The 230686-nt window shown below is 60.9% G+C and carries 201 protein-coding genes, 3 tRNA genes, 1 pseudogene and 1 riboswitch (2 of these 206 running past the window's edge); of the genes and pseudogenes, 98 read left to right on the top strand and 107 right to left on the bottom strand.

Translation table 11 applies throughout. From position 1 onward, the window contains the following. Window positions 1-632, top strand: partial view of a tRNA preQ1(34) S-adenosylmethionine ribosyltransferase-isomerase QueA gene (queA, locus tag VGG22_04290; protein ID HEY1727583.1) — the 3' portion only. The gene continues 436 nt to the left of window position 1, outside the view; the window shows 632 of its 1068 coding nt (coding positions 437-1068); its start codon lies beyond the left edge, outside the window; its stop codon occupies window positions 630-632. Beyond that, window positions 629-988, top strand: a complete 360-nt coding sequence (locus tag VGG22_04285; GenBank protein HEY1727582.1) for an Hpt domain-containing protein — start codon at window positions 629-631, stop codon at window positions 986-988. Before queA ends, VGG22_04285 begins: the two co-directional genes overlap by 4 nt. On the opposite strand, the gene VGG22_04280 is transcribed toward VGG22_04285, so the two are convergent. Next, the gene (locus VGG22_04280; GenBank protein HEY1727581.1) at window positions 954-2567 is read right to left on the bottom strand and encodes an NFACT RNA binding domain-containing protein; all 1614 of its coding nucleotides are present in this window, start codon (window positions 2565-2567) and stop codon (window positions 954-956) included. The two genes, VGG22_04285 and VGG22_04280, sit on opposite strands and share 35 nt — an antisense overlap. A gap of 41 nt (window positions 2568-2608) precedes the next feature. Between VGG22_04280 and gmk the strand changes: the two genes are divergently transcribed. Genes gmk through VGG22_04230 form a run of 10 tightly spaced genes read left to right on the top strand, consistent with a single transcriptional unit; the run spans window position 2609 to window position 11167 of the window. Continuing rightward, complete coding sequence (gene gmk, locus VGG22_04275; GenBank protein HEY1727580.1) at window positions 2609-3226, top strand: guanylate kinase; 618 nt, start codon at window positions 2609-2611, stop codon at window positions 3224-3226. Then, window positions 3226-3447: a DNA-directed RNA polymerase subunit omega gene (gene rpoZ / locus VGG22_04270; protein ID HEY1727579.1), complete on the top strand. Its 222-nt coding sequence runs from the start codon at window positions 3226-3228 to the stop codon at window positions 3445-3447. The genes gmk and rpoZ overlap by 1 nt, the downstream gene beginning before the upstream one ends. Before the next feature lie 3 nt (window positions 3448-3450). Continuing rightward, the gene (gene glmS, locus VGG22_04265) at window positions 3451-5295 is read left to right on the top strand and encodes a glutamine--fructose-6-phosphate transaminase (isomerizing) (protein ID HEY1727578.1); all 1845 of its coding nucleotides are present in this window, start codon (window positions 3451-3453) and stop codon (window positions 5293-5295) included. Continuing rightward, the gene (gene rph, locus VGG22_04260; GenBank protein HEY1727577.1) at window positions 5292-6044 is read left to right on the top strand and encodes a ribonuclease PH; all 753 of its coding nucleotides are present in this window, start codon (window positions 5292-5294) and stop codon (window positions 6042-6044) included. Before glmS ends, rph begins: the two co-directional genes overlap by 4 nt. A gap of 1 nt (window position 6045) precedes the next feature. Further along, the gene (locus VGG22_04255; GenBank protein ID HEY1727576.1) at window positions 6046-6369 is read left to right on the top strand and encodes a hypothetical protein; all 324 of its coding nucleotides are present in this window, start codon (window positions 6046-6048) and stop codon (window positions 6367-6369) included. Then, window positions 6370-7164: an ABC transporter permease gene (locus VGG22_04250; protein HEY1727575.1), complete on the top strand. Its 795-nt coding sequence runs from the start codon at window positions 6370-6372 to the stop codon at window positions 7162-7164. A gap of 1 nt (window position 7165) precedes the next feature. Next, entirely contained in the window at window positions 7166-7918 is a 753-nt protein-coding gene (locus VGG22_04245; GenBank protein ID HEY1727574.1) for an ATP-binding cassette domain-containing protein, read from the top strand. Beyond that, the gene (locus VGG22_04240; protein ID HEY1727573.1) at window positions 7915-9516 is read left to right on the top strand and encodes an MlaD family protein; all 1602 of its coding nucleotides are present in this window, start codon (window positions 7915-7917) and stop codon (window positions 9514-9516) included. The genes VGG22_04245 and VGG22_04240 overlap by 4 nt, the downstream gene beginning before the upstream one ends. After that, window positions 9513-10208, top strand: coding sequence for a rhomboid family intramembrane serine protease (locus tag VGG22_04235; GenBank protein ID HEY1727572.1), 696 nt, complete (start codon window positions 9513-9515; stop codon window positions 10206-10208). Before VGG22_04240 ends, VGG22_04235 begins: the two co-directional genes overlap by 4 nt. Before the next feature lie 8 nt (window positions 10209-10216). Beyond that, window positions 10217-11167 carry a 2-dehydropantoate 2-reductase gene (locus VGG22_04230; GenBank protein HEY1727571.1) on the top strand — a complete coding sequence of 317 codons (951 nt, stop codon included), beginning with the start codon at window positions 10217-10219 and terminating at the stop codon, window positions 11165-11167. Here the strand turns inward: VGG22_04230 and VGG22_04225 are convergent. After that, on the bottom strand, window positions 11164-11808 hold the full coding sequence (locus tag VGG22_04225; protein ID HEY1727570.1) for a tyrosine-type recombinase/integrase: 645 nt from the start codon (window positions 11806-11808) through the stop codon (window positions 11164-11166). The genes VGG22_04230 and VGG22_04225 overlap by 4 nt on opposite strands. A 620-nt stretch (window positions 11809-12428) precedes the next feature. Between VGG22_04225 and VGG22_04220 the strand changes: the two genes are divergently transcribed. Together VGG22_04220 and VGG22_04215 are read left to right on the top strand one after the other, a co-directional pair. Then, complete coding sequence (locus VGG22_04220; protein HEY1727569.1) at window positions 12429-13697, top strand: ABC transporter substrate-binding protein; 1269 nt, start codon at window positions 12429-12431, stop codon at window positions 13695-13697. A gap of 56 nt (window positions 13698-13753) precedes the next feature. Beyond that, the gene (locus VGG22_04215) at window positions 13754-15064 is read left to right on the top strand and encodes a cyclopropane-fatty-acyl-phospholipid synthase family protein (protein ID HEY1727568.1); all 1311 of its coding nucleotides are present in this window, start codon (window positions 13754-13756) and stop codon (window positions 15062-15064) included. Here VGG22_04215 and VGG22_04210 read toward each other — a convergent pair. The 6 genes from VGG22_04210 to ilvD form a co-directional block, all read right to left on the bottom strand. After that, window positions 15048-16802: a methyltransferase domain-containing protein gene (locus VGG22_04210; GenBank protein ID HEY1727567.1), complete on the bottom strand. Its 1755-nt coding sequence runs from the start codon at window positions 16800-16802 to the stop codon at window positions 15048-15050. The genes VGG22_04215 and VGG22_04210 overlap by 17 nt on opposite strands. Window positions 16803-16822: 20 nt before the next feature. Then, window positions 16823-17242, bottom strand: coding sequence for a hypothetical protein (locus VGG22_04205; GenBank protein HEY1727566.1), 420 nt, complete (start codon window positions 17240-17242; stop codon window positions 16823-16825). Window positions 17243-17280: 38 nt separating this feature from the next. Continuing rightward, a complete protein-coding gene (locus VGG22_04200) occupies window positions 17281-18273 on the bottom strand; it encodes a malate dehydrogenase (GenBank protein HEY1727565.1) in 993 nt (330 codons plus the stop codon). Window positions 18274-18341: 68 nt separating this feature from the next. After that, window positions 18342-19238: a homoserine kinase gene (gene thrB / locus VGG22_04195; GenBank protein ID HEY1727564.1), complete on the bottom strand. Its 897-nt coding sequence runs from the start codon at window positions 19236-19238 to the stop codon at window positions 18342-18344. After that, window positions 19238-20428, bottom strand: a complete 1191-nt coding sequence (gene thrC / locus VGG22_04190; GenBank protein ID HEY1727563.1) for a threonine synthase — start codon at window positions 20426-20428, stop codon at window positions 19238-19240. The genes thrB and thrC overlap by 1 nt, the downstream gene beginning before the upstream one ends. Before the next feature lie 104 nt (window positions 20429-20532). Next, on the bottom strand, window positions 20533-22215 hold the full coding sequence (gene ilvD / locus VGG22_04185) for a dihydroxy-acid dehydratase (protein HEY1727562.1): 1683 nt from the start codon (window positions 22213-22215) through the stop codon (window positions 20533-20535). A 340-nt stretch (window positions 22216-22555) separates the two neighbouring features. Between ilvD and VGG22_04180 the strand changes: the two genes are divergently transcribed. From VGG22_04180 to VGG22_04165, 4 genes are read left to right on the top strand one after another with little or no spacing between them, the layout of a single operon-like run. Further along, window positions 22556-23281 carry a FadR/GntR family transcriptional regulator gene (locus VGG22_04180; GenBank protein HEY1727561.1) on the top strand — a complete coding sequence of 242 codons (726 nt, stop codon included), beginning with the start codon at window positions 22556-22558 and terminating at the stop codon, window positions 23279-23281. Then, window positions 23282-24190: an NAD(P)-dependent oxidoreductase gene (locus VGG22_04175; protein ID HEY1727560.1), complete on the top strand. Its 909-nt coding sequence runs from the start codon at window positions 23282-23284 to the stop codon at window positions 24188-24190. Window position 24191: 1 nt separating this feature from the next. Then, complete coding sequence (locus VGG22_04170; protein ID HEY1727559.1) at window positions 24192-25625, top strand: FAD-linked oxidase C-terminal domain-containing protein; 1434 nt, start codon at window positions 24192-24194, stop codon at window positions 25623-25625. Beyond that, window positions 25622-26953: a heterodisulfide reductase-related iron-sulfur binding cluster gene (locus tag VGG22_04165; GenBank protein HEY1727558.1), complete on the top strand. Its 1332-nt coding sequence runs from the start codon at window positions 25622-25624 to the stop codon at window positions 26951-26953. Before VGG22_04170 ends, VGG22_04165 begins: the two co-directional genes overlap by 4 nt. On the opposite strand, the gene VGG22_04160 is transcribed toward VGG22_04165, so the two are convergent. The 8 genes from VGG22_04160 to VGG22_04125 all read right to left on the bottom strand — a co-directional run bounded on the left by VGG22_04160 (window position 26902) and on the right by VGG22_04125 (window position 31433). After that, window positions 26902-27270, bottom strand: a complete 369-nt coding sequence (locus VGG22_04160) for an STAS domain-containing protein (GenBank protein HEY1727557.1) — start codon at window positions 27268-27270, stop codon at window positions 26902-26904. The two genes, VGG22_04165 and VGG22_04160, sit on opposite strands and share 52 nt — an antisense overlap. A gap of 63 nt (window positions 27271-27333) precedes the next feature. Beyond that, window positions 27334-27406 (bottom strand) — tRNA-Gln (locus VGG22_04155). Between the two features lie 47 nt (window positions 27407-27453). Then, window positions 27454-27744 (bottom strand): hypothetical protein, encoded by a 291-nt coding sequence (locus tag VGG22_04150; GenBank protein ID HEY1727556.1) that lies wholly within the window; start codon window positions 27742-27744, stop codon window positions 27454-27456. 85 nt (window positions 27745-27829) lie between these two features. Next, on the bottom strand, window positions 27830-28591 hold the full coding sequence (locus tag VGG22_04145) for an NlpC/P60 family protein (protein ID HEY1727555.1): 762 nt from the start codon (window positions 28589-28591) through the stop codon (window positions 27830-27832). Between the two features lie 4 nt (window positions 28592-28595). Then, window positions 28596-28732, bottom strand: a riboswitch (cyclic di-AMP (ydaO/yuaA leader). A gap of 74 nt (window positions 28733-28806) precedes the next feature. Further along, the gene (gene glmM / locus VGG22_04140; protein HEY1727554.1) at window positions 28807-30153 is read right to left on the bottom strand and encodes a phosphoglucosamine mutase; all 1347 of its coding nucleotides are present in this window, start codon (window positions 30151-30153) and stop codon (window positions 28807-28809) included. Window positions 30154-30158: 5 nt separating this feature from the next. Next, on the bottom strand, window positions 30159-30344 hold the full coding sequence (locus VGG22_04135; GenBank protein HEY1727553.1) for a hypothetical protein: 186 nt from the start codon (window positions 30342-30344) through the stop codon (window positions 30159-30161). Then, entirely contained in the window at window positions 30310-31185 is an 876-nt protein-coding gene (gene cdaA / locus VGG22_04130; protein HEY1727552.1) for a diadenylate cyclase CdaA, read from the bottom strand. The genes VGG22_04135 and cdaA overlap by 35 nt, the downstream gene beginning before the upstream one ends. Beyond that, complete coding sequence (locus VGG22_04125; protein HEY1727551.1) at window positions 31182-31433, bottom strand: hypothetical protein; 252 nt, start codon at window positions 31431-31433, stop codon at window positions 31182-31184. The genes cdaA and VGG22_04125 overlap by 4 nt, the downstream gene beginning before the upstream one ends. Before the next feature lie 72 nt (window positions 31434-31505). On the opposite strand from VGG22_04125, the gene rsgA reads away from it, so the two are divergent. Continuing rightward, window positions 31506-32450: a ribosome small subunit-dependent GTPase A gene (gene rsgA, locus VGG22_04120; protein ID HEY1727550.1), complete on the top strand. Its 945-nt coding sequence runs from the start codon at window positions 31506-31508 to the stop codon at window positions 32448-32450. A gap of 128 nt (window positions 32451-32578) precedes the next feature. Continuing rightward, entirely contained in the window at window positions 32579-32887 is a 309-nt protein-coding gene (gene rpsT / locus VGG22_04115) for a 30S ribosomal protein S20 (protein HEY1727549.1), read from the top strand. 3 nt (window positions 32888-32890) lie between these two features. Here rpsT and phaC read toward each other — a convergent pair whose 3' ends face one another. From phaC to VGG22_04045, 14 genes are all read right to left on the bottom strand, one after another. Continuing rightward, the gene (gene phaC, locus VGG22_04110) at window positions 32891-34543 is read right to left on the bottom strand and encodes a class I poly(R)-hydroxyalkanoic acid synthase (GenBank protein HEY1727548.1); all 1653 of its coding nucleotides are present in this window, start codon (window positions 34541-34543) and stop codon (window positions 32891-32893) included. 27 nt (window positions 34544-34570) lie between these two features. Further along, window positions 34571-36961 (bottom strand): primosomal protein N', encoded by a 2391-nt coding sequence (gene priA, locus VGG22_04105; GenBank protein ID HEY1727547.1) that lies wholly within the window; start codon window positions 36959-36961, stop codon window positions 34571-34573. Window positions 36962-36982: 21 nt separating this feature from the next. After that, on the bottom strand, window positions 36983-38353 hold the full coding sequence (locus tag VGG22_04100) for a secretin N-terminal domain-containing protein (GenBank protein HEY1727546.1): 1371 nt from the start codon (window positions 38351-38353) through the stop codon (window positions 36983-36985). Between the two features lie 438 nt (window positions 38354-38791). Continuing rightward, entirely contained in the window at window positions 38792-39280 is a 489-nt protein-coding gene (locus VGG22_04095) for a hypothetical protein (protein HEY1727545.1), read from the bottom strand. Further along, entirely contained in the window at window positions 39277-39813 is a 537-nt protein-coding gene (locus VGG22_04090) for a hypothetical protein (protein HEY1727544.1), read from the bottom strand. Before VGG22_04090 ends, VGG22_04095 begins: the two co-directional genes overlap by 4 nt. Continuing rightward, the gene (pilM, locus tag VGG22_04085) at window positions 39810-40727 is read right to left on the bottom strand and encodes a pilus assembly protein PilM (protein HEY1727543.1); all 918 of its coding nucleotides are present in this window, start codon (window positions 40725-40727) and stop codon (window positions 39810-39812) included. Before pilM ends, VGG22_04090 begins: the two co-directional genes overlap by 4 nt. 49 nt (window positions 40728-40776) lie before the next feature. After that, complete coding sequence (locus VGG22_04080) at window positions 40777-41457, bottom strand: Crp/Fnr family transcriptional regulator (GenBank protein HEY1727542.1); 681 nt, start codon at window positions 41455-41457, stop codon at window positions 40777-40779. A gap of 21 nt (window positions 41458-41478) precedes the next feature. Further along, window positions 41479-42069 carry an A24 family peptidase gene (locus VGG22_04075; protein HEY1727541.1) on the bottom strand — a complete coding sequence of 197 codons (591 nt, stop codon included), beginning with the start codon at window positions 42067-42069 and terminating at the stop codon, window positions 41479-41481. 8 nt (window positions 42070-42077) lie between these two features. Next, entirely contained in the window at window positions 42078-42527 is a 450-nt protein-coding gene (locus VGG22_04070) for a hypothetical protein (protein HEY1727540.1), read from the bottom strand. A gap of 598 nt (window positions 42528-43125) precedes the next feature. Next, on the bottom strand, window positions 43126-43572 hold the full coding sequence (locus VGG22_04065; GenBank protein HEY1727539.1) for a prepilin-type N-terminal cleavage/methylation domain-containing protein: 447 nt from the start codon (window positions 43570-43572) through the stop codon (window positions 43126-43128). A gap of 28 nt (window positions 43573-43600) precedes the next feature. Continuing rightward, complete coding sequence (locus tag VGG22_04060; GenBank protein ID HEY1727538.1) at window positions 43601-44335, bottom strand: sigma-70 family RNA polymerase sigma factor; 735 nt, start codon at window positions 44333-44335, stop codon at window positions 43601-43603. Continuing rightward, window positions 44332-45543 carry a type II secretion system F family protein gene (locus tag VGG22_04055; GenBank protein HEY1727537.1) on the bottom strand — a complete coding sequence of 404 codons (1212 nt, stop codon included), beginning with the start codon at window positions 45541-45543 and terminating at the stop codon, window positions 44332-44334. Before VGG22_04055 ends, VGG22_04060 begins: the two co-directional genes overlap by 4 nt. Then, window positions 45540-46619 carry a PilT/PilU family type 4a pilus ATPase gene (locus VGG22_04050; GenBank protein ID HEY1727536.1) on the bottom strand — a complete coding sequence of 360 codons (1080 nt, stop codon included), beginning with the start codon at window positions 46617-46619 and terminating at the stop codon, window positions 45540-45542. Before VGG22_04050 ends, VGG22_04055 begins: the two co-directional genes overlap by 4 nt. Next, complete coding sequence (locus tag VGG22_04045; protein ID HEY1727535.1) at window positions 46616-47755, bottom strand: GspE/PulE family protein; 1140 nt, start codon at window positions 47753-47755, stop codon at window positions 46616-46618. Before VGG22_04045 ends, VGG22_04050 begins: the two co-directional genes overlap by 4 nt. Window positions 47756-47857: 102 nt before the next feature. Between VGG22_04045 and VGG22_04040 the strand changes: the two genes are divergently transcribed. Continuing rightward, window positions 47858-48436, top strand: a complete 579-nt coding sequence (locus tag VGG22_04040) for a hypothetical protein (GenBank protein ID HEY1727534.1) — start codon at window positions 47858-47860, stop codon at window positions 48434-48436. Here the strand turns inward: VGG22_04040 and VGG22_04035 are convergent, their stop codons facing one another. Both VGG22_04035 and VGG22_04030 read right to left on the bottom strand, forming a co-directional pair. Continuing rightward, window positions 48437-48859, bottom strand: a complete 423-nt coding sequence (locus tag VGG22_04035; GenBank protein HEY1727533.1) for a MaoC family dehydratase — start codon at window positions 48857-48859, stop codon at window positions 48437-48439. After that, the gene (locus VGG22_04030; protein HEY1727532.1) at window positions 48856-49302 is read right to left on the bottom strand and encodes a heme-binding protein; all 447 of its coding nucleotides are present in this window, start codon (window positions 49300-49302) and stop codon (window positions 48856-48858) included. The genes VGG22_04035 and VGG22_04030 overlap by 4 nt, the downstream gene beginning before the upstream one ends. A 26-nt stretch (window positions 49303-49328) precedes the next feature. Between VGG22_04030 and VGG22_04025 the strand changes: the two genes are divergently transcribed. Then, entirely contained in the window at window positions 49329-50123 is a 795-nt protein-coding gene (locus tag VGG22_04025; protein HEY1727531.1) for a hypothetical protein, read from the top strand. A 410-nt stretch (window positions 50124-50533) separates the two neighbouring features. Here VGG22_04025 and VGG22_04020 read toward each other — a convergent pair. The 3 genes from VGG22_04020 to VGG22_04010 form a co-directional block, all read right to left on the bottom strand. Beyond that, window positions 50534-50621: transfer RNA gene (locus VGG22_04020), tRNA-Ser, on the bottom strand. A gap of 449 nt (window positions 50622-51070) precedes the next feature. Continuing rightward, window positions 51071-51147 (bottom strand) — tRNA-Arg (locus tag VGG22_04015). 27 nt (window positions 51148-51174) lie between these two features. Continuing rightward, window positions 51175-51366: a hypothetical protein gene (locus VGG22_04010; protein ID HEY1727530.1), complete on the bottom strand. Its 192-nt coding sequence runs from the start codon at window positions 51364-51366 to the stop codon at window positions 51175-51177. Between the two features lie 141 nt (window positions 51367-51507). Here VGG22_04010 and VGG22_04005 point away from each other — a divergent pair, with 141 nt between their 5' ends. Next, window positions 51508-52023, top strand: a complete 516-nt coding sequence (locus VGG22_04005) for a GNAT family N-acetyltransferase (GenBank protein ID HEY1727529.1) — start codon at window positions 51508-51510, stop codon at window positions 52021-52023. A 45-nt stretch (window positions 52024-52068) separates the two neighbouring features. Here the strand turns inward: VGG22_04005 and VGG22_04000 are convergent, their stop codons facing one another. Next, a complete protein-coding gene (locus VGG22_04000) occupies window positions 52069-52407 on the bottom strand; it encodes a zinc-ribbon domain containing protein (protein HEY1727528.1) in 339 nt (112 codons plus the stop codon). A 288-nt stretch (window positions 52408-52695) separates the two neighbouring features. Here VGG22_04000 and meaB point away from each other — a divergent pair, with 288 nt between their 5' ends. Continuing rightward, on the top strand, window positions 52696-53667 hold the full coding sequence (meaB, locus tag VGG22_03995; protein HEY1727527.1) for a methylmalonyl Co-A mutase-associated GTPase MeaB: 972 nt from the start codon (window positions 52696-52698) through the stop codon (window positions 53665-53667). On the opposite strand, the gene VGG22_03990 is transcribed toward meaB, so the two are convergent. From VGG22_03990 to VGG22_03980, 3 genes are read right to left on the bottom strand one after another with little or no spacing between them, the layout of a single operon-like run. Continuing rightward, window positions 53595-54059: a gamma-glutamylcyclotransferase family protein gene (locus VGG22_03990; GenBank protein ID HEY1727526.1), complete on the bottom strand. Its 465-nt coding sequence runs from the start codon at window positions 54057-54059 to the stop codon at window positions 53595-53597. The genes meaB and VGG22_03990 overlap by 73 nt on opposite strands. Continuing rightward, window positions 54059-54700, bottom strand: a complete 642-nt coding sequence (locus tag VGG22_03985) for a hypothetical protein (protein ID HEY1727525.1) — start codon at window positions 54698-54700, stop codon at window positions 54059-54061. The genes VGG22_03990 and VGG22_03985 overlap by 1 nt, the downstream gene beginning before the upstream one ends. Beyond that, window positions 54697-56295 carry a gamma-glutamyltransferase family protein gene (locus VGG22_03980; GenBank protein ID HEY1727524.1) on the bottom strand — a complete coding sequence of 533 codons (1599 nt, stop codon included), beginning with the start codon at window positions 56293-56295 and terminating at the stop codon, window positions 54697-54699. The genes VGG22_03985 and VGG22_03980 overlap by 4 nt, the downstream gene beginning before the upstream one ends. Window positions 56296-56473: 178 nt before the next feature. Between VGG22_03980 and VGG22_03975 the strand changes: the two genes are divergently transcribed. The 3 genes from VGG22_03975 to VGG22_03965 all read left to right on the top strand — a co-directional run bounded on the left by VGG22_03975 (window position 56474) and on the right by VGG22_03965 (window position 60265). Continuing rightward, window positions 56474-57178, top strand: a complete 705-nt coding sequence (locus VGG22_03975; protein HEY1727523.1) for a fumarylacetoacetate hydrolase family protein — start codon at window positions 56474-56476, stop codon at window positions 57176-57178. Window positions 57179-57773: 595 nt separating this feature from the next. Then, window positions 57774-59093 carry an outer membrane beta-barrel protein gene (locus tag VGG22_03970; GenBank protein ID HEY1727522.1) on the top strand — a complete coding sequence of 440 codons (1320 nt, stop codon included), beginning with the start codon at window positions 57774-57776 and terminating at the stop codon, window positions 59091-59093. Between the two features lie 41 nt (window positions 59094-59134). Next, the gene (locus tag VGG22_03965) at window positions 59135-60265 is read left to right on the top strand and encodes a prepilin-type N-terminal cleavage/methylation domain-containing protein (protein ID HEY1727521.1); all 1131 of its coding nucleotides are present in this window, start codon (window positions 59135-59137) and stop codon (window positions 60263-60265) included. Here the strand turns inward: VGG22_03965 and VGG22_03960 are convergent. The 7 genes from VGG22_03960 to VGG22_03930 all read right to left on the bottom strand — a co-directional run bounded on the left by VGG22_03960 (window position 60262) and on the right by VGG22_03930 (window position 66946). After that, window positions 60262-60957, bottom strand: a complete 696-nt coding sequence (locus VGG22_03960) for an aspartate/glutamate racemase family protein (GenBank protein HEY1727520.1) — start codon at window positions 60955-60957, stop codon at window positions 60262-60264. The genes VGG22_03965 and VGG22_03960 overlap by 4 nt on opposite strands. Beyond that, a complete protein-coding gene (locus VGG22_03955; GenBank protein ID HEY1727519.1) occupies window positions 60954-61808 on the bottom strand; it encodes a glycoside hydrolase family 125 protein in 855 nt (284 codons plus the stop codon). The genes VGG22_03960 and VGG22_03955 overlap by 4 nt, the downstream gene beginning before the upstream one ends. A gap of 100 nt (window positions 61809-61908) precedes the next feature. Beyond that, window positions 61909-64101, bottom strand: coding sequence for a xanthine dehydrogenase family protein molybdopterin-binding subunit (locus VGG22_03950; GenBank protein HEY1727518.1), 2193 nt, complete (start codon window positions 64099-64101; stop codon window positions 61909-61911). Further along, window positions 64062-64934, bottom strand: a complete 873-nt coding sequence (locus tag VGG22_03945; protein ID HEY1727517.1) for a xanthine dehydrogenase family protein subunit M — start codon at window positions 64932-64934, stop codon at window positions 64062-64064. The genes VGG22_03950 and VGG22_03945 overlap by 40 nt, the downstream gene beginning before the upstream one ends. After that, window positions 64924-65391 (bottom strand): (2Fe-2S)-binding protein, encoded by a 468-nt coding sequence (locus VGG22_03940; protein HEY1727516.1) that lies wholly within the window; start codon window positions 65389-65391, stop codon window positions 64924-64926. Before VGG22_03940 ends, VGG22_03945 begins: the two co-directional genes overlap by 11 nt. Continuing rightward, window positions 65392-66555, bottom strand: a complete 1164-nt coding sequence (locus VGG22_03935; protein ID HEY1727515.1) for an FAD-dependent oxidoreductase — start codon at window positions 66553-66555, stop codon at window positions 65392-65394. Between the two features lie 7 nt (window positions 66556-66562). Beyond that, window positions 66563-66946, bottom strand: coding sequence for a cyclic nucleotide-binding domain-containing protein (locus VGG22_03930; protein HEY1727514.1), 384 nt, complete (start codon window positions 66944-66946; stop codon window positions 66563-66565). 188 nt (window positions 66947-67134) lie between these two features. Between VGG22_03930 and VGG22_03925 the strand changes: the two genes are divergently transcribed. The 4 genes from VGG22_03925 (at window position 67135) to VGG22_03910 (ending at window position 77347) form a co-directional block, all read left to right on the top strand. Continuing rightward, window positions 67135-67557 (top strand): ATP-binding protein, encoded by a 423-nt coding sequence (locus tag VGG22_03925; GenBank protein ID HEY1727513.1) that lies wholly within the window; start codon window positions 67135-67137, stop codon window positions 67555-67557. Between the two features lie 101 nt (window positions 67558-67658). Continuing rightward, window positions 67659-70460, top strand: coding sequence for a choice-of-anchor Q domain-containing protein (locus VGG22_03920; protein HEY1727512.1), 2802 nt, complete (start codon window positions 67659-67661; stop codon window positions 70458-70460). A gap of 326 nt (window positions 70461-70786) precedes the next feature. Further along, the gene (locus tag VGG22_03915; GenBank protein ID HEY1727511.1) at window positions 70787-73867 is read left to right on the top strand and encodes a choice-of-anchor Q domain-containing protein; all 3081 of its coding nucleotides are present in this window, start codon (window positions 70787-70789) and stop codon (window positions 73865-73867) included. A 132-nt stretch (window positions 73868-73999) separates the two neighbouring features. Next, a complete protein-coding gene (locus tag VGG22_03910; GenBank protein HEY1727510.1) occupies window positions 74000-77347 on the top strand; it encodes a choice-of-anchor Q domain-containing protein in 3348 nt (1115 codons plus the stop codon). A gap of 110 nt (window positions 77348-77457) precedes the next feature. Here the strand turns inward: VGG22_03910 and VGG22_03905 are convergent, their stop codons facing one another. Continuing rightward, the gene (locus tag VGG22_03905) at window positions 77458-77757 is read right to left on the bottom strand and encodes a hypothetical protein (GenBank protein ID HEY1727509.1); all 300 of its coding nucleotides are present in this window, start codon (window positions 77755-77757) and stop codon (window positions 77458-77460) included. Here VGG22_03905 and VGG22_03900 point away from each other — a divergent pair. Next, the gene (locus tag VGG22_03900; GenBank protein ID HEY1727508.1) at window positions 77747-80749 is read left to right on the top strand and encodes a choice-of-anchor Q domain-containing protein; all 3003 of its coding nucleotides are present in this window, start codon (window positions 77747-77749) and stop codon (window positions 80747-80749) included. The genes VGG22_03905 and VGG22_03900 overlap by 11 nt on opposite strands. A gap of 319 nt (window positions 80750-81068) precedes the next feature. Here VGG22_03900 and rpoC read toward each other — a convergent pair. The 3 genes and pseudogenes from rpoC to VGG22_03885 form a co-directional block, all read right to left on the bottom strand. Continuing rightward, window positions 81069-84572, bottom strand: a pseudogene (gene rpoC, locus VGG22_03895) (DNA-directed RNA polymerase subunit beta'). Window positions 84573-85009: 437 nt separating this feature from the next. Next, window positions 85010-85282 (bottom strand): sulfur transferase domain-containing protein, encoded by a 273-nt coding sequence (locus VGG22_03890; protein HEY1727507.1) that lies wholly within the window; start codon window positions 85280-85282, stop codon window positions 85010-85012. Beyond that, the gene (locus tag VGG22_03885; GenBank protein HEY1727506.1) at window positions 85279-86424 is read right to left on the bottom strand and encodes a response regulator; all 1146 of its coding nucleotides are present in this window, start codon (window positions 86422-86424) and stop codon (window positions 85279-85281) included. Before VGG22_03885 ends, VGG22_03890 begins: the two co-directional genes overlap by 4 nt. Before the next feature lie 122 nt (window positions 86425-86546). On the opposite strand from VGG22_03885, the gene VGG22_03880 reads away from it, so the two are divergent. Beyond that, on the top strand, window positions 86547-86699 hold the full coding sequence (locus tag VGG22_03880; GenBank protein HEY1727505.1) for a hypothetical protein: 153 nt from the start codon (window positions 86547-86549) through the stop codon (window positions 86697-86699). Between the two features lie 16 nt (window positions 86700-86715). Here VGG22_03880 and sigH read toward each other — a convergent pair whose 3' ends face one another. From sigH to VGG22_03820, 12 genes are all read right to left on the bottom strand, one after another. Then, a complete protein-coding gene (sigH, locus tag VGG22_03875) occupies window positions 86716-87363 on the bottom strand; it encodes an RNA polymerase sporulation sigma factor SigH (GenBank protein HEY1727504.1) in 648 nt (215 codons plus the stop codon). A gap of 104 nt (window positions 87364-87467) precedes the next feature. Further along, window positions 87468-88202, bottom strand: coding sequence for a 23S rRNA (guanosine(2251)-2'-O)-methyltransferase RlmB (gene rlmB, locus VGG22_03870; GenBank protein HEY1727503.1), 735 nt, complete (start codon window positions 88200-88202; stop codon window positions 87468-87470). A gap of 29 nt (window positions 88203-88231) precedes the next feature. Beyond that, the gene (gene cysS / locus VGG22_03865) at window positions 88232-89689 is read right to left on the bottom strand and encodes a cysteine--tRNA ligase (protein ID HEY1727502.1); all 1458 of its coding nucleotides are present in this window, start codon (window positions 89687-89689) and stop codon (window positions 88232-88234) included. Further along, a complete protein-coding gene (gene cysE, locus VGG22_03860; protein ID HEY1727501.1) occupies window positions 89673-90407 on the bottom strand; it encodes a serine O-acetyltransferase in 735 nt (244 codons plus the stop codon). The genes cysS and cysE overlap by 17 nt, the downstream gene beginning before the upstream one ends. Window positions 90408-90417: 10 nt before the next feature. Continuing rightward, window positions 90418-91734 (bottom strand): glutamate--tRNA ligase family protein, encoded by a 1317-nt coding sequence (locus VGG22_03855; protein ID HEY1727500.1) that lies wholly within the window; start codon window positions 91732-91734, stop codon window positions 90418-90420. Beyond that, window positions 91731-92204, bottom strand: a complete 474-nt coding sequence (gene ispF / locus VGG22_03850) for a 2-C-methyl-D-erythritol 2,4-cyclodiphosphate synthase (GenBank protein HEY1727499.1) — start codon at window positions 92202-92204, stop codon at window positions 91731-91733. The genes VGG22_03855 and ispF overlap by 4 nt, the downstream gene beginning before the upstream one ends. Continuing rightward, on the bottom strand, window positions 92204-92902 hold the full coding sequence (gene ispD, locus VGG22_03845; GenBank protein ID HEY1727498.1) for a 2-C-methyl-D-erythritol 4-phosphate cytidylyltransferase: 699 nt from the start codon (window positions 92900-92902) through the stop codon (window positions 92204-92206). Before ispD ends, ispF begins: the two co-directional genes overlap by 1 nt. Continuing rightward, entirely contained in the window at window positions 92899-93999 is a 1101-nt protein-coding gene (locus VGG22_03840) for a PIN domain-containing protein (protein HEY1727497.1), read from the bottom strand. The genes ispD and VGG22_03840 overlap by 4 nt, the downstream gene beginning before the upstream one ends. After that, a complete protein-coding gene (hemW, locus tag VGG22_03835) occupies window positions 93974-95092 on the bottom strand; it encodes a radical SAM family heme chaperone HemW (GenBank protein HEY1727496.1) in 1119 nt (372 codons plus the stop codon). Before hemW ends, VGG22_03840 begins: the two co-directional genes overlap by 26 nt. Before the next feature lie 6 nt (window positions 95093-95098). Further along, entirely contained in the window at window positions 95099-95947 is an 849-nt protein-coding gene (locus tag VGG22_03830) for a DegV family protein (protein ID HEY1727495.1), read from the bottom strand. Window position 95948: 1 nt separating this feature from the next. Beyond that, window positions 95949-97004 carry a phosphate acyltransferase PlsX gene (plsX, locus tag VGG22_03825; protein HEY1727494.1) on the bottom strand — a complete coding sequence of 352 codons (1056 nt, stop codon included), beginning with the start codon at window positions 97002-97004 and terminating at the stop codon, window positions 95949-95951. Beyond that, on the bottom strand, window positions 96961-98496 hold the full coding sequence (locus VGG22_03820; GenBank protein HEY1727493.1) for a DAK2 domain-containing protein: 1536 nt from the start codon (window positions 98494-98496) through the stop codon (window positions 96961-96963). Before VGG22_03820 ends, plsX begins: the two co-directional genes overlap by 44 nt. Window positions 98497-98666: 170 nt before the next feature. Between VGG22_03820 and rpmB the strand changes: the two genes are divergently transcribed. Continuing rightward, the gene (gene rpmB, locus VGG22_03815; GenBank protein HEY1727492.1) at window positions 98667-98858 is read left to right on the top strand and encodes a 50S ribosomal protein L28; all 192 of its coding nucleotides are present in this window, start codon (window positions 98667-98669) and stop codon (window positions 98856-98858) included. Here rpmB and thiL read toward each other — a convergent pair. The 8 genes from thiL to VGG22_03775 all read right to left on the bottom strand — a co-directional run bounded on the left by thiL (window position 98855) and on the right by VGG22_03775 (window position 112260). Continuing rightward, window positions 98855-99811 (bottom strand): thiamine-phosphate kinase, encoded by a 957-nt coding sequence (gene thiL / locus VGG22_03810; GenBank protein HEY1727491.1) that lies wholly within the window; start codon window positions 99809-99811, stop codon window positions 98855-98857. The genes rpmB and thiL overlap by 4 nt on opposite strands. A 47-nt stretch (window positions 99812-99858) precedes the next feature. After that, the gene (gene rpe, locus VGG22_03805) at window positions 99859-100536 is read right to left on the bottom strand and encodes a ribulose-phosphate 3-epimerase (protein ID HEY1727490.1); all 678 of its coding nucleotides are present in this window, start codon (window positions 100534-100536) and stop codon (window positions 99859-99861) included. Further along, window positions 100533-101591 carry a PASTA domain-containing protein gene (locus VGG22_03800; protein HEY1727489.1) on the bottom strand — a complete coding sequence of 353 codons (1059 nt, stop codon included), beginning with the start codon at window positions 101589-101591 and terminating at the stop codon, window positions 100533-100535. Before VGG22_03800 ends, rpe begins: the two co-directional genes overlap by 4 nt. An 8-nt stretch (window positions 101592-101599) precedes the next feature. Further along, on the bottom strand, window positions 101600-102355 hold the full coding sequence (locus tag VGG22_03795) for a YebC/PmpR family DNA-binding transcriptional regulator (GenBank protein HEY1727488.1): 756 nt from the start codon (window positions 102353-102355) through the stop codon (window positions 101600-101602). 134 nt (window positions 102356-102489) lie between these two features. Beyond that, the gene (gene treY, locus VGG22_03790) at window positions 102490-105321 is read right to left on the bottom strand and encodes a malto-oligosyltrehalose synthase (protein HEY1727487.1); all 2832 of its coding nucleotides are present in this window, start codon (window positions 105319-105321) and stop codon (window positions 102490-102492) included. After that, a complete protein-coding gene (gene treZ / locus VGG22_03785) occupies window positions 105306-107102 on the bottom strand; it encodes a malto-oligosyltrehalose trehalohydrolase (GenBank protein HEY1727486.1) in 1797 nt (598 codons plus the stop codon). Before treZ ends, treY begins: the two co-directional genes overlap by 16 nt. Beyond that, a complete protein-coding gene (gene treS / locus VGG22_03780; protein HEY1727485.1) occupies window positions 107099-110290 on the bottom strand; it encodes a maltose alpha-D-glucosyltransferase in 3192 nt (1063 codons plus the stop codon). The genes treZ and treS overlap by 4 nt, the downstream gene beginning before the upstream one ends. Window positions 110291-110328: 38 nt before the next feature. Then, window positions 110329-112260, bottom strand: a complete 1932-nt coding sequence (locus tag VGG22_03775) for an alpha-1,4-glucan--maltose-1-phosphate maltosyltransferase (protein HEY1727484.1) — start codon at window positions 112258-112260, stop codon at window positions 110329-110331. A gap of 84 nt (window positions 112261-112344) precedes the next feature. On the opposite strand from VGG22_03775, the gene VGG22_03770 reads away from it, so the two are divergent. Genes VGG22_03770 through VGG22_03750 form a run of 5 tightly spaced genes read left to right on the top strand, consistent with a single transcriptional unit; the run spans window position 112345 to window position 122703 of the window. After that, a complete protein-coding gene (locus VGG22_03770; protein HEY1727483.1) occupies window positions 112345-114132 on the top strand; it encodes a glycoside hydrolase family 15 protein in 1788 nt (595 codons plus the stop codon). Further along, on the top strand, window positions 114129-116015 hold the full coding sequence (gene glgB / locus VGG22_03765; protein ID HEY1727482.1) for a 1,4-alpha-glucan branching protein GlgB: 1887 nt from the start codon (window positions 114129-114131) through the stop codon (window positions 116013-116015). The genes VGG22_03770 and glgB overlap by 4 nt, the downstream gene beginning before the upstream one ends. Before the next feature lie 2 nt (window positions 116016-116017). Then, window positions 116018-118153, top strand: coding sequence for a glycogen debranching protein GlgX (gene glgX / locus VGG22_03760; protein HEY1727481.1), 2136 nt, complete (start codon window positions 116018-116020; stop codon window positions 118151-118153). A 3-nt stretch (window positions 118154-118156) separates the two neighbouring features. Continuing rightward, the gene (gene malQ / locus VGG22_03755) at window positions 118157-120211 is read left to right on the top strand and encodes a 4-alpha-glucanotransferase (GenBank protein HEY1727480.1); all 2055 of its coding nucleotides are present in this window, start codon (window positions 118157-118159) and stop codon (window positions 120209-120211) included. An 11-nt stretch (window positions 120212-120222) separates the two neighbouring features. Continuing rightward, entirely contained in the window at window positions 120223-122703 is a 2481-nt protein-coding gene (locus VGG22_03750) for a mannose-1-phosphate guanyltransferase (protein ID HEY1727479.1), read from the top strand. Here the strand turns inward: VGG22_03750 and VGG22_03745 are convergent. Continuing rightward, entirely contained in the window at window positions 122700-123941 is a 1242-nt protein-coding gene (locus VGG22_03745; GenBank protein ID HEY1727478.1) for a glycosyltransferase family 4 protein, read from the bottom strand. The two genes, VGG22_03750 and VGG22_03745, sit on opposite strands and share 4 nt — an antisense overlap. A 3-nt stretch (window positions 123942-123944) precedes the next feature. Between VGG22_03745 and VGG22_03740 the strand changes: the two genes are divergently transcribed. Beyond that, window positions 123945-125342 (top strand): MFS transporter, encoded by a 1398-nt coding sequence (locus tag VGG22_03740; protein ID HEY1727477.1) that lies wholly within the window; start codon window positions 123945-123947, stop codon window positions 125340-125342. Here the strand turns inward: VGG22_03740 and VGG22_03735 are convergent. Genes VGG22_03735 through VGG22_03705 form a run of 7 tightly spaced genes read right to left on the bottom strand, consistent with a single transcriptional unit; the run spans window position 125339 to window position 133182 of the window. Then, on the bottom strand, window positions 125339-125560 hold the full coding sequence (locus tag VGG22_03735) for a hypothetical protein (GenBank protein ID HEY1727476.1): 222 nt from the start codon (window positions 125558-125560) through the stop codon (window positions 125339-125341). The genes VGG22_03740 and VGG22_03735 overlap by 4 nt on opposite strands. Continuing rightward, the gene (locus tag VGG22_03730; protein HEY1727475.1) at window positions 125557-128787 is read right to left on the bottom strand and encodes a phospholipid carrier-dependent glycosyltransferase; all 3231 of its coding nucleotides are present in this window, start codon (window positions 128785-128787) and stop codon (window positions 125557-125559) included. The genes VGG22_03735 and VGG22_03730 overlap by 4 nt, the downstream gene beginning before the upstream one ends. A 15-nt stretch (window positions 128788-128802) precedes the next feature. After that, complete coding sequence (locus VGG22_03725; GenBank protein HEY1727474.1) at window positions 128803-129801, bottom strand: polyprenyl synthetase family protein; 999 nt, start codon at window positions 129799-129801, stop codon at window positions 128803-128805. After that, window positions 129801-130658, bottom strand: coding sequence for a 4-hydroxy-3-methylbut-2-enyl diphosphate reductase (gene ispH / locus VGG22_03720; protein HEY1727473.1), 858 nt, complete (start codon window positions 130656-130658; stop codon window positions 129801-129803). Before ispH ends, VGG22_03725 begins: the two co-directional genes overlap by 1 nt. Beyond that, window positions 130648-131250, bottom strand: coding sequence for a lysophospholipid acyltransferase family protein (locus VGG22_03715; GenBank protein HEY1727472.1), 603 nt, complete (start codon window positions 131248-131250; stop codon window positions 130648-130650). Before VGG22_03715 ends, ispH begins: the two co-directional genes overlap by 11 nt. After that, the gene (gene cmk / locus VGG22_03710; protein ID HEY1727471.1) at window positions 131247-131933 is read right to left on the bottom strand and encodes a (d)CMP kinase; all 687 of its coding nucleotides are present in this window, start codon (window positions 131931-131933) and stop codon (window positions 131247-131249) included. The genes VGG22_03715 and cmk overlap by 4 nt, the downstream gene beginning before the upstream one ends. Window positions 131934-131943: 10 nt before the next feature. Next, a complete protein-coding gene (locus tag VGG22_03705; GenBank protein ID HEY1727470.1) occupies window positions 131944-133182 on the bottom strand; it encodes an acyltransferase in 1239 nt (412 codons plus the stop codon). 56 nt (window positions 133183-133238) lie between these two features. Here VGG22_03705 and radA point away from each other — a divergent pair, with 56 nt between their 5' ends. Next, window positions 133239-134561: a DNA repair protein RadA gene (radA, locus tag VGG22_03700; protein HEY1727469.1), complete on the top strand. Its 1323-nt coding sequence runs from the start codon at window positions 133239-133241 to the stop codon at window positions 134559-134561. Here radA and VGG22_03695 read toward each other — a convergent pair. After that, window positions 134558-135313, bottom strand: a complete 756-nt coding sequence (locus tag VGG22_03695; protein ID HEY1727468.1) for an SDR family oxidoreductase — start codon at window positions 135311-135313, stop codon at window positions 134558-134560. The genes radA and VGG22_03695 overlap by 4 nt on opposite strands. Window positions 135314-135333: 20 nt before the next feature. Between VGG22_03695 and ftcD the strand changes: the two genes are divergently transcribed. The 4 genes from ftcD to panB are packed head-to-tail and all read left to right on the top strand — an operon-like array spanning window position 135334 to window position 141178. Then, window positions 135334-136158, top strand: a complete 825-nt coding sequence (gene ftcD, locus VGG22_03690; GenBank protein ID HEY1727467.1) for a glutamate formimidoyltransferase — start codon at window positions 135334-135336, stop codon at window positions 136156-136158. Window positions 136159-136181: 23 nt separating this feature from the next. After that, window positions 136182-138887: a pitrilysin family protein gene (locus VGG22_03685; protein ID HEY1727466.1), complete on the top strand. Its 2706-nt coding sequence runs from the start codon at window positions 136182-136184 to the stop codon at window positions 138885-138887. A gap of 24 nt (window positions 138888-138911) precedes the next feature. After that, entirely contained in the window at window positions 138912-140303 is a 1392-nt protein-coding gene (locus VGG22_03680) for an NAD-dependent succinate-semialdehyde dehydrogenase (GenBank protein ID HEY1727465.1), read from the top strand. Next, entirely contained in the window at window positions 140303-141178 is an 876-nt protein-coding gene (panB, locus tag VGG22_03675) for a 3-methyl-2-oxobutanoate hydroxymethyltransferase (GenBank protein HEY1727464.1), read from the top strand. The genes VGG22_03680 and panB overlap by 1 nt, the downstream gene beginning before the upstream one ends. Window positions 141179-141222: 44 nt before the next feature. Here panB and VGG22_03670 read toward each other — a convergent pair whose 3' ends face one another. The 4 genes from VGG22_03670 to VGG22_03655 are packed head-to-tail and all read right to left on the bottom strand — an operon-like array spanning window position 141223 to window position 145140. Continuing rightward, window positions 141223-142032 (bottom strand): phytanoyl-CoA dioxygenase family protein, encoded by an 810-nt coding sequence (locus VGG22_03670; protein HEY1727463.1) that lies wholly within the window; start codon window positions 142030-142032, stop codon window positions 141223-141225. An 11-nt stretch (window positions 142033-142043) separates the two neighbouring features. After that, complete coding sequence (locus VGG22_03665) at window positions 142044-143186, bottom strand: pyridoxal phosphate-dependent aminotransferase (protein HEY1727462.1); 1143 nt, start codon at window positions 143184-143186, stop codon at window positions 142044-142046. After that, the gene (locus tag VGG22_03660; GenBank protein ID HEY1727461.1) at window positions 143183-144283 is read right to left on the bottom strand and encodes an enolase C-terminal domain-like protein; all 1101 of its coding nucleotides are present in this window, start codon (window positions 144281-144283) and stop codon (window positions 143183-143185) included. The genes VGG22_03665 and VGG22_03660 overlap by 4 nt, the downstream gene beginning before the upstream one ends. After that, a complete protein-coding gene (locus VGG22_03655; protein ID HEY1727460.1) occupies window positions 144280-145140 on the bottom strand; it encodes a 2,3,4,5-tetrahydropyridine-2,6-dicarboxylate N-succinyltransferase in 861 nt (286 codons plus the stop codon). Before VGG22_03655 ends, VGG22_03660 begins: the two co-directional genes overlap by 4 nt. Window positions 145141-145384: 244 nt before the next feature. Between VGG22_03655 and tkt the strand changes: the two genes are divergently transcribed. From tkt to VGG22_03620, 7 genes are all read left to right on the top strand, one after another. After that, a complete protein-coding gene (gene tkt / locus VGG22_03650) occupies window positions 145385-147373 on the top strand; it encodes a transketolase (GenBank protein ID HEY1727459.1) in 1989 nt (662 codons plus the stop codon). A 21-nt stretch (window positions 147374-147394) separates the two neighbouring features. Beyond that, entirely contained in the window at window positions 147395-148519 is a 1125-nt protein-coding gene (gene tal / locus VGG22_03645) for a transaldolase (GenBank protein ID HEY1727458.1), read from the top strand. Window positions 148520-148558: 39 nt separating this feature from the next. Beyond that, the gene (gene gnd, locus VGG22_03640) at window positions 148559-149485 is read left to right on the top strand and encodes a decarboxylating 6-phosphogluconate dehydrogenase (protein ID HEY1727457.1); all 927 of its coding nucleotides are present in this window, start codon (window positions 148559-148561) and stop codon (window positions 149483-149485) included. After that, complete coding sequence (zwf, locus tag VGG22_03635) at window positions 149485-151044, top strand: glucose-6-phosphate dehydrogenase (GenBank protein ID HEY1727456.1); 1560 nt, start codon at window positions 149485-149487, stop codon at window positions 151042-151044. The genes gnd and zwf overlap by 1 nt, the downstream gene beginning before the upstream one ends. An 83-nt stretch (window positions 151045-151127) precedes the next feature. After that, window positions 151128-152033 (top strand): glucose-6-phosphate dehydrogenase assembly protein OpcA, encoded by a 906-nt coding sequence (locus VGG22_03630; protein HEY1727455.1) that lies wholly within the window; start codon window positions 151128-151130, stop codon window positions 152031-152033. Continuing rightward, window positions 152030-152758, top strand: coding sequence for a 6-phosphogluconolactonase (pgl, locus tag VGG22_03625; protein HEY1727454.1), 729 nt, complete (start codon window positions 152030-152032; stop codon window positions 152756-152758). Before VGG22_03630 ends, pgl begins: the two co-directional genes overlap by 4 nt. After that, a complete protein-coding gene (locus VGG22_03620; GenBank protein HEY1727453.1) occupies window positions 152716-154677 on the top strand; it encodes a propionyl-CoA synthetase in 1962 nt (653 codons plus the stop codon). Before pgl ends, VGG22_03620 begins: the two co-directional genes overlap by 43 nt. Before the next feature lie 20 nt (window positions 154678-154697). On the opposite strand, the gene VGG22_03615 is transcribed toward VGG22_03620, so the two are convergent. From VGG22_03615 to VGG22_03600, 4 genes are read right to left on the bottom strand one after another with little or no spacing between them, the layout of a single operon-like run. Beyond that, on the bottom strand, window positions 154698-156674 hold the full coding sequence (locus tag VGG22_03615) for a TolC family protein (protein ID HEY1727452.1): 1977 nt from the start codon (window positions 156672-156674) through the stop codon (window positions 154698-154700). 7 nt (window positions 156675-156681) lie between these two features. Then, entirely contained in the window at window positions 156682-158055 is a 1374-nt protein-coding gene (locus tag VGG22_03610) for an HlyD family secretion protein (GenBank protein ID HEY1727451.1), read from the bottom strand. 2 nt (window positions 158056-158057) lie between these two features. Beyond that, window positions 158058-158654, bottom strand: a complete 597-nt coding sequence (locus VGG22_03605; protein ID HEY1727450.1) for a helix-turn-helix domain-containing protein — start codon at window positions 158652-158654, stop codon at window positions 158058-158060. After that, entirely contained in the window at window positions 158655-159050 is a 396-nt protein-coding gene (locus VGG22_03600) for an STAS domain-containing protein (protein ID HEY1727449.1), read from the bottom strand. A gap of 94 nt (window positions 159051-159144) precedes the next feature. On the opposite strand from VGG22_03600, the gene VGG22_03595 reads away from it, so the two are divergent. The 6 genes from VGG22_03595 to VGG22_03570 are packed head-to-tail and all read left to right on the top strand — an operon-like array spanning window position 159145 to window position 164212. Beyond that, a complete protein-coding gene (locus tag VGG22_03595) occupies window positions 159145-159933 on the top strand; it encodes a serine hydrolase (protein ID HEY1727448.1) in 789 nt (262 codons plus the stop codon). 22 nt (window positions 159934-159955) lie between these two features. After that, window positions 159956-161059: an ABC transporter substrate-binding protein gene (locus VGG22_03590; protein ID HEY1727447.1), complete on the top strand. Its 1104-nt coding sequence runs from the start codon at window positions 159956-159958 to the stop codon at window positions 161057-161059. Continuing rightward, on the top strand, window positions 161050-161931 hold the full coding sequence (locus tag VGG22_03585; protein HEY1727446.1) for a branched-chain amino acid ABC transporter permease: 882 nt from the start codon (window positions 161050-161052) through the stop codon (window positions 161929-161931). The genes VGG22_03590 and VGG22_03585 overlap by 10 nt, the downstream gene beginning before the upstream one ends. Continuing rightward, on the top strand, window positions 161932-162795 hold the full coding sequence (locus VGG22_03580; GenBank protein HEY1727445.1) for a branched-chain amino acid ABC transporter permease: 864 nt from the start codon (window positions 161932-161934) through the stop codon (window positions 162793-162795). After that, on the top strand, window positions 162795-163502 hold the full coding sequence (locus tag VGG22_03575; GenBank protein ID HEY1727444.1) for an ABC transporter ATP-binding protein: 708 nt from the start codon (window positions 162795-162797) through the stop codon (window positions 163500-163502). The genes VGG22_03580 and VGG22_03575 overlap by 1 nt, the downstream gene beginning before the upstream one ends. Beyond that, on the top strand, window positions 163502-164212 hold the full coding sequence (locus VGG22_03570) for an ABC transporter ATP-binding protein (protein HEY1727443.1): 711 nt from the start codon (window positions 163502-163504) through the stop codon (window positions 164210-164212). The genes VGG22_03575 and VGG22_03570 overlap by 1 nt, the downstream gene beginning before the upstream one ends. Window positions 164213-164214: 2 nt before the next feature. On the opposite strand, the gene VGG22_03565 is transcribed toward VGG22_03570, so the two are convergent. Next, a complete protein-coding gene (locus VGG22_03565) occupies window positions 164215-164730 on the bottom strand; it encodes a hypothetical protein (protein ID HEY1727442.1) in 516 nt (171 codons plus the stop codon). Beyond that, complete coding sequence (locus tag VGG22_03560; GenBank protein HEY1727441.1) at window positions 164727-165719, bottom strand: WYL domain-containing protein; 993 nt, start codon at window positions 165717-165719, stop codon at window positions 164727-164729. The genes VGG22_03565 and VGG22_03560 overlap by 4 nt, the downstream gene beginning before the upstream one ends. Before the next feature lie 123 nt (window positions 165720-165842). On the opposite strand from VGG22_03560, the gene VGG22_03555 reads away from it, so the two are divergent. From VGG22_03555 to VGG22_03505, 11 genes are all read left to right on the top strand, one after another. After that, window positions 165843-167204, top strand: coding sequence for an ABC transporter substrate-binding protein (locus VGG22_03555; GenBank protein HEY1727440.1), 1362 nt, complete (start codon window positions 165843-165845; stop codon window positions 167202-167204). Between the two features lie 130 nt (window positions 167205-167334). Next, complete coding sequence (locus VGG22_03550) at window positions 167335-168051, top strand: GntR family transcriptional regulator (protein HEY1727439.1); 717 nt, start codon at window positions 167335-167337, stop codon at window positions 168049-168051. Beyond that, entirely contained in the window at window positions 168026-169747 is a 1722-nt protein-coding gene (locus tag VGG22_03545) for a thiamine pyrophosphate-binding protein (protein ID HEY1727438.1), read from the top strand. The genes VGG22_03550 and VGG22_03545 overlap by 26 nt, the downstream gene beginning before the upstream one ends. A gap of 93 nt (window positions 169748-169840) precedes the next feature. Continuing rightward, window positions 169841-171097 (top strand): formyl-CoA transferase, encoded by a 1257-nt coding sequence (frc, locus tag VGG22_03540; GenBank protein ID HEY1727437.1) that lies wholly within the window; start codon window positions 169841-169843, stop codon window positions 171095-171097. Window positions 171098-171113: 16 nt separating this feature from the next. Next, complete coding sequence (locus VGG22_03535) at window positions 171114-173051, top strand: molybdopterin-dependent oxidoreductase (protein ID HEY1727436.1); 1938 nt, start codon at window positions 171114-171116, stop codon at window positions 173049-173051. Further along, window positions 173051-174826 carry an NAD(P)H-dependent oxidoreductase subunit E gene (locus VGG22_03530; GenBank protein ID HEY1727435.1) on the top strand — a complete coding sequence of 592 codons (1776 nt, stop codon included), beginning with the start codon at window positions 173051-173053 and terminating at the stop codon, window positions 174824-174826. Before VGG22_03535 ends, VGG22_03530 begins: the two co-directional genes overlap by 1 nt. After that, a complete protein-coding gene (locus VGG22_03525) occupies window positions 174826-175701 on the top strand; it encodes a 2Fe-2S iron-sulfur cluster-binding protein (protein ID HEY1727434.1) in 876 nt (291 codons plus the stop codon). The genes VGG22_03530 and VGG22_03525 overlap by 1 nt, the downstream gene beginning before the upstream one ends. 22 nt (window positions 175702-175723) lie before the next feature. Beyond that, window positions 175724-177037 (top strand): oxalate/formate MFS antiporter, encoded by a 1314-nt coding sequence (gene oxlT, locus VGG22_03520; GenBank protein HEY1727433.1) that lies wholly within the window; start codon window positions 175724-175726, stop codon window positions 177035-177037. An 8-nt stretch (window positions 177038-177045) separates the two neighbouring features. Next, window positions 177046-177819 carry an extracellular solute-binding protein gene (locus tag VGG22_03515; GenBank protein HEY1727432.1) on the top strand — a complete coding sequence of 258 codons (774 nt, stop codon included), beginning with the start codon at window positions 177046-177048 and terminating at the stop codon, window positions 177817-177819. A 2-nt stretch (window positions 177820-177821) separates the two neighbouring features. After that, window positions 177822-178826: an ABC transporter substrate-binding protein gene (locus tag VGG22_03510; protein ID HEY1727431.1), complete on the top strand. Its 1005-nt coding sequence runs from the start codon at window positions 177822-177824 to the stop codon at window positions 178824-178826. A 97-nt stretch (window positions 178827-178923) separates the two neighbouring features. After that, window positions 178924-180486: a porin gene (locus tag VGG22_03505; protein HEY1727430.1), complete on the top strand. Its 1563-nt coding sequence runs from the start codon at window positions 178924-178926 to the stop codon at window positions 180484-180486. An 11-nt stretch (window positions 180487-180497) separates the two neighbouring features. Here the strand turns inward: VGG22_03505 and VGG22_03500 are convergent, their stop codons facing one another. From VGG22_03500 to VGG22_03480, 5 genes are all read right to left on the bottom strand, one after another. Beyond that, the gene (locus VGG22_03500) at window positions 180498-182168 is read right to left on the bottom strand and encodes an AMP-binding protein (protein ID HEY1727429.1); all 1671 of its coding nucleotides are present in this window, start codon (window positions 182166-182168) and stop codon (window positions 180498-180500) included. Continuing rightward, window positions 182165-185236: a DEAD/DEAH box helicase gene (locus tag VGG22_03495; GenBank protein HEY1727428.1), complete on the bottom strand. Its 3072-nt coding sequence runs from the start codon at window positions 185234-185236 to the stop codon at window positions 182165-182167. The genes VGG22_03500 and VGG22_03495 overlap by 4 nt, the downstream gene beginning before the upstream one ends. Window positions 185237-185347: 111 nt before the next feature. Then, on the bottom strand, window positions 185348-187849 hold the full coding sequence (locus VGG22_03490) for an ATP-dependent Clp protease ATP-binding subunit (protein ID HEY1727427.1): 2502 nt from the start codon (window positions 187847-187849) through the stop codon (window positions 185348-185350). A 159-nt stretch (window positions 187850-188008) separates the two neighbouring features. Continuing rightward, on the bottom strand, window positions 188009-188242 hold the full coding sequence (locus VGG22_03485; GenBank protein HEY1727426.1) for a hypothetical protein: 234 nt from the start codon (window positions 188240-188242) through the stop codon (window positions 188009-188011). Between the two features lie 49 nt (window positions 188243-188291). Then, window positions 188292-188579, bottom strand: coding sequence for a hypothetical protein (locus VGG22_03480; GenBank protein ID HEY1727425.1), 288 nt, complete (start codon window positions 188577-188579; stop codon window positions 188292-188294). 126 nt (window positions 188580-188705) lie between these two features. Between VGG22_03480 and VGG22_03475 the strand changes: the two genes are divergently transcribed. The 7 genes from VGG22_03475 (at window position 188706) to VGG22_03445 (ending at window position 195221) form a co-directional block, all read left to right on the top strand. After that, window positions 188706-189593 carry a branched-chain amino acid ABC transporter permease gene (locus VGG22_03475; protein ID HEY1727424.1) on the top strand — a complete coding sequence of 296 codons (888 nt, stop codon included), beginning with the start codon at window positions 188706-188708 and terminating at the stop codon, window positions 189591-189593. Beyond that, window positions 189586-190623 (top strand): branched-chain amino acid ABC transporter permease, encoded by a 1038-nt coding sequence (locus tag VGG22_03470; protein HEY1727423.1) that lies wholly within the window; start codon window positions 189586-189588, stop codon window positions 190621-190623. Before VGG22_03475 ends, VGG22_03470 begins: the two co-directional genes overlap by 8 nt. Further along, complete coding sequence (locus VGG22_03465; GenBank protein HEY1727422.1) at window positions 190620-191381, top strand: ABC transporter ATP-binding protein; 762 nt, start codon at window positions 190620-190622, stop codon at window positions 191379-191381. The genes VGG22_03470 and VGG22_03465 overlap by 4 nt, the downstream gene beginning before the upstream one ends. Next, entirely contained in the window at window positions 191381-192076 is a 696-nt protein-coding gene (locus VGG22_03460) for an ABC transporter ATP-binding protein (protein ID HEY1727421.1), read from the top strand. Before VGG22_03465 ends, VGG22_03460 begins: the two co-directional genes overlap by 1 nt. Window positions 192077-192101: 25 nt before the next feature. Then, a complete protein-coding gene (locus VGG22_03455) occupies window positions 192102-192413 on the top strand; it encodes a metal-sulfur cluster assembly factor (GenBank protein ID HEY1727420.1) in 312 nt (103 codons plus the stop codon). 65 nt (window positions 192414-192478) lie between these two features. Then, complete coding sequence (locus tag VGG22_03450) at window positions 192479-193657, top strand: diguanylate cyclase (protein ID HEY1727419.1); 1179 nt, start codon at window positions 192479-192481, stop codon at window positions 193655-193657. 49 nt (window positions 193658-193706) lie between these two features. Beyond that, complete coding sequence (locus tag VGG22_03445) at window positions 193707-195221, top strand: acyl-CoA carboxylase subunit beta (GenBank protein HEY1727418.1); 1515 nt, start codon at window positions 193707-193709, stop codon at window positions 195219-195221. Here the strand turns inward: VGG22_03445 and VGG22_03440 are convergent. Continuing rightward, on the bottom strand, window positions 195218-196048 hold the full coding sequence (locus VGG22_03440) for a PaaX family transcriptional regulator C-terminal domain-containing protein (GenBank protein ID HEY1727417.1): 831 nt from the start codon (window positions 196046-196048) through the stop codon (window positions 195218-195220). The genes VGG22_03445 and VGG22_03440 overlap by 4 nt on opposite strands. 66 nt (window positions 196049-196114) lie before the next feature. Between VGG22_03440 and VGG22_03435 the strand changes: the two genes are divergently transcribed. From VGG22_03435 to VGG22_03385, 11 genes are read left to right on the top strand one after another with little or no spacing between them, the layout of a single operon-like run. Then, the gene (locus tag VGG22_03435) at window positions 196115-197242 is read left to right on the top strand and encodes a Phenylacetic acid catabolic protein (GenBank protein ID HEY1727416.1); all 1128 of its coding nucleotides are present in this window, start codon (window positions 196115-196117) and stop codon (window positions 197240-197242) included. Between the two features lie 2 nt (window positions 197243-197244). After that, window positions 197245-198099 carry an enoyl-CoA hydratase/isomerase family protein gene (locus tag VGG22_03430; GenBank protein ID HEY1727415.1) on the top strand — a complete coding sequence of 285 codons (855 nt, stop codon included), beginning with the start codon at window positions 197245-197247 and terminating at the stop codon, window positions 198097-198099. A 4-nt stretch (window positions 198100-198103) separates the two neighbouring features. Continuing rightward, window positions 198104-199576: a benzoate-CoA ligase family protein gene (locus VGG22_03425; protein ID HEY1727414.1), complete on the top strand. Its 1473-nt coding sequence runs from the start codon at window positions 198104-198106 to the stop codon at window positions 199574-199576. Next, window positions 199573-200421: a CoA-transferase gene (locus VGG22_03420; protein HEY1727413.1), complete on the top strand. Its 849-nt coding sequence runs from the start codon at window positions 199573-199575 to the stop codon at window positions 200419-200421. The genes VGG22_03425 and VGG22_03420 overlap by 4 nt, the downstream gene beginning before the upstream one ends. Continuing rightward, window positions 200418-201110: a CoA-transferase gene (locus VGG22_03415; protein HEY1727412.1), complete on the top strand. Its 693-nt coding sequence runs from the start codon at window positions 200418-200420 to the stop codon at window positions 201108-201110. Before VGG22_03420 ends, VGG22_03415 begins: the two co-directional genes overlap by 4 nt. Window positions 201111-201118: 8 nt before the next feature. Continuing rightward, window positions 201119-201904 carry an enoyl-ACP reductase gene (locus VGG22_03410; GenBank protein ID HEY1727411.1) on the top strand — a complete coding sequence of 262 codons (786 nt, stop codon included), beginning with the start codon at window positions 201119-201121 and terminating at the stop codon, window positions 201902-201904. Beyond that, a complete protein-coding gene (locus VGG22_03405; GenBank protein ID HEY1727410.1) occupies window positions 201901-202062 on the top strand; it encodes a hypothetical protein in 162 nt (53 codons plus the stop codon). Before VGG22_03410 ends, VGG22_03405 begins: the two co-directional genes overlap by 4 nt. Then, complete coding sequence (locus VGG22_03400; GenBank protein HEY1727409.1) at window positions 202034-203776, top strand: acetyl-CoA carboxylase biotin carboxylase subunit; 1743 nt, start codon at window positions 202034-202036, stop codon at window positions 203774-203776. The genes VGG22_03405 and VGG22_03400 overlap by 29 nt, the downstream gene beginning before the upstream one ends. Before the next feature lies 1 nt (window position 203777). After that, the gene (locus tag VGG22_03395; GenBank protein ID HEY1727408.1) at window positions 203778-205352 is read left to right on the top strand and encodes a methylmalonyl-CoA mutase family protein; all 1575 of its coding nucleotides are present in this window, start codon (window positions 203778-203780) and stop codon (window positions 205350-205352) included. Beyond that, complete coding sequence (gene mce, locus VGG22_03390; GenBank protein HEY1727407.1) at window positions 205349-205753, top strand: methylmalonyl-CoA epimerase; 405 nt, start codon at window positions 205349-205351, stop codon at window positions 205751-205753. The genes VGG22_03395 and mce overlap by 4 nt, the downstream gene beginning before the upstream one ends. Further along, window positions 205738-207273, top strand: a complete 1536-nt coding sequence (locus tag VGG22_03385; protein HEY1727406.1) for a SpoIIE family protein phosphatase — start codon at window positions 205738-205740, stop codon at window positions 207271-207273. The genes mce and VGG22_03385 overlap by 16 nt, the downstream gene beginning before the upstream one ends. Here the strand turns inward: VGG22_03385 and VGG22_03380 are convergent. Further along, entirely contained in the window at window positions 207262-208800 is a 1539-nt protein-coding gene (locus tag VGG22_03380) for a DUF4127 family protein (protein HEY1727405.1), read from the bottom strand. The two genes, VGG22_03385 and VGG22_03380, sit on opposite strands and share 12 nt — an antisense overlap. 20 nt (window positions 208801-208820) lie before the next feature. Between VGG22_03380 and VGG22_03375 the strand changes: the two genes are divergently transcribed. Next, on the top strand, window positions 208821-210152 hold the full coding sequence (locus tag VGG22_03375; protein HEY1727404.1) for an MATE family efflux transporter: 1332 nt from the start codon (window positions 208821-208823) through the stop codon (window positions 210150-210152). Beyond that, window positions 210149-211093, top strand: coding sequence for a biotin synthase BioB (gene bioB / locus VGG22_03370; protein HEY1727403.1), 945 nt, complete (start codon window positions 210149-210151; stop codon window positions 211091-211093). The genes VGG22_03375 and bioB overlap by 4 nt, the downstream gene beginning before the upstream one ends. Here bioB and VGG22_03365 read toward each other — a convergent pair. From VGG22_03365 to VGG22_03355, 3 genes are read right to left on the bottom strand one after another with little or no spacing between them, the layout of a single operon-like run. After that, window positions 211083-211961, bottom strand: coding sequence for an N-acetylmuramic acid 6-phosphate etherase (locus VGG22_03365; GenBank protein ID HEY1727402.1), 879 nt, complete (start codon window positions 211959-211961; stop codon window positions 211083-211085). The genes bioB and VGG22_03365 overlap by 11 nt on opposite strands. An 8-nt stretch (window positions 211962-211969) precedes the next feature. Further along, the gene (locus VGG22_03360) at window positions 211970-212410 is read right to left on the bottom strand and encodes an SRPBCC family protein (protein HEY1727401.1); all 441 of its coding nucleotides are present in this window, start codon (window positions 212408-212410) and stop codon (window positions 211970-211972) included. Next, window positions 212407-213519 carry an XdhC/CoxI family protein gene (locus VGG22_03355; GenBank protein HEY1727400.1) on the bottom strand — a complete coding sequence of 371 codons (1113 nt, stop codon included), beginning with the start codon at window positions 213517-213519 and terminating at the stop codon, window positions 212407-212409. The genes VGG22_03360 and VGG22_03355 overlap by 4 nt, the downstream gene beginning before the upstream one ends. A 93-nt stretch (window positions 213520-213612) precedes the next feature. Between VGG22_03355 and VGG22_03350 the strand changes: the two genes are divergently transcribed. The 4 genes from VGG22_03350 to VGG22_03335 are packed head-to-tail and all read left to right on the top strand — an operon-like array spanning window position 213613 to window position 218510. After that, entirely contained in the window at window positions 213613-214122 is a 510-nt protein-coding gene (locus VGG22_03350) for a (2Fe-2S)-binding protein (GenBank protein HEY1727399.1), read from the top strand. Next, window positions 214122-216452 carry a xanthine dehydrogenase family protein molybdopterin-binding subunit gene (locus tag VGG22_03345; GenBank protein HEY1727398.1) on the top strand — a complete coding sequence of 777 codons (2331 nt, stop codon included), beginning with the start codon at window positions 214122-214124 and terminating at the stop codon, window positions 216450-216452. The genes VGG22_03350 and VGG22_03345 overlap by 1 nt, the downstream gene beginning before the upstream one ends. Then, a complete protein-coding gene (locus tag VGG22_03340) occupies window positions 216449-217300 on the top strand; it encodes a xanthine dehydrogenase family protein subunit M (protein ID HEY1727397.1) in 852 nt (283 codons plus the stop codon). Before VGG22_03345 ends, VGG22_03340 begins: the two co-directional genes overlap by 4 nt. Next, the gene (locus VGG22_03335; GenBank protein HEY1727396.1) at window positions 217188-218510 is read left to right on the top strand and encodes an FAD-dependent oxidoreductase; all 1323 of its coding nucleotides are present in this window, start codon (window positions 217188-217190) and stop codon (window positions 218508-218510) included. Before VGG22_03340 ends, VGG22_03335 begins: the two co-directional genes overlap by 113 nt. Here the strand turns inward: VGG22_03335 and VGG22_03330 are convergent. From VGG22_03330 to VGG22_03305, 6 genes are read right to left on the bottom strand one after another with little or no spacing between them, the layout of a single operon-like run. After that, window positions 218482-219042, bottom strand: coding sequence for a DUF4760 domain-containing protein (locus VGG22_03330; protein ID HEY1727395.1), 561 nt, complete (start codon window positions 219040-219042; stop codon window positions 218482-218484). The two genes, VGG22_03335 and VGG22_03330, sit on opposite strands and share 29 nt — an antisense overlap. Next, window positions 219039-219950, bottom strand: a complete 912-nt coding sequence (locus VGG22_03325) for a BadF/BadG/BcrA/BcrD ATPase family protein (GenBank protein ID HEY1727394.1) — start codon at window positions 219948-219950, stop codon at window positions 219039-219041. Before VGG22_03325 ends, VGG22_03330 begins: the two co-directional genes overlap by 4 nt. Continuing rightward, window positions 219943-221097, bottom strand: a complete 1155-nt coding sequence (locus tag VGG22_03320; GenBank protein HEY1727393.1) for an anhydro-N-acetylmuramic acid kinase — start codon at window positions 221095-221097, stop codon at window positions 219943-219945. Before VGG22_03320 ends, VGG22_03325 begins: the two co-directional genes overlap by 8 nt. Next, window positions 221079-222083 carry a serine hydrolase domain-containing protein gene (locus tag VGG22_03315; GenBank protein HEY1727392.1) on the bottom strand — a complete coding sequence of 335 codons (1005 nt, stop codon included), beginning with the start codon at window positions 222081-222083 and terminating at the stop codon, window positions 221079-221081. The genes VGG22_03320 and VGG22_03315 overlap by 19 nt, the downstream gene beginning before the upstream one ends. A gap of 31 nt (window positions 222084-222114) precedes the next feature. After that, window positions 222115-223572: a beta-N-acetylhexosaminidase gene (nagZ, locus tag VGG22_03310; protein HEY1727391.1), complete on the bottom strand. Its 1458-nt coding sequence runs from the start codon at window positions 223570-223572 to the stop codon at window positions 222115-222117. Beyond that, window positions 223569-223862: a hypothetical protein gene (locus VGG22_03305; GenBank protein ID HEY1727390.1), complete on the bottom strand. Its 294-nt coding sequence runs from the start codon at window positions 223860-223862 to the stop codon at window positions 223569-223571. Before VGG22_03305 ends, nagZ begins: the two co-directional genes overlap by 4 nt. 3 nt (window positions 223863-223865) lie before the next feature. On the opposite strand from VGG22_03305, the gene VGG22_03300 reads away from it, so the two are divergent. Next, window positions 223866-225278 (top strand): retropepsin-like aspartic protease, encoded by a 1413-nt coding sequence (locus VGG22_03300; GenBank protein HEY1727389.1) that lies wholly within the window; start codon window positions 223866-223868, stop codon window positions 225276-225278. Window positions 225279-225289: 11 nt separating this feature from the next. Further along, window positions 225290-226147 (top strand): hypothetical protein, encoded by an 858-nt coding sequence (locus tag VGG22_03295; GenBank protein ID HEY1727388.1) that lies wholly within the window; start codon window positions 225290-225292, stop codon window positions 226145-226147. Here the strand turns inward: VGG22_03295 and VGG22_03290 are convergent. Further along, on the bottom strand, window positions 226137-226493 hold the full coding sequence (locus VGG22_03290) for an ATP-binding protein (protein ID HEY1727387.1): 357 nt from the start codon (window positions 226491-226493) through the stop codon (window positions 226137-226139). The genes VGG22_03295 and VGG22_03290 overlap by 11 nt on opposite strands. A 192-nt stretch (window positions 226494-226685) precedes the next feature. On the opposite strand from VGG22_03290, the gene VGG22_03285 reads away from it, so the two are divergent. After that, window positions 226686-227060, top strand: coding sequence for a hypothetical protein (locus tag VGG22_03285; GenBank protein HEY1727386.1), 375 nt, complete (start codon window positions 226686-226688; stop codon window positions 227058-227060). Here VGG22_03285 and VGG22_03280 read toward each other — a convergent pair. Further along, the gene (locus tag VGG22_03280; protein ID HEY1727385.1) at window positions 227025-228461 is read right to left on the bottom strand and encodes a tetratricopeptide repeat protein; all 1437 of its coding nucleotides are present in this window, start codon (window positions 228459-228461) and stop codon (window positions 227025-227027) included. The two genes, VGG22_03285 and VGG22_03280, sit on opposite strands and share 36 nt — an antisense overlap. Window positions 228462-228480: 19 nt before the next feature. Between VGG22_03280 and VGG22_03275 the strand changes: the two genes are divergently transcribed. After that, window positions 228481-230148: an MASE1 domain-containing protein gene (locus VGG22_03275; protein ID HEY1727384.1), complete on the top strand. Its 1668-nt coding sequence runs from the start codon at window positions 228481-228483 to the stop codon at window positions 230146-230148. A gap of 12 nt (window positions 230149-230160) precedes the next feature. After that, a protein-coding gene (locus VGG22_03270) for a peptide ABC transporter substrate-binding protein (GenBank protein ID HEY1727383.1) crosses the window boundary here: on the top strand, window positions 230161-230686 show its start. It continues 1082 nt past the right edge of the window; the window shows 526 of its 1608 coding nt (coding positions 1-526); its start codon is at window positions 230161-230163; the stop codon falls past the right edge of the window.

Genomic DNA, 230686 nt, shown 5'->3' with positions numbered 1-230686 from the left:
TTTCGGTCGGTGAACTGCTCGAACGATACGGAGAGGTTCCTCTCCCACCCTACATCGGCGAGGCCGGGCGTGCGCATGCGGAGCGCTATCAGACGATATTTGCGCGCGTCCCGGGAAGCGTAGCGGCGCCGACGGCGTCGCTGCACTTCAGCGACGAGGTGTTTGCCAATCTACATGCGCGCGGGGTCGAGATCGCACGCATCGTGCTCGATGTTGGACTCGGCACGTTTCGTCCAATCCTCGAAGACCGGCTGGATGCCCACCCGATGCACGCCGAGCCCTATGTCATTCCGGACGGTGCGGCAGCCGCGATCCGGCGCGCTCGCAAGGAACGGCGCCGCGTGATCGTGGCGGGGACGACCGTGATGCGCGCGCTCGAAGCCTCAGCTCTCCAAACGGGAAAAGTAATCGCCGGTACGGCTTCGACGGACCTGTATATCAAGCCCGGCTTTCGGTTTCGCGTCGTCGATGCGATGGTGACGAACTTTCATCTGCCACGCTCGACATTGCTCGTGCTCGTGAGCGCTTTTGCGGGTTACGAAGCAATTCGGCGCGCGTATGCCGAAGCGATCGAACAACAATACCGTTTGTTTTCATTCGGCGACGCGATGTTTCTCGAAAGGGCCGTATGACCGCGTTCAACCCCGCATTGGTCGAAGAAGCTTTCGAAGACGACGTCGAGGGAACCGCGGACTTCATTCGCTCCGTGATCGGCCGCGTGCGCGAGAACTGCGAACGCATCCGCTCGTCCGCACGAGCCGGTGACGCTGCGGCGGTGCATGCAGCCGCGCATGCGGCTAAAGGTTCGGCGGGACACCTCGGCGGCGCCGATGTTGAAAAGATCGCCGCAAGGATCGAGCTGTCCGCAAAAGAGGGAACCATCGAAACGTCTGAAGTGGTCGACGAGCTCGAACGCGAGATCGGGTCGCTCGAAGCCACGGCGGAAGCTTACATCACTTCTCGCGCGGCGAAACCCGCATCGTCTTGAAATCCGTGTACCACACCATACCGTGTGCGGCATTCTTTTGCTTGCGCACGAATTTGCGGCGCGTATAATCCACGTCGACGTTCGCGCTGGCGCGCGCACGGCTATGATATGCGGCGATCGATGCCGCCATCGCGATCTCGTCGTCTGCCGGCGTGCTGCGATCGTTCGTCGCTAGGACAACGTGCGCGCCCGGAACGTTACGCGCGTGAAACCAGAGATCGTCCGGCCGCGCAATTGAGAAGGTGACCTCCGCGTTTTCACGCGGCGAGCGGCCGACGTAAAGTCGCGCACCCGAGGGAAGGTCGATCGCGGCGATCTTGCGGCGCGTGGCGGCCTGCCGGCTTCGCGCCTTGCGATCCAGATCGGATTCGATCTCATCGAGCGAGTCCGGATCAGCGCGCTCGATTTCCCAGCTGAGTGTCTCGAGCTCAGCGCGTTCGCGTTCGAGACTTTGCCGGCGTGCAGCAACGCGCGGTAACGCGGAGTTGGCCTTCTTGTAGCGTGCGAAGAGCGCGCTCGCTTCATCCTTCGCGGAAGAACGGTCATCCTCGGGAAGCTCGTGGAGCTGCGCGTAGATCCGCTCGCCTTCGGCGCGAAGCTTGTCTCGCTCGCCGAGATTTTGCTCGCGCTGCGCAATCTGATCGAGTTGCGCGCGAATCGCCTCATCACGACGGCGGACCGTGCGCAGCAAGGCTTCGCGCGTTCGTTCGACTTCGCCGGCGCCGCGGCCACTGTTCGCCGCATTTGCCGCTTCGGTGAAAATGGGAAGAAGATGCGCGACAGTCGCGTGCTCGAGATCGCCGAATTGTGCAAGAGGAAGGACGTGGACTTGCACTAGCTCGCCGTTTTTTCGATAGACGTGCAGCGGTCCGTCGTTCGAGGCGGCTGAGTCCGCTGCATCCGATTGTGACTCGAACCATGTAGCGAGGTCGGAGGATGAGAACCGGAGCGAACGCGCTTGCGCGGCGAGCGATGTCGCTACCAAGCGCGGGAGCGCCGGCAAATAATCACGCAGCGCCGCCAGCCACGCGCCGGGATCGGAAAGCCGCGCTTCAAAGGTGGCGCGGTCGATGCGTGCCTGCTGAAGCGGAGGAAGCTCGTACGAACGGCCGACCTCGACGCTGCGTTCCTGATTTTCAGCCGGGGAGAACGTCTTTGCAGCGGCAACGACCGTCTCGCCCCGCAGTGCGACGACGTTGCCGAAACGGGGGACGAGCTCGAGAATCAAACGCGAGGACGACTCGACCCCGAAGCGCGAGCGAGCTCCGAACTCCAGGGCCAGCACCCGGTCGCCGGCGCGGGCCCGTACCGACGCGAGGGTTCCGCCCCGGATTATCGCCCCAGCGGCACGCAGCCAGGCCGGCTCGGGATCGAGCGACAGCGGTACGTCCTCTTCGAGCCAGACCAGCGGCGGGGTCGCGAACGGTTCGATCTGCAAGGCGGCGGCAGCGCCTTTCCCACCGAACACGATCTCGACGCTTGCCCGGTCGGTAAGGCCGACGTCACGGACCCGGCGCCCGGCCAAGGCGCGGTCGAGTTCGCGGGCGGCGCGACGAATGAGGAGGTGATCGGTCAGCATTGCGAGGATTTCGTTTGTTTGAAGCTCTTCGCGGAGGATCTTTGGCCGGTCCAGGCTTGCTCTTCGTCGTGTCGGGGCCGTCGGGTGCCGGGAAAGATACGCTCGTTGCAGAGCTTCGTAAGCGGTACGACCGCATTCGCTACTCGGTCTCGGCCACGACGCGTCCCGCGCGAGCGGGCGAGGTACACGGTCAAGATTATTTCTTCCTGACCGCAGAGGAGTTCACAGAGCGGCAAGCCGCGAGTGACTTCCTCGAGACGCGAATTTATAACGACCACTCCTACGGCACCCCACGTTCGTTCATCGACCAGACCCTCGAGCAGGGTTACGACGTGATCATGAAGCCCGAAGTCAACGGTGCGCTGGCCGTCAAAGCGGCGTATCCCGACGCGGTCCTGATCTTCCTGCTCCCGGATAAATTCTCACACCTGCGCGCGAGACTCGAAGCTCGCCGCAGCGAGACGATGGCCGAAATCGCGGCTCGCCTGGAGATCGCTCACGAGGAAGTGCGGTACGTACGCCGCTTCGACTACCTCGTCGTCAACGAACAAGCCCACCCCGAACGCGCAGTCGATGACCTCGATGCGATCCTACGCGCTGAGCGCAACAGAATCTATCGCTGGACAGATCAAGCGATAAGGACTTTGGAAGAATCATAATGGCAGAAGAACCGGTTTTTGGAGACTTGGACGGTCTTATGGACCACGTCGACTCGAAGTTCACGCTCGTGAACATCGTGACGAAGCGTGCCAAGCAGCTGAACAACGCCGCGCCAGCCCTGACCGACAAGGTAAATCCGAACAAGCCGGTCTCGACAGCTTTGAGTGAGGTCGCCGCTGGGAAGATCCACTACAAACGCACGCGTGAGGGTATCAAATAAGCCATGTGTGGCATTGTCGGGTACGTCGGCGACCGCGACAGCGTCCCAATCATTTTGGAATCGCTGCGGCGCCTGGAGTATCGTGGATACGATAGCGCAGGCATTGCCGTCATCGAATCGGACGGCAAACTGCGCGGCTCGAAGGCTGAAGGGAAGCTTCAGAGGCTCGCGGAGCGGCTGAATAACGGCGAACAATTGCACGGCGCGATCGGCTTTGGCCATACCCGCTGGGCAACGCATGGCCGGCCTTCGGATGCCAATGCGCACCCGCATCTCGACTGCAGCGGCAAAATCGCCGTCATTCACAACGGCATCATCGAGAATTATTCCCCGCTGCGCGATGAGCTGTTGCGCAACGGACACGTCTTCCGCAGCGAAACCGATACTGAAGTCCTCGCGCACATGATCGAGGCTGAACTTGCTGCAGAAGGCGACCTGCTCGGCGCGTTGCGCAAAACGCTGGCACGTGTGCGCGGCGCGTATGCGCTCGGCGTTCTTTCGCAAGACGCGCCGGACCGTATGCTCTTTGCCCGCAACGGCGCAAGCCCGCTCGTCGTGGGATTCGGTGATGGCGAAACATTCGTCGCGTCCGACACGCCGGCTATGCTGCAGTACACGCGTAAAGTGATCATTCTGCGCGAAGGCGAGATGGTCGAAGTCACCAAGACCGGCGCGCGGCTCATGGACTTTAACGGAAATCCGATCGAACGCGAGATCGAGCAGATCACGTGGGACGCCAGCTCGGCGGAGAAAAGCGGCTTCAAGCATTTCATGCTCAAGGAGATTTTTGAGCAGCCGAGCGTCGTCAAGGAAACACTAACCGGACGTATCGACGAGTCGAACGACGTGCAGCTGGCCGTTGAAACGAAGATCGATGCGGCGCTTTTGCGCGCAATGACGAAGATTTCGATCACGGGCTGCGGCACGGCGTATCACGCGGGCATGGTCGGCATGTATCTGCTGCGTGCGCTATGCAAGCTGCCGGTCGAAATGGAGCTCGCCAGCGAATTCCGGTACGGCGATCGCGCCATGGACCCGCGCACGCTTACGATCGCAATGTCGCAATCCGGCGAGACGGCCGATACGATCGAGGCATGCCGCATCGCGCAGGCCTCCGGCGCGCCGATCCTCGGCATCTGTAACGTCGTCGGTTCGCATCTGACCCGCATCGCGGATGGCACGCTATTTACGCGCGGCGGCCCGGAGATCGGCGTCGCCGCCACCAAGACCTATCTCTCGCAAATCGTCGCCATGGTGCTCTTCGCGCTGTATCTGGCGCGCGTTCGCGGGACGACGCCGCTGGAAGACTTGCGGCGTATCGCCGAAAATACAAAGCTCCTGCCGGCCGCAATCGACGTCGTGCTCAACACGTCGGATCAAATTCGCAAAGTAGCGCGGAAAATTCGCAAGGCGCGCAGCGTGCTGTTTATCGGACGGTATGTTAATTTTCCAACGGCAATCGAAGGTGCTCTCAAGCTAAAGGAAATCTCGTACATTCATGCTGAGGGCTACGCCGCCGGCGAGATGAAACACGGACCGATCGCGCTGCTCGATCAACGCGTCCCGGTCGTCGCCGTCGTAACCGATGGCCGCGTTCGCGAAAAAGTGCTCTCGAACGTCGCCGAAGCCAAGGCGCGTGAAGCGCCGATCGTACTCGTCGCAAATCACGGCGACGAAGATGCAGCCTCTCTCGCGGATCACGTTTTTTGGGTGCCGCGCGTCGACGAGCTGCTCTCACCGCTCGTCAACGTCGTCCCCTTACAGCTGCTGGCATACCATATCGCGGATATCGACGGCAAAGACGTCGATCAGCCCCGCAATCTCGCCAAGACCGTTACGGTAGAATGATACAAGCCTCAGCCACGGAATTGCGCGAGGACGGAAGGCTTCCAACCGACCTTCGACCCGTTTTGATCGAGCCGAACTTTCTCGAATTTGCCGAAGGCAGCGCGCTGATCACAGTCGGGCGCACGCGTGTCCTTTGCGCAGCGACGCTCGAGGAACGCGTCCCGCAATGGATGAAAGGCCGCGGAACCGGCTGGATTACCGCCGAATACGCGATGCTGCCGCGTGCGACACAGGAACGCACCGCCCGCGAGAGCGTCAAAGGACGTCCCGGCGGACGGACGCATGAGATCCAACGTTTGATCGGCCGCGCGCTTCGCGCGGTCACCGACATGAGCGCCCTCGGCGAACGCACGCTGTGGGTCGATTGCGACGTGATTCAAGCTGACGGGGGAACGCGCACCGCGGCCATTACAGGCGCGTACGTCGCGATCGCGCTCGCGTTGCACAAACGTTTCGACGGTTCAAAGTGGCCACTGCGCGCACAGATCGCGGCTACGTCGGTCGGCATCGTAGAAAACCGTTTATTGCTCGATCTCGCCTATACGGAAGACAGCCGCGCCGAAGTCGATATGAACGTCGCCATGACCAGTCACGGCGAACTAGTCGAAGTGCAGGGCACCGCCGAAGCGCATCCGTTCTCGCGCTCCAAGCTCGACGCGATGCTCGACCTCGCAGCGGCCGGCATCCAAGAGCTCTTCACCGCGCAGGCGCGTGCGATCGACGCAGGGAGAGCCGACTCTGGCTCTTGACGTGGGCCGGCTCCGCGCGCTGGTAGCGCAAGTTGCCGAGTTTCGCATCCGCGATCGCGCAATGACCTCGGCGCAAAAAACGATGGAAGCGATCTTGACGGAACGTGAACCGACGGAAGAAGAGGTCGGCCGGTACCGGTGCGCTGTCGAACGCTATTTCTCGGGATTCGTACGCGAGGCGCGTCAGCGGCTGGACGAGCTCGATCGCCGGATCACGCAGGTCAATCAGGTCCAATTCAACCTGCAGGCAGAGCGCGGCGTCGCATTACGGCGCGTCGAGCTGACGCAAGGCGTCCTTTCCGGAGTCGCTGAACTCGCCAACTAAATGGCAGCAAATCCGCTCGAAAGCGTCGGCCGTGAAACGACCGATTTGCTCGAGTATGTCGGCGGCGTCGCGCTGCTCGGAGGCGAATCCGCAAGACTGATCGCCGGGCTGCGCATTCGCGTCGCCGAGACCTTCAATCAGGCCTATCTGCTCGGCGTGCAATCCTGGTCGATCGTGCTGTTGACCTCGCTGTTCACCGGCATGGTGATCTCGCTGGAGTCGGCGGTGCAAGCCGTGCATTACGGCTTTGGCAGTTTGGTCGGCTCGGCGGTCGCATTTGGGTCGTTTCGCGAGCTTGGCCCGATGCTCTCGGCCGTCGTCGTGGCGGGCCGCGCCGGCGCCGCGATCGCAGCCGAGCTCGGCTCGATGGTGATCACGGAGCAGATCGAGGCGCTCGAAGCGCTCGGGCTTTCACCGGTGCGCATGCTGGTCGTCCCGCGGCTCGTCGCAATGCTCCTGATGCTACCGGTGCTCACGATCATGGCCGACATCGTTTCGATTCTCGGTGGAGCCTGGCTCGCAAATCAGGTCGCGCATATAGACTACGACACATTTTTGACGTCGATTCGCCAAGGTGTAGCCATCTCGGACATGCTGCTCGGTTTGCTGAAGACATTCGTGTTTGCCGTCATCATCGTTCTGATCGGGTCGTATCAAGGCTTGCGGACGCGACTCGGTGCGGCCGGCGTCGGCATCTCGACGACCGGTTCGGTAGTCATCTCGATCATCTTGATCTTCATCACGAACTTTTTGCTGTCGTACATTTTGTTCGGCAGCAATTTCGGAGGCGGCTGAGATGGCCGTCATCGCGCGCCTCGACGACGTCACGCTCGCGTATGCCGAGCGCGTCGTGCTGCAGAATCTTACGCTTGATATCGTCGAGGGTTCGATTACGTGCATCGTCGGACTCTCGGGTGCCGGAAAATCGACGATCCTGCGTCTGCTCAACGGACTGCGTAAGCCGACCCATGGACGCGTGTTCGTGAAGGGTCAAGATCTCACTCAGCTGACCGAACGCGAGCTCGTGAACCTGCGCCGGTCGATCGGGTTCTCGTTTCAATTTGCCGCGCTCTTCGACAGCCTGAACGTCTATGACAACGTCGCGCTGCCGTTGCGTGAGAACATGCACCTCCAGGACGACGAGATTAAACCGCGCGTCACCGAAGCGCTCGAGACGGTCGGACTCGCGGGCACGGAAGAGAAGTATCCCGCCGAGCTTTCGGGCGGCATGGTCAAGCGCGTCGGTTTTGCGCGCGCGATCATCACGAATCCCGAGGTCGTTCTCTACGACGAGCCGACAACCGGATCCGATCCGATCATCACGCATCTCTTGACCGATACGATCATGCACTTGCGTAAGAAGATGAACGGGACCGCGGTCGTGGTCTCGCACGACCTACAGAGTATCTTCATGATGGCGGACTATGTAGCGATGCTTTTCGAAGGCGCGATCATCGCATACGGGACCCTCGCCGAGATGCGCTCATCGATCAACCCGATTGTCCAACAGTTCTTGCAAGGAAGCGAGGTCGGACCGATTCCCATATGAGCAGACAAGCTATCGTCGGAGCGTTTACGCTCCTTGGCCTCGTCGCAATCTTTGCGGTTTACTTCGTCCTCGCGAATTTTTCTGCGCGCGTCAACGGGTATCAGACGGGAATTCATTTCGCAAGCGCCGCCGGCCTCACAAAGGGCGCGATCGTTTACGAGAGCGGCGTCCAGGTCGGTACCGTCTCGGAAATCCAGATGCTCGACGACTTCACCGTCGACGTCGTCTTGCAGGTCGCCAGCTGGGTCGACATCCCACGCGACTCGGATTTCATCATCTCGGCGCCGCTGACGGGGTCCTCGACGCTCACCATCGTCCCGCCGCGGAAGAAGAAGGAACAGCTCGCGCTGCTTCCGCGCTACGTTCTGCCGATCGATCAGCAGCCGCGCGGCAAGGAACCCGTATCGATCCAGGAGCTACTTGAGTCCGGTCGCGGCGAGCTAAACAAGTTCGACGCGCTGTTGACTGACCTCACCCGGCGCGAGCCCCACCTCATGGATCAGCTCCAATCCGCGATCGCCAACGCCAATGCGCTTGCTGAGACCGCCAATGGAGCAATGCAACAGCTCTCGCACAAGGGTCTGGCCTTGACCGATACGCTTCAACGTTCGCTCGACACGGCGAGCGCCAGCATCGTCGATCTGACCGGTCAGCTCGATTCGACGGTTCGCCGGAACGGCGGCCGGATCGATACGCTGCTGACGTCGTTGAATCGAACGGCAGATTCGCTCGCAGTCGCCACCGACTCACTCAAGAGCATGGCGACCAACCCACAGTTGCGCGCGCAATTGACGGATACGGTCTCCCATATTCAGATGGCAACGGCGAATATTGCGACGCTGACGTCCGATCTGCGTAACGCCACCGAGAATCCGCAAACGCAGGGTCAGCTGCGTGACACGCTGGCTCATATCGATGCTGCAACGCAGCGTGCCACCTCGCTGCTGGGCGCTCTCGGCGGCACGAGCTCCGTTTACGGCGTCGATGCGGGCGCGACGTCCCCGCCAGCGAGCGCTCCGATCATGCCGCCGAGTCCGTCACCGTACGTTCCGTCACCGACTCCGAGCGGCGTTAAGCAGCAGAGCGGCGAGTTTCACATGACGACTGCGCTGCGCAACCGCATCGGCGACCTCGCGAAGAACCTGATCGAAGTGCAAATCCGGCTCGACGAGCTGACTCCCAAAGCCGCCGACGTGCCGAACAACGCGTTACTGTCAAACGATAAGGGACCGCAGAGCGACTTTAATGTCGTCGTTCTCCCGCACTCCGAGTCGCAGGTTTATGCGGGCGTGAACGATCTCTCCGGAAGCCAAACTTGGAACCTCGCTCTGCGTCAACAGGTCGCGCCGGGCGTCTTGCTTGGCGGCGGCATTCTGTACTCGCGACTCGGCGTGATGGGACTCATCTCGAACAAAGTCTTCGGGTTCGAAGGTCTCGCGTACGATCCGCGCTACGGGTTCGTCGATGCGTACTTACGCTTGCACGCGACCGGGAACATCGACCTCTTTGCGGGTGAACGTGACTTACTCCATTCGGAGCGCCGCACGGTCTACGGTTTGCAATATCGTCTTCTCGGAGGATCCTCGGCCAGGCCGTGATCCCACTCAGAGCGGGAACGCGAACTCCGACGTTCCCGTTTGTAACATACGCTCTGGTCATCGCAAACGTTGCGGTCTTCCTTCAGGAATTCTACGCGCCGAACACCGACGCGTTCATCGACGCATTTGCGCTCATTCCATATGACGTCACGCATGGTGTCGTGCTCGCCGCGCCGAGTCCACCAATCCCCGCGCTGACACTGTTCACTGCGATGTTCTTGCATGGCAGCTTCCTGCACATATTTTTCAATATGCTGTTTCTGGTCGTGTTCGGGCCGGCGATGGAATACACGTGCGGATCGTTCGGCTATCTCGTCTATTATTTGGTCTGTGGGATCGTCGGCAACATCGCGCAGGTCGCAATCGATCCGGGCAGCCACGTTCCCGCGATTGGAGCCTCCGGCGCAATCGCGGGAATCTTGGGCGGCTACATCGTGATGTATCCCACCAGCCGTGTCGGGACGGTCATTCCGATCGGCTGCTTTCCACTCTTTTTACGCCTGCCCGCGATCCTCGTCATCGGCCTCTGGGCTGCCGTACAGTTCGCGCACGGTTGGGGCGCCATCACCCATCGGGCGATGAGCGAGCAGGGCGGAGGCACGGCCTATTTCGCGCACATCGGCGGCTTTGCGTCCGGCGTAATCCTCTTGCCGCTCTTCCGAAGAGCGACCCTACGCGCACGACGAAGATAAGGCTGAGCATGGAACGGCAAGAGAAGAAGAGACGAATCGGGATTTTGGGCGCCGGAGCGCAGGGAGCGCTCTTTGGTTGGCATCTGGCTGCTGCCGGCGACGTGACCTACCTGGATGTCCGATCGGAGCTTTGCGCAACGCTCGAACGCGACGGCGTCACCGTCGAGGGCCGGACACCGCGAAGGGTGCGCGCCGCGACCGATCCGTCCGCGGTCCTGGAGTCCGACGTGATCTTCGTGTTCGTCAAAGCGTACGACACACTGCGCGCGCTCCGTCCGCTTGGTGGCCGGCTCGATCCGGCGACGACGATCGTCTCGCTGCAAAACGGACTTGGCAATGAGGAAGCGATCAAAGCTGCGCTTGGAAGTTTCGTAGCGCTCGTCGTCGGCGCGACGACGGAGATGTCGATTACAGAAGGCGACGGCGTCGCCGAACGCATCGGGGAAGGACGTACCGTCATCGGAAGCGCCGGCGCATCATCCGGCACCGTCGAACAAACAGCCGCGCTGATTGCATCCGCGGGTCTCGACGTGCGCGTCGCTTACGACATTCGCTCGCACTTGTGGGGCAAGCTGATTGCAAACGCAGCAATCAATCCGCTTAGTGCGCTACTCGATTGTCCCTCGGGAACGATTCTCGAAGATGCCGACGCTTCGTCGCTCGCGCGCGCGATCGCACTCGAAGCAGCAACTGTTGCCCAAGCCGCGCGCATTAAGTTGCCGTTCGCCGATGCGTGGACGTACGTTCGCGAGATCGTCGAGTCGACTGCGGGCGTGCGGAGCACGATGGCGATCGACCTTGCAGAAGGGAAGCGAACCGAGATCGACCAGATCAGCGGCTCGATCGTTGCGGCCGGCAGACGCTCGCAAACCCCGACGCCTTACAACGAGTCGCTGTTGCGATTGATCAAAGCGCGCGAACGTGCCGCGACCGTCGAATCAACGCGAGCTAGCGTTTAAGCGCGACGTTCTCGACGGCGACGAAAAGGGGCGGCTGTAGACTCGTCCATCGTACTTCGTGCGTGGGTTTCCTCAAACTCGCTCCGTATAAGCTCAGCCGAAAGGTGCGTGTAGATTTCCGTCGTCGCAGTGCTCGCGTGGCCAAGGAACTCTCGAAGAAAGAGAACATCCGCGCCCCGTTCCCGCATGTGTGTTGCAACGGAGTGCCGCAGGATGTGAGGATGCGCGTTCTCGTCGGAGATGCCGGCGAGAAGCATGTACGTACGCACGACTTTATAGACTTGTGATTCGCTTATACGCGCCTTGGCTCGGCCTGTAAAAAAAGCACCGGTCGGCGACGGGGGACGGAGATCCGCATATCGCCTCATGGCTTCCGCGGCATGCGTCGTCAACGGTACGTAACGAACTTTGTTGCCTTTCCCAAGCACGCGCATGCTGCGGCGTTGCAAATTGACGTCCGCCTCGTTCAATCCGACGAGTTCGGAGCGTCGAAGCCCGCTCGAATAGAGGCATTCCAAAATCGCTCGATCGCGCGCAATTTGAGCGGCATCGAGGCCGGCCGGCGGCGCCATGGTTAACACCCGGCGAACCTCGTCGACGTCCAAGACTCCCGTCAACTCACGGCGCCCGAGCTTGGGCACCGGTATATCGCTGGCGGGGTTATCAGCGCGCCGCCCCGAGAACCGAACGAACCGGTAGAACTTCCGAAGACATGAGACCTTTCGGCGAATCGACCGGTGCGCATACCGTCGCGACCCTTGAAGCCAGCGCGTATAGCCAATCAAATCGGTGGCGCTCGCTTTTTCAAGCCGATCGTACGGCGGCTCGCGATGCTCCGCGGGATCATCGTTTTTGCCAGACGCAAGAAACGACCCCAAATGCTCGAGGTCACGTTGGTAGGCAACGATCGTTCGGGGTTGCTGGCCTTCGCGAACCAAAGAGTCCGCGAATTCGTCGATAAGCGGATCCTTGGATCGGAAATCGGCCGCCTCATATCGCCTCGTTCGGGCCATGCTTCTCCTCACCAACCCAGTAACGATAATCTATATTTCCGTTACTCAGGAAGAGAAGAAATCCCTGTAAATCGCTATTTTCTTCAAATTGGGCGCGCTAACGCCGGCATTGAAACTCAGCCCACTTAACAGACCTCTTCATCCGTCGCTGTTAGTTCGCAGGGCACTTTTGTCGTATTCGGAACGTTCCCAGGCCACACGTCCAAACACAGTACGGACGAGTCTTTTATATCTGCTTAGGAGGCTGCATGGGAAAGTTTGCGCTGTCGCGCAAGGGATTTCTGAAGGGGACGGCAGTCGCGGCGGGAGCGGCGACATTCGGAGCTCCGGCGTTCATACCACGGCTCGGGGAAGCCGCTGACCAGATCAAGATCGGTGCCATTGATCCGCAGACCGGGACGTATGCCGCGCTCGGTAAGGACGAATTCAACGGCATGCAGCTCGCGCTCGAGGCCTGGAATAAAAAGGGTGGCGCGATGAATCGCCAGGTCGTTCTCCTCATGGAAGACTCGGCTGCCGACCCCGGCGTCGCCGTCCAAAAGGCGCGCAAGCTCGTCAATCAGGACAAATGCGTCGCGCTCATCGGAAGCGTGTCAAGCGCGGTTTCTCTTTCAGTTGGGGGTGCGGCGAACTCGATGGGCGTCCTCTACATGGACTCCGGCGGTCACACCGACACGTTCACGATGAAGGAATGTCACTGGAGCAGTTTCCAGATCTGCCACCCAACCTGGATGCTCACGCACGCGACCGGTTCGACCTTCTCGAAGTTCGGCAAGAAATGGTACGCCATTACGCCCGACTATGCGTACGGTCACTCGATCATGGAAGGCTACCAAGACGTTGCGAAGCAACTTGGCGCGACGCTGGTCGGGAACGTTTACGCACCACTTGGTACCAGCGAGTGGGGATCGTATCTTCCGCAGCTCGCCTCTTCTGGCGCAGACGTCTTCATCTGCAATCCCGGCGGTAACGACTTCGTGACCCTGATGCAGCAAGCCGGCAGCTACGGGATCCTCAGCAAGATGAAGGTCGGCGGACCGCTTGCGGATCTCGAGAACTTCTGGGCGCTGCCGAAACCGGCGCGAATTGGGTATTGGGGCGTCGAATGGTACTACGACAGCGATTTGGTCTTGGGTAAGAAGCCATCTGCTCACGCCTTCGTCGCCGAATACCGCAAGCGGTTTAAATTGCCACCCTCTCCACGTAGTGCTTTCGGCTACCTCGGAATGGACATGTTACTGAACGGCATCAACACTGCCAAGAGTACCGACGCCGTCAAAGTTGCAAGAGCTCTCGAGGGCAAACAATTCGACTCGCCGATTTTCGAAGGCGAGGCGTATTTCCGCGCACAGAACCACGCCCTTATGTGGCCGATGTGGGTGGGCAACACCGTAGCGAACGGGACGCCTGGGGATCCCTACAACGTGATGCATATCGAAGACCGGGTTGCGGCGGACAAAATTGCGCCGTCCGTTTCGTCGATCATGGCGGTCTGTAAGCTCGACTATCCCTCGTAACTTCTCTTCTCGGATTCACCAAGGGGCCGCGCTTGCGCGGCCCTAATCTTTTGTCCGTGCAGGACTCGGCTGCATTACTGACATCCGGCATCCTCAAGCTCGTTTTCGGGCCGCGCGAGGGATGGGATTTCGCCGTGCGTCTATGGGACGGCACGACACTGGCGGGTTCCGGCCACCCGCGCTTCACGCTCGTCCTCCGCGATCCGTCGGCGCTCCGAACGGCGTTCACGCCACCGCTCGACCTCAACCCCGGCAAGGCCTACGTCGAAGGCGTCATCGACATCGAAGGCAATGCAGAGGCAGCGGTCGACGTGATGGCGCACGCATTTTCCGACGTCCCCCCGCATCGCATCGCCGCGCTCGGCATCCGGCTGCTGCGCCTTCCGAAGGCGCAGCCGGTCGATAGTCGTCCGCAACTGCAGCTACGCGGGCGAATGCACTCGCGCGTCCGTGACGCCGAGGCGATCGGCTTCCACTACAATCAACCCGTCAACTTCTACCGTATGTTCCTCGGTGAGGACCTGGTCTATTCGTGCGGTTATTACGACGAGGGAATCGATTCACTCGAAGACGCGCAGCGAGCCAAAATCGATTACACGCTCCGGAAACTCCGCGTTCGCCCGGGCGAACAATTACTGGACATCGGATGCGGTTGGGGTACGCTCGTGATTCGCGCCGCGAAGATCTTCGGCGCAAAAGCCCTGGGCATCACGCTGAGCCGGCGCCAATTCGAAGAAGCCCGGCGGCGCATTGCCGACGCCGGACTTGAAGGTCGCGCCGGCGTCGAGCTGTGCGACTACCGCGATTTGGGTGACCGAACGTTCGACAAAGTCGTGAGCGTCGGCATGATCGAGCACGTCGGTCGCTCGCGGCTGGCTGAATATTTCCGGACCGCGCTACGCGTCGTACGACCCGGGGGCTTCTTCTTGAATCACGGCATCGCCGATGAGACACCGCAGCGTCGGGGTTTTCGGTCGAGCGGTTTTCTCGCGCGCTACGTTTTTCCCGACGGTGAGCTGATTCCGATTTCAGACATGCTCGACGTCGCAGAACGAAACGGCTTCGAAGTGCGTGACGTCGAGAACTTGCGCGAACATTACACGCGCACATTGCGCGATTGGATCAATAATCTCGAGGGCAATCGCGATGCGGCGATCGCGGCCACCGACGAACGCACGTATCGCATCTGGCGGCTTTACATGGCGGGCAGCGCCCAGGGATTCAATCGCGGAAGCATGGGGCTCTTTCAATCGCTTCTCGGCAAACCCGACGTCGAAGGCCGGACACCTGTTCCATCGACGCGTCGCGATCTCTATCGGTCCCCCGCTATGCAACCACCGGCGCTCGCCGTTAAGGAGCAGGTGTAGGCAACACTGCGCCGGAGCGAAGCTCGCGCACACGTGAAACAACACGATCTGCGGCTCGTTGCCATGTAAACTCGGTGCGCGCGCGAGCGCTCGCGCGTGCTCCGACTTCACGCCCTTCGTCACGATGCTCGTAGAGATGGCGCATTCTTTGCGCGAGCGCCATACGATCGGGCTCGAGAAGCCAACCCTCGGCGCATAATTTGACGTCGTAAACGCGATCGCCGATCGAACGACGCCGTGCCGGTATGCGATACGCAGTTGAATCGTCGAGGAAATCGTCGGCTGCACCGCCGGCGGTCACGATCACGGGCAGACCACACGCCATTGCCTCCAGAATAGGCATGCCGAATCCCTCGCCCCGGTATGGAAACGCCAAGCAATCGCAGCTGCGATACAACGCTATAAGCTCCGCCATCGTAAGATCGCGATCGTTATAGACGATCTCCGGACTGCCCGGCTGACGCTGCGCTGCGAAAATCTTTTCGCGCTGCGTCACCATGCGATAGAATCCGCCGAGTCCGAAATCTTTGACGATCAGCGTAACGTCGTCGTCCGGACGAAAGGCAGCAAGATACGCATCGAGCAGCACGTCGATTCCTTTGCGCTCCAGCGTTCCGCCGATAAACAGGAACTTGAAGCTCTTCTTCGTCCCGAGGTCGTAGCCGCCGGGCTCTCCCGGCGAGAAAATGTCCGGATCGACACCGTTCGGAACGACAAGCACGTTCGCGGGATCGAAGCCGGCCGCGAGATACAAATCACGCACGTAATTTGACGGACACCAAACCTCATCGACGCTCTGCCGCATCGCCGAGACCCAACGTGCCGGAAGCGCGCCATATTCCCAAGGCTGAATCTGTACGTATCGCTCGGTAGGCGGGCGTTCAAAACTCGGATCGCCACACGGATGGCGGACAAAAACGTCGCTTGCGACAGGCGTGCGGTCGATTCGCGCACGCATTGCCTCAAAACGCGGGTCGGCAGCCACGAACGGTTCGGCCTGCGCTTCGTCCGGCCGGAAAACGACCTGCAGGTCGGCGCTCGCAGCGAGAATTCTGCCGAGCTCGCGGTTGATGATCGACATCGAGTTGAGCGTCTGGAGCTCGCCTTCCCAAACGAGCAGCGGACGTTCGCGTGAGGGTTTCAGCTTGTCAACCAGCGGAGCATACGGTGCACGTGCAACGCAATACGTGTCCTTTTGTCCGGCGGGTTCGTAGCCGGCACTGATCACGTGCATTTCGAGATCTTTGAGCGCCTCACGCAGCGTCACGAGCGGATACGGACGCTTGTGACTTATTTCAAACCAAAAAAGACGGTCCCGAACCTCGGGGTTCTCCCAGTTCCAGGCGCGCAGGACGAGCAATCCGTCCGGCTTGAGGGCGCGTTTACATGCGCGTAAAAACTCGACGACTTCGTCGCCCCACATCGTTTCGAGTACGTGCGCGACGTGAATCCCGTCGAAATCCTGTTCGTATTGTAAGACGGTCTGAGCGTCGCCGAGGATGGCTTCGAGACCCCGCTCACGCGTTTGCTTGACCATATCCGGATCGTGGTCGATACCGACGCCGCTAATTCCACGCTCGCGAAGCAACTCCAGAAAAACGCCGGTCCCGCATCCGAAATCGAGGACGCGCGTGCACGTTGTGAGGGCCTCGACATACGTGTGATGCCAGAGCTTGAAATCGTTGTCTTGCTCGGCGGAACGATGGAAGAGAGAAAACCGCTGCCGCCCAGGCGGCATCGGCCGAAGATTAGCGTCGCTCAGGAGACGTAACTAACGTTGACGCTGCAACCGGCGTCTTCCGCCGCTTGCAATACCGCCAGAACGTTTTCGATCTCCGTGTCGACGTCAATGATTTGATCCGCAGTAATTCCGGCGGGCGCCGCGTTGTTCCACAGAACCCGGCGGGCCGTTTCGAGCGCGAGGCGCAAACGCTGCGGAGTCGCTTCCAAAACTGACCAATCCTCTGCAGATTCGGCAGGAACGACGCGCCAACCGACGCCGACGAGCGCTAACTCGTCGTCGTACGCATGCGGCACCGCACCAAGCGGCTCAATCGAACGCCGCTCGGATGCCGTCAGCGGCACGTCCGTCTCTGTTAGACGCAGCACGTACCGATAAAACGACGGGCTGCCGACAGAGCAACCTCCGACGGCCGACCCGACGTTGATGCTGACCATTGCGTTCAGGGTTCGCCTCGACTGGCTAGCCCGGCCTCCTAGGCTGGAATGAGGTCGAGCTCACGCACGGCATCTCGCTCCGCGCGAAGCTCGGACAGCGTCGCCTCGAACTTCTTCTTCCCGAATTCGTCCTGCGTAATTCCTTCGACGATCTTCGAAACGCCGTTCTCGGTGCGCGACGGATACGAGAAAATCAAGCCCGGATCGACGCCGTATTCACCGGTCGAACACCGGCAAACAGAATACCATTCGCCCGCCGGCGTAGTGTGCGTCAAATTGTAAACGCCCGTAATCGCGGCATTTGCCGCGGAAGCCGCCGACGATGCGCCGCGCGTTTTGATAACTTCCGTTCCGCGGTTCTGTACGGTCGTAATGAACTCGCCCTCGAGCCAGGCGCGGTCCTTGATAACCTCAGGAACCGGCTTCCCGCCGATCTTTGCGTGCGCAAAATCGGGGAACTGTGTCGCCGAATGGTTGCCCCAAATTGCCATTTGCGTGAGCTCGCTCACGTCGACTCCCGCCTTTTTCGCGAGCTGTGTTCGTGCGCGCAGCTCGTCCAGCGAGGTCATCGCGAAGAATCGATCCTTCGGGACGCGCGGCGCGTTGTTCATTGCAATGAGACAATTGGTATTACACGGGTTTCCAACCACGAAAACGCGTACGTCGTCGGCGGCGTTATCGTTGATCGCCTTACCTTGCGCGGTGAATATCTGCCCGTTGATGCGCAACAAGTCCGAGCGTTGCATATCGGCTTTGCGCGGGACGGCGCCGACCAAGACAGCCCAATTGATGCCTTCGAACGCTTCGTTCGGATCGGAGCTATAACTGACTTTCTTGAGCAACGGAAACGCGCAATCGTCGAGCTCCATGATCGTCCCGCGGAGCGGCCCGAGCGCCGCTTCCAACTCGAGAAGCCGCAGCTCGACTTCGGTGTCGGGGCCGAACATTTGACCGGACGCGATGCGGAACAGCAACGCATATCCAATTTGCCCGGCGGCACCCGTAATGCCCACCTTAACCCGCTTACTCACTCTGCTGTGCTCCTCGTAATTGCGACAAAAGTTGCTCGTGATTGCGACACCTGGCGCTTCGCGACCGCTTAGGCGGCGTCCCGTTCCCGGACACTAACGCCGACGTGTGAGATCCCAAGCGTCCAGGTTTCGCAGTCGATTTTGTGCCTCGTAAACGCGTCACGCATTGCGTTCGCGATTGCCGGACCGTTCGACGTGCAGAGCGCGAGCACGCTTGGGCCGGCGCCCGAAAGCGCGATTCCTAGCAGCCCCTCAGCTTCGATGCGAAGACATTCTGCAAGTCCGGGGACGAACGCAGAACGATAAGGTTGGTGAAAACGGTCGCCCATCGCGACGCGCAAATTCGTGAGATCGCCCGACGCGAATGATGCGGCAAGTAAGGCGGCGCGTTGAACGTTGTAGACGGCGTCTTCCTTGCGATAGCGATCCGGCAGAATCGCACGCGCTTCGGCCGTAGGTAGCTCGATGTTCGGTATCGCGACGATAGCGCGCACGCCTGACGGGGGCTCGAATCGCAAATAGGAGGGCGCGTCTTCACCGCGTTGCGCCGCGATCACGATTCCGCCTAAAAGGGCGGGAAGTGCGTTGTCAGGATGGCCCTCGAGATCCGTAACGATCTGCGTCAGCGTTCGTTCACTGACTTCGGGCTCGACCAGCCGCGCCGCAATCGATGCGCCGAGAACCCCGGCTGCCGCGCTCGAGCCGAGTCCTTTTCCGAGCGGGATCGGATTTTCAACGCTGATCTCGATTTGCGGACGCGATGAACCTAGGATCGCCGATAGCCCGCGCTCGATCTCGCCGGCGAATCCCGAATGCGTCGGTGCATGCGGCCCTTCAACAAACGTGAGCCTATACTCGCGTGCTTCGGTAACCGTAGCTCGCAAGCGCAGGTCGAGCGCAATTCCGATCGCATCGAATCCCGGGCCCAGATTCGCAGAGCTAGCCGGCACCGAAATCTGAAACATCAGCCGGCCTTCCGCGCCAGCTCATCCAGATGACGGCGTGCATCATTCGCATTTCCAACACGTGCGATTGCGTTCGCAAATGGCGCCGCGCCCGCATGATACGCAGCGGCATACGCCGTGTCTTTGAGCATGTGACCGGTAAGCATCAACACAACGTCGTCATCCGGCGCCACGATACCGCGCTCGACGAGCACGCGCAGCCCGGCAAGCGATGCAGCGGATGCCGGTTCGCATCCGATTCCATCGAGGCCGACCACCGCACGTGACTCGGCGATCGCTTCATCTGACACGGCAATCACGATTCCATCCGACGCGCGGACTTCGGCAAGTGACTTGCGCCAGGATGCAGGCGCGCCAATCTTGATCGCGGTTGCCGTCGTCTCTGCGTGCACCGGAACGAGATCCATGCCCGTTTCAAACGCGCGGACAAATGGCGCTGCGAGAGCAGCTTGCACGACGGCAAGCCGGGGAATCCGGTCGATGAGACCGAGCGCATGCGCTTCGCGAAAGCCTTTTCCGATAGCGCTCGAGTTCCCAAGATTGCCACCCGGGAGAATTACCCAGTCCGGAACGCGCCAGCCGGACGCCTCCAGAAGGATCAGCGCGATCGTCTTTTGTCCCTCGATACGCAGCGGATTCACGCTGTTCACGATTGCGAATCGTTTGGCATCGACCGTCCGCACGATCTCGAGCGCAGCGTCGAAATCTCCGCCGATCGCCACGACCTTTGCGCCGTAGTCGAGCGTCTGAGCCAGCTTTGCTTCGCTGATCCCGCGATCCGGAACAAGCACGATCGCCGTCATCCCGGCTCGCGCCGCGTACGCCGCCATCGATGCCGATGTATTTCCCGTGCTCGCACATATCGCCAGACGCGCACCGCGCGCCCGCGCGTGCGAGATCGCAACGGTCATCCCGAAGTCCTTGAACGACGCGGTTGGATTCATCCCGAGGTGCATGTACCGCACGCGTCGAGCGTTCGCATATTCCGCGCCCCGTCGCGCATCGTATAGCGGAACCTCGCCCTCGCGAAGAGTGACGATTTTCTCCTGCACGAGCGCAGGCAAAAGTTCGCGAAAACGCCACACACCACTGCGATCGACGACCTCGTTCGAGCGGCGGCGTTCGGCAAGCACTTCGCGATAGCGCGCGACGTCGAAGCCCACCTGAGCATCGAGCTCGAACGCGAGCAACCCGCCGCACGCATCGCAAAATACCGCGGCACCTTGTTCGGATTGAGCTGCCGCGCACTCGCTGCAGCGGAGTTGCAATCGAGGCAGCGGCAGAGCCGCGGAGATCATCCTGGTGGCCGCGTGATCGCGCCGTCTTTTGCCGACGACACCAAAGCCGCATATTTGGCAAAGACGCCGGTTGTGTAGCGCGGCGCCGGTGCTTTCCACTCCTTGCGGCGGCTTTCGGCCTGGCTTTCGCTCAGAGCGAAATCGAGACGACGCTTGTCGACGTCGATCGTGATCTGGTCGCCCTCGCGAAGGAGTGCGATCGGACCGCCGACTGCGGCTTCCGGCGCAACGTGTCCCACCATCAATCCGTGCGTTGCGCCGGAAAAGCGTCCGTCGGTGATGAGCGCGACGCTATCGCCGAGTCCCGCACCGACGATTGCGCCGGTTACACCCAGCATCTCGCGCATTCCGGGGCCACCCTTCGGACCTTCATAACGAATGACGACGACATCACCGGCTTTGATCGCGCCGGCCTCGACGGCGTGCATGGCATCTTCTTCACGCTCGAAGACACGCGCCGGTCCGCGGTGATACATGCGTTCATCGCCGGCAATCTTCACAACCGAGCCGTCCGGTGCGAGCGATCCGCGCAAGATTGCGAGACCCCCCTGCGCCTTGAACGGATGATCCGCCGTCGCGATCACTTTTTGACCCGGCGTCTCGACTGCAGTTGCGGTCGCTTCGCGCAGACTTGCACCGGTTACGGTCGGGACGTCTGCGTGAAGCAAGTTTCCTTCGATCAGCCGCTTTGCAATCAGTTGAATGCCGCCGGCCGCATCGACGTCGAGTGCAACGAATTGACCGCCGGGCCGCAGCGACGCGATGATCGGCGTCTTGCGGCTGATCGTGTCGAAATCGTCGATCTCGAGCGGAACGTTTGCGTCTCGTGCGATCGCGAGCAAGTGCAGGACGGAATTCGTCGAGCCGCCCGTGCCTGCCGCGGCAGCGATTGCATTTTCGAATGCGTCGCGCGTCGCGATGTGACGCGGGGTAATTCCGCGTCGCAACAGTTCCATCACAATGCCGCCGGTGCGATAGGCTTCTTTCTCTTTGCGTGGATCGGTCGCACCCGGGCTCGTGCTCCCGACCGGCGAGAGACCCATGATCTCGAAAACCGTTGCCATCGTGTTTGCGGTGAACTGGCCGCCGCACGCTCCCGCACCCGGACACGCGTGATCTTCGATCGCCTTGAACTCCACGCTGTCGATCTTTCCGGCCGCGTAGGCACCCACGGCTTCGAACACGTCGCCAACCGTAAGATCGCGCCCATTGAGTTTGCCCGGCGCGATCGACCCGCCATAAAACATCACCGAGGGAATGTCGAGACGCATCATCGCCATGGCTCCGCCGGGGCCTGTCTTATCGCAGGCAAACATCACGACGAGTGCATCGAACATATAGCCGCGGCAAACGAGCTCGATCGAGTCCGCGATCAAATCGCGTGATACGAGCGACGCCTTCATGCCCTCGGTACCCATTGCGATCCCGTCGCTGATTGCGATCGTGTTGAACTCGAGCGGCGTCCCGCCCGCTTCGCGAATCCCGCGCGCCACATGCGGCGCCAGCGCGCGCATGTTGTATCCGCACGGCATCGCTCCGATCCATGTGTTTGCAATGCCGATGAGCGGCTTTGCAAGGTCATCATCGGTCAGGCCGATGGCCTTGTACATTGCGCGCGCCGCAGCACGGTCGGGGCCGTTGGTGATCGTTGCGCTGCGCGCCTTAGGGTCGTAATTCATGAGAATCCATATCTAAGGGGCGCTCGGGGCGCTGTCCTCTCTTTTCGAGGCGGCACCAATCGTCGCTCGGCGCATCCTTAACGACCTACTCGACCGGCGGTCTTAGTAGCACGAACCGGGCCGGGAGTTGATCTCTTCCACGCGTAATGCGCACCTTTGAGCTCTTCTTAACCGTTAAGCGCACTAGACCCGGTTGCCAAGAACGAACTTAGGAAAGGCGAACCTTGAAGCCGCACCGGCGATTGCTGGCTGAAGAAACCTCTTGCGAGTCTCAGACATGCAAAATACCCCTCACTTCTCGCGCTCGTAGGAGTTGTAAGATGATCGGACAAGTCCTTCAATGATGACAAGCTACCCAGCCGTTGCGTCGCGCCGCTTACACGAACAAGTTCTGAATGCGCTCGTCGAAAGCATCGTTGCCGAAAAGTTTGCGTCCGGCGAGTCGTTGCCGTCCGAAGCCGAGATGTGCGAAGTCTACGGTGTCTCGCGCAGCTCCGTGCGCGAAGCGCTCCGTGTCCTCGCCGAAAAGGGCCTGATCGAGGTTAGGCACGGGTTGGGAACACGCGTCAATCCGCCGGAGCAATGGGATTTCATGGACCCGCTGGTCCTCAGCACGCGTCGCAAGAACGGTGCGATGGCGCCGATTTTTGATGATCTTCACGAGGCACGCAAGATCGTCGAATGCGAAGTCGCGGCGCTTGCGGCGGAGCGCGCTAGCAATGACGATACGGCACGTCTCGCAAGGAGGCTTGAAGAGCTACGAGAGTCCCTGGGCGACGCCGTCGCTTTCGCAGATGCAGCCTTCGCGTTCCACCGCGTCCTTTTCGAGGCGACGCGTAATCGCGTACTGCTTCGCATGGCCGCGCCGATTCGCGAAGTACTCGCTTATACGATTCAGGTCGCTTCGACGACGCCTGGAGCTCTCGAGACCGGCTTGTTGGAACGCGAAACGATCTATCGTGCAGTCGTCGCGGCCGATTCAACGGCGGCTCGAAACGCGATGTCTGCCCATCTGGATCGCTTGCATCGTACGGTCGGAGCTTCCACGCCTATCGCGACCGCCTAGATGAAGGTCCTCATCACCGGCGGGAACGGCTTCATCGGTTCGTGGGCAGCGCGACTGTTGCTCGAAACCGGACACGATGTGCGGGTCCTCGACGGTCATGACGATCGTACGACCTTTCACGATATTGTCGGGACGATCGAGAATCGTCCGGTGGAACGCGTCGTTGGGGACATTGCGGATCGTGCGGTCGTCGAGGAGGCTGTCGGCGGATGCGACGCCGTCATTCATCTTGCCGGCCTTCTGCTGCCACGCTGTCGTGAGGATCCGCTCGAAGGCGCACGCGTAAACGTGCTCGGCACGCTATGCGTCTTTGAAGCCGCAAAGAAACACAAGATTAGGGGTGGGATAGCTTACGCGAGCACGGCCGCTGTTTTCGGACCCGAGGACGGCGTAATTCCGTTTCCGTCCAACCACTACGGCGCGTACAAGCTCTGCAATGAGGGCAACGCGCGCGCGTATCTCGTCGACGCAGGGCTTCGCAGCGTTGGGTTTCGTCCGTACACCGTCTACGGACCGGGACGCTGGTACGGTATGACCGCGGGACCAACGCTCGCGATGCGCGCGGCCGCCGAAGGAAAACCCTACACGATTCCGTTTACCGGCCGCACCGGGATGAATTTCGCCTCCGACGTTGCCGCGGCGTTCGTACTCGGCGCGACCCAAACGCCCGACGGCGCGCAAACGTTTTCACTCGCCGGCGACGTCGCATCGACGCGACAGATCATCGACGCAATACGTGCGGTCGCCCCGGATGCTCAGGTCGCCGATACCGGAGAACCCCTTCCGCTTGCGCCCGTTCTCGATGAAGGCGCACTTTGGTCCACCTTCCCTAAGCTTCCGAACACGCCGCTCGCCGAAGGCACGCGCCGAACGATCGAGTTCTATCGCGCCCTCGCCCAGCCGGCGTAACATGCGGACCGACGTGAGCCCGAACGTTCTCGACGAGCTGCGCGAGATCGCGGGTGACTCGCACGTGCTCACCGCCGACGAAGATTTGCTCACGTACGGCTTCGACGGAACCTGGTACGATCAGCGACCCCTTGCCGTCGTGTTGCCCGCAAATACCGCCGAGGTTTCGGCGATTCACAAGCTTGCGACGCGCGAAAGACTCGCGATCACGCCGCGTGCGCTCGGCAGCGGACTATCCGGCGGTGCGGTACCGCTGTCCGGGAGCCTCATTCTTTCGATCGTGCGCATGAACGCAATCCTCGAGATCGACGAGACGAACCACGTCGCGGTTGTCCAGCCCGGCGTCATCAATGCGGATTTGCAGAGCGCGGTCGAAGCGCGAGGCCTCTTCTATCCACCCGATCCTTCGAGCTACAAACAATCCGCGATCGGCGGCAACGTAGCCGAGAACGCGGGCGGTGCGCGGTGCTTGAAGTACGGCGTGACGAGCAACTACGTACAAGCGCTAGAAATCGTGCTGCCCGACGGTGCAGTTTTCCGCACCGGCGGCAAGATGGTGAAAAACGTAACAGGGTACGACCTGCGCGCGCTCTTCACCGGATCCGAAGGCACGCTCGGCACGATTACTGAGATAACGTTGCGCCTGATTCCAAAACCGAAGTTCAGTCGCACGGCGATGGCAACGTTCGCGAAGATCGACGATGCTGCACGCACCGTCACGGCGGTGATGGCCGCCGGCTTGATCCCAACCTCGATCGAGTTGCTCGACAATCTGACGATGCAGTGCCTCGAAGAGTTTTCGCCGGCCGGATTGCCGTTGGAAGCGGACGCGATCTTGCTTTTCGCGGTCGACGGCGATCACGAAGCAGCCCTGGATGCCGAGTCAGCCGAGATCGAACGCATTGCGCGCGCGAACGGTGCCGGCGAGATTCGCGTCGCGCACTCGCAGGCCGATAGCGATCGTCTGTGGGCGGCGAGGCGCGTCATCGCACCGGCTCTCGCGCGCAAACGTCCCCATCGCCTCGGCGAAGATATCTCGATCCCGCGCAGTGCGATCCCGGAGATGATCGCGCGCGTTCGCACGATCGCCGCCAGAAACAACGTCATCATCCCGGTGTTCGGACACGCCGGCGACGGGAATCTTCACCCGAACATCTTGTGCGATCGTCGCGACGCCGAAGAGATGAAACGCGTACGCGAAGCCGCGCGCGAGATATTCGAAACCGCCGTCGATCTCGGCGGAACGCTTTCGGGCGAGCATGGGATTGGATTGCTCAAGAAGCAGTTTATGGAGATGGACGTCGGACCCGAAGCCTTGCGCGTGATGCGCGCAATCAAGAACGCACTCGATCCGCTCGGGATCATGAACCCAGGCAAGATATTCCCTGATCCCGGCGGGGTCGACGCGTTCACGTTGCCTGGAGTTACCTCTTGAGTTTTACCGCCCCCGACATTCCGCCGGCCGACGTTTTCAATCGCTGCGTGCGCTGCGGCCTCTGCCTTCCAACGTGCCCGACCTACGTCGAAACGCTGGTCGAAACATCGGGACCGCGCGGCCGTATCGCGCTGATCAAAGCCGTCGCAGAGGGCCGCCTCAATCTCACGAGCCCCGGCTTCGTGCATCAGATGTCGGAGTGTCTGGATTGCCGCGCATGCGAAGCTGTCTGCCCTTCCGGCGTCGAGTACGGCCGTTTGCTCGAGCCGGCACGCACGCAAGTGCAACGCGCGACTGCCGCACGTCAACCGTGGCATGTTCGAACGCTACGCTGGTTCTTGCTCGACCGCGTTTTCTCGAGCATGGCGCTGTTGCGTTTCGTCGCGACGCTTCTACGCTTATCGCAAAAACTTGGCTTGCAATCACTCGCGCGCGCGACCGGATTGTTACGGGTCTTGCATCTCGAGGATTCAGAAAAGCTCGCGCCGCGGATCTCCGATCGCTTCTTCGTTCCCCGCGACCAGCGCTGGAGCGCAGAAGGCAAGCGTAAAGCCACGGTTTTCATGCACGCCGGCTGCGTAATGCACGTCGCCTTCGCGAACGTCGACGAAGCAACGGTGCGCGTTCTTCAAAAGGCCGGCTGCGACGTTGTCGCGCCGAGCGGCCAAGGATGTTGCGGCGCGATCAATATTCATGCGGGCGAAATGGAGCGCGGACGCCAGCTCGCCAAGCGGAATATCACGGCGTTCGAGGGCTCAGGCGCCGACGTCTACATTATAAATGCGGCCGGTTGCGGCTCGACGCTGAAAGAGTATGGGAATCTCTTCGAAGACGATCCCGAGTGGGCGCAGCGCGCCGCCGCCTTTTCAGCGCAGGTTCGCGACGTCACGGAATGGCTCGACGAGGTCGGGATCTCGCCCGATCTGGGCGCGATCGAACGCACCATCACGTATCAGGATCCCTGTCATCTCGTTCACGCACAGCGCATCGCCGGCGCGCCCCGGCGCCTGCTCGCGAAGATTCCGGGATTGCGCTTGCGCGAGATGCCCGAGAGCTCACTCTGCTGTGGAAGCGCCGGGATCTACAATCTCACGCAGCCCGAGATGGCCGAGCGGCTCCAGAAGCGCAAAGTCGCAAACATCATGCGCGTGACGCCCGAGATCGTAGTCACGGCAAACCCCGGCTGCGCGATGCAAATGGCCGCCGGCCTGCGCGAAGCCGGCGCCGAGATTTCGATCAAGCACGTCGTCGAGATGCTCGACGAAGCGTATGCGGCTTACAGCCCTTCGATTCGTCTGGAACCGGCAAGCGCATCATCGAGCGTGTGATAGACGCCGAAGACCGTTAGCAATCCGGTAATCCGAAGCAACCGTAGAATCTGACCTTCACGCGCGACAAGACGAACCTCACCATTGTTCTCTTTGGCGCGGCGTTGGCTACCGATCAGCGCACCGAGACCCGTCGAATCTATGAAGTCGAGACCCGAAAGATCGACGACGATCCGGTGCTGCCCGCGCTCCGCTGCGTCGAGCAGCGCGGCGCGCACGGTTGGCGAGGTCGCAATATCAAGGCTGCCTTTGAGCTCGAATATTTGCGTCTCGTCGTCTGAGCTGCGTAGATGGATATTGAGATCGTCGATGTGCAAGCTCTGTCCCTCGCCCCGCGCGTTCGCTTTGCGCGACGGCCTACCTCTGATGAAGATGGAATGCTGGGGCGGCTGGACTCGAACCAACGCATGCCAGAGTCAAAGTCTGGTGCCTTACCAACTTGGCTACGCCCCATCGTGCCGTTACGGCGGACCCATCGTTCCGGGCCCGAGAAAGTTCTCCTACCCGCGCCTCCGCAAGAAGAGACGCTCGCTCAGCGGCGTGATCAGAGGTATCGAGAAAAGCTCACCGTGAGAGGCTCGTACGGCAGAACTGATGACGATGAACGCTGCCGCCGCGAAGACGATGATGTCGACGACGAGTGCCGCGGAGTATATCTCGATCGTCAGCGTCTCGGGTGGGCCGCCTAGAATGACGAACAAGACGAGCGGCAACGCCAGCACGACGAAGAGCGCGAACCAAATGATCGCGCCGAGGACCGTCGCTTGGCGCAGATGCGCGCGATACCACAAGCTCCCCGGTGCGCGTCGCGTCAGCTCGAAAACGGCAAGAGGCCAGGCAAGATATGCCGTGGCCGCCCGCGCGTATTCATCGGTGTTAGTTTCTTGCGACGAGGATCCGCTTTGCTCCCAAGTAACGCGAGGACCAGTATGCATCGTGAAGCGCGCTTACCTCAACACCATGGCTGCTCGAACTGTGTACGAACCGACCGTGACCAAGATATATCCCGACGTGGGACGCTCCATACGTATACGTTTGGAAGAAGACCAGGTCCCCTGATTCCAGGTGCGCGACCTTCTTGCCGACTTCGTACTGCGCATCCGCGGTTCGCGGCAGATGAATGCCGAGCATCGCAAAAACGTGCTGTACATAGCCGGAGCAATCAAAGCCGGACGTGGATGTCCCGCCGAACACGTACGGCACACCCAGGAACCGCATCGCGCTCTTCGTGAGCCTTGCGGCGATCTGCGTGGTACGTGCCGCGATGCCTTCAGCCAGCCGGCGCAACGCGGACTTCTTTGAATCCGGAGCCGACGGCGCCCAAAGCGCGACATCGGTTCCCTCTTGGCTGGGAACCAGCGAGGACTCCGCGGCGAGCGCAGCTTTGCGCGCGGCAGCGATGACCTGCGGATCCAGTGGGACGCTCGTCTCTTCATCCAGCACCAGAACGGTGCCGGCCCGCACGTCGGTCCCTTCAAGCTGATTCAGGCGAGCCAGCTCATTGACGCTGATATTGTGGGATTCGGCGATCGACGTGATCGTATCGCCGGGTGCAACCGTGTATGTACGGGCATCGCAAGCGCTATAACATAACGCTGCAATAACTAGTGCGACAAAACCCGTCGCAAATACGCGCAAAAGGGCTCCTTCTTTCGGTCGCTTACGGGGTTAGTTGTCGGGTTAGGACTGAAAGATTGCCCTCGCGCCGACCGGCGCGTTCACCCCTGCCTGGTTTCCCCCGCTCCGAACCACCCGATCCGGACTCAGCTATAAGAGCGTCCCCCTCAAAGGGGGGTCGAGGACGCGGTTTTGGCAGGGGCATTCCCCCATCCTTCCTCGCCGTTCTCGGCAACCTACGCGAGCGTTGCCCCCCGGATTGCCTCGGCGATTTCGGCTGCCAAACGTCCGATTTGGTCCGAATCCGGACCCTCGAGCATGACACGAACTAATGGCTCGGTTCCCGACGGTCGTACGAGGATTCTTCCTACGCCGGCCAGCGCGCGCTCCGCGCGTTCGATCGCCGCTGCGACTGCAGGAGTACCCGCAATCTTCTCTTTCTCCGACTCGACGCGCACGTTGACCAAAATCTGTGGAAACTCGATGAGATCCGTGGCGAGCTCGTGCAGCGTTCGTCCGCTGCGAACGACCGAACCGAACAAACTCACTGCGGTTAGCAATCCGTCGCCCGTGGTGTTGCGCGTCAGGTCGATAATGTGGCCCGACTGTTCACCGCCGAAACGAAACTCGCCGGCGCGCATGCGTTCGAGAACGTAGCGATCACCGACGGGCGTGCGCTCGAGCGTGATTCCTTCACGTCTCATCGCGACTTCCAGACCGACGTTGCTCATCACGGTTCCGACGACCGTCGCGCCGGGAAGCTTTCCCTCTCGCTGCATTTCTCGCGAAAGAATTAACATAACGTGATCGCCGGTTAACTTTTCGCCACGTTCGTCAACGAACAGTGCACGATCCGCATCGCCGTCGAACGCCACGCCGAGAACCTTTCCGCCGCCTCGTGCGCGAACTGCGGCTTGGAGCGGCGCCATATCGGTTGCCCCGCACTTCACGTTGATCCGCGATCCGTCGTTTTCGGCGTTAATTGCAACGACGGTTGCGCCGAGCTTGCGCAGCACGTACGGTCCGACCTCGAACGCGGCGCCGAAGGCCGCGTCAACAACGACGGTCAGCCCGCGCAGATCGCTCCCGGCTTCGAGTAACGCCGAAGCGTAGCGTTCGGCGAGACCGTGACTCACGGAAGCCATGCCCACGTCCAAATGCGTCGGACGCGGCAAATCATCGGAGTCGATGAGGCCTGCGATTTCATCTTCCTCGGCATCCGTCAGTTTGAAACCGTCCGGGCCGAAGATCTTGATTCCGTTGTCCTCGATCGGATTGTGCGAGGCGCTGATCATGACGCCGGCGGCAGCGTCGATTGCCGTCGTTATACGCGCGACGCCTGGGGTTGGTATCACGCCGATCGTGATGACGTTCCGTCCGGTCGACGTGATCCCGGCGACGATCGCCGCCTCGAGCATCGACCCTGAAACACGCGTGTCGCGACCGACGACGACGGGATGCACGATATCAGCTTTATGCGCCAAAACGGCTCCGGTCGCGCGGCCGATGCTGAAGGCAAGCTCAGGGGTTAGATCGGCGTTCGCAACTCCGCGGACGCCATCGGTCCCGAAAAGACGACCCATCCCCCTTACTTAGTCGGACAGGGTGTCGTGTTCCGCGCGGGGAGCCCATTGACGCTCACCGGGATGCCGACGTGTTCGAACGGGTCGCTGAGCGCCGGTGCCGCGAGAAAACGGAAATAGGCCCATCCGCCGAGCGCCAGCGCCAAGCTGAACAGCTTAAGTCCGAAGTTTTTCCGTAAGGCTTGCAGCACGTGGAATTCGCGTTCTCATCCGTTCGAGTAGGTTGGGGGACTTCTGACGCCGTGCGCGCGGCGGCCGGGTGACTGCCAAAAGCACGCGGCGTAGCCGTTCTTGATCCGCAATCTCGCGCGAAAGACGCCCGCCGCGCGCGATCGAGATTGCTCCGGTTTGCTCCGAGACCACCAGCACGACCGCGTCCGTTTGTTCCGAGAGTCCCATCGCGGCCCGGTGCCGTGTTCCGACGTGCCGGTCGGTGATCGTCTCGGAAAGCGGTAGATAGCAGCTCGCTGCGGAGACGCGGCCATGTTGAATGATGACGGCGCCGTCGTGCAGCGCGCTGGCGCGCGCGAAAATCGAGAGCAGCAAGTCGACGGAGGTCAGCGCGTCGAGCCGCGTTCCGGCCTCGATGATCTCGCCCAGACCCGTCGTTTGCTCGATCACGATCAGCGCCCCGGTCCGCGAGCTCGAAAGGGCTTCGGCAGTGGCGGCCAACATTGCCATCAGTTCGTCGTTGCGCGCCGGATCGTCGGCCGGGTTGAGCGCCGCTAGAAAACCACCTCGGCCAATCTGTTCCAGTGCACGGCGCAGCTCGGGCTGAAAGACGATGGGCAGCGTCACGGCGATCGCGATGACGACATACTGCATTACGGTCGAGAGCAAGAGTAAATGCAGCACCTTGGCCGCCGCCAGCAAGACGACGAGCACGAACAGGCCGACCATGATCTGCACCGCGCGCGTCCCACGGATCAGCAACAGGAAATAATAGATGAGGACGCCGGTGACGGCGACGTCGAGCAGATCGAGCAAGCCGACCGGGAACGTCCCCAGTGCCGGGATACTAAAGCTCGTCATCGCGCGTCCAGCTCAGGGACGAGATGCTCGATAATCCGGTTCTCGTCCAGATCGGGCTCTTTGATTGCTTTCGCGACGAGGCGTGCGAGCTGATCATCCTCGAGGGCCTGCACTCCGGCGGTTTTTGAGCCGGCAAAACGGCGACGTTCGATCTCGACGAGATGGCGCACGAGGTCCGGCGGTGTAATAGCCGGGTCGACGCGCACAATGAGCGCGCCGGTCCTCTGCTCGCAGCTTTTTACGCCCACCGGTTTACCACGTCCCCAAAGTGCGAGTAAAACCGTAGCGCTTTCCCGCGGGTCATCAATCTCGAACACGAGGTGGGAGAGCCTATCCAAAGCGACAGCAATCTTCCGCATGACAATGACAAGCTCATGCGTGCGCGCGTTGTTCGTGTCGGGCGAAATAGCGCCTGGGTCGTGCTCGACGACGAAGAGATGCCGCGTCTCGCGTCGTTGCGTCGCAAAGGCGAAAACATGCAGTCTATGCTATTGCTCGGCGATCTCGTCGATGTCCGGCCGCATGAAGATGGCACCGTCGTCGTGGATCGCGTCGAACCGCGCACCTTCGAGCTCCAGCGGCGCACCGTAACCGGCCGAACAAAAACGATGGCCGCGAATGTCGACACGATTGCGATTGTGGCTGCGATCATCGATCCTCCGCTTCGCCTTTCCATGGTAGATCAGCTGATCGCATTTGCGGAGCTCCAAGAACGCTCGGTGCTCCTCTTGCTCACGAAGGTAGACCTCACCGACGGCAGCGATGCGCAGCGCATCCTCGAATTATATAGGTCGCTCGGATATCGCGCATTCGAATTGCAGCCCAAACGCGGCGAGGGAATCGAAATTTTACGAACCGCACTTGGCGACGCACATGCGCTGCTGGTCGGACAATCAGGCGTCGGCAAAAGCTCGATCTATCGCGCCTTCGGCGGCATAACGGAAGTCGGTGAGGTTTCGCGCCACGGACGCGGGCGCCAAACGACAACCGCAGCTCGCCTGCTTCGCTTGGGCTCGGGCTTCTTGATCGATAGTCCCGGCGTCGGTGCATTCGAATTAGGCGACATTCCCGCATCCGAGCTGACGCAGGCTTTCGTTGAATTCGCGCCGCTGGCTCCACAATGCCGATTTCGGGACTGCGCGCACATGGCCGAGCCCGGGTGTGTCGTTCGCCTGGCCGTCGGCGAGGGCCGGGTCGCCACCAGCCGCTACGAGAGCTATAGACTGATTTTGGAGCGCGCTGATCCCCTTTCCAGTTATGAATAGGCACTCCGGCCTCAGGCCTGCGCGCCCCCCACGCTTCGCGCGGGGCGCCCGAACACGCTCGGCCCATCGCCATCAGCGCACGCCTTCATTATTGCGCCGGCCTCGCAAGAACTGATATAGTACGCGACGTGCCTAACATTAAAGCTGCCAAGAAGTGGGTCCGGCAATCGACGAAACGTCGCGTTCGCAACCTCGACACCAAGACGCGCCTGAAGACGCTGTACAAGAAGGCTCTTGATCAGCAACCCGATAGTGCGCTCGCTCGCGAGGTCGCATCCGAATTCGACAAAGCTGCAAAGCGCGGCGTCATCCACAAGAACAAAGCTGGGCGAAAGAAATCGCGTCTCGCCAAGGCGCAATCCGTCGCAGCCAAAGCCGCCGCCGCACCCGCCAAGCCGGCAAAGCGCGCGACGAAGAAAACCAGCTCGAAGAAGTAATCGCTACTTAACGAGCACGTAGGTACCCGGCGCTGCAGCCAGCTCCGGGTATTTTGTGTTTTTCGGCGGCGCAGCGTTCGGGCCGGACTGCGCGCCAAGCCATTCGTACCAATCCGGCCACCACGAACCTTCGCGCAGCTCGGCGTGCTCGCGCCAAGTTTCGGGATCGCTCGGCGTCGCCTCGGAGGCCCAATATTGCGCTTTCTTGTTGCCGGGCGGGTTGACGATGCCGGCGATATGTCCGGAGTTTGCGAGCCGGAACTTCGAGGGGCCCGAGGCGAGCTGCGTGAGCGCGTAGACCGAGCGCCACGGGGCGATATGGTCTTCGCGCGTCGCAAGGATGTAGAGCGGGATGTCGATCTTTCGCACGTCGATCCCGATACCGTCGATGTCGAGCTTGTTCGGGACGATGAGATCGTTCTGCATGTACATGTGCCGCAGATAATAGCTGTGCATCGTCGCGGGCATGCGCGTCGCGTCGTTGTTCCAATAGAGTAGGTCGAAGGCCGGCGCGTCTTTGCCGAGCAGATAGCGGTTCACGGCCGGCGTCCATATCAAATCATTCGAACGCAGCATGTTGAACGTGTCCGCCATCTCGCGGCCCTCAAGGTAGCCGCGCTCGTTCATCTTCTTCTCGATAAATTCGAGCGCGTCTTCACCTAGGAAGTTGACGATCTCGCCGGGCTCGCGGAAATCGACCAGCGAGGCCATGAAGGTTGCGGCGGTGATCTTGGGATCGTCCTTCGAGGCAGGCTTCGCAGCCATGTACGCAAGCAGCATCGACAGCAGCGTGCCGCCGAGGCAGTAACCGTTCATCGTAACATCGCGGGTGCCGGCGATTTCGCCCGCAACGCGTGCGGCTTCAAGTCCCCCGCGCAAGACGTAATCGCGCATCGTCACGTTGGCCATCGAAGCGTCCGGATTGCGCCATGAGATGACGAAAGTTTGGAAGCCCGCGTTCGTGGCATGCCCGACGAAGCTGTTCTTCTGCTGCAAGTCCAGGATGTAGAACTTGTTGATCCACGGCGGAGCGATGATGAGCGGACGCTCGTGAACCGTCTCGGTCGTCGCGTCGTATTGGATCAACTCCATCATGTCATTGCGAAAAACGACCTTGCCCTTCGTCGTGCCGACGTTCTTGCCGACCTCGAACGCTTCGGTATCGACGAGCGCAACGCGGCCCTCATTGTTGGTGAGGTCTGCCGCGGCGTTCTTCCAGCCCCGGACCAGATTCTCGCCGCCCGAGCGTAGCGTCTCCTCGATCACGTCAGGGTTGAGGAACGCCATGTTCGAGGGGCTCATCATGTCGCAAAACTGTTTTGCGAAAAATTTCGCTCGGCGCTTGGTGCGTTCGTCGACGTCGGCTTGATCGATCGCACTCAAGAATGCTTGCGTCACGAGCAGGTACGCTTGTTTGAGCGTATCAAGCGCCGGATTTTCGGACCACGCAGGGTTGGCGAAACGGCGGTCCCCGGAATCAGGCGAGACAACCGGCTCCTCACCGTTCGCGCCCGTCGCCGCGTGTTCGGCGTTACGCGACCACATGTCGATCCAGAGCTTTGCGAAGCGTGCCTGCGACTCGGCGAGACGATCCGGCTCCTTGAGCATCGCCTGCCACACGTCGAGGGTGGCCTTGCCTACCCCGAACGGATCCATCGGATTCACGCTTGGTACAACCCCGTTTCAGTCAAATGCGATCCACAGCCGCGTGGCACGGTCCTTATGTGCCAGCGGGAGGATACGCTTGCGGACAACCCCTCGCATCACTTCGAGACTCGAAGCCTTAACTCCGACGCGCCAACGCCATTCTTCATTCAACCGCGCGATCGGCAGCGGGGCAGGGCCTAAAATCTCTCCGGCGCGTTCCTGACGCAAGATCGCAGCGTAGCCGCGTACTGCGGCCTCGACCGCTTTGCGCGAGCGCCCGGCAACGCCAACATAAGCAAGCTCGCCGAAGGGTGGATACGCGAGCGCTTGGCGCTCCTCGAGCTCTTCACGCGCAAACGCGTCGAAATCAGCGCGCGCACCGAGCGCAATCGCCGGATGCTCGGGCGAATATGTCTGCACGATCGCAATTCCCGGACGTGAACGGCCGCTGCGTCCGCACACTTGCGCGATCAGATCGAACGTTCGTTCCGCTGCGCGATAGTCGGGCACGTGTAGTCCGAGATCCGCAGCCACGACGCCGACGAGCGTGACAGTCGGGAAGTCGAGACCTTTGGCGACCATTTGCGTTCCGACCAAAACGTCGGCGTCGTTTTCAAAGGTAGACAGGATGCGGGCGTGGTCGCCGACACGAGTCGTCGTATCGGAGTCCATCCGGACCACGCGCGCACCCGGCCAGAGTTTCTTCACCTCTTCCGCGACTTTTTCCGTCCCAATTCCGAACTCTCGGAAGGCCGAATTTTTGCAACGCGGGCACACCTCGGCCAATGCAAGCTGCAGGTCGCAGTGGTGGCAGCGCAAGAGACCGTCGCTGCGGTGCACGACGAGCGACGTCGAGCAGCGCGTGCACTCCGGAACGTAGCCGCAGCCGCGGCACAAGATGAATCCCGCCGAGCCGCGGCGGTTAACGAATAAAATAGTTTTCTCGCCGCTCTCCAGACGCGCGGCGATTGCTTCCGCGAGCAGACTCGAGAACACGCGGCGGTTGCCGGACGAGAATTCACGCGTCATGTCAATGACGTGCACCTCCGGCATCGCTGCAGCGCTCGCGCGCTTCGGCAAACGCACCAGATCGATCTCGCCGCGCAGGGCTCGCTCGTACGATGTAAGGGGCGGCGTCGCCGTGCCGAGGATCAGCAGTCCGTGTGCGAGCCGCATCCGTTCGCGGGCGACGGCAAGCGCATCGTAGCGCGGCGTCGTCTCTTGGCGATACGTTCCCTCATGAGCTTCGTCGACGACGACGAGCCGCACGTCTTCCAGCGGAGCGAAAATTGCCGAACGTGCGCCGACGACGACGCTGATCTCCCCGCGCGCCGCAGCCTGCCAGGCATCGTAACGTTCACGCTGCGAAAGCGCCGAGTGTAACACCGCAACGCGATCGCCAAAGACGGCTTCGAAGCGCCGAGCCGTTTGCGGCGTGAGCGAGATTTCGGGAACGAGCACGATCGCGCGGCCGCCGGATTCAACGACGTCGGCGATCGCTTCCAAATAGACGAGCGTCTTGCCGCTGCCGGTGACGCCGTAAAGTAACAGCTCGTCGAAGGACGACGTCGCCAACTTCTCGCGAATTTTTGCGAGCGCGAGACGTTGATCGTCTGACGGCGTGAGCGGGGGACGAACGATCCCCTGCGACGCGCGGGCCTCGCGAGCAGATTGTTGGATCTCCTGAATCGCACCCGATGCAATCGTGCGCGCGATAACAGCGTGCGAGTATCCCTCTAAGAGCGCGTCCGAACGTCGCAACGATCCCGCTTCGTAAACGGCTCGCACAAGTGCGGCAGCTTTCCGACCCGCGATCTCGCCCTCGCCCGGAACGAGCAGCGCCGTCATTCGCTCGGTGAGACGTGGGCCGCCCATCGTACGAACGCGCGCGAGATCGCCGCTGCGCACAAGGCTCCCCAAATGCCGCAGCAACGCGGAACGATCCGCAGCGCGCCGCGCTTCGGGATGTCGCAAGAGCGCTTCGACGGAAAAGCCATCGCGCAGATCATCCCAAATGAGCCGCAGCAAGCGCTGCGGCACATTCGCATGTCGCGTCGGCGAAGGTGCGGCCGCGATAACCGCCATCTTCTCCTCAACCCGCGGGATCGCGCCGGCAAGTACAACCGCGCCGAGCGCTTCACCGAGGGTACACACGGCGCGATCGGCGATGAAGCGCGCGAGCGCTAACCCCGTCTCGTCGAACGCGCGCGGAGCGTCAGCAACGTTGACGATCGGACGCAGTGCACTTTCGTTCTTCGCATACGGCGCCGATACGACGTATCCGTAGACGTTGCGCGTTCCGAGCGGAACGCGTACAACGTCACCAACGCGCGGCGAAATTCCGTCGGGAAGCGCATAGGTAAGGGGCGTATCGAAGCGCGCGGTTCGGAGATGAACGAGCACGTCGACCGCAAGAGCGGACGACACGCCAAGCGCTTGCGCCGGTCTCTAGGAGCTCTCCTTCCCCGGCTGAATGATGTGCGGTGTTATGAGGAACACGATCTCATCGCGTTCCGAGCTCCGTTGTCGGTTCTTGAACACTTCGCCCAGCACCGGGATATCACCAAGCAACGGAAGTTTTGTTACCGTTTCCGAGGTAACCTCACGGAGTAACCCACCCAGAACGATCGTCTCACCGTCGGCAACGCGAAGCGTCGAATCGACTTTGCGATTCGCGATCACCGGATAGGACTGCTCGAAACCCTGAATTTCGCTGTACTCGGGATGCAACTCCGCGATAATTGAGCCATCCGACCCGATGGTCGGTGTCATGCGCAGCTTTACGCCGATATCGATCGTCTGAATTTGCTGATTCCCGCTGCGAATATCAAAGTAGATGATCGGGTAGGTCTCTCCGATCAATAAACTTGCTTCATGATTGTTCAGGGTAACCAGACGCGGTGTGGCCAGAATCTTCGCGCGTCCGTTTGAGACCATGAAGTTCAGCGTTGCATTCAGCTGCAGGGAGCTACGTGCAAAGGTAAAGCTGGTCGCGCCTGCTGCTGGTTGGCCCAAAAGGTCGACGCCGCCGAATTGAATCCCCACATTCGACGAATCATTTTGGGGCGTCATGTCGATAACTTTTACCTCGAACATGACCTGACGTGACGGTCGGTCGACCTGATCGAGAAACGCGCGGACGGTTTGGGCCACCTCGGCTGTGCCATTCACTAGGATCACGTTTTGGCGGTCGTCGGCTACGGCCGCACCGTCCGGGACGAAACCCTTCAGGAGCTTCACCGCGTCCGAGGCCTTTACGAATCGCAACGCGACGACGCCGACTCTCTGACCTGCAACCACGCCCCCCGGTGCGTCCAAGGCCGCGATGAGACCGCTAGCCCGCTCGATCGTTGATTGATTCCCGGTCACCACTATTGACGCCGTACGGCGATCAGCCAGGACAACCGTACCCGCTACGAGCGCATCGCTCAGCGGTTTAACGAGATCCTCGGGCTTGGCGTTTTGAATTCGAAATATCTTTGTGTGAGTACCGAGCGCCCCATCGTCGCGGTCACCGAAACGGCGGTTCATCGACGCACCAGCGCCGACCAACAGAACGACACCCTCCTTGCGGACTTGTAGATCGTAGGCGCGCGTTAGGGCGTTCATAGTTTGCTCGAACGTAACGCCTCGAAGGTGCAGACTCACGCGGTCGTGTCGAAGCGATGCGTCGGGTATGAGATTGACCCCGGCTTGGGTGCCGAGAAGACGGAGAACGTCGACGATGTCGGCGTCACGCACATCGATGTTGATCGTAGGGGCACACCAGACGCCTATCGGCGAGAGCGCCATCGCGCAGGCCGCAAGGGTGGCGTGCAATCTTCGCACTATTGCGCCCTCTCTGAAAACTTCAAACGCCGTCCATCGGCAAGAACTACGGTGTCTGAGACGATCGAGGTTATGCGCGTTCTTTCGACCGCATCACCAATTCCGACAATTTGGGTGGAACCGTTCGCGAACGACAGGAGCGCATGCGGCGTCAGTCCCGAAACGATCGCAATGACCCGCATGTCAGGCTCCTTCTTTGATGCCGGCGCCGACCGCGAGATTTTCGTTTTCGGCATAAGTGGCAACGCGCGCGAGAACGGATCCGCACGAAGGCGAATCGCGCCTGTCAGCGAGTCGCCCTCAGGCAATCGGGCACTCGCGGGTAGCGGCGAGGACATTTCGTTCGCCGGGGTTGAGGCGCCGATCAACGGAATCATTGCAAACCCGGCGCATACGAACATCGCGCCGCTCGACGCGATGAGCTTTCGCTTACGGTACGTGAGTGCGCGCATTGCCGACACCGAGAATATCCAGCGAGAACGCGGCACGCACGTGCCCATTCGCGCGTTCGAAAGACGCCAGAGACGCCTGCGCCGCAACGCGCGATGACGAAAGATCGGCCAGGGCCTCGAGAGTTCCCGAATACTTTCCCTCGACGGAAACTTCCAATCGGGTACTCCCTTCGTGACGAAATGCCGTCACCTGCACCTTCCGTCGCTCTGCGATCTCTTCCAGATCTCCAAAAAGAGCTGCGATCTGCCAACGAAGAGATTCGGTCACGCGCAGCGCTGCAAGCCGTGACTCGATGACTGCCGCTGATTCCTCGATCTTTAATCCAGCCCGAAGGGTCTGTAGCTGCCCGGCAATCTCCAGATGGAGCGCAGTTGCGCGCGCATCAAAGCTTGCAAGAGTCGCTTCGAATCCGATGACACAACCGAAGGCAAGTATTGTGGAAAGCGCCAGAATCACAAAACTCATTTGCTAGCGATGTCAAAGTGAAACGAGATTGCGCTTGGAACAACCTCGTCGCGCCGGAGTTCAAACGTCGCCGGTCTATTGAAGATCGTTTCAAGCCGGCCAAGGGACGCCCGAATGTCCGTCAGACTCGTTCCGCGGCCTTCGATATCGAAGCCATCGGGGGCTACCCGCAGCTGTATCAACGCCATCGAACTAGCGAGCACATCACTTGTGGCAGCTATCCGGGCTGCGAGCTCGGCGTTCGAACGGCGACGCGCTAGGATGCTGAGAAGTGCTGCTCGCCGATCGCGAACCTCCTTGACTCTTGCCTGCATCTTCTGAACGTCGACTGCGAGAGTGTCACGTCGCAATTCGAGCTCGTGTACGGTGTGCAGAGCGCCGGCCAGCCGGATCGTCTCCACGCCGACAAAGGCAAACAGCATGCTTGCGGCGAGCAAGCCTGTGCGAAATAGTCGAACGCGTCCAATCACCCGTAGCAAAGCGCGCCAGACTTGCTCTGCAGTCCCGACCGTTCGGAAATCGACGCCGATCATGCCGCGTTCGCTATCGTCGACGGCAACGCCGTCGCCACGGCGCCGAACCAATCGAAAGCACCCAGGTGCTCTACTTCAGGTGGGAGATCGGATCCGACCAGCGCCGGCAAATCTACAGGCTCTGCGCGCACCCCTAAGCACTCCGTGATCTTCTCACGCAGGCTCTCAAGCCGCGCACCGTTGCCGCAGACGAACAACGTTTCAAATGCTCCTCGGTCGAGACCATCGAGTTCAGTTCGGAGCGCGTTCATATACGCATCGAGCGCATCATTACCGGCGCCTCCGAGACCTATTGTTCGCTTGCGAATCTCCGCAATTTGACGGCTCGTTCCAAATTCACGCGCCAGCGCGTCCGTGAAGAATGTTCCCCCGAATGGGAACGACCGGAGGAATGGCACACCATTCACGAGCGCGAGCAACGTGCTGCGTTCGAAGCCGATATCGAGTAGTGGCAATTGTCGTGCCCGCGCTTGGATGCACGCTTCATGATCAACGACGAGGACTCGCAGGCCGCAAGAAGTCAGCACATTGATTATCTCGCGTACTTTCATCGCAGGAGCCGCTGTAACTAACGTTTCGGTGCCGATTGTGGCCGACCGGACGGCGATCGTTTGCTCCTCTACGTGTTCACCGAACATCGAGACGCCCTCGAACCGCACAGCGCGTCGCAGTTCGGCATCGCGCATGTTGGGAAATCGAATCGAGCGCAGTCGAGCATCGCACGAACGAATTGATGCGATGCAGCGCCGTTCGGGCGTCGAGATTTGCCCGAGTGCAAGGCGCAGTGCTTCGCGCAGATCACCATCGACGTCGGCGGCACCCACAGCGAGCAGGCGAATATGACCATTCACGCCGGTTGCAAGCGCCGCCACGCGAACGCGTGACGCTCCAAGATCAACACCGAGCGGTAGCATGCGCTCTTTCATGCCGCGTAGCGGGGAATGAGGCGCGAGGGTGTGAGTCTTAAGGTATCAGACTGCGGAGTTTGTCGGCTTCGACGACGATTACATGCGATGTACGCATATCGATGAGCTTCTCGTCCCAAAACCGGTTCAGAGTCCGATTGACGGTTTCGCGCGTCGTCCCAATCATGTTCGCCATCTCCTGGTTGGTTAGGCGTAACGTGATCTTGACGCCATTGTCGGCTTTCTCGCCGAAGCTCTGGCTGAGGTTCAGCAGCAGCGAGGCCAATCGCGCACGGATATCTTGTGATGTCGTCGCTGCGATAAGCTGGTTCGCAGCGCGAAGACGTTGCGAGAGCGCCGTCACCAGGTAACGGGCTATCTTCGGCGATCGCTCCAGAACGTCGAGAAACGCTTTCTCGTCGATCACTCCGACCTTGACGTCGCTGAGCGTCTTGATAGATGCGGAGCGCAGCGAAGAATCGAAGAGACTCATCTCGCCGAAGAAGTCGTTCGACTTCAAAATCGAGAGAATCGTTTCCCGACCGTCCGACGCAACACGCGTTACTGCGACTGAACCGTCCAGGATGATATAAAACGTCCCGCCCGGGTCGCCTTCGCGCACGATGAACTCGTGCTTGTGGTACGCTCGAAGCGTCGCAGTCTGCGCAACTTGCTGTAGCTGCGCCTCCTCGAACTCTCTGAACAGTGGAATATTGCGAAGAATGGTCGTGTCGATCATCTGCGATTAGTGTTCCCGGGGTCATCGGAGAACCCCGTCATTCAGCCGGTGATACGCCAAAAGGCACACGCTACCCGCCAAGAGGTAGGGACCGAACCGAACCGACGTGCCAAAACGGGCCTTTCCTACAAACATTCGCGCAGTCGCTATAGCCGATCCGATGATGAATGAAAGCCCCACAGCGCTGAGTCCGTCGAGCGGCCCGAAGCCGGCGCCGATAACCGCCGCGACCTTCACATCGCCGAATCCAATGCCCCGTCCCTGCGTTAGCGCCCATATGCAAAAAACAGCTCCCGCCGCCGCAGCCGCCCCGTAGAGAGACGAGACGCCCTCTCCCGCGAGCGCGGCAGCGACGACGGAACCTATAGTTCCGGCTATGACCAGAGGATCGAAGATAAATCCCGATTGTGCGTCGGTGACCGCTGCGAACGCGATCGCCACCAGCGCGACGGCTAGCGTTACCTTAACCCATGACGCTGCAACCGCTAATACCGCCAACAAAACCATCGCTAGCCAGCACGTCGACGCCGCACGCAGAAAAACACCGCGTCGTCGAGCTGCTCGTTCAGCGAGCATCCCGAGACCTATCGTCCACAGAGTGATGAACGCCAAGCTCCCGATCATCGCCGAACCTTTATCGCTCGAAGCGTTGCAATTTGAGCAAGCCGTGTGAAGCGCCGGTCATGCGTCATCGTTCCGAGAACTCGGAGTTCTTTCGCCGCACGAGCAAAATCGTTCACGCTCCACAATGCGAGCGCGCGATCAATCTGAATTGCTTCGTCACTATGTCGCATCAAATATGCATCCGCAACCTTTATGCCGGCCGCTAGAGCAGGTCGCGCATGGATCTCGAGTGATGCGAATGTGAATCGCTCGGCCGCGGTTTCGCAATTGGGATCGCTAGCGAGTGCCAAACGGTAATAATGTTCGGCGGTCGTGGGCGCACCGGACCGAAGAAACTCGTCGCCGCGTACGCACAGCGCCTCAGCAATGAGCGGTCGAAGCAACATAAACGCCAACACCATGCTAACCATCGCAAGTTGACACCGGCGCCAAGGTGAAATCCTCATGCGAGAATCGCGTACAATCCGCCAACCATCATGAGCAACGACCCGCTAACAGTAGCGCAGGCGTCATGCGGCATCGAAAATCTTCGTAGCACTTTCAGTGACGCCAGTACGGCAAAGATACTCAGCGGGAGCGTATGACCTAGGCCAAATGCCAACAATAATGCCGCCGCGACGGCGCCTCCATGCTGCACGCCCTGAAGACCGAGACCGATTGCGATCGGCGTGCAGCAAGGCGAAAGCATTACCGACGAAGTCAGTCCTGTTAAGAAGACTGCGCCCCGTGAAAGCGATGGCATTCGTTTCGTTTCGCATGTGTGGCCCGGTATCACCATTAATGCGCGAGCGCCTGAAATAATAAGCCCCAGCGCCAAGAAGCCGTAAACAACGTGCGTTCCTACGCGCAAGAGCGCGATCAGCGCTGCCGCGAACGAGTACATCAAATAGCCGCACAGACATCCGCTCAAAAAGATGCAGGATCGGCTGTGGTCCCGGCGTCCTGTCACATACGCAGCCAGCATAAGATAGCGTGGTGCGATGCATGGGCCCAGGCTGGACGCCAGTCCCGCTATGAAAGCTGAAAACAGAGCCAGTTGATCGTTCACTTGGCACTAAGGCCGGTTCCAGCGATGTATTGAATAGCGCTGGACGAGCTCGTATAGCCCGTCAACTTCGCGAGGGTCGAATTCGCGTGAACGCCGGGACACGCGATCGTGTATCCGGCGACTCCCGCGGAGGTCGTGTTCGCGAACGTGTAGGCTGCGCCAATGGTTGCGGCGGCCGGATCTGTCGGAACGGTGTTCAGGTAACCCGTGCCGTTTGCGGTGAATAACGTTGCTGACACGTCACCCGAACTCGGGTAGACTTGTTGATCCGCATAATACAGCTCGGCCGCCGTCGCGATCGATCGCAGATTCGATTCGCACGCCGCCGTCATCGCTTGCGCGCGAGCATTGACAAAGTTTGGGATTAGTATCCCCGCCAAGATCGCAATGATCGAAACGACGATCATCAGCTCGATCAACGTAAATCCGCGCTCGTTCTCCATATTTCGTCCAGTGCCCGAGCATGAGCCGCTAAGCCGCATCAAGCATTCGCGCGAGGCGTTGCAGCGTGCGTGTCAGCAAGCGCGACACTTGACGCTGCGAAATACCGAGCGCCCGCCCGACCTCGGATTGCGTTCTGTCGAGAAAGAATATCTCTTGAACGATACGCAGCTCACGTCGCGGTAACGTTCGAAGAGCGCTCGACAGGCTCAGCCGATCCTCGAGACTGTATGTTTCCGACTGAGCCTCGGCGTGAGTCAAAATTGCATCGTCGCGCACGCCGCGAGAGTCGTCGTCCTGCGCTTCAGAATGGCTACCCGACCCGCGTAAGGCTCGCAATTGGTCGACGACAAGCGCGGAGACTCCGATTTCGGCCGCCAGCGCCGACGTTGTCGGCTCCCGCTCCGAGCGCGCTGAGAGATCCTCGTACGCTTGTGCGTATCGCCTCTCGAGCGCTCGGAGCTGACGCGGCGTCCTAACCAAACGTTCGTGATCCCTGACGAAATGCATGAGCTCACCCACGATCATCAGCCACGCATACGCCTCGAAAGGCGTCTGGTATGCACCACTGTAGCGCTGCGCGGCCTTGATGAGCCCAACAGCGCCAACCTGCTCGAGATCCGCCCGGTCGATCGTCCCACGGAAGAATTTCCGCCCACCCCTGCGACAGAGGTAGTGATGTGCAGCGACGAGCGCGTTTCGATTGATAATCGAGGGATCGGCAATGTAACGTTCCACGAGATGCTGTCGTATTTCCGGTGTCATGTTATCGATCCAATCAATCCGTATAGCGGAAGAAAAATTGAAAACACGATAAAAGCCACGACGACGCCAACGGCACCGATGAGCGCCGGCTCGAGAACCGAAACGAGCGCCGTAATCGCTGCCTCGACCTCAACATCGAGATAATTTGCTGCCGCTAGGAGCATCGAGTCCAGGGAACCGCTTTCCTCACCGACGCCGACAAGTGCGAGCGTGAGGGGATCGAAGAGCGCCGTCTCCTGTAAAGCGCGATGCATTCCCTCACCGCGTCGAAGCGAATCGCTCACCTGAGATAGCGCCCTCTGATACGTGCTGCTCCCGGAGACCGGACCGACGACGTCAATTGCCGTCAATACACCGACGCCGGATCGTAAGAGCGCTCCCAACATTCGTGCGATGCGCGCGACCACCGCGTGACGGAATACGACGCCAATAAGCGGTGCTCTGAGCTTGACGCGATCGAGTGACTCATCGCGGGCCGGCTTGAAGAACTTGACAAGAGTCGCGATGCAGCCAATGGCGAGGGGGATGATCGTCATCGCATTAGCCGACCGAAGCACCCCACCAAGATCGAGCAGCACTCGGGTCGGCCACGGCAACGGAACGGAAAACCGTTCAAAGAGCGATGCGAACATCGGTACGACATGCACCATGAGAAAAAAAATGAGGAGCATTGCCGCGCCGGCCACCACGCAGGGGTAGACTAGCGCAGCTTGCAGCCTCTTCCGGACAGTATGCTCGCGTTCGAGGACATCCGCGATCCGGTCAAGGACATCGTCGAGTACGCCACCGGCTTCGCCCGCGCCAATCATTGCCGTTTGCAATCGTGAAAAGTCGGTAGGCCGTCGTGCGAAGGCCGCGCTCAGGGTACTCCCGTGTTCGACATCAGCGACGACGGCACGAAGTGCTTCACGCAACCTTCGCTGACCGCAATGCGCGACCGAAACCTCGAGCGCACGGCGAAGTGGGACGCCCGCGCGAACCAAAACGGACAGGGCGCGAAAAACCGCGAGGACCTCCCGGCGTCGCCGGCCCGCAATTTCCGGAAATCGGACCCGCCGTTTTTCGCTGCCGGCAGTCAACGACGTCACAAAGAGCGCCCGACGTTGGAGATCGACTGTCGCCGCTCGGAGCGACTCGGCGCGCAATACGCCAGCCACGACCTCACCCTCGCGACTGCGTGCCGTGTAGCGAAACACGTCTACGTTCACGACCGAGCTGCCTGCGCAAGATCGCCGGGATGCCCAGCCGTTGCGAGCGCTGCCTCCGCCGTGATCTCACCGCGCTCGACGAGCGAAGAGAGATGCATCTCCAGCGTTTGCATGCCGGAACCGCGCCCGGTTTGCATCGTTGAACGCAACTGGTGCGTCTTACCTTCGCGGATGAGATTGCGGACGGCGTCGGTCGCAATAAGTATCTCGGCAACAGCGCGACGCCCCTTGCCGCGCGCTCGTGCGACGAGACGCAATGCCAGGACGGCAGCAAGAGTCTGTGCGACTTGAATGCGAACCTGCTCCCGACCGTCGACTGGAAAGGCATCGATTATACGCTCGAGCGCCCCCGGCGCATCGACCGTGTGGAGCGAGGTCAGAACGAGATGTCCTGTTTCCGCGGCAGTAAGCGCACTTCGCATTGCATCGGGATCGCGCAGCTCGCCGATCACAATCACGTCCGGATCGGCACGCAAGATTGCCCGAATTGCTCGTGACATGCCGATCGAATCAGTTCCCACCTCGCACTGAGCGATAACGCACCGTTCGTCGCGATGGACGTACTCGATCGGGTCCTCAAGCGTCACAATGTGCCTCGGATGTCTTCGATTGAGAGCATCGACCATAGCAGCGAGCAGCGTCGTCTTCCCACAACCCGTGGGTCCGACGACCAAAATCAACCCTGTTTTTCGGAGTGCGAGCTGTTCGACCGAGGCCGGAAGATCGAACTCCTCGATCCTCGGTACAGCCGATGGAAACAATCGGATTGCGCAACGCACACCATCACTTGCGTGGAATGCGTGCACTCGGATTGCACCGAGCTTGGCATCGTGGAGCGCTACGTCGCAATGCCCGCTCTCCGCGAGCTGGCCTCGAACGCGTTCGCCGAGATGCGTTTGCAGGAAGGCGGCTAACTCGGATGCGTCGATCGCGTCATGGCCGCGCCTTTCGAGTTGCCCATCAACGCGCAACACCGTCCCGCGCCCGGCCGCGATATGCAGGTCGGAGGCCCCGCGTTCGCGCGCCGCACGAACGATTTCCTCGACTCGCATGGCGCCGAGCAGCGATGCGCTCACGCCACCGCCCCTAGGACCCGGCGCAACTCGTCATTGGAGGTTTCGCCGGACGCAACTTTTGCGGCCCCGTCCGTGGCAAGTGGCTCGTAGCCGCTCCGCGCAGCGAGTCTGCGAATCGCGACGACCGACGCACCGGTGGTGACCGCCTCACGCATTTCATCGTCGACTTCGAGCAATTCGAAGAGACCGACACGGCCGCAATAGCCGCTGCGTGCGCATGCGCCGCACCCGCTCGCCGTATATGAGCGCGAACTCGAATCAAACGTACGGCATTCGTGACATAGGCGCCGGACGAGTCGCTGCGAAAGAATGCCGAACACTGCCGCTCCGATCGCGTGACGATCGACTCCGAGTTCCACAAGCCGATCGATCGATCGCGGCGCGTCGTTGCTGTGAAGCGTCGTGAGAACTAGCTGCCCGGAGAGCGCGGCTGATATTGCAATCGAGGCCGTCGCTATATCGCGCATCTCGCCGACCATAATGACGTTAGGATCCTGGCGCAAGAACGATCGAAGGACGTTCGAGAAGTCCAACCCGGCGCGCATGTTGACGTTCACTTGCGCGATGCCGTCGAGGCGCATCTCGACCGGATCCTCGACCGTGCAGACGCTACGCATCCGGTTTGCGATCTCGCGCAGAGAGCTGTAGAGCGTCGTGGTCTTGCCGCTGCCCGTTGGACCGGTCACGATTAAAAATCCGTACGGTGAGGCAATCATTCGGCGATAGCGGGCAAGCGTTGACGCGCGCATCCCCAAATTATCGAGACTTGGGTTCTTGGCGTGGATATCCAAGAGCCGAATGACAACCTTCTCGCCGTCTATCGTTGGAATCGACGAGACTCGCGCGTCGACACTGCCCTTTACCGAGGCGATTGTGTAGCGGCCATCCTGCGGCTGCCGCCGGTCGGCGATGTCCATTCCGGCAAGCAGCTTTACGCGCGATATGAGCGGGAGATACAACCCCGCGTCGAGAGTCTCAAAATCGCGCAACATGCCGTCAACACGAAAACGAACGCGTCCTCCGGATGCCGTTGGTTCGAAATGAAGATCGGACGCGCTCACCGCAAGCGCGCGTTCCTGTAAAGCACGCAAGGTGCGAACTGCGGGGGCCTCTTCAACCGTTAAGGTCTGTTGCATGGCGCGACGATTCGCGTGACGCGGCAACTTCTGCCTGCGTTGTGCGCACTCTAAAATTGCTTAGTAAAAGGGAGATCGGCTCGACGCACGAACGGACGGCGCATGTATCGGGTGTGGTATATCGCCGGTGCACTTGTGCTGTGGTTGATCTTGTATCAAAGCTTCTTCCGCTACGAGTACACGATGGTCGACGGGAACGCGGTCAAACGCTACGATCGCCTCTCCGGAAAGACGTGCGGCATTCCTGATTGCTTACCACCAACACCGACGCCCGTTCCGAAACCCACGGTGTTCGATCCGGTCGTTTCCTACCACGAGTGGCAAATGCGATTCGATCACGAAGCGCGCCTTGCGGTTCTCATGGTGAAGAGAACCGAGTTCGGTGAAGAGCTGACGCATTCGCCGGACGCAAAAAAATTCGTCTGGACGACGGAATGGGCCGATCAGGTCGACGGCAGCGTCTTCGTTCTGCACGATCCGAAAAGCGACCACCCGATTGCGATGGATCCGGCTTATAGCGAATCGTTGCACGATCCGAGATTTCATGTCGAGCTCGTGTGCTTTTGCAATAGTACCGGCTCGGGTTATCGCTGGGAAGTCAATCTAATCAAGAAGACGATCGTTTACGTCAACGACGATCCCACCCTCGAGAAGAAATACGGCCTCGTCGACTCGAAGTAATTACGCCGGATCTTTCTGTTCGATCGCCTCGCCGTCGAGCACCAGAACGCCGTTTTGATTGACGACCGTCGTCTTGCAACGCAAGCGACGGCGGCCCGCTATGATCTCGACGACTTCACTCGTCGCGGTGAGCGTGTCGCCGGGATAGACCGGCGCTTTCCAATGCAAGGTTTGCGCGACGGAAATACCGCCGGGACGCTGCAGCAACGCGCCATTAACCGCGGAGAGCAAACTTGCCGTGAGCATGCCGTGCGCAATCCGTTTGCCAAATCGCGTCGTCTTTGCGTATTCCTCATCGACATGCACTTCGTATTGATCGCCGCTAACTGCCGCAAACATCAAGAGATCGGCGTCGGTGATCGTCTTCGAAAACGTTGCCTTGTCGCCGACCTTGAATTCTTCGAAAGTCTTCCAGCCGCTCAGCGTTTTGCTCCGTCCATAAATGCGGCGATACCGGCTTGGCAGACCTGATGATCTTCATCGGACGTCCCAGATGAGACGCCGATCGCGCCGATGACTTGCCCGTCGACAACAATGGGGACGCCACCCTTGATGCCCGTCAGGCGGCTGGAACGGGCGGCCAACGCGAGGCGCACTGAGGCTAGCGCGTCCCCACCCCCCTCTTGTTCCGTTGGGCGCTTGCTCGTTGCGGCGGATGCGGCTTTTGTGATCGCGATCTCGACCGAGCGGACACGTGCACCGTCCATTCGCGAAAAGGCCAGGAGATAGCCACCTTCGTCTACGACCGCTATGCATTGTGGTATCCCCATGCGGGCCGCTTCCTTCTCCGCGGCGTGCACGATGACGTGCGAGCCTTTTGTGCTTAGCTTGACGTTGTTGCGGATAACGAACGATTCGTCTATCATGGCGCCCGCGATTCGAGAGAGGACTTATGGCTGCCTTGACCCCCGACGTTGCCTTCGAACAATCTGCAAATGCGGCGGCCGCCGCTTGGGCGGCGCGACCGGCCTATGTCACCTATGTGACGCACATGCACGTCGAGGCGCCATCGGCACGTCAATCGGTCAGCATCGATCGGCTTGTAACGGTGCGGTCAGCCGACGACGTTGCAATCCTCAAGGACCTACCAAATGGCGGCCAATCGATGGCGCACGGCTTTCCGATCAGCCCCACATTTGATGCGCTTGCATATTTTCGACTGAATACTAACGCCGGTTGGCATAAACAGATCTTCGCCAACATCACGGGTCCCGAAGGCGCCGGTTCGATCGTTCCGATCACGTTCAAAGACCCGAAGCCCAGCGAGAACGAAGTCATCGTCACGACGTTGCGTTATTACTATCCAAAATTTGCGCCCGATTCGTCGGATGCTCCGGACGGCCACATGCATATCGTCATGAAAGCGCTCCCGACGCTCACCAACGGCAATGGCTCCGATTTCTATATCAGCGATGTCGTAATCGACAACGCGACGATGCTGCCGCTATCCGTCACCTACGAAGGCAAAGACGACCGCAAGTTCCAGATCGACTACGGTTTTGTAAACAAAAACTGGGTCGTCAAACACGCGTTCTTCGAGCAAACAGTTTACGCAGTCCTAAAGATTGGGCGAGTACACTACACAGCAGATGCGACGTTCGAGGATTATCAGTTCTCCGACACCTCACCGGATCCGCGCATTCCGTCGCTGGCGACACCCGCGCCTACCTCTTCGCCCTCCGCTTAGGGACGCTTCGCTTCTTAGCTGCAGCGAAAAACAAGTCAAATCGAAGTTGATGCTTTGCGGCGATCTTTCCTAAGACTGCCCAGTCCCGAGGCTCGGCATCCAGCATCTCGATGCCAATGATCTGGCCGTCCTTGTCAAAATCAACAGCGACGCTACCCCTCAAGTAAGACTCGGTCCGAGCGACGCGCCTTTTCGAGAAATACAGGTAGACGGGGTCGCCCGCAAGTCGGTCTCATGGCCAAGCAAGACTTCTGCCACTTGCGCGCTTGTCACGACCCGCTCCGTCATCCGATCCCGAGCGTGCGGGTCGTAAGCAAGTCTCATTGGCCCTCCGCAAGCGTCGGGCTTGCGGGAAGAGCCTAGGGATCACTGATTTCGCCGTTATTAAGAATCTATTGTCGGCGGAAATTCGGAGAGGGAGAGATTCGAACTCTCGAGACGCTCATCACGTCTGTCCGCTTTCGAGGCGGGTGCCTTCAACCACTCGACCACCTCTCCGCGGTCTACGCGCAACAAAGAAGTCACGCAGCTGGCACGCCGATTCTTGTTCTAGAACGCCCCCGATCACCTGCACTCGGTGGTGAACCGCCGGCGAACCGAACACATCGATTACAGAGCCCGCCGCGCCGCCTTTCGGATCGCTCGCCCCGTAGACGAGTCGCGAAATCCGCGCCGCAACGATCGCCCCGGCGCACATCACGCACGGCTCTTTGCTGACGTAGAGCGTCGAATCGCCGAGCCGCCAGGCGCCGATGCGGCGCGAGGCCTCTGCAATCGCCAGCATCTCGGCGTGCGCGGTCGGATCCGCGCGACGCTCGCGCTCGTTTTGCGCTTCAATTACAACATCGCCACACAAAAACACGGCGCCGACCGGTACATCCCCGGCAGCTTCTGCTTCTGCAGCGAGCTCAAGCGCGCGACGCATGTGCGTCTCATCGATCGAGTCATGGTGCGGTCGGCGGGAATCGAACCCACAACCCTCAGCTTCGGAGGCTGATACTCTATCCAATTGAGCTACGACCGCGTGCTTGCAGCCGTACGAGTTGGGGCGCTACCCGCGCGGCTCCTGCGGATTGGCGCGCTGCTGCGAGGGGACATGTTTGAACAAATCGAGCTTGTGATCGACGAGGCCGCGATAAAACTTTCGCACGCAATCCGGATGGCCGAAAAAGTACGTGCGCGCATACGCCAGATCGTCGCCCGACGAATCCGGAACATAGTGCGAAATTTCGATTTCTTCCATCTGCCCGCGGTCGACCGGGTGGGGGCAGAAATCGCAGGGAATTGTGGACATCACGTACCTCTTTAAACGGTTCAGGAGCTAGAACCCCGTGCCGCTTTCGCAGGATTCACCACCTACGGCGTGCCGCCCCCCAACACAAGCGTGATCACAATTGCCGTCCTTAAGAAGGAGCCGAAGGTCGTTGCCGCTTTAGCGGAGCTTTTAATCGACACGGTCGCAAACGGTGGCAACATTAGCTTCATTCATCCCGTTCCGCCGGCTCTCGCGCACTCGTTTTGGGAAGATTCGCTTGCAGCCGCGCAGCGTGGCGAGCGCGTCATCTTCGGTGCATACGACGGCGATTCGCTCATCGGAACGACGACGCTTCTCTACATGTGGATGCCGAACCAACCGCACCGCGCAGAGATCGCGAAAATGATGACGAGCGTCCAATATCGCGGGCAAGGAATTGCACGCGCGCTACTTCAGGCTGCGGAGCAAACCGCTATCGAGAGCGGGCGTACGTTGCTGACACTGGACACGGCAGCCGAAGACGGCGGCGCACAATTTTACGAAAGGCTCGGATTTGCGCGCGCGGGCATGATTCCCGGCTACGCGCTCAAACCGCTCGGTGGATTCACAGGTACGATTTTCTATTACAAACGAATCGGCAAATGAAAACGGCCCACCGAAGTGGGCCGTCGCCTTTCCCTTTCGCTTTAGTTAGCGATAGGATTGCCGCTGCTGGAAGCAGTCGCGGCAATAAACCGGCTTGTCGCCGCGCGGTTGGAACGGGACTTCCGCAGTCCGTCCGCATTGGCTGCAGACAGCTTGGAACATCTCGCGTTGACGGCCGCCACCGCCGCCGTATCCGCCGCCCGAATATCCGCCGCCGCCGCCGCCACCGCCGGATGAGCGTTGTGCTTTACGCGCAGCGCGGCAATCGGGGCAGCGATTGGGTTTATTCTGGAATCCCTTAGCGGCGAAAAATTCTTGCTCTCCGGCGCTAAAAGTAAATTGTGCGTTGCAATCCGTGCAAGTCAGACTTTCATCAGTGTACATACGTGAACAGGTTCTTTCGTTTCTGGTGCCTGATAATTTTCGTGTTCGCGACGTACCTGATAGTGAGGAGACGGATCTACTCTGACCACGGACTAGACGAACTAACGCTCGAGGCGACGGACGGCACCGGGCCCATCACATCAAGCGTGAATATAACACACCTGCCCCTAAAAAGGCTTCATAAGCCTAAAAATTCCTGGGGATGGGGTTAAAACGGCCGGTCGCTCTCCAAGGTTAGCATCGCTAGCGCGGCAAGGCCGCCCTGGGTGGCGTCGAAGACGCCCATTGATGCGCGCGCAGCCAGAGGCTACCCCCGGGTCCATAGCCCCGCGCAAGCAGCGCGATCTGGCGCGTGCTATTAGCAAGGTCGAAAACGGGCATGCTGAGCCGGACGAGCTGCTGGAGACAGTCGGCCCGCGCGATCCAGCCCTCGCCCGACTCTCCGTCTTTGGGATCACCGGTCCCCCAGGTGCCGGGAAATCGACCCTCGTCGACAGATTGATCGGAAAATTCCGCGACCAGGGCAAGACCGTCGCCGTCGTTGCTATCGATCCGTCCTCTCCGTTCACGCGGGGCGCCGTTCTCGGAGACCGCGTTCGAATGCAGCGCCACTCGAGCGATGGCGGTGTCTTCATACGAAGTATGGCTTCGCGCGAAGGCGCGGGCGGAATCGCGCCCGCGACGCGCGAGGCTGTCGCGCTGATCGAAGCAGCGGGGTTCGACTTGTGCATGATCGAGACGGTCGGCGTCGGGCAAGTTGAGCTCGAGATCGTCGCGATCGCCGATGTGGTCGTCGTCGTTACGGTCCCGGCACTCGGCGACAGCGTCCAGACGATCAAGGCCGGATTGACCGAAATCGCAGACGTTTTCGTCGTGAACATGGCCGACCGCCCCGGCGCGAACGCTACGACCGTCGACCTCAAGCACATGCTGCGCGAAAGCGCGCGCGACGTACCCGTGCTGCAAACGATCGCCAGCGACGGAACCGGCGTCGACGAGCTGGTCGAAGCTCTTCGTCAATTCGAAGTTCGCGGCGCACCCAATGCCACGCGCGCGGTACGGTTCGAAGTCGTTCGCGTTGCACGCGAAGGCGCGGCGCGTTCGGCGCGCATCGCGCTCGATTCAAACGAAGCTGCGGACTTGCTGCGTGATCTCGAAGCCGGGAAAATAGCACGGCGCGAAGTCGTTCAGGCGATCCTCGGTTTGATGGAGTCGAGCAAGCCTTCCAAGACGCGTAAATCCAAGCCCCAGTCGGCATAACCCGCGCGTATCTGCTCGAGTTGGACGGGGGAAGGCGGCCCGAAGCGCGCGCGGCGCGCGACGTTCATGCGATAGACGACCGCATCCGCACGCGTTCCGTCAGCGCGTGCGACACTCAGCACGACGCGCTCGTAGACGCCATGCGCGACGTCTTCATACGCGTCCAGGGCGGCAAGGTCGCGCGCTTCGATTTCATACAAGGCGCCCGGAACGGAGAACTTCGCATCGGCGCGCACGTTGGCGAAGTACGCATCCGGCGCGCCTTGCGGCTCATTCGATTCAAAGACGAGGGCGTGATCCGGCAAAACGGCCGCGCTCACCGGCTCCGCGCCCGGTGCACGCGAACGCATCGCGCTTTTCGATAGATTCGATCCGTAAGCGAAATACAGCACTAAGCCGGGAAGAGTTCGGCGACCGTCGCTTCGACTGCGCTGACGATCGGTGCCGTTCCCCAGACCTCGCGAATCAGTTTCGTATGCTCGTTCATCGTGAATTGCGAAAGGAACAACACGCCGCATCCTTTGAGCGGCGCAAGGGCGTCGATCAGCGCGCGACGATACACGTCATCAGGGGTCGAAAACGGGGGTGCATCTTCTGTTAGCGACGACCGAATCTCGCGATCTTGCTCTTCTTTCGCGAGCACTTCGCTGACATAGTCGACGACAACCGGCCGGCTCGGCGGATAGCTAACGAGAATTCCGACCGGACCATGCGTTCTAATGAGCGCGTGCGCACCGGCTGCATCCGAGCGTTCGACACGCATGCCGAGATCGTCGCTCAGCCAGCGTGCCGCTTCATTATAGACCGAGCACGAAAGGACGATGCGCTCCGCATCGCGGGCCAGATCTACCGCGCGTTTGCGCAGTTTGGCATAACGCTCCGGATTGATTGGAAAGTCGGTTGCGCTCGCATCGACGAGGGTTGAGTCGACGAGATGGACGGCAGCATTTTCCTTGCCGCGCTTGGCAAGGAGAGCTATCGTCGCCTCTTTCGATTTCTCACCGGCATGCAAGAACCCAACCGCAGCTTTCATACGCCCAGCGCCAGCGAATCAGCGCGCGGATCGGCACCGCCGGAAAATGTCCCTTGGGTGTGATCGATGCGAATTGCCTGCGCGTGTCCCATCGTGTGGTCGTATGCGCCTAAACGTTCGACGACGTGACCGCGCCGAGTTAGCCCGTCGACGATCGCGTCCGGCATGCGTGATTCGACGACGACTGTGTCAGTCATGACGTCTTCCCGGCCCGGGACATGCGGACGGCCTGCAATCCAACGCGGCGCGTCGACCGCTGCCTGCACGTCGAGATCGCGATCGAAGACGCCGCGGAGAATCTGAACGTGGATCTGCGGTTGTCCATCGCCACCCATCGTCCCGTACACTAGCTCCGGTTTACCCTTACGCAGGTACATCGCGGGCGCGAGCGTGTGAACCGGCCGGTGGCCGCCGTGCAGCTCGTTTGGATGTCCGGCGATGAGATTGAAATATGCGCCGCGATTCTGCAGCACGATCCCGGATTCGCCGGCGACCAACCCCGAACCGAAGTTCATATACAAGCTCTGAATTAACGAAACCGCTTGGCCGTCAGCATCCGCGGTGACGATTGCAATCGTGTCACCGAAGTCCGTACGCAGAGGTAAGTGCGGCGAGCCGAACTGGGCCGTGACGCGTTCGGGATCGATGCGAGCCCGCATCGCCTCCAGACGGCGTGGACCAATAATGTCATTTTCGTTCAGGTCTACGAAGTCCGGATCGCCGAACCGCGAGTCTCGCACATCGAAGGCAGTCTTGAACGCTTCGATCGCCATATGCGCCCAGAGTCCATCGTCGCTACGTTCGTTCCCGAGCGCGCCCAGCACCATTTGCGCGCACGCCCCGTGCGAATTAGGCGGATGCGCGAGGACTTCGCCTTCACGCCACGCCAAACGCCACGGCGTCGTCCGCTGCGTGCGATGGCTCCGAAGGTCTTCTCCGTCCATCGGACTTCCCGCCGCTCGCAATCGTGCGACGATTGCTTCACCCGCCGAACCCTCGTAAAACGCGTCCGCGCCGCCCTGCCGAACCTGCGCGATCGTCTTCGCAAGCCCCGGGTTATGCAAGACGTCTCCGGGCCGCGGGACACCGCGGCCGAGGAACAAGGCCTTCGCGTCCGCGCACTGCTCCAGAATGGTCGCGTTGAGCTCGAGATAGTACGCTACCGTCTGGGAGACGACATAGCCGTCGCGCGCGTATTGTTCCGCCGGCGCCAACAGCGCATCGAGCATGCGTGTTCCATGCGCTTCGAGCACGTCTTCCCATGCGCGCACTGCGCCGGGAACCGTCACCGCAAACCCACTACGCGCCGGCATCTCCGAGAGGCCACGCTCCCGCAAATCGCCGGCTTCGAGGTTTCGCGGCGCGCGGCCGCTTCCGTTATATGTAACGACATCGGCGGTCTCTGGATCGTAGATCATCCAAAACGCATCGCCACCGAATCCGTTGGCTTGCGGGTACACGACGGAGAGCACGCCGTTCGTTGCAATCGCAGCATCGACCGCGTTACCGCCCGCCCGCAAAACGGCAGCACCCGCAGCGGTCGCGAGAGCGTGCGGCGACGCGACCATTCCTTTCGTCGAGCGAGCCACGGACATGCCCTCACCTATTGCCGCGCAAGAGGCGCGGCCCTCCGCATCCGCAAACTGCGTGGTAATGCCGAGCGGCCGTTTATCTCGACATGCAACGTCGTCGGGTCCGCGGTGGGCGTATGACGGACGCTACCTTCCGATCCGCGTTGGCCTGTCATTGCTCTTGACGCTTCCATCAGAAAGCATGGGCGCGATCCTCGGCGAGCTTGCGGTGGACGAAGAAGCGAACGAACCGCTCTTGGCGCCGATCGACCCGATGCAAGAAGTCTGGGCAAGCGGGGTTACGTACGTGCGCAGCCGCGAAGCTCGCAAGGCAGAGTCAAACGTCGCCGACATCTACGAGCGCGTGTACGATGCGGAGCGTCCCGAGCTGTTTCTCAAGTGCATCGGCTGGCGGGCCGTCGGTACGAACGGCACGGTGCGCATTCGCAAGGACTCGACTTGGAGCGTCCCCGAGCCGGAGCTGGTCCTCGTGATCAATCGCTTCGGCGAGATCGTCGGCTACACGGCCGGGAACGACGTCAGCTCGCGCAACATCGAGGGCGAAAATCCGCTCTATCTACCGCAGGCTAAGGTGTACGACGGCTCGTGCAGCGTCGGTCCCGCGATCGTTCTGGCCCAAGCCGACGAGCTCGGCGACGTCACGATAGGCCTTGGCATCAAGCGGAATGACAACGAAATTTTCTCCGGGACGGCCTCGACGTCGCAGATGAAGCGAGCCTTCCCGGACCTGGCTCGCTATCTGCTCAGCGAGTATGAGGTCCCCCAAGGCGTGCTCCTCATGACGGGTACCGGGATCGTCCCGCCCGATGATTTCTCGCTCGCGATCGGCGACCGTGTCCGCGTGAACGTCGGCCCGCTCAGTCTGGTCAATACCGTAGCGGGCTGAATCCGCGGCCGCCGATTGTCGAAAGCGGTCGCCTAAGGCCGCTCCGTCTGTCCAATGCCCGCGTGGGGCACTTCGGCTATGCTATTTTCAGGAGGCGCCCACGTTGCGGGCGTCACCTTTCGGTCAGAGGAGAACATCTTCGTGGATAGCTTGTGGTCGCTGATCGCGTTCGTCGGAGTGATGGCCATCTTGTTCGCGGTGCCTGATTCGAGAAAATCGGTTGCTCGCGCAGCGACGGAGCTCCGCCCGGCCGCGTAAACTAACTCAAACACGTCTCTCGGGGAACCGCGCACCTAGCGCGGTTTTTCGTTTTCTTGCGACAAATGCAGCAACCTAAGAAAAACGATTGTCGAACGCAACACGTGCTTAGTTTACCGACAGTCGAATGGCCGAGCGTCCGCGACTTGCTATGCTGTGGTTGCGGTCGAGTGGATGATCCGTTTGGACGCTTGTGCGGCTGTCATGAAGATCGTACACAAAGACCTAGCGGCACAACGATAGCCGAATCCCCTCTCGGCACGTCGCCGTGAAGGAGCCGCGCAGATCCATCAGAGGGCTGCGCGGTTTCTTCAATTGATACAAGGAGAGATATTTCTTGCGAAGAGTCATGATCGGGACGTTTATGCTCGCGGCGCTCATCGCCGTGTCGTTCGCAGCCACGTCTGCGCAAACGGCACCGGCGACGGCCGCATCACCGGCAGCGTCTCCCGCCGCATCGCCCTCGCCGACTGCGACACCGACTCCGCCCTGGAGCCTTTCCGGATTCGGCGACGTTACGTACACAAGGCCGCTTCCGACCGGAGGCACGTTCGTGTTCACGAACGGCGCACCGGACCGCGTTTTCGACGGCATTAGCGGTATCAACACGAAAGCGCCAAACCAGACGGACTTCGTCCCGAACAACCTCAACTTCAACCTGCGCAAGAATACGTCGCAAGGGCTGGGCGGCGACGTCGAATTCAGCCTTGGCTCGGATGCGAATGTGATCGCATCCTATGGCGGCGCTGCCGGCACATACACGGACATCACGCAAGCGAATCTCTATTACGCTCTAGGTCCGTTGACGCTGACCGCGGGCAAATTCGAAACACTGGCGGGTTACGAAGTCATCGAGAACCCCAACAACAATCAAATATCGCGCTCGATCTTGTTCGGATACGCGATTAATTTCACCAATACAGGACTTCGCTTGCAGTACGCGCCGCCGCACTGGACGTTTACGGCCGGCGTTAACTATGGCTGGGACCAGATCATTCAGACACAGGGGCTCGGGACGTTCGAGGGCGGCATCGCATGGAACCCGTCCTCGATCTTCTCCGTAAGCGGCGACCTGTACAGCGGTTCGGAGCCGTCGGCGCTGACGCCCTATCCGAACGGTGGAACGATCGCACCCAAACCATCCAACACGGCGATGTACGCCTATGGCTTCGGAACGATCACCGGAACGATTTACGGGACGCGTACGCTCGTTGACGTCGTCGGACACTGGAACCCCAGCAGTGTGCTGAACTTCGGCGTGAACTACGATACGGCACAACAGACAAACGATCAGCTCTTCACCAGCACGGGCGCGGTTACGACCAATCTGGCCGGCGCTCCGATTCTCGCAACGGCGAAGTGGAACGGCGTCGCAGGGTATGGCGTTTGGAACGCGACTTCGCACCTCACGTTCTCGGGACGTTACGAATCCTTCAACGACACGAACGGCGTGCGGACCGGCTTCGCGCAAACCTGGAACGAAGCCACTGCTACCGTTCAGTTCGTGCCGCAGTTCGCACCCAACTGGAAAGCGCGACTCGAGTATCGCGACGACTGGTCGAATCAACCCGTCTTCGCACGCTATACGTCACCGCTCGGAACGGCGGCGTCCAACAACAGCTCGATCGCAGCCGAGGTGCTGTTCACCTGGCCCTAAGATAGCCTGAGCTCGACCGGAGTGGGCACTGCTCGCGGTAGATGCGACGGTGCCCACGCTCGAGCGAACGGGGCTTCACGCTCGTCGAAGTCCTGGTCGCAACCGGTCTTTGGATCGTGCTCGGCGGGACCTTGTTGTTCGTGACGCAAGGGTTGCTCGGCGCTGCGCGCGCGGGCGCGGCCCAGCAACGCGCATACGTCGCGTTGACTCAATTGATCGAGACGCTCGATGCCGAATCGAGCTCAGCCCTCGCGATCTTCGTACCGCCGCGCGATGTGCTCGGGACGAACAATGCGGATGGCCACGAGCTCGATTTTTACTCACGCGATGCCCTTCGCAACGGGCGTTTCTGGGCGTACCGCTTTGACCGGCAGGCGAGCACGCTCCAGCGCTACACGTATTCGGCGCCCGGATCGGTTGCGACGCCGAGCGATCCACCGCTGCGCGGCATCGCTTCGTTCGCGACGACGCGAAAATCCGCCAGCTCTCTGAGCTCCCCTTTCGCAAACGGCTACGTGACACGCGACGTCGCGGTCAATTTCAACTATCCGAGCGTCAATGGCGGAAACGCGATCGTCGCCGTTAACTTCGGCGATCACCGCGACACATTCACGCTCGAGCTTCTGCCCGGGACGATGACATCAGGGTTCGCCGTGATCGTTTCAACGTTTACTCCGACACCGGCGCCGACCGCAACGTCCGCACCGAGTGCTCCGGCGCCGGCCCCGTCGCCGACCGTTCCCGGTGCCGAATATCTCTATGCGACGACCTATCAAAACCCCGATACGGAAACGACGTATTGGGCCGACGTCATGGAGTATCTCAATCCGCCCGGCATTTGGTACAACGCCGGAGCGAGCGTTCCGGTGATCGGCGTTTTGGTCGGACAGACCGTATACATCAACACCAGCTGCGACAGCGGTATTTCGGGGAATCAATTCGTCTACGCATCCGAGCTACGCGACGTCAACGTCACCGATCCGTCCGGCTCGTATTATTTCCAGTGCGCATTCACGCCGACGATCGCCGGATGGCTGAGCTTCGGCTACTGGAACTCGATCGGTTCGCCCGTCCAGTCGCTCGAAACGATTTTGGTCGGTGGCTACAGCGGCCCGTTCAACAACGACGTCTTTCCGCCGCCGGCGCAACCCGGCAGTCCCGGCGGCAGCTAGTCGTGCATGAATGCCGCGGCCGCCCAATTGATCAGGGTCGTCGCATCGTAGACCGGCAAGCCGGTAGCTTCGCGAATTGCCGCGGCATAGGGCGGCATGTTTGTGCACTCGAGCACGATGGCTTCGATCTCCGGATGCTGCGCGACCAGACGGCGAGCGACGTCTACGTGATCCTGTCGCGCGCGATCTTCGTCGAGCACGTCGAGATCCAGCGCGATCGTCGCATGGAACGGCGTGCCCTCCAAGCCTGCGATCACAACGCGCGACGGATTGATCCCGGCAGCCCATAAATGAGCCGGGCTGAGCGAAGAACGCTCGAACGTTAGAATCGCGATCTTGGCGTGCGGCTCGAGGAACGCCGAGATCCAAGGCACTTGCAGCAAGCTCGACGTCAAAACGGGCATGCGCACCGCCGATTGCAACCGGTCTTGCAAGAGAATCAGAAAGCCGCAACTCGTGGTGATGAGGCTGACGCCGCGCTCCTCGAGGCGGTGCGCAGCATCGACGAACGGCTGCTCGAAGCGCAAGGGATCGCCTTCGCGCACCGCCAGCTCGACGCCGATCCCGCCGACCGTCTCAAGCTCGACTGGAAACGGCCACGTCACCGGGTTTCCAACGTCACCGGGAATACGCGGGAAGCGCGTATCGAGCATCAGAATTCCGGCGCGAAATTCGCGCGAACGCCCGATCATAGAGATGCCGTCTTCGCAACCAGCTCCGTGTAGAGTGCGTTCGGCCACGCGAAATCGGCGCGCGTAAACGTTTGCGGCGCATCCGGATCGAACGACTCGTGCAGACGATGATCGCCGAGTTCGGAAGCCACGATGTACCCCAGCACGCGTTCGGTCTCACTTGAATCCGTCGAGGTCAGAGCTTGCATGACGAGCGCGAGCGGCCAAACGTAACCGTGCGGCGTATGCGGGCTGCCGATTCCACTTGCGTATTTACCGGCGTAGTAGTACGGGTTACGGTCCGAGAGAATGAAGCGGCGCGTATTCTGATAGACGGGATCCGACGCGGGGAGATAGCCGATGTACGGAATCGAGAGCAAGGACGGAACGTTGGCGTCATCCATTAGGCTGCGATGTCCGAGGCCGTCGACTTCGTAGGCGTACATGACGCCGATGTCGGCGACGACCGTGCGACCGTACTTTTCTATTCCATTTTGAATCTCGCCGGCGAGCTGCTCTGCCTTTTGGGCGCGCGACTCATCGCGATACACATCGCGCTCGATCTGCGCCAAATCATGCAAAACGACGACGGCTAGCATGTTGACCGGGATGTTGAAATGATAGCGCGCTGGATCGTCGGAGGGCCGGAACCCCGTCCACACCATTCCGGTGTACGCGACGCGGCTGCCACGACCACCATTGGCAAGTGCCGCATGCCGGTACGCAGAGCGTGAGTTGTGATGCTGTTCGATGCGCATCACGGCGAGAATACGATCGAACGCATCGCTTTCGTCCTGCGCGAAGATTGAGATGTCGCCTGTGCCCTGCCAATAATCGTACGCGAACCATACCCGGTGTTGCGCATAGTGGATGCCTTTGAGGCGTGTTGTCTACCGCAATTCTACGCTTCCCGGATCGCGAAACCGGTGAGCCCTGTTACACCGCTTGTAACGATTCGTTATCGGTGTACGACTAAAGACGCAACGCCGACAAAACACGCTCTGCCGTTAGCGGAAGCGCCGTAACGCGCGCGCCGCATGCGTTCGCGATCGCGTTTGCGATTGCAGGCGCGACTGCTGCGGTATTGATTTCTCCGGCCATCTTGGCGCCGAATGGACCGGGGCCGGCGATATTCTCGATATTGATAAAACGCAGCGGCGGTATGTCCATCTGGGTCGGAAGTTTGTAGTCGGCAAGGGACGGATTTTCGATCTTACCTTCGCTCACGCGCAACTCTTCAGTAAGCGCGTGACCCAAGCCCATGACAAAGCCGCCTGCCAGCTGCCCGCGATGCGCGACCGGATTGAGGATCGTTCCTACATCCGAGACGCACACGACGTCGAGAACGTCCACCACGCCGGTCTCCACATCAACGCTCACCTCGGCGACGAAGCCGCAGAATCCGTGCGGCGCGGCTTCGTGTCCGTGCACTGCCTCGAAGATACCACGCACTTCAACCGGCTCGTTCGCCGGCCAACCGCTCGCGGCAACACGTTCTTTCAGCCGGCGCACCGCATCGAGTGCCGCGTTCCCTGTAACATGCGTTTGACGGCTTCCACCAGCACCCGGATCGAACGGCGTTTGCGTCATCGCGGCTTCTCGAAGAACGTTCACGCGCTCGAGCCCGAGTTCGAGTCCTGCCGCAACGACACGTTGCAGGAGCGTCAGGATTCCCATTCCTTGCTCGGCTGCGCCGGTGATGACCTCGACATCACCGGATGGAAGCGCGCGTAACGTCACTTCGGCTTTCCCGCCGCCGATGTGGCGCACGCCAAATCCAATTCCACGACCCCGTCCCAGTGGAAGCGGTTCACCCCAGTGCGAGGCACTACGCATCTTCTCCAGCATCTCGCGCGCTGACGGTTCGAGATACGGAACGTCCTCGAAGTCCGAGCCGTCCCCGCTTACGGCGTTCCGCATGCGAATCTCGAGTGGATCGATCCGCAGCTCGTGCGCGATCATGTCGATATGCGATTCGACTGCAAAGATGAACTGCACGTCTCCCGGTGCCCGCATGTGCCCCCCCGGGACCGTGTTGGTATAAACGGACGTGCGTTCCAAGCGTCCCGCCGGGATATCGTACGGGAGCTTCGGATCGAGTCCGGGCAACAGGGTCGGCGCCGGCTTACCGGCCGCATATGCGCCACCGTTGAAGACGATCTTCGCATCCATCGCCGTAATGTAGCCGTCGTGCGTTACACCGGTTCGTATCGTCGTATGGGATGCGTGCCGCACCGTGCTCGCGCGCATATCTTCGAGGTACGAGCGGACGTATTTGATAGGCCTTCCCGTCGCCCGGGCAAGGAAATAACACGGGTACTCGTCGACCGAAAGGCCTTTGCCGCCGAAATCACCGCCGATGTAAGCCGGCTCGATCCGTACCGAATCGACCGGGACGCCGACGCAGATTGCAAACTGTTCGCGCAGTGCAAACGGCGCTTTATTGGTCGCAATGAGATGAATGATACCCTGAGCATCGATCCATACAACAGTTGCGCGAGGCTCGAGATACCCGCCATGATACCGCGGCGTCGTAAATGAGTGCTCGAAGATGTGGTCGGCGCGCGCAAAACCCTCGTCGACATTACCTTTGAGCATGACGCGGTGGCCTTGCACGTTCGGGTGCGGTACCGCAGCGCGCTTGCCGCCGTGGAAATAGTAGCCCTCGATCTTCTCGTGAAGTATCGGTGCATTCGGAGCGAGTGCATCCTCCGGCTCGAGAACGACCGGAAGCTCTTCGTACTCGACGTCTACGAGTGCAGCTGCACTCTCCGCGATCTCACGGGTTTCTGCCGCCACTGCGGCGACCGCATCACCGATAAAGAGCGCGCGGTCAACGCAAATCGACGGCCGGTCGAAGAAGCGACGGCCGTAGCGATGTTCGCCGATGTCGCGACCTGTCAGAACGGCATGGACACCCGCAAGCGCGCGTGCGCGCTCAACGTCGATCGAAACGATGCGTGCGTGCGCAAACGGGCTCGTCGTAAATGCGGCGTGAAGCATTCCCGGCAGCTCGAAATCGGCTGCGTATTGCGCTTGTCCGGTCACTTTCTCACGCCCATCGACTCGCAGCTCGTTCCGATCGAAAATCAGCGGATGGGCGCGGCGCGTCGGCGTTACGGTGCTCATGCCGGCACCAACTGTTGCAGCGCGCGGCGCGTCCACACGCGCGCCATCTCCCGCTTGTAGGTTGCCGAACCGCGGACGTCGTCGAGCGGATCGACTTCTTCTGCGACGATCGTAGCCGCTGCGTCGATCGTTTGGCGCGTAATCGCCTTTCCGCGTAGCGCTTCTTCAGCCCGCCGCGCGCGCACCGGCGTCGTTGCAACGGATCCAAGCGCCAAACGAACATCCTCACAACCACCGTTCGCGTCGAGGCGGACGGTGGCGGCGACCGAGACCGTCGCAAAATCGTCTTTCGAAGCCGGCAAGAACTTCACGTAAGTGCCGAGCATCCCGCGGGGCGGCGGAGGAATCCGAATCGCGGTGACGATCTCGCCCGGTTCGAGCGCAACGTCGAAGACGTCCCGAAAGAAATCCCCGGCCGCGATGGTGCGAACGCCGCCGCGTCGCGCGACGACGATTTCGGCGTCCATTGCGATTAGCATCGGTGGCGGATCGCTGGCCGGATCGGCATGGACGAGATTGCCGCCGAGAGTGGCTTGATTGCGGATGCGAACCGTTGCGACGTGTCCGAACGTCTGCGCCAACGGCGCGAAGAAACGTTGAACGAGTGCCGAGCGTTCGATCTCCGCGTGGGTGACGAGCGCGCCGATCTCGAGGCCGCCTTCCTTAGAGATACCGATCTCGCGCAAGCCTTCGATCCGGCGCAAGCCGATAACGTACTCCGGAAGAACGAGGCCCAAACGCATCAATAAGACGAGCGCGGTCCCACCTGCCAGCAGATGCGCATCTTCGCCTCCGCGCTCGAGAGCATTGAAGGCCTCCTCGAGCGTCGCCGGCTCGAGATACTCGAAGGTCGCCACTCTAGCGCTCACGTGCGGCCGCAACGACCGCTTCGACAATTTGATAGTAACCTGTGCAGCGGCACAGATTTCCCATCATCCACGCGCGCACGTCGTCAGCTGAGGGATGTGGATTTTCTTCTAACAACGCTTTTGCAGCTACGATTTGCCCCGAAGTGCAGATTCCGCATTGAAATCCACCGTGCTGCACGAAAGCTTGCTGTAGCTTAGTCAACTCTCCGCCGTTCGCGAGGCCTTCGACCGTACGGATGTTGCTGCCGTCGACAGTCGCCGCCAAGACGAGACACGCCGACATCAGCTTGTCGTCGATGAGCACGCTGCAACTGCCGCACACACCGATGCCGCATCCTTCTTTTGTCCCGGTTAACTTGCAATCGTCGCGCAGCATGTCGAGCAACAGACGATTGGCTTCGATCGCGAGCGTTTGTGGTTTTCCGTTCAGCGTGAACGTGATCGAGTGTTGGCTCACCTAGAAAACTGCGCTCTCTCCTCGGAGGTTCTGCAAGGCAAATCGCTCGAGCATCAGCGGGCGAGCGTCCCAAGTCCTGGGCTCGCCTTCGGTTATCCACTCAGCGAGCAGAATCCCCACCGCCGGCGAGTGCATGATGCCGTGTCCGGAAAAGCCTGTAGCGAGAAAAAGCCCGGGATGCGATGCGACCGGCCCGAGGATGGCGTGATGATCCGGCGTCAACGTGCGCGCTCCGGCGTAGGCGCGGACGATCTTGGCATCCGCAAGAATCGGCATCCGGTGAGTTGCGGCGCGAGAGACGGCGTCGAGTCCATCCCAATCGGCTTCGCCCGGTGCTGCTCCGTCCGGTATCGGACGCGCATCTTTATCGGTTCCACCGAGCAACAATTCCGCACGCTGCGCGTGCATGTACCATCCGGTATCGATGTCAACGACGAGTGGCATCTGCTCGGGAACGCCGGCGACGCGCTCCGCAACGAACACTTGCCTCGCGAAGGCGTGCACTGGAATCTCCAAACCGGCCAGCGCAGCAACTGCGCGCGCGCGCGTCCCGCAGGCAAGAACGATGACCGGCGTTTCATACTCAACGCGCGGAGTCTTCAGCGTCCAGACGTCGCCGGTGCGCTCGATCGAAAGCACGCGGGCTTCAGTTGCCATCGCTCCGCCTTGCCGGCGAAACGATTCGAGGTAGGCGTGCAAGAGCGTTGCCGGCTCGATCGAGCCGTCGGTCGCGCAATAATTCCCGCCCAGCAAGTCATCGGTCGCAAGCGGTTCGCAAAGCTCGTGTATCGCGCCCGGGTCGAGGCGAACGGTCTCGACGCCGAGCGCATGCTGCATCCGCAGCTCTTCGTCCATGATCGCTAACCGCTTTTCGTCCGCCGTTACGAACAAGTACCCGTTTCGACGGAAATGCGGATCGACGCCGTAGGCTCGTTCGAAATTCTCGAACACCCGCATGCTGATCAAACTCAGCATGATGTTCGCCTCGGTCGCGAACTGTGCGCGTACGCCGCCCGTTGCCCAACGCGATTCGCCAGTACCCGGAGAACCCTCGGCTTCGAGCAGCACGATTCGCCAACCGGGAACGCGCTCGATGAGGCGCTGCGCAATCGACGTGCCGACGATACCGGCGCCGACGATCGCCGCATCGACGGCCGCCTTCACGTAGCGACTAGGCCGGCTCGGGGAGCACTTTCGTCAGCGTGTCATCCATACGGCGCAACCGGTTCGCGAGCACTTCCATTACTTGCAAAGCAAAGAATGGATGGTTTTGAACGAGGAATAAGAACCGCTTGCGGTCGACCGCGCTGACTTTGCTATCTTTCGCTGCAACCGCCGTGGCCGAACGCGGAAGTTGTTCGATCAACGCCATCTCACCGATCATCCCGCCCGGTGTAACCGTTTCGAGAATCGTCTCACCAATCCGGATGTCGATTGCTCCCTCGACGACGACGTACATGTAGTCGGCCGATTCGCCTTGATTAAACAGGGTCGCGCCGGCTGCGTACGATTCAGCGTGAGCGTCGTCGTGCCGGAAAATATCCAGGGGATGCACGCGCGTATCTTCGCTGGGAACCCGCCGTTCAGCCTCTCCCTTGCCGGTTTCGGCTCCCGAGCCAATTTGGGCAGAATTGGGCACGTGTCTGACGAGCGGCGGCGCCGGGCCGACGCCTTTTAGAGGAGAATGCAGAATCGCTCCAGCGCCAGGATTCGCAGGAAGGCTACCTCTAGTACACGATCAGCTTGAATCGTAGCGTTCGCTTTCCGAATTCGCGCGCGTACGTCGGGGTCGCACGACGAACGGCGCTTGAATTCGCCCGCGCGCTCGGCCTTCCGGATGAGAAGCTCGAGGATCTCGGTTATGCCTTGGGCGAGGCCTTGGCGAATGCCGTCGAGCACGGTTTTCGCGAACGAACGTATTTTCAAATTCGTGTGTGGCGCTCAGACCACGAAGACGCAATCGTGATCGAGGTTCAGGACGACGGTGAGGGCTTCGACCCGAGCGGTCTCAGCGATCCAGATGAAAATGCCGCCCGCGGTTACGGCATCACGATCATGCGAGCGATGGCCGATCGCGTGTCGTTCGAGCGTAATGGGCGGCTGGTTCGACTGTGGAAGAACATCGACAACGAGACGGCCATGATCGACAGCGCGATGCGGGCCTGATAGCCACAGGTAATCGGTCCGCCGGGCATTAAACAGCACGCTTGTCTGAGGAGATGACGATGCGGCGGTTGCTCGCTCTTAGCGCGTTGGGATTTTTTGCTTTGTCTTCGTGCGGTGGCGGCGGGGGAGCGTTGCTGCACAATGCTCTTGGCGCCGGGGGATCCGGCTCCGGATCTACGCCCGCGAACGGAAAACGGAACATCGGCGTAACGCTCGTGATCCCCGCTGCGGGCGCGTCCTCGTCCGGCATTGCGCGCAGACCAAAGACGATTTCGTCATCCACACAATCGGTGACCGTCTCGGTAAACGGCGGTACCGCGCAAATCTTTGACGTTTCGGGCAGCGCGTGCACGTCCAACAATGGAGTAACGACCTGTACGTTTACCGTCGGCGTATCGTATGGCCTGGATACGTTCCTGATCTTGATGTACAGCGGAACGAACGGCAGCGGAACTATCCTCGACGCCGCCGCTGAAACACTCAACGTTACGTCGAGTGGGCCCAACAGTTTCAGCACGACCGCCGGAACTGCAGTCTTCGTGACGACAAACGCCGACAGCGGAGCGGGATCGTTGCGTGCAGCAATTACAAGCGCGGCTTCCGGCGTTACGACGGCAGTGCTGTTTCAAGGCGTGACCGGAACGATCACGCTCGCATCGCCGATTGCGATCGCCCAGAATGTTGCGATCATCGGCCCGGGTGCATCGAGCCTTTCGATCAGCGGCGGCGGCGCGACCTCACTCTTCACCGTCAGTAGCGGCATGAACGCCGTCTTCTACGGTTTGACGCTTACGCAGGGCGTATCGACCACGCAAGGCGGCGCGATCGTCAGCGACGGAACTCTTTCAATCTTCAGCTCGACCTTTTCCAACAACTCGGCGATCGTCGGCGGCGGCGCAATTTTGGCGGAAAGCGGCAGCCTCGTCGTCACCGGCTCGACATTCACGAACAACAGCGTGACGAAGTCCACGCCGGGTCCTGTTGCCGAGGGCGGAGCAATCCAATCATGGGTCCAGGCGACGATCGACTCTTCGACCTTCACGGGTAACTCCGTCACGCAGAACGCTTCGAACGGATCCGCATACGGCGGCGCGATTGCCGAAGACCGCGCGACGACGGCCGGACTAACCGTCACGAATTCGCAGTTCTACTCGAACAGCGCGAGCGCCCCGCAAGGTTACGCTGCCGCCGGGGCGATTGAGGACAACTCCGACACGCCGTCGATGACCATTATGAACGATACATTCGGCAAGTCCGGAGCCGGAAATAGCACAAGCGCGGAATACGAAGCCGGCGGCGGCGCGATCGAATACTTCGGTCAAAATGGCGGCACGCTGACAGACGGTGGAATAGGCGGCAATTCATTCGTCGCCAATACCGCAACGACGCCGAGTGGGGGGTATTCTCTTGGTGGGGCGCTCTTCGTCGACGACACCGACGACAATGTTGCATTAACCGGTCCGAACACGTTCACCGGAAACAGCGCAACCGGCGGGTATAGCGCCTCTGGCGGCGCCATCGATGACGTCGAGACCGCCGGCTACATTTTGATCGGTGCCGGTAGCACATTCACCGGCAACGTCGTAAAAACGACCGACTCGAGCGACGGCGGCGCCTTTGGAGGAGCGATCTCCTACAACGCATTCCCATGCATCTATGACACGGCTTCGATTGCGCGTGGACCCGCGCCGGCCTCAAACCAAAAGGGCGGCGGACGCGCTGCTCTCGCGTTGCATCACATGGTTACGCAATCTACGATGCGTTCAAGCACGATACGGCGGTCCGCCGGAACCCGGCGGCCGATGACGTTCGCACAAGACTCGTCGATCAGCGGAACGTTCGCGTCGAACACGGCCGGCCCGAGCGTGACATACGGCGCAGCCGGTGGCGCCATCGACATCGAAGCGCAGAACGGCTACGTTCCACCATTCACAATTTCGAACGCAACGATTACATCGAACTCCGTGACGGGAACGGGCCTCTATGGTGACGGCGGCGGGGTCGATATCTTCAGCGGCGTCGTGACGATCGATAACAGCACGATTGGTTCGCAAGCTGCCGGAAACTCCGCGATTACGCGCGGCGGCGGAGTCGTCGTCGGATTCAGCGGCGCAGCCTACAGCATCTGCGCGACCGTGTATGCCGGAAACTTAGCCGTCACGAACAGCACGATAGCCGGCAACTCGCTGAGCGGCGCCAATAATGTCGGCTTCGGCGGCGGTGGCCTCGCGAACGGCTCGTCCGTTCTGAACGTCAGTGGGAGCACGATCGCATTCAATAGCGTCTCAAGCTCTAGTACCGGCGGCGGTGGAATCTTTGCCGTCGGCGGCACCGCGACGGCAACAACGACGATCCTGAACTCGACGCTATTTGCGAACACGTCGAACAACTTCGGCGGCGGCATGATGAACAGCTATGCCGGCGCTGGAAGCACGATCGCGATTACGAACGGGACCGCTTATCAAAACACCGCGACGAGCGCCGGCGGCAACATCTACAATGCCGACGGCGACGGAAGCAACGTGATTTCCGTGCAAAACTCGTTGGCTGCCGGCGGTACGGCACCGAGCGGCGCCGACATATGGAATCTCGATACGTTCACGTCGCTCGGTTACAATCTCGTTCAGCAAAGCTCGAATTACGGCAGCGGCACGAGCAACGCGCCGCAACTGGGAGATCTCATCGGCCAGAGTCCCGGCCTTGCGTCGAGCCTTGCCCAGAATGGCGGCCCAACACCGACGCTCGCGGATAGCGCCGGCAGCCCCGGAAAGGGACATATCCCATTTGCGAGCGGGCTATGTAACGGAGCCACGGGAACAAACGTCGATCAACGCGGTTTCAGCCGTGGTTCGGGTGGCGTTTGCGACGTCGGCGCTTACGAATTCAGCGGAGCTTCGCCTTAAACGTAAAGCTGGGGTGTGATCCGGTTCACGCTCAAGGTGTGTCCAAGCAATAACAAGTAATCCGCGGACGGCCGTGTAAGCGGTTGGGGTTGTCGGAGGGCTTTCTCTTGATCCGTGGATTTCGTATTGTCAGTCTCGCTTTTGCCTCATTTTTCGCGTTAACGTCATGCGGCGGCGGGGGCGGTTCATCGTTCCTCGGCGGCGCCGGCTCGAGCGGGTCCGGCGGAGGCGCACCTACGAGCCCGCTAAGCGGGAACACAAGCGTTAAGGTTTCCTTGACAATTCCGGGTCCGACTACATCGACGACCTCGAGCACCAATCGAATCGTGAGCGCAAGCGCCGTTCGCAAGCCGCAGGGCGCCTCGCCGCAGACGATTTCCTCCGGCACGCAGTCGATCACTGTAAGCGTTAACGGCGGCACGCCTCAGATCTTCAATGTCACGTCGTGTTCGGGAAGCCCGAACCTGACGTGCCAACTCTCGGTCGGCGCGACCTACGGTGCCGATAGCTTCCTCATTCTCACGTGGAGCGGCCCGAACGGAACAGGAACGGCTCTCAACGCGGCCGCGGTAACGATCAACGTCAGCGCGAGCGGCCCGAACACGGCCAGCGCGACCGCCGGAAACCTGCTTACGATCACCAGCAGCGCCGACACCAGTGGCCCCTCGAACAGCTGTGCCGGCGGCACGACGACCTGCACGCTTCGCGAAGCAGTCGCGGAGGCGAGCACGACGTCCGGCGTCTTCACGGCCTTGATGTTCTCGGGCGTTTCGTCCATTACGGTCACGAGTCCGATCACGCTCAGCGGTCAAAACATGATCGTTCTCGGCCCGGGAGCCTCGGCGGCGAACGCCGCCGGCGTGGGTGCACCCTCTGCATCCTCGGGAGTGACCATCAGCGGCGGCGGAACCTCGCAGATTTTCTACGTTAATTCAGGCTCGTCGCTCTTAGTCGACGGCGTGACGGTCTCCGGCGGCGTTACGTCGGATAACGATGGTGGAGCGATCGAAAACTATGGCCAGCTCGCCATCGTCAACTCGATCTTCAGCAATAACGGGAGCGCCGGAGTAGTATACGGCGGCGCCGTCTATGACGAAGGCACTGCGCCCGCGACCATCGTTTATTCCACCTTCACAAACAACAGAGGCGAATACTACGGCGGCGCAATCTACGAAGACGCCGGCGCATCAATAAGCCATGACCTCTTCAACGGCAACGTCGCATTCGACGGCAGCTCCTACGGAACCGGCGGCGCGATCTACGCCGATGACGACTTGTTCGTTAGCAACTCGACGTTCACGGCGAACGTAGCAGGCAGCACGAGCGTTTCCAACGTCAGCGGTTACGGCGGCGCCATTTACATCGATGACACTAATAACGCCCCGACGATCACAGCTTCGACCTTTGGTGGCAGCTCGGCGTCGGCCGGCAACTTTGCGGGCGGCCCGGGAGCAACTGCCGAGGGCGAAGGCGGCGCGGTTTACAACGACGGCGACAACCCGATAACGCTCAACGGCAATACCTTTAGCAACAATACGGTCAAGGGTGGCGAGGACGCGTCCGGTGGCGCCATCAGCGATTACGAAGGCGTCAGCAGCACCGGCGACACGTTCACGAACAATACCGCCGACGCTACGGCCGCTATGACCGGTTGCGAAATGTACGCTTACGGCGGCGCCGTCTATACGGATGAACCGAGCACATGGACAACCGCTACGTTCACCGGAAACCAGGCGCTCGGGACGCTCAACGGATCGGCAAACGTGTATGGTGGCGCGCTCTTCGACTATTACGGCGGCGGGATCACCGTCACGGGCAGCACGTTCCAGAACAATACCGCGAACGGCGGCGTTTACGAGGCTTACGGCGGTGGACTTGCCGTTGACGATTACTACGGCGTCGCTACACTCACGAACGATAAGTTCACGGGAAACACGGCAACCGCGCAAAGCGGGTCGGCATTCGGCGGCGGTGTATTCGTCGAGTACGCTTACATCACGTTCAGCGGCCTCACGTTTACGAACAACACCGCATCGATCACCGGCACGACCACCGATAACGAGGCCTACGGTGGCGGGCTTGAATTCGCGTATGGCGATGAAGCGGAACTGGACTCCATCGCGCGGCGTGCCCCGCCGGCTATGGTCGCCCGGCACGCGAAGGACGCGTCGCGACAGGCGAAACACGTGGCGCGCGTCTTTACGCACACGCAAGCCCTGACGCTTGCGCACATGAACAAGAAGTCGAAGCACGCATCGCTTGCGTACTCGCGACGCACGGCGCCAGGCTCGACACGCCGCGCTCAAATCGTCTCGGTCGCCAGCGCGATGAGCAACACCAGCTTCTCGGGCAACACGGCGACCGCAGGTACCCAAGGCTATGCCTTCGGCGGCGGCGCCGACTTCTCGGGCTCGCCGGTCATTACGGCGACCACGCTCAGCGGCAACTCCGCTACGACGACCATTGCCAACACTGATGGATATGCGGCGGGCGGTGGTTTCTCGAACGGTTCATACGGTGGATGCGCAAGCATGTCGTTCACGGGAACGGTCAGCGGCAATAGCGCGACCAACGGCGGCGGCGGCATCTACAACGTGTGCAACCAGTTCACGCTCACACAGAGCACGGTCTCGGGTAATAAAGTCACGGCTGTCGCCTACGCCGGCGACGGCGGCGGCGGAATATACTCCGACTGCGAAAGCGTCGCGATCGGACAGACGACGATCAACGGCAATTCGGTTGCCGGAACCGTTGCACACTCGGGAGGCGGCGGCTTCTTGAACTATCAAGGCGATGTAACGATCACGAACTCGACGATTACGGCAAACACGTCGTCAGTCGACGGTGGCGGAATCGAGAACACATACAATGCCGAGACAGATCTCGTCAACGTAACGATCTACCAAAACACGGCGACCGGCAACGGCGGCGGAATCAGCAACGACGATGCCGGGTCGGGGTCCGCGTACGTGTATGCTGCGAACAGTATCATTGCCGGTGACACCGCGTCGGCAAGCGGGTCGGACATCTGGAACCTCGACACGTTTTACTCGTACGGTTACAACGTCGTTCAGCAGAGTTCGAACTACGGAAGCGGTTCGAGCAACGCTCCGCAAACGGGCGACATCATAGGGCAGAGTCCTGCGCTCGCCTCATTGGCAAGCAACGGCGGCCCGACGTCAACCATTGCGGACACGAGCTCGAGTCCCGGCAAGGCGCTCATCCCGTTCGCGAGCAGCGAGTGCAACGGGTTCTCTGGAACGAATGTCGACCAACGCGGGTTCTCGCGTGGCGCGAACAACATGTGTGACGTCGGAGCGTACGAGCTCAGTGGAACCGCAACGACGCAGCAGGCGGCCATCGTCAGGCATTCACGCAACTCGAAGAACCTGCAGAGAAGCCACTAGCAAACATCAGAAACCCCCGCCGAGCAATCGGTGGGGTTTTTTGATCTCATTCGCGCCCAGGTGCCTCTACAACAATAAGTAATTCTTGTAGCATCGCTAAAACGATTGGCGCGAATCGGAGGGCCTTTCTTCATGCGTGGTCTTCGCGTTGCCGGCTTCATACTCGCCTCGATCTTCTCTTTGACGTCCTGCGGTGGAGGCGGCGGCCGATCGTTTCTCGGTGGCAGCTCGGGGAACGGCGGCTCACCTTCCGGCGCAGCGAGCGGTAAAGGAAACGTCCAGTTCACGCTAACGATCCCGGCTGCGGGTTCGTCATCGACCACGTCCAGCGCCAAGCGGGTCGTCGATAGTGTTGCCAAGCCGCAGACGATATCGTCCGGCACGCAATCGATCACCGTGAGCGTCAACGGCGGAACGCCGCAGATTTTCAATGTCTCATCGTGCAGCGGCAGCCCTAACCTGACGTGCGTTTTGTCCATCGGCGCGAACTACGGACTCGACAGCTTCCTCATCATCACGTGGAGTGGGCCGAACGGAACTGGAACGGCCCTCAACGCTGCAGCCGTAACGTTCAATGTCAGTAGCAGCGGTCCAAATACTGCGAGTGCGACGGCGGGAAATTTGCTTACCGTCACGAGTAGCGGCGACGGGAGTGGCCCCTCGAATAGCTGTGCAGGCGGCACCACAACATGCACCTTGCGCGAAGCGGTTGCCGAAGCAAGCACAACGGCCGGCGTCTACACTGCGCTGATGTTCTCGGGCGTCTCGTCGATTACAGTCTCAACACCGATCACGCTCAGCGGTCAAAGCATCATCGTTCTCGGTCCGGGAGCCTCGGCACCAAATAGCGCCGGCGTGGGCGCGCCATCCGAATCGTCGGGCGTGACAATCAGCGGCGGCGGAGTTTCGCAAATTTTCGGCGTCAATCAGGGCTCTTCGCTCTTCATCGATGGTGTAACACTCTCGGGAGGGGTTGCTCCCGCCGAAGGCTCCGGCGGAGCGGTTGAAAACAACGGATCGCTCGCCATCGTGAACACTATTTTCAGCGGCAACGGCGGATCGTCCACAATCTACGGCGGTGCCGTATACGACGAAGGAGCAGTACCATCGACGATTGCAGCCTCGACCTTCACGAACAACACGGCGCTCTATCAGGGCGGCGCGTATTACAACGACGCCGGGGCGTCGTTCAGCCGCACGCTGTTCACTGGAAACGCCGCTTTCTCGTCTGGCGGCTGCAATTGTTCCGGCGGCGCGATCTACGCCTATTGGAATCTCAACGTCGATAGCTCGACGTTCACAGCGAACGTCGCAGGAAGCCAGACTGCAAGCGGCTTCACGGGCTCGGGCGGCGCGATCGCAATCTTCTACGACTCGCTCAGTCCGTCGATCACGAACTCGACGTTCGGCGGGAGCACTGCGTCTGCAGGCAATTTCGCAGGCGGCGCTGGTTCAAACGACGACGGAATCGGGGGCGCAATTTACAACGGCGGCCCAAGCACTCAACCCATGACGTTCAGCGGCAACACGTTCTCGCATAATATTGCGAAGGGCGGCGACGAAGCTTCCGGAGGCGCGATCTGGGATGACCGCGGCATCACCAGTACCACAGACACGTTTACGAACAACGTTGCCGATGGGACGGCCGCGACGAATTCAAGCGACGCTTACGGCGGCGCTGTCTATGACTCGGGAGCTATCTCATTTACAAGTGACATGTTCTCCGGCAACCAGGCACTCGGAGGCACTTCTCCATACGCCGGAAGCAGCGCCGGCGCGATTTACTCAGACGGTGCGTTGAGCGCGACGCAAACCACCTTCTCGAACAACTCGGTAGCGGCTGCTGATGACGCGTACGGTGGCGCGGTCTATGATGATGACCCGTCCGACACGGTCGTCTTTTCAAGCGTCCAGTTTACAGCCAATTCGGCGACGGCGTCCATACCGGGCAACCCGCAAGACTCTCCGGAAGCGGAAGGCGGTGGGCTCGAGATAGACTACGCGCCGATCAGCTGGTCGAACGTTACGATTAGCGGAAACACCGCGACGGCTACAGGGAACGCCACGTATCCGGGTAACGCGCTTGGCGGTGGATTCGAATATTATTCCGGCGACTCGCAGAATCAGGGCTGCGGTGACTGCTGCGACGAGCAGTGCTCGAAAGCGCGCAATGCTAACGCCACCGTACAACGCGCTCTGCCGCCCGCTGCAAAGGCGCATGCCGCACGTCTCGCGCGACGCGTAGCGCGCTTTGCGTCGATGAAGGCGCATCGAGCCTCGACACTTGCTCGAATGCAAGCTCTCGCTCTGGCTCGAACGCCGAAGAATACGAAGCACGCCTGGGCCGCCGCACAGCAGGCGGCAGTGAGAAAACCACAAGGCGCGTCCGGTCCGCCGAACGGGCTCGACACCGTGACGTTTATGAACAACACAGCGAACGCCGGCGCCGGCGGTTACGCGTATGGCGGCGGCGCCGAATTCTCCGGATACCCGACGACAAATGCGGTAGCGTTCACCGGGAACATCGCGGAAGCTTCCGGTACGGGTGGCTACGCCGTGGGTGGCGGCTTCACGTACGGCAACGAGGATAGCTGCGACACCTTAACCTTTACCGGAACCATCAGCGGCAACAGCGCGACCAACGCGGGCGGCGGAATATGGAACGTCTGCGGCGAGGTCGACATCGAAAGCAGCACGGTCAGCGGCAACAGCGTGACCGCTGTCGCGTACATAAACGACGGCGGCGGCGGATTGTGGAACTACGACACGATGACCGTGGTGCAAAGCTTGGTGAGCGGCAATAGCGTCGCCGGAGCGGTTGCAGGCACCGGGGGCGGCGGAATCCTTACGTACTCCAACTACACGAACGTCGTCAATTCGACGATCTTCAACAACACGTCGAGCGTCGATGGCGGAGGGATCGAAAATGCAGGCAACGGGGAGCTGGATCTCACGAACGCGACGATCACGCAGAACATGGCGACGGGGCATGGCGGAAACGTCAACAACGATCCGGCCGACCAGGCTCCCGGATCGACGTTCGTCTATATCGCGAACACGATTCTCGCCGGCGGTACCGCTGCAAGCGGCTCGGACGTGTGGAATCTCGACCAGTTCATCTCGTCCGGATACAACATCGTGCAGCAAAGCACGAACTTCGGAAGCGGCACTGCCAATACTCCGCAAACGGGCGATCTCATCGGCACGAATCCGCTGATATCGATGGCTCTTGCGGCGAATGGCGGGCCAACGCAAACGCTCTCCGATACGGCGTCAAGCCCGGGTACGGGACACATTCCGTTCGCAAGCGGCGAGTGCAATGGACAGAACGGAACGAACGTCGACCAACGCGGCTACACCCGTGGAGCCGGATCGGTTTGCGACGTAGGAGCGTACGAATTCTCGGGGGCTTCTTCGGGAACGCAGAGCGTACGGCGTGCTGCTCCTCGCGTAACGAGGTTTATCCGAGCCGGGAAGTAGATCTCCAAACGGAGAGCCCCGCCGAGCAATCGGCGGGGCTCTTTGTGACATCGCTCCGACAAGTAATTCTTGCCCTACCGCTTAAGTAACGATCAACTTTAGGGCGGAGGTCAGTTCGTGATTACAGGGATTCGTAGTGCAGCATTGTGTCTCGCCGTTTGCTTCGGGTTGGCCGCTTGCGGTGGGGGCGGTGCAAAGTCGCTCTTAGGTGGATCCGGAACCGGCTCGCCCGGCGGCAACGGCGGCGCCTCGGGTCCAAGCAGCGGCAGTAGAACGATCGCCGTCACGGTCCAACTACCGCCAGGTACCACGACCGCGAGCAGCGGTAGATCGGTCGTCTCGACGGCGAGCGCCGTACGCAAACCCGCGACGATCTCATCCCAGACACAGTCGATCTCCGTGACCGTCAACGGCGGAACACCGCAGAATTTCAACACGTCGGCGTGCACGGGCTCCCCGAATTTGACCTGCGTCCTTTCAGTCGGCGCGAACTACGGGCTAGACAGCTTCCTTATACTGACGTGGAGCGGTCCGAATGGAACCGGAACCGAGCTCAATGCAGCCGCAGTGACGCTCAACGTCACCGCGAGCGGCCCGAACACGGCAAGCGCGATCGCCGGAAACATCCTGACGGTCAACAGCAACGCCGACACGAGCGGCGGATCCAACAGTTGTGCGGCGGGTTCCGCGACGTGCACGCTGCGGGAAGCCGTTGCGGAAGCGAGCACGACGGCAGGCGTTGTGACCGCGATCATGTTCTCCGGCGTGACGTCGATTACGGTCGGCACTCCGATCACGATCAGCAATCAGAGCATCATCGTTCTCGGTCCGGGCGCTTCCGCCTCGAACACCGCGGGCGTCGGTGCGCCGTCAGCGTCGTCCAACTTGACAATCAGCGGCGGAAATTCGACGGGAATGTTCATTGTCGATACGGGCAGCCTGACGATCGACGGCTTGACGCTTGCCAACGGCTACAATGCTTCGGCGGACGAAGCCGGCGCCGCGATTGAAAATTATGGCACCTTGGCGATCGCCAACATGATTTTCTCCGGCAACAATGCCGGCCCGGGCGGCGAGGGCGGCGCCGTCTACGACGAGGGTCCGGGCGGAACGAACGATACGGTGCTCGCTTCGACCTTCACGAACAATACAGGCGAAGAAGGCGGCGCGTATTACGACGACAATGGCACGACCTTCAGCCGCTGCCTCTTTACGAACAATGTCGCGTTCGACAACAGTTACTATGGTGAGGGCGGGGCCATTTACGCCTACGCTAATATTAGCGTCGATAGCTCGACCTTCACCAGTAACAGTGCCGGGAGCACGTCGATAGCCGCCGATGGCTACGGCGGCGCGATTTCCATCGAAAGCGGTAGCATAGCGGCGTCGATAACGAACTCGACCTTCGGCGGCACGTCGGCAGCCTCCGGAAATTACGCGGGCGGCCCGGGCGGCTATTACGAGGCCTACGGCGGCGCAATCTACGACGACTCCGGCTATCCGACGACGCTAAGCGCTAACACGTTCACGAACAACAAGGCTGTCGGCTATTACGTTGTTGGCGGAGCAGTAGCTCTGGAGTACGGCACGAATGCGAGCGGTGACTCGTATTCAAACAACGTCGCCGACGCGTCGTCGAGTGACGACGAAGCTGACGGAGGCGCGATCTATACCGACGACCCGACGACGCTTACGAACGAGACGTTCACATCGAACTCGGCTCGCTCGGGCTACGACGAATACGCTTACGGCGGTGCGGTCGCCGTCAACGATACGCTTACCGCAAACAACGTCACGTTCACCGGCAACTCCGGCGTCGGAATCAGCGGCGCATACGTGTACGGCGGTGCGGTTTACGCCGATGATCTGATCGGCACCAACCTCACGTTTGAAAACAACTCGGCGACGTCGTCCGGGGGGCTTGAAGGAGAGGCCCTCGGAGGCGCACTCTACGTTGACTCCGATGCGACCCTAACGACGGCAACTTTCAACAATAACTCGGCAAGCGCAGAATACGCTTATGGAGGCGGCGCGTATCTGGACGGCGTTCTCGGCTTGAGCGGCGTGACGTTCACGTCGAATACGGCGACCGGCGGCACCGCAACCGCGTACGGCGAAGCCGATGGCGGCGGCCTCTATCAGGATCCTCCGACACTCGGCACGAGCCAGGCCGCACGATTGATGGTGAAGCGCGGGCCGCACTCGCAGCTCATCGCGCGACTGACGGCGCGCGATGCACGCCATGCCGCGCATCAGAGCCGCCATGCTGCGCAAGTGGCCGCCAAACCACCGGCTGCGCCCCGCACACCGAGCGCGCCGAAATCGAAGATGGCCGCGATTCGGAACGTACACCACGTCAAAGCGATCTTGACGAAAATCGCGAAGACGTACGTAAAAGGACAGCGGCGTTCCCCGCAGAGCGGCGGCATCACGTGGGCAAATCTCACCTTCACGAGCAACGTCGCGAGTGCCGGCCTTAGCGGCGATGCATACGGCGGCGGCATGTACTTCGACGACGACGCGACGGTCACGGGAACCTTCAATAAGAACCAGGCGCTCGCAATCGGGTCCGGCGCAACGACATACGGCGGCGCCGTCTATTGCGATTATGAGTTGACATTCACGGGGTCGGTCACGAACAACACGTCTCTCACGGAGGGCGGCGGTTTGTATGGAGATGACGATGTCGTAATCGAAAACAGCACGATCACCGGCAACAGCGTTTCCGCAGTACAAAATAGTTACGACGGTGGTGGCGGCGTGTACAACGATTCGACGCTTGTTCTCGATATGAGCACGCTGAACGGAAACACCGTTTCGGGAAGCGTCGCCGGGGCCGGCGGGGGTGCCCTGTTCAACTATTCCACCGCGACCATCACCAACTCGACGTTCTTTGAAAACATCTCGGCGATCAACGGCGGAGGACTCGAGAACCAATCGTCTCTGTACGTCACCAATGCGACGATTTTCGGGAATACCGCGACGGCGGCCGGTGGCAGTCTCGACAATTCCTCGAGTTCGTACATTCAGAATTCAATCTTCGCTGGTGGAACCGCGGCAAGCGGTGCGGAGCTGAACAACACCTCCTCGCTGACGTCCAATGACTACAACTTGATTCAAGGCACGATTGCCGGATCGTTCACGCCAGGCTCGCACGACAAGCTCGGCGTTAGTCCGGAGGTCTCTACGAGTCTCGCAAACAACGGCGGCACGACGCTAACGCTCTCGGATACGAGCACGAGTCCTGGTCGCGGCTACATTCCGTATAGCGGAGGCTGTGGCGCCGGCGGCCTAACCGTCGATCAACGCGGGTTCACGCGAGGGACGGGCAGCGTGTGCGACATCGGCGCGTACGAGTTCAGCGGCACGGCGACGACGCAAAGCAACGCGCGAAGGCGATAAACAAAAAAACCCCGCCGAGCAATCGGCGGGGTTTTCATTTTCCCTAGAGGTCTTCGGGGTTGATGCCCTTCTTCACGTACTGTGTCTTCGTCGGCGGGATACTGACCGAAACATCCGGCTCGTAGTCGCCTTCGTACGTGACGGTATTCTCTTGCAGACGTTGGCGCTCGTAGGGGCCCATCAGTTTCGAGCTCAGCTCTTCACCGCTCGGACCAATTACCGGGCCAGGCGCTTCCTCCGGCGCCGCGAAGCCGTCGTTGTAGATCGCGTACTTCGGACGGCCCTCGTCGTCAATCTCTTGCCCTTCGGGTTGAATCGCAACGTTGCGATAGCGCGACATTCCGGTACCCGCCGGGATGAGCTTGCCGATGATGACGTTCTCTTTGAGACCGAGCAACGGATCGTACTTGCCTTTGATCGCCGCGTCGGTGAGAACGCGCGTCGTCTCTTGGAAGCTCGCTGCCGAGAGGAACGATTCGGTTGCAAGTGAGGCTTTGGTAACGCCCAGCAACACCGGACGCCCTTGCGCAACTTCCTTACCTTCGCTCTTCATCTGCTCGTTTTGTTCATTGAACGCCGCTGCTTCGATTAGCTGACCCGGAAGCATCCGCGTATCGCCGCCCGTGACGACCTTCACCTTACGCAACATCGAACGAACGATCGTCTCGATGTGTTTGTCGTTGATGTCGACGCCTTGCGAGCGATAGACTTTCTGCACTTCCTGAACCAGGTAGTTTTGCAGCGCGGTCTCACCCTTGTACTCGAGAATCTCGTGTGGATCGAGTGAACCTTCCGTGAGCGGATCGGCCGGTTCAACTTTATCGCCGTCGTGCACGATCACGTGCGAGCCCAGCGGCGCTTCGAACTCGTGCTCCTCGCCGTGCTTGTCGGCGACGATCACCGTACGGCGATTACGCGTGTTGTCTTCGCCGATCCGAACCGTGCCCGAGACCGTCGAGATCATCGCTTTACCCTTGGGCTTGCGCGCCTCGAAGATTTCTTCGACACGCGGCAGACCGGTGATGATGTCTTCGGTTGCGACACCGCCCGTGTGGAAGGTCCGCAGCGTCAGCTGCGTGCCGGGCTCGCCAATCGACTGTGCTGCGATGATACCCACCGCCTCACCGATGTCGACCTTCTTCCCGGTCGCGAGATTGCGGCCGTAGCACATCGAGCAGACGCCGTACTTCGCTTGGCAGGTGAGGACGGAGCGAATCTTCACTTCGCCGATCTCTGCTGCGATGATCGCGGCGGCTTTCTCTTCGTCGATCTCCTCGTCGCGCAGAACGATCTTCTTGCGCGGTGAGGCCGGATCTTTGACGTCTTCCGCTGCACGGCGTCCGATCATACGATCGAACAACGGCTCGATCGTCTCTTTGCCGACGCGAATGTCGGTGACGATGATCCCGTCCGGCGTTCCGCAATCTTCCTCGCGAATGATGACGTCTTGCGCAACGTCGACCAGGCGGCGAGTAAGATAACCGGAGTCTGCCGTGCGCAGCGCGGTGTCGGCGAGACCCTTACGCGCGCCGTGCGTTGAGATGAAGTACTCGAGAACCGTGAGGCCTTCTTTGAGTGAAGCCTTGACCGGAATCTCGAGAATGCGTCCCGACGGATCGGACATCAGTCCGCGCATTCCGCCGAGCTGCTTGACCTGCGCGATCGAACCACGCGCGCCCGACGTCGCCATCATGAAAACGGGGTTGAGCGGATTCTGCGCGGCTTGCATGGCTGCAGTGACTTGATCTGAAGTTTGCTGCCAAACTTCAATCGTCTTGTTGTACTGCTCTTCTTGCGAGATGAAGCCTTGATCGAAGAGACGGTGCAGCTCGTCAACTTTATGCTGGGCGTCGTCGAGCAGCTTGTGCTTCTCGTCGGGCACGATGATGTCGTCGATTGCGACCGTCGTACCGGACTGAGTCGCGTAGTGGAAGCCGAGAGACTTGATCTCATCGAGGAACTTGGCCGTCTCGGCGTTGCCGTATTTGCGATAGCAATCGGTGATCAGCTTCTTGAGTGCCGACTTGTCGACGATATGGTTGACGTACGGGTGATGCCACTCGGTGGGGAAGCCACCGTTGAAGATCACGCGCCCAACCGTCGTGCGAATGAGCTGGTCGGTCATGCGAACGTTGATCCACTGTTGCAGACCGATCTTGCCGTGCTCGAAGGCGATGACCGCCTCTTTACTATCACGGAACGTCGGCAGCGCTTCGCCGTTCTCGGTCTTCTTGCCGTTCTTGGAGTGCACCTTACCGACGGCTGACTCGACGGCAAGTCCGAGCGAATCTTCTTCGGAGATCGCGCCACGCGCCGGGCCGCTGTACTCCTCACGTTGGAACGTAAGGTAATAGAGTCCGAGCACCATGTCTTGCGTCGGAATCGAAACCGGGTTTCCGAAGCTCGGCTGCAAGATGTTGTTCGCAGAGAGCATCAGGATACGCGCTTCGGCTTGTGCCCCGGCGCTCAGCGGCAAATGGACCGCCATTTGATCGCCGTCGAAGTCGGCGTTGTACGGCGTGCACACCAGCGGATGCAAGTGAATCGCCTTGCCCTCGACCAGAACCGGTTCGAAGGCTTGAATGCCGAGACGGTGGAGCGTCGGTGCGCGATTCAGCAACACCGGATGTTCGCGGATGACTTCATCCAGAACGTCCCACACCTCAGGACGCACGCGCTCGACCATGCGCTTTGCGCTCTTGATGTTGTGCGCCTGTCCGCGATCAACGAGCTTCTTCATCACAAACGGTTTGAAGAGCTCGAGGGCCATTTCTTTGGGCAGACCGCATTGATGGAGCTTGAGCGTCGGACCGACGACGATGACCGAACGGCCCGAGTAATCGACGCGCTTACCGAGGAGATTCTGACGGAATCGTCCCTGCTTACCCTTGAGGATGTCGGAAAGCGATTTGAGTGGACGATTGTTGGGTCCCGTGACGGGGCGTCCGCGGCGTCCGTTGTCGATCAACGCATCGACCGCTTCTTGGAGCATGCGCTTTTCGTTCTTGATGATGATCTCGGGAGCCGAAAGCTCGAGCAACCGCTTCAGACGATTGTTGCGGTTGATGACGCGGCGATAAAGATCGTTGAGATCGCTCGTCGCAAAGCGGCCGCCGTCGAGCTGAACCATCGGCCGAAGCTCCGGCGCAATGACCGGAACAGCGGAGAGAATCATCCACTCCGGTTTGTTGCCGCTCGCGAGGAATGCTTCAACCACCTCAAGGCGCTTGATCGCCTTGATGCGCTTTTGTCCGCTGGTCTCGTGATATTCTTTGCGGAGCTCTTCTTGGAGTCTGCGCAGGTTGAGATCTTTTAAAAGGTCGCGGACCGCTTCCGCACCCATGCCGGCTTTGAAGCGATTGCCGTACTTGTCGCGCGCTTCCCGATACTTTTGCTCGGTAAGAATCTCGCGCTTGCCAAGGGACGTGTCGCCCGGATCGGTGACGACGTACGCGGCGAAGTAAATGACTTTCTCGAGCTGTCGCGGCGACATGTCGAGCAAGATGCCGATACGGCTCGGTACGCCCTTGAAATACCAAATATGCGAAACGGGCGTCGCAAGCTCGATGTGCCCCATGCGTTCGCGCCGCACTTTTGCGCGCGTGATTTCGACGCCGCAGCGATCGCAGATCATGCCCTTGAAGCGGATGCGCTTATATTTACCGCAGTGGCATTCCCAATCTTTAGTCGGCCCGAAAATCTTTTCGCAGAATAGGCCGTCGCGCTCGGGTTTGAGCGTCCGGTAGTTGATCGTTTCGGGCTTCTTTACCTCACCGAACGACCAGGCGCGGATTTGCTCGGGACTGGCAAGCCCGATCCGCATTGCGTCGAAATTGTTGACGTCGAGAAGATTCAATTTTACTCCCGCGGGATGCAGCCCGCACCGATTGTAGCGCTTCGGAGCTCAGAGGCGCACAGAATCAGGCGCAAAACGTCTCGGGGAAATAAAAAGAACCCGAGCTCGTCTTCGCCTGTTCGTTCGTACGCGTTCAGCGGCCGAGGGGCATAGACAAATAGTATACCGGCCCCTTACAACCCCGTCAACGGGAGCCGGGTGTCACCTGGGGCGGGCTTTAGCCCGGAAGTGCGCCTACGCCACCAAGGTTAGCTAGCGAAGTATTTTCGGATGAACGTTTCATAAGGGGTCCCCGCTATCTGGAAGCCTGCGTTAGTTACGAGTTTTGTAGCAGCTTCTGCCCCTTGTCCTTTTTTCTCTGCCTCTATTATGCCAATCGCGACCGCGATTCGTGTCCCACCTGCTCAATGCGTCAGCGTTTTTGAGCCGGGCGGGGCACTTTCGATCGCCTCCCGGATCTTGTGGACGTCCTCCCGGCTCATCGTCTGGCCCGTATACGGGACCGAGACGTAGCGCATCCCCAGCGCCTCGACTTTTGGCCCCTCGGGTTCTTCTTGCTCCTCGGGCATCCGGACATTGATGACGGTCCCGTACCCTTGGGCCGGAAGCTCAGCCAACTCAGCATCTTTCGGTTGACCGGCGACCGTAATCCCGGCGATCGTCGCCTCGTTGATCATGGCACCTTCCCTAGGTCTTCGCCCGGCTTGAGGTTCCCGGCTTCCATGAAGCGCCGGACCGAAAGCGTATAGCCGCGTTGGCTGTCCTCAGCCTTGGGCGCGGTTTGGGCCCAATTCAAATATGCCCGTCCACTCAGGCGAAGCAGCCGTTTTGCCAAGTCGTCGTGATTGAGTGCCTCGGCGGCATCGGCCGCGATCTTATAGGCTGCGCCGGCCCGATCGTGTGCGCGTTGCTCTTCGAATCGCTCGGCTTCCGCGATTGCGCGCTCCATCGCGGCCTCCGGCTCGCCGGAACGGATGAGCTTCATGAGCGAATCGAGCATCGCCCCGCGGGGTTCACGGGCGGACGTTGGCAGGCCGCCGAAAATCGCGGCGCTTCCTACGTGTGGCGAGAGCAGCCGGCGCCAGCGCAGCTGCGTGTCGATCGTTTGAACCAGACTTCGAAAATCGAACGGCTTTGAAACGAAGTCTTGCACCCCGGCGTGCAACGCCTCGAGCTTGTCTTGCGGGCGCGAACGATGCGTCAGCATGACGACCGGTATGTGCGCGGTTAGATGCTCTTTGCGCAGGGTTTCCGTTGCCTCTTCACCGTCCATGACGGGCATGATCCAATCCATCAGGATCAAATCCGGCTGAATACGGCCGGCGGCTTCAATCGCTTCTTGTCCGTTCGACGCTTCGCTGATCTCGAACCGCTCACGTTCGAGCAGCTTGCGGAGCAAGGTCCGAAGCGCTTCGTCGTCGTCGACCACGAGAACGCGGCCTCGTCCGGCTGACTCGGCCTGCGCAAGCGTGCTGGCGGTCGACATTGCGGCCCCCGCGGCGCGAACGCGCTTTTCGATTAACTTGCGTGCGTCGGCCGAGAGCGAATCGACGTTCGGAATCTCGACGTAACCGTAGCGCAGCTCGCTGAGCCCAAGGGGGAATCCACTGTCGAAACGCAGGGGCGAGACGCTGAAAATGAGGTCGCGCGCTTCTTCGCTGGAAAGGCCCTTGCCGTCAAACCAACCCTCGGGGCTCTCGGCAGCGGGTATGACGAACTGTTCCTCGGAGAGCCACACGCGGACGGCCTCGACCTTACGCGTAGCGATTAACTCGCTGGCAAGACGATGCGCGAGCTCGACGCTGGAAACGACGCTCATGTTCCAGCCGTTCGGCTCACCCGCGGGGCCCTCCCTCGGCCGCCGAGGCGAGCACCCGATGTCGCGCGAACCTTACTTTGTGAGCGAGGTACATCGTGGATAACGACAGCGTTGCCAAACAAATGAACCGCGGGCTCTTCTTAGCGCCCGATCTCGAGCTCGACGAAGACGACGATCCCTTGTTGGAACAAGCGCGGGAGAATGTGGACGAAGAGGTCGACGAAATCGAAGAAAAGCGTGAACGCAAATCCGAAAATAAGAAAGAGCGCCCATGACGGGCGCTCTTTGACTTTACGGAAGCTCGATCTCGGAGAGATTCTTCTCGATCTTGCGCTTGACGCGTTGCAACGCATTGTCGATCGATTTCACGTGACGATTTAAATCGCGCGCCATTTCCTGATAGCTCTTGCCCTCGAGGTAACTGAGCAAAACTTGCGATTCAAGATCCGAGAGATTCTCTTGGATACGTTCTTTGATATCTTCAGAGACTTCTTGGTTGATGACGAGCTCTTCAGGATCGCTCGTTTTCTGTGAAGCCATGACGTCGAGCAGCGTGCGCTCGCTGTCTTCATCATAGATCGGCTTATTCAGCGAGATATATTGATTGAGCGGAATGTGCTTCTGCCGCGTCGCGGTCTTGATGGCCGTGATGATCTGACGTGTAATGCACAACTCGGCAAACGCACGAAAGCTCGAAAGCTTGTCGGCCTTGAAGTCGCGAACCGCTTTGTAGAGTCCGATCATCCCTTCTTGGATAATGTCTTCGCGGTCGGCGCCGATGAGAAAATAACTCTTCGCTTTGATGCGCACGAAGTTCTTATATTTGTTGAGCAAGAACTCCATTGCGAGGTTGTCGCCTGATTTCGCGATAGCGACAAGGTCCTCGTCCGGCCGCTCGTGATAATCGAGCGTTCCCTCGGACGGCTGCGTGAGCGCCATTTCTTCTTATTTACCTCAGGAAAGAACGACGTGCCGAAATCGCAAGCCGCGGCTTGTCGAACCGGGCACATCCTGATGAGTATAGGGAGGTCCTCCCTAAGCAGTCAACAAGCTGCCCGTTGACGGCGTACCTCGAAGAGTAGCACAGCCGCGGCCACGGATGCATTCAAAGAGGCAATCCGGCCCGCCATCGGGATGCCCAGCACCCAGTCGCACTCCTTGCGAACGACCGGCGAGATGCCGGCCCCCTCGGCACCGATGACGAGCGCCAGGTCTGCCCGCAGGTCAGCCTGATCGTAGGGAACCGCCTGCTCCGAGAGATCGGCCCCGGCGATCCAGAGTCCGGCGTTTTTAAGACTGCGCAGCGATTGCGCCACGTTCGCCACCCGGACAATCGGAACGTAAGCCGTGGCGCCGGCGGCGGCTTTGCGCACGGTCGCATTGACGCCGGCGCTCCGGCGCTCGGGTACGACAACGGCGTCCGCCGCGACCGCCTCCGCAGTCCGGATGATCGCGCCCAGATTGTGCGGATCGGTGATGTGGTCGAGGACGACGATGAGTGCCGGCGACGCCGCGCGGCGCTTTCGCCGCTCGAGCACGTCTTCGAGGGTGACGTAGTCGAAGGGTGCCGTGAATGCGACGACGCTCTGATGCGCTTTGTAGGGAAACTGCGCGAAGAATCCGCGGCCTTCAAAGCGCACCGGAATAGCCGCATCGGTTGCGGCCGCGAGCAGCTCGCGGAGCGCCGGATCGCGCCGCCGTACATCGCCGATATGAATGCGCAACAGCTTCTCACCGCCTGCGAGCGCTTCCGAAACGGCGTGAACGCCGTAGACGATGCCGTCGAGATCGACGACGTTGCGGCGATTTACTCGCCGGCGAGGGTCCAGGTCGTCGTTCCTTCGCGCGTATCGCGCAGCTCGATGCGTTCGGCGACAAGCGCATCGCGAATCTGATCGGCGAGCGCGAAATTTCTGTTGCGACGGGCTTCATCGCGCGCAGCTATTGCGTGCGCGATGATTCGCTCGCCGCTATCGCCGTCGAAACCAACGACCGCCTCCAAGCTCTCGCGCAACCGCTCCGCTTTGGCGTCGATGTCGACTTCGATCACGGGTTCCGTGAGCCAACGCTCATCCGGAGCCAGTCCCAGCAGCGTCAGCGCGTATCCGAGCGCACGTGCCGCATCGAGCGCTTCGCCGCGCTGGACGTATTCTTCGGCGCGATTCACCGTCTCGAAAACGACTGCGAGGGCCGCTGCCGTATTCATATCGTCAGCCAGCGCTTCCTCGATACGCGTGACGATGCCGTCATGTTCGGCGTGCGTCTCGAAATCGACGGATGTGCCGCTCGTCAGAGTACGCCAGGCCTTTCGCAGCTTGTTGACTGCGACGGTCGCCCCGCTGAACGAATCTTCCGTGAAATTCATGCGCTTGCGATATCCCGTCTGCAAAAACAGGAGTCGAATCGCTTGCGTATCGGCACGATCGAGCAGCTCGTAAAGCGGCTCGTAGTTGCCGAGTGATTTCGACATCTTACGCTGCTCGAAGGTGAGCAGCCCGCCATGCATCCAGACATTCACCATCGGCGGCGGCAGGATCGATTCACTTTGCGCGATTTCGTTCTCGTGATGCGGGAAGATCAGATCCGCGCCGCCGCCGTGAATGTCAAACGGCTCGCCGAGCAGATCGTGTGCCATCGCCGAGCACTCGATGTGCCATCCGGGCCGGCCCGGACCGAAACTCGAGGGCCACGACGGCTCGCCCGGTTTCTCAAATTTCCATAGCGCGAAATCAAGCGGGTTCTGCTTCTTCTCGTTCTCGCGAATACGCGCGCCGATCATCAGCTCGTCGGGGTTTTCGCCGGAGAGTTTGCCGTACGCCGGAAACGATGCGACGCGGAAGTAGACGCCGTCCTCGCTCGCGTACGCATGGCCGGTTCCAACCAATTCCTCGATCATCTTCAGGATCTGTGGAATATATTCCGTCGCGCGCGGTTCGACGTCGGGTTCTGCGACGCCCAGGCGCCGCATCGAGCGTTTGAAGCTCGAGTAATACCGCTCGATGATTTCATGCCATGGGCGGCCTTCTTGACGTGACGCCTCGATCGAGCGGTCGTCGATATCGGTTACGTTTTGCACGTAGGTAACTTTGTAACCGAGGTGCCGCAAATAGCGCCGAAAGACGTCGAAGAATAAAAACGAGCGCGCGTGACCGAGGTGCGGTTCACCCGAGGGCGTCAATCCACAGACGTATATCCGAACCTCGCCCTCGCGCACCGGCGCAAATTCTTCGACCCGGCGCGAGCGAGTGTTATAGAGCCGCAGCATCCAGACTGTCAGGCTCGATTTCGACTTCGGTCTCGGTTGCGACCGTCTCGGCTGCGGCCTGCGCGATGCGCAGGCGCTCCTCGAGCGTGCGAATCCGAGCTTCGAGGCGCGCGATCATCGTCGCCGTCGGATCGGGCATTTGCACTTGTGCGCGCGACGTGGGTTCGGCTTCGGCCGCTTCCGGCGCGGGTTTTCCGTCTTTCGAAACGATCCGGCCCGGGATGCCGACGACCGTTGCGCCCGGCGGAACGTCTTTGACGACGACGGAGCCTGCACCGACGTGCGCATTCTCGCCGACGAGGATGTCACCCAGGATCGCTGCACCGACGCCGACGACGACGTTGTCGAGTAATGTCGGATGCCGTTTTCCGGGTTTGAGCGACGTACCGCCTAATGTTACGCCCTGATACAACGTGACGTTCCGCCCAATGATCGTCGTAGCGCCGATCACGACGCCCATCCCATGATCGATGAAAAACCCCTCGCCGATCATCGCTCCCGGATGAATCTCGATTCCGGTTGCAAAGCGTACGATGTGCGCGAGAAATCGCGGCAGGACCGGCACGCCCGCTTTGTACATCGCGTGAAGCGCACGGTGCGCGGTGATCGCGTGGAAGCCTGGATACGACAGCACGATGTCCAGAATGCCGTCGGCTGCCGGGTCGCGCTCGAGCGGCGCCCGGAGATCGGCGAGGAACGTTTCCCAAGGTCTCGTCATCGATTACCTACTAACGCGCATTTGCCGCGTCACGGTTGCCGGAAGCGCCGGCCGCGTCGATGCGCGCGCGGATGCGCGCTTCACCGAGAAGCGGGAAGACGAGCGCGAGTGGCGCGCCCTTTGCGTGCCCGGTCAGCGCGAGGCGGACCGCGTGATACGCTCGCTTCTTCTCGACGCCGAACTGCTCGGAAAGCCGTGGGATGCTGCGCGCGTCCGGTTCGCCCGCAATCGCCGCCAGCAAGCGCCGGACGCTGGGGTCCTCGAAAAGACCGCGCTCTTCGGATGGCAGCTCGATCGAGTCTACACAGAGGTCGGTCACGAATGGACGCGCTTGCGCGATCGTTTGCAGCTCTTCGCCGTATGCGTCGATGAACAAGCCGATCCACTCAGGCGTTTGCCGGTATCCCCACTGTTGCATCGACTCCGTCAGTAGCACGGTCAGACGCTCGCGCGGCAGCTTCCGCAACGCGCGCTGATTGAACGCCAGCAACCTTCCTTCGTTGAAGATCGCGCCCGCGTGCTGCACGCGTTCGAGTGAGAAGACTTTTGCGAGCTCATCGAGCGTCAAGTCCTCACGTCCGTCAGGCGCGGACCATCCTAGAAGCGCGAGATGATCGACCATGGCACCCGGCTGAATACCGATCTCGCGAAACTCCTCGATACTCACGGTATCGTGACGCTTCGAAAGCTTTTGGTGCTGCTCGTTGAGGATCAACGGCACATGTGCGTAGCGTGGCGCTCGCAAATCGAGTGCTTCGAGAATCCGCATTTGCACCGGGGTGTTTGGAAGATGCTCGTCCCCGCGCACGACGACATCGATCTCCATCAGCGCGTCGTCGACCGACGCGGCGAAATTATACGTCGGACCGCCGGCAGTTTTGACGATTACCGGATCGGGGATCAAAGCGTTCTCGAAAACGACCGTTCCTTTCACCAGATCATCGATGCTCGTCTTGCCTGGCGGGATGCGAAACCGCAATGCGCCTTCATTTTCATATGCGAGGCCGGCCTCACGCAAGCGCTGCGCAAACCCACGATAGATTTCGGCGCGTTCCGATTGACGGTACGGACCGTACTTTCCGCCGACGTCTGGGCCTTCGTCCCAGCTTAGTCCGAGCCAGTGAAGCGCTTCGAGATGCGGCGCTTCCGTCTCCGTGCGGTTGCGGCTCGCATCGGTATCCTCGATGCGCACGATGAACGCACCGCGTGTACGGCGCGCGAGCAGGTAATTGAACAGCGCGGTGCGCGCATTCCCGACATGCAAGCCTCCGGTCGGCGAGGGTGCATAGCGGACGCGTTGCGGAACGTCGTAGTCGAGCCGAGTCATCGTCTCTCGATCAATGCGACCGCGTGCACGGCAATTCCGCTCCCATCGCCCGTGAATCCCATGCCGTCGGTCGTCTTTGCTTTGATGCTCACGCTCGCGAGCTCAATGCCGAGCACGGTTGCGAGGGAGGCACGAATTGCAGCAATGTGCGGCGCGAGCACCGGCCGCTGCACGATGACGGTGGCATCCAGATTGCTCACCTGATATCCCGCTTCCGCGGCCATCTGGACGCACGCCGCCAGCAGATACATCGAATCCGCGTCGCGCCAGCGTTCGTCGCTGGAAGGGAAATGCGTCCCCAAATCACCGAGCGCGCACGCGCCGAGGATCGCATCCGAAATCGCATGCGCCAGTGCATCGCCATCCGAATGACCGGCGGGTCCTCGATCGTGTGCGATCTGGACGCCGCCCACAACGAACTTGCGCCCCGCTTCGAGCCGGTGAGCGTCAAAACCGTGGCCGATGCGCATTAGACTGCGGCCCGCTCACGCAAGATTAGCTCGGCACGCGCAAGATCGGCCGGCACGGTTACCTTGAAATTCTCCGCGTTCCCCTCGACGACAATCACGGCCAGTCCGGCATCTTCGAGCAACGCTGCGTCGTCGGTGACACGAATTCCCTGCGTCTGGGCAGCCCGGTGCACGCGCAGCAGGTCATCGAGCATTCCGAATTGCGGCGTCTGCGCTGCCCACAGTTTGGCCCGATCGAGCGTGCCGGTAACCTTTCGCGAACCATTGACTTGCTTGATGGTGTCGACGACCGGGATCGCGAGCAACGCACCAACGCCGGGCGCAACCACCGCCATTCCGCGACGAACGTCCTCGATGCGAATCATCGGACGGGCGCCGTCATGGATGAACGCATACTGCGGTCCGGTTCCCGCACCTTCGGAGAGCGCGACCAGCGCGAGTCGAACGCTATCTTGCCGCTCGGCACCACCCACGATCACCCGCGTGTCGAGTTTGGACGCCGCGCGTTTCACAAGCGTCTCGACTGAAGGAACGAATTCGGCTTCGGTCGTTACGACGAGCGTCGAGACTTCCGGCATCGCCGCGAACGTTTCGACCGACCACGCAAGCATTGGTTTTCCGGCAATATCGATCAATTGCTTCGGCTGTCCGAAACGTTGGCCGCTTCCGGCAGCGACGATGACCGCGCCCCAGCTCACCGTTTCGTCTTTGCAAAAATCATGCGACCGGCTACCGTCTGCAGAACGCTCGTAACCACGACGTCGGCACTCTCGCCGATCAAGCGGCGTCCATTTTCGACGACGATCATCGTTCCGTCGTCGAGATAGCCGACACCCTGTTGTGATTCTTTTCCTTCGCGCAAAATCGCGACGTGCATCTCCTCGCCGGGCAGAACGATCGGCTTGACCGCGTTCGCCAGCTCGTTGATGTTCAACACTGCTACGCCTTCGACGTGGGCGACCCGATTCAAGTTGTAGTCGTTGGTGACGAGACGCCCGCCCGTCTCGCGCGCCATTCGAACCAGTTTGGCATCGACACCGACGACCTCGGGATAGTCGATCTCGCTGATCTCGATCGGCACGATTTCCTGCAATTTGGAGAGCACGTCGAGGGCGCGCCGTCCGCGCGACCGTTTCATTCCATCGGTCGAATCCGCGATCAATTGAATCTCGTGAAGCACGAAGCGCGGAACGATATATGGCGGGTCGAGAAATCCACTCTCGACGATCTCGGTGATGCGGCCGTCAACGATCACCGACGTATCGATGATCTTTGCGGGGAATTTCTGCACGGCTTTCGCGCCGTCGGCGCCCCCTAAGCCGACACGCTGTTTGGCACCGACGCGCGCGCCGAGATACGCGGCGAAGATGCTCACGATCAAATACAGCACCGCGGCAACGTATATCCCGGCCTGGCCGACGAAGCGAATGTAGTCGAAGAGAATACTCTTGATCAGGAATGCGATGATCAATCCGGCGATGAGTCCGACCACGCCGCCCGCGATCTCACTTGGAGCTCGGCGTTCGATACTGCGCTCCGTGGCGGATAGCGCGCTCTCGAAAAAGACCTGCGCGTACGGCGTCAAGAGCACGCCCGCCAGCGCACCGACGACGGGGGAAACGATCAGCAGCGTCAGCTGTAAACGCGCCCCTGCTACGTGGAGCGAAAGCGTCCGGTCGTACAGCTCGCGTCCCAGCAAGAATCCCGCCGTTGCAAAAGCGATCGCGAACAGAACGCGCAGCAGCGCTCCGGCAACGTCGGCTTCGGGCTTACGCGATGAACTCTGCGCAGACATCGTTGGCTACAAATTTGCCGGCGTCCGTCAAGCGAACGTGCGTCGGTGTTATTTCGAGCATCCCGGCCCCCTCGAGGTCCCGGATCGAACGCTGGTATGAAGACAGAAAATCAATCCCATAGCGTTCGCGGAAACGGGACAGATCGACTCCTTCGTAGGTACGCAGCGCAAGCATCGCAGCCTCGCCGATCTGCGCCGCCCCCGCGAGGCGCTCGGAGCTCCCAGGGATCGGGTCGCCGGAAAGCGCGGCGCGGACGTACTCTTCGAGATCGCGGGTATGGACCGACCGCGTCCCCTCCAGATACGAAGCCGCGCCAACGCCGAGTCCTAGATACTCACCGTTTAGCCAATAGTTCTGGTTGTGCCGGCAGCGGAATCCGGAGCGCGCGAAATTTGAAACCTCGTAGTGCCCAAATCCGGCTTGTACGAGCCGATCGATCGCGTAGCGGTATTGCTCGGCTTCTAGATCGTTGCCCACGAAGGCCTCAGGCTGCCGCTTCTGCCATTCCTCGTACGGTGTTGACGGTTCGATCGTGAGCGCGTACGTCGAGATGTGTTGCGGCTCGAGCGCGAGCGCAGCGTTTACCGAACGCTTCCACGATTCGAGCGTTTGACCCGGAACCGCAAACATAAGATCGAGTGAAAGATTGTCAAAGCCGGCATTCCGGGCGCGCTGCACTACCGTCGTAACGTCTTGCGGCGAATGCTGCCGGCCCAGCGTTCGCAGCTCCGCGCTTTCGAAGGATTGCGCGCCGATCGACAAACGGTTGACGCCCGCGCGCCGGTAATCGAGCAAGGCCTCGCATAAGTCCGGATCCGGATTCGCTTCGAGCGTGATCTCGGCGTCCGCGGCCAGACCAAATCGCGCACTCAGCGCCCGGATCAGCTCGACGAGCGCCTCCGGCGCAATCGTGTTCGGGGTGCCGCCGCCAAAAAACAATGTCGACGCCACCACCGGCGGCGCGGATGCAATCTCAGCGTGCAATCCGGAAAGATAACGTTCCGCCGAGCTGCGCCGGTACGGCCACTTGGCAAAATCGCAGTATGGGCAGATGTACGGGCAAAATGGGAGATGGACGTAGATCGAAGCCATCGGCGTCTAGAACACGGAAAAGATACCGGCGGCTCCGATACCGGCGTGCACCGCGATTGCGGGTCCTGTTTCGACGATCTCCAAGCGGGCCGGCCGCGTCGTCAGTTTCGCAAGTAAGCGGTCGCGCAGCGCTTCGGCCGTTCGGAATGCGCGCGAATGGACGATCGCGATGCGCGCGCCGGCGGCGGAAGCGACGTGCACGACTGTTGCCTCTACAAGTGTCTCCAGCGCGCGTTCGAATGTGCGTACTCGCGCAAATTCTGCAATCTTGCCGTTCTCGTCGAGTGTGATCACGGGTGAGAGCTTCATGATCCCGCCTAGCATCGCCATTCCTTTGGAGACCCGTCCGGTCCGCACGGCGTGCGATAGGTCCGGTATCGCCGCAAACAGCCGCTGACGCGCGCGCAGTTCCTCGATCTTCCGCACGATCTCCGTGCCGGTCTTTCCTTCTGCCGCCAGTTCTGCGGCGGTACGGACGAGCAGCATGAGGCCTGCCGAGACCGTACGTGAATCGACGATGTGAATCACCGCAGAAGAGACATCCTTGGCGGCCGCGTAAGCAGCGTTGATCGTCCCCGAAAGCGCGCTCGAGATCGAGACGCAAACGATCTCTCGTCCCGCATCGGCAAGACGCGCAAAGCATTCGGCGTAGCTCGCAGTCGAAGCTTGCGTCGTCGTCGGTAGCACGTCGCCCGCACCCAAGCGCGCATAGAATTCGTCGCGCGTGATGTCTATTTCGTCGCGAAAGCTCGACTCACCGAAGTTGACGAAGAGCGGGACGACATCGATGCCCAAATGCGCAGCGGCCTCCGGCTCGAGATCGGCCGTCGAGTCGGTGACGACTGCGACGCGCAAGCTACGCGCGCGCGGCTTGTACGAGCGGCGCGACCAGACTCGCGATCTTCCCGACGACGTCCTCGTGCACTTCGGTCGCGGCGACTCGAATTGCGTTGCGAATTGCGATGCGGCTGCTGCGGCCATGTGCCACGATGCAATTTCCGCGCAACCCGAGCAATGGCGCCCCGCCATATGTCTCATAGTGCAGAGTGCGCTTGAGACGCGTGAAGGCCCGCCGCGTCAAGAGTGCACCGAGCTGTACGTCCGGGCCGCTCGAGAGCAATGCGTCGCGAATCGCCCCCTGCAGAGCAATACTTTCTGCCTCTGCGAGCTTGAGCATGACGTTACCGACGAAACCATCCGTCACGAGCACGTCGGCGCGGCCCGAAAAGACATCGCGGCCTTCCGCATTTCCGATGAAGTTAATCGGAGCCGACTCGAGTAGCTCGGCTGCCTCGAGGACTTGCGCATTCCCTTTGCCACGCTCTTCGCCGATCGATACGATCGCTACGCGCGGCTTCTTCACGCCGAGCACGGCCTGCGCGTACGCCGAGCCCATGATCCCGAATTGCATCAACCACTCGGGTTTGCAATCCACGTTCGCGCCGGCGTCGATAAGCACGACCGGTTGAATCGGCGTCGGCAAAATCGTACCGATCGCGGGCCGCGCGATCCCCGTAATCGTTCGCAAGCGTATCAACGCAATCGCCAGAAATGCGCCGCTCGATCCCGCCGAGACGATCGCGTCGGCTTTGTCGTCACGCACGAGCTCGACGGCCGCGCCTAAGCTCGTATGCTCTGCGCCGCGAATCGCCTGCGATGGCGCTACGTCCATCGGTATGACTTCCGGCGCGTGCACGATCGGGATCTCGTCTTCGCTTATGCCTGTGTAGAACGGCCGGATACGCTCTTTGTCGCCGACTAAGACGACACGCGCAAATCCGTCGCGATACGCGGCGATTGCGCCGGCAACGATCTCGCGAGGTGCGTTGTCCCCACCCATCGCGTCAACCGCAATGACGGGTCTATCCTTACCGTTCAAATGCCACCACGTACTCCGACGTTCGCTGCCCACCGTAAAACCATTCGAATTCGACCTTCGGCATGCGCTCGCGAAGCGCATTCGTCAGGTTCTCCGCGTCGCGTTCCTCTTGGGTTCCCCCGTAGTAGAGCGTCACAAGTCCTCCCGAGACCGCGCCCAGACGGAGCGCAACATCCCCGAGCACCTGTTCGGGAGCACCGTTTGTGAGGAGGTCGGCCCCGATCGTCGCGGCACGCACGCGCGTGGCGGCTGCGTCAAGCTCGATCCGCGATGGAACGGGCCCGGCTTCCATGCGGCCGCCGAATTCGACCAATACCGCCAAACTCGCAGCCGCGCCATACGGCGGTAGCACGATCACGGCGCTGCCGTTCGTTGCAGCCGCGGCCTCTTCGGCGAGCACGTTCGTATTCGGATCGTCCGGCAGAACGACGACGACATCCGAGTTGCACGCGGCGATCGCGTCCGCGATCTCTTCGCGATTCGGCTTCTTCTCTTGCGTTACGATCGTTTCGGCTGCACCCAGCTCGCGCGCGATGCGCTCGAATCCGCTTCCAGGGACGACGACAACGAATGAGAGCGCGCGCTTAGGCCGCTGCGCGAGCAGGACGCGATGCTGCTGCTGCATGTCGTCGATCTTGACACGATCGACCGTTCCGTGTTCGGCAGCGATCGACTGCACCCGCTCCGGAATATCGGTATGAATGTGAATGCGCAACGTCGGTCGCGCGCCGGCGACCAGCAGCGAATCGCCGTGCGGAGTCAAATGCGTCTTGAGCGCATGCGGTTCGATCGAGGCTTCACTCAACACGAATTCCGTGCAGTACTTGTTCGACGAGACATCTTGACGTTCGATGAAAGCCCGGGTTCGATGCGCATGGCGCGGATAGGACGTCGCACGCGCACGTGTGCCGGAACCGAAACGCAAGATGGCTTCGAGAAAGTATAACAGTCCCGCGCCGCCGGCGTCGACGACACCGGCATCGCGTAAGATCGCAAGCTGCTGCGGCGTGCGTTCGAGCGCGTCCCCGGCGGCGCGCACGATGGCTTCGCCCAGCTCGTAAAGATCGTTCGCGTGCGTGCCTGCCAGAGCGGCCTCGTCCGCGGCCGCAGCTGCAACCGAGATGATCGTGCCCTCAACGGGATCGAGCAGGGCCGCTCGGGCTTCTGCGACGGCTCGCTGAAGCGCCGGAGCAACTTCGGAAGACGTGACCACTCGCGGGCTGCGCACGGCATCCGCAAACCCTCGCAGCATCTGCGAGAAAATCACGCCCGAGTTCCCGCGCGCGCCGAGCAGCGCTCCGCCTGCCGCTGCCGTGGCGATCTCGCCGAGAGACTTGCCCCGAGCCCGCCCCGCCGCGAGGAGCGCCGACCTCGCCGTTACGTAGAGGTTGGATCCCGTGTCGCCGTCGGTGACGGGAAAAACGTTGAGGTCGTTCAGCAGAACGCGATACTTCTTAAGGAAGTACGCGCCGGCGGCGATGAGCTTGATGAAGCCTTGACCGTCGAGAACGGTGACAGCCCGCATGCGGCCCGTCCTTGGGGGAGCGCGGGGGCCTCTCCTTGGCTGACCGACTCTCGCCCGCTTCCCTCCCAAAGGAGGACTGTCGTGGACAGTTCACCACCCGGCGTGGTATTATTCCGCGGTTGCTCCGCCGGCGTTTCGGCGAAGCGTGTCTTTTATCGAAGGGCAGTTAGATGGCGAAGCGTTGCGATGTTTGTGGCAAGGGACCGATGGCGGGTAACAACGTCAGCCATGCCATGAACAAAACGAAGCGCCGCTGGCTTCCGAATCTTCAGCGCGTCCGCGTCGACGATCATGGCACGCACCGCACCGCACGCGTCTGCACCTCGTGCTTGCGCGCCAAGAAAGTCCGCCGCGCCGGCTAGAGGCTCTCCCAGCCCGTCGGCTCGAGCGCGCGCACTCCGGCGTCGTCGCGCAAGCGAACTGATTCTTCGGCCGTAATCGCGCCGATTCGAGAGAGCGGGCGCCCAAACGTGTGCTCGAAGCGGTTTGCAATCGTCGAAAACGCGCGCGGCGCGATCGCAACCAGCAGCTCGAAATCTTCGCCGCCCCCAAGCGCGTAGGAGAGCGGCTCCTTTTTCAGCGCCTCTGCGATCGGATATGCGCACGTCGCGACGGGCAGCGCACCGGCATCGATCTCAGCTCCGACGTGCGAGGCGGCGCACAAGCGATGCAGATCGGTCGAGAGTCCGTCTGAGATATCCATCATCGCGTGAACGTTCGCCGATCCGCCAAAACGCCGGCCTTCAGCCAGCCGCGCGTGCGGTCGTCGATAGGCGGCGAGCGCGTCGCGGAAATGCTGCTCGTCAAGGTTCGGACGATCGAGCAAGACGTCGATTCCGGCGCGGCTCGCGCCCAGCGGACCTGTGACCGCGAGAACGTCACCGGGCCGTGCGCCGCTGCGCATCTTTCGGTGCGACGGACGCACTTCGCCGATCGCGGTGATCGAAAGAAACAGCGCAGGCGCGCGGACGACGTCTCCGCCGACAAGCGCGATTTTGCTTCGGATTGCCAGCTCTGCCATGCCGCGATAGCAATCCAGTATCCAGTCTTCATGGACGCCGCGCGGAACACCGAGCGCAATCGTTGCGAGGACGGGACGCGCCCCGACTGCGGCAAGATCGGAGAGATTCGATACCAGCGCACGCCAACCGACGTCGGCCGCACTCATGCCGTCGCGCAGAAAATGAATGTCTTCTACGAGCGCATCGGTCGTAACGACACTCTCGGCGTCGCGCGCCGGCTTCCAAATCGCGGCATCATCTCCGATGCCGGCACGTATCTTCTTCCCTTGCGACGCGTATGTCGTCGTCGCGATTGCGCGTATCGCCTCGATGAGGCGGTCTTCAGCGCTTCGCGTCGACGTCAGCTGCGTGACCGGCCGCTGATGCGTTCCCTGAGCGAGCGCACCGCCTTTGCGGGATCGTGCTCCTCAAAAACGGACGATCCCGCGACGAGAATCGTTGCGCCCGCTTCGCACGCACGCTCGATATTCGCCGACCCGATTCCGCCATCGATCTCGAGCTCGCATTCCGGGTTAGACGCATCGATCAGCTCACGAGCTTCCACCAGCTTCGCAAGCGCATGCTCGATGAACGGTTGCCCCCCGAACCCGGGGTTGACGCTCATCACGAGCACCATGTCCGTTACGTCGATGATGTCTTTGAGCATCGCAACCGGGGTTTGCGGATTGATCGCGATGCCGGCCTTCACGCCTGCCGACCGCAAATGCGTCAATAAACGGTGCGCATGCGGTGTCGCTTCGTAGTGAAACGTCACGTATTGGCAACCGGCCTCGATGAAGCGATCGACGTAACGTTCGGGTTCGACGATCATCAGATGCGCGTCAAATGGAAGCTTGGTGAGCTTGCGCAGGTCGGCGACGATCTTGGGGCCCCAGCTGATGTTCGGAACGAACGAGCCGTCCATCGTATCCAGATGAAACATATCGGCTCCGCCCGCTTCGGCTGCGGCGATTTGGTCGGCAATTTTCGAGAAATCCGCCGCGAGTATCGACGGCGCGATGCGAACCTTGCGCGTCACTTCGGCAGTCCGATGCGTCCAGGCGACGGTGTCGGCCGCGGCGGTTCTTTGCCGAGCTGTGTTTGGCTTTGCAGCTCGTTGTTCAAATAAACGTCGACCGACGACGTACCGACGACGGTGAGGTCGAAGTCCAGACGCTGTCCCGGCATGGCAAATCCATCGTAAACGTTCCACTCACCGGTATCGTCGCGCACGCTAATACGAACGCGTTGTGACTGACCGCTTTCGTCATTCGGTATAACCACCGCCGTATGTACTTGGCGAATGAGATATCCGTATTCCCCCGGCCCTGCGCTGACTTGCAGCGAGACGGGCTCGAGCGGGTCACTGAGGATGCCCGGTCCTGGGATTTGCCGGACGACGATCCCGCGCGGTGGACCCTTGATGCCAAACGGCGTCCACACGACTTGCCCGAGATGCACTTTTGCGCGCAGTGCATCGGCGCGTGCTGTGTCGATATCTTTTCCGACGAAGTCCGGCGCCCGAACATTCGACGGCGGCCCCTTCGAAAGCACGAAGCTCACGCTCGAACCCTCGCGGACGCTGGCCAAAGGCGGCGGGTTTTGCGCGACGATGTGATTGAACGGTACGTCATCGTCGGCGACCATCGTCGTCTTGCCCAGATTGAGTTTCAGACGCGACAGCGTGAGGCCGGCATCACGCAATGACGAGAACCGCAGATCCGGCATCGTATAAATGTTGACGCCTTGACTGACGATCAAGGACACCTGACGGCCTTCGCGGACACGCGTCCCCGATGAAGGCTGCTGCGCCATCACGACGTCGCGCGGAAATTGTTCGCTGATTGCGCGCGAAACGACGACCAGTTTCAAGTGCAGCGTCTCGCCTAGCGAGATCGCGTCGGTTTCGGTCTGCCCCACCAGCGAGGGTACGAGAATCGTCGCGCCCGAGGGTGCGAAAAAGTCTTCGATCGCGCGAAAGAACCACACGCCGACTCCGACTGCGAAAGCGAGGGCCAGCGCAAGGACGAGATCGCGGTCGGCAAGCCAGCGGCGCGCCTCTGCGAGCGGCAGACGTTTCGCCTGCGGCTTCAACTTCGCTATCAAGCGCGCGCTAAGGCCTCGACCTGCGCTTCGTCCAAATGCAAATTCGAGTAGACGCGTTGCACGTCTTCGTGCTCTTCGAGAGCGTCCAGGAACGCAATCATCTTGCGCAGAGTCTCGCCTTCCGCGTGCAGCGGCTGTTTCGGCTCCATCCCGACATATGCATCGGTGACGCGCAGACCCTGGCCGCTGAGCGCCTCGCGCACGTTGCCCAGCGCCGTGTCTTCCGTAAGAATCTCGGACCGTTCGGCCCCAAACCGTACGTCGATCACGCCATCGCCTGCAAATAGAGCCTTTTCGGTGAGGCCATCCTCGTCCAACTTCGCATTTTCGACGTCAAGGAAGCCGCGCGCGTCGAACATCCACCCGACACTGCCGGTCTCACCCAGGTTGCCCTCGTTGCGCGTAAACAGAAAACGGATCTCCGACGCGGTTCGATTCCTGTTGTCCGTCGCGGCATCGATGACGACCGCAAGGCCGGCCGGACCGTAGCCTTCGTAACGAATCTCTTCAATGTCGCGCTCGCCTTCGCCCGCAGCACGCGCGATCGCGCGCTTGATGTTGTCGGCGGGGACATTATTTTCGCGCGCTTTCTCAACTGCCATTTTCAGCCGATAGTTTGCTTCCGGATCGGTCGAACCGGATTTGGCGGCAAGAATGATCTCTTTTGACAGCTTTGAAAATAGCGCGCCGCGTTGCGCGTCGGCTTTTCCCTTGCGCAGCTTGATATTGTGCCACTTGGAGTGCCCGGACATAGCCTTGCGCTTTCTGTTTTACAGGCGCTTCGCCCTAGGCTGCGCGCCCCCCATGCTTCGCATGGGGCCCCCGAACGGCCGCTCCCTCACCGTTTCCATGTTTCACGATTCCCCGAGGGGTCGCGTAACAACATTCACGCCTTCGGCACCAAGACAGCAACCGGGAAGTCTTTCAGCAGGGTTCGAGCGTCGAGGCGCGGGCGGCGGGTACTTTCGACGTGCACCTCTTCGTTCGTGAAGATGTTCGTGTAGCGGCCGGACAGCTTGGAGGTCAGCGCCACGTACTCGTTCGAGAAATCGAGATGCGGCATTCCATCATCCATTCGGCGCAGGACCGGATATACGAGGCGCGGCGCGACGACGATGACGTGATCGCGTGCGTAGGCAACGAGCGAGTTTCCGTGACGGCCGCCGGTACGAAGCGAGCGGTACGAGCCGGAAACGAACGCGGCGTCGTACGCTTTTCGTAGCTGCAGCAACGACCACGTTACGAACATCTTGATTCGCCCATCCGGCCACGATCCGAGCAGCTCTTGCACGAATCGTATCCGGTTCGGCGAACCGGCGTCGCGCCGGATCTCTTCAAGCAATCGCGCGCGATGAACGAAATCAACGTTACGGCGATTGTCGGGGTCGACCAACGAGAAATCCCACAGCTCGCAGCCCTGATAGACGTCGGCTACGCCCGGAGATGTAAGCTTGAGCGTCACCTGCGAGAGCCCCGAGACCATCGCGACCAGCGCGACGTCGCCGAGCAACCGCTGCATTTCACGCTGAAAGATGTGTGCGGCGCCCCCTTCAAAGATTCGACGGATGAATCCGAGCGTCGCCTCTTCGTAGGCCTCGTTCGGGTGCGTCCAGCTCGATTGCAGTTTCGCTTCCCGGATCGTTTTGCGGCACCATTCGGAAAGACGCGCGACGTAGCTCTCGACTTCCGGCTCCGGCGGCCGCTCGTCGCTTTGCAGCCACGTGGTCGGCCACGTCCCTACCAGCGTTTGATAAATAGCGTATTCGTCTCGTCTGGTCGGCGCATGCATCGACTCGACGAGCGCGCGCTCCTTCGCAATGCGCGTCAGCGCGCGCAAGGTTTGCCGCCAACGTCCCGGCATCTCGGAGAGCGCGTCGATTCGCAAGCGCGTGTCTTCGCCGCGCTTGTGATCGTGGGTCGCGGTCGCGAGCAGGGTGCGCGGAAAATCTTCCGCGCGCATCGAGTTGCGGCGATGGAACGTAGCTGTCGGCGCGCCGAAGCGCCGTGGATCGCCGCCGACTTCGTTGAGCGATATGAGACGCACGTAGCGATAGAACGCCGTGTCCTCGACCGCCTTTGCCATCACGGGCCCCGTGTATTGCTGGAACTTCATTGTAAAGTGCAGCACTTCGCCGGGATCATAGTGAGAATGCGGCGTCTCGAGAATCTTTCCGGTGAGGACGTCGGCGACGAACTCGAACACGGTATCATCCGGGACCTCGCTGTGCCGCGCAGCTTGGACGACCGCCCACTCGATGAAACGGAGATCCTCTTCGTCAATCGGGCCGCCCGAGATATACGTGCGATAGACGGGGAATGCCGCCACCACACCCGCGATCGCATCGCGTAACCCCTCGTAGGTGTAGTCGCTCGAACGCACATCGGACAACGCGATGCGCGAGAGCGAGTTGGCCAAAAGCGTCAGCTCGCTCGAAAGTACGTTGCGCATGATGTACTGTTTGGCAGTATAGGCGACGTCTTCAAAACGCTCTTCCGACGCTGCGAATTCGGTATAGATACGATCGAACGCGGCCTCGGAACGGGAGCTTACGAAAAGCTCGTTTACCTCATTCATGAAATCGTAGCCGGTCGTACCGTCCACACTCCAACTCTTAGAGAGCCGCTCGAATCGAGCCAGAATCTTCTCGACGAGAAGGTATAGCGGTTGGTCGAGCACCGCGGAGCGCTCGCGCAACAGCCGGCAATACGCACCCGGGTTGAACAAGCCGTCGATGTGATCGATCCGCAGCCCCTGTAAGCGTCCATCCGCGATCATGTCGAAGATCAGGCGATGCGTCTGCGCCAGAACCTCGGCGTCCTCGACACGCAGCGCAGCAAGCTCGTTGATGTCAAAGAACCGCCGGTAGTTGATCTCGTGCAATGAGACTCGCCACGAGGCCAGGCGATAGTGCTGCTGCTCGAGCAGCGCGTGCAGGTGCTCGACCTCGCCGTTCCCGCTGCCGTGCGGCCGCCAATTACCGAGGCTGCGCTCGACCGCAGACGCCGCGCTCGGGTCATCACGGAGCAGGACAGCGAGCTCGTCCTTGGCGAGCGACGTTCGCGCGCGCGCGTCGCCGCCGTTCAATTCGAAACTTGCTTCTAGCGTGCGCAAGGCTCGGGAAGTGCGTGCGTCGGCCAGTGCAGCAGCATGTGCCAGGATGGGCGCATACGTCTGCGGCGCGAGCGGAAACTCGAGATCGTAGTATGTCACGACGAACATCCGCCGCTCCGCGTCGAAGCGAGGCTTGAGCTCGCCGCGTTCGAGTGCTTGGCCGTAGTGATCGCCTAAGAACGGTAACAGCACTTTTCCCGCGAGATCGGCGCGCTGCGGGTGCCATTCGATGTCGAAGAATTTCGCAAACGGCGAATCCTGTCCCCATTCGAGCACGTCGAACCACCACGCGTTGGACATGCCCAGAATCCCCATATGATTGGGAACGAAATCGAGGACGTGACCGAGGCCGTGCTCCTGAGCAGCAGCGATCATCGCGCGATGCTCGTCGGCATTTCCGATCTCGGGATTGAGCGCGTTGTGATCGACGACGTCGTAACCGTGCTCGCTTCCGGGTCGTGCACGAAGATAAGGCGACGCGTAGATTGCTCCGATTCCAAGCTCCGCGAGATATGGAACGATCGCCGAGGCATCCGCAAACCGGAAACGCGGCGAGAATTGCAGCCGGTACGTCGAGAGCGGTACGACCGCTATTCGATGCTCCACCGTACGCTCCAGCCGGGCGCCACGCCACCGGCGAACGAGTCATGCGTCGCGTACAAGAGACGGCCGCGCGCATGTTCGGTAAAGCCGGCTTGCGGCGCATCGGAGAGATTCACTTCGAGGACCAGGCCGCTTTCTTGCGCCAGCACCCAGCGCGCGAAGAGCGCTCGCGCTCCGCGCATCTCGTACCATGCGTCGCGTCCCGAGAGCGCATGCAGCCGCGGGTCGATCTCGACGTGACGAATCCGCAACAATTCCCGGTGCAGCTCGAGCTGCTCGCGATGCGTCTCGCGCGAAGGCTCGTCCCAGTCGAGCTTACTCCGTAGGAACGTCTCTTCCGCTGAGGGATCTGGAATGTTAGCACGCAGCTTCGCATCCGAGAATCGCGCAAAACGCGCAAACTCGTTGCGGCGTCCTTCTGTAACTCGCTTAGCCAGCCTAGGCTCGAAGTCACAAAAGAATAGGAACGGACTCGATGCGCCCCATTCTTCTCCCATGAACAGCATCGGAGGTGACGGCGCGAGAAGCAAGACGGCCGTCGCAGCCCGAACGGCCTCCGGTGCCGCAATCGCCGTGATCCGGTCTCCGAAGGCGCGGTTCCCAATTTGGTCGTGATTCTGGAGAAAGTTCACGAAGCTCGAGAGCTCGAGCCCGCCGCTCGGCGCACCACGTGCGCGGCCCTCGCGAAATTCAGACGGTTCGCCCTGGTACGCAAAACCGTGTGTAAGCGTTCGTCCGAGGAGGCCGACGGGATCCTGGATGTAGTCCTGATAGTAGCCGTCACGTTCGCCCGTCAAGGCAACGTGCAAGCAATGATGCAGATCATCGTTCCATTGTGCATCGTAGCCGCCGGTCAGGAGCCGGACGTCGTTGTCGTCATTTTCGAGAACGAGGTATGCCGTAGAGAATGGGTCACTCTTGGCGCTCAGCGCGAGCGCGCCGAGCACGTGCGGTTTGCGGGTATCGAAGATGGCCTGCGTGGCGTCCAGACGCAGACCGTCAAATCCATAGTCGCGCAGCCAATAAGCAGCGTTGTCGATGACGAACCTGCGTACCGGGTCGTTGTGCGGCGAGCTATAGTCGATCGCTTCTCCCCACGGTGTCGCGTGATCGCGCGTGAAGAATTGCGGCGCATAGCGTCGCAAATAGTTATCTTGCGGCCCGAAGTGGTTGTAGACGACATCCAGAAACATCGCGATCCCACGCGCGTGCGCAGCGTCGATCAACGCGCGGAGCTCCTCGGGACGGCCGTACCGATGCGCCGGGGCGTAGAAGAGCACGCCATCGTATCCCCAGTTGCGCTCGCCCGGCCAATCCGCGAGCGGCATCAGCTCGATGGCATTGATTCCAAGCTCGGAGAGATAATCGAGACGCGTAGCCAGCTCGGCATACGTCCCGGACTTCGTAAACGTGCCGACGTGCAGCTCGTAGAGCACGAGCCGCTCGAAAGCCGGGATCCCCTTCGTTCGCTTATTCGGGCGAAACTTTGACAGATCGATGACTTCGCTTGGACCGCGCGGGCCTTCCGGCGCAAAGCGCGCGGCTGGATCGGGAACCCGGTCTTTGCTATCGATCTCGAAGAAGTAACGTGTACCCGCGTGCGCGGAGGGATCGATGCATTCGTACCATCCCTCTCCGCCATATTTCATTGGGACGATGCGCTCGCCGTCACCGCCGATCAGCACAGTCGAGACGTTTTGTGCAGCTGGAGCCCACAAGCGAAAGCGGACGCCGTCTTCACGGACGTCCGCGCCCCACATTAGCTCGTACTCCAACCGTGTCACCGCGCGGCTACGGTATCGAGCAGCGCCAGGAGGCCTCGCATCGGAATCTGCGCCCATGTCGGACGATTCGAGACCTCGTATCCGAGCTCGTAGATCGCTTTTGCGACGACGTACAAATCGAGCAGACGCCGGTCGACCGGCGCGCCGGAAACGGTCTCGTACTCCGAGAGAAACGCATCGATCGCGCCGCGGCGCCAGCGCTCGATCTCCTCGCGAAAGGCGCTCGTCGTTTCTTCGAAGCGCTCCGGACCGATGTCCACGAGCGAGTGCACCGCTGCGTAGTCGAAGGATCGCAGCATTCCCGCGACGTCGCGCAGTTGCGGATGCTTGTTGCGGCGGCGCTCGAACGGCAGTTGCGTTTCGCCCTCCAAGTCGACGATCAGAACGTCGTCGGTTACGACCAATACCTGTCCCAAGTGAAAGTCGCCGTGAATGCGCGTTTTGTACGTCGGACGCGCTTCCCGCGCGAGCTCGCGAATGCGGGCGAGCAGATCGTCGCGGTGCGCAACGAGGCGGCGTGCATCTTCTTGTGCCGCACCGAGAGCCGGGATGCTGAAGTCGACGAGCTCGAGTATCGAGGTCGCGGACTCCGCGATCTCCTCTCCGAGCGAGATGAGATCGTCCATCTCGAATGCTTGAGGAGCAAACGACGGATCGCGTTCGTCGACACGAAGCACGGCGTGCATCTCCGCCAGCCGGCGTCCTAAGATGCGCGCGTAGCGCGTATAGATTGCGAGTGGATCCTCTTCAAGCCGTCGCTCTAGGAAGGCCTTGAGGAACGTCAGCGTCACGCGCCACCCGTCACCCTGACTCAGGACGAATTCGTGTGCAACCGCGATCGCCGTCGGCGTTCCGCCTTCGTCGAGGTAGGTCAGCGTCCCCAAAATCTTGGGCGTGTTAGCGTAACCGTGCGCGAGCAAGAACTGCGACATCTCGATCTCCGGATGAATTCCGGATTGCAAGCGCCGATAGAGCTTGAGCATTACTTTCCCGCCGACGATCGCGGAAGAGTTCGATTGCTCAGCCTGGACGCGCTGTATCTCGGCCGGCCAGTCCAGGCTGAGCGCAGCAAAGCTCTCGCTCGCGGCTCCCGCGAACACACCATGTTCCGCACCGATTCGCATCGACTCGCGTATCGTGCGCGCAAGCAGATTCCAAAACGTGTCGCTCTGCGATGCGTCGTGAACGAGTCCAACAAGCGGACCGGTTCGAAAGCGGCAAATTGCATTTGCGACGACCGTGGGTGGATATTCTCCCCCGGCCTCGAGCGCGAGCGACGGAGTCAGCAGATAACGCTCGGCGTGTCCGTTGGCGAAGTGGACGTCGATCGGCGTCAGGAGCACGGAACCGTCGCGATCTTCGCCAAGCGTTCCGGCGTCGACGACATGTGACGAGACAATCGTCGCGTTCTTCGCGTTGAACCAACGGCGCGCCGGCAGCAGCGCCGGAACGACTTCTTGTTCGAAGGTCTTACGCGCGGCCGGATTCAAAAAGCTGCGCAACCCGTGCGGCAAAACGACTGTAACGAATTCCGGAACCACCGTCATCGTCTCCCGGGCGACCGGGTCCGGCGAGAGGGAGAACCAATAGAAAGCATAGCGCGGGAGTGTGAGCACGTAGTGATTACCGGTGATCGGCGCGAACGCGCTCCAGCCGAACATCTCGATCGGAACGCTCCCGACGTAACGGCTAAGATCGAGCTCGACGAATTGCGGAACGTTCGAGAGATTGGCAACGCATAAGACCGTCTGCCCCTCGAACTCGCGCACGTAGGCGAGCACCTTGCGATTTTCGGGGTGTAGAAACGTTATCGAACCGCGCCCGAACACACGCTGCGCTTTGCGGACCGCCAGCATCCTGCGCATCCAGTTGAGCAGCGACCATGACGAGCGGACCTGCGCCTCGACGTTGACCGACGTGTAACCGTAGACAGGATCCTGAATGATTGGAAGATAGAGACGCTGCGCGTCGACTCGCGAAAAGCCGCCGTTACGGTCGATCGACCACTGCATCGGGGTCCGCACGCCATCGCGATCTCCCTGATAGATGTTATCGCCCATTCCGATTTCATCGCCGTAGTACATCACGGGCGTCCCCGGCATTGAAAACAGGAGACTCGTAATCAGCTCCATGCGCTGGCGGTCGTTATCCATCAGCGGCGCCAGACGGCGGCGAATTCCGAGATTCAGGCGGGCGCGAATGTCGGGGGCATACACGGAATACAAAAACGTTCGCTCGCGATCGGTCACCATCTCCAGCGTCAGCTCGTCGTGGTTGCGCAAAAAGATTGCCCACTGGCACGCTTGCGGAATGGGCGGGGTCTGATTCATGATGTCGTGAATCGGATAGCGATCCTCGGATGCGATCGCGATGAACATCCGCGGCATCAGCGGGAAATGAAACGCCATGTGACATTCATCGCCGTCGCCGAAATAAGCGCGCACGTCTTCCGGCCATTGATTCGCTTCCGCAAGGATGAATCGGCCCGGATACTCGTCGTCAACGATCTTGCGCAATCCCTTGATGACGGCGTGCGTCTCGGGAAGATTCTCGTTGTTGGTACCCTCTCGCTCGCAGAGATACGGAACCGCATCTAGACGCATCCCATCGACACCGGCGTCGAACCAGTGACGCATCACGTTGGCCACGGCCTCGAAAACGCGCGGGTTATCGAAGTTCAGGTCCGGCTGATGGCTGAAAAAGCGATGCCAGTAGTACTGCTTCGCTACCGGGTCCCACGACCAGTTCGATTTTTCGGTGTCGCTGAAAATGATGCGCGTCCCCGCGTATTTCGTGTCGTCTTCGCTCCAGACGTAAAAGTCGCGCCACGCGGAGCCCGGCCGCGAACGCCGTGCGCGTTGAAACCACGGATGCTGATCCGATGTATGGTTGATGACGAGCTCGGTGACGACGCGTAAATCACGCGCATGCGCCGCGCGCAAAAAGGCGCGAAAATCCCCCATCGTTCCGTACGCTGGATGGACGCCGTAATAGTCGGAGATATCGTAGCCGTCGTCACGCAGCGGCGAGGGATAGAACGGCAAGAGCCAGATCACGTCGACGCCGAGATCCCTGATGTAGTCGAGCTTGGCGGTCAGTCCGCGAAAGTCTCCGATTCCATCGTCGTTGCCGTCATAAAACGCCTTGACGTGAAGCTGGTAAATGACCGCGTCCTTATACCAATCCAATGGCGCTTCGCCCCGGGCTGTGCGCCCCCCATTAGCGATCATCGGTTCACCACGAAGATTGCCGCGGGGTTGTGTTCCGGGTCGAGGACGGTGTACGCGCGGCCGTACGACCAGCGAAGCTGCGACCCGTAGAGCACGTCTTTGAGAGCGCCGGGATCGATATTGAATTCGCCGGTCGGGAACTCGAGCGCTGGCGCACGGGGTGCTTTCGGATCCAAATTGGCGGCGACGAAAACGAGATTGCGTTGGCGAAAATCGACCTTGCCGTAGAAAATAACCGAGTCGTCGTTTGACGGAAAGAAGCGCACGTTTTCGAATTCGTGCAAGGCTGGATTCGCGCGGCGCAGCGCGTTGACGCGCCGGATATCGGCCGCAATGTTTCCCGGTGCATGCCAGTCGCGTGCACGAATTTCGTATTTCTCCGAGTTTGAGTACTCTTCCGAATCACGAAGCGCCGAGGCTTCTAGCAGCTCGTAGCCGCTATAGATTCCGTACAGCGACGAAAGCGTTGCCGCCAAGACCAAGCGGATCAGGAACGCCGGGCGACCTCCGTCTTGCAGGAAGCGATGAAGAATGTCGGGGGTGTTTGCAAAGAAATTCGGCCGTAGAAACTCGTTTGTCTCGTGCGCGAGCTCGAGAGCGTAGGCGGTCAGCTCGTCTTTGGTGTTTCGCCAAGTAAAATACGTATATGACTGCGTGAAGCCGGCCTTGGCGAGCTCACACATCATCTTCGGCCGCGTGAACGCTTCTGCGAGAAAGATCACGCCGGGATCGCGTTCCTGAATTTCTGCGATAACCCACTCCCAAAACGGTACTGGTTTGGTGTGCGGGTTGTCGACCCGGAAAATCTTGACGCCCTGATCGACCCAGAAAAACAAGACGTCACGCAGCGCATCCCAAAGCGCCCGGGCGTTCGGCGATTCGAAATTGAAGTTGACGATGTCCTGATATTTCTTCGGTGGGTTCTCAGCGTACCGGATCGAGCCGTCCGGCCGAAACGAAAACCACTCAGGATGTTCGGCAATCCACGGGTGATCGGGCGAACATTGCAGGGCGTAATCGAGCGCCAACTCCATGCCGCTAGCACGCACCGTCCGCACCAGACGCCGGAAATCGTCGAGTGTTCCTAGCTGCGGGTGAACGGCCATGTGTCCGCCTTCTTCCGCACCAATCGCCCACGGTGAGCCAACCTCACCTTCACCGGCTCCGGCTGTATTATTGCGGCCCTTGCGGTGCGTACGCCCGATCGGATGAATCGGCGGTAAGTAAAGTACGTCGAATCCAAGGTCCGCGATCTCGGGGACGCGACGCTCGACATCCGCGAACGTGCCATGCGTACCCGAACGCGTCGACTGCGAACGCGGGAAGAGCTCGTACCATGCGGCGAACCGGGCACGTTCTCGATCTACGGTAACTGCCAGCTCTTTCTCGTAGCGTGCCGCGCGCGAACGATCGGGATAACGTCGAATGGTCGTTGCAATCTGCGAGCCGAGCAGCACCTCGACGCTTCCCTCGTGCAGCGTGCGCGTCAATAGGTCACGATCCGCGCTGGTGCGCACGCGTTCGAGCGTAGCTTCGATCAGCAACAGTCCTTCGCGGACCTCGAGCTCGACGTTCTGACCGGCTTCGTACTTCTTGCGCGTATCCGCAGCCCAAGATCCGAAACGGTCGGTCCAGCTTTCGACCGTGTAATGCCAGTGGCCGATACGGTCGAGCGGAAATGAGCCTTCCCATCGATCGTTGACGCCGAGCCGTAGCGAGGTTTCGCTCCATTCATCCGACTGTGGAGAGCGGTAAAGAACGGCTGCATTCAGGAGATCGTGCCCTTCGCGGAAAATATCGGCGCGAACGACGAGCCAGTCACCGAGCTCGCGTTTGACGGGATAACGTCCGCAATTCAATTCGGGCTCGACGTTTTGAATGACGATCGGTTCCCGAAGAATGATGCGAGGGGCGATTGCGACTCCCACGCGTGGCTCATACCCGCGAGCGCAGGTTCTGCAACCTTGCCCAAGCTTGCCAGCTTCGATTCCGGGGTAAGTGGCTACGGCATCATGCCACGATTGATCGAAGATTTTGCGTTAATTGGAGACTTGCATACGGCTGCTCTCGTCTCTCGGCAAGGAACCATCGAATGGTTATGTGTGCCGCGATTCGATTCCGATAGCGTTTTCGCGTCGCTGTTAGGCGATGAAGAAAATGGATGCTGGAAGCTTTCGCCGGCGACGAAGGTACTTTCCACGAAGCGCCGCTATCGCGAGGACTCGCTCGTTCTCGAAACGACGGTTCGCTGTGAGGCGGGCAGCGTCAGAGTCATCGACTTTATGCCGCGCCGAATCGACAATCCGACGATCGTCCGCATTATCGAGGGTCTCGACGGAACGGTAGAAATGGAATCGCTCGTTGCGTGCAGGTTCGCATTCGGCTCGCTTCCACCGTGGACACGCCGGCTCGGCGATGCAATCACGATGACAATCGGACCGGACGCACTCTCGTTGCGAGGTTCGGTCGAGTTCGACATCGTCGTGCCGGATGCGAAGGCCAAGTTCAGCGTCGCATCGGGCCAGAAGGCGGCCCTCGTCTTGCAATGGTTTCCCTCGCATGAGGCGCCCCCGGCCGCCGTCGATCCGTTCGAGCTCGAAAGCAAAACCGAGACGGCATGGCTCGACTGGACGAAGGACGCGGTTTGCTCCGGACGCTACCGCGCCGAAATCATTCGTTCGTTAATCGTGCTCAAAGCGCTGATGTACGAGCCGACCGGTGGCTGCGTTGCGGCGCCCACCACCTCCCTCCCCGAAGACGTCGGTGGTGATTTGAACTGGGATTATCGTTTTGCATGGGTCCGCGATTCCGCGTTCACGATCAACGCGCTCGTCGAGTGCGGCTTTCGTGATGAGGCCCTCACCTGGCGCGATTGGCTCTTGAGGATGCTGGGCGGCGAACCCAGTCGCTTGCAAATCATGTATTCGGTTGGCGGCGACCGTTATCTGCCCGAGTACGAAGCGCCGTGGTTGCGCGGCTTTGAAGATTCAAAGCCGGTGCGAATCGGCAACGCAGCTCACGTGCAATTCCAGCTCGGCATCTACGGGCATCTCATGCAATCAATCTTCACGGCACACGACCGCGCCGGTATCGGCATCGATACGGAAGCTTGGGCGATGCTGAGCAAGCTCGTCGAACACGTCTGCAAGGTCTGGACGCTCCCGGATTCCGGAATTTGGGAATATCGCGAGCGGCCGGAATACTATACGTCCTCGCGATTGACGGCGTGGGTAACGCTCGATCGTGCGGTGCGCGCAGTGGAACAAGGCTATGATGGCCCGCTGGAGCGCTGGAAAAGCATACGCGATGAGATACATGCGCAGGTTTGCGACCGCGGTTACAACCGCGCGCGAGGGACTTTCGTGCAAAGCTACGGATCGCAATCGCTCGACGCCAGCGTCCTGCTCATGCCGATCTTCGATTTTCTTCCGTCTACCGATCCGCGTATCGTCCAGACGATCGCCACGATCGAGCGCGAGCTGATGATCGACGGTTTCGTCATGCGCGACTCGCGTCATGTCGAACGCGATCCGTCCGGCAACCTCAAGCCGACTGAAGGCGCATTCCTGGCTTGCAATCTCTGGCTCGTCCAGTGCTACGTGCTGGCCGGCCGTCTGAATGACGCACGGGTGCTCCTTGACCGTGTTCGTGCGATTGCGAACGACATTGGTCTCTTCGCGGAGGAGTACGACGTGCGCCTCAAGGCAATGGTCGGAAATTTTCCGCAAACATTCTCGCACGCCACCTTTATCAACGCCGCCATGATGCTACTCGACGCCGAAGCAAAGGAACAACGTTGATCTCCTACCGCCTCATCAGCGAGCTCGACGCGTACCTCATCGCGGAGGGAAAGCATTACGATCTCTATCGCAAGCTCGGCGCGCATCGCATTCGCGAAGGTTCGCTGGACGGTGTCGCCTTTGCAGTCTGGGCGCCCAGCGCGCGCGCCGTGAGCGTAATCGGAGATTTCAACGAATGGGACGCGACCCGCAACCCGATGGACATCGTGCACGCCTGCGGCGTCTGGCAATCCTTCATCGAAGGCGCGCGTGAAGGTCAACGTTACAAGTTCGCAATCTGGGGACCCGATGGCTCGCTCATACCATTTAAGGCCGATCCGTTCGGTTTTTCATCAGAGATGCGTCCGGCAACCGCATCGATCGTGACCGAACTCGATCTCGAGACTCGAGATGATTGGCATCCCCTGCAGCATCGCGCCGCACCCGTTTCGATCTATGAAGTACACTTGGGTTCGTGGAAACGGCGTCCTGAAGATGGGAATCGCTTTCTTACCTACCGCGAGCTAGCCGATCAGCTTCTTCCCTATGTTAAAGAGATGGGTTTCACGCACGTCGAGCTGCTGCCGGTTTCAGAGCATCCGTTCGACGGTTCGTGGGGATATCAGCCGATAGGAATGTACGCGGTCACCAGCCGTTTCGGCTCACCCGCGGATTTCCGGTACCTTGTGTCGCGCGCGCACGAGCTCGAGCTCGGCGTCCTCATCGACTGGGTCGCGGGCCATTTTCCGAACGACGAGCATGGTCTGGCGCGCTTCGACGGCACGCATCTGTACGAGCATGCGGATCCGCGCCAGGGTTACCACCCAGATTGGAATACGTTCATTTACAATTTTGGGCGTAACGAAGTCGCGAACTATCTGTTGGCCAACGCGCTCTTTTGGCTCGGGACGTACGGCATCGATGGATTGCGTGTCGACGCCGTCGCATCGATGCTGTATCTCGATTACAGCCGCAAGCAAGGGGAATGGGTTTCGAACCGCTTCGGCGGACGCGAGAATCTCGAAGCCGCTGCATTCTTGCGGCGCCTCAACGAGCTCGCATACGAACACCAGCCGGCGTGTACAACCGTCGCCGAAGAGTCGACGGCCTGGCCACAAGTCTCGGCGCCGACCTATCTTGGCGGCCTTGGCTTTGGGTTCAAATGGAACATGGGCTGGATGCACGATACGCTCGCGTACATCGAACACGACCCGATCTATCGCAAGTATCATCACGATCAGCTGACGTTCTCGCTGATCTATGCCTTTAGCGAAAACTACGTGCTCCCACTTTCACACGATGAAGTCGTGCACGGAAAAGGTTCGATTCTCGGCAAGATGCCGGGAGATCGCTGGCAGAAATTCGCCAACGTCCGGCTGCTCTACGCGTATATGTTCACCCATCCCGGAAAGAAGCTACTCTTCATGGGGAACGAGTTCGCACAAGAGAACGAATGGAATCACGACGCCTCGCTCGACTGGCATTTGCTCGGCGATCCCGCGCACGCCGGGGTCGCGCGTCTGGTTCGAGACCTCAACCATGTGTACACCCAAACACCGGCGCTCTATGAACGCGACGCAGTCCCCGAAGGCTTTGTATGGCTGGCGGGAGACGTCGAAGGAAGCGTGATCTCGTATCTGCGACGCGGCGAGCGTCCCGATGATTTCGTTGTTTGCGTCTGCAATTTCACGCCGCTGGTACGTGAGAATTACCGGATCGGAGTCCCGTCCTGCGCACGTCTGCGCGAGGTGCTCAACAGCGACGCGGAGGTTTACGGCGGCGGGAACGTCGGGAACCTCGGCGCAATCACGGTCGACGACGTCGCCGCTCACGGACAGACGCACTCAGCAGCCTTTATTCTTCCGCCGCTCGGCGTCCTCATTTTGGCGCCGGAATTCGCATAGACGTGCAACGTCAAACGCGTGCGACTGTCCTACCCGGCCGGCACTATCCTCTCGGCGCAACGTGGGACGGAAGCGGCGTCAACTTTGCCCTCTTCTCCGAGCACGCGGAGAAAGTCGAGCTGTGCATCTTCGATGCGCGCGGTACCCGCGAGCTTCGCCGCGTCGTCTTACCCGAGTACACCGACCAGGTGTGGCATGGCTATCTTCCCGATACGGTTCCCGGAACGCTCTACGGTTACCGCGTCTATGGCCCGTACGATCCGGCCCACGGTCACCGCTTCAACCATCACAAGCTGCTGATCGATCCGTACGCAAAACAGCTGAGCGGCACGCTTCGGTGGACCGACGCGAACTTCGGATATCGCATCGGCGCGCCACGTGCAGACCTTTCGTTCGACCGCCGCGACAACGCGGCAGCGATACCGAAATGCGTCGTCGTCGACACCGCATTCAGTTGGGGCGACGACCGTCTCTTGCAGACGCCGTGGACGAACACGATCGTGTACGAGTTGCACGTGCGCGGGTTCTCGATGAAGAATTCGCTCATTTCGCCGGAGTTACGAGGCAGCATCCTGGCGCTTGGCTCGCCGCCGAACATCGAGTACCTCACCAAGCTCGGCGTTACGGCCGTCGAGATGCTCCCGGTCCACGCGTCCGTCGACGACCGCACCCTGGTCGAAAAAGGCCTGCGCAATTATTGGGGCTACAACACGATCGGCTACTTTGCACCCGAGCCGCGCTACTTGTCCGGCGGCGCACTCGCCGAATTCAAGACCACGGTGAAACGACTGCACGAAGCCGGAATCGAAGTGCTGCTCGACGTCGTCTACAATCACACCGCTGAGGGTAATCACCTCGGACCAACGCTTTCGTTTCGTGGTATCGACAATGTGTCGTACTACGGGCTCAGTGACGATCCGCGCTATTACGTCGACTACACAGGCTGCGGCAACACGCTGCGTTTGAAGCACCCGCGCGTTATGCAGATGGTCACAGATTCGCTTCGCTACTGGGTCGAGGAGATGCACGTCGACGGATTCCGTTTCGATCTCGCACCAGCGATCGTGCGGCGCGACGAAGAGTTCGATTGGTGGTCGAGCGGCTTCATGAACGCGCTCTTGCAAGATCCCGTGCTCTCACGCGTCAAGCTGATCGCCGAACCGTGGGACCTCGGACCCAACGGCTATCAGCTTGGGCATTTTCCGCCGGGCTGGTCCGAGTGGAACGACAAATATCGTTCGACGGTTCGCCGCTTTTGGAAAGGCTCCGACGGTCTCATTCCGGAGCTTGCGTCACGGCTTACCGGCTCGAGCGACATCTTCGACAGCAATGGCCGCCAGCCGCGCGCCAGCATCAACTACGTCACCGCGCACGACGGCTTCACACTGCTTGATCTTGTCAGTTACGACCACAAACACAACGAAGCCAATCTCGACGACAACAACGACGGCTCGGATGACAACGATAGCTGGAACTGCGGCGCAGAAGGCCAAACCGACGACGCCGGCATACGCCACCTGCGCGAACGCCAGAAGCGTAACATGCTCGCGATGCTCGTGCTCTCCGAGGGTACGCCGATGCTTCTGGCCGGGGACGAGTTCGGCAACACACAGTCCGGCAACAACAACGCGTACTGCCAAGACAACGAGATCAGCTGGCTCGAGTGGAACGAGATCGATCGCGACGGTTCGCGCTTAATAGACTTCGTGCAACGAATCATCGCGCTGCGCCGCGCGCACCCGGTCTTTCGCCGTACACGCTTCTTCCGCGGCGCGGTTACCGATAACGAGGGTCTTAAAGACATCACGTGGATTCGTCCCGATTCCTCTGAGATGCAGAACGACGACTGGCACGACGGATCGCGCCGGGCGCTCGGTGCATTGTTTGCGGGCGAAACCGGCGAGCGTTACATCGGCGCATCCGGATATCCCGAGTTCGACAGCACGTTTCTCATGCTGATGAACGCCGGGGACAGCGATCTGGATTTCGTCTTGCCGCAAGCCGGCTCGTTCGTTCGTTGGGAGCTCGTCATCGACACGGCCCAAGGACAAAATGCTCCCGGGAAAATCTGGACGGCGGCGACTGCCTACCGGATGGCGTCGCGCAGCCTCAGCCTCTTCAGCGCTCAACCGCTCTAGTCCATGCTTCGCGAGCTCGCGCAGCTGCTCGGCATTCAAGGCAGCTACACGGATTTTTACGGACGCGTCCACGAGGCGTCCGAGACCACGCTGCACGCGCTTGCGGCAACGATGGGATATCGCGTCAAGAGCGACGCCGACGCCGCACGTTTCCTGAGGCGTCTGAAGCGACCGGCCTCACTCGATAGCGTCTACGTACTCGATGCGAACGCCCCGCACCCAATTACGTACCATTCTCGCCGTGCGATACGGTGGACGTTGACGCTAGAATCCGGCGAGACGCGGGACGGGATCGGACACGACGGGATTGTGATCGAGGGGCCGATTCCGCTCGGCTATCACCGTCTCGATGTCGCCGGGAAGACGGCGAGCATCATCGCAACGCCGCAAGCAGCTTACCTTCCGGAGGCGTTCGAAGATCGCAAGTTGTGGGGAATCGCAGCCCAGCTTTATTCGTTGCGCTCGGCAAACAACTGGGGAATCGGCGATTTCACCGACTTGCGTACATTGCTTCGTGTCGCGCAGCAAACCCGTGCCGCCACCGTCGCCGTCAACCCGCTTCACGAGCTGACGCTGGCGAATCCAAGCTCGCCCAGCCCGTACTCCCCGACGAGTAGATTGTATCTGAACGCCCTGTACATCGATGTCGAGGCCGCAGCCGAGATGCTCGGCAAACGCGAGCTCTTACGCGGATCCGTCGACGCCGGACTGCTCGAGCAATTGCGCGCCGCAACGTTCGTCGACTACGCGGGGGTAGCGGAGGTAAAGCTTCGCGTCCTGCGCGCCCTCCACGCCGAGTGGCCCGGCAGCCCTGAATTCGAACGATTCCGTGTACGCGGTGACGCGTCGCTTCGTCTTCTCGCGACTTACGAGGCGCTCATGGAGGAGCTCCGGGGGAGCGATCGTCGCGTCTACGGCTGGCTGCAATGGCCAAGGCAATTTCACGATCCGGCCTCGGTCGCGGTCGACAAATTCGCGCGCGCCCATGCAGGTAGCGTGGAATTTCACACGTTCCTACAATGGCTTGCCGATTCGCAGCTCGAGCACGCATCTGCGTCCGCAACGCTCGCGATCGGTCTATACCGCGACCTCGCAGTCGGCGTCGATGCAAACAGCGCCGAAGTTTGGGCGGACCGCGAGGCGTATTGTCTCGGGGCGTCGGTCGGCGCCCCACCCGATCCGATGAACCCGCTCGGCCAGAGCTGGGGATTTACGCCGTTCGACCCGCACGTGCTGCGCGCGCGCGCGTATGCGCCCTTCGTCACGTTGTTGCGCGCCAACATGCGTCACGCGGGGGCGCTGCGCATCGACCACGTGATGGGTCTTATGCGGTTATTCTGTACGCCGGCCGGTCACGCCGCAACCGAAGGGACATACATCAACTATCGGCTTGATGAAATGCTCGGCATCCTCGCGCTCGAGAGTCATCGTCATCGTTGCATGATCGTCGGCGAAGACCTCGGCACGGTGCCGCCCGGATTCCGCGAGCGCCTCGCGCACGCGAACATTTTCGGCTGCCGTTTGCTCTACTTCGAACGCGACGGCAACGGACGTTTCCGTGAGCCGGATGCATACGATTCGTGCGCGGTCGCAAGCACGGGGACGCACGACGTCGCACCGCTCGCGGGGTTCTGGAGCGGCTTTGACGTGCGCGAGCGCGTGCAGCTCGGCTTCTATGCGGACGAGCCTGCTGCGCATGCCGCCTTTGCGGACCGAGCAACGGCTCGAAAGTTTTTGATTGACGCCCTGATTGGGCATCATTTTGTGGGTATGGATGAGGCCAGAAGTCTCGAGAACGCACAGGATGCTGCGTCCGACGAGCTTCTGTTCACCCTCGTGCTAGCTGCCTACAAGCTGCTCGGTCGTTCGGCCGCTCGCTTGCTACTCGTGCAACTGGAGGACGTCGTCTTGCAACGCGAACCGGTCAATACGCCCGGCACGTTCGATGAAGTTCCAAATTGGCGTCGCCGCCTGGACATGGACGTCGCTTCGCTCGCAGACAGCGATCGATTTCAGCGCTTGATGCACGAGGTTTCTGCAACCAGGATCGTGCGATGAAAGCCGTCGTTATGGCAGGCGGGGAAGGCTCGCGCCTCCGGCCGCTCACGTCGCGCACACCGAAGCCGCTCGTTCCGATCGCGAACAAGCCCGTGATGCAGCACATCATCGAGCTCTTACGCGAGCACGGGATCACCGAGCTGGTCGCGACCGTGCACTACCTCGCCGACGAAATCGAGAGCTACTTTGGCGACGGCTCGAACTTCGGCGTTTCGATTAGCTACGTGGTCGAAGATACGCCGCTCGGTACCGCGGGCGCCGTGAAGCTCGCACAGCCTTGGCTTTCCGAAGATTTCTTGGTGATCTCCGGCGATGTTCTCACCGATTGCGACATAAGCGCCATCGTCGACCGGCATCGAACCCAGGGTAACGACGCGACGATCGGTTTGATGCGCGTCTCCAATCCGCTCGAGTTCGGCGTCGTCATCACTGAAGGCGACGGCCGCATCACGCGCTTTCTCGAGAAGCCGTCGTGGGGCGAGGTCTTCTCCGACACGATCAACACCGGGATCTACGTCCTGCGCCCGCATGTCCTGGATCGCATGGACCGGGGCGGTGTCTACGATTTTTCACGTGAAATCTTTCCGCCGATGTTGCACGACGGAGAGTTGTTGGGCAGCTACATTCTGCAAGGCTATTGGACCGACGTCGGAAACTTGCAGCAGTACCAACAAGCCAACTATGACGCCCTGGCGGGCCGAGTCCCCGCTCGCCAAAGCGGCATCGAAATCGAACCCGGCATCTGGGCGGGGGAGCGCTGCCGCATTCATCCTAGCGCAGAGTTGATCGGGCCCTTACAACTCGGTGATGACGTGCAGATCGGTGAGGGCGTCACGCTCGAAGGCCCCGCAACGATCGGCGACCGAACGATCGTCGGCGATCGCGCCAAGATCATGCGCGCGGTGGTATGGGAAGACGCGTACGTCGGTGCTGATTCAAACTTGACCGACTGTACCGTCGCCGACCACGACATCCTCAAGGATCATGTCGTCGTCGGTGAAGGCGTCGTGATCGGAAGTCACGTGACGGTCGGCAGCGGCGCGCGAATCCGTCCGCTCCTCAAGATTTGGCCCGACAAGACGATCAGTTCGGGCTCGATCGTTTCGATGTCACTCGTTTACGGTGCGAAGTGGCCCGGTTCGCTCTTCGGCGGAATCGGTGTAAGCGGGCTCGCGAATCTCGAGATCACGCCCGAGTATGCATCCAAGCTCGGCGAAGCCTTCGGTTCGTATTTGAACCCGGGCGAGACCGTCACGGTCAGCCGCGACGGCCATCCCATCAGCGGACTCATGTGCCGTTCTCTCGTCGCGGGTCTCATGAGCACGGGCATCAACGTCGTCGAGCTCAATTCATTTCCGCTTCCGGTCACGCGTTTTGCGACGCGCGAAATCGGCGAAGCCGGCGTTCACGTGCGCATCACACCAAGCGACCCGCAGTCCGTTCTCTTCGAGTTTCTCGACGAGAAGGGCATCAATATCGATAAGGCCACCGAGCGAAAGATCGAGAACCTCTTCTTCCGCGAAGACTTCCGCCGAATGCCGGTCGGCGACGTCGGCGTTCCAACCTTTCCGCCGCGCACCCTCGAACGCTATGAGGGCGCATTTCTGAAAGCACTCTCGGCAACGCGTCTGCGCGAGCGCCGCTTCCGGATCGCAATCGACTACGCCGGCGGAAGCGCGACACTGGTCCTCCCGCGTTTGCTCAGTAAGTTGGGCGTCGATGCGATCGCGACGAACGCCTACTACGATGAAGAGCGGCCGCTCGGCCTGGATGGGACCGATCGCAATCTCAACCAATTGGGCGGCGTCGTTACAGCGATTCGCGCGGACCTCGGCGCGCTGATCGATCCGGACGCCGAGACGTTCACTCTGGTCGACGACAGCGGCGCCGTCATCGGCGGTTCGCATCTGCTCGTTCTCCTCACCTCGCTTGTCGTGAACGCGCATCCTAATGCCAAGATTGCCGTCCCCGTCACCGCACCGCAAGCGGTTGAAGCCGTTTGCGAACACCACGGCGCGAGCGTCGTGCGAACTAAGAGCGACCGCCACACGCTGATGGCGCTCGCCGCAGACCCGAAAGCCGGTATCGTCTTTGCGAGCGGTCCGAACGACGAAGCGATCTTCCCTGAAATGCATTCGGCGTTCGACGCGATGTATGCGCTCGCGAAACTTCTCGAGATGCTTGCGGCATCTGATCGGAAGCTGAGCGAGCTCGCTGCGGAGCTGCCGCATTGGTACATGGCGACGCGGACCGTTAGCTGCCCGTGGGAGCACAAGGGCCGCATCATGCGTTCGCTCATCGACGAGCAGCGTAACGGTCACATTCAGCTGCTCGACGGCTTGCGCATCCAACACGACGACGGCTGGGTATTGGTTCTTCCCGACGCGACCGATCCAGCATTCAAGATCTTCGCCGAAGGCGGCTCCGAGGAATCGGCAAGCCGCTACATTGAGACGATCAGCGAACGCATCGAGGACCTCGTCAACAGCTAGAACGCGAGCTTTGCGGACAGGACGCCGAGAACCGACGGCCAGGTGTAGCGTTGCGCCGTAGCGCGCGCGCTTTTCCGAATCCGTTCGGCGAGTTCGCAATCCGCAAAGAGCAGATCGAGATAGGCAACCAGCTCGCGAGGATCGTCGGTATCGCAAACGATCGCGTTGTCGAACGGACGCGCGTAGTCTTCACCGGTCGAGCCGCACACCGGGACCCCGCGCGACGCCATGACCTCGAGTCCGACGAGCCCGAACGGCTCGCGTCCGCTATTGGCGAGCACCGCATCGACGGCGCCGTAAAGCGCATACAGCGTCGCGTCCGGCAAGAAGGTCGCGATTTCGACGATATCGGTGTCGATGCCGCGCAACTCCCGCGCAACCTCCTTCGGCGTTCCGCTCGAAGGTGCAATCTGCGCGATGCGGAGACCGCGCACTTGTGCGCGTTCGAGGACGACCGACCGATATGGTTCTTTTCCTCCGCGAACGATCAGTTGCACGTCCTCTCCGTTGGCTCGCATGTCTGCAAGTGCATCGATCGATTGCAACCAGCGCTTGTCGGGGTCGAATCGCCCAACCTTGAGCAAGACGCGCTTAGCGCTGAAGGCGCTGCGCAGCTTGCGCACCGCGGAGGCATCGTACGCGCCGGGCAGCGAGGCGGGAATGCCGTTTGGGATGACGAGCGCCGTGACGTCGCGCTGTGCTAGCTCAAATTTCATGTACTTGCTGACGGCGGTGATACGTACAGCCGCTGACAATTTTCTCCAGTCGATCGTCTCGAAGCCGTACGTGTTGTTGGCGTTCCACAGCAGCGTCACGTTCTCGCGTAAGCCCCAGCGGCGCAGATCGGCATCCAGCTGAATCATCGCGGGCGCGATTTGCCAGTCTTCGCCGAAGATCAAGGTGCGCTCGCCGCGATTGCGCGCCGGCGCGACGATCTCCGCGCAAACGGCGGGCGGTACGCTTGTGGCATAGTCGCGAATCTTCTCCAGTTCGCCGTCGTATACGCCGCCGGGATGATGGCGCGAGATCCACTGGCACCAACGCCGCAAGCGCACGCTGGGTGAACGTGCCTCGCTCGCAAGGGCGTCCGGCGCGCCGACAAAATACAGCTCCGTGTGAATCCCGGCGTCGCCGAGTGCATCCGCGAGCTGTGTGACGCGTACGCCCAAGCCTCCGACCATCGAGTAGGCGTCCGGCCCTTCGAATGCGAGAATTGCGGCATTCGGTGGAAGACTCAAAGCGTGCAGACCGATGTCCCGAACAGATTGGATCGGCTTCCATGGAGCCGTTGGCATTGGACGGTCGTCACTGGCCTTGGCATTACGTGGGTCCTCGATGGTCTCGAGGTAACGGTTGTCGGAGCGATCGGGCCGCGGCTGCAAGAGTCATCGGGTCTCGGCCTCTCGGCAACGCAAATCGGCGAAGCCGCGACCGCGTACTTGATCGGCGCCGCAGCCGGCGCGCTCATTTTCGGGGATCTCACCGACCGTTTCGGCCGCAAACGATTGTTTCTCTTCACCCTGACGTTGTATTTCATCACCACGCTGGCCACGGCACTCTCGTGGAATTTTTGGAGCTTCGCCGTGTTTCGCGCTTTGACAGGGACCGGAATCGGCGGCGAGTACGCGGCGATCAATTCAGCGATCGACGAGCTCATCCCGTCGCGCCATCGCGGGCGGGTCGATCTCGGCATCAATGCAACGTGGTGGCTCGGAACGATTTTCGGCACGCTGGCAACGTTCGTATTGCTCGATCCGCGCCTCATCGATCCCCGTCTCGGTTGGAGACTGACGTTCGCGATCGGTGCCGTCATTGCGATTGCGATCTTGTTCGTGCGCCGCTCGCTGCCTGAGAGCCCGCGCTGGCTCGTCCTCCACGATCGCGCGAAGGAAGCTTCGCTGGTCCTCGACGTCATCGAGGAGCACGTTGCGCGAAGCGCGACGATCGCCAAACTCGCCGCAAACGCACGTGTCGAGTATGACCCCAGGCAACCGCGCGGATTTGGCGCCGTCTTCCGCACGATGCTGGTACGCTATCCGAATCGCACATTCGTCGCTCTCTCGCTCATGATCTCGCAAGCGTTTCTCTACAACGCAATCTTCTTCACCGAAGCGCTCGTGCTCGGGAACTTCTTCGGGGTCCCTCCGGAACGCATTCCGCTCTATATCTTCCCATTCGCGCTGGGAAATCTACTCGGGCCGTTCGTGCTCGGAGCATTATTCGACGTGGTCGGACGAAAGGTCATGATTGCCGTAACGTACGGACTCTCGGGCATACTTCTGGCTTTGACCGGGTGGGCATTCGAGGCAGGGCTGCTCTCCGCTACCACGTTGACGGCGGCCTGGTGCGTCATCTTCTTCTTTGCATCTGCCGGAGCGAGCTCCGCGTACTTGACCGTCAGTGAAACCTTCCCGCTCGAGTCGCGCGCCATTGCGATCGCGATCGTCTACGCGATCGGAACGTTGATCGGCGGCGCGGCCGCACCGAGCCTCTTCGGGGCATTGATCGCGACGAAATCGGCGCACGCGATTTTCGTCGGTTATCTCATCGGAGCCGGTGCGATGATCGGCGCCGCCGTCATCGAGCTCGCCTTCGGCGTTGAAGCCGCGCGGCGCATGCTCGAGGACCTTGCGGTCTAGGCCGGGTGCGGCCCGAATACCGCAGCGGCGATAATGACAACGGTGCCGAGCGCCGTCAACCCAGCGAGAAATATCGCGGCTCTCCGGCCGTCGCTTTCGTCATCGTGCTCGGTCATCCAGCGGCCCACTGCGGGAAGCACGATTAGCGCGACGATGATGAACACAATCGTTGAGCGCTCAAAGGTATCGATTTGCGCGATGATGCGTGCGAAGTTCAATTCGGTTTGATCCAGCTAAGGCCGTGCGGATGCCAATGGCCCGGAAGGATGTCGAGCCAGTTGTCGAGCCACATCCGCTGGTGCCACTGATCGTACGTGATCGGCATCGCTGCGAGTACCGGATAGAAGAAAATGAAACAGGCAAGCACGCCGGCCAAATATGAAGCGATCCAGAAGCGATTCTCGGCTTTGTACCAGGCGCGTTGCAACACAACGGCGTTCGCAATCACGATGATGGGCAGATTCGGGAAAAAATGGTACTCAAAGGCAATACGCGGTGTGAGAATCCACGGCAGCCATTGGAACAAGTACGCTGCAAAGAGCAAGAGATAACCCTTGTTGCGCTCGACGTAGCCCCACCACGCCATTGCCGGGACCGAGAATAGCCCGAACCACCACACCAGGGGATTGGGAAGCGCGAGAATCTCGGCGACGCAGCACGCTCCGCTGTTCGAAGCCGCCAGACCCGTGCGCCAATCGTGCCAATAATATGAAATCGGTGCGAAGAGCGTCGGCCACTGCCACCAATACGAGCCGTACGGATGGTGAAGCGACGCGGGATTCGTCTTCGAGAGCTCGTCGTGATACCAGAACATCTGCCACTGCATGCCGACGATGTCGGAAAAGTTGTAGCCAAGCCGATAATTCGGGAAGTAACAGGCAAAATAGAAGGTCGCCATCACGAACAGCATCCCGGCTATGAGCTGATCGGGCGTGAAGCCGCGCGGATTCCCGAAGATCGCGGGACGAGGGATAAAACGCTGGGCAAATACGATCGCGATCGCTACGAACAGGACGAACATGTCGAACAGTCCGTTCCATTTGCTCGCGGCCAGCAGCGACATCATGACGATCGTAGCGACCAGCCACGTCTGCGCGTCAGCCGCCTTGATCGTTCCGTCTTCGGTTCGCATCTCGCCCTCAGGAGTGAACGTCGCCGTCCCTTCGGGCGTCTTGTAGATCGCGGATCCGTCGCGCTTGTAGGTTATAGCGAGATCGTCGTACTTGAGCTCGCCGGTCCCACCGCCGTCGAAGCGGACGACCTTACGTTCGCGATCCGTCAGAAGAACCTCGGAGCCTTCCCCATAGCTCACCGCCGTCGCGACGGGGGCGACGAAACGCCGGCCAACCCAGCGTGCCAAAATGTAGATGCCAAGCTCGGCGTACAGAAACGCCATGACGTGGCTCTTCCAAATGAGCTCGGGGTCGGTCGGTTGCGTTCCGAGTTTATTGAGACCGAACGAGAACAGCACGGCAACGAGAGTGCCGGCAATCAGAGTGAGAATGAAACGCCAACCGAACTCACCGGGAATCTGCAAGCGAATCCGGACTTGCGTTGCCGTCCATAGCCGGTAGAACGCGTACAGCAGGCCGAGACCGAACGTTGCCACCCAAATCTCAGGCGTTGCAATGCGAGACTGAACGAAACGGAAACCGTCGAAGGTCAGCATGAACGCCGCGATCGACGCAAACAGCGTCGAGCCGAGCAAGCGTTTCGCGAACACATAGCAGAGCGGCACCATCAGCGTCCCGCACACGACGTTCAGGAAGCGCCAACCCCAACCGTTATCGCCGTGGGCCACGCCACCGAACATCCAGATCGACAGTGCGATCAGCAGCTTCGTTAGCGGCGGATGGGTCCACTCGAACGGAAATTCCCAGTCGGTGTTGATGCGAACGCCCTTGAGATACTCGATACCGCTGCGCGGATAGTAGATCTCGTCGAAGTACCGCTCGTTTGGATTCCAATACCACATGAAATCGAGGACAAACGCAAAGACGGTAAAACCGGCCACGACGATCCAGTCCGTACGCGTCATGCCGATCAAGCCTAGCCGCGGCGCGAACCAGATTCGGCCGATCCAAAGATTCGCGCGATCGAGGAGCGTGGGACCCGATTCGGACTTCGTCTCGAGCGGCTTCGCGCCCAGATACATGTAGCCGAGGACAAAGAACGTGATGACGACGATCGCCGACATCGAATGATCGAGTAGTGGAAAGATATCGGTTGCGTCGACCGGCCACTTTGCGTCCATCGCACGTGCGTAGTAGAGTGAATACCACAGGTTGGCAAGGAATGTGATGCTGAGCGCAACGGTCGCATACTTATAGCGCCGGCCGAGCGCCGCGAGCGGAATCACGAGCACGAATGCATTGAAGATATAGCGCTCGTGCATGCGCGTCGCCAGCGTGAAGAATGCGAGCGATACGAGCATGCAAGCTTCGAGAAAGGCTGCGTCGTCGCGTCGCTGCAGATAGCGGGTGATGATCAGCGCGGTAGCGGCCGCCACGAGAATGCCGCCCCAAACCCACATTGGTCCGAGCGAAATCGAACCAATCGCAATCGGAACGGTATCCGATTGCCAGAAGGGGCGTATCAAGCTATGGAGGTTGTACGCGTTGACGGAATTGTACGGATAGACTGCGCTACCGAACGAGTACCGTTCGAAAAGCCAGGCGAACGCGGTTGCGATGTTTGGATTGAATATCAGTGCAACGAAGAGCGCCAGCACGAGTCCGCTTGCGATACCGAGGGCAGAGTCGGCCATGCGCCGCACGCGCACGCCGGCGTCGGTCGATGCAAATGTCCAAGCCAGCATCATCAGCGCGATCATCACCGAAGGCGGCTTTATCAGAATCGCATAGCTGATAGAGAGCCACGCACCGATAATAACTAAACGCCGCCGTGGCGCCGAATCGTCGCTCGCATACAGCAAGAGCGCAACGGCGCCGAGCATAAATGCCGCCGGCACCGCATCGACTTGTCCCCAGTACGCCGAAACGTAGATCGTGGCTGGGTTGAAGAGATAAATCGCGGCCGCGATATTACCCCAGGTCTCGGAAACGAGACGCCGGACGATCCACGCGATCAACGCTGCATTGACCAAATCGAATGCGCAGGCGGGCAGCTTGACCAAAAAGTGCAGCAGACTGTAGTCGCCTTGCGCGTGCGGTACGATCAGGTAGATCTTGCCGGCGATCCACAAAATGAATAAATAGCCGGGCGGATAGTCGGCAAATCCCGCCTTTACGTAAAACTGCGAAAGCGGATTTTGGGCGGCTGTGAGGGCCCAAGACATGAACGAGTTGACGTCGCCGCGATAACCTTCGGACGGAATCAGCAGCATGCGCACGACGAAGCCGGCGAGCAGGATGCCCCAGAAAACCGTCGACGTATTCACTCGCCGCTCGATGCCCGGCCTGTCCGCGGCGGCGCGCGTGCTCACGTTATGCGCTCCGAGCTAAGCGACGCGACGGGCGGAACGCGTGAAGAGCGTGCGAACCGAATGTCCGCGATCGATCTGATGGGACTCCGCAATGCGCTCCGCATCGTGCAGCTGCGCGTCGACGGCTTCATCCGCGGCCTGCCGCGCGCCCAGCTCGTCCAGCGCTTCGACGATCGCGCGCACGTCGGCCGATTCGAGCGGTGTGCGCAGCGCGTAGCGTCGCATAATCGCGTCGCGTGCTGACGAGGGTTCTCCAGAAAGTGCCCATACGACCGGAAAGCTCCATTTGCGCCGCGCGATATCGCTCCCGCTCGGCTTACCAGTCTCTTCCGTTGAGCCCCACGTCCCCAGAACGTCATCTCGGATCTGAAATGCACGCCCGTAACAGCGGCCGAGATCACCATACGCGCTCGCGCGCTTGTCATCGCACCCTGCGGCATGCGCTCCCAGTTCGCATGCGGCGCCGAAGAGCGCGGCGGTTTTCCCGTCGATCATTGCGAAATATTCGTCGCTCGTCACGTGCGCCGCGGTCTCGAAACCGATATCGTACCCTTGCCCGGCGCACATTCCCAAATTTGCGTAATGCAAAACCTGCATCATCGCGCCGATGCGGTGCGGCGGGAGTTGTGCGGTGTTTCGCAGCAGCGCGAGATACGACACCGCGCACATCGAATCGCCGGCATTGACGCCGTGCGCGATGCCGTAGCGCGCCCAAACCGTCTCGGTTCCGTGACGCAGCTCATCGCCGTCCTCGATATCATCGTGAACCAGTGAATAGTTGTGCAAACACTCGATACCGATCGCTGCATCGATCCCTTGTTCGAAGGTTCCGCCTTCTTCGAACGCGGCATTGAACAAGAGGCGCGGACGCAGGCGCTTCCCGCGACGCGGCCCTGAACCGCCCGTCCCGATCCCGAAATGCCAACGAACCTGCTCGCCTATCGGTGAGGCGCCCATCGGCCGCAACAACACCGACACTGTTTCTTCGAGCGCGCGCTCGAATCGCTCGAGCACTATGTCAGGTGCGACTTAACGCCTCCGTCTGCCAGAGCATTCATACGATCCGCAACCTGATCGACGAGCCATCCTGGAGTTGAGGCGCCCGACATCAGACCGGCGGTTTGCACACCCGAAAACCACTGAGCCTCAAGCTCATCCGCACCTTCAATATGGTAGGTTCGAGCGCCGTTCGTCGTCGCAAGCTCGGCGAGATGCCGTGTGTTTGCCGAATGCTTGCCGCCGACCACCACCATGACCTCGACGTCTTGCGAAAGCTTCGTCGCTTCGAATTGCCGGTTGTGCGTATCGGTACAGATCGTATTTACGGCACGCACTTCGTAATATTTCTCGGTGAGACGCCGGACGATCTCTGCGAAACCGCTTCCCGACCACGTCGACTGCACCACGACGCCGACACGGCTCGCTCGCGGTAACGCGGCTACGTCATCGGCAGTCTGAATGCACCACGCGCCAGGCACGTGCGAGAGCGTCCCTTTCACCTCTGCGTGGTTGGGATCGCCGATCACAATGATCTTGTAACCGTCCGCGCGCAGCTTCTCGGCTTGCACGTGAATCTTCGTCACCATCGGGCAAGTGGCGTCGAGAATCGTTAGGCCCTTCTGCTGCGCCTTCTCGTAGACGGAGACCGGCAGACCGTGGGCGCGAACAAAGAGTGTCCCCGAATCAACCTCGTCGACCGAATCGGCGTTGCGCAGGCCTTGATCTTCGAGCTTCGCGACCATCTGCGGATTGTGAACGACATGTCCAAGCGTCGTTACCTCCGCGCCCGACGCAACGGCTTCTTCGGCCTTTTTCACTGTGATGGCGACGCCGAAGCAGAACCCTTGTGTCTTCGCGCGTTTAATCTCCACGTTCCAATTTCTCCCCGAGCGAACGAACTTGCGCCATGATCGCACTGGTCCAATTCGCCAATTCCTCGCGGCTGGCTTTCCCTTTGTGACCCCCGGCCACCCTAATGGGTTCTCCGAAGGCGACGCTGAGCTTTCCAAACCGCTTGGCGCGGTCCCCACCACGCACGAACGCGGGCAGAACCGGCGCACGGGCGAGCGAGGCGAGCAGGGCCACCCCCGTGTGAACGGTTGCGTCACCGTGCAGGTTCCGCGTGCCCTCCGGAAAGATGCCGATCACCTTCCCTTCCTTTAAGACTCGCAGAGAACCGCGAATCGCCGCCACGTCACCTTTGCCGCGATCGACCGGATACGCGCCAAGGGCGGCGATCGTCGGACCCAGGACCGGGATGCGGAACAGCTCGACTTTTGCCATGTACCAAACCCGGCGCGGAAGCGCAACGCCCAGCGCAACCGGATCGACGTAGCTGATGTGATTGCAGGCGACGATCAACGGACCGCTCATCGGAACGTTCTCAATCCCGACCACGCGCATGCGCAGCGGTCCGTAGCACCACGCACCGGTCACGGCTCGCGCGAAAGCGTAAAATGTCACGCCGCGTTGCGAATCATTGCGAGCATTCGCTCGACGACCGCTTCTGCCGAGATGCCGGTCGAGTCGATCAGTGCCGCGTCCGCCGCGCGCCGCAGCGGCGACGTCGCTCGCGTTTCATCCAGCCGGTCCCGTTCTTGGATTTGGGCTCGAACCTCATCGAGATCGGCATCGACGCCGCGTTCGGCAAGCTCGGATTGACGCCGGCGCGCACGCTCGTCGAGCGATGCGGTCAGAAAAAATTTGTGGCGTGCATCCGGAAGCACGACGGTGCCGATATCGCGCCCCGCCATCACGACGGGCCCTTCGCGCGCAATCTCACGCTGCCGCTCGACGAGCTTTGCCCGCACCCCCGGCTGCGATGCAACGGCGCTCACCGCTGCGGTTACGTCCGGATCGAAGAGGCGATGCGTCACTTCCGTCCCATCGATACGAACGCTGTATCCGAGCTGCGAGGCATCGTGAATGCCGACATCGACGCGATGTGTTTCCAACAAACCAACGAGCGCTTCTTCTTGATCGACTGCGACACCATTGCGCAACGCTAAATATGCAACCGCGCGATACATTGCGCCGGTGTCGAGATAAAGGTATGCAAGGCGCTCCGCAAGTTGCTTCGCGCACGTGCTCTTACCCGAGGCTACGAATCCATCTATCGCGACGCTGTCGCTGCTTTGTGCACCCACTCGCCTGCGCTCATTCTTGCCGGCTAATGGCGGCCCTTCGAAACATCGCTCCGGCGCGACGGCTGAATTCGCCGGGGTCCATTCGCAACAGCGGGCGTTCGATCGCGAAGGTCACGAACGACGCGATTGCGAGCGCAATCGCGAATCCGCATGTCGTCGTTATCCACGCCCAGGTTGGGTCGCCGCGCGTCACGCCCTGTGGATGCGGAATGAACGGCCAGGTCGCGACCCAGCGGAAGACGATCTGGTGCCAGAGATACATATTGTAGGAAACGATCGCGAGAAATACGAGGACGCGGTTGGCGATGATCTTGTGCCAGAATCCTGGCGCGAACAGCGAACCGAGGGCGACCATTCCGATTGCGACCGCATAGTACGTTCCGTTGCTAATCAGCCAGACGTCGGCAAAATCGGTTTCCCAACGCTTGTGAGCCAAGTTCATGAACAAGAATGTGATCCACACGATCCCGGTGAGCGCGACGAGCAGCCAGGCCCAGCGCATGTTCGCCAGGCGCGGGTAGTTCTTGCGGAGCCAAACGTAGCCGAACGCACAGAACATTCCCACCGCAAAGAAATCGAAGAAGCCCAGCATCTGCTGCAGGTTGTGATCGAAAACAGGCCTCACGCAACATTGGCCGATCCGGATCCGATACGCGATCGCAATCGCCGTCATCACGCTCGCAACCGGAAGCGGTGCGCGCAACAGAAGATATATCAAAACCGGGAAGACGACGTAGTACTGAACTTCGATTCCGAGCGTCCAGAGCACGCCGTTGATCGACGCATAGCTGTCGGCGAAGAGCGTATGCACGAACGTTAGGTGCGCAGCCAGATCGAAGGCGGCGGCTTGAGGCGTCGCCCAGTCGATATTTGCGCCCCAGCTGTCCTTTGCGCCGGGCAGTGCGGCAATCGCGATAACGGCGACGATGCTGATCGCGTAGGACGGAAAGATCTTGATCAGGCGGCGGTAGGCGAAGTGACGCAGCGCAGGCGGCGCAGTTCCCTCGAAATGCGCGCATACGTAGGGATAGCTCAGACAAAATGCACTAAGACAAAAGAACAGCTCGACACCGAGGAAGCCCGAGATCGGGATGAAAATGAATGCGCCCGGATCCAGCCATGATACTTGCCACAGATGAAACCACACCACGAGCGCAATCGCGATTCCACGCAGACCATCGAGCACGTCTAAACGGCGCTCCGCCCCAGGCTGCGCGCCCCCCAAGTCCCCCATTTGCGCTCGGCCCATCACCATCTCGCTCTATCCATAAATGTATCGCCGGCCTCGCAACAAACAGCTAAAGCATGGCTAAGGCGCGGGCCGTCTTCTTCTGTTCCTCGTGCGGTTTCGAGTCGCCCCGTTGGCTCGGTCGTTGCCCAACCTGCGAAGGCTGGAACACGTTCGCGGAAGCGCCCTCGCTGCGGCCGGCTAAATCTCCGGCTGCGCGCGCATCGGCCCCATCGGTCTTAGCACCCGTGCGTCTCGCCGAAGTCTCGAGCGAAAGTACGAACCGCATTTCCTGCGGAATCGGCGAGTTCGATACGCTGCTCGGCGGTGGGATCGTGCCCGGGAGCGTGATTCTCATCGGGGGCGCGCCCGGTGCCGGTAAATCGACGCTCATGCTGCAGCTCGCGGATCGCTTGGCGCGTGAGAAACGGCCGGTCGTCTACGTTTGCGGCGAAGAGTCGGCCGCGCAAGTGCGCCTGCGCGCGCAACGCCTGCACGCCGGTGACGAGCTGCTCGTCTATCCGGAAACGAATCTCGTTTCGATCTTGGATAGCGTCGAGCCGCTGCATCCGAGCGTCATGGTCGTCGACTCGATTCAGACCGTTTGGCTGCCTGAGGTCGAATCCTCAGCCGGAAACGCCGTCCAAATTCGCGAGTGCGCGCAACGCTTGGTCGAATACGCGAAGCGCTCGTCCTGCGCGATCTTCGTCGTCGGACACGTCACCAAGGACGGCGCGATCGCGGGGCCGCGCTTGCTCGAGCATCTCGTCGACACCGTATTGTATTTCGAGGGCGAACCGAGCGGTGAGTTCCGTATCGTTCGTGCGACGAAGAATCGCTTCGGCAGTGTCGATGAAATCTGCGTATTCACGATCGACGAAGAGGGCTTGCACGAGGTGCCGAGCCCCTCACAGATTTTCGTCGGGGCGCACCGCCGTGCCGAGGCCAGCGGCGCGTGCATCGTGCCGAGCATCGTCGGGTCGCGCCCGGTTCTGGTCGAGATTCAAGCGCTCGTCGCCGACGCCGCTTATGGCACGCCGCGGCGGCTGGCAGCCAATCTCGATCAAGCGCGGTTGGCGATGATTCTCGCGGTCTTGGAGCGCCGTGCCGGGATGCATCTCGGAGGAATGGACGTTTATGCGTCCGTCGCCGGCGGCTTGCGCGTCACCGAGCCGGCCGCGGATCTGGGAATCGCACTCGCAATTGCGTCCGCATTTCGCAATCGCCCGCTGCCTGGAAGCCTCGTCGCATTCGGTGAGATCGGCCTGTCCGGCGAACTTCGCCGCGTATCGCAAACGCCGCGGCGCGTCGCCGAAGCGCGCAAGCTTGGTTTTACGCAGACGCTCGCGCCCGGCGAAATCGCCGACGTAAGCGCCGCCCTCGCACGCGCCTTTGCCTAACCGCGCCCGAGATACGGCATCTTGGTCGCCATGATCGTGAGAAATTGAACGTTCGTATCGAGCGGAAGCTGCGCCATGTAGACGACGGCGCTCGCCGTGTGCGCGACGTCCATCTGCGGTTCCATGACACGCGAACCATCGGCTTGCAGCATCCCGGCCGAACGACGTGTCGTAATGTTGCTGATCATATCCGTCGTCGCGTTGCCGATGTCGATTTGCCCGCACGCGATATCGTACTTGCGTCCCTCGAGCGATATCAGTTTGGTCAATCCGCTGATGCCGTGCTTCGTCGCCGCGTAGGGCGCGGTGTGCGGACGCGGCGCGTATGCGGCGATCGAGCCGTTGTTGATGATGCGGCCACCCTGCGGCGTTTGCTCTTTCATGATGCGGTACGCAGCGCGCGCACACAGAAATGCACCCGTGAGATTGACGGCCACGACCGCGTCCCAATCATCTTTTCCAAGCTCCTCGAAAGGGACCGTCGGGCCGAATGCGCCGGCATTGTTGAAGAGCACATCGAGGCGGCCAAACTTTGCACGTACCTTATCGAACGCTGCCGTCACGTCGGATTCTTTGCCGACGTCGGCTGCGATCGCGAGCGTCTTCCCGCTTGGAGATTTTGCCGCAGTTTCATCCAGCGTTTCGCTTTTGCGGCCAAGCAACACCGTGGTGAAGCCGGCTTCCGCGAGCGCGATTGCGCTGGCGCGTCCGATGCCGCTGCCGGCGCCGGTAACGAGAGCAACTTTTTCCATGCGGCGTCGTTGCGCTCGCAGTGAACGGGCTCCCGCTTTTCGAGATCGTTCCGAATATCTCCGAAGGGCGCGATGCGTCGATCGTCGATGCCTGCGTCGACGCCATTGCGAGGAGCGGCGCGCGAGTAATCGATCGCACCACCGACAGCGTCCATCATCGCAGCGTGATTACGGCGGTCGGAAGCGCAGATGAGGTTGTGGCCGCGAGTGTGGCCCTCGCCGGCGCCGCCGCCGAGCGGATCGACTTACGAGCTCACCAAGGCGTCCATCCGCGCATCGGTGCGCTCGACGTTCTTCCATTTATCGCTCTGCGCGGCGCGACGCTCGCGGACGCCGGTACGCTCGCGCACCGGGCCGCGGCTGAGATTTGGCAGCGCCATCGCGTCCCTTCCTATTACTACGACGGCGCAGCTACTATCCAGGGGGGCCGCACGCTGCCGGAAGTCCGCCGGGGCGGCATCCCGCTCGACGTGGGCGAGCGAACACATGAATCCGCCGGGGCGATCGCCGTCGGCGCGCGCGACTTCTTGGTTGCGTTCAACGTCGAGCTCGCCACCGGGGACGTCGAGCTCGCGCGAACGATCGCCCGGATGCTGCGAGAACGCGATGGAGGTCTCACCACGTTGCGCGCCCTTGGTCTCGCGCGCGCACCCGGCGTCGTTCAGGTCTCGTTTAACATAACCGACCCCGAGGCGACGCCGCTCTATCGCGTGGTCGAGCTGGTGCGCGCGCTCGGCGCGGAATCCGGAATCGAGATTGTCCGCACCGAGCTGATCGGTCTCGTGCCTCGTAAAGCATTGCAAGCGACCGCAGCTTACTATGCGCACGACGAGGCAAGGCTGTAGCCCAACTCGAAACGGCTGTCGTCTTGATCCGCCGCTTACTTCTCATCTTCGCCTTCGTTGCAATCGTTTCGCTCCAGCTGCCGTCCGGCAGCGTAAATGCAGCGGTGCCGAATCCAAACGAGTTTCCGCCGCGAGCCGTGACTTCGAAAGTCCTCGCGAACGGCTTGAAAGTCGTCGTTGCGGAATCGCACGCTGTTCCTGTCGTCGAGGTCGCGCTCTACTATGGCTTCGGCGCGAATGAAGAGACGCCGGGCAAAACCGGACTCGCGCACGGCCTCGAACACATGATGTTTCGCGGAACGCCGTCGCTCTCAGACGCCGGACTCGACGACGTAATCTCGCGCATGGGCGCTCAAGTCAACGCCGAGACGAATACGGACGTAACGCATCTCTATGCGGTGGTGCCGCGCGATCGTCTCGACCTGTGGATGCGCATCGAGGCCGATCGAATGCAGCATCTCTCGCTCTCGGAGAGCCTCTGGAAGCTCGAAAAGGGGGCGGTACTGCAAGAATATGCCGCGGATTATTCCGATCCGGTCGGCAAGATGGTGATGAGCGTCAACCGTGCGGCCTACGGCGCGAACGATCCGCTCGGACGTGGTGCGCTCGGCAACCGCGAGGACATCGTACGTTCGACGGCCGCCGATTTGCGCAAGTATTATCAGCGTTGGTATGCACCGAACAACGCCGTCCTCGTATTGACGGGAGACATCAAACCCGCCGAGGCATTTGCAATGGCGGAAGGGGACTTCGGTCGAATTCCGCGACGCGCGGTCCCCAAAGCATTTACGGCGCCGCCGGTGGTGCATGCCGGCGAATCGATCACGCAAACGGCTGATGTTCCGTTCGGAACGGTTGATTTTGCATACGCGATCCCGGGTCAAACCGACCGCAAGGTCATCGCTCCGATCCTGATCGCGCTTGCCTGCGAAGATGCGCGCTCGCCGATTCGCTCCGCGCTCGTGAATAACCAGATCGCACTTCAGTATTCGGCGACGCCGGTTCTCACGATGCGGGGCAGCATGTTTCATCTGCTGATCACGCTCGCGCCGGGAAGAACTCCGAGTGAAGCCCGGATCGCGTGGGAGAGCGCCTTCAGGCAGACGTTCGTAGAGAATTTTCCGCAGGATCTCATTGATGCGGCCAAGCGCGCAGCGATCGTGCAAGACGTCTATGATGCGGACTCGCTCACGGGGCTCGGCGACCTGGTCGGAAACTCGTTCGGCGTCGAGCACGGAAGCTACCCGAATCACGACAACATTGACATCGCAAACGAAACACGCGCACAGATTCAAGAAGCCGCGCGAACGATGTTCGCAAGACCAACGGTCGTGGCGTATGTCCGCCCGCAGATGGAGAAACCGGGTTCAGCCCAACCGCGACCGATCAATCCCAGCGCAACCGCGATCAACGATTCGTTCAGTGGACGTGTTCCGACCGGGAAAATCGTCGAGGCTCCTTGGATCCGCGCGATGCTCGCTACGACGGCCCCTCTTGCCTCGCACGTACAACCCGTGGCGTATACGCTTCCCAACGGCCTCAAGCTTCTAGTCCAGGAAGCTCGCGACAATCCCACAGTCTCAATTGCGGGTAGCGTCCGGAATTCACCGCGTAGCGATCCGCCCGGACAAGAAGGCATGAGTGTGATGCTGACGTCGATGATGGCGTACGGCTCCGTGCGTTACGATTTCGACGCGCAACGCTCGATCGCAGACAATCTCGCCGCCGACGTCAGTTACGGTGGAAGTTTTGGGGCCCGCGGACTCGCCCGCGATTTTCCGCAGCTGCTCGGCCTGATCGCGGACGATCTCAAGGAACCGGCGTTACCGCCCGAGTTCTTTAGCCTCGTGCGCGATTCGATTCGCGCGCAAGTCGAACGCCGCGATTTCGATCCGCAATTCCGGGCGGCTCGCGCCTTCGAAGCCGCACTTCTTCCGCCCGACGACCCGCAGCTGCGCGAGCCGACGGCGGCTTCGCTGAATGCAATAACGCTTCCCGATTTGCGGACTTTTGCTTCGCGATTGCTCCGTCCCGAAAACACCGTGCTCGTCGTCGTCGGAGACGTGAAAGCGAGCGACGTTCGGGACGCGGTAGCGGCAGCACTCGGAGATTGGAAAGCCACGGGATCGCCCGTCGATCTCTCGCTTCCGCCGCTTCCGCAACCGAAAGGCGGGGCGATTGACGTTCCGACCCAATCGAACGACGTCGCCGTTCGTATGGGCGAACCGGGAATCTCACGCAGCTCGTCGGACTTCGACGCGTTTTCGCTGCTCGATCAAATCTTCGGCGGCAACTCCTTTGATTCACGGCTCTTCAAGGAAGTCCGGATGCGCCGCGGACTGGCATATACGGTCTATTCGGCGCTCGACGCGGGCGTTGACCGCGGGATCTTCGAAATCGGCTTGCGCGCCTCGCCGCAAAACGTCAATCGTGCGGTTAATCTCGTCAAAGGCGAAATGCGACGAATGCAAGACGAACCCGTAGCGGAAAGCGAGCTCGAGCGCGCGCGCAGCCGCATCATCGGGGAAACCGTGATCGCCGAACAGGACAAGGGGACGTTGGTCGGCGACCTACTCAACATCGTTCAGAACGATCTCCCGCTCAACTACTACGCCACGCTCTCGCAACGATACGCCTCGATCGGCGCCGATGCGATTCAACGCGTGGCTCGCACGTATTTTCATCCCACCCACATGGTGGAAGTGTACGAAGGCCCCACCGTGCGGTAAGACTCCTTGGAAGAAAGGAGCTCCATGAGCACGCAAACACTGAATCCAATCGTCACCGTTGATCCGAGCACCGAGCAACCTCTCGAACGGTTTGAGCCGTTTTCGGCGGGGCGCATCGATGCGGCGCTCGAGCGTGCATCGACCGGATACCGCGCTTGGCGCACGACGCGCTTCGCGGAACGCTCCGTGGCCATGCACAGAGCCGGCGAGGTGCTCCGCGCACGCAAACCCGAATACGCTGCGCTGATCACGCGCGAGATGGGCAAGCCCATCGCCGAGGCGGAAGCCGAGATCGACAAGTGCGCCGGTGCGTGCGACTACTTCGCCGATCACGCCGAAGAATATTTGCGCGACCAACCGCACGGCTCGAACGCGACCGAAAGCTATGTCGCATTTCGTCCGCTGGGCGTCATCCTCGCCGTCATGCCGTGGAACTTTCCATTTTGGCAAGTTTTTCGCTTCGGCGCGGCAGCGATCATGGCCGGAAACACGACCGTCCTCAAACACGCGAGCAACGTGACAGGCTGCGCGGTTGCGATCGAAAAACTCTTCGCCGACGCCGGGTTCCCGAACGTCGTCACCGCGATCATCGTCCCCGGCAGCGAGGTGACGAAGCTGATCGACGACAAACGCATCGCAGCCGTAACGTTGACGGGTAGCGATGCAACTGGTTCGACCGTGGCTGCTGCGGCGGGAAAAAATCTCAAGAAGTGCGTCCTGGAGCTGGGTGGAAGCGATCCCTTCATCGTGCTCGGCGACGCGGATCTCGATCTCGCCGCGCAGTTCGCGGTGCGTGCGCGTTTTCAAAATACCGGACAGAGCTGCATCGCCGCCAAGCGTTTCATCGTCGAAGCCTCAGTCTACGATGCGTTTCTCGAGCGGTTCGTGGCGCAAGCCAAGGCGCTGACATTCGGTGACCCGAGCGATCGCGCCAATAAACTTGGGCCGATGGCGCGCGCCGATCTGCGCGACGCGTTGTACGAGCAGATCGAAAGCACGGCAGCCAGGGGCGCAAGGATCGCAACCGGCGGCAAGAAACCGGCGCGCAAGGGTTATTTTCTCGAGCCGACGATCGTCTCCGACGTCGCACCCGGGATGCCGATGTTTGAACAAGAGACGTTCGGCCCGGCTGCGGCTGTTATACGCGCGGTAGATGCGCGCGAGGCTATCGCGCTTGCCAATGATTCCGATTTCGGTTTGGGCGGAAATCTCTGGACTACCGACATCGAGCGCGCGACAAAGCTCGCCGGCGACATGGAAACCGGTGGCGTCTTCATCAACGGCATGACTGCGAGCGACACGCGCCTTCCGTTCGGCGGCGTCAAGCGCAGTGGATATGGCCGCGAGCTCTCCGCCTTCGGAACGCACGAGTTCACGAACATTCAAACCGTCTGGATCGGCCCGGCACGCACCTGATGGCGGACGAACGCAAGAAGCGCACGATCACCGAGATTCGCGACTCAAAGCAAACCGGCGAGAAGCTCGTCTATATGTCGGTTCCCGACTACACGTCGGCACGCTGGGCCGAGATGGCCGGCGTCGACGTTGCGGTAGTCGGCGACAGCCTGGCGATGGTTGCGCACGGACATCCGAATACGATCCCGGCCACGATGGACATGATGGTCCTGCACTCGCTGGCGGTTCGCCGCGGCGCGCCAAACACGTTCGTGCTCGGCTGCATGCCGTATCAAAGCTACAACACCGTCGACCGCGCGCTGCAAAATGCGACGCGCTTCATGCAAGACGCCGGCTGCGATGCGGTTAAGCCGCAGGGCGGCAAGAGTCAAGCCCACATCCTGAAAGCTCTGGTTGATTCCGGGATTCCGACCGCGTCGCACATCGGCCTCACGCCGCACACCGTCGCGATGTTCGGCGGCTTCCGCGTACAGGGCCGGACTGCCGTCGATGCGTTCAAGATTCTCGAGGACGCGCTTGCAATTCAAGAAGCCGGCTGTTTCATGCTCGAATTCGAAGCCGTGCCGGCGCCGATCGCCGCCGCGATTTCGAAAGAGCTCGAGATCCCAACGATCGGAATCGGCGCCGGCGTGGGCACAGACGGGCAGATTCTCCTCTGCTACGATCTGCTCGGCGTCTTCACCGATTTCAAACCGAAATTCACGAAGCGTTTCACCAACCTGACCGAAGTCGCCGTCTCGGGCATCAAGCAGTATGTTTCCGAGGTTAAGGCCGGCACGTTTCCTGATGACGAGCACAGCTATTCCGTGAATCCGGCCGAGCTCGAAAAATTTCTCGGCATGATCGAGCGCCGCAAGCAAGTTTTGAAAGGCTGAGTCGTGTCGTCCAGAGCGTACGCCGCTACGCTCGCACCAGGTAGTTAAACCGGAACGGCTTCTCGCAGATCGTCGTTCGAGAGCAGCTCGAGCGGCTTGTAGTTACGCGACACGACATAATCGGGGCGCGGATTCGCCGGAATCGGATTCGGCTTGTTCGCGACCGTGTTGTACGCGATATAGTGATGCCAGCGATCGTTCGGTGCGAGGTTGTGTCCCGAACCGTGCACCATCTTGCAATGGAACAAGACCGCAGTACCGGGTCCGCCCGTAATCGCGGCCGGACGCGGACCTTTGCGGAGCAGATCGATCATCGATTGCTTCTCGATCGCCCACTGCGGATACGACGTTGTGAGCTCGTCCTTGTAAGCGGGAAGAGTGTCACCTTTGTGACTACCCGGAACGAAGTAGAGACATCCGCTGAATTCCGTGGCCTCATCGAGCATCACGAGGAACGTCGCCATCTGAGACGTCGGCACGCCATCATGCTGCCAATATCCGTAATCTTGATGCCAGAGCCAGACCGTACCGTCGATTGCAGTCTTGATGTTGCTCTTGCAGTGATAGACGTAAAGCTTGTCATCGTGCAAGACTTGTTGCGCCGGTCGCAGGAAACGCGGCGTACGTGCCAAGCGCCCAAAGGCGGGTGATGCCGTCGGCCCATCGGACTCATGTGCACGGTAAACGGTTCGTACCGAGCCGGTTCGCTCGCGAATGATCGCATCAGATTGCGCGGTCGAGACGCGGTTGATCTCCGACTTGAGAAGCGCTACTTCATCGTCACTAAAAAGACGATCGAAGCGGATGAACCCGTCACGGTCGAATTGGGCGACCTGGGAATCGGTCAGTTGCATCGGGCAACCTCCTAAGACGTACGCAACATACTAGCGTTACCCGCGATACGCTGAAAACCTTCGCGTACACGCTCGATCGGAGCCACCCACGAGCAGCGTAACCAGCCTTCGAAGCTTGCGCCGAAGATCGAGCCGGGGATTGCGACGACGTCGGCGTCCTCAATCAAGCGCTGCGCGAACTCGAGCGTCGGGACGCCGTCGCCGACGTGGACTGCCGCGTAAAACGAGCCGTCGATCGGCGCGTAAGGAAGCCCGACATCATCCAAGGCGCTCATTGCGCCGGCCCGCTGCTCACGATAAAACGCGGCGTGTTCCGCAAGACCGCCCGGCGTCCGGAATATCTCGAGCGCCATCCGCTGCGCGAACGTGTTTGCGGTCGAGACGATGTACGAATGCGCGCGCAACATCGTCGGAACGCAAGCCTTAGGGGCGAGCACCCAACCCATGCGCATTCCGGTAAGCGCATTACTCTTCGAAAGCGAGTTGACGACGATCGTATACGGGTACACCTGCGCAAGCCAACCTGCGTCCTGCGTGAAGAGCAGCTCACGGTAAATCTCGTCGTGTAAGACGTAGACCGGATCGCCGCCGCGCGCTAGGAGCAACTCGGCTAAACGCTCCGCTTGGGCGCGCGTGATCGCGCGTGCCGTCGGATTGGAGGGCGAGCAGATCACGATCAAGCGCGTTTGCGGCGTCACCGCTGCCGCGATACGCTCGGCATCGAAGGCAAATTGATCCTCTGCAATGAGCTGCACACGCTGCAACGCAATGCCTTCCATTTGCGCGCACTTCACGTATGACGGAAACGCCGGTTCGACGACCATCAACGCGTCGTTGGCCGGATCGAGGAGGGCTTTGATCGTGAGATAGACTGCCTCTTGCGAACCGGGCGTCGCGATGACGTTCTCGGCTCCGGACAGCTTCGGATAGTGATAGTACTCGGCGACGGCTTTGCGCAATTCCGGATCACCGGCGTTCGTCGTGTAACGGCAGCCATGTTCCGATACCCATCGGGTCGCAAGCTCGAAGTATCCCATGGTGGGAAAGAGCGCCGGCTCACCCAAACCAAGATCGATCGACGTCGGTTTCTTGCGGTCGTTGAGCGACCGGATGACCGAGGCTTCGATTCCGGTAACGCGCGGATTCAAGCTCATCGGACCTCGAATTCGTGGATCGCGTCCTCGTTCCACACGATCCCGGAACCTGAATCGCTCGAAGCGGTTATCGTTCCGTCCTTGACTTCGATCACATCGCGCAGAATCGGCTGCGCCCAATCGACGTACTCGAGCCAATGCCGCGTCGGGGTTACCGCAAGTAAGTGGGCACTGATCTCCGGATAGAGATGTGAAGACATCGGCACGCCGGCCGCTTCTGCTAATGCCGCAGCGCGCAGCCAACCCGTGACACCACCGATCTTCTGCGCATCAGGCATGGCATAATCGCACGCGGACTGATCGAGGAACGTCGCCATCGGATGCGTCCCCCACCAATTCTCACCGGTTTGAATCCCGGTCCGCACGCCGCGCCTGACTTCCGCATGCCCGCGCGCATCGTCGGCCGCCACGGGTTCTTCCAGCCACAAGATATGTTCGTCGTCGAGCATCCGCCCGCGCCGCAGTGCTTCTGCAGTCGAGAGCGCTTGATTGTAATCTGCCATGAGCACGACGTCGCGCCCGATTGCGCCGCGAACGTTGCGAACGACGGCGAGATCGGTAACGGCTTCCGGATACCCCAAACGCACTTTGACTGCATGAAATCCGGGTGACAGCAATTCGCGCGCTTCGACTCCGGCGCGATCCGGCCCGATGATGCCCAGACCGTTGCTGTTGTAAGCCGCTATAGGACGCGGTGCCCCGCCTAAGAGTGTCGCAAGCGGAAGTTCGAACGAGCGCGCCAACGCATCCCAGACCGCCATGTCGACCGCCGCGAGCGCCATCAGCGTGATCCCTTGCGGTCCGAGCAAACGTAACTTGCTTTGTAATGTGGCTTCGATGTCGAGTGGGGCGAGCTTCATCCCGCGAATGACTTCACCGTAGTGTGCCACGACGTTCGCAACCGGTTCGAGCGCAAAGGGCGCATAGACGAATACGTACGCGCATCCGGCCGGACCGTCGCCCGTGGCGACGTCAACGAGAACAAGCGGCGCCACCTTTACTTCGCCCGTCGCTACGGCGAGCGGCCGGCGCATCGGCACGAGCACTTTGCGCACGCGCACGTCGGTGACGGTCAGCATCGATTCGGGCGTTCTCATACCGAGATCTCGAACTCGCGCAAGACGGCGTTGAGCGACGTCTTACGATCCGTGCTTTCCGAGCGCGTCCCGATGACGAGCGCACACGGTGTGCCGTACTCGCCGGCCGGAAACTTCTTTGGAAAGCTTCCTGGAATCACGACGCTGCGTGGTTCGACGATACCTTTGGTGATACGTGGGGTTGTGTCGCGAACGTCAACGATCGGCGTGCTTGCGGTAATCACCACGCCCGCGCCCAGCACAGCTTCCGTCCCGATCCGAACGCCCTCGACGACGATGCATCGCGAACCGATGAACGCTCCGTCTTCGACGATGACCGGTTGTGCCTGGGGTGGTTCGAGAACCCCGCCGATCCCGACACCCCCCGCCAAATGAACGTTCTTTCCGATTTGTGCACACGAGCCGACCGTCGCCCATGTATCGACCATCGACCCGTCGTCGACGTACGCGCCGATGTTCACGAAACCGGGCATCAGGATAGCGTTTTTCCCAAGATACGAACCGTAGCGCGCGATACCGCCGGGGACGCAGCGGGCTCCGAGTTTCTTATAATTACGCTTCGTAGGCAGCTTGTCGTAGTACGACGGGGGTGCGCCGCGCAACGCGAGCGCATCGGCTCCCTCCGTTCCGATCACCAAGCTGTCCATCCGCGAAAAATAAAGCAAGATCGCCTGCTTCACCCAGGCGTTGGTGACCCAGCCGCCGGCACTCGGCTCGGCGACGCGCAGCGTGCCGTCATCAAGCGCCCCGATGACCTCATCGACTGCCGCGCCGTCGGGGCCGCGCAGCCGTGACCCGCCGCTCGCAGAATCATCGACCAACGCCTCAATCGTAGAACGAAGTTCAGCGACCTTCACCAGCCGTTGATACGCCCTTAAGCTTGCCCCGCCCCTGGATTCGGCGATGTGACGCCCGGCCGCCGGGGAGCGCGTACCTGAAAACAGAAGGGCTATTCGTCGCAGAAAAACTCAATGTTGTTACGAGCCCCTCGGGGAATCGAGTCCTGTCGTAATAACGGCGGGCTCGACAGTTTGGGGGCCCCATGCGAACGCATGGGGGGCGCGAAGGCCGGGCCGTAGCGCCATAAAAAGGAGATTGTCCGTGCCCAATTCAGCCGCCGAAGAGAAACGCATCAACACGATTCGGATGCTCTCGATCGACGCCGTGCAAAAGGCGAACTCGGGACATCCGGGATTGCCGCTCGGCGTTGCAGCGCTCGCGCACACGATTTGGTCGCGACATCTGCGCTACGATCCGAAAAATCCGCATTGGTTCAATCGCGATCGTTTCGTGCTCTCCGCCGGTCACGGTTCGGCGCTGCTCTACAGCATGCTGTATCTTGCCGGATTCGACTTGAGCCTCGACGATCTCAAAGCATTCCGTCAATGGCACTCGAAAACGCCCGGACATCCGGAAGCCGGTCACACGCCCGGCGTCGAGGTGACGACCGGACCGCTGGGTCAAGGCGTCGGCAACTCCGTTGGTCTGGCAGTCGCGGAAGCGCATCTTGCCGCGGCCTTCAATCGCGACGAGAAGATTTGCGATCACTACACGTATTGCATCGCCGGCGACGGCGACATGATGGAAGGCGTCGCATCGGAAGCCGCCTCGCTTGCCGGTCATCTCGCGCTCGGCAAGCTGATCATGTTCTACGACGACAACTATGTCTCGCTCGCGGGCCCGACGAGCGTTTCGTTCGATGAAGACGTCAACAAGCGATTTGACGCGTACGGTTGGCACACGATGCACGTCGATTCCGAACATGCCAATGACGTCGAAGCGCTCGACAAAGTGATCACCGAAGCAAAACGGCATACCGACAAGCCGACGCTCGTCTCGGTACGCACCACAATCGGCTTCGGTTCGCCGCGCGCGGGAACGTTCTCAGCGCATGGTGAGCCGCTGGGCGCCGACAATGTCAAGAAGACGAAAGAATACTTCGGATGGCCGACCGAACCGGATTTCATCGTCCCCGACGAAGTTCTCGCGTTCTGGCGTGACCGCGCAGCCGACAACGCGAAAGCCGTCAAAGCTTGGGACGATCTCTACGCCAACTACAAGAAGCGCAACCCCGATCTCTCCGCGCAGCTCGACCGGATGCTTTCGGGCAAATTGCCGACGCTGAATTGGCCGGCGTTCAATGCGGAGAACGGCAGCGTTGCTACCCGCGACGCAGGCGGCACCGTCATGAACGCGATCGCAAAGGATCTTCCCGAGTTGATCGGCGGTTCGGCCGACCTCGATCCGTCGACCAAGACGTACATGAAAGACCTTGGCGATTTCGCGCCGGGTTCGTACGCCGGACGCAACGTTCACTTCGGCGTGCGCGAGCACGGCATGGGTTCGATCGCTAACGGCATTCAGGCGCACGGCGGTCTTTTGCCGTACACTGCGACCTTCTTCAACTTCCTCGACTATATGAAGCCGGCCGTGCGGCTCGCCGCAATCAACAAGGGACGCGTCATCTTCGTCTTCACGCATGACTCCGTGTTCCTGGGCGAGGACGGCCCGACGCACGAGCCGATCGAACAGCTCGCAACGCTGCGCGCAACGCCCGGGATGACGACGCTGCGTCCGGCGGATTCGCTCGAAACGCTCGAGGCCTGGAAGTGCATGCTGCGCCCGGGGACGGGTCCGTACACGATCGTGCTCACCCGGCAAAAAGTACCGTTCCTCGGCGCGCGCGATGCCGCCGTGTCGAAAGGCGCATATATATTGAAGGATGCCTCCGGGACTCCCGATTTGATTCTCATCGCAACCGGTTCCGAAGTCTCGCTCGCAATGGACGCAGCCAAGCTGATCGAGGCCAAGGGCACGGCGGTACGCGTGGTTTCCATGCCGAGCTGGGAGCTCTTCGAGCAACAGAACGATGCGTACCGCGAAAGCGTGCTCCCGAAGTCCGTGCGCGCACGCATGTCAATCGAAGCCGGCGCAACGATGGGCTGGCACAAATACGTCGGCGATCACGGCCTTGCGTATGGAATCGACAAGTACGGCGCATCCGCACCCGCAACCGTGATTGCGAAAGAATATGGATTTACACCGGAGCGCGTTGCGGAAGTAGCCTCCGGATTACTCGCGCGCGTCTAGTTTGAAATCGAAAGGGTAATCATGCCGAATCAACTCGAGCAACTCACGGCAGCCGGACAGAGCATTTGGTACGACAACATCCGTCGTTCGATGTTCGCCTCGGGCGAGCTCCGCAAGCTCATCGACAACGGCTTGCGCGGAATGACCTCAAACCCCACGATCTTCGAGCACGCGATCGACACCGGCACCGACTACGACGAACAGCTCAAATCGCTCGTCGGAAAAGAATCGGACCCGCAAAAACTCTTCGAAGCGCTGGCCGAGAAGGACATCTGCGCGGCGCTCGACGAGTTCCGTCCGTTGTACGATAAGACGAACGGCGGCGACGGATTCGTCTCGCTCGAAGTCTCGCCGCTCCTTGCGAATGACACACAACGGACGGTCGACGCAGCGAAACGGCTCTGGAAAGAAGTCAACCGTCCGAATCTGATGATCAAGATCCCCGGAACGCCAGAAGGCGGTCCCGCGATCACGGAAGCGATCGCGAACGGCATCAACGTCAACGTCACGCTGCTCTTCTCGCTCGCGAGCTACGAGATGGCCGCCAACGCCTTTATCGCGGGGCTCGAGAAGCGCGTTGCAGCGGGCGGTAAGATCGACCGCATCGCGTCGGTTGCAAGCTTCTTCCTCTCACGCATCGATGGCAAAGTCGACAAAGAATTGGATGCGAAGATCGCAGCCGGACAAAAGAATCTCGAACCGCTGCTCGGGAAAGCCGCGATCGCGAATGCGCGGATCGCGTACGAAACGTTCGAGAAACTCTTTTCGAGCGAGCGCTTCAAGAAGCTCGAAGCCCACGGCGCCAAGGCGCAACGCCCGTTGTGGGCGTCGACGTCGACGAAGAATCCGAAGTACTACGACTTGATGTACGTCGAGACGTTGGTTGGCCCGAATACGGTAAATACGATCCCACCGGCAACGTTCGACGCGCTGCTCGATCACGGCAAGATCACGCCGAACACGGTTAAGTCAGACTACGTGGGCGCTCATAAGATTTTCGACGATCTCAAAGCGGCCGGAATCTCGCTCGACAAGATCACAGCCGACTTGACGGTCGAAGGCGTCAAGTCATTCGACGACTCGTATAACCAATTGCTCGAAGCGATCGCCGAGAAACAAGGTCTCTTGGCCGGCGCAGCACGGTAACCGACGACTAAAAAAGGAAAGTAAACGATGGAATTAGGGATGATCGGCCTCGGCAAAATGGGCGCGAATATGACCACGCGCCTGCTGCGCGGAGGCCATAAGGTCGTCGCGTTCGATTTCAACAAGGATGCAGTCAAAGCCGCCGCCGGTGACGGCGCAACGGGCGCAAGTTCGCTTGAAGATCTGGTCGGCAAGTTGAGCGCGCCGCGCATCGCGTGGATGATGGTTCCATCAGGCGCCCCGACCGAGCAAACGATGGAGAACCTGCTCAAGGTGATGAAGCCTGGCGACATCATCATCGACGGCGGCAACTCCAATTGGAAAGATTCGATTCGCCGCGCCGGAATCTGCAAAGGCAAAGGCGTCGCTTTCATCGATGCCGGAACGAGCGGCGGCATTTGGGGCCTCGAGAACGGCTATTGCCTGATGGTCGGCGGCGACAATGCGTCCGTAAAAACGTGCGAGCCGATCTTCACGACGCTTGCACCGAAAGACGGCTACGCGCATGTCGGCGACGTCGGGGCTGGACACTTCTCGAAGATGGTGCACAACGGAATCGAGTATGGCCTGTTGCAGGCGTACGGCGAAGGCTTTGAGATACTCGAGAAATCGCAGTTCAAGTACGATCTCCACAAACTGGCGAAACTCTGGCTAAGCGGTAGCGTCGTTCGGTCGTGGCTCCTCGAGCTGCTCGAAATCGCGCTACGCGACGACCCGACCCTCGCCGACATCAAAGGCTACGTCGTCGATTCGGGTGAGGGCCGTTGGACGGTCCAAGCTGCGATCGACGAAGACGTCCCAGCTCCGGTGATCACGCTCTCGCTGATGGCACGCTTCGCGTCACGGCAAGATGAATCGTTCAGCGCCAAGATCATCGCCGCACTTCGTAATCAATTCGGTGGTCACGCGGTCATGCACGACGTGCACGAAGCGCCTCCCAAAGACGGCGTACCGGCGAAGGCATAATGGCACAAACGGTTCTGCGGCCCAAGAGTTCGAGCGATGGCAACCCGCTACGCGCGGGATTGTCGACAAATCGCATCAAGGACCCGTGCAACGTCATCTTCTTCGGCGCCAGCGGCGACCTGATGAAGCGCATGTTGATGCCGGCAATGTACAACCTGCGGCTCGGCGACGTGCTGCCGGTGAAGTACGGTATCGTCGGATTTTCACGGACGGAATGGGACGACGACGGCTTCCGGGCTGAAATGAAGACCAGCATCGACGAGTTTTCGCGCAGCGGCGCAGCCAAGGATCCGCTCTGGAGCGATTTCGCGAAGCACGTCTCTTACGTGAGCGGCGACTTCGACGATCCGAAGTGCTACAAGAAGCTGCGCGCCGCGCTCGAACGCAACGATACGGAGCTCGGAACCGAGAACAACCGTCTCTTCTATCTCTCGACGCCGCCTGGCCTCTTCACCAAGATCGTCGACATGCTCGATGAGGCCGGACTCGGCCCTCGTGACAATCCCAAGGGCTGGACGAGGATCATCGTTGAGAAACCTTTTGGAATTGATCTCACTTCGGCGCGCGCGCTGCAAGCCGAGATCACCAAGGTATTCGACGAGAAGCACGTCTATCGGATCGATCACTATCTCGGCAAAGAGCCCGTACAAGACATCATGGCACTGCGCTTTGCGAACGTCATGTTCGAGCCGATTTGGGATCGCCGCTACATAGAATCCGTGCAGATTACCGCCGCCGAAACCGTCGGCGTCGAACATCGCGGCGGTTATTACGAAACCTCCGGCGCGCTACGCGACATGATCCAAAATCACGTCATCAATCTCTTCGCACTGGTCGGTATGGAACCGCCGGTGGCGGCCGACGCCGACTCGATCCGCGATGAAAAGATGAAAGTGCTGCGCGCGCTGCGGCCGATCGATCCCGATCAGCTCGTTCATTTCGCGGCGCGCGGCCAATACGCGGCAGGGACGATCAACGGTCAAGAAGTCCCGGGCTACCGCAACGAACCCGACGTCAATCCGAAATCGAACGTCGAGACGTATGCGGCCGTCAAACTCTATGTCGACAACTGGCGATGGGCCGGCGTTCCGTTTTATCTTCGGAGCGGCAAGCGCCTCGCGAGCAAGATCAGCGAGATCGCCATCCGTTTCAAAGACATTCCGCACCGGCTCTTCGGTGAAAGCAGCGACGACATCGAGCACGATGCACTCGTAATGAAGATTCAACCCGAAGAAGGCGTCTCGATTCGATTCTCAGCGAAAGTTCCCGGGCCGAAGATGCACATCCGTTCGGTCTCGATGGATTTCAACTATGGCACGGGATTCGGCGTCGTCTCCGCACCCGCGTACGAGCGTTTGATCGGCGATGCAATGCGCGGCGACGCAACGCTGTTCACCCGCTGGGACGCAGTCGAGGCCGCATGGGAAGCGGTCACGCCGATTTTGGATCGTTGGCAAATGCTCAAAGACACGAGCTTCCCCAACTACGCTGCCGGAAGCCAAGGTCCAGTCTCATCCGATGCGCTCTTTGACGAAGACGACGGCTGGAGGCGTATCTGACCACGTCGGCGCCGGCGTTCGACACCGAAGCGATTCGTCTCGAGTGGCGCGAGGCACGCGGCGGTACGCCGTCGACGGCGACGATGAATCTCGTCGTCTACGTCGAGAACGAACGCTATCGCGAGTGGGTCACCGAACGCGCCTGGCGAATTGCCGACAAACATCCATCACGTATGATCGTTCTGGACGGGATCAAGGGACACCACGGTACGAAGATCAAGGCGCAAGAGCCGCATCATGAAGATGCACCTCGGATCTTCCGGGAAGGCGTCGAGCTCGGTGTCGACGGGATTCGCGCTGCGCAGCGCGTGCAATTCGTCGAAGCGCTGCTCGTCAAAGACATTCAATGCGTCCTGTGGTGGGCAGCCGATCGTCTCTTCTCGAGCGAGACGTTCGCGGGCTTGCTCGAGGTCGTCGAACATGTGATCTTGGATTCGTCCGGGACCGACACCGAACCGAATGCGCTGCGGGAATTCTCGAGTTTTTTTGCCGGAAAGCAAGCCGTCGCGTTGGGTGACTTGGCTTGGATGCGGCTCGATCCGTGGCGCGACGTAATCGCGCAATTCTTCGATGATCCGTCGATGCGCGACGAGCTTTCCGCGATTCGCAGAATCGCGATTAGCGCCGGCTCCGATTCGGAAATGCTGTATCTCGGCGGCTGGCTCGCGAGCCGGCTCGGCTGGATCGTGCGCGACAAATCGACCTTCGTCGACGGGCGCGGCTCCGTCATCTCATTCGAACGCAAGCGCGAGGGCGACATTCGCCGTGTCCAGAGCGTTCGGCTTGAAACCGGGACCTCGGCATACGCGGCGCGCGTCGAAGGCGAAACGCTCGCCCTCGAAGTGACCGGACGATTCGCACGCGCCAAGCGGCACGTGCCGCTTCAAGCCATCGATAACACCTCGCTCGTCGAACGCGCCATTCTCGGCGATCGTACGGATGAAATCTTCGTGGAAGCGCTGCAGACGGTCGGAGAACTCCTCAAATAATCGGCAAACTCGAAATCGTCGCGGACGAAGGCGCCCTCGCAAATTCGAGCGCCGAGCGTTTCATTTTAGCGGCTCGCGATGCAACCGCCGCACGCGGCTCGTTCACCGTCGCGCTCGCCGGCGGCTCGACACCCAAGGCTATGTTTACCTTGCTTGCAGCCGAACCACTTCGCTCGCGCGTTGACTGGGGCTCGGTTCGCTTCTTCTTCGGCGACGAACGCTGCGTGTCGCCGGATAATCCGGATTCGAACTACGGCATGGCCAAGAAGAATTTGTTCGATCCGCTCGGCATCGATGCGAAGAATGTTCATCGCATGCGCGGTGAAGCGGCGCCCGAAGAAGCCGCGCTCGAGTATCAGGCAATCTTGCTCAAAGAGCTGGGCCAGACGCCCGTGCTCGATCTTGTTTACCTCGGGATGGGGCCGGAAGGACACACTGCCTCGCTTTTTCCCGGCGTGTTCTCGCAATTCGATGCGCAACGCTGGGTCGTGACGACGTACATCGAGAAGCTGTCGACGAATCGCATCACGCTTACGCCGCGCGCCATCAATGCCGCACGCGCGATCGTCCTTGTGACCGGCGGCGATGCCAAGGCGGCCGCGCTTGCGGAAGTCTTGGCGGGTGCTCGCAATCCCGATCTCTATCCCGCGCAGGTCTTGAATCCGGAACACGGCACACTGACCTGGCTCGTCGATCGCGCGGCGACCAAAGGACTCTCGCCCTGAATCCCACGTACGATCGCGTTCACGCGCGATCGCTACGCGACCCCGAGGGCTACTGGGGTGAAGTGGCCGAGCAAATTACGTGGTTCAAAAAATGGGATCGCGTGCTGGATCGCTCGCGTCCGCCGTTTTACCGGTGGTTTTCCGGCGGCGAGCTAAACACGTGTTATAACGCGCTCGACCGTCACGTCGAAAACGGCCGTGGCGAGCAGGTCGCGCTGATCTACGATAGCCCGATCACGCAGACCATTCGCAAGTACACGTACAATCAGCTGCTGGACCAAGTCGCGCGGTTCGCCGGCGTCCTCACAGCGCTCGGCGTGAAACGCGGCGATCGCGTCATTCTCTACATGCCGATGGTCCCCGAAGCGCCGATTGCGATGCTTGCGTGCGCGCGACTCGGTGCCGTCCACTCGGTCGTCTTCGGCGGGTTCGCGCCGCGCGAGCTCGCCGTGCGCATCGACGACTGCAAACCAACCGTTGTCGTATCGGCATCCTGCGGCATCGAGCCGGCGCGAACGATCGCGTACAAGCCGCTGCTCGACGAAGCAATCGAACGCGCTTCCCACAAGCCGTCAGCGTGCGTTATCCTGCAACGTCCGCAATTAGAAGCTGCCATTGTTCCCGGACGCGATCGAGAATGGGCCGCGCTAATGGCGTCTGCGCAGCCGGTTCCGTGCACGCCGGTACTCGCTACGGATCCGCTCTACATTCTCTACACGAGCGGCACGACCGGCCAGCCAAAGGGTGTCGTGCGCGACAACGGCGGACACGCCGTCGCCGTGCACAACACCATGAAAATGATCTACGGCATGGAATCGCCGGATGTGTTCTGGACCGCATCCGATGTGGGCTGGGTTGTCGGGCACTCGTACATCGTATACGGCCCGCTGCTTGCGGGCTGCACGACTATTCTCTTCGAGGGCAAGCCGGTTGGAACACCGGATGCGGGCGTATTCTGGCGCATCGTTTCGGAGCACAACGTGCGCGCACTATTCACGGCGCCGACAGCATTCCGCGCCATCAAGCGTGAAGATCCGGACGGCGAGCTGATCGCACGCTACGACCTTTCGGGATTTCGCACGCTGTTTCTCGCAGGCGAACGCTGCGATCCGCCGACCCTCGCGTGGGCGCAAGAACAATTGCGCGTCCCCGTCATCGATCATTGGTGGCAAACGGAAACCGGATCGGCCATCGTCTCGAACTACGTCGGTCTCGAGGGACCAGACGGTAAGATGCTGCCGATCAAAGCCGGCTCACCGACCAAAGCTGCGCCGGGTTGGGACGTGCATGCGCTCGGCGCCGAAGGCCGCAACGTGAAACCCGGTGAGATAGGTACGTTGTGTTGCAAGCTTCCATTGCCGCCCGGCTCGTCGCCGACGCTCTGGAACGCCGAAGATCGTTTTCGTTCTGCGTACCTCGAGGCATTCGACGGTTACTACAGCACCGGCGACGCAGGCTACCTCGATGAAGACGACTACGTGTACGTTATGACGCGCGTCGACGACGTCATCAACGTCGCCGGACATCGTCTTTCAACCGGCGCGATGGAAGAAGTCCTCGCCTCGCATCCGGACGTCGCGGAATGTGCGGTCGTCGGTGTGGCCGACGAGCTCAAAGGTCAAATTCCGCTGGGATTCGTCGTGCTGAAAGCCGGCGTCGGGCGTGGGAACGACGCAATAACGAGCGAGATCGTGCAAATGGTGCGCGACCGCATCGGCCCGGTCGCTGCATTCAAGCACGCCATTGTGGTTGGGCGCTTGCCGAAGACACGCTCCGGAAAGATCCTACGTTCCACCATTCAAAAGATCGCCGATGACCAGCCCTACAACATGCCGGCTACAATCGACGATCCTATAATCTTGAACGAGATCGGTTTAGCGCTACACTCCGCCGGCTACGCAAAAACCCTTACGGTCTAATTGGCGCACATTGTCGACCCTTACGGTCTGATTGCGGGTGGGACCGTTTGGCTCGGCGAGGGTGAGGGTTGCGGCTTGGGTGGAACACCACCGCTGACGGCGCCCGGGACTTGCGAACCCGTTAGCATCAGCGTCTGCGTACCGAGCGCCGCCGCGTCGATGTTTGTTCCCGCGAGCAGCTTGCCTTCGACGCGATTGACCTCGACGAGGGCTTTGTTGAGATCGGTCTGCGCCTGCAGTTCACGTCCACGGTCGTTCGCGAGATTGAGGACGCGTTGCAGCACCAAGAACGTCGTTGATGTCCCCGCGCGGAACTTGCGAAGCTCGCTCGCGTAGACTTCTTCAGCTGATTTGCGTGCAGTCGTGGCCGCGATCAGACGCGCGTGCGTTGCGCGAAGCGATTGCACGGCGTTCGCCGATTCCATCTTCAGACGCTGAATAAGCGCGATCTCGTTGATTGTGACTGAACGCGCTTGCTCGAGCGCCGCGTCGTAGTTACCTTTCGCTGCACGGTTTTGCAGCGGTAACCCGATCGTCACTTGCGCCGAATACGTAGGAAAGCGGTTGTTGAACAAATTGTCGTAGGACTGTCCCAAGCCGCCTTGCACGTAGCCGGGCGATGAAAAGTTCAGCGGCGGCAGCGGCGTAAGTTGAGAACCCGGCGCGAGCGACTTGTTTGCGATCGCGATCAGCTGATTGATCGAATTCGCTTCCGTGATAAACAGGCCGGTGACCGGGCTCGAAAGCGGATTGACGGGATTCCCCGCAAAGCCGTTCGTCGTGTAGCCGACGCCGAGATCGATCTGCGGTTTGAGTTGATCTTTCGCATACGCGACGTTGACGCCGGCTGCTCGCTGGGCGTCCCGAATCTGCGCGATCTCCGGGCGATTGCCGAGCGCGGAAATCAAGACTTGATCGACCGTCGGCTCGCTCGGAACTTGTGCGACGCTCGTGGTCGGGACGAGGTTCGCCATCCATACCGGATCGCCGGGGTTCCCGAGAATCAAGCTCTTGAGCTGCGTCTGCAACTGTTGAACGGTTTGTAATGCCGAGAAAACGTTGCCCTGAAATTCGGCGACCTGATCGTTCGTCTCGACGACGTCGACGGGCGCGGCACTTCCGGCTTTAACTTTACGCTGATTGCTTTGCGCCTGCGCGACCGCGTTGCGCAAGCCTTCTTCTTGGATTGCAACGTTGCGCCAGGCCGCGACCAGATCCCAATACGCGTCGGAGACATTGGCGATCGTCTGCTCGGCGGTTGCGAGCGCGTCGTCGGTGTTGGTATCCGCGTTGATGCGTGCAAGCTCGAGTTGACGCCGCGGATCGTCCATGTGCGAACCACGTGCGAGCGGCTGCGTGATGTTGAACGAGAACGCGGTCGGATAGTACGGGTCGAAGCTATCGGTTACGAGATTGCTGGTCGTGCGCGAACCGATAGCGCTTGCAGAATAGTGAGTCCCGCCGACCGTTTGTCCCGAAAACCCTGCGTTCGCGCCGAGCGTGTCCGTGGTGTACGATCCGCCGTTGGGTCCCGTTTGGAAGAGATTCGTCGGCGGCTGGACGGAGTGCGTATACGACGGCTGCAGTTGAAATTTGACGTCGTACGCACCTTCGGCAGCAACGACCTGATATGCGGCGATACGGCGATTCGATTGCGAAATCGCGAGACTCGGATTTCGCATCAGCGCCATCGTGATCGCGTCGTTTAGTGCGAGGCCAACGTACGGAGTTTGCGCCACGCCCGCAATATCGGCGTTGGGCTGGCTCAAGTCGGGCGCGCCGAAGCCCGGATCGACGACCGGTACCGGCGGCATCACGGTCGACGGAATCGGAATCGGCGAAGCCGGTGCCTCTCCGCCGCTCGAAACGGCGTACGGTGTCGCGGTCGGAATCGGCGTTGGAGCGGCCGCGGCTTGTGCATTCGCCGCGCTAAGCGCGAGCATGTTGAGAGTCAGGCCGAGGGACATTCCCACGAGCCCGGTGCTGGTTCTCCGCATTAGTTACCTACTTGACTTTAACGGATGCGACGACCGACATTCCCGGACGCAGAGGCACGTCAGCGAGCGGCTTCGACGCACCGTCGACGTAGATGCGCACCGGAATCCGCTGCGTCACCTTGACGAAGTTACCGGTCGCATTTTGCGCGGGAACGAGCGCGAACGTATTCTGTGATGCCGGCGAGATCGTTCCGACGGTTCCGTGGAAGCGCACGCCCGGGTACGCATCGACGGAGATATCGGCCTCATCGCCCTTGCGAATGTTGCCCATTTGTGTCTCTTTGAAGTTAGCTGTAACGTAGATCGCGTTGAGCGGGACGATCGTCATTAGCGCGGCGCCCGGCCCAACTTGCTGACCGAGATCGACGCTCTTCTGCCCGATGTACCCGGTGATCGGAGCGTAGATCTTCGTGTACGAAAGCTGATCGCTGGCGGTACGCAGCTGCGCGGCGAGCGAGCCGGCTTGTGCGCCGGCGGCAACCGTCTGCGCGGATTGCACGCTGACGCGCTCCGGCAATTCGTTTGCGGCAAGGGTGCCTTGTGCCGTGGTCAATTGACCGAGCTGAACCCCAACCTGCGATTCCGCGGCCGACACTTTCTGCACGGCTGAGCTGAGAGCAGATTGCGCAACTTTCGTGTTATCCAGCGCCTGCTGATATTGCGCCCGTGCTTGCTGTAATTCGGCACGAGTCGCGTCCAAATCGGATTGCGCGACGTCACCGGTGGAGACGAGCGATTGCGTGCGGCGGTTGTCGGCATCGGCTTTGGAAAGTGCTTCGCGCGCGGCCGGCACTGCGGCGTTGGCGGCGCTGAGCTGCGAGTGTGCTTGATTGACCGTATCTTCTGCGACGGAAACGTTCTGCTGGGCGTTCGCAACGCCCGACTGCGCAGCGCTCACGCCGCCCTTGCCCTGCGTCGTTTGAGCGGCGACGAGCCGGCGGGTTAGCGCGAGATTCTGCTTGGCGGCGTTCGCGGTAGCTTGCTCCGCCTGATAGGCGGCCAGCGCTTGCGCGTAGCGAGTACGCTCGTCTTTGTCATCGAGCTGGATCAGTAAATCGCCCTTATTTACGTGGCGATTCGTGTCCGTGTAAATCGTCTGTACGCGCTCGGAGATCTTGCTCGTCAACGTTACGATGTCGGCCTCGACATACGCGTCGTCAGTGGATTGATGCGTCGTTGCGTACGCTATGAAACGAATGCCGTAAAACAGCACGAGCAACACGACGATGACGCCGCCGACGATCAGCATCTGACGGGCCGGACCCGACGGTCCGCGACCCTTCGTTGTTTTCGTCTCGCTGCTGCCGTTGCCGTCGCTGGACGGCGTGCTCGGTCCGTTTGCCGGACGCGGCGCAGTAGAGGCGGATTCTTTGGTCTCCAAGTTTATCTCTTCACCCCGTGAAGAATTGCATCGACAAAAGCCGGGATCAGCGCCTGCGGGCGGCTTTCGTCGCCCCAGTCGAGCTTCTTGGACTTCATTGCCAGTGCAAACATCGTTCCCATGATCAGCGCTGCGAGCTGCCGCGGATTTCCGCGTATCGCTCCCCGATCGACTTGCGTTTGGAGATAGCTCATTAGGCGCTGCATGATTTCGGTTGGTCCCCGCAGGCATGACGGCACCTGGTCGGGGTCGGTTTCCTCTTCTGCCAAACTGATGCGAATGATGGCTTGGTTGCGCATCATGCGCTCGTATAGCGAAGTACAAATCTGAACCAGATCGGCTTCGATCTCGCCCGTTAAGGACTCGAGTGCCGCATCGAATCCCAGCTGCTCGAGGCTCCACCCGCGCATCGCTTCCAGCAACGCTGTTTTGTTGCCGAAATGACGGAAGAGCGTCGCTTCGTTAACGCCCGCGCGTTCTGCAACTTCGCGTGTGGTCGTGCCGCGTGTTCCATTACGTTCGAAGACGGCGCGCGCGGCACGCAAAATACGCTCCCGCGTCGGCGAGCCTTCGACACCCTGCTCGTGCGTTTGCAGCATCTATCGCGCCCCCAGGATCAGCAGTGCAAGAAATACGCCGCCCGCCATCCCCCCGGCAATCTTTCGTACCCCGCCACTGCGGCGTTTGCGCTTCCGAACCGGTTTCTGGCGCGGCTCATCGGGCGTCGCGACGACCTTGAACACCTTATCGAGGCCGGTCTCGCGGAGCGTTACCAGCAAATCCGGACGCGTGACGTGCAGACGAACCGTCCCCTTCGCGTCGCGCATGCGGCGTAAAGCGGTGATCAGACCGTTCATTGTGGCCGCGTCTAAGCTATCGATCTCATCGAGACCAAGCGTGAGCGTCCGGTCGTTCTTTCCAACTGAGGCTTCGACGGCGGCCAGGAGGCTTCGTGAATCACTGGCACCATCGAAGTGCGCGAGTTTGAGGTACATGGAGCGGGACAGTCCTTATGTAAGTGAGTACTTGCATGCACAGCATACCGCAAATTCCACGACGAATGCAAGTACTTACACGCAAGGCCCTTCATTGCGGCTGACCGATGCCGAGCTCGCTCTCCTCGCAGAGCAGAGCGGCCTCATACGCCCGGCAATCGCAGTCGCATGCGTGCGGGACGGCGCGTCCGCTGCCTACGCCCCCCGGCGTCCGCTCTACCCGGCTAGCATGGTCAAAGTGCCGTTGGTCGCCGCCGCTCTTATCCTCGCTGGGCGCGGTGAGATCGCGCCCGGACCCCACCCGATCGATCCTGCGAATCTCACGGCGAACGACGAACCTTCGCCGCTGGTCGCGGGCTATTCGAGCACCCTCGAAGAGCTGTGCACGCTTTCTATCGTGCGCTCCGACAACGTCGCCACGAACCAGCTCTTCGATCTGGCCGGCCGTGAGCGCGCGACGGCGGTCGTGCGTGCCGAGCTCGGCTTACTCGACACCGGTCTGCGGCGCAAACTCTCCGGAGGACATCCGCTTCTGCGCGATCCGGCGCAATTCGGACGCAATACCCATCCGGCCAGCGACGCCGCCGTGCTCATGCGTGCGATCGTAACGCACTCCTTCCCCGGCGCGAGCTTGCTCTTTTCTTTGCTTGCGCGGCAAGAGTGGAATACCAAACTCTCCGCCGGTATCAATGCAGGCGACGCGTTCGCGCACAAAACCGGCGACACCGAAGAGGTCTCGCACGACGGCGGCATCCTCGTCACGGCAAGCGGCGAACGTTTCGTCGTTGCCGTCTACAGCGCAAGCGCTTCATGCGAGGCAACCGATGCGCGCTTCGCGGCGCTGATGCGCGCGATGCGCCCGTGGCTAGAGGCGCACGCGTAGGCTGCGACGTAATGCCGCCCGCATGTTGAAAATAGTCGCGTTAACCTGCGCACTTCTTCTCGTTGCTACTCCCACGTTCGGAGCCGGCAAGAGCATAAAGGCCGGCGTCGTCGCCGATGTCTCCGGCGGTGCGGCCGTCTACGGCGTCTCGCAAAAGAACGCATACCTGCTTGCGATGGACGACATGAAAGCCGGGATCATCAACACCGGCGGCAGCACGTTGACCTTCGATGTCGGTGATAACGCGACCGATCCGAACCAAGCCGCAAACCTGTTCCAGCGTTTCACGACCGACGGCAGCGTAATCGTTCTGGGTCCGACGCTTTCGGCCGAGGCTTTCAAGGCGCAACCGATCGCCGTGCGCGCGAACATTCCGGTGCTGGCGACTTCGAACACCGCCCCGGGCATCACGCGTCAAGGTCCCTGCGTGTTCCGCGATGCGCTTTCCGAAGAGCAAGTCGTCCCCGCGACCGTCGCCAAGACATACGCGGCTTGGAAGTACAAAACCGCCGCAATCATCTACGGCGACGACAATGCGTTCACGAAGACCGACTTCAACGTGTTCTCCGATGAAATGAAAAAGCGCGGCGTCAATATCGTCGACGTCGAGACCTATCACACGAAGGACGTCGACTTTCAAGCGCAACTGACGAAGATCAAAGCTGCAAAGCCCGATGTGCTCGTCCTCGGCGCGCTCTTCGATGAAGCCACGAAGATCATCTCGCAAGCCGGTACGCTGGGCCTGCATGTGCACATGGTCGGTGGCAATGGCCTCAACTCAACGAAGATGGTCGATGCGGCGGGTCAGGGTGCCGTCGGCGCGGTCGTCGGAGCAGCGTGGTTTATCGACAACAGCTACAGCGGCAACAAAGCTTTCGTTGCCCGGTACAAGAAAGCGTTCGGCTCGCTGCCCGATCAGTTCGCAGCGCAATCGTACGCAGCTGCGCAGGTCGTTGCCCAGCTCGTTCGTTCGGGCGCATCGACGCCGAGCGCGATGTGCGATGGTCTGCGCAATATGAAGATCTCGCAAACGGTTCTCGGTCCGATCGCGTTCGACGGCAATCGTGACGTTCGCAGCGCACCGGTGATCTTGAAGATCGTACCCGGCGGCTTCGCATACTTCTAACACAGCAGCTCGCCAACGGAATCTTCCTCGGAGCAACTTACGCGCTCTTCGCTATAGGCTATGCTCTGGTCTTCGGCGTCCTCGATATCCTGAATCTGGCGCACGCCGCGATCTTCATGCTCGCAGCGTTCGTCTGTCTCTCGGTCGTGCTAGCCGGTTATCCCCTAGCCGTGGGAATGCTCGTCGCAATCTTGGTGGCCGGACTCGCCGGCATCGTGCTCGACCGCGTCGCGTTTGCGCCGCTGCGGCGCCGCAACGCCGGGACGCTCGTGCCGCTGATCTCGAGTATCGGGTTCGCGATTATCGTGGAAGCCATTGCGCGCGGAATTTACGGCGTCAACGATCACCAATTTCCCTCGCTCGTGCGGCAAGCATCGCCGATCGTACTGGGGCCGGTAACCTTCACGTTTTTCGACGTCGCGATTCTCGGCGCATCAATCGTGCTGATGATCGCACTCGCGTACGTCATGCGTTCGACGAAACTCGGACGGGAAATCCGCGCCGTCGCCGACGACCGGATGGCCGCGGCCCTGCTCGGGATCGACATCGAACGGACGATCGCCCTGACGTTCTTCATCGCCTCGGCGCTGGGGGGAGCCGCCGGCGTTCTCGCCGGCCTTCAGTATAATAGCGTCGTTTTCGACATGGGTGGCCGCATCGAACTCAAGGGACTGGCCGTCATCATTTTAGGCGGAATGGGCAGCATCACCGGCGCCGTGATCGGCGGATTCATCCTCGGCATCACCGAGACGCTCGCGGTGGCCTTCATCTCGTCGAGTTGGCGCGACGCGATCGCCTTCGGCGTCATGTTCGTGATCTTGATTGCGCGACCGGCGGGTATCCTCGGCCGCCGCGCACTCCGTACTGCCTAAGTGCACGAACTCGTCGCGCTCTTCACCCGCTACCACACGCTCGTCGATCAGATCGGCATCAACGCGATTCTCGCGCTCTCGCTATCCGTCTGCCTGCGCGCCGGACAGCTCGCGCTCGCGCAAGCGGCATTCATGGGGATCGCCGGCTACATCTGTGCTATTGGGGTGGTCACGTTCGGCTGGCCGCTCGCCCTCGCTGCGCCCGTAGCAATTGCCGCATCCGCGCTCGTCGGCGCGTTGCTTGCATTACCCGTAGAGCGGTTGCGCGGCGTTTACCTCGCGATCGCGACAATCGGGTTCGGCGAGATCGTCCGCATCGTCGCGTACAATTTGCAAATCACCGGTGGCGGCGACGGACTGAACGGTATTCCGCCGTTGCTCTCGACTCAGTGGATCTACGCGACGCTGATCGTAATCGGCGTAATTCTCTATGCCGCACGTAACTCGCGTTTTGCGCTTGCGCAGGCCATTACACGTGAAGACGAATCTGCGGCAGCCGGCGTCGGCGTCGACACGGGTCGCGTGCGCGTCGTGACCTTGGCGTGCGCCGGCGCCATCGCGGGATGCGCCGGCATCCTGTACGCGTTCACGAATTTTTTTCTGACGCCATCCGACTTTGCGTTCGGTCGCATGGAACAAATCCTCGTGTACTGTGTGATCGGCGGCGTCACATCACCGGTTGGGGCGGTTCTTGGTGCGGCGGTGATGACGATATTGCCGGAGGCGTTCCGTTTTCTGCAAGATTTCCGCGACGTGCTTAGCGGCGTCGTCCTCTTGCTCGTCATCGTTTTCGCACCGGGCGGAATCTCGGCGATCTGGAGCAGCGTGCGCAAGAAACCGGCCGCGCAGATCGGAAACGCCTAATGGCGCTTGCGCTCGAGGGCGTCCGCGTCCGGTTCGGCGGGGTCGACGCGCTTGCGGGCGTAAGCCTGCGGATCGAAGCGGGCACGGTCGTCGGCTTGATCGGACCTAACGGCGCCGGCAAGACGACGCTCGTCAACGCAACTACGGGCATCGTCTCGCTGGCCGGCGGCACGATCACGCTCGGCGACGTGCGCCTCGACGGGAAGCCGCCCTATCGGATCGCACGCTGCGGAATTGCGCGAACCTATCAGAACATCCGATTGTTCGCTGCGCTCGACGTCGAGGACAATTTGCGCGCGGGCGCAATCCGCCGCAGCGATCTCGATACGAACGCCATGCTCGCGCTCTGCGAGCGCGCCGGCATGCACGACGTCGACTTGCGCACAATTGCATCCTCGCTTGCATACGGCGAACAACGAAGACTCGAGATCGCTCGAGCGCTCGCGTCGGCGCCTGCAATTCTCATGCTCGACGAACCGGCGGCGGGAATGAATCCCAGCGAAACGCTTGCGCTGGCGTCACTCGTTCGCTCGATTGCAGATGAGGGCATCGGCGTGCTCCTCATCGAGCACGATGTCGGTCTCGTGCGCAGGGTCTGCGACCGCGTCACGGTGCTGAATTTCGGCACGGTACTCGCCGAGGGAACGCCGGCTGACGTTGCGCGCGATCCCGCGGTCATCGAAGCGTATCTCGGAGCCGCAGTCTGATGGCGCTGCTCGAAGTCGAACGCGTCGTCGCCGGCTACGGTAAAATCGAAATCTTGCATGGCGTCTCGCTCGCGCTCGAGCAAGGAACGCTTTGCGCGATCGTCGGCGCAAACGGCGCAGGCAAGACGACGCTCTTGCGTACGATCTCGTCGATCGTCCCCAAGCGCGGGGGCAGCGTGCGATTCGCCGGCAAGGATGTGACCACGATGAGCCCGCACGCAATCGTAAGGCGCGGCTTGGCCCACGTACCGGAAGGCCGGCGGATGCTCGCGCACTTGACGGTCGAAGAGAATTTGCAGATTGCCGCCGGAATTCGGCGAGACTCCGAAATCCGCACCGACATCGACGCGATGTTCGCACGCTTTCCGATCTTGGGCACGCGCCGTCATCTTCCGTCGGGCTCACTCTCGGGCGGCGAGCAACAAATGCTCGCAATCGCACGCGCGCTCGTAGCGCGTCCCTTAGCTCTGTTGCTCGACGAGCCGTCGATGGGACTCGCTCCGAAACTCGTCGCTGAGATCTTCGCGATCATTCGTGAGGAACGCGCTCGCGGCGCTTCGATCTTGCTGGTCGAACAAAACGCGCGCGCTGCGCTCGCTCTCGCAGACCGGGCTTACGTTCTCGAACGCGGGAACGTCGTGCTCGAAGGCACCGGAAAGGAGCTACTCGAGCGCGCGGACGTCACGGCCGCTTATCTCGGCGGTGCTTAGCGCTACTGCCCGTTCCAGGCCGTAAACGGCGCGGGTCGAGACGCCGGAGCGCCGACGTCGATCGTGATATCGGTGTGTTGCGCGAGCGGGATGGCGCGCGGATCACCGCTGTAGCGGCTGCCGTTCACCCAGACCGTCATCTTGTCGCCGCGCCGGAGCTTCGCGTCCGACGCGCGCGTGCGCGAGAGCGGCTCGCCCCACACCGAGAAGAACTGTCCCAGCGTGAACGTCCGCACGACCGGCGATTCGATGTGAATGATTCCATCCGGCGTATGCGTGTGCAACCAGTAGAAACACTGCCCGAAAATCGGTCTGCCGACCGAATCCGGAATCGCGACTGCACGGCCATGATTGTTGATTGCAAGGTGCGAGTGGATGTGATACGCCGTCCCCTCCATCTTATCGCAGCGAATCCCCGCGACCGGTTCACCCTGCGGAATGTCGGCGCTCGCCCAAAGCGGAGCAAGCACCGCGAAAAGAGCGGCCCCTAGGCCAAGCGTTACTCGAGAATGTTTCAACGTGTGTATTGCCTTGCTATCTGTTCGATCATCTCGCGCGCCGATGCGCGCGCGGACTCCGGGGCGGTAACCTCGGCTTCGCCGCCCCATCCTAGCGACCATCGCACGATCTCGAGCGGATCGGCGACCGCATAAACAATTTCGAGCGAACCGTCGCTCTGTTCGACGAAGCTGCTTTGCGGCGCGACGCGCGCTCGCCGCGCGGCCTTTGCGACGATCGACGAAAATCGAATCGTGATCTCGGTGGGCGCTGAGGAGTGATGGACGCCCGACAGCGAGTGCGCGCCGAACGCGTTCAAATCGAAATCGGCCGGACGCTCGAACCGATTCGGCAAGATCTTCGGCGTGCTTACGTTGTCGACCGCGAAGACGCGCATGTCGGAGCGTGTGTGATCGTAACCGACGAGATAGACGCGTCCGCTCGACACGATGAATCCGTAGGGATCGATGTTGCGTTCGCTGCGCGCGCCTTTCTTGTCGATGTACTTGAACGATACACGCCGTCGCGCAATCTCGGCTTCACGCAGCGATTCGAAGACGCGCTCGGCTTCAGGCTCCAACACGACTTGATCGATGCGCAGTGCAAGCGACGAACCCGTCTCGAGCTGAACCGCACCGCGTGCGTCCGCGATCTCGACGAGTTTGGATGCGGCATCCTCGATCGCGCTCGCGAGCGTCCCACCCAGCGAAGCGCCGAGCCGTTTGAGCGTAACGAGGCCAAACAGCTCGCGTGAAGATAGGTTGAGGCGCTTGAGACTGTAGCCTTCGCTGAACCGGTATGTCCCCAGTCGCCGGTCAAAATACCATGGGAATCCGGCGTCGGCCAAAATCGAGAGGTAACGCCGTAACGTTCGCGTGCTGGGCGGCTTTCCGTCGGCGATGCGGAGCTTCAAGTCTGCGAACGAATGACGGCCCTCGTCGATCGCGTTGAGCAAGCGCACGAGAAGGACGACTTTTGGTTCCGCTCGTTCATCTTGCGTCGCAGTCATGATAATCTCTGAACCTTCGACATTCGTACAAAAAGTTCTCGTCCTTTAGACGCAGCAAGTGGGAGGAGCTTTCGCTCGGCACGCGGATTTTTGAATGAGCGTTCCACGGGGGAGGTTTTTTGCATGCCCGAATTTAGACGAGACGCTGACGTTCCGCGTTCTGAGTTTCTTCGCCGGACCGGCGCACTGGGGATCGCGGGGGCTACCGCTCTTGGATTCCCGTTGCTCGAGACGCGTCCCGTCGGTGCGGCTCCGCTACCGCCCCCGAAAGAGGTAATCGCAGCCGGTGGCGGTGCGACGATCAAGATTGGGCACGTCGATAGTTTCTCCGGCGTCTATGCTGCGGCAGGCGAATCGCAGCAGACCGGCCTTGAAGCCGCACTCGATATTGCGATGAAAAAGAACAATCGCATCAAGTACGTGCTCCTTCGCGGTGATGACGCATCGAAACCAGCGACGGGCGTTAATGAAACGAAGCGCCTGGTTTTGCAAGAGAAGGTCGACCTTCTCGTCGGCGGACTTTCGTCTGCCGTCGGTCTGGCCGTTTCGGCGACCTCCGAAGAGCTCGGTAACTTCTTCATTGCAATCGGAACGCACGATACGAACATCACGGGCGCGAAAGTCAACCGTGTCTGTTTTCGAGCCACGGCCTCACTTCAGATGCTTGCGAACGCTACGTGCCCTTCGCTTCTGATGCTGGGCAAAAAATGGTACTTCATCGTCGCCGACTACGCGTTCGGCACCGACGGTCGCGACCGATTCAAGAAGATTTTGCTGGCGCACGGCGGCCGGGTCGTGGGCGAAGATCTGCATCCGCTCGGCGCAACCGAATACTCGTCGTATATGACGAAGGCCGGCAACACCGATGCCGACGTCATGGTGTTCTGCAACTACGGCCCGGATACACAAAACTCGGTCAGCGCGTTCGTGCGCCAAGGCCTACACAAGAAAATGAAAGTCGGCGGCATTCTGTGCGGCAACGAAGTCGCGGTCGGCATGCCGACCGAAGAAATCGCGGGATCGCTCTGGGGTTACGTCTGGGGTCCGGATGCAGGCGGCGCACGGACCGAATATATCTGGAATCAAATCAAGCCACGCGCCGTCGGCTTTCCGCCGAACTGGCGCCAGTATCTCGGGTTCATCACGGGAGAACAAGTCGTTGACCGACTCAACGCTGCCGGCTCGACGGACACCGAGAAGCTCATTGCAGCGTTCGAAGGCCACCACTACGACTGCGGCAAGAGGCAACCCGCGTATTGGCGCGACTGCGACCACGAGGCCGTCCAGGAAACCTACGCTGGGATATTGCTGCCAAAGACTAAGCGCAAATCGGAGGGTGAGTTCTTCGCGATCCACGATCGCGCCGGCGGCGAGTTTGCCGCGGGTCCGTGCTCAAGCCCCGACTCGGAAGCCGCGCACAAGATCATCAGCTCGCAAAAGGTCCCGGCTCGCGAGGGCTACACCCCGGTAACCGTCAAGGCATAAAGACGAAGGGTCAGTGTGAAATTCGGAGGGGCGCGGTCTAGTGGGCCGGGCCCCTTTTGCAGGGAAATTTCCTGGTATACCGTATTCCGAAGAGCCAGTTTTTATTGCTAGCAGACTGATGGATCCCGCGATGTCCGTTCTTTCTCTCGAACCGATCGAATCCGACGCGAGCTTCCGGCGGCGTGCCTATGAGGCGCTGCGCGCCGCGATCCTGGCCACCAATATCTATGAGTCGCCGGTGGAGGCACTTCGTCTGGACGAGCGGCGGCTTGCCGCCAAGCTTGGCGTAAGCCGGACGCCGATTCGCGAGGCTCTGGCTCGCCTCGAGCATGAAGGCCTCGTCCAGAATCTTCCGCGGCGCGGCTACTTCATCGTGCGCAAGAATCGCGCCGAGCTCGTCGAGGTCATCACCGTGTGGGCAGCGCTCGAGAGCATGGCCGCCCGCTTGATCACGACAAATGCCACCGACGAAGAAATCAAGTCGCTGCGCAATATCTTCGCCACCTTTGACGGCGACCGTATTGCCGCCAAGCTCGACGAATACTCCGACGCCAATCTTCAATTTCATCAACGCATTCTCGAGCTCTCGCACTGCAAACAGCTCGCGCGAACGGCCGAAGGCATCTTGATCCACGTCCGTTCGATCCGCCACCGTTCGATCGGTGAGAACCGCAGATTCGAAAAATCGATCGTCGACCACATGCACATCATCGAAGCCCTCGAGGCGCGTGACGCGGATCTCGCAGAACGGCTCGTCCGCAATCACGCATTGAATTTGGCTGCGCACGTGACGCAGTACACGAACGACCTAGGAGAGACGCATGGCGCAAACGATTCCAGCCGGTAAAGAGCTTCCCAAAATCAACGGCGAGCCGCCGGAGCAAAAGACGTCGGGTGGCCATCTCGTCGCCAAAGCGCTCAAAGCCGAAGGCATCGACGCAATCTTCACGCTCTGCGGCGGCCACATCATCGACATCTACGACGGCTGCATCGATGAAGGCATCAAGATCATCGACGTCCGTCACGAGCAAGTCGCAGCACACGCTGCCGATGGTTACGCGCGCATGACCGGCAGGATGGGATGCGCCGTCGTTACCGCGGGTCCCGGCACGACGAACTCCGTTACCGGCGTCGCCAATGCATTCCGTGCCGAAAGTCCGATGCTCTTGATCGGCGGACAGTCTGCGCTCTCGCAACACATGATGGGCGGTCTGCAAAACCTTGCTCACGTCGACATCATGCGGCCGATAACGAAGTTCGCAACCTCGGTTCCGACGACCGAACGCATCGGCGATTTCGTTGCGATGGCGGCACGCGAAAGTTTCAACGGCGCATACGGCCCCTCGTATCTCGAGATTCCGCGCGACGTCCTCGATCTTAAGATCGATCCGTCCAAAGCAGTGCTCCCGAAAGCCGGCGAATATCGCGCCTCCACGCGCAGCATCGGCGATCCGGCCGATATCGAGAAGCTCGCCGACATTATCGTTCGGGCTAAAAAGCCGTGCATATTGCTCGGCCAGCAAGTTTGGACGTGCCGTGGAACCGATGCGGCGCGCACGTTTGTCGAGAAACTGAACATCCCGGCTTACATGAACGGCGCAGGCCGCGGAACGCTCCCACCCGATCATCCGCTGAACTTTCAGCTCACGCGGCGTGATGCGTTCGCCGAAGCCGACGTCACGATCGTCGTCGGAACACCATTCGATTTCCGTCTGCGTTACGGCAAGAGCCTCAAGTCATCGACTGTCGTGCAGATCGACATGTCGTACACGACGGTCGGACGCAATCGTGACATCAATCTCGGTTTGGTCGGCGACGTCGGTGCGATCTTAGCCGCGGTGACGCAAGCCGTCTCCGGCCGCAGCAATAACGGGGCCCCCGGTCGCAACGAGTGGGTGAAATATTTGCGCGCCAAAGAGGATGCCGCCGTAGCAGCGCGTCTCCCGAAACTGAAGAGCGACGCCAACCCGATTCATCCATACCGTCTCGCGTATGAAATCGACGAGTTCCTCACCGACAACTCGATCTTCGTCGGTGACGGCGGCGACGTGGTCACGTTTGCGGGCAACGTCGTACGCCCGAAAGGTCCGGGACTTTGGATGGACCCGGGTCCGCTCGGAACGCTCGGCGTCGGGACCGGTTTCGCAATGGCGGCCAAGCTCACGCAACCAAAACGCGAAGTCGTTGCGCTGTTCGGCGATGGCTCATTTGCCATGACCGGCTTCGACATACAGACCGCGATCCGGTTCGGGCTTCCGTACATTGCGATCGTCGGCAACAACATGTACATGAATCAAATCCGCTGCGGACAGATTCAGAAGTACGGCAAAGAGCGCGGCGACGTCGGGAATTATCTCGGCGAAGTCGATTTCGAGAAGTTCGCCGATATGCTCGGCATCTACGGCGAATCCGTCCGGGAACCCGGACAGATTCGTCCGGCGCTCGAACGCGCGCGTGCTTCCGGAACCTGTGCGATCATCAACGTCTGGTTGGACCCCGACGCATACGCGCCGGGGACTGAAAACCAGACCATGTATAAATAGCCGTGACACCTATTTCAAAGGCGCTCCGCCCCAGGCCGACCTCGCTACTACGCCGTTGCTATTTCACCATTGCCCTGCGCTCGGTCCATCGCCATGACAGCTGTTAGCGAACAAACGAAAACCAAGGCGTTATCCGGCGTACGCGTGCTCGACATGACGCACGTGCAAGCCGGACCATCGGCGACGCAGATTCTTGCGTGGCTCGGCGCAGACGTCATCAAGGTCGAGCTGCCGGGACGCGGCGACATCACGCGCGGACAGCTGCGTGACATTCCGAACGTCGACAGCTTGTATTTCACGATGCTCAACTGCAACAAGCGCAGCGTAACGCTCAACACCAAGCATGCCGAAGGCAAGAAGATCTTCGAAGGTCTTCTGCGTAACTGCGACGTGATCGTCGAGAACTTCGGCCCCGGCGTTCTCGACCGCCAGGGCTTCACGTGGGAGCGCATGCAAGAGCTGAATCCGCGTTTGATCTACGCCTCGATCAAGGGCTTCGGCCCCGGGAACTACGAGAACGCGAAGGCGTACGAGACCGTTGCGCAAGCGATGGGTGGTGCGATGAGCACGACGGGATGGGAAGACGGACCTCCGACGAGTACCGGCGCGCAAATCGGCGATTCGGGAACCGGAATCCACACTGTTGCGGCGATTCTTGCAGCGCTTTATCAGCGCGATGTGCACACCAAACGCGGGCAACGCGTCGTTTGCGCAATGCAAGATTCCGTCTTGAACCTCTGCCGCGTCAAAATGCGCGATCAGCAGCGTCTGACGCACGGACCGTTGCGCGAGTATCCGAACAAGAGCTTCAACGGCGTCGTTCCGCGTTCGGGAAACGCATCGGGCGGCGGACAACCCGGCGCGGCGCTCAAGTGCAAACCAGGCGGCATGAACGACTACGTTTACATGATCATCCAACCGCAGATTTGGGAGCCCCTGTGCAAGACGATGGGCAAGCCTGAATTGGCCACGGATCCTGCGTGGGCCACGCCTGAGGCGCGTCTTCCGAAGCTGGATGAAATGTTCAAGCTCATCGAAACATGGACGAGCACATTTACGAAGTACGAAGTCCTCGAGAAATGTAACGAGATCGACGTCCCATGCGGGCCGATCCTCGACATGCGTGAACTGCTCGAAGATGAATCGCTGCGCAAGCGAAACATGATCGCCAAAGTCGAGCACCCGCAGCGCGGCGAGTTCTACACCGTCGGCTGCCCGCTCAACCTCTCCGACTCGCCGGCCGACATAAAACGTCCGCCGCTACTCGGGGAACACAATGAAGAGATCCTCACCGAGCTTGGTTACTCGAAAGCCGACCTCGAACGTCTCCACACCGACGGAGCCATCTGACAATGAGACCTTGCAAATGAAGCCTTACACTCGACTGCAGCATCCGCTTGTCCGTGAGAACGGTAAGCTTCGCAAAGCGACGTGGGACGAAGCGCTCGAGCGCGCAGCGGCTGGTCTGCGCGACGCACGCGAGCGTGGCGCGACGAAGACGTACGGGATGTTCAGTTGTTCGAAGGCAACCAACGAGATGAACTACGCCGCGCAAAAGTTTGCGCGGGCGGTGATGCGCAGCAACAACATCGACTCGTGTAATAGGACTTGACACGCTCCCAGCGTCGTCGGTCTGACGACAGTGTTCGGTGCAGGCGGGGGAACGAGTTCCTATCGCGAGGTCGAGGAGACGGACCTCATCATTCTTTGGGGCTCGAATGCGCGTGAAACGCATCCGATCTTCTTCCATCATGTCCTCAAAGGAATTCATAACGGCGCGAAAACGTACGTCGTCGATCCTCGCCGTACGAGCAGCGCGCAGTGGGCCGATCTCTGGATGGGCCTCGAAGTCGGCAGCGACATCGCGCTCGCAAATGCAGTCGGGCATGAGATATTGGCCGCAGGTCTCGAGAATCGCGCATTCATCGAACGCGCGACGTCCGACTTCGAAGCGTACAAAAAGTGCGTCGAGCGCTACACGCCGGAATACGCGGAGGAGATCACCGGCGTGCCGGCCGCTGCAATTCGCCAGCTCGCGCACGCGTACGCACGCGCCGAGCGCGCGATCATCTGCTGGACGCTCGGCATCACCGAGCATCACAATGCCGTCGACAACGTGCGTTCGTTGATCAATCTTTCGCTATTGACCGGCCATGTCGGCCGCTGGGGCTCCGGCGTCTGTCCGCTACGCGGACAAAACAACGTCCAGGGCGGCGGCGACATGGGCGCAATTCCGAACAAATATCCGGGCGGACAAGACGTGGAAAGCCCCGAGGCGCGTACAAAGTTCGAAGCCGCGTGGCACACATCACCGCTTCCCGAGCGCAACGGTCACAATCTCTCGCAGATGTTCGAAGCTGCCGAACATGGTGAGCTCGATACGCTCTACGTCATCGGAGAGAATCCGGCGCAGTCGGAAGCCGACCAAGAAAAGGCACTCCGTCTGCTGACCGGCATGAAGTGCTTGATCGTTCAAGACATCTTCCTCACCAAGACCGGCGAGCTCGCGGACGTTGTCTTGCCCGCTTCGGCCAGCTGGTGCGAATCTGAGGGAACCGTGACGAACAGCGAGCGTCGTGTACAGCGTGTACGCAAAGCGCTCAACCCACCGGGTGAAGCCCGCGACGACATCGAGATCATCGCCGAATTAGCGAAACGGCTTGGCTCCGATTGGGGCGACGTTTCGCCCGCGTCGATGTGGGAAGAGTGCCGCAATCTTTCACCCTGGCATCTCGGCATGACGTACGAGCGGCTCGAGCAGCTCGGCGGGATTCAGTGGCCGTGCTACAACCTCGACCATCCGGGCGAAGTCTTCTTGCACGCGCGGCTATGGGAAGATCCGATCGAAGGAGCACGCGCGCCGTTCGCGGCTGTCGAGGATGATCCGCCCGTCGAGAAACTCGACGACGAGTTCCCTCTACGCCTCACGACAGGCAGGCGGCTCGACTCATACAACACCGGCGTGCAAAGCGGCGGCTATGTCTCGCCGTTACGCCGCGGCGAATCGCTCGACATCTCCCCGGCAGATGCAAAGAGTTACGGTCTCACGGAAGGCGAAACCATTCGCGTCCGTTCACGCCGCGGCGCAGTCGAAATGCCCGTGCATATCGATCCGGCACTGCGTGCCGGCCTCGTGTTCACGACGTTCCACTTCAACGACGACATTGCAACGAACGTCCTCACGATCGATGCGATCGATCCCAAATCCGGAACGGCTGAGTTCAAAGCTGCGGCGGTTGCGATCGAAAAGGTGGCTCCGGTACGCCGTACGGCCGCGGCCGCCGGTCAAGCGGTGAGCGCCTAGTGCCGGATCTGCACTTCACGTCGGCACAACCGACGGACGAAGAGCGATCGGCAATCGACGCATTTCTCGACGCGGAAATTCCACGCCGCGATCTTCTGCTACCGGCCCTGCATGCGGTCAACGATCGCATCGGTTGGATCAGCGGCGGCGCGCTGAATCTCGTCTCCGAGCGACTGAACGTGGCACCCGCCGAAGCCTACGGCGTCGCGACGTTCTACGCGATGTTCTCGATGAAGCCACAGCCTCCGAAGGTCATCCACGTCTGCGACGACATCGCTTGTCAAACAAGCGGCGCGGACGCGCTGTGCGCCGAGCTCGAACGCTCCTGCGGCAAAGCCGGTACGCCATCGAAAGACGGCAGCTTCACCTGGCTGCGCAGTCCGTGTCTCGGACTCTGCGAACGCGCTCCCGCTGCGCTCGTGATCGAAGCCGGACCGGTAGCGTCAGGGCGCGCAATCGCGCCGATGAACGCCGGCGACATCGCCGGCCTTGCACAAGGCGCGGCAATCGGTTCAGCCTCGCGCAACGGTGCGTCACGTCCCAATATCGGCGGCGGTCCGTTCAAATTGCTCGCGCGCGTCGGAAAGGTCGACCCTGAAGACATCGACGAGTATCGCGCGAACGGCGGCTTTGCCGCATTGCGCCGCGCGCTCGAGATCGGTCCGGCCGGCGTCGTGCGCGAAGTCGTCGCCTCCAAGCTGCTTGGACGTGGCGGCGCAGCGTTTCCAACCGGACGCAAGATGGACGCCGTCGCGAAAGAATCGGTGCGTCCGCACTATCTCGTATGTAACGCGGACGAATCCGAACCCGGAACGTTCAAAGACCGGGTCGTGATGGAAAACGATCCGTTCGCGGTCATCGAAGCGATGACGATAGCGGCGCTCGGCGGTGGTTGCGACCACGGCTTCATCTATATTCGCGGCGAGTACCCGCTCGCGGCTACGCGGCTGAAAAACGCAATCGATCAATCCCGCGCGCGCGGATTTCTCGGCGAGAACATTCTCGGCAGAGGCATGAATTTCGATATCGAAATTCGCCGCGGCGCCGGCGCGTATATTTGCGGCGAAGAGACTGCGCTCTTCAATTCGATCGAAGGCAAGCGTGGTGAGCCGCGCAACAAGCCGCCCTTCCCTGCGCAATCCGGCGTGTTCGGAAAACCGACGCTCGCCAACAATGTCGAAACGCTCGTTTGCCTTCCGCTCATAATTCACGAAGGTGGTGACGCGTTCGCGCGGATCGGCATCGAAAACTCGACCGGGCCGAAGCTGTTCTGCCTTTCCGGCTGCGTCGAGAAGCCCGGCGTTTATGAAGTTCCGTTCGGGACGACGCTCGGCGAACTGATCGAGATGGGCGGAGGAGTGCGCGGCGGCAAGAAGTTGCGCACCGTGTTGATGGGCGGCGCCGCCGGCTCGTTCGTGGCGCCCGATAAGCTTTCGATGCCGCTGACGTTTGAAGCGACGCGTACCGCAGGTACGACGCTCGGCTCCGGCGTTGTCATGGTGTTCGATGATTCGATCGATCTCGGACACACGTTGCATCGTATCGCAGCCTTCTTTCACGATGAATCCTGCGGCCAGTGCGTACCTTGCCGCGTCGGCACCGTTCGTCAGGAGGAGGCGCTGGCACGTATTGCGGCCACGCCGAGTGACAAACGCGCGGTCGACGTCGACTTGCTTGCCGACATCGGGCGCGTGATGCGCGACGCATCGATCTGCGGTTTGGGACAGACTGCTGCCGGCGCCATCGACTCAGCTCTCAAATTGGGACTACTTTGATGATCATTCCACACGCACCGGTCGAAGCGCCGCCGCGCACGCTCGAGCTGACGCTCGACGGTAAGACTGTCACCGTCACCGAAGGCATGACGTTGCTCGACGCGTGCCGACAAGCCGCGATCGAAACGCCGACGCTCTGCTATCTCGAAAATCTCACACCGGTGAATGCCTGCCGCGTCTGCGTCGTCGAAGTCGAAGGCTCACGCGTGCTCGTTCCATCCTGCGCGCGAAAAGCCGAAGCCGGCATGGTCGTGAAGACCGATTCGGACCGCGTGCGTCACAGCCGCAAGATGGTTCTCGAGTTTCTCGGCTCGTCGGTCGACCTTTCGACCGCACCGGACGCGCAACGCTACATCGCGGAATACGACGCCGATCCGAGCCGGTATGGTCCCGATGCGGAGACGGTGGCGCAACCGGTCAAGGTCGACAACGAGCTGTACGTGCGTGACTATTCGAAATGCATCGCGTGCTACAAGTGCGTCGAAGCCTGCGGGACCGACGCGCAAAACACGTTCGCCATCGCGATGGCGGGACGCGGCTTCGGCGCGCACATCTCGACCGAGTTCGATGTTCCGTTACCGGATTCGGCCTGCGTTTACTGCGGCAACTGTATCGGCGTCTGCCCGACGGGTGCCCTCATGTTCAGTTCCGAGCACGAAATGCGTGAATCCGGAACCTGGAACGAACAAGAGCAGACCGCCACGGATACCATTTGCTCGTACTGCGGCGTCGGCTGTACCTTGACGCTTCATGTACAAGACAACTCTATCGTAAAAGTGACGTCGCCGATCGAAAACGGCGTCACGAGCGGCCACCTTTGCGTCAAGGGACGCTTCGGCGGCGTCTACGTTCAAAGCACATCGGGGGAAGTCTAAGCACACAAACGGAGGGGCAGTGATGTCAGCTACTTCAGGAACGCTCGGCGCCGAAGAATACCGCGGTTTAAGAAACCCGTGGGTTCAGCTCGTCGCCGGAATCGTCTGCATGGCGATGGTTGCGAACTATCAATACGGGTGGACGGCCTTCGTCAACCCGATGGCCGCGAAAAACGGCTGGGGAATAGCCGCGATTCAAGTCTCGTTCACGATCTTCGTGTTAGTAGAGACGTGGCTCGTGCCATTCGAGGCGGCGCTCGTCGACCGCTATGGGCCACGCGTGATGGTCATGATCGGCGGCATTCTTGCCGGTCTCGCATGGGTCATCGACTCGACCGCGACGACGCTGCCGATGCTCTACATCGGCGGCGCGGTGGCCGGCATCGGTGCCGGTATCGTCTACGGCACCTGCATCGGAAACGCACTCAAGTGGTTCGCCGGACGCCGTGGTCTCGCGGCGGGTTTGACGTCTGCGGGATTCGGCGCCGGCGCTGCCATCACGGTCGTTCCGCTGACCATGATGATCGCATCGAGCGGCTATCAGCACACGTTTTTGTTCTTCGGTATTCTGCAAGGCGCAGTCATCGTTGTCGCCTCGCTCATCTTGATCACGCCACCCAAGGCGAAACCCATTGACACCAAACCGCCGCGCGTGCTGCAAGGGACGTACGATCACAGTCCCGCCCAGACTCTGCGCTCTCCGGTGTTCTGGGTCATGTATGTAATGTTCGTGTTAGTCGCGGCCGGTGGGCTCATGGCCGTCGCGCAGCTCGGTCCGATCGCGAAAGATTATTATGTCGACACCTTCCCGGTCTCGTTGCTGGGAATTACCTTGCCGGCGTTGACCTTTGCGCTCTCGCTGAACAACATCATGAACGGCGTCACGCGTCCGCTCCTCGGTTTCATTTCGGACCGTGTAGGACGTGAGAATACGATGTTCTGGGCCTTCTTGATCGAGGGTTTCGGGATTTTCGCGTTGATGAAGTTCGGGACGACGCCCGTTTCCTTCGTCATCCTTTCCGGGCTCGTGTTCTTTGCATGGGGCGAGATTTTCAGCATCTTCCCATCGACGACGCGCGACCATTTCGGTCAAAAGTACGCCACCACCAACTACGGGATGCTCTACACCGCAAAAGGCACGGCGGCATTAATCGTGCCGCTCGCGAGCGTCATCACCAAAGCAACCGGCAGTTGGACTGCGGCGCTCGAGATTGCCGCAGTCATGAACATCGTAGCGGCCGTCATGGCGATCGGCGTTCTCAAACCCGTCCGCCTCTGGGATAACAAACAACCTCCCCCGGAACAAGCTGTTCCGGCAGCAGTGCCGGCTAGTTAAGGAAAATAATGATGAAACGCTACCTGTTTCTCGCCGTTGCGCTCGCGCTTGTCGTCGCCGCATCGGCGGTGCCGACACGCGCGGCCGACAAGGTTCAGCTCGACGCGCTGATCGCGTCGAACGCGCAGCATGCATTCACGGACATCATCAAAGACTACGAGGCCAGGCATCCGAACGTCGAGGTCAAAGCCAAATGGCTCGGCGGGGCGACGATCGCGAAGATGGTCGACGAAGCAAAACCCGCCGACGTCGCGATGGCCGGCAGCACGATCCTCAAGCGCGAGGCAAGCCTCCTCGAGAAGCCCATCGACATCTTACAGAACAAAGAAGTCATCCTCGTTCCCAAAGGCAATCCGGGTAAAGTCACGGGTCTCAAAGATCTCGCCAATCCCGGTGTCAAGCTCTCGCTCGGGACGCCGTCATCGGCGGTCGGCACGATCGCGAGTCAAGTCATCCAAAAAGGGGCAGCCGAGTGGGGATTCGACTTCGTCCAGAACGTTCGTAAGAATATCGTCGTTCAGGAAGACAAAGGCAGCGACGTGTTAGCCGCGCTCGGTCCGAAAGCCGACGCAACGATCACGTTCGCATCCGACGTCGATCCGTCCAAATATCAAACGATTCCGATCGACGATAAATACAACGTCGTCTCGACCTATCAAATCGCGGTCGTCAAAGCGTCCAAGAACGCAGCGGCAGCGAAAGACTTCGTCGATTTTGCTTCGGGCCCGGTTGGTTTGGCAACGTTGAAAAAGTTCAACTACATGCCACCTCCCACGAAGTAGGCTTGCTCTTCGGATTCATAACGGGCGCGGCGCTTCTCGGCGCCGCGCTCATGTCTCTCGCACTCAACCTTCCGGTCACGGGCGACGACGGCGGTACGGGGCTGCGTTTGCGCGAGGCCGTTACGCTGGCCGTCGACGATTTACGCGCTCAAGGCGTGAACGTCAGCGTCATCTCACCGCACGGCGCCGAGGCCGTTGAAAACGCGCACCAAGACGAAGGAACCGACAATTCGATGGACGTCGCGGCGGCGCCGTCGATTGCACGCGCGGCTGCCCGCGAAAACGCGCACGTCGTGATCGGGCCGCTACGGACCAACGTCGCCGTTGCGGAGGCGCCGACGCTGCGGCGTTTACATGAGGTCGCAATCAGCGGAACCGCGGGCGGTCCCAGCGAGCCTTCTTCGCCGGTCTTCCGGCTCGCGCCGAGCGAGCAACGGCTGGCGCTTACCGCGTATCGCGCCATGCGCCGCTCGTTTGGTTCGCGCATCTGCGTTCTCAACGACGGATCGGACGACGGTCGACGGCGGGCCGCAATCATCAGCGCCTTGCCGGGCGTTATCGTACGCGGCAACTGCGTCGCGCAAGCAGATGCCGTGTACTTCAGCACCACCAGCCGCGAGCCAGTCTTCTGCTCGGCGCGGACGGCCACGCGCGCCGGTCCTCACCGGTTGCTCGTCGAGGTCTCGCACAGAGGCTTCGACCCCACCGATTTCATCCGCGCTGGGCCGTTGTTCCGTGCCGAGGCTACCCCGCTCGCCCGCACGCCCGCAATGCTTGCAGTGGCGCAGCGCTATCATGCCCGCGCCTTCGTTCTCCCGGACGATGCGGCGCTCCGGACGTATGCTGCGGTCCAAATCGGCGTGCAAGCGATCCGGCGTGCCGGGAGCACGCAGAAGCTGGCCGCCGTTCTGCGGACGCAGACGTTTTCTACGATTCTGGGCCCGATGAGGTTCGCGGCAGACGGAGACCCTGTATCGGGCGCCGTTCGGGTTGTCAGACTAAACTAAGCCTTCATCTTTCCTAAACCTGGCGTTTGGTATTCTGGATACAGGAGCAGGGCGTGCGCCGCTTGAACTGCCTGCCAGACCCGAGGAGGAAATTTGGATGAAGACTCTCCTGGCGGCAGTTCTTTCTTTCGCACTGCTTGGCGCGCCGGCATACGCACAGACGGCGCAGACCACCGCACAAACCAGCACGGATGCGCAGCTGCAAGCACTACAAGCGCAGCTTGATGCATTAAAAGCGCAGATCGAGGCGATCAAAGCGCAACAACTTCAGCAAGCGCAGCAGGCGAAAGCCACGCCCGCGTCACCCGCGCCGCAGTACGTGCGGTTGAAGCCGGGCAATACCGCCACGTTCCTCGTCGGAAAGAAAGACGAGGTCACGCTGTATGGGCATCTCGATCTTTCGTTCGATGATGCGTCGAAGGGTCTTGCGCCCTTCTATCCGTTCAACGGCTCGAGTCCGGTCGGCAACATTGGTTGGATGACCGACATCTCGACAAACCTTTCGTACGTCGGAGTTCGCGGTTTTCACGAGCTCAGCAACAAGAGCCGCCTCGTGTATCAACTCGAGACGCAAATCGACGTATCGTCGACGGCGGGCATTACCGAGACCAGCTCCAACGAGAGCGATCAGGTCAAGGGTGCTCTGACGTCACGCAACAGCTTCATCGGAATTGCCGGTGACTGGGGCGCGGTCAAGATCGGTAAAACCGACGCGCCTTACAAGATCTCAACCAATCGCATGAATCCGTTCAGCGGCGAATGGGGCGACTACGGCGTCATCATGGGCAACACCGGCGGTGACAACCGCGTCGAGTTTGGTACGCGCGTCGATCACGCCATCTGGTACGAATCGCCGAACTGGGGTGGCTTGCACGTCAATGCGCTCGTCTCACCCGGACAGAACCGCTCCTACGACGACAGCGGTCTGGCAGCGGGCGAGTCCGACTGCAGCGGCGGAAACATCCCTGGCAGCGGCGCTCTTCCGCCATTCTGTAACGACGGCTCCTTCGGATCGTTGTACAGCTACGACGTCGATTATAAAACGGGCCCGTTCTACATTACGGGCGCTTACGAGCTGCACAAACGCGTGAACCGCAGCAGTGACCTTCCGAATCTGGATCCGAACGACGTCGCCGACGAAGACGCGTGGAAAGTCGGCGCGCAATATAGCTTCTCGAAAGAAACGACGTTCAGTGGTATCTACGAGAGCATGCGCCGCTACGTACCGGCGTATCTCATGTATCAGAACGAGCGAACGCGTACCGGGTTCTGGTTTGCGCTGACGCAGTGGCTCAACACGTCCTCGAACATCAACTTAGGTTGGGCACGTGCGAATCCGACGCCGGGCGATCCGGGCCAACACAATACGCCGACGACCGCGAACCCGGACAACATGTCCAACATGTGGACGGTCGCGTACAAGCACAACATGGATCGTCATGTTGGTTGGTATGTCGACTATGCCGAGACGCTCAACCACTCAGCGGCGCACTACGACCTGGGTGCGGGCGGACGCAGCGTAACGACGGACTGTCACGACGCCAGCATCCTCGCCGCTTTCGATCCGACGGTCAATCCGCCGGTCAGCGGAAACGGCCCGCACTGCTACGCGGGCGGACGTCTCCAAGGTGCGTCGGTCGGCCTCACCTTCAGCTTCTAGCACTCGGAAAACTAGGCGGTGGCGATCTTCGCTGCCGCCTCGAGTCCTAAATCTGCGATCGATGCTTCGCGCATCTTATATTTTTGGATTTTTCCCGTCACGGTCATCGGGAACGCCTCGACGGTCTTAACGTAGCGCGGGATCTTGTAATGCGCGATCATGCCTTTGCAAAATTCTTGGATTGACGCGAGATCGACCGTCGCATTTTCTCGTGTGATGATCCACGCGCACAGCTCCTCGCCGTATTTCGCATCCGGGACGCCGACGACGGCGACGTCTTTGACGGCAGGGTGCGTGTAGAGAAACTCCTCGATCTCGCGCGGATAAATGTTCTCGCCGCCGCGAATCACCATGTCCTTGATGCGGCCGCTGATGTTGGCGTAGCCTTCGGCATCCAGAACCGCGATATCACCGGTGTGCATGTAGCGCGCGGCGTCGATCGCTTTTGCCGTGTTTTCCGGGTCGTTCCAGTATCCAAGCATCACGAGGTAGCCGCGCGTGCATAGCTCGCCCGGCGTTCCACGCGGGACGATGTGGCCTTGCTCGTCGACGATCTTGCACTCGACGTGCGGGTGGACGCGACCGACCGTCGTCGTCCGCTTTTCGATCGAGTCGTGCTTTCCGGTTTGAAAGCTGACCGGCGACGTCTCCGTCATGCCGTAGCAGATTGTCACCTCAGGCATGTGCATCTCGGCTTGAACGCGCTTCATTACTTCGACGGGGCAGGGCGAGCCCGCCATGATTCCGGTGCGCAGCGAGCTCAAATCGTAGTCTCTGAAATTTGCAAGCGCCAGCTCGGCGATGAACATCGTCGGCACGCCGTACAGCGCGGTGCAACGTTCGGCGCTGACGGCTTCCAGCGTCGCGGCCGGTTCGAACGTCGGACCGGGAATCACCATCGCGGCGCCGTGGGTGACACACGCGAGATTCCCCAGCACCATTCCGAAACAGTGATAGAACGGTACCGGAATGCAGACGCGGTCAAGCTCCGCGTAGCCGCAGCCTTCTCCAATGAAAAAGCCGTTGTTGAGCAGGCTATGATGCGAGAGCGTCGCGCCCTTGGGGAAGCCCGTCGTCCCCGACGTGTATTGAATGTTGATCGCGTCGTCCGGCTGCGTACGGTTCTGACGCCCGGTCAATGTTTCGAGAGAAACGCCGGCGGCGAGCGTGCGAACGTCGTTCCAGCGGATCGCGTCGAGCTCGACGCCGGGGTCGTCCTCGCCGATCAAAACGATTTTGCGGAGATCCGGCAGCGCGTTGCGTACCTCGGCAAGCATCCGCGCGTACTCACTCGTTTTGTGCCGAACCTGCGCGAGCAGCACGGATACGCCGCTCTGCTGCAGCGCGTAGGAAACCTCCGACGTGCGATAGGCGGGGTTGACGTTGACGAGGATTGCACCGATCTTCGCAGTTGCGAACTGCGCGATGATCCACTCGGCGTTGTTGGTCGACCAAATGCCGACGCGATCGCCGTGCGCAACATCCAGCGCGATCAAGCCCCGCGCGAATTCCTCGACCGCTCGCTTCAGCTCGAGATAGGTGAGACGAACGTCTTGATGACGGGAAACGATAGCGTCGCGATCGGGAAATCGCTTTACAATCCCATCGAAATACGCGCCGATCGTCGTGCCGATGAACGCGACGTCACTTGCGCCGTGGACGTAGCTCAGCTCGCTGCTCATCTCCCCGCTCGCACCTCATCCGGTTCGCTGAGAAGAAATTCCAGATCTTCGCGCGTGAGCGCCTTGGCGATCGCCGAGTCGGCGCGGATCACGCTCTCGGAAAGCTCCCGTTTGCGCGCCGCCAGCGCGCGAATCTTTTCTTCGACGGTGCCCCGCGTGAGCATCCGATAGGCGGTCACCGGATGGCGTTGCCCGATGCGGTGCGTACGGTCGATGGCTTGACGTTCGACGGCGGGGTTCCACCACGGATCGTATAGGATGACGTAGTCGGCAGCGGTTAGCGTAAGGCCGACGCCGCCGGCTTTGAGCGAGCACAGGAACACCGGCGGACCATCATCGCTCATGAAGCGCGAAACCTCGGCCTGCCGATCCCGGTCCTTGACGGAGCCGTCGAGATACGCGAACCCGACATCGCGACTTTGCAGATCGTCGCGGATGAGGCGCAGCATGGAAGCGAACGCGGAGAACACGAGCAGCCGGTGACCGCCGTCGCGGATCTCGTCGATCGTTTCACGCAACGCTTCGAACTTGGCGCTGCTCTCGGGTTCCTCGAGATATCGTTTCGCCAGCAGGCCCGGATGCGCGCAGACCTGCCGCAGACGCGTCAGCGCCGCGAGCACGTGAATGCTGGCCTTTTCTTGCGGCAGATCGCCGTCGAGAATTTCGCGGCGCGCCGCCTCGGCGATTGCGCGATAGAGCTGACGCTGGACCGGCGAGAGATCGACGACGATCTCTGCTTCGGTGCGCTCGGGCAGCTCAGGGGCGACGTCTTCTTTGGTGCGACGCAACATGAACGGTTCGAGTCGCGCGTGCAAGCGCGAGACGGCTCTCTGATCGCCACCCGCAATCGGCACTTCGAAGCGCCGCCGGAACGAACTTTCCGTCCCGAGCAATCCGGGCTCGAGAAACGCGAAGATTGCCCAGAGATCGCGTAGCGAGTTTTCGACCGGCGTACCGGTCAAGGCAAGGCGGTGCTCGGCACGCAAGCTGCGCACGACTCTTGAGATTTGCGAGCTCGGATTCTTGGCGTTCTGCGCTTCGTCGAGAATGATGGTGCGGAACTTGAATTGAGCCAGCTTCTCCGCATCGATGCGCGCCAGTGCATATGACGTAATGACGACGTCGTATTGTTCGATCTCATCGTAGAGCGCCGCGCGATCGTTGCCGGACGACAACTTGAGCGCGCGCAGCTCCGGCGTGAATTTTGCGATCTCGTTCAGCCAGGTGTGCGTTACCGAAGTCGGAGCAATGACGAGCGACGGTACCGTACCATCGAGCTCCTTGCGCCGCAACAGATACGCGAGCGCAACCGCAGTCTTTCCGACGCCCATCTCGTCCGCGAGGATTCCGCCGAAACGGAAGGTCGAAAGATAGCTGAGGTAGTCCAGGCCCCGCTCTTGGTAGTGGCGCAATATGCCGCTGAGCGATTTCGGCGGTTCGACAACCGCAAGACCGGAGAAATTTCGAAGACGCTCGCGTAACTCTTCGACTTCTTGTGGCAACCGTACGCTGCCGAACGATTCATGGATCTCATCCCGCAACGCGACGAGCGCGGCCAGTCCGCTCTTGCGGCGTCCAAGTAAATCTTGTAAGAGCTCTTCGCGTTCGCGCAGCGCCCCGACGTCGACGAGCCGTCCGCGAACGTCCGCATAGCGCCCGCCGCCGCTCAGAATCGCGCGCAACTCCTCCGCCGAAAGCGGGTCGCCCTCATCGACGAGCACGTCGATATCAAGCTCGAACCATTCCTCCGCGCCGGTCGGCGGACGCGCACCGACGCGCACGTCGAGCCGCGTCGGCGTTCCGACGCTCCCGAGGGTCGCATCGAGTTCGACGTCGAGGTCGCTCCACTGCGGCAAGGTTTCGCGGACAAATTCTGCAGCGCGCTCGGCGCCGTGCAGCGAAAACGTTCCATCGAAGCGCGGGACGCAGCCAGCCTCGGTCAATCGATCCGCCAGCGCGCGTGCGTCTTCGGACGGAAATCGCACGAGCCGGTCCCCGATCGTCGCGATCGCACCATTCGCGGAGAGCCCGGCGATTGCGCCCGAAGTTTCGTCGTAGAGTTGCGCACGGATGGCGAGCGCGCCGTCGCGCCATGCCATCGTTAGACGGCCTTTCGGGGCGCGAACGTCCTCGATGCCGAAACGCGTACGTTCCTCGAGCGCTAAATACGGTGCGACCTTCGCGAGCGTTTCGAGCGACGGCTGGGCGTCGAGTGGGGCCTCCTCCGCGTTGCGCGCCGCAGTGATCGCGCGCTCTGCGCGCGCCGCATCAAGCGTCGCGTCCAGCAGATACGCGCCTTGCTGGTCCGCAATCCAGGCAGGCGGACCCTCGAGGATGACGAGCTCGCGCACGTTCAACCGGCGTCCGTCGGATGTTTCGAATCCTGGAACCGGCGTTGCACCGCGCAAGTTCGCAACGAGACGCACACCACGCGGATCGATGATGAACGAGGGCAGCTCTTGCGGATGCCGCCGCGCATCGGGCTGATCGTCGTATCGCACACGCGGATGGCGCGAGAGCCGAAACATGATCTGAGCGAGCGCACGCGAGCTGGGGCGAGGACCGAACGCATCACCGAGGATTCCGTCGCGCACGAGATTGCGATCGTGCTCATCCCAATCATCGAGAGGCGTTTGATCGAGCATCGTCGCGATCGCTTCGCCTTCGCGCATCACACCGTGGAGACGCGGCGTGTCCAAGAACAACGAGCACGACAAAGCCGGCGCATCGCCATTCGCTACAGCGGTAAATGAAAACACCGGCCAAATCTTTCGCGCGCGGCTATCCGAGGCGAGCGCAACCTGCGGCAGCCAATCCAGCGAGCCGTTTTCCGGCGCAGCTTCCGCCGTCTCGGTATAGGCGTCGCCGTGCACGCGCACGGCCTCGAGCGCAGCCACGACGTGTGCGCAGATTCCCGATCCCGAGCAACCGCAGACGGCGCGCAAACCCTGCGGACCCGTTCCGCCGGCCCATTCGATCGCGACGTCGGGCGCGTGTCCGTTGGAGCGAACGACAGCCTCGATACGCGCATCATCGACGCTGCGCAGCGTAACGCCGCCGGCTTCCACGAGTTCGAGCGCGGGGCGGACTATATCACGTGCAAACCACGAAGCGATCGAGGCCGGAAGCCTCGATCGCCACGTAACAAACCCAGTCAGTGGAGCCTGCGCACAGGGCTCTTACGCCGGTTGAATCTCCGGCGCCGATGGCGCCGCGGGCGGTTCGATCGTCGGGATCTTACTGAAGCGCAGTTTGTCAGGATTGTCCGGATCGACTTCGCACAGGATACGGTCGCCCGCGCCGAACTTGCCGCGCAGCATCTCTTCCGCGAGCTCGTCCTCGACTTCGCGCTGGATCGCGCGCCGCAACGGCCGTGCGCCGAATTGCGGATCCCAACCTTTTTTGGCCAAGAGCACCTTGGCTTCTTCGGTTGCTTCGAGGAACATCTCTTGCGCTTTGACTTCGCGGATGACTTTCTCGAACTCGAGGCCGACGATCTGTTCGATCTCCGGACGCGTGAGCTGATGGAAGACAACCGTCTCGTCGAGACGATTGAGGAACTCGGGACGGAACGTGTGCTTGACCTCTTCCAACACCTTGTTCTTCATCCGCTCGTAGGCTTGGTCGTCGCTTTGTCCTGAATCGCGCTGCGGACGGAAGCCGACGTCGGTGTTCGTCTGCATTCCGACGGCGCCGACGTTCGAAGTCATGATGATGACGGAGTTTTTGAAGTCGACGGTGCGGCCTTGCGAATCGGTCAGACGCCCGTCTTCGAACACTTGCAGCAGCAAGTTGAAAACGTCTGGATGCGCTTTCTCGATCTCATCGAGCAACACGACGCAGTACGGACGGCGACGGACGGCTTCGGTGAGCTGTCCGCCTTCCTCGTAACCGACGTATCCCGGAGGCGCGCCGACCAGTCGCGACACGGAGTATTTCTCCATGTACTCGGACATATCGATGCGGATCATTGCCTCGGAATCGTCAAAAAGAAACTCTGCCACGCTGCGCGCGACTTCGGTCTTGCCGACGCCGGTCGGTCCGAGGAATAAGAACGCTCCGATCGGACGCTTCGGATTCTTGAGTCCGGCTCGCGAACGCCGGATGGCGCGCGTGAGGACCGAGATGGCTTGATGCTGGCCGATGACGCGTTTGTGTAGCGCATCTTCCATCGAGAGCAGCTTCTCGGTTTCAGCTTGCGCGAGCTTGCTGACCGGAATCTTTGTCCATGAAGCAACGATGTGAGCAATGTCGTCTTCGGTGACCTTGAGCGTTTTGTCGACTTGTGTTTTCTTCTCTTGCCACTCGGCTTCGAGCCGCTGTTTTTCGAGGCGCAGCTTTTCCTCGCGATCCCGGATCGCGGCAGCCTTCTCGAACTCTTGCGACTTGACGACCGATTCTTTCTCGGCCTTGACCTTGCGAATCTCGGCTTCGACCTCGCGGATTTCCGCAGGCGGCAACATGGCTTGCAGACGAACACGCGACGAGGCTTCATCAACGAGATCGACGGCCTTGTCGGGCAGGAACCGGTCGGAGATGTAACGGTCGGACAGCTTTGCGGCAGCCGCCAGCGCTTCGTCCGTGATTTGCACCTTATGGTGGGCTTCGTAACGATCGCGCAGACCCTTGAGGATCTCGATTGTTTCATCGATAGATGGCTCGCCGACCATGATCGGCTGAAAGCGCCGCTCGAGCGCCGAGTCTTTTTCGATGTGCTTGCGGAACTCGTTGAGCGTGGTCGCGCCGATGCACTGCAGCTCGCCGCGCGCCAGCGCCGGCTTTATGATATTGCTGGCGTCGATTGCGCCTTCGGCGGCGCCCGCACCGACCAGCGTGTGCAGCTCGTCGATGAACAGGATGATCTCACCGGCTGCGCCGCGGATCTCGTCCATGACGCGCTTCATGCGCTCCTCGAACTCGCCGCGATACTTCGTACCGGCGACCAGGCCCGCGAGGTCGAGCGTGATCACGCGACGATCGCGCAGCGGTTCCGGAATCTCGCCCTTGATGACGCGTTGCGCCAAACCTTCGGCAATAGCCGTTTTCCCGACGCCGGGCTCGCCGATCAATGCCGGATTGTTTTTCGTACGGCGCGAGAGAATTTGAATGACGCGCTCGATTTCGCTGGCGCGCCCGATAACCGGATCGAGCTTGTTCTCACGCGCAAGTGCGGTGAGATCGCGTCCGTAGGCATCGAGGGTCGGCGTCTTCGACTTGCCTTTCGGCGCAGGCGGCTGACCTTCGGCTCCGAGCAGCGAGGTCGTTTGCACGCGCACCTTGGCCGGATCGACACCCAAGTTCGTGAGCACGCGCGCGGCGACGCCCTCGCCTTCTCGAATCAATCCAAGCAGCAAGTGTTCGGTGCCGATGTAATTATGATTCAGCTGTCGAGCTTCTTCGAAGGCTAGCTCGATGACGCGCTTCGCACGAGGCGTGAAGACCATCTCTTGCTGTACGGTTTGACCGCCGCGGCCGACGATGGCCTCGACTTCCTGTCGAACCTTAGCAAGATTGACGCCAAGCGTCTCGAGGACTTTAGCCGCAAGGCTCTCGCCCTCAGAGATGATGCCGAGCAGAATATGCTCGGTTCCTATATAGTTGTTTCCGAGCCGCTGCGCTTCTTCTTGCGCAAGCACGATGCTACGTCGTGCTCTCTCGGTGAACGGCTCCCACATTGACATACCGCGATACTCCGTAGAGGGCCCCTCGATACCTTCTGTACCCGAAACGTCCGTCGATACGGTCCCGTTCGCGAGCACATCCAAAGCTAATCTCAAGGGGCAGTGACTCCATGACCCTATGCCCGTGCAACGAGTTTCGGAACCGAAAGACGCCTCTTCCTACGTCTTCTGTCGCTTGCGCCTTAACGTCGCGCCGTGCTGGCGCAAAACCGAACCGAGCGTCGGACCGTCACTGCGCCGGAAAAGCAATCCCAATGCGACTTCTACGATCGAGCTTTCGCTCAATCGTTGCTCGAATGCGACCTGGCGCAACCGCGTGCCGATCTCCTCGGAGACGTTCACGGACAGCTTTACCACTTCCGGCGCGGCGGGCGCGGCAAGACGCCTCGGCATGCCCGGCCCTTAGCCTAGCAGGCGGTAAAGCCCTCGATTGGCCTATGGACTAGGCTCGGCGGCGCAGGCTTGCGCCGGCGCGCCGAAGCTGAGAGCCGAGCTCGGTATCGCTGCCTCCATCAAAGAAGGAGCGCAAAGCGTGTTCGATGACGGCGCTCTCGCTAATCCGTTGGCGGAAGGCAAACTCACGCAAGCGCTCGGCAAGACGAAGATCGAGCGTATGCGAGACGGTGGCGATACGAACGGCGGTACGCGTAGCCGTTGGATTGGAACGGTGATTTCCGCCGGCGCGTTTAGGACCGGCAGCAATCGAGACGGTGGTGGTTCTTCGGGCCATAATCGTTTTCTATTACGTAAGAAATGAGGAGCCTGTTTCCCGCGTGTCCTTCCGACAACAGTCCGAAGGTCATGCAGGCTCAGGTGAACGAAAAAAGCGCAAGCTTGGTTGTCTGAGGAGCTTTTTTTGTTTTTAGCCCTGACGCTTCACCAATTTACGGATCAGTTCATCAACGGTGTAACGCTGGGGATGCTATATATCCTCGTTGCGCTCGGGCTCAACATCATCCTCGGGCTCATGGGCGTTATCAATTATTCACATGGCTCGTTCTTCATGCTCGGCGCCTACGTCGCATACTCGCTCGATCCCGTCGTCGGTTTCTGGGCGAGCATTTTGCTCGCGGCTCTGATCATCGGCATCTTCGGAATGTTGTTCGAATCAACGTTGATTCGTCCGCTCTACAAGCGCATTCCCGAATATACGTTGCTGCTAACGTTCGGCACTGCGCTGATCTTCGAGCAGATGGTGCGTCGAATCTGGGGCGACGACGCCGTCCGCTTCGAGCTTCCTGATAAATTCAGCGGAACGCTCGCGGTCGGCAACTCGCAGTTTCCGCTCTATAAGGACGTGATGCTGGTCGGAATCACGATCGTCGTGCTGGCGCTCGTGTGGTTTCTCGTCAATCGCACCAACATCGGAATGATAATTCGGGCCGGGACTCGCGACGCCGAGATGGTGCGCATCCTCGGAATCAACATGCCGATGATGTTTACGCTGGTTTTCGGAATCGGCTCGTTCATGGCCGGTCTCGCCGGCGCGCTTGCCGCCCCCGTCTACGCGATTCAGCCGACGCTGGCGTCGGAGTGGGTCATCTTAACCTTTGTTATCGTGATCGTCGGTGGGATCGGGTCCTTTTGGGGTGCCGTCGTCGGCGGACTGTTGATTGGAATCGTCTCGAGCTTGATGGACTTGATCTGGCCGCCCGCGGTCGAGATGACCGGCTTCCTCATCATGGGGATCATTCTGCTGATTCGCCCGCGCGGTTTGTTTGGCGTCGAAGGCCTCTTTGAATAGGGTCCTGCGACACCCACTTTTGTGGACGGCGATCGTCCTGGGGATTTTGCCGTGGCTGTTGCCGGGCGCAAATCCCTTCGCCGGACGGGCGGGATTCATCGATCTCGGAACGACGATCGCGATCTTTGCGCTCTTCGCGATGGGCTTCAATCTGCTCTTCGGGCATGTCGGCGATCTCTCGTTCGGACACGCGATGTTCTTTACGCTCGGCGCGTATGCGACGGCACTGCTCACCAAGGGCTTCAACGTTACGATCGGCAGCGCGAATCTCGTTTGGGCCGGCGCAGATAGTCTTGCCGGAAGCATGGTGCTCTCGCTGGGTCTCGTTGCCGCGATTGCGTTCTTACTCGCGCGGCTGATCGTCCCACGTTCGAGCGGGATCTATTTTTCGATGATCACGCTGGCGTTCGCGCAAGTCATCTACTTCGTCACCTACAAATTCGACGCGTTCACCGGCGGCGAGGACGGCTTACAGGCCATCACGCGTCCGAGCTTGCCGGGTTTTCCCGCCGGCTTTCTCACCCAGTCGTGGCACTTCTACTACTTTGCGGCGATCATCATCTTCGTTGCGCTCGCAATCATTTGGTGGGTGATCGAGTCACCGTTCGGTTCAGTCTGCCACGCCATCCGGGAAAACGAGCAGCGCGCTGAATTTCTCGGTTACGACGTGCGCAAATATCGCGTCAATGCGTTCTTCATCTCCGCGCTCTTCCCGGCGATCGCCGGATGCTTGTGGACGTACTACCAGCAGTCGATTACGCCCGATGCCGGTTCGATCGAATACAGCGGGCGCGTCGTGATGATGTCGCTGCTCGGCGGTATTCAGACGTTTTTCGGACCGATGCTGGGCTCGTTCATTTATTGGCAGCTGCAAAACGACGTTTCGCAACTGACGAAATATTGGGAAGCCGTGATCGGCGCAGTGTTCGTCGTTTTCGTGCTGATCGCGCCGCGTGGCATTTGGGGCGCGGTGGAAGACGTCGAGCACCACGGCTTGCGTAACGCGCTGCGGCGAGTGTTCTCGCCATGACGGCCACGCTGGGGACCGGGTACGCCTTTCGCACCGAGAATCTCTCGCGGCATTTCGCGGGATTCCGTGCCGTCAACGACATCACGATCGAGATACCCTCAGGCGGCGTTCGCACCATCATAGGACCAAACGGCGCCGGCAAGACGACATTCTTCAACTTGCTTTCGGGATTGCTTCCGCCGACGCACGGACGCATTTGGTTTGAAGATCGCGACATCACCGATTTGCCGCCTTATCGACGTGCGCGGCTTGGAATCGCACGCTCGTTTCAGATTACGAACATCTTTGGGAAGTTGACCGTCGGCGAAAACGTACGGCTCGCAGTTCAAGCCGTCTACGATGGGAAGGCCAGCTTCTTCTTACCGACGGCGCTTGGCAGCATCGGTGAGCGCACACAAGAGATATTGAACGACATTGGCCTCACCGACGTGCAAGGCTCGCGCGCCGAAAATCTTTCGCACGGCGATCAGCGCCGTCTCGAAATCGGGCTCGTCCTCGCGGTCGAGCCGAAAGTGCTGCTGCTCGACGAACCGTTGGCCGGAATGTCACCAGCCGAGACGCAATCGACGGTCGAGCTGATCAAGCGCATCGTCGCGAACCGCACCGTCGTTTTGGTCGAACACGACATCGATACGGTAATGGCGATCTCCGACACGATTACCGTCATGCAAACGGGTGGCATCCTTGCGGTCGGAACGCCGGCTGAGATTCGCAACAACGAGACGGTCCGCCGTGCGTATCTCGGAGACATGACCTAGTGCTGCTTGCGCTCGACGACATCAATACGTTCTACGGCAAGAGCCACGTCCTCAAGAACGTCGCCCTCGAAGTTGCCAAAGGCGAAGTCGTCGCGCTGCTCGGACGCAACGGCAGCGGCCGTTCGACGACGCTCAAGACGATCATGGGCGTCGTCCCTCCCAAGACCGGGACGATTCACTTTGACGGTGCGCCGATCGAGCGCAAGAACCCGTTCACGCTCGCGCGCCGGGGGATCGCGTTCGTTCCCGAGGACCGACGCATTTTCCCAAACCTGACCGTCGCCGAGAACCTGCGTCTCGCTACGCTCTCCGGACGCAAAGGACCGTGGAACGAAAAGCGCGTCTTCGAATACTTCGCCGTCCTCGGCGAGCGCCGAAATTCGCTCGCGCGGCTCTCTGGGGGCGAGCAGCAGATGCTCGCGATCGCCCGGGCCCTCATCGCGAACCCCGAGATCATCTTATTGGACGAGCCAATGGAAGGTCTGGCCCCGATGATCGCCCGGAACGTCGAAGAGGTCGTGCGCAACATCAAAAACGAGGGCAACACGATTCTGCTCGTCGAGCAGAATGCGGAGGTAGCCATGAGCCTCGCGGATCGCGGCTACATCCTTTCTAATGGACGCGTCATGGCAAGCGGCCCGATCGACCAACTGCGCGCCGATCCTGAGCTGATGCAACGGTACTTAGCCGTATGACGGTTCTGAGCGGCGGAGGTTGCTGATGCCCACACCAGAGCAAGTCCGTGAATCACTGGCGGAAGTTATGGACCCGGAGCTCGGGATCCCGATCCTGGACCTAGGTCTCGTCTATGGAATCGACTGCGAAGGACAGCAGCAAGAAAACGTCACGGTCACGATGACGTTGACGTCGCCGATGTGCCCCGTCGGCCCGATGTTCAAGCAAGCGGTCCTCTCCAAGGTCGAGTCCGTCGAGGGCGTGCAGAGCGCCAAAGTGGACATAACGTTCGACCCGCCGTGGGATCCGCGCGAGATGGCGAGCGACGACGTTAAGCTTCAGCTGGGCATCTGGTAGCAGCTGCGTTATGGGCAGGCGTCGGGCACGGTCCGGCTAAAGGGACCGGCGAGAGCTAACCGGCGATGATGTCATACGTTCCGGACATCCTTGGTTTCTTCGCCGCCGCACTTGTGCTGGCGACGTTCTTAATGCGCGCGCCGGTCCGTCTGCGTCAGTTTGCGATCGCGAGCAACGCGATGTTCATCGTCTACGGCGTGTGGACGAAAGCCTGGCCGATCGCGGCGCTCTTTGCAATCTTGTTCGCGCTCAACATTTGGCGCCTGCGCGAGCTCAAGCTGCTCACGCAAAAGGTGCAATCCGCGCTCAGCAACGACCTTTCGGTCGATTGGCTTCGGCCGTTCATGACGCCGCGAAAGTTTGTGGCCGGCGAGTTCATTTTCCGCAAGAGCGATCCGCAAACCGACGTTCTCTACATTGTAAGCGGAACGGTGCGGCTTCCGGAGATCGAGGTTACGGTCAGCGCCGGCGAGCTGCTGGGCGAGATGGCGATCTTCTCACCGACCATGGAGCGTAGCCTCTCCGCGGTGTGCGTCACCGACGTCGAGAGCCTCCACATGCCGACCGACGCGGTTCTCAAGCTCTACTACCAGAATCCGGAATTTGGCCTCTATCTCGTACGCTTGATTACGCGACGGCTTCTGCAAGACACGCATCTGCTCGGCAGCATGATCAACGAGCGTACGACTCAACTGGAGAAGCTCAAAGCACTTACCGACGTCGACGAAGCGACCGGTGTTGCGAATCGCCGCGCGTTCGAAGCCCGCTTGCACATGGAGTGGTCGCGCGCGATCCGCTCGCCGTCGCCCCTTTCGCTGGTCGTTGCGCAAATCGAGGATCGCTACAATCGCCGCTGGACCGACGAGATGCTCACGCAGGTCGCAATCGCCCTCGGATCCTGCGCGTCGCGTGCTTCCGATCTTTTGGCGCGGCATGACAAAGAATTCGTCGCGATCCTTCCCAACACGACGCCGGACGGCGCCAAGGCGATCGCCGACGAGATGGATGCCACGATTGCGGCGCTCGACGTTCCCTCGGCGAGCATATGGGCCGGCGATCTGCGCGTGCGGCACGGCGTCGCAACACGTCAGCCGAGCAAAGAGATCGCTCCCGAAACGCTGTTGCAAGAAGCCTATCGCGAATTTCACGGGACGCAACCGCCGAGCGCGCCCAAGGGGACCGATCTGCTGAGCAAGATTGCGCAAGCCGCGTTCCCGCGTGAAGAACCACTGATCGGCGGCTGAGCCACTGACGACAAACGGCTCGCCGGACGTCCGCGAGCAGCTCCTAAAGATGCGCGAACTTGCGCAAGCGCCCGCTGGTGAAGAGGCGGTCGAGCGTCAACACGCGCGCGGTAAGCGCACGGCGCGCGAACGCATCGACGCGCTGGTCGATCCCGATTCGTTCGTCGAGTTCGACACGTTCGTCGTGCACCGAACCTCCGCGTTCGGTTTGGGTGAACGCGAATTTCTGGGCGACGGCGTCGTAACGGGGCGTGCCCTGATCGACGGCCGGCAAGTTTTCCTCTTCTCGCAAGATTTCACGGTGCTCGGCGGCTCGCTCGGTGAAGCCTTCGCCGAGAAAATCTGCAAGGTCATGGATCTCGCCGTACGTACGGGTTCCCCCGTCATCGGCATCAACGATTCCGGCGGTGCACGCATTCAAGAGGGCGTCGTCAGCCTGGGTGGGTACGCCGAGATTTTCTGGCGCAACGTGCAAGCTTCAGGCGTCATTCCGCAGATCAGCTTGATCGCGGGACCGTGCGCGGGCGGCGCCGTCTACTCACCGGCGATTACCGACTTCACGATCATGGTCGAAGAGATCTCGCAGATGTTCATCACGGGACCGGAGATCATCAAGACCGTGACGGGCGAAGACGTTACCTTTGAAGAACTCGGCGGGGCGATGACACACGCGACGAAGAGCGGCGTCGCGCAGCTCGTGGCTGCCGACGAAGATGAAATGAACGCGCAAACGCGCGCTCTGCTCTCGTTTATGCCGCAGAACAATCTTGATGATCCGCCCGTCTTTGCGAGCGACGACGACCCGCGCCGCTTGTGCCCTGAGCTCGACGATCTCGTTCCGGATGCGCCCAACAAGCCGTACGATATCAAGCGCGCGATCGAGTCGGTCGTTGACGACGGCGAGTTTCTCGAGATCTTACCGTTCTACGCGCGGAACATCGTCATCGGTTTCGGACGCGTCGCGGGGCGCTCCATCGGGATCGTCGCCAATCAGCCCGAAGTGCTCGCCGGGGTGCTCGACATCGAGAGCTCGATCAAAGCTGCACGATTCGTGCGTTTTTGCGACGCATTCAACATCCCGCTCGTGACCTTCGTCGACGTTCCGGGCTTCTTACCCGGCACGGCACAAGAATACGGAGGCATCATCACGCACGGCGCCAAGCTGCTCTACGCATTCGCCGAAGCCACGGTTCCCAAGATCACGATCATCACGCGCAAAGCCTACGGCGGCGCATACGACGTCATGTCGTCAAAACACATTCGCGCCGACATCAACGTCGCGTGGCCGACCTCGGAGATTGCGGTGATGGGCGCCGAGGGTGCAGCCAAGATACTTTTCCGGCGCGAGATTGCGGATGCGGCCGACCCGGTTGCGAAGACCGCGGAGTTGATCGAAGAGTATCGCAAGCGCTTCGCCAACCCGTTCGTCGCGGCACAGCGTGGCTATATCGACGACGTCATCGAAGCGCGAGAGACGCGCCGCGTTATCTCGACCTCGCTCGAGATGCTCCAAAACAAACGCGTCGAGCGTCCGCGCCGCAAGCACGGCAACATTCCGCTCTAAGCCGCTTCGTTTGGCGCGCTGAACACCGACTCGAAGAACCGCACCGCGCCGGGACGTAGCGCCGCATAGAATTCGCGAAACAGCGCGCCGGCACGCACCCCGGGCCAATCCGCAGGCAAAAGAGCGGCCGGCAAACCTGGGTCGAGATATGCGAATTTTCGAAAATCGTGGACGAGCCAAATACGTGTGACGAACGCCTGCGTGTCGCTCAGCGAACGCGCGTAGCCCGAGTAGCGAGCAATGAACTCCTCATAGGCGCGGCCGATCGCATCCAGGTCCCAGCATTTGATCACGAGGTCCGCGTCGGCGAGCGGCCCCTCGTAACGCGCAACGAACATGTCTGCGCGTTCATTGAGTCCGAGCGCGTGAATGGCATCGCGCACGGCGTCCGCAACGTCCCGCGGCGAAATCCAAAGTGACGCCGAGAGCGGCCCGAGTCCAAGCACGGTGAGATCTTTGCGCAGGCGATCGCGAAGCTCGCGCTTCGACTCCGGAATCGTGTAGCTGAGCATCCGCCACCGGCCGTCCCACGCGTCTTGCGGAGCCACGTAGATGCGTTTGCTGACCTCGTCGACCCGCCGCTTCCCAAGCGGCGTCGGAGAATAGAACGACCGCGGCCCGATACGGGAACTCTCCAGCCAACCTTGGCGCGACATCCGCGAGAGCGCGGCGCGGACCGCTTGTTCCGATAGCCCGAACTCGGCCATCAGCCGCACCAGGCTCCCAACCCAGATCGCGTCCCCGTAGCCGTGGACGAAGTCCCCGAACACCGTGAAGATGAACGAGTTGGGACGCGTGACGGGGCGGTTTCCCTTGACAGGCTCCACGGCTCTCCCTAATATGACGATAATTTAACGACCGTGTCAAATACCGTCTAGTGAGGGCTTAAGGCAGTGGCAGCGCGGATCTCGACGTTCGACGACTGGGTCGACCTGCTCAAGGATTGGCAAGCCGAGATCGGCCTGGATCTCGACCTTATCGACCGCTACGTCCCAGGCTACAAGCTCGAGGCCAAATACGGCGACTTACCGAGCGACGAAATCAGCTTCGGCTCCTTCGCCGGGGACAAGAAGTGGGAACGGCTGCTCGATGTTCCCGATCAACGTATCCGCGATTCGATCCTCAACATGGTGATCTATCAGGGCGACACGGAGTTTGCGTCCAACGAACAGCAGCGGTTTCTCTTGAACAATGCACCGAGCGAATACGATCTTGCGTCGCTCGCGAGGATTATGCTCGAAGAGACGCGGCACGGTTTCCAAATGTGTCATCTCTTGATCACGCATTTCGGAGCCGACGGAAAGATCGAGGCGCAAAAAATGCTCGAGCGCCGAGCCTTTGGTAAGAAGAACCGCTTGCTGCGGGCCTTTAATGAAGACGTTACCCACTGGCTCGACTTTTTCACGTACACGAACTTCATGGATCGTGACGGCAAGTTTCAGCTGACGATGCTCTCGCACTCGGCGTTCGCGCCGCTTTCACGTTCGATGCTTCCGATGCTGCGTGAAGAATCTTTTCACATGGGCACCGGTATCTCCGGACTCCGGCGCATCGTGCAAGCCGCCGTGATCCCGGTGGCGTTGCAGCAGAAATACTACAACAAATGGATATCGGGTTCGCTCGACCTGTTTGGAACCGATCACTCGCGCTCGGCGCGATGGGCCTATGCGTGGGGGATCAAAGGCCGCGATGACGAGGGCAAAACGACGGAACCCGTCAACGTCGAAGCGCTCAACGAACGTGCGCGCGACCGGTTCTACGAAGAGATACGAAGGACCGTCGATCAGGTCAACAGCGTCAATCCGGTCGAAGAGCTTTACGTTCCCGACGCGCGCTTCAATCGCAAGATCGGCGATCATGCGGGCGACCACTGGAGCGTCGACGGGCGACGGCTGAGCGACGACGAATGGGCGGCTTACGCACCGAGCGTCCTTCCGACGCTCGACGATGAAGCGTGCTTGGCCGAATTGTTCAAGAATCCGAATTGGATTGCACCTAAGGGACGGACAAACGAGGGATAGCAATGGCGATCGATACGAAGAAAGCCGAGCCGACACCATTCGGCCGCGAACACCACGAGCAGAGCGGCAAACGCGTCATTCATTACGCAAAAGACGGACACGTCGCGATCATCACGATGGATGATCCGCCGGCGAACACCTACACGCACGAGATGATGCGGCAGCTCGACGAAGCGATTCTCGACGCGCGCTTCGACGACGGCGTCGAGGTGATCGTCCTAACCGGAAAAGGCGAACGCTTCTTCTCGGCCGGCGCCAACGTCGGTATGCTCAACGCCGTAACGCCCCAATTCAAGTATTACTTCTGCTTGCACGCCAACGAGACGCTGGCGCGCCTCGAGCAGACACCGAAGCTTGTGATCGCCGCACTTAACGGACACGCAGTCGGCGGCGGCCTCGAGATCGCGATGGCCTGTGACATTCGGATCGCGCGCCGTGACGGCGGAAAGATCGGGCTGCCCGAAGTCGGTCTCGGCGTGCTTCCCGGCACCGGCGGAACACAGCGTCTGGCGCGCCTCATCGGGAAGGCCAAAGCCATCGAGCTGATCGCGACCGGGCGCACGTTCAGCTTCGAGCTGGCCGAGGAAATGGGCATCGTCAACGAGATTTACGAAGGCGATGGAGCGTCGTTCGCGGAGCAAATCCTCACGTATGCGCGACAATTTTGCTCGCCCAACAAAGCCCCGATGGCGGTCGGTCTCGTGAAACGCAGCATCCAAACCGGCGCGGAGATGCCGCTGCAAGATGCGCTCGCGCTCGAACGCGAGCTGCAATCGATTCTCTTCCGCAGCCATGATGCGCACGAAGGGATCGCGGCCTTCACCGAACAGCGCGTCGCACGCTTCGAAAACCGCTAGACTTTTGCGCGCGGCCGACCATCTTCCCGAGCGCTTCAACGCCGCGCAGTATTTCGTCGGCCGCAACGTCGCACTCGGACGCGGCGATTCGCCCGCGCTGATCACGGATCAAACGACCATGACATACCGGGAGCTCGATCGCGCGGTGCGCGGCTACGCGGGCAGCTTGATCGAACGCGGCTTGCGAAACGGGGAGCGCGTCGTCATCTTCCTCCCCGATTCGCCGGCCTGGTCGATCGCGTTTTGGGGGACGATCGCAGCTGGCGGCGTTGCAGTCCCGCTCAACACCTCCTTACGCGAAGCCGAACGCGAGATGATCCTGAGTGATTGTGCACCCTTCGCCGTTCTCGACGAACCGGCTGGGGTTCTCGAAGATTCCAAAGCCGCACCGGTCGATTATGCACCGACGCATCGCGACGGCTTTTGCTTCTTCTTGTATTCGAGCGGAACGACCGGCGAACCGAAAGGCGTCGTGCATTTGCAGCACGACATGTGGGTTTGCGCGCGCACGTACGGCGAGCAAGTGCTGTGCACGCGCACTTCGGATCGCGCCTTCAGCGTGGCAAAACTGTTCTTCGCGTACGGTCTCGGCAACGCGCAGTACTATCCGATGGACGTCGGAGCCGCCGCGATTCTCTTCCCCGAGCGTCCGACTCCGCAAGCCGTCTTCGATCAAGTCCGCCGTCACAAGCCGACGCTGTTTTTCGCGGTGCCGACCGCCTACGCGCAAATGCTCGCAGCCATCGACGAAGGCGCCAAAGCCGATTTCTCGAGCGTTCGCGTCTGCGTCAGCGCCGGCGAAGCGCTGCCACCCGCACTTTTCAATCGCTGGCAGGCGCAAATGGGGCTAGAGATTTGCGACGGCATCGGCACGACCGAGATCACGCACATGTTTATGGCCAACATGCCCGGCGCGGCAACGCCCGGCGCTAGCGGACGCACCGTTCCCGGCTACGAGGTGCGGATCGTCGACGAAAACGACGACGATTGCGCCGACGACGAGATCGGCGATCTGCTGGTACGCGGCGATTCGACGATGGCTTTCTACTGGAACAAGCACGAGCGAACCAAAGCGACGTTATTCGGCGATTGGATTCGAACCGGCGACAAATACCGCCGTGACAGTCAGGGCGTCTACTGGCACGCCGGCCGCAGCGACGACATGCTCAAGGTCAGCGGAATGTGGGTCTCGCCGGTTGAGGTCGAAAACGTCATCGCGGAGCACGACGCCGTTCTCGAATGCGCGGTCGTTGGACGCGAAGACGATGACGGACTCGTCAAGCCGCACGCGTATGTCGTGTTACGCGCCGCGACTCTTCAAACCAGCGATCTCGAAACCGAGCTGCAAGCCTTTGTGAAAGAGCGCCTGACGCCGCACAAATACCCTCGCTGGGTAACCGTCGTCAATTCGCTGCCGAAGACCGCGACGGGGAAGACTCAGCGCTTCGTCCTGCGCGAAACAAAGACTGAGGTTTGAGCAAGCTCACAACAACCGCCGATGCTGTTGCGCGTTTGGTACGCGACGGCGATCGCGTCAGCGCTGCCTGTGGCCTCGAAGCGCGGATTCCGTTCTCCGCCGGGCACGAGATCATTCGTCAGCGCAAGCACGATCTCACGCTGGTTGGACCGATTAGCGACATGCTCTACGATCAGCTGATCGGCGCAGGTTGCGTGCAGGCCCTCGAGGTCGCCTGGGTCGGGAACGTCGGCGCGGGTTTGGGACACAATTTCCGGCGAGCCGCCGAAGCTAGTCCTTCGCAGATCACGATCACCGACTACACGAATCTGACTTACGCAACCGGTTTGCGCGCGGCGGCTGAGGGCGTTCCCTTCGGCATCACACACTCGCTCTTCGGCACCGACATCGCCTCGCAGCGCGACGCGTTTCGCGAGATCGACGATCCGTTCGGCGGCGAACGTATTTATGCGGTGCGCGCGATCAAGGTCGACGTCGCAATCGTCGTCGTGCAACGCGCCGACGCGCACGGGAACGCGCATGTTTGGGGAAATCTCGGGACGACCGTCGAGAGCGTACGCGCCGCCGACCGCGTGATCGTGTTGACGGAAGAACTTGCTGAGCCCGAAGTCATCCGAAGGGAGCCCAACCGTACGCTGATTCCCGGATTGCTCGTGGATGCGGTCGTTCTCGAACCAGGAGCCGCGCATCCGTCGCCGGTCGAAGGCTACCGCGAGCGCGATCACGCAGCCTTCGAAACGTATCACCGTGCGACGCGAACACGCGACGGCTTCGATGCATGGCGGGGAGAATGGATCGAAAATCTCTTCGATCGCGCGGCCTACATGCAGAAGCTGCGCGCGTGAACGCGCGAACGCTGATGGTCGTCGCAGCGGCGCGTCAGATCAACGACGGGGACGTCGTCTTCGCTGGGATGCGCCTTCCGCTCGTCGGTTTTGCGGTCGCAAAATCGACGCACGCTCCCAATGCCGTAGGACTATTCGAAAACGGCTTGATCCGCGAAGTCCCGGCAAGCGGAACCGTCGTCACTATGGGCGACGGGCCGAACCAACGCGACGCAACGTTCGCTACCGGTTTGCTCGACGTAATGGGGATGTTGCAACGCGGCCGCGTGAACGTCGGATTCCTCGGCGGTGCCGAAGTTGACGCGCTCGGAAATCTCAACACGACGAAAGTAGGAGCGACACGCCTTCCGGGCTCCGGCGGCGGCTCGGATATCGCGGCGCACGCGCAGCGCTGCGTCTTTATCATGGAGCACGAGCGCCGGCGCTTCGTCGAGCGCGTTTCCTACATTACGTCACGCCCCAAAGGGGCGGTTACGCTGATCACGACGCTGGGCGTCTTCGCGTTGAATGCCGGTCCACCACGCGTCCTGTCGTTGCATCCCGGCGTCACACGCGAACACGTCATCGATGAGACCGGATTTGTCGTGGAATTCCAGGGTGCAACGGTGACTCCCGAACCGAACGACAGGGAGCTCGAAGCGATTCGAACCGCCGATCCCACGGGATTTTGGACGGGCGCCTCGCAATAAACGCCGCTGTGAAGCTCTTAGAGGGGAAGACTGCGCTCGTCACCGGCGTCGCAAACCGCTGGTCGATCGCAACGGGAATTGCGCGCGCGCTGCACGAGCACGGCGCACGCCTATCCTTCATCTATCAGGGTGAGCGCGTTGAAGACGAAGTTCGCAAGCTGGCTGCCGACCTGGGTGGCGGCCCGTGCTGGCCCTGCGACGTAACCTCGGACGATGACCTGCGGCGCGTTGCCGATGCGGCGCAGCATGAGCTCGGTGGACTCGACGTCCTCGTCCATTCGATCGCTTTCGTAAACAAAGAAGATCTCGCCGGAAAAGTCTACGACACGTCGCGCGCGGGTTTCTCGCTGGCTCTCGACATCTCATCGTACTCGTTGATCGCGCTCGTAGGGGCGTTGCGAACGACGCTGCACGATAACGCCAGCGTCGTGGCGCTTACGTATTACGGCTCGACCTCAATCGTCCCGAATTACAATATCGCGGGCATCGCCAAAGCCGCGCTCGAGTCGATCGTTCGATACCTTGCCTACGATCTCGGCGATCGCGGGATTCGCGTCAACGCAATCTCGGCCGGACCGATCAAGACGGCCAGCTCGCGGCAAGTCAAAGGCTTCTCATCGATGCTCGACGCGGTCGGCGCGGCTGCGCCGTTGCATCGAAACGTCACCGCCGAAGACGTCGGGAACACCGCCGTCTATCTCGCGAGCGATCTCTCGAAAGCCGTAACCGCGGACGTCCATTTCGTCGATGCTGGCTACCACGCGATGGGGATGACGCTCGAGCAAAAATCTTGAGCGAAGTCAAAATCACGCCTGCGCCAAGCGACGACGAAGCCGCGGCGATCATGATCGCGCTGCACGATGAGGAAGATCCGCCCACGCCCGCCGTTCAATCGCGATGGATAATGAGCGGTCGTCAATACGATGAAGATTACGAAGCTCCTAGTCGCTAACCGCGGCGAGATCGCACTGCGCGTGATGCGAACGGCTAAAGAAATGGGCATCGCGACGGTTGCAGTCTACAGCGATCCGGATCGCGACGCGCTGCACGTGCGCTACGCGGATGAAGCGTTTGCGCTGGGCGGCTCCTCGCCCTCGCAAAGCTACTTGAACGCCGAGAAGCTTCTCGACGTCGCAAAGCGCGCCGGCGCCGATGCACTGCATCCCGGTTACGGATTCTTCGCCGAGAACGCGAACTTTGCTCGTAGCGTCATTGCAGCCGGACTCGTATGGGTTGGTCCTCATCCCGACGCAATCGATGCGATGGGCGACAAATTGCGCGCGCGTACCGCGATGGTCAAAGCCGGCGTTCCCGTCGTCCCCGGCAGACTCGATCCGATCAAAGATCTCGACGACGCGAAACGCGCCGCCAAGGAGTTCGGGTTACCGCTCGCGCTCAAGGCCGCGGCCGGTGGCGGTGGCAAAGGCTTACGCGTCGCGCGTTCTGAGGATGAAATTGAATCGGCGCTAGCCGTCGCCAAGCGCGAGGCCGAGGCCTACTTCAAAGACTCGACCATTTACGCCGAGCGCTATCTCGACAATCCGAAACACGTCGAGCTGCAAGTCCTCGCCGACAAACACGGCAACGTCGTCCACGTCGGCGAACGCGACTGCTCGCTGCAGCGCCGGCATCAAAAGGTTTGGGAAGAAACTCCGGCCACGATCAGCGAACGGGTGCGCCGCGGAATGCGCGAAGCCGGCTTGCGCGCAGCAAAGACAATCGGTTACGACAGCGCTGGTACGATCGAATGTCTCGTCGCAGGCGATGAGTTCTTCTTCCTCGAGATGAACACGCGCATTCAGGTCGAGCATACGGTAAGCGAGATGATTTCGGGACTCGATCTGGTGCGCGAGCAAATCCGCGTTGCGGCCGGCGAACCCCTCGGCTACAAACAAGACGCAATCGAGCTGCGCGGTCACTCGATCGAAGTCCGCGTCAACGCAGAGGATCCGGCCAACAACTTTGCGCCCGCGCCCGGGACGATCGTGCGATACCGTGAACCCGGGGGCCCCGGCGTGCGCGTCGACTCGGCTGCCTTTGGCGGGATGATGATCACGCCCGATTACGATTCACTAATCGCAAAGCTCGTCGTTTGGGCGCCGACGCGCGATGAAGCACGCACGCGTTTGCGTCGTGCGCTCGACGAATTCACGGTCGAGGGTGTCGCGACGACGATCCCGCTCCTGCGCGCGCTCGTCGATGAACCATCGGTTCAAAGCGCAACGTACGGGACGGCAACGCTCGAACCGTTTGCGGCGTCGCTCAAGCTCGAAGCGACCGCACCTGCCGCCGCCGGCGAAGCCGCTTCGACCGAGGATTCCGTCGTTCGTATCGAGGTCAACGGCAAGCTCTTTCGCGTGCGCATGCTCGACCGTCCGCAAAGCGGGGCTGCCGCAGCGCCCCCGCGACGCGCACCGAAACTCGAAAGCCGCAGCGGCAAAGTGGCCTCGAGCGCAAACGCGGTCGTCGCGCCGATGCACGGCGTCGTCGTCGAGATGAAGGTCAAGCCGAACGACGCCGTCGAGCCGGGCGCGCTCGTGGCCGTCATCGAGGCTATGAAGATGATGAACGAGATCCGCTCGCCGCGCGCCGGGACCGTCGCAGAGGTCAAGGTCAGCGCCGGACAAACCGTCGAAACGGGCGCCGTTCTGGTAACCTTCAATTAATATGGCACGCGAATCCAACGCCAGCGGCATCCCCCTCGAACCGGTGTACGATGCAAGCGACGCGCCACCCGAAGCCGCAGCGCCGGGGGCGTTTCCGTTCACACGCGGGATCCGCTCCGATATGTACCGCGGCCGTCTTTGGACGATGCGGCAATACGCCGGATTCGGCACCGCCGCGGAATCAAACGCGCGCTATCTTTATCTGCTTTCGCAAGGCACCACCGGTCTTTCGGTAGCGTTCGATCTTCCGACGCAGCTCGGCTACGATTCGGACGCGCCTGAAGCCCGCGGAGAGGTCGGTAAAGTCGGCGTCGCGATCGACGCGGTCCAAGACACCGAACGCCTCTTTGCGGACATCCCGCTCGACAACGTCACCGTTTCGATGACGATCAATGCGCCGGCGTCGATCATCTTGGCAACGTATCTGGTCGTTGCGCGCCGCCGCGGAATACCGTTCGCAAAGCTGGGTGGCACCGTCCAAAATGACGTGCTCAAAGAGTACGCCGCACGCGGCACCTACATGTTTCCGCCGCGGCCTTCGATGCGTTTGGTCACGGATGTAATGGCATACTGCGCGCGCGAGGTTCCGCAGTGGAACACGATCTCGATCTCGGGCTACCACATCCGCGAAGCCGGTTCGACCGCAGTCGAAGAAGTCGCATTCACTCTTTCGAACGCCAAAGCGTATTTGCGGGCAGCGCTCGAGAGCGGCTTGCGTGTCGAAGACGTTGCGCCGCGCATCTCTTTCTTCTGGAACGCGCATAACGACTTCTTCGAGGAGATTGCAAAGTTCCGGGCAGCCCGGCAGCTTTGGGCCACTATCGTCCGCGATGAGTTCGGCTCGAGCGACGCTCGCTCGCAGATGCTACGCTTTCACACGCAAACCGGCGGGTCGACACTCACCGCACAAGAGCCTGAGAACAACATCGTTCGCGTCACCATTCAGGCGCTCGCTGCAGTTCTCGGCGGGACCCAATCGCTCCACACCAATGCTAAAGACGAAGCGCTTGCCCTACCGACCGAACAGTCGGTTCGAACCGCGCTGCGCACGCAACAGATCATCGCTTTCGAAAGCGGCGCCGCCGACGTGGTCGATCCGATTGCCGGCTCGTATTACGTGGAAGCATTAACGAGTGAGATTTTCGAGCGAGCAAGGGAGCTTATTACGGAGGTCGATTGCGAAGGCGGTAGTGTCAGCGCGATCGAGAGGGGTTGGATGCAGGCGCGCATTGCAGACTCGGCCTATCGCGCGCAAATTGCAATTGAAGAGGGCAAGCAAGTCGTCGTTGGCGTCAACGCATTCACCGATTCAAGCGACGGCGTGCCTGTACGCTTACATCGCGTCGACGCATCGCTCGAGCGCGACCAGATCGAAAACGTCCGCCGCTATCGTGCGGAGCGCGATGCGGCTCGTGTCGAGGCGCGACTTGCCGACGTTCGCGCCGCCGCGCAAGGGAAAGCGAATTTGATGCCGACGTTTGTCGAGGCGTTGGATGCGGGCGCGACGGTCGGCGAGATTTCGAGTGTGTTACGCGCGGTCTTCGGCCGGTATACAGCCGGCGAGGTCGTTGCGTGAATTCGTATCCAATCGATCACGTGGCAATCGTCGTCGCAGATCTCGACGCTACGCTAAAGCTTTACATCGATGTTTTGGGATTCGAACAAGTTTATCGCGAAGTAATTGCGGATCAGGGCGTCGAGGCGGTCGGCTTGCGCGCCGGAGAGGCGGTCATCGAGCTACTGCGTCCCCTCGACCCGAGCTCCGCAATCGCACGTTATCGAGGAGATGCGCCGACGAAACTGCATCACATTGCGTATCGCGTTCCGGATTTACCGGCTGAATTGTCGCGCCTTCTCGGCGCCGGAATCCAGCTGATCGATCCCACGCCGCGCAAAGGTGCACACGGAAATCTCATTGCTTTCCTGCATCCAAAGTCGACCGGCGGGGTCTTGATCGAGTTATGCCAGCGAACATAAGCGGCGCCCCGCACCTTCCGGAGTGGCGGCAGATCGCGGAAGCACTGCCCACGATCGTCTGGGCAACGCGTCCGAACGGCTACGCGATTTTTTTCAATCAGCGCTGGTACGACTATAGCGGTATGGATCGCGAGCAATCGCTCGCCGAAGGATGGCTTCGCGCCGTTCATCCCGATGATTTCACCAGCACGCTTCACAACTGGCGAACCGCGATCTTACTGGGGAGCGCTTTCGAAGCGGAGCTTCGCTTCCGGCGGGGCGACGGCGAGTACCGATGGTTTTTGACGCGCGCCAATCCTGTCCGCGACAAGCAGGGCCGTATCGCGCGCTGGTTCGGGACGTGCACCGACATCGATCATCAAAAGCGCAGCGAGGAAGCCTATGCAGAGCTTTATCAGCGCGAACGCCGAATTGCCGACACGCTGCAACGCGCGCTTCTTCCGCCCATGCTTCCACACGTCCCGGGTTTGACGCTCGATGCGGTTTATCAACCGGACACCAACGAAGCCAATGTCGGTGGTGATTGGTATGACGCGTTCGATCTCGGCGACGGCCGCATCGCGTTCTCGATCGGCGACGTCGGCGGCCACGGACTCGAGGCCGCGGTTCTGATGGGGCGTGTTCGCGAAGCGCTGCGCTCGGCTGCGATCGACGAGCTCGAACCTGCGCGCGTGTTGCACATTGCCAATGCGGCCGTCGAGCTTTCCGACAACAAGACGATGGTCACTGCGATGTTCGCGATCTTGGATCGTTACACACTGCGCTTGAGCTACGCCTCGGCCGGACATCCGCCGCCGTTCCTCGCATCGTCTGACGGGACGATCCGCACGCTCGAAGGCATCGGCATCCCGCTCGGACTCGGCATGCCGGGCAGTACCGTACCCGGATGGGAGACGCGTAGCGTCGCACTTTCGCCCGGATCGATTCTTGTGTTCTATACGGACGGTCTCATCGAATCAGATCGCGAGCTCGAAGCCGCGGAAGAACGCATGAAAGCTGCGCTCTCACGACAAGCGCGCGGGACGCAGCAACGCTCGGCACTCTCGCTCGTCGCAAGCACGATCATCGGACGTCAACGTGACGACATCGCGCTCCTCACGGTCTCAACCGCGCAAGCTCCGCTGCGCGAGATCGAAGTGAGTTTGCCGGCGACGCCGGCTTCGGCGCGCCGCGCGCGGCATATCATCAACCGCGTCGTCAGCGAGGCGGGCATCGACGAAGAACGGCGCTTCGATCTGCAAGTCGCCGTCGGCGAAGCCGTGAACAATGCGATCGAGCACGCCGGAGCGCTCGGAAGCGAAGAGTTCTTCCTCCGTGCGCGTCGCCGTACAAACTCGATAACGGTCGAGATCAGCGATCAGGGAATGTGGTTGCCGAAGCTCGAGCCGCCTCCCGGATTCGACATACTCGCCGATCGCGGGCGAGGCTTGACGCTGATGTACGCGCTGAGCGACGAGGTTCAATTGGAGCGAACCGAAGACGGCACGACGGTCCGGCTCGCGCTCCGTCTAGCCGCGTAACCCTAAGCGTACGTCGATCTCGGTTTCGAAGGTGCGGTTCCACGGCAACGTAATCGTCAAACCGCCGTCGCGGTAATCCGGGAAAACCGAATTCAACAGATCGACCGCGTGCGGCCATAGCAGCGCGCGATTTTCACTCGCCGTCCGCGCGGCAATGTCCGGCAAAAGATACGTATGGTCGACGTCGTCTTTCGTCAGCTCGTCGTTGAGGACGGGACGAACGAAATCATGAAACGCGTAGTCGTCGATGTAACGGTCCAGCAAGAAATCCGCGAGGGCGAGCCTATTGAACGTTCCCAGGCGCTGCCCGACGCCGACTGCAATTGCAGCCGGAATCGCCGTGCCGAGTGAATTCGCAGCCGTATTCCACGAGGCAAATCCCGCCAGTTTCCCGGCAACCTTACGCCCAATCAACTCCTCGACGAGCAGACGCTGTTCTTCGAGCGGCGCGCCGAAGAAGGTGAGATCGACGACGGTTACGAGCTTCCCGTCACCTATTGCGCTCGCAATCTGATCGGCAAACGCTTTCTCTTGCGCTGCGTTCGTATCGCGCACGCGCACAAAGAGCTGGATGTCGGGACCGCTCGAGACCACCGTCCCGCCCGACGAGCGGATCACTTCACGTACGATTTTTTCGAACGGCGCATATTCGATCGAATCCTCCAATCCCGGACCCTTGGGCTGCGACCATGTGATGCTGAAGCGCGGCACCCAGCTCACGCGGGCTGCGAACGCATTTGCCTCCATGATCATCGCAAGCTCATCGGCGCCGGGTTCGATCGAGGTACGCTGCAAGAGACCTGACCCATAGTGCGCGCGCGCTCGCTCGAGCGATTCCAGATCCGCGATGTGTAAACCGTGTGGTCCGGCGTCGTCTTGTCCAAGCACAAAACGATCGAAGCCGCCTTCGGCAGTAAGCTGCAACGCGAATAAGTCGACGTCGAGATTGCGTCTGCGCGTTGCGACGTATGCGTCCAATATCGGCCCGATGCGCTCTGCCAATTCGGGGCTCGGAGTGTTCGCGTACTGCGTGATGAGCTCGTAGGGCCTACCGGCCGCAAAGAACGAGGCCGCACCGCCGATTGCGGGGACACCGGTCGGTGCGAGACGCATGACGGTGCCGAAACCATAGTAGAGCGCGTTCGGACGCAAGGCGCGCAGCGCCGTCACATAGCGTAGGCGCGAATATCCGAGCCAGGCGGGGACACCGGGAATGCGCGATGCGACGAGTCCGCCGTACACCATCATGTCGCTCGAAAGAACGAACGCGTCGGCTCCCACGGTCGCGTCGGACGTCAACCAGCGATAAAGTCCTTCCGGATCGCCGGGGGTCAAATAGTTACCGACCAGCGCGCGCGGGGGCTCAACGACAGGGATTCCGGCAATCCGACCCAGCATCATCGGCAATTGTCGAGTCACGGGACGATCGTCGATCGGAACGATTACAACCGGGGCAGCCGATTGCGCCGATGCGACGCCAAAGCCGAACAGAAACGACAACAGTGCGCCAAACGCGACGACCCTCACCCCTTGATGATTCGCGGCCGATGTGGCAATCGCTGCTTGTCTTTCTCGTACCGCTCATGCTCAGCAACGTGCTGCAATCGCTCGGTCAAACGATCGGCTTCATCTACCTCGGACGCTTTCTCGGACCACAAGCGCTTGCGGCGGCCGGCAATCTGTTTCCGATCATCTTCCTGATGATCTCGTTTTTGATCGGCGTCGGAAACGCGAGCAGCATTCTGATCGGTCAAGCCCACGGCGCCGGCGACACGGAACGAATGAAACGCGTGGCCGGAACGACGCTCGGCGTAGGGCTCTCGCTCGGCGTAGCCGGCGGTGCGTTGTGCGTGATCTTCGTGCGACCGCTGCTGCACCTGATCGGCACGCCGGCCGACATCTTCGAAATATCCGCCGATTACGCGCGGGTCTTCTTCGCAGGGTTTCCGTTGCTCTTTACGTACCTCTTGTACTCGACGTTCCTGCGCGGTACCGGCGATTCAAAGACTCCGTTCTACTCGTTGATCGTAAGCACCGTGCTCACCATGGTGATCACGCCGGCGCTCATCTTGGGATGGTTTGGGCTTCCCAAACTTGGCGTCGTCGCCGCCGCCGCCGGCAGCATAATCGCAACCGCGCTCACGCTCATCATCCTTGGAATAACGCTGGTGCGCGAGCACAATCCGCTCGCGCCGAGCCGCGAACTACTCCGAGCCATGGCCCCGAACATGCGGCTCGTGGTGACGCTGCTTCGGCTCGGCGCGCCGATGGGCGTCCAAATGATCATGGTATCGCTGGCTGAGATCGCGGTCATCACCTTCGTAAACCGCTTCGGCTCGGATGCCACGGCAGCGTACGCAGCCGTCAACCAGATCGGAAGCTACGTGCAGTTTCCAGCACTCTCGATCGGCATCGCAGCTTCGATCTTCGGTGCACAAGCGATCGGGGCCGGACGAACCGAACTTCTTGGAGCGGTCATTCGGTCCAGCGTCGCCCTGAACTATATCGTAGAGGGAGTCTTGATCTTGATCGTGTACGGCTTCGCGAATGTGATCCTCGGAATGTTTTTGACGAGCGAGCACACGCACCACATCGCGCGCGATCTGCTCAACATCACGCTTTGGAGCTACGCGATCTTTGGAAACGCAACCGTCATCTCCGGCATCGTCCGCTCGAGCGGCACCGTTCTCGTTCCGATGTGCATTACGATCTTCTCGATTTGGGGGATCGAGGTTCCAGTCGCTTGGGTACTCTCGCATCGCATCGGCCTTCCCGGCGTGTGGTGGGGCTATCCGGCGGCGTTCGTCGTGAACGTCGCGCTGCAGTTTGCCTACTACGAGCTGGTGTGGCGTCGTAAGCCGCTGCGCGCAATCCGATGAGTATCATCGATCGGCTCCCGCTGGGCGCGGAGCAATTGCGCGAGATCGCAAGTTGGCCGTCCGAGCGCGTGCCGGAACTCTTGGCACTGGCCGGTGACGTTCGCAACGCCGCGTCCGGAAAACGCATCTCGCTCGAGATCCTCTACAACGCGAAGAAAGGCGGATGCTCGGAAGATTGTGCATTCTGCTCGCAGGCTGCACGCTACTCGACCGGTGTCGAGCCGGAGCAGCTCGCCGGCGTCGACGAATTCCTCGCGTCGGCTCGCGAAGCCGCCCGCCGCGGTGCGAGCGAGTATTGCATGGTCGTGGCGGTCCGCGGACCGTCGCCGCGTCTCCTCGAGCGTATCCTTGAAGCTACGCGCCGGATCAAGGCCGAGCTGCCATTGAACGTTGCAGTCTCGCTCGGAATTCTTACCGACGCTGATGTTGCGGCGCTGCACGACGCCGGCGTCGACAAGGTCAATCACAATTTGGAGACGTCGCGCCGGCACTTTCCGGCAATTTGCACGACGCACACGTTCCAGGAACGCTGGGACACGTGCTTGCTTGTGAAAGCGCACGGACTCGAGCTTTGCTGCGGCGGCATCATCGGAATGGGCGAGACGCTCGACGACCGCATTGATTTCTTACTTTCTTTGCAAGAGCTAGAGCCCCAGGAAGTCCCGGTCAACTTCCTCAATCCGCGACCGGGAACGCCGCTTGCCGATCGGCCGGTCCTGGAGCCGAACGAAGCGTTGCAATTCATTGCGCTAACACGCTTTGCGCTGCCAAACGCGTTGATTCGTCTTGCGGGCGGCCGCGAGATCACGCTGCGCGGCATGCAAGATCTGGGCTTCCGCGCCGGCGCGAACGGCTTGATTCTCGGCAACTATCTCACAACGCAAGGCCGATCGGACGAAGACGACTTCGCAATGCTCGAGCGGCTCGGCTTTACCGTTTAGGCGAGCGCTCCAAAACATCGCGAAGCGACGCGTTGTTGAGATCGAGCAACGTTTGCGCCGAATCCGAATCGATGCCCAGGCGTTCCATCACGACCGCTCGCTTCACGCTTCCGCCCGAACGCTCGAGCAACTCGCGGGCGCGCTCCTCACTGACACTGCAAAGCTCGCGCACGAGACGCAGCGCGCGGGCTCGAAGCTTTTCGCTCGTGGCGGCAACGTCGACCATGAGATTGTCGTAGACCTTTCCCAAGCGCACCATCACGGCCGTCGAAAGCGCGGATAGCACGATTTTCTGAGCCGTTCCCGCTAGCATCCGCGTCGAGCCGGAAAGCGGCTCCGCGCCGGTCGGCGTGACGATCGCGACGTCCGCGTGCTTGGCGAGGCGCGAATCGGGAGCGCTCGTGATCGCAACGGTCAGCGCACCCTTCGCTTTGGCTCGATCCAAACTCGCACACACAAACGGCGCACCACCGCTTGCGGAGATTCCGATCACCGCATCCTTTGCGTGGATATCGGCCTCGAATCCGTGCGTATCATCTTCAGCGCCTTCAACGGCTCCACTGATCGCCTCGAATCCGCCCGCGATGTGCGCGAGCGCAAGCGACGGCGGTACGCCGAACGTCGGCGGTAGCTCAGCCGCATCGAGGACACCGAGCCGTCCGCTCGTCCCGGCCCCGACATAGTGCAGTGTTCCACCGGAACGCAGGCGGGCGCTGATCGCATCCGCCGCACGTGCGATCTGCGGCACTGCGGCGCGCGCGGCATCGAACGCCCGCCCTTGCGCTGCGATCAAGGCGGCAACGAGATCGGTGGTCGGCATGCGGTCGAGTCCGCGCGTAGCCTCATCGACGGCTTCGGTTGGCGGCAAGCCTTCCGTCACAAGAGCTTGCTCAGATTATCCGCAAACGTCGCGATTTGTTTTTTGGCAACACCTTCGATCAGGCGTCCGCCGACCGTCGCGATGACGCCGCTGATCTTCGCATCCGCGCGCAGCTTGACGCGCGAACCAGAGCCGGCAGCTTCGACGTCCGTGGAAATCTTCGCGCGAACGCCGCCCCGCCCGCGCGCCTCGTTACCGTTGACCGAAAACTGCGCGTGGCGTGCTGCATCATCGAGCTGTTCGACCGTGATCGTCGCATCGTAGTTCACGTTGACGGGACCGACTTTGAGACCGACGTTCGCGCGATACGTCCGGTCGTCGACGGTCTCCGTGATCTTTGCGCCCGGGATGCAACCGGCGACACGAGGGATGTCTTTGAGCACACCCCAGACGCGATCGACCGGCGCGTCGACTTCAAAGGAATCCTCGATGATCATCGCGCCGCGATCGGAGCCCGAAGAGTCCCGTGTACGGGCTCGGTGCCTTTTGAGAGACTGCCGCCTTTACGGCCGGAACGCGTCGCTATGATCTCGGCCGCGATCGAGATGGCGGTTTCTTCAGGCGTACGCGACCCGATGTCGAGTCCAATCGGCGCATGGATCCTTGCGAGGTCATCTGCCGTAACGCCCGCGGCGCGAAGCTGCTCGACCCGCTCGGCGTGCGTGCGGCGGCTCCCCATCGCACCGATGTAGCCGGCTTGCGTGCGCAGAGCAACCTGTAAAAGCGGAATGTCGAACTTGGCGTCGTGCGTGAGAATCACGAGCGCGGTGCGTTCGTCGATCGGGGCCTTGTTCAGAAATTCATCGGGCCATTCGACCACGACTTCGTCAGCCTGCGGAAAACGCTGCCGCGTCGCAAAGATGGGACGCGCATCGATGACGCTGACGCGATATCCGAGATCTTTTCCGACGTGGACCATCGCGCGCGAAAAGTCGATGGCGCCGAAAATGTACATATTCGGCTTCGGCGCGAACGAACGGATGAACACGCGAACGTCCGTCCCGACCGGTTCACCCTCGTCGCCGAAGGTGCGAACGACGGTATCGCCTGCCGCGAGCAGCGCGCGTGCTTCCCCGCTCACCGCATGGTCGAGACCATCGTTACCCATCGAGCCATACGCGTCGTCGTTATGGCTCACGAGACGCACGCGTCCGGCAATCGCTCCGTCGAGACCGATTGCGAGCGCGATCGGCGCATCACGGCCGACTGCTTCCGCGATGCGGCGGAGAATCTGCGCATCGAGCATCTCGACGAAGATGTGAATCGTGCCGCCGCACGTCAGGCCAACCGAAATCGCTTGCGCATCGCTGATACCGTAGGTAACCAAACGCGCCCGCCCAGTGCGCAGAACGTCCTGTGTTTCTTCGTACACCGCGCCTTCGACGCAACCGCCACTTACCGACCCGGCAACTTCACCACGATCGTTGACGGCCATCGCGGCGCCGGGATCGCGCGGCGCTGAAAACTCGACCGCAACGACAGTCGCGATCGCGACCCGGCGACCGTCGCCCTGCCAGCGCTCCAACGTTTCCAGAATGTCGATCATTGGCGGTTCATCCAGGCTCCGCGTCCAGGGAGGATTTTCCTTTCAAGGGGTGCGAGTTTGCGGACCCCACGCGTGTGATTTTGGAGAGCGTCCATGCAGACGAAACCTTCCATTTCTTCTTCTACGGCGCCCGCGCAAACCGCGATCGAAGTCGAGGTTAACGGCGAGAAACACGCACTTACCGTCGAACCGCGTCTTCTACTCGCGCACATGCTACGCGAGCGCCTTGGTCTGACCGGGACGCACATTGGATGCGACACGTCCAGCTGTGGTGCGTGCACCGTGCTTCTCGAGGGCAAGTCCGTCAAAAGCTGTACGGTTCTTGCGGTGCAAGCCGATGGTCGAGCCGTGACGACGATCGAAGGCATCGGTACGTCGCGTTCGCTGCATCCGATGCAAGAAGCGTTTTGGGCCGAGCACGGGCTGCAGTGCGGTTATTGCACTACCGGCATGATCATGGCATCCCTCGACCTGATCGCACGCAACCCCGATCCATCTGACGAGCAGATCCGTGAAGGATTAGGCGGCAACATCTGCCGCTGCACCGGCTATCACAACATCGTGCGCGCGGTCAAAGCAGCCGCGAAGGCGGTCAAGAAGTAATGGCATTCACGACGATGGTCGGCGCGCGCATTCGGCGCCGCGAGGATCCGCGCCTCATAACCGGACGCGCAAGCTATACCGACGATTTCAAAACGATTGGGACCTTGTACGCGAGCTTCGTGCGCAGCCCATACGGACACGCGAAGATTCGCGCAATCGATACGTCCGGTGCTAAAGATCATCCAGGCGTCATCGCCGTATACGTTGGCACCGATCTGGCCGACGCCGGTGTCAAGGGTTTGCCGTGCGCGCATAAACTTCCCGAGCTCAACGTCCCCCCGCACCCGGCGCTCGCGATCGGCGAGGTCCGTTACGTCGGCGAGCCGGTCGCGGTCGTCATTGCCGACGATCCTTATGTTGCACGTGACGCTGCCGAGCTCGTGGAGATCGCATACGACGAGCAGCCTGTCGTCGTCGATCCACTCCAAGCGCTCGAAGGAAAGACGCTCGTTCACGAAGCGTTCGGAACGAACATTGCGTTCCGCCTCCCGATCGCCGCAGGCGATACCGATGCAGCCTTCAAATCGGCAGACGTCGTCATCAAACAGCGCTTCATCAACCAGCGCTTGGCGCCGGTTCCGATAGAAACGCGCGCGGTGCTTGCACAGTGGAATCCCGGCGAGGAAGGGCTGACGATAACGACCTCGACACAGATTCCGCACTTGCTGCGAACGCAGCTCGCGGTTGCGCTCGGCATGCCCGAGAATCACATTCGTGTCATCGCGCCCGAAGTCGGCGGCGGTTTCGGCGCGAAGCTGAACGTCTACGCCGAAGAAATCGCGTGCGGCTGGATCGCGATGCAGCTCGGGCGTCCGGTGAAATTCACCGAGACGCGCTCCGAATGTTTTACCGCCATGATCCACGGCCGCGATCAAGTCGACGACGTCGAGGTCGCCGTCAAAAACGACGGCACGATCCTCGGCCTACGCTTACGCGTGGTCGCAAATCTCGGTGCATACTTTCAGCTGCTGACGCCGGTCATTCCGACGTTGACGCTGCTCATGGCCCCGGGGTGCTACGCGATCAAGAACATCTCGACGGAGTGCATCGGCGTCTTCACCAACACGATGTCGACCGACGCATATCGCGGCGCCGGCCGTCCGGAAGCGACGTATTTGATCGAGCGAACGCTGGACCTGATCGCGCGTAAGCTCAATCTCGATCCGGTCGAAGTGCGACGGCGCAACTTCATCAAAGCCGATTCGTTCCCGCATACAACCGCGATGGGCTTGACGTACGATTCCGGCAACTACGAAGCCACGATGGATCAAGCACTCAAAGCGGCCGACTATCCCGGTTTGCGCAAAGCGCAGGCCGAAGCCCGTAAGGCGGGCCGGTTACTCGGGATCGGTTTGTCGACGTATGTCGAGGTGTGCGGGATGGGCCCGTCGGCTGCGATGCCGGCCGCGGGTTGGGACTCCGCAACCGTGCGTGTCGAGCCCACGGGCGCCGTCACGGTGCTCACCGGTATCTCGCCGCACGGACAAGGCGAGGAGACGACATTCGCGCAGATCGTCGCCGACGAGCTCGGCGTTCCGATCGAACAGATCATCATCGTGCACGGCGATACTGACCGAGTGCAATATGGTGTCGGAACCTTCGGCTCACGCGGTACCGCAGTCGGAGGCGCTGCGCTCAAGCTCGCACTCGATGTGATAAGAGAAAAGGCGATGAAGATCGCAGCCCATCAGTGGGAAGCGAGCCCCGACGACGTCGAGTATCGTGACGGCAAGATCATGGTCAAAGGCGATCCGTCGAAGGCGATGACGACCGCCGAAGCCGGCTTCCTGGCATTTATGGGCGACAAGTTGCCGCCCGGCCTCGAACCGGGACTCGATGCGACGCGCCGGTTCGAGCCGCCGAACTTCGTGTATCCGTTCGGGACGCACATCTGCGTCGTCGAGATCGATCCGCAAACCGGCTCGACCAAGATCGTGCGCTACCTCGCAACGGATGATTGCGGCAAAGTCATCAATCCGATGATCGTGGCGGGACAAGTTCACGGCGGACTTGCGCAAGGCATCGCGCAGGCACTCTTCGAGGAAGTCGTCTATGACGAAGACGGTCAGCTGCTCACCGGGACGCTGCTGGACTATGCGGTTCCGCGTGCCGAGCATCTTCTGAATTTCGAACTCGACCATACGGTCACCCCGACCGACGTCAACCCGCTCGGCGTGAAAGGCGTCGGCGAAGCAGGCACGATCGGATCGACTCCGGCGGTCGTCAACGCGGTCATCGATGCGCTTGCACCGTTCGGCATCACGCATCTCGACATGCCGCTCAAACCCGAAAAAGTCTGGACCGCAATCCAACAAGCAGGTGGGCTATGATTCCGGCAGCTTTCGACTATTCGCGACCACGCTCGCTCGACGAAGCATTCGCACTCCTCGCCGAGCACGGAGCCGACGCCAAGCTGATTGCAGGCGGACACAGCTTGCTTCCGATGATGAAGTTGCGTCTCGCAACTCCGGCGATGCTCATCGACATCTCGCGCATCGCCGGCCTCGACGGGATTCGAGCCTCGGGCGATTCGATCACGATCGGCGCGCTCGCAACGCACGCTGCAATCGCTGCGGATGCGAACGTTCGCAAACTGGTTCCGGCCCTTGCCGATGCCGCAAGCCACATCGGCGATACCCAGGTTCGCAACCGCGGGACGATTGGTGGTTCGTGCGCGCATGGCGATCCCTCGGCGGATTATCCCGCCGTCATGCTCGCGCTCGACGCATCATTGACGTTACAATCTCGCTCGGGCAAGAAAACCGTCAATGCAGGCGACTTCTTCCGTGGCATGTTCGAAACGGCGCTCGAACCGGACGCCCTGCTCGTCGAAATCACGCTGAAGGCCGCGCCGAAATCCGCATACGCAAAGTTCCCGCATCCAGCCTCGCACTACGCGGTCGTCGGGGCTGCAGCGAACCTGACGCTGAACGGAAACGTGATTAGCTCGGCACGCATCGCGATCACCGGCGTCGGCGATCACGCTTTCCGTGCATCGAATGTCGAGAAAGCGCTCACCGGCGTTGATCCCAGCGACGCGGCAGCGGTGAAGGCCGCGTGCGTCGATGCAGGCGCGGGGATTGAAGCGCGTTCCGACGTCTTCGCCTCCGGCCGATACCGCGCCGCGATGGCGGAAGTATACGCCGCGCGTGCAATCGACGCAGCCGCAAAGCACTAGTACACAATGCTGTATCGCCGGCGGAGGCCCCGCCGGCGTGATGCTCGGGTACATTCTCGCGCGCGCCGGCGTCGATGTCATGGTGCTCGAGAAGCACGAGGATTTTTTCCGTGACTTTCGCGGCGATACCATCCACCCGTCGACGTTCACGGTCATGCAGGAGCTTGGACTGCTCGATGACTTTCTGAAGGTACCACACGATGAGATCAGCCAGCTGAGAGGACGCATCAGCGGTGTCGATCTGAAGATCGTCGATCTTCGTTACGTCCCGGGGCCGTGCAAGTTCATAGGAATGATGCCGCAATGGGATTTCCTGAATTTTCTCGCGGAGCGCGGCCGGCGACTCTCGACGTTTCGTTTGGAGATGAAGACCGAGGTAATCGATCTGCTGTTCGATGGCGAGACCGTCGCCGGCGTTCGCGCACGGACGCCTTCAGGCACGCTCGAGATTCGGGCGTCGCTCGTCGTGGCTGCCGACGGACGCGACTCGATTTTGCGCGAGCGCGCACACATGCAACCCATCGATCACGGCGTCCCGATCGATGTTCTATGGTTCAGGCTTCCTCATGAAAAGGACGACCCGCCGCCAAGTTTCGGAAACATCGCCCCGGGCGGCATCCTCGTCACGATCCCGCGCGGCGATTACTTTCAGTGCGCGTTCGTGATCAAGAAGGGTGGCTTCGAAGAGATCAAACAGCGCGGCATTCAGTACCTCCGAGATAGAATCGCGGAGCTTGCGCCCTATGTCGCCGCTCGGGTCGACGATCTGAAGAGCTTCGATGACGTCAAGCTCCTTACGGTCAGCATCAACCGCTTACCGGTCTGGGCGCGACCGGGTTTACTCTTCATCGGTGATGCCGCGCACGCGATGTCGCCGATCGGCGGCGTCGGAATCAACCTCGCGATTCAAGATGCCGTTGCCGGCGCGAACATTCTCGCCGGGCCGCTCAAGAATCATATGCTGCGCATGAGCGATCTCAATGCCGTTCAACGCCGTCGTGAGTTTCCGACGAAAGTGATTCAGGGCGCGCAGCTCCTCGTTCAAAACCGGGCGATGACCCAGATTCTGAACACGAAGCAGAACTTCAAGCCGCCGATGATCTTACGCGTCCTCGACAAGGTCGCGCTGTTACGGCGCATACCGGCGTATTTGGTCGGGATCGGTCCGCGTCCCGAGCATGTTAGGTGCTTGAACTCTCGCTCTTCTTGAGTTGACGCCAACGCGGTAACGTGCGCGGATACGTGCCGTTGGGATACTTTTCAATAAATTGCCGCGAGATGACCGCAAGATATTCAAAATTCTCGTACACTCTCTCGGTCTTCCGCTTCTTGCGCATCACGTCGATCAGCGGCCAAAGAACTTCCCACATGGCGACGATCGGAACGCACCCAACGTCGAGATAGGCCTCGCGATCGATCATCCCATATTTCACGTACGACCCGACTTGTTCGTAGTAGTCGCAGATGTGGAACTCGGGATGTTCTGAGCGCAGTACCGGCCCCGGTTTTGCGATGTTGTCCAGATATGACACATCTTTCAAGCGTTCGCGAAGCTCGTTGCGCACGTACGAAACCCAGCTCTGCATTTCCGGCTTCTGCCAATCTTGCAGAATCGTTACCAAACCCGTAAGACTGTTCGCCACACGCAAATGGCGAAGCTGAATGATGCCGACGATCGCCGTCAGCCCAAACACAACGAGTGTCAGTCCGCTGAAAACGGCGGTCCAGAAATCCGGACTCATCCGCAACCTCTTTCTGCAAGACGGACGGCACCCTCTACCGGATCGCCACCCGCAACGATCGCTGCGTTCGGGAGCGACGATACGATCTTGCTCTTGAGCAATGCGGTCAGCAAATTCTCTTCACGCAATAATCCGCCCGATAGCGCCACGTTGGTTCTTGCTTCCGTAAGATGAGCGGCGGAAGCGACGTCGATGACGAGCTGCGCCAGCTGACCGGCAGCGGCTTCGACGATCGTCTTTGAGGCACGATTCCCTTTGCCGGCAAACGCGAGTATGCTCGGTGCAAGTGCCGCTATTTTTGCGACGTCGATTCGTTCGTGGTAGACGGCGCGTATGAGTGAAGACCGGTTCGCCACACCGAGATGCCGCGCAACCAGCCGGCTCGTCTCTTCGGCACGCGCACGTCCGTCGTAGACGCGGCCGAGCAAACGAAGAGCTTCGAATCCAATCCAACCCGCCGAACCCTCGTCACCGAGTAGATACCCGAGACCGCCCGCGCGGTGAAGATTCCCCTCGGGATCGCTCGCGAGGGCGATCGATCCGGTCCCCGCGACGATCACGATACCTGGTCCCTGCGGAATCGCAGCCCGCAGAGCTATTTCGACGTCGTCGCCAACGCGCACGTTCGATGAAGGGAAAGCGACGCGAACGATTGCTTCGAGGTCACGCGCGACGTCGGGGCTACCAGCGCCCGCAGCTCCGATATGAATCGCCGAAATCGTTTCGGACGTCTGGTCGCCGCACGCTTCGCGAATCGTGCGTAAGATGACGACGGCTGCAGCATCGATGCCCGCGATCGTGGCGTTCGCGCCGGCGCCTTGCGCGCGGCGCACGATCATTTTGCCGCTCGCGAGCGCCGCTGAGGTCTTCGTAGCACCCGCATCGACACCGACCACGACGCTAGCCACGCGTGCCTCCCGTCTCGCGCCCGATCTTTGCGAGGAGCACCGCAAGTTCGTAGGGCACGATCGAACCAAGAACCACGGGTGCGCGCGCGCCCGTTACGCGCGGCAGATTTGCGGGACGTCCACGCAGCGTCTCGTATCCGAGAATCGCAAATGCAACGGCTTCCTTCGCATCCGCGCTTATTCCGAAGTCGTCGGATTGCGCGATGCGTGGTGCGTCGTCGAGTGCATGGCGCAACATTTGCACCAGCGCGGGGTTGCGTGAACCTCCGCCGCCGAGAATCACGCGCGCTCCGCGAGCACCGTAGCGGCGAATTGCATCTGCCAGCGGACGAATCGTAAAGGCAGCCAGCGTTGCGCATCCATCTTCAACGCAAAGCCCACCCAGCGTTTGCCGATGCGCATCGAGAATTTGCCGGCCGAACTGTTCGCGGCCGGTTGATTTCGGCGGCTCGAGCGCAAAGTATGGATCGGCGAGCAACGCGTCGAGCAGGCTCTCGTCGACGGTCCCCTTCGACGTGAGCATGCCGTCAAAATCCATAACCTCGCCGGTTCGCTCGCGAACGAATGCATCGAGCAATATCGTACCGGGACCCGCATCGAACGCGACGGCGTCGTTTGGTGTGCCGCCGCGTGGGAGAATCGTCAGGTTGCAGATCCCGCCGATGTTGACCGCGACGCGATCTTCTTCGCTCGACCCGAACACGATCGCATCGACGAACGGCACCAAGGGCGCCCCTGAGCCGCCAAGTGCGCAATCCGCAGAACGGAAATCCCACACGACACTCGCCCGCAGCTCATCGCGCAACTCGTACGGACGGCCGATTTGCAGCGTCGTCGAGCGCGGACCATCGTGATACAACGTCAAGCCGTGCGTCGCGATGAAATCGATGCGGTCACCTTCTATTGCGGCGACGGCAGTCGCGGTAAAGGCAGCGCCCAGATCCGCGTGAAGCTGCGCGACCGCCGCCGTGCTTCCGCGCTCGGGCGGCAGTGCGGCTTCCAATCGCTCGCGAAGCCGAGCGTCAAATGGTTGGCTGATGAAACGCTGGACCGTTACGGCGTAGCCCTCGCCGCGCGGCTCGAGCTCGACGAGCGCGGCGTCGATCCCGTCCAGCGATGTGCCGGACATCAGGCCGAGTGCGCGCATCGCTCCACAAAGTCGACTGCTTCATCACAAACTGCTGCGCGAAGCGCGCGAAGATCGCCGCGTTCGAAGTGCACCGCATTGGTGAGCAAGACGACGCCCACGTCGAGATCGGGATCGCACCACAGCGACGTCCCGGTGAAACCCGTGTGGCCGAACGCACGCGATCCCATTTTCGTCCCGCACGAGTTCTCGTTCGACGTTCGCAGCACCCAGCCGAGTCCTCGCCTTGCAATCGGATCGAACGCCTGCTCTTTGAGCGACTCGCGGACGATATCGAGGTCGAGCGGCGCAGCCTCGCCACCTCGCAGCGCGCCGAGATAGATCTCCGCGACGCGCGCGACGTCACGTGCATCGCCGAAGAGTCCCGCGTGTCCCGCGACGCCGCCCATCACGTGCGCCTTCTCGTCGTGCACGCTTCCCTGTACGAGACCGCGCCACTCGTCGCGTTCGGTCGCGGGAATGCGTTTGCGCTCCGCTTGCGGCGGTCGAAAACCGAGCGATGGCGTGCCGCTTCCCGCCAGCGTTTCCGCGACGATCGACTGCAGTGAGCGCGAGCGCAGTCGTTCGATAATGACGCCGAGCGTAATAAAACCGAGATCGCTGTACACAACTTTTTCGCGCGGTGCGGCGACGAGCTCGCGTGTCAACGCGTATTCTTCGACCCGAACGCCGCTTTCCAGCAGCCCTCGATAGTCGGCACCCGACGCGAAGCCCGCGTCGTGCGAGAGAATCATGCGCAACGTAATCGGAGCGTGCGGCGTGTTACGCCATTCCGGGATGAGACCGGTGAGTGGAGCATCGAGCTCGATCCTACCGCTCGATACGTGCGCAAGCGCGACCGTCGACACCACGATCTTTGTGAGCGATGCCAAGTCAAATCGCGTGTCGACAAAAACTGGATCGCCGTCGTCTCGACGCGTCCTGCCGTAGGCGCCCTCGAAGGCTAGCCGTCCACCGTGCTCGACACGCACGACCGCTGCGGACAGGCGCGCTCCGACAGCGGCACGCAGCGCGACGTCAGGAGTTCGCAGAACGCGCAGTCATCACGTCGGCAACGCCTTCGATACTGACCTCCGTGTCGTTGTAGATGCACACAAGATTCTCGGCGGTCTCGAACAGTGCAGCGTCATACGGCTCGCGCGCCGAGATCAGGATCGCACTGGGCACAGCCTGCAACAAACGCCTTATGGCTGCGGCTTGACCCGAATGCACATGAGCGCGTCGCATCACGATCACGATCTGCCTTCCGGGCATTCCGGCGAGAACCATCGCAAGCAGCTCGAGCTCGTCGTCGCGCGGCTCGACGGAGACGCGCATGATCTCGCTCTTGTGCCCGCGCTTGCGAAGCGCGGCCGAGAGCGAGGCGGATTCACCTTGTTCGAACGAGATCACGGTAACCGGTACGCGCGCTTCGAGGGCGATGCCACCGCGCACGATCGTAACTGCCTTACGGGCGATCTCTCGACCAACTTCCGCATCCGCGTCATACGGCCCGTTCGAGGGGATAGAAGCACGTAAAGCGCGCATCCGCGCCGCCGCTTCCGCGAGCCGCTCGGATGACAGCGCGCCGCTTTCGACCGATGCGACGATCGCTTCGATCGACGCCTCGGCCAGATCGAGCCGATGCGAAATCAAAATGCAATCGACGCCCGCCCGCAGTGCGCGCGGTGCGACCGCCGCATCGGCTTCGCCGAGCGCGGCCATTTCGACACAATCGCTGAACACGACGCCGCCGAACTGCATCTCCTCACGCAAAAGATCGTATAGAATCGCGCGCGACATCGTGGCGGGCGAATCCGGATCCAGCGCCGGCACGACCACGTGCGCGGTCATAATGGCCGGAATCCCGGCCCGAATCACGTTTGCGAACGGTACAAGGTCGCGTTTGCGCAACGTCGTCGCATCGACCGTCACGACCGGTTGCGCGACGTGAGAGTCGGTCGACGTCGCGCCATGTCCGGGGAAGTGCTTGCCGACCGGGACAACGCCTCCGGCTTGCAAGCCTTGCGCAAAGGCACGCCCGAATTCAGAGACGCGGTGCGGATCGCTTCCGAACGAACGCGTTCCGATAACCGTGTTGCACGGCTCGAGCGCAAGATCGAGAACCGGTGCAAAGTCGAGATTGACGCCGAGCGCACGTAAGTCGCTGCCCAAGCGGTGCGCCGCCCGGCGCGCCAAGTCGATGTCGCCCGTCGCACCAAGCGCCATCATCGAGGGCAGGGCAACGACGCCGTCGCGTAGTCGCGCAACCGCACCGCCTTCCTGATCGATGCCGATGAGCGCCGGCATCGTATCGCCGAGCGCGTGCTGCAATGCGGACGTCAGATTCCGAACTTGATTGGGATGCTCGAGATTTCGCGGAAAGAGAATCGTTGCGCGAATACCGAGGCGGGCGATACGGTCGAGCGGCGCATCCACGTCACTCGTTCCGGTAAAGCCCGTGCAGATGACTTGCGCTGCGAGCTCCGACGTCACGAAAGCTCGCGCAGAAACGCTTCGCGTGGGTCTTCTCCCTGACCGGCACGGGCGGCCCGGACAAGATCACGCAACCGCCGGATCAGCTCGTCCTCCGGCGCCTTACCGGCAGCCAGCGCCCGAATCGCGATCAGCGCTTCGTCAGCCGCGCGCTCACCAATCGCCTCAAATGCCCGATAAAATGGCGCTGCGCGCGGATCATCGAGACGATCGCGAAGGATGTGCTCGATCGCTTCGCGCTTCGAAGGCTTTCCATCGAGGAGGTATCCGTCCAGCGGCCGCAAGTCCATCTCATGCGTTGGTTGTGCCTGTTCGCAGTCATGCTCCTGGTTGGCGCAACGCCGGCCAAATCGGACTTGCTTGAACGCGCGATGCAGTCATCGGGCGCGCCCTGGCGCTTCCACGTCGTCAGCCGCATCGCGGACACGCAAACGCAAATCGACGAACAACGCGATCTCGTCGTAACGCAAAGTTGCCGCGGCGTCGTTTGCCGAGGAACAGTCGTGAACTCCGCGCGCGGACGTGTTTCGTTTTTTTGGTACAACGAAACGCCGATTTTGCAGTCGACGCTGCTCGATCCGTTCCAGATCACACTGCGCGCGATCGTTTCGTATGCGTTTACGTCACCCACATTCACGGCGAACGGCGGCACGGTCGTGGCGCTCGCCGAGCGGCGTCTGGGTGACGCGTCTGTTGCGCCGTACGCCGTCACGGCGCCGCACGGCGCTCAACTTGCCGCGCTGCTCGACCCGGCTACGGGGCTCTTGGTCGCGGTCGCGCAAGGCAACGACGTCATCTACCGCTACGAGGATCAGCGACGCGTCGGGCCGCTCATGCTTCCTTTTAGTGTCGCCCGCGGCGACGGGAGCAGCGAGACGTTCGATGACCGGCACATCGCGGACGCCCCACTATCGCCGCCGGCGGGCCCCCCGGTCACCTTTGCCCCGAGCGCCCAAACGCTCGGGCTCGAACCCGGCGATCTTCCGCGTTTCCCGTGCAGGGTCGAGAACATCGCCGCGCGCTGCGTCCTCGACACAGGATCGCCCGGACTCGCAATGAGTTTGGACCTTGCCGACCGGCTGGGCAAGAAGCTCGTCGGTTCGTTCGAGATCGCGGGGCTCGGGACGATGAGCAGCGGCATCGTCCGCGCCGATTCGCTCTCGCTCGGCTCGATGCACCTGGGTCCCGCACTGTTCGCGATCTTGCCTGACGTCGGCGGTTTTGGAGCCGACGTCCTGATCGGGACGGACGTCCTCGCCCGGGCGGTCGTTCGCGTCGATCCCAAACTTCGGACGATTGCCTTCGAACCGCCGGGGTCGGCGATCGACGGTACCCATGTCGCGCTCAGCTTCGATGGGTTCACGCCCTCGGTCGCGTTCCGGCTCGAGACCTTGGCTGAAAACCTGGTCCTCGACACAGGTGATAACGCCTCGATCGATCTTTCTGAGGACTTCGCACGGACCCACCCCGATCTGGTCACTACGAAGATGCGCGGCCATGTCGTCGGCGTGGGCGGTCTCGGAACGCGCGCAATCGGGCACATCGGCCACGTCGAATTCGCCGGCATTTCGCTGACGAGCGTCCTCGCCGACATAACGAAGAGCCCCGGGTCGCCGGCATCGCGCGTCGGGAATGCATTCCTATCGCGTTTCGCCTTTGACCTGGACTATACAGAACTCCGCATGAGCGTGCGTCCGCCTCGTTGAAGGGCGTTTTAATGGAAGCTCTAGGCGACGAGCTCTTTTCTTTTCAGAAGGCTGAATGGGATCGGCTCTCGAGCCACTCCAGCCGGGATGCCGCCGCCCTGCACGGGCAGTTTGGCCACATCCTGCGCGGTTATCGTTACCTCGAGCTGGTCCACGAGCGCCACGTCCCGACGGCCAAACACTATAAAGAGCTTTTGGCTCAACTGATTGCACGCATGGACCCCGCCTTCGAGGGCGGCGCGATCACGTACGACGACGAGATGGCGACGATGGACACCGACATGGCCGATCTGCTCGATGTCGCGCACATCGATCTCGAAACGTTCTATCTTTTTGCCAAAGTCGTTCTCGAGCGCGTTGCGCAGTATATCGAGCTCTACTTCGGCTCCGAACCGAAGCTCTCGGTGCGCTCGCACGACAAGCTCCGCGCCAACTTTTCTGAGTTCGCGCTACGCCGCGGAATCGTTATTCCAGACGGTTTTAACCCGACTTTTGCGCATGTTCACGACATGGTGTTTACGCACCAATCGGAATCGGCGACCAACGATTCACGTGTCGCGCAATCACCGAGCGATTTGATGATCGCGCACACCGACAACACGCCGGGCAGCAATGGTTCATCCAACGGCGTCATGCGGCTTTCGCTTACGACGGGACAGTTGCTCAACGTCGTCGACGCCTATTTGCGCGCGACGCTCGAGCTCGTTCGCGCGAATCCGAGCCGTGCCAAGATGCTGCGGAAGCGCCGCGTCCGCGACCCGCAGCCGGCAGCACCCGCCGCCCAGGCGATGCCTGAATTCAGTAAGCCCTTCGAAGAGGAAGCGCCCAGCTTCGCCATCGTGGTCGAAGCGCCGGCCTCTATTTTTTAAAGACCATCGTCACCGTCGTCCCATCGACGGTCTCGATCGAGACGGCCTCGGCCAACGCCCGCATGATCAAGAGACCGAACCCTCGCCTTGAGGGCAGGTCGCCTTCTTCGGTCATCGTGCCTTTTCCGCGATCGCGGACCTGGAGCGCGATGATCTTGTGCTCCGTGCAGCAGTAGATCGAGAGCACCATCTTGCCGCGCGTCCCCGCCGGGTAGGCGTGCTGGACCGTGTTGGCCAGCGCTTCGCCGCCCGCGATCATGACCTCGTGGATCCACTCCGACCGAACCGCGCATTCCTCGAGGAACGACCGCAGGACAGCCCTCCCCGCGGCAGCGTTCTTAGGCACGGCTAAAAACTCGCGGACGATCGCGACTCCGTCACTGCAAATCGAGTCAGCTGGTGCCCCGCTCGCCATCCCCCGCCCCCGGTTCAGTCTACCCCTAAAATCATCCCCCGGAAGGCTAAAGAACCCACCTTGGGACGCCGATACCAATAGCAAGACCAGCTGACTCTATTACACGGAAGTTTGAGAGCAACTATGTCCCTCGCGGTAGTTAACGGAACCACATCGAGCGTCGGGAGCAACACCCTAGCGGATCTGAATCTGTCCAGCGCCCAAAGCGCGCAGATCCAGCAAATCCTCTCAGAGCTGCAATCCGGGATGCTCAGCCCGATCGAAGCACGCGCACAAATCGCGGCGATTGCGAGTGCCCCGCAACAAGCGTCAGGCGGCCAAACCTCGACGCCACAAACGATCTCGGCCTCGCACGATAGCGTGCCGCTCCAGCAGTACTACGAGCTGCCGCTCCCGCAGGAGTCGCTCGCAGGCGCGCTGCCGAGCTACAATTCGCAAGGCGCAGCGACCGACGCAGTTTTCTCAGGGGCTTCGCAGACGGTCAACGCGCGCGCTTAGTCGCGCTAACATCTTGATAACCGCGACCACGATCCGCTCGGCCGGAAGCCGGCGGTAGGTCGCGGTGTCGTGTTGTTCCGGGATGACAACTGTCATCGTCGCATTGGACTCGTAGAGCAGAACGTTTCCGTTCGCATCGATGCCGAAGTCGATGCCGCCGAACTCGAGATTCATTGCCCGCACGATGTTCCGCAAGGCATGCATCGTACGCTCACCGAGAAACGCCGGCATGTCCGAGAGGAAGCGCTCTTCTTCCGCCCGGTGCGCTGCGTCGTTCATTTGTGCGGATCCGTAGTGAACTTTCCAATCGGGCGATATCGCGAGGTGCAGCGGATATAGATCGCCATCGACCATGATGGCACGGAACTTGCGATATTTCCCATCTGCACCGCGTCCGTCGAGATATTCGATCGCAAGAATGGTGTCGCCCGGAAGACTCTCGAGCGCCGGGGCAAGCTCTTCAGCACGATCAACTTTGACGAAAAAGCGGCCGGTGTGAAAACCGGGAGCGCGCAACAAGATCGGATATGCGAGTGCGATCTGCGTGCCGGACGAGCGCGAAAATTGACGGACCTGCGGAGCCACAACTCCTTCGAGGGCGCGCAACCTCGCCGCGTTCTCCAGGCGTCCCGTCACGAGCACGTGATCGGGATGGTTCACGACCGGTGCATCCGTTCGTGCGAGAATTTCTTTTGCGCGAACGAGTGCTTCCGCACAGCGATCCGCATCGCCGATCGCATTGAAGACGACGTGATGCGGCGGGAGCGAAACCTCATCGTCGAACAGTTCGACCACGAGCGCGGTCGTGAGAAAGATGCGTTCGTCGAGAAACTGCGCGGTCGAAACAGTTCCGCCCAGCGTCGAACATAACAACAACACGCGCACGGGCTCGCCGTCGCCGCGATACGAGCCTTCCATGATCGCCTCGCGAAAGCCCGAACCGCGGTGACGGTTTGCGCCTTCGGAATCGCCCAGCTCGTCAAGAACGTACGCGAGTCCTTGATGCGCCATGGGGTGCTCGGGATCGAGCTCAAGGACACGCTCGTAGTGCCGGCGCGCGTGATCGAACTTGCTACCGAAGACGAACGTGTACGCGAGATTAAGGTGACTTGCGACGTCATCCGGATGCTTGCTCGCTGCCTCGGCAAACGCAGCCTGCGCCGCCGTCCTCGCACCAGATTTGTAGAGAAGCAGCCCAAGCGCATTGAGGGCTCGAGCGTCACCGGGTTGTTTTGCAAGAATACCGACGTATTCCATACGCGCCAGCTCTGTGTGCCCGAGGATTTGGAGCAAGCTTGCGCGTTCGTAACGCAAATCGATTGACGCCGGATCGGCGCTGAGCCGTTCCTCGACGTCACGTAACGCGTTTTCGACGGTCGCGCTAAACGGGAGAGGCCCCATACTTAACGCGAACTTCCCGGTGAGTAAAGACGTGTCGAGTTTTTCATTTTCCGGCCGAGAAAACGGCGTTCGTTACGCGCTCGCGATCCTCATGGTCGCAGTCGCGTACGTCGTCTTTGCGAAGATCGGCTTCTCGCTCGCATTTTCCGTCCGCCAGGTCACCGCGGTTTGGCCGCCGAGCGGTATCGCCGTTTGCGCCCTCGTGCTCGGAGGGATGGCTCTATGGCCGGGCGTGGCGCTCGGTGCATTCCTCGCGAATCTGATGACGCACGAACCCGTGCTCACCGCCGCGGGAATTGCAGTTGGAAACACGCTCGGGCCGTTCTTGGCCGCCTATTTTCTCCGGCGGGCCGGCTTCGATCCGCGGCTCGAACGCGTCAACGACGTCCTCGTGCTCGCGATCTTCGGCGCGGTTGCGATGATCGTCACAGCCTCAAACGGCGTCACGTGGCTGGCGAGCGCGGGTATCGTCCCTTGGCACGATTACGGGATCGTCTGGCGTACCTGGTGGGACGGCGACGCGATGGGCGTCTTGCTGTTCGCACCGTTCTTGCTGACATGGCTGACGTCGCGCGACTTGCGCGTGGCAAGCGGCCGGAAGTTCGAGATTGCCCTCTTCCCATTTATGTTGTTGGTGGTCGCGTGGCTGGGATTTCTCAACAATCTGCGGCTGGGCTTCTTGGTCTTCCCAGCCATCATTTGGTCGGGACTGCGTTTCACGCAACGCGTCACCTCACTGTCCGTCATCGTCGTATCGCTGATCGCGATCATCGGAACGCAGCACGAGATCGGGCCTTTCGCCGGCGGCACGCTCGATCAACGGCTCGCGTATCTGATGACGCTGATGGCCGTATTGTCGATTACCGGACTCATTCTCGGCGCGGTCACTTCGGAACGTTCGCTCGCCGAGCAGATGCAACGCGAGGCGGAACGGCGTGAGTTGGAAAATGCCGAGCAGATCGCGCGCACCCTGCAAGGCGCGTTCCTGCCCAAGCGTCTGCCGGAACATCGCGACGTCACCTTCGACGCGCTCTACCTTACGGCCGGCCGGGAAGCGCTCGTCGGCGGTGATTGGTACGATGCATTCACGATACCGGACGGTCACATCGTCGTCTCGATCGGCGACATGCTCGGGCATGGCGTAAGCGCGGCCGTCACCGCAGCTGAAATTCGACAGCGGATTCTTGCAACGGCGTTCAGCACGACCGATCCCGCCGAGATTCTGACCAAAGTGAATCGCACGCTCCGCGACGAGGAGCAGACGATCGCGACCGCTCTCGTTGCGTTCATCGATCCCAAGGGAACGGCCATGCGCGTCGCCAGCGCCGGCCATCCACCGCCGATCGTCGCAGGTCCGACAATCCGTGCGCACTTTCTACCCTATGGCGGCCTGCCGCTAGGCGTGCTCGCGAATGCTGACTACGAGACGCATGCTGTCGCGCTCGAAGCGAACGCCGCCGTGCTTTTTTATACGGATGGTGTTACCGAATTCAACCGCAACATCGAGGCGGCTGAAGCAGAGCTGCTGACGGCGGTCGATGCATTCGTCAGTGAGCCACTTGCGAATCCTGCGGCGCTCGTGCAACGCCGAGTGATGGGCACGTCGCAGCCGGTCGATGACGTCGTCTTGATGCTCGTCCGGCTCGCGCCGTCACCCCTCGGAGCGGGAGCAATAACGACGCACTAGGAACGAGGGCCCATGATTCGACGCACGATCGCTTTTGTCGCGCTTCTCGCGCTCCTTTTCGGCCCTGCGGTTACGCCACGCGCGGATGCTTACGAGGCGCATGTCCTCAGCTATTCCGACGGCCTCGACGTCTCGTCGCTGAATCCTTGGTTCGCGTCGTCAGGCAACATCACCGCGCTCGTGGAGTTGACCGCGGCGGAATTCTTTCGCTTCGACGCGCACGGCAATCCCATTCCGGAGCTGGCCACCGAGGTACCAACTGCGGCCAATCACGGGATTAGCAAAGACGGGAAGTCGATCACCTACCATCTGCGTCACAACGTCAAATGGAGCGACGGGCAGCCATTCGACTCATCCGACGTGCTCTACAGCGTCGCCGTTGGAAAGAATCCCGGCAATAACATCTTCGTTCGCGACCCGTGGGACCGGCTCATCAGCGCGAGCGCGCCGAACAAATATACCGTCGTTTTTCACTTCAAAGAACCCTACGCGACGTTTATTTCCGATTATTTCTCGACGCAAAGCGGCTCTGCGATTC

The sequence above is a fragment of the Candidatus Baltobacteraceae bacterium genome, assembly GCA_036489885.1.
Taxonomy (GTDB): domain Bacteria; phylum Vulcanimicrobiota; class Vulcanimicrobiia; order Vulcanimicrobiales; family Vulcanimicrobiaceae; genus JAFAMS01.
Note: the sequence above shows the minus strand (reverse complement) of the source record. Positions and strands in the feature narration are given on the sequence as shown.

Excerpts from the sequence above, each read along its gene's own strand:
- VGG22_03985 (HEY1727525.1), bottom strand. The coding sequence starts at position 54,700 with ATGAAAGCTGCGGTTGGGTTCTTGCATGCCGGTGAGAAATCGAAAGAG.
- VGG22_03345 (HEY1727398.1), top strand. The coding sequence starts at position 214,122 with ATGGCATTCACGACGATGGTCGGCGCGCGCATTCGGCGCCGCGAGGAT.
- VGG22_03840 (HEY1727497.1), bottom strand. The coding sequence starts at position 93,999 with ATGTCTGCGCAGAGTTCATCGCGTAAGCCCGAAGCCGACGTTGCCGGA.
- VGG22_04245 (HEY1727574.1), top strand. The coding sequence starts at position 7,166 with ATGGCCGTCATCGCGCGCCTCGACGACGTCACGCTCGCGTATGCCGAG.
- VGG22_03280 (HEY1727385.1), bottom strand. The coding sequence starts at position 228,461 with ATGGGGCCTCTCCCGTTTAGCGCGACCGTCGAAAACGCGTTACGTGAC.
- VGG22_04025 (HEY1727531.1), top strand. The coding sequence starts at position 49,329 with ATGGCTGCCTTGACCCCCGACGTTGCCTTCGAACAATCTGCAAATGCG.
- malQ (HEY1727480.1), top strand. The coding sequence starts at position 118,157 with ATGCTTCGCGAGCTCGCGCAGCTGCTCGGCATTCAAGGCAGCTACACG.
- VGG22_04060 (HEY1727538.1), bottom strand. The coding sequence starts at position 44,335 with ATGACACCGGAAATACGACAGCATCTCGTGGAACGTTACATTGCCGAT.
- tal (HEY1727458.1), top strand. The coding sequence starts at position 147,395 with ATGCCGAATCAACTCGAGCAACTCACGGCAGCCGGACAGAGCATTTGG.
- VGG22_03695 (HEY1727468.1), bottom strand. The coding sequence starts at position 135,313 with ATGGAAAAAGTTGCTCTCGTTACCGGCGCCGGCAGCGGCATCGGACGC.
- VGG22_03395 (HEY1727408.1), top strand. The coding sequence starts at position 203,778 with ATGGCACGCGAATCCAACGCCAGCGGCATCCCCCTCGAACCGGTGTAC.
- VGG22_03890 (HEY1727507.1), bottom strand. The coding sequence starts at position 85,282 with ATGATCAACGAGGCGACGATCGCCGGGATTACGGTCGCCGGTCAACCG.
- bioB (HEY1727403.1), top strand. The coding sequence starts at position 210,149 with ATGAGTATCATCGATCGGCTCCCGCTGGGCGCGGAGCAATTGCGCGAG.
- VGG22_03605 (HEY1727450.1), bottom strand. The coding sequence starts at position 158,654 with ATGCTGCAAACGCACGAGCAGGGTGTCGAAGGCTCGCCGACGCGGGAG.
- VGG22_04240 (HEY1727573.1), top strand. The coding sequence starts at position 7,915 with ATGAGCAGACAAGCTATCGTCGGAGCGTTTACGCTCCTTGGCCTCGTC.
- VGG22_03560 (HEY1727441.1), bottom strand. The coding sequence starts at position 165,719 with ATGACTGCGACGCAAGATGAACGAGCGGAACCAAAAGTCGTCCTTCTC.
- VGG22_04010 (HEY1727530.1), bottom strand. The coding sequence starts at position 51,366 with ATGGAAGAAATCGAAATTTCGCACTATGTTCCGGATTCGTCGGGCGAC.
- glmS (HEY1727578.1), top strand. The coding sequence starts at position 3,451 with ATGTGTGGCATTGTCGGGTACGTCGGCGACCGCGACAGCGTCCCAATC.
- VGG22_03750 (HEY1727479.1), top strand. The coding sequence starts at position 120,223 with ATGGCAGGCGGGGAAGGCTCGCGCCTCCGGCCGCTCACGTCGCGCACA.
- VGG22_03375 (HEY1727404.1), top strand. The coding sequence starts at position 208,821 with ATGTGGCAATCGCTGCTTGTCTTTCTCGTACCGCTCATGCTCAGCAAC.
- VGG22_03660 (HEY1727461.1), bottom strand. The coding sequence starts at position 144,283 with ATGAGAACGCCCGAATCGATGCTGACCGTCACCGACGTGCGCGTGCGC.
- VGG22_03480 (HEY1727425.1), bottom strand. The coding sequence starts at position 188,579 with ATGGCCCGAAGAACCACCACCGTCTCGATTGCTGCCGGTCCTAAACGC.
- VGG22_04030 (HEY1727532.1), bottom strand. The coding sequence starts at position 49,302 with ATGATAGACGAATCGTTCGTTATCCGCAACAACGTCAAGCTAAGCACA.
- VGG22_03445 (HEY1727418.1), top strand. The coding sequence starts at position 193,707 with ATGCGCGAACTTGCGCAAGCGCCCGCTGGTGAAGAGGCGGTCGAGCGT.
- ispF (HEY1727499.1), bottom strand. The coding sequence starts at position 92,204 with ATGCGCATCGGCCACGGTTTTGACGCTCACCGGCTCGAAGCGGGGCGC.
- VGG22_03525 (HEY1727434.1), top strand. The coding sequence starts at position 174,826 with ATGATCATTCCACACGCACCGGTCGAAGCGCCGCCGCGCACGCTCGAG.
- VGG22_03385 (HEY1727406.1), top strand. The coding sequence starts at position 205,738 with ATGCCAGCGAACATAAGCGGCGCCCCGCACCTTCCGGAGTGGCGGCAG.
- VGG22_03570 (HEY1727443.1), top strand. The coding sequence starts at position 163,502 with ATGGCGCTGCTCGAAGTCGAACGCGTCGTCGCCGGCTACGGTAAAATC.
- VGG22_04170 (HEY1727559.1), top strand. The coding sequence starts at position 24,192 with ATGCGGACCGACGTGAGCCCGAACGTTCTCGACGAGCTGCGCGAGATC.
- VGG22_03330 (HEY1727395.1), bottom strand. The coding sequence starts at position 219,042 with ATGAGTCCGGATTTCTGGACCGCCGTTTTCAGCGGACTGACACTCGTT.
- VGG22_03795 (HEY1727488.1), bottom strand. The coding sequence starts at position 102,355 with ATGTCCGGGCACTCCAAGTGGCACAATATCAAGCTGCGCAAGGGAAAA.
- VGG22_03590 (HEY1727447.1), top strand. The coding sequence starts at position 159,956 with ATGTTGAAAATAGTCGCGTTAACCTGCGCACTTCTTCTCGTTGCTACT.
- VGG22_04205 (HEY1727566.1), bottom strand. The coding sequence starts at position 17,242 with ATGGTCAGCATCAACGTCGGGTCGGCCGTCGGAGGTTGCTCTGTCGGC.
- VGG22_03575 (HEY1727444.1), top strand. The coding sequence starts at position 162,795 with ATGGCGCTTGCGCTCGAGGGCGTCCGCGTCCGGTTCGGCGGGGTCGAC.
- VGG22_03335 (HEY1727396.1), top strand. The coding sequence starts at position 217,188 with ATGCAGGCGCGGGGATTGAAGCGCGTTCCGACGTCTTCGCCTCCGGCC.
- VGG22_03855 (HEY1727500.1), bottom strand. The coding sequence starts at position 91,734 with ATGACTCGGCTCGACTACGACGTTCCGCAACGCGTCCGCTATGCACCC.
- cysE (HEY1727501.1), bottom strand. The coding sequence starts at position 90,407 with ATGACGAGACCTTGGGAAACGTTCCTCGCCGATCTCCGGGCGCCGCTC.
- VGG22_04065 (HEY1727539.1), bottom strand. The coding sequence starts at position 43,572 with ATGGAGAACGAGCGCGGATTTACGTTGATCGAGCTGATGATCGTCGTT.
- VGG22_03545 (HEY1727438.1), top strand. The coding sequence starts at position 168,026 with ATGGCGCAAACGATTCCAGCCGGTAAAGAGCTTCCCAAAATCAACGGC.
- VGG22_03505 (HEY1727430.1), top strand. The coding sequence starts at position 178,924 with ATGAAGACTCTCCTGGCGGCAGTTCTTTCTTTCGCACTGCTTGGCGCG.
- VGG22_04090 (HEY1727544.1), bottom strand. The coding sequence starts at position 39,813 with ATGATCGGCGTCGATTTCCGAACGGTCGGGACTGCAGAGCAAGTCTGG.
- ilvD (HEY1727562.1), bottom strand. The coding sequence starts at position 22,215 with ATGAATTACGACCCTAAGGCGCGCAGCGCAACGATCACCAACGGCCCC.
- VGG22_03770 (HEY1727483.1), top strand. The coding sequence starts at position 112,345 with ATGCCACGATTGATCGAAGATTTTGCGTTAATTGGAGACTTGCATACG.
- phaC (HEY1727548.1), bottom strand. The coding sequence starts at position 34,543 with ATGGATCCGTTCGGGGTAGGCAAGGCCACCCTCGACGTGTGGCAGGCG.
- VGG22_03880 (HEY1727505.1), top strand. The coding sequence starts at position 86,547 with ATGAACCGCGGGCTCTTCTTAGCGCCCGATCTCGAGCTCGACGAAGAC.
- VGG22_03360 (HEY1727401.1), bottom strand. The coding sequence starts at position 212,410 with ATGATCATCGAGGATTCCTTTGAAGTCGACGCGCCGGTCGATCGCGTC.
- VGG22_03465 (HEY1727422.1), top strand. The coding sequence starts at position 190,620 with ATGACGGCCACGCTGGGGACCGGGTACGCCTTTCGCACCGAGAATCTC.
- cysS (HEY1727502.1), bottom strand. The coding sequence starts at position 89,689 with ATGCTGCGGCTCTATAACACTCGCTCGCGCCGGGTCGAAGAATTTGCG.
- VGG22_03630 (HEY1727455.1), top strand. The coding sequence starts at position 151,128 with ATGAATCTCGTCGTCTACGTCGAGAACGAACGCTATCGCGAGTGGGTC.
- VGG22_04095 (HEY1727545.1), bottom strand. The coding sequence starts at position 39,280 with ATGAGTTTTGTGATTCTGGCGCTTTCCACAATACTTGCCTTCGGTTGT.
- pilM (HEY1727543.1), bottom strand. The coding sequence starts at position 40,727 with ATGCTACCGCTCGGTGTTGATCTTGGAGCGTCACGCGTTCGCGTGGCG.
- VGG22_03485 (HEY1727426.1), bottom strand. The coding sequence starts at position 188,242 with ATGCCGAGGCGTCTTGCCGCGCCCGCCGCGCCGGAAGTGGTAAAGCTG.
- rph (HEY1727577.1), top strand. The coding sequence starts at position 5,292 with ATGATACAAGCCTCAGCCACGGAATTGCGCGAGGACGGAAGGCTTCCA.
- VGG22_03910 (HEY1727510.1), top strand. The coding sequence starts at position 74,000 with ATGCGTGGTCTTCGCGTTGCCGGCTTCATACTCGCCTCGATCTTCTCT.
- radA (HEY1727469.1), top strand. The coding sequence starts at position 133,239 with ATGGCTAAGGCGCGGGCCGTCTTCTTCTGTTCCTCGTGCGGTTTCGAG.
- VGG22_03500 (HEY1727429.1), bottom strand. The coding sequence starts at position 182,168 with ATGAGCAGCGAGCTGAGCTACGTCCACGGCGCAAGTGACGTCGCGTTC.
- VGG22_03350 (HEY1727399.1), top strand. The coding sequence starts at position 213,613 with ATGCAGACGAAACCTTCCATTTCTTCTTCTACGGCGCCCGCGCAAACC.
- VGG22_04280 (HEY1727581.1), bottom strand. The coding sequence starts at position 2,567 with ATGCTGACCGATCACCTCCTCATTCGTCGCGCCGCCCGCGAACTCGAC.
- frc (HEY1727437.1), top strand. The coding sequence starts at position 169,841 with ATGACAGCTGTTAGCGAACAAACGAAAACCAAGGCGTTATCCGGCGTA.
- sigH (HEY1727504.1), bottom strand. The coding sequence starts at position 87,363 with ATGGCGCTCACGCAGCCGTCCGAGGGAACGCTCGATTATCACGAGCGG.
- VGG22_03355 (HEY1727400.1), bottom strand. The coding sequence starts at position 213,519 with ATGATCGACATTCTGGAAACGTTGGAGCGCTGGCAGGGCGACGGTCGC.
- rpmB (HEY1727492.1), top strand. The coding sequence starts at position 98,667 with ATGGCGAAGCGTTGCGATGTTTGTGGCAAGGGACCGATGGCGGGTAAC.
- VGG22_04180 (HEY1727561.1), top strand. The coding sequence starts at position 22,556 with ATGATGACAAGCTACCCAGCCGTTGCGTCGCGCCGCTTACACGAACAA.
- gnd (HEY1727457.1), top strand. The coding sequence starts at position 148,559 with ATGATCGGCCTCGGCAAAATGGGCGCGAATATGACCACGCGCCTGCTG.
- panB (HEY1727464.1), top strand. The coding sequence starts at position 140,303 with ATGGCGGACGAACGCAAGAAGCGCACGATCACCGAGATTCGCGACTCA.
- VGG22_03615 (HEY1727452.1), bottom strand. The coding sequence starts at position 156,674 with ATGCGGAGAACCAGCACCGGGCTCGTGGGAATGTCCCTCGGCCTGACT.
- VGG22_04220 (HEY1727569.1), top strand. The coding sequence starts at position 12,429 with ATGGGAAAGTTTGCGCTGTCGCGCAAGGGATTTCTGAAGGGGACGGCA.
- VGG22_03515 (HEY1727432.1), top strand. The coding sequence starts at position 177,046 with ATGATGAAACGCTACCTGTTTCTCGCCGTTGCGCTCGCGCTTGTCGTC.
- VGG22_03550 (HEY1727439.1), top strand. The coding sequence starts at position 167,335 with ATGTCCGTTCTTTCTCTCGAACCGATCGAATCCGACGCGAGCTTCCGG.
- VGG22_03980 (HEY1727524.1), bottom strand. The coding sequence starts at position 56,295 with ATGTCCGTGGCTCGCTCGACGAAAGGAATGGTCGCGTCGCCGCACGCT.
- zwf (HEY1727456.1), top strand. The coding sequence starts at position 149,485 with ATGGCACAAACGGTTCTGCGGCCCAAGAGTTCGAGCGATGGCAACCCG.
- VGG22_03555 (HEY1727440.1), top strand. The coding sequence starts at position 165,843 with ATGCCCGAATTTAGACGAGACGCTGACGTTCCGCGTTCTGAGTTTCTT.
- cdaA (HEY1727552.1), bottom strand. The coding sequence starts at position 31,185 with ATGACGAGCTTTAGTATCCCGGCACTGGGGACGTTCCCGGTCGGCTTG.
- VGG22_03455 (HEY1727420.1), top strand. The coding sequence starts at position 192,102 with ATGCCCACACCAGAGCAAGTCCGTGAATCACTGGCGGAAGTTATGGAC.
- VGG22_03450 (HEY1727419.1), top strand. The coding sequence starts at position 192,479 with ATGATGTCATACGTTCCGGACATCCTTGGTTTCTTCGCCGCCGCACTT.
- VGG22_03670 (HEY1727463.1), bottom strand. The coding sequence starts at position 142,032 with ATGCAACTGACCGATTCCCAGGTCGCCCAATTCGACCGTGACGGGTTC.
- VGG22_04045 (HEY1727535.1), bottom strand. The coding sequence starts at position 47,755 with ATGCAACAGACCTTAACGGTTGAAGAGGCCCCCGCAGTTCGCACCTTG.
- VGG22_03490 (HEY1727427.1), bottom strand. The coding sequence starts at position 187,849 with ATGTCAATGTGGGAGCCGTTCACCGAGAGAGCACGACGTAGCATCGTG.
- VGG22_03300 (HEY1727389.1), top strand. The coding sequence starts at position 223,866 with ATGCGTTGGTTGTGCCTGTTCGCAGTCATGCTCCTGGTTGGCGCAACG.
- VGG22_04230 (HEY1727571.1), top strand. The coding sequence starts at position 10,217 with ATGGAACGGCAAGAGAAGAAGAGACGAATCGGGATTTTGGGCGCCGGA.
- VGG22_04070 (HEY1727540.1), bottom strand. The coding sequence starts at position 42,527 with ATGAGGATTTCACCTTGGCGCCGGTGTCAACTTGCGATGGTTAGCATG.
- VGG22_03400 (HEY1727409.1), top strand. The coding sequence starts at position 202,034 with ATGAAGATTACGAAGCTCCTAGTCGCTAACCGCGGCGAGATCGCACTG.
- VGG22_03600 (HEY1727449.1), bottom strand. The coding sequence starts at position 159,050 with ATGTACCTCAAACTCGCGCACTTCGATGGTGCCAGTGATTCACGAAGC.
- VGG22_04175 (HEY1727560.1), top strand. The coding sequence starts at position 23,282 with ATGAAGGTCCTCATCACCGGCGGGAACGGCTTCATCGGTTCGTGGGCA.
- thrB (HEY1727564.1), bottom strand. The coding sequence starts at position 19,238 with ATGTTTCAGATTTCGGTGCCGGCTAGCTCTGCGAATCTGGGCCCGGGA.
- VGG22_03960 (HEY1727520.1), bottom strand. The coding sequence starts at position 60,957 with ATGATCGGGCGTTCGCGCGAATTTCGCGCCGGAATTCTGATGCTCGAT.
- VGG22_03965 (HEY1727521.1), top strand. The coding sequence starts at position 59,135 with ATGCGACGGTGCCCACGCTCGAGCGAACGGGGCTTCACGCTCGTCGAA.
- VGG22_03320 (HEY1727393.1), bottom strand. The coding sequence starts at position 221,097 with ATGCGCGCACTCGGCCTGATGTCCGGCACATCGCTGGACGGGATCGAC.
- VGG22_04250 (HEY1727575.1), top strand. The coding sequence starts at position 6,370 with ATGGCAGCAAATCCGCTCGAAAGCGTCGGCCGTGAAACGACCGATTTG.
- VGG22_04040 (HEY1727534.1), top strand. The coding sequence starts at position 47,858 with ATGTATCGGGTGTGGTATATCGCCGGTGCACTTGTGCTGTGGTTGATC.
- VGG22_03430 (HEY1727415.1), top strand. The coding sequence starts at position 197,245 with ATGGCGATCGATACGAAGAAAGCCGAGCCGACACCATTCGGCCGCGAA.
- oxlT (HEY1727433.1), top strand. The coding sequence starts at position 175,724 with ATGTCAGCTACTTCAGGAACGCTCGGCGCCGAAGAATACCGCGGTTTA.
- VGG22_03680 (HEY1727465.1), top strand. The coding sequence starts at position 138,912 with ATGAGCACGCAAACACTGAATCCAATCGTCACCGTTGATCCGAGCACC.
- hemW (HEY1727496.1), bottom strand. The coding sequence starts at position 95,092 with ATGGCTTCGATCTACGTCCATCTCCCATTTTGCCCGTACATCTGCCCA.
- rpoZ (HEY1727579.1), top strand. The coding sequence starts at position 3,226 with ATGGCAGAAGAACCGGTTTTTGGAGACTTGGACGGTCTTATGGACCAC.
- VGG22_03975 (HEY1727523.1), top strand. The coding sequence starts at position 56,474 with ATGGGCGCGATCCTCGGCGAGCTTGCGGTGGACGAAGAAGCGAACGAA.
- VGG22_03340 (HEY1727397.1), top strand. The coding sequence starts at position 216,449 with ATGATTCCGGCAGCTTTCGACTATTCGCGACCACGCTCGCTCGACGAA.
- VGG22_03285 (HEY1727386.1), top strand. The coding sequence starts at position 226,686 with ATGTCCCTCGCGGTAGTTAACGGAACCACATCGAGCGTCGGGAGCAAC.
- VGG22_03885 (HEY1727506.1), bottom strand. The coding sequence starts at position 86,424 with ATGAGCGTCGTTTCCAGCGTCGAGCTCGCGCATCGTCTTGCCAGCGAG.
- VGG22_04000 (HEY1727528.1), bottom strand. The coding sequence starts at position 52,407 with ATGTACACTGATGAAAGTCTGACTTGCACGGATTGCAACGCACAATTT.
- VGG22_04080 (HEY1727542.1), bottom strand. The coding sequence starts at position 41,457 with ATGATCGACACGACCATTCTTCGCAATATTCCACTGTTCAGAGAGTTC.
- VGG22_03305 (HEY1727390.1), bottom strand. The coding sequence starts at position 223,862 with ATGGACTTGCGGCCGCTGGACGGATACCTCCTCGATGGAAAGCCTTCG.
- VGG22_03665 (HEY1727462.1), bottom strand. The coding sequence starts at position 143,186 with ATGAGCTTGAATCCGCGCGTTACCGGAATCGAAGCCTCGGTCATCCGG.
- glmM (HEY1727554.1), bottom strand. The coding sequence starts at position 30,153 with ATGGGTCGTCTTTTCGGGACCGATGGCGTCCGCGGAGTTGCGAACGCC.
- VGG22_03705 (HEY1727470.1), bottom strand. The coding sequence starts at position 133,182 with ATGGGCCGAGCGCAAATGGGGGACTTGGGGGGCGCGCAGCCTGGGGCG.
- VGG22_04210 (HEY1727567.1), bottom strand. The coding sequence starts at position 16,802 with ATGCCGCCTGGGCGGCAGCGGTTTTCTCTCTTCCATCGTTCCGCCGAG.
- VGG22_03820 (HEY1727493.1), bottom strand. The coding sequence starts at position 98,496 with ATGCGGGCTGTCACCGTTCTCGACGGTCAAGGCTTCATCAAGCTCATC.
- VGG22_04285 (HEY1727582.1), top strand. The coding sequence starts at position 629 with ATGACCGCGTTCAACCCCGCATTGGTCGAAGAAGCTTTCGAAGACGAC.
- meaB (HEY1727527.1), top strand. The coding sequence starts at position 52,696 with ATGCGCGCGCAGCCAGAGGCTACCCCCGGGTCCATAGCCCCGCGCAAG.
- VGG22_03295 (HEY1727388.1), top strand. The coding sequence starts at position 225,290 with ATGGAAGCTCTAGGCGACGAGCTCTTTTCTTTTCAGAAGGCTGAATGG.